The sequence below is a fragment of the Bacteroidales bacterium genome (assembly GCA_012519055.1).
GTDB lineage: Bacteria > Bacteroidota > Bacteroidia > Bacteroidales > Salinivirgaceae > JAAYQU01.
The window spans coordinates 1-230686 of the sequence record JAAYQU010000045.1 but is presented as its reverse complement, the minus strand read 5'-3'; the positions used below and the strand labels follow the sequence as shown (position 1 = coordinate 230686).

Annotated in this window: 190 protein-coding genes, 5 tRNA genes, 1 other RNA gene and 1 pseudogene (1 of these 197 cut by a window edge); 99 read left to right on the top strand and 98 right to left on the bottom strand. The window is 34.7% G+C overall.

Features of this window, described 5'->3' with window-relative positions; genetic code table 11:
* From GX311_09130 to GX311_09055, 16 genes are all read right to left on the bottom strand, one after another.
* Positions 1-1469, bottom strand: partial view of an NAD(P)/FAD-dependent oxidoreductase gene (locus tag GX311_09130; protein ID NLK16542.1) — the 5' portion only. It extends 13 nt beyond the left edge of the window; the window shows 1469 of its 1482 coding nt (coding positions 1-1469); it begins with the start codon at positions 1467-1469; its stop codon lies off the left edge, out of view.
* A gap of 57 nt (positions 1470-1526) precedes the next feature.
* Entirely contained in the window at positions 1527-2234 is a 708-nt protein-coding gene (locus GX311_09125) for a CPBP family intramembrane metalloprotease (protein NLK16541.1), read from the bottom strand.
* Between the two features lie 59 nt (positions 2235-2293).
* Positions 2294-2992 (bottom strand): CPBP family intramembrane metalloprotease, encoded by a 699-nt coding sequence (locus GX311_09120; protein NLK16540.1) that lies wholly within the window; start codon positions 2990-2992, stop codon positions 2294-2296.
* Positions 2993-3078: 86 nt separating this feature from the next.
* Complete coding sequence (locus tag GX311_09115; GenBank protein ID NLK16539.1) at positions 3079-3777, bottom strand: CPBP family intramembrane metalloprotease; 699 nt, start codon at positions 3775-3777, stop codon at positions 3079-3081.
* Positions 3778-3837: 60 nt separating this feature from the next.
* Positions 3838-4404, bottom strand: coding sequence for a DUF4386 domain-containing protein (locus GX311_09110; protein ID NLK16538.1), 567 nt, complete (start codon positions 4402-4404; stop codon positions 3838-3840).
* Between the two features lie 6 nt (positions 4405-4410).
* A complete protein-coding gene (locus GX311_09105) occupies positions 4411-5403 on the bottom strand; it encodes a S41 family peptidase (GenBank protein NLK16537.1) in 993 nt (330 codons plus the stop codon).
* A 5-nt stretch (positions 5404-5408) separates the two neighbouring features.
* Complete coding sequence (locus tag GX311_09100; GenBank protein ID NLK16536.1) at positions 5409-6140, bottom strand: hypothetical protein; 732 nt, start codon at positions 6138-6140, stop codon at positions 5409-5411.
* The gene (locus tag GX311_09095) at positions 6137-7186 is read right to left on the bottom strand and encodes a beta-lactamase family protein (GenBank protein NLK16535.1); all 1050 of its coding nucleotides are present in this window, start codon (positions 7184-7186) and stop codon (positions 6137-6139) included. The genes GX311_09100 and GX311_09095 overlap by 4 nt, the downstream gene beginning before the upstream one ends.
* A 14-nt stretch (positions 7187-7200) precedes the next feature.
* A complete protein-coding gene (locus GX311_09090; GenBank protein NLK16534.1) occupies positions 7201-7842 on the bottom strand; it encodes a hypothetical protein in 642 nt (213 codons plus the stop codon).
* A 478-nt stretch (positions 7843-8320) separates the two neighbouring features.
* Positions 8321-9667, bottom strand: a complete 1347-nt coding sequence (locus GX311_09085; GenBank protein NLK16533.1) for a radical SAM protein — start codon at positions 9665-9667, stop codon at positions 8321-8323.
* Between the two features lie 210 nt (positions 9668-9877).
* Positions 9878-11332, bottom strand: a complete 1455-nt coding sequence (locus GX311_09080; protein NLK16532.1) for a radical SAM protein — start codon at positions 11330-11332, stop codon at positions 9878-9880.
* Positions 11333-11401: 69 nt separating this feature from the next.
* Positions 11402-11977 (bottom strand): TetR/AcrR family transcriptional regulator, encoded by a 576-nt coding sequence (locus GX311_09075; GenBank protein NLK16531.1) that lies wholly within the window; start codon positions 11975-11977, stop codon positions 11402-11404.
* A gap of 659 nt (positions 11978-12636) precedes the next feature.
* Positions 12637-13293, bottom strand: coding sequence for a class I SAM-dependent methyltransferase (locus GX311_09070; GenBank protein ID NLK16530.1), 657 nt, complete (start codon positions 13291-13293; stop codon positions 12637-12639).
* A 222-nt stretch (positions 13294-13515) separates the two neighbouring features.
* Positions 13516-14340, bottom strand: coding sequence for a hypothetical protein (locus tag GX311_09065; protein ID NLK16529.1), 825 nt, complete (start codon positions 14338-14340; stop codon positions 13516-13518).
* Positions 14341-14511: 171 nt separating this feature from the next.
* Positions 14512-14585, bottom strand: a tRNA-Arg gene (locus GX311_09060).
* A complete protein-coding gene (locus GX311_09055; protein ID NLK16528.1) occupies positions 14563-14703 on the bottom strand; it encodes a hypothetical protein in 141 nt (46 codons plus the stop codon). Before GX311_09055 ends, GX311_09060 begins: the two co-directional genes overlap by 23 nt.
* 36 nt (positions 14704-14739) lie before the next feature.
* On the opposite strand from GX311_09055, the gene GX311_09050 reads away from it, so the two are divergent.
* The 5 genes from GX311_09050 (at position 14740) to GX311_09030 (ending at position 20048) form a co-directional block, all read left to right on the top strand.
* Positions 14740-15765 (top strand): bifunctional oligoribonuclease/PAP phosphatase NrnA, encoded by a 1026-nt coding sequence (locus tag GX311_09050; protein ID NLK16527.1) that lies wholly within the window; start codon positions 14740-14742, stop codon positions 15763-15765.
* 34 nt (positions 15766-15799) lie between these two features.
* Entirely contained in the window at positions 15800-16348 is a 549-nt protein-coding gene (locus GX311_09045; protein ID NLK16526.1) for a peptidylprolyl isomerase, read from the top strand.
* A 233-nt stretch (positions 16349-16581) separates the two neighbouring features.
* A complete protein-coding gene (locus GX311_09040; GenBank protein ID NLK16525.1) occupies positions 16582-17910 on the top strand; it encodes a hypothetical protein in 1329 nt (442 codons plus the stop codon).
* A 12-nt stretch (positions 17911-17922) separates the two neighbouring features.
* Positions 17923-19215: a serine dehydratase subunit alpha family protein gene (locus tag GX311_09035; GenBank protein ID NLK16524.1), complete on the top strand. Its 1293-nt coding sequence runs from the start codon at positions 17923-17925 to the stop codon at positions 19213-19215.
* A 20-nt stretch (positions 19216-19235) separates the two neighbouring features.
* Positions 19236-20048: an aminotransferase class IV gene (locus tag GX311_09030; protein NLK16523.1), complete on the top strand. Its 813-nt coding sequence runs from the start codon at positions 19236-19238 to the stop codon at positions 20046-20048.
* A gap of 85 nt (positions 20049-20133) precedes the next feature.
* Here the strand turns inward: GX311_09030 and GX311_09025 are convergent, their stop codons facing one another.
* The 4 genes from GX311_09025 to GX311_09010 all read right to left on the bottom strand — a co-directional run bounded on the left by GX311_09025 (position 20134) and on the right by GX311_09010 (position 27357).
* Positions 20134-20811, bottom strand: coding sequence for a peptidoglycan DD-metalloendopeptidase family protein (locus GX311_09025; GenBank protein NLK16522.1), 678 nt, complete (start codon positions 20809-20811; stop codon positions 20134-20136).
* A 19-nt stretch (positions 20812-20830) separates the two neighbouring features.
* Entirely contained in the window at positions 20831-23869 is a 3039-nt protein-coding gene (locus GX311_09020) for an AAA family ATPase (GenBank protein NLK16521.1), read from the bottom strand.
* A gap of 18 nt (positions 23870-23887) precedes the next feature.
* Positions 23888-25105, bottom strand: a complete 1218-nt coding sequence (sbcD, locus tag GX311_09015) for an exonuclease subunit SbcD (protein ID NLK16520.1) — start codon at positions 25103-25105, stop codon at positions 23888-23890.
* A 137-nt stretch (positions 25106-25242) separates the two neighbouring features.
* Complete coding sequence (locus GX311_09010) at positions 25243-27357, bottom strand: M3 family metallopeptidase (protein ID NLK16519.1); 2115 nt, start codon at positions 27355-27357, stop codon at positions 25243-25245.
* Positions 27358-27623: 266 nt separating this feature from the next.
* On the opposite strand from GX311_09010, the gene GX311_09005 reads away from it, so the two are divergent.
* Positions 27624-27699: transfer RNA gene (locus GX311_09005), tRNA-Pro, on the top strand.
* A 76-nt stretch (positions 27700-27775) separates the two neighbouring features.
* Positions 27776-27952: a hypothetical protein gene (locus GX311_09000; protein NLK16518.1), complete on the top strand. Its 177-nt coding sequence runs from the start codon at positions 27776-27778 to the stop codon at positions 27950-27952.
* A gap of 26 nt (positions 27953-27978) precedes the next feature.
* On the opposite strand, the gene GX311_08995 is transcribed toward GX311_09000, so the two are convergent.
* The 5 genes and pseudogenes from GX311_08995 to GX311_08975 form a co-directional block, all read right to left on the bottom strand.
* Positions 27979-28368: a hypothetical protein gene (locus tag GX311_08995; protein NLK16517.1), complete on the bottom strand. Its 390-nt coding sequence runs from the start codon at positions 28366-28368 to the stop codon at positions 27979-27981.
* Positions 28369-28786: 418 nt separating this feature from the next.
* The gene (locus tag GX311_08990; GenBank protein NLK16516.1) at positions 28787-28984 is read right to left on the bottom strand and encodes a hypothetical protein; all 198 of its coding nucleotides are present in this window, start codon (positions 28982-28984) and stop codon (positions 28787-28789) included.
* A gap of 18 nt (positions 28985-29002) precedes the next feature.
* The gene (locus GX311_08985; GenBank protein NLK16515.1) at positions 29003-29536 is read right to left on the bottom strand and encodes an XRE family transcriptional regulator; all 534 of its coding nucleotides are present in this window, start codon (positions 29534-29536) and stop codon (positions 29003-29005) included.
* An 11-nt stretch (positions 29537-29547) separates the two neighbouring features.
* Entirely contained in the window at positions 29548-29844 is a 297-nt protein-coding gene (locus GX311_08980; GenBank protein NLK16514.1) for a helix-turn-helix transcriptional regulator, read from the bottom strand.
* A pseudogene (locus GX311_08975) lies at positions 29795-30003 on the bottom strand (hypothetical protein). The gene GX311_08980 and the pseudogene GX311_08975 overlap by 50 nt, the downstream one beginning before the upstream one ends.
* Positions 30004-31504: 1501 nt before the next feature.
* Here GX311_08975 and GX311_08970 point away from each other — a divergent pair.
* Positions 31505-32482, top strand: a complete 978-nt coding sequence (locus GX311_08970; GenBank protein ID NLK16513.1) for an AAA family ATPase — start codon at positions 31505-31507, stop codon at positions 32480-32482.
* A 560-nt stretch (positions 32483-33042) separates the two neighbouring features.
* Here GX311_08970 and GX311_08965 read toward each other — a convergent pair.
* The 6 genes from GX311_08965 to GX311_08940 all read right to left on the bottom strand — a co-directional run bounded on the left by GX311_08965 (position 33043) and on the right by GX311_08940 (position 42413).
* Positions 33043-34953 (bottom strand): GAF domain-containing protein, encoded by a 1911-nt coding sequence (locus tag GX311_08965; GenBank protein NLK16512.1) that lies wholly within the window; start codon positions 34951-34953, stop codon positions 33043-33045.
* Positions 34954-35154: 201 nt separating this feature from the next.
* Positions 35155-35790 (bottom strand): endonuclease III, encoded by a 636-nt coding sequence (nth, locus tag GX311_08960; GenBank protein NLK16511.1) that lies wholly within the window; start codon positions 35788-35790, stop codon positions 35155-35157.
* Positions 35791-35877: 87 nt separating this feature from the next.
* Complete coding sequence (locus GX311_08955; GenBank protein NLK16510.1) at positions 35878-37446, bottom strand: M81 family metallopeptidase; 1569 nt, start codon at positions 37444-37446, stop codon at positions 35878-35880.
* Positions 37447-37450: 4 nt separating this feature from the next.
* Positions 37451-39541: a hypothetical protein gene (locus tag GX311_08950; GenBank protein ID NLK16509.1), complete on the bottom strand. Its 2091-nt coding sequence runs from the start codon at positions 39539-39541 to the stop codon at positions 37451-37453.
* A 106-nt stretch (positions 39542-39647) separates the two neighbouring features.
* Positions 39648-41669 carry an NAD-dependent DNA ligase LigA gene (ligA, locus tag GX311_08945; GenBank protein NLK16508.1) on the bottom strand — a complete coding sequence of 674 codons (2022 nt, stop codon included), beginning with the start codon at positions 41667-41669 and terminating at the stop codon, positions 39648-39650.
* Positions 41670-41870: 201 nt separating this feature from the next.
* Complete coding sequence (locus tag GX311_08940) at positions 41871-42413, bottom strand: DUF3332 domain-containing protein (protein ID NLK16507.1); 543 nt, start codon at positions 42411-42413, stop codon at positions 41871-41873.
* 543 nt (positions 42414-42956) lie between these two features.
* On the opposite strand from GX311_08940, the gene GX311_08935 reads away from it, so the two are divergent.
* On the top strand, positions 42957-43487 hold the full coding sequence (locus GX311_08935) for a hypothetical protein (protein NLK16506.1): 531 nt from the start codon (positions 42957-42959) through the stop codon (positions 43485-43487).
* A 9-nt stretch (positions 43488-43496) separates the two neighbouring features.
* The gene (locus GX311_08930) at positions 43497-44171 is read left to right on the top strand and encodes a hypothetical protein (protein NLK16505.1); all 675 of its coding nucleotides are present in this window, start codon (positions 43497-43499) and stop codon (positions 44169-44171) included.
* 192 nt (positions 44172-44363) lie between these two features.
* Here GX311_08930 and yidC read toward each other — a convergent pair whose 3' ends face one another.
* The 4 genes from yidC to GX311_08910 all read right to left on the bottom strand — a co-directional run bounded on the left by yidC (position 44364) and on the right by GX311_08910 (position 52404).
* Positions 44364-46211, bottom strand: coding sequence for a membrane protein insertase YidC (gene yidC / locus GX311_08925; GenBank protein NLK16504.1), 1848 nt, complete (start codon positions 46209-46211; stop codon positions 44364-44366).
* A gap of 16 nt (positions 46212-46227) precedes the next feature.
* Positions 46228-47856, bottom strand: coding sequence for a CTP synthase (locus GX311_08920; GenBank protein NLK16503.1), 1629 nt, complete (start codon positions 47854-47856; stop codon positions 46228-46230).
* A 16-nt stretch (positions 47857-47872) separates the two neighbouring features.
* Positions 47873-50194: a TonB-dependent receptor plug domain-containing protein gene (locus tag GX311_08915; protein NLK16502.1), complete on the bottom strand. Its 2322-nt coding sequence runs from the start codon at positions 50192-50194 to the stop codon at positions 47873-47875.
* Positions 50195-50322: 128 nt separating this feature from the next.
* Positions 50323-52404, bottom strand: a complete 2082-nt coding sequence (locus GX311_08910) for a DUF349 domain-containing protein (GenBank protein ID NLK16501.1) — start codon at positions 52402-52404, stop codon at positions 50323-50325.
* Between the two features lie 260 nt (positions 52405-52664).
* Here GX311_08910 and yidD point away from each other — a divergent pair, with 260 nt between their 5' ends.
* From yidD to GX311_08890, 4 genes are all read left to right on the top strand, one after another.
* Positions 52665-52925, top strand: a complete 261-nt coding sequence (gene yidD, locus GX311_08905; protein ID NLK16500.1) for a membrane protein insertion efficiency factor YidD — start codon at positions 52665-52667, stop codon at positions 52923-52925.
* Between the two features lie 92 nt (positions 52926-53017).
* On the top strand, positions 53018-53620 hold the full coding sequence (locus GX311_08900) for a MarC family protein (protein NLK16499.1): 603 nt from the start codon (positions 53018-53020) through the stop codon (positions 53618-53620).
* Positions 53621-53706: 86 nt separating this feature from the next.
* Positions 53707-54471 carry an SDR family oxidoreductase gene (locus tag GX311_08895; GenBank protein ID NLK16498.1) on the top strand — a complete coding sequence of 255 codons (765 nt, stop codon included), beginning with the start codon at positions 53707-53709 and terminating at the stop codon, positions 54469-54471.
* A gap of 13 nt (positions 54472-54484) precedes the next feature.
* The gene (locus GX311_08890) at positions 54485-56107 is read left to right on the top strand and encodes an ABC transporter substrate-binding protein (protein NLK16497.1); all 1623 of its coding nucleotides are present in this window, start codon (positions 54485-54487) and stop codon (positions 56105-56107) included.
* Positions 56108-56341: 234 nt separating this feature from the next.
* Here GX311_08890 and GX311_08885 read toward each other — a convergent pair whose 3' ends face one another.
* The 5 genes from GX311_08885 to GX311_08865 form a co-directional block, all read right to left on the bottom strand.
* Complete coding sequence (locus GX311_08885) at positions 56342-57052, bottom strand: hypothetical protein (protein NLK16496.1); 711 nt, start codon at positions 57050-57052, stop codon at positions 56342-56344.
* 117 nt (positions 57053-57169) lie between these two features.
* Entirely contained in the window at positions 57170-57664 is a 495-nt protein-coding gene (locus GX311_08880) for a 3'-5' exonuclease (GenBank protein NLK16495.1), read from the bottom strand.
* A complete protein-coding gene (locus GX311_08875; GenBank protein ID NLK16494.1) occupies positions 57664-58788 on the bottom strand; it encodes a hypothetical protein in 1125 nt (374 codons plus the stop codon). Before GX311_08875 ends, GX311_08880 begins: the two co-directional genes overlap by 1 nt.
* 131 nt (positions 58789-58919) lie before the next feature.
* The gene (locus GX311_08870) at positions 58920-59291 is read right to left on the bottom strand and encodes a hypothetical protein (protein NLK16493.1); all 372 of its coding nucleotides are present in this window, start codon (positions 59289-59291) and stop codon (positions 58920-58922) included.
* 219 nt (positions 59292-59510) lie between these two features.
* Positions 59511-60266 (bottom strand): hypothetical protein, encoded by a 756-nt coding sequence (locus GX311_08865; protein NLK16492.1) that lies wholly within the window; start codon positions 60264-60266, stop codon positions 59511-59513.
* A 144-nt stretch (positions 60267-60410) separates the two neighbouring features.
* On the opposite strand from GX311_08865, the gene GX311_08860 reads away from it, so the two are divergent.
* From GX311_08860 to GX311_08845, 4 genes are read left to right on the top strand one after another with little or no spacing between them, the layout of a single operon-like run.
* On the top strand, positions 60411-60827 hold the full coding sequence (locus GX311_08860; GenBank protein NLK16491.1) for a DUF4293 domain-containing protein: 417 nt from the start codon (positions 60411-60413) through the stop codon (positions 60825-60827).
* Between the two features lie 59 nt (positions 60828-60886).
* Complete coding sequence (locus GX311_08855; GenBank protein ID NLK16490.1) at positions 60887-61399, top strand: hypothetical protein; 513 nt, start codon at positions 60887-60889, stop codon at positions 61397-61399.
* Between the two features lie 12 nt (positions 61400-61411).
* Positions 61412-63238, top strand: a complete 1827-nt coding sequence (locus GX311_08850) for a tetratricopeptide repeat protein (GenBank protein ID NLK16489.1) — start codon at positions 61412-61414, stop codon at positions 63236-63238.
* A gap of 24 nt (positions 63239-63262) precedes the next feature.
* Positions 63263-64645: an exodeoxyribonuclease VII large subunit gene (locus GX311_08845; GenBank protein NLK16488.1), complete on the top strand. Its 1383-nt coding sequence runs from the start codon at positions 63263-63265 to the stop codon at positions 64643-64645.
* A gap of 121 nt (positions 64646-64766) precedes the next feature.
* Here the strand turns inward: GX311_08845 and GX311_08840 are convergent, their stop codons facing one another.
* Together GX311_08840 and GX311_08835 are read right to left on the bottom strand one after the other, a co-directional pair.
* Positions 64767-66548 carry an arginine--tRNA ligase gene (locus GX311_08840; protein ID NLK16487.1) on the bottom strand — a complete coding sequence of 594 codons (1782 nt, stop codon included), beginning with the start codon at positions 66546-66548 and terminating at the stop codon, positions 64767-64769.
* Positions 66549-66782: 234 nt separating this feature from the next.
* Positions 66783-67163, bottom strand: coding sequence for a RidA family protein (locus tag GX311_08835; protein ID NLK16486.1), 381 nt, complete (start codon positions 67161-67163; stop codon positions 66783-66785).
* A 178-nt stretch (positions 67164-67341) separates the two neighbouring features.
* Here GX311_08835 and GX311_08830 point away from each other — a divergent pair, with 178 nt between their 5' ends.
* Positions 67342-68469, top strand: coding sequence for a hypothetical protein (locus GX311_08830; protein NLK16485.1), 1128 nt, complete (start codon positions 67342-67344; stop codon positions 68467-68469).
* 245 nt (positions 68470-68714) lie between these two features.
* Here GX311_08830 and alaS read toward each other — a convergent pair whose 3' ends face one another.
* Positions 68715-71330, bottom strand: a complete 2616-nt coding sequence (gene alaS / locus GX311_08825) for an alanine--tRNA ligase (GenBank protein ID NLK16484.1) — start codon at positions 71328-71330, stop codon at positions 68715-68717.
* 254 nt (positions 71331-71584) lie between these two features.
* On the opposite strand from alaS, the gene GX311_08820 reads away from it, so the two are divergent.
* From GX311_08820 to GX311_08805, 4 genes are all read left to right on the top strand, one after another.
* Entirely contained in the window at positions 71585-72556 is a 972-nt protein-coding gene (locus tag GX311_08820) for a peptidoglycan DD-metalloendopeptidase family protein (GenBank protein NLK16483.1), read from the top strand.
* A 29-nt stretch (positions 72557-72585) separates the two neighbouring features.
* A complete protein-coding gene (locus GX311_08815; protein NLK16482.1) occupies positions 72586-72921 on the top strand; it encodes a MerR family transcriptional regulator in 336 nt (111 codons plus the stop codon).
* 75 nt (positions 72922-72996) lie between these two features.
* A tRNA-Met gene (locus GX311_08810) sits at positions 72997-73070 on the top strand.
* Between the two features lie 147 nt (positions 73071-73217).
* Positions 73218-73469, top strand: a complete 252-nt coding sequence (locus GX311_08805; GenBank protein ID NLK16481.1) for a GIY-YIG nuclease family protein — start codon at positions 73218-73220, stop codon at positions 73467-73469.
* Between the two features lie 130 nt (positions 73470-73599).
* Here GX311_08805 and GX311_08800 read toward each other — a convergent pair whose 3' ends face one another.
* From GX311_08800 to GX311_08790, 3 genes are all read right to left on the bottom strand, one after another.
* Positions 73600-75141 (bottom strand): DUF1565 domain-containing protein, encoded by a 1542-nt coding sequence (locus GX311_08800; GenBank protein ID NLK16480.1) that lies wholly within the window; start codon positions 75139-75141, stop codon positions 73600-73602.
* A 298-nt stretch (positions 75142-75439) separates the two neighbouring features.
* Entirely contained in the window at positions 75440-75997 is a 558-nt protein-coding gene (locus GX311_08795) for a chromate transporter (GenBank protein NLK16479.1), read from the bottom strand.
* A gap of 1 nt (position 75998) precedes the next feature.
* A complete protein-coding gene (locus GX311_08790) occupies positions 75999-76553 on the bottom strand; it encodes a chromate transporter (GenBank protein NLK16478.1) in 555 nt (184 codons plus the stop codon).
* Positions 76554-76727: 174 nt separating this feature from the next.
* On the opposite strand from GX311_08790, the gene GX311_08785 reads away from it, so the two are divergent.
* The 11 genes from GX311_08785 (at position 76728) to GX311_08735 (ending at position 88411) form a co-directional block, all read left to right on the top strand.
* Positions 76728-77609, top strand: a complete 882-nt coding sequence (locus GX311_08785; GenBank protein ID NLK16477.1) for a cation transporter — start codon at positions 76728-76730, stop codon at positions 77607-77609.
* A gap of 77 nt (positions 77610-77686) precedes the next feature.
* Positions 77687-78580, top strand: a complete 894-nt coding sequence (locus tag GX311_08780; GenBank protein ID NLK16476.1) for a class I SAM-dependent methyltransferase — start codon at positions 77687-77689, stop codon at positions 78578-78580.
* Between the two features lie 147 nt (positions 78581-78727).
* The gene (locus tag GX311_08775; GenBank protein NLK16475.1) at positions 78728-79147 is read left to right on the top strand and encodes a hypothetical protein; all 420 of its coding nucleotides are present in this window, start codon (positions 78728-78730) and stop codon (positions 79145-79147) included.
* Positions 79148-79202: 55 nt separating this feature from the next.
* Positions 79203-80123: an alpha/beta hydrolase fold domain-containing protein gene (locus GX311_08770; protein NLK16474.1), complete on the top strand. Its 921-nt coding sequence runs from the start codon at positions 79203-79205 to the stop codon at positions 80121-80123.
* 136 nt (positions 80124-80259) lie between these two features.
* Complete coding sequence (locus tag GX311_08765; protein ID NLK16473.1) at positions 80260-81858, top strand: SUMF1/EgtB/PvdO family nonheme iron enzyme; 1599 nt, start codon at positions 80260-80262, stop codon at positions 81856-81858.
* 5 nt (positions 81859-81863) lie between these two features.
* Entirely contained in the window at positions 81864-82619 is a 756-nt protein-coding gene (locus tag GX311_08760; GenBank protein ID NLK16472.1) for a T9SS type A sorting domain-containing protein, read from the top strand.
* A 182-nt stretch (positions 82620-82801) separates the two neighbouring features.
* Positions 82802-84418 (top strand): SUMF1/EgtB/PvdO family nonheme iron enzyme, encoded by a 1617-nt coding sequence (locus tag GX311_08755; GenBank protein NLK16471.1) that lies wholly within the window; start codon positions 82802-82804, stop codon positions 84416-84418.
* Between the two features lie 5 nt (positions 84419-84423).
* The gene (locus GX311_08750) at positions 84424-85176 is read left to right on the top strand and encodes a T9SS type A sorting domain-containing protein (protein NLK16470.1); all 753 of its coding nucleotides are present in this window, start codon (positions 84424-84426) and stop codon (positions 85174-85176) included.
* 249 nt (positions 85177-85425) lie between these two features.
* Entirely contained in the window at positions 85426-86406 is a 981-nt protein-coding gene (locus GX311_08745) for a hypothetical protein (GenBank protein NLK16469.1), read from the top strand.
* A gap of 2 nt (positions 86407-86408) precedes the next feature.
* The gene (locus GX311_08740) at positions 86409-87806 is read left to right on the top strand and encodes a hypothetical protein (GenBank protein ID NLK16468.1); all 1398 of its coding nucleotides are present in this window, start codon (positions 86409-86411) and stop codon (positions 87804-87806) included.
* A 203-nt stretch (positions 87807-88009) separates the two neighbouring features.
* Positions 88010-88411, top strand: a complete 402-nt coding sequence (locus GX311_08735) for a hypothetical protein (protein NLK16467.1) — start codon at positions 88010-88012, stop codon at positions 88409-88411.
* A gap of 10 nt (positions 88412-88421) precedes the next feature.
* On the opposite strand, the gene GX311_08730 is transcribed toward GX311_08735, so the two are convergent.
* From GX311_08730 to GX311_08710, 5 genes are all read right to left on the bottom strand, one after another.
* Positions 88422-89975, bottom strand: coding sequence for a trypsin-like serine protease (locus GX311_08730; GenBank protein NLK16466.1), 1554 nt, complete (start codon positions 89973-89975; stop codon positions 88422-88424).
* Between the two features lie 64 nt (positions 89976-90039).
* On the bottom strand, positions 90040-90690 hold the full coding sequence (locus tag GX311_08725; protein ID NLK16465.1) for an outer membrane lipoprotein carrier protein LolA: 651 nt from the start codon (positions 90688-90690) through the stop codon (positions 90040-90042).
* 51 nt (positions 90691-90741) lie between these two features.
* A complete protein-coding gene (locus tag GX311_08720) occupies positions 90742-93294 on the bottom strand; it encodes a DNA translocase FtsK (GenBank protein NLK16464.1) in 2553 nt (850 codons plus the stop codon).
* A 30-nt stretch (positions 93295-93324) separates the two neighbouring features.
* Positions 93325-94008: a hypothetical protein gene (locus tag GX311_08715; protein ID NLK16463.1), complete on the bottom strand. Its 684-nt coding sequence runs from the start codon at positions 94006-94008 to the stop codon at positions 93325-93327.
* Between the two features lie 231 nt (positions 94009-94239).
* A complete protein-coding gene (locus GX311_08710) occupies positions 94240-97470 on the bottom strand; it encodes an FAD-dependent oxidoreductase (GenBank protein ID NLK16462.1) in 3231 nt (1076 codons plus the stop codon).
* A gap of 106 nt (positions 97471-97576) precedes the next feature.
* On the opposite strand from GX311_08710, the gene GX311_08705 reads away from it, so the two are divergent.
* The 3 genes from GX311_08705 (at position 97577) to GX311_08695 (ending at position 99724) form a co-directional block, all read left to right on the top strand.
* A complete protein-coding gene (locus tag GX311_08705; protein ID NLK16461.1) occupies positions 97577-98188 on the top strand; it encodes a hypothetical protein in 612 nt (203 codons plus the stop codon).
* Between the two features lie 17 nt (positions 98189-98205).
* On the top strand, positions 98206-98763 hold the full coding sequence (locus tag GX311_08700; protein NLK16460.1) for a hypothetical protein: 558 nt from the start codon (positions 98206-98208) through the stop codon (positions 98761-98763).
* A gap of 142 nt (positions 98764-98905) precedes the next feature.
* A complete protein-coding gene (locus tag GX311_08695) occupies positions 98906-99724 on the top strand; it encodes a hypothetical protein (GenBank protein NLK16459.1) in 819 nt (272 codons plus the stop codon).
* A 98-nt stretch (positions 99725-99822) separates the two neighbouring features.
* On the opposite strand, the gene GX311_08690 is transcribed toward GX311_08695, so the two are convergent.
* The 3 genes from GX311_08690 to GX311_08680 are packed head-to-tail and all read right to left on the bottom strand — an operon-like array spanning position 99823 to position 103198.
* Positions 99823-100776 (bottom strand): sensor histidine kinase, encoded by a 954-nt coding sequence (locus GX311_08690; GenBank protein ID NLK16458.1) that lies wholly within the window; start codon positions 100774-100776, stop codon positions 99823-99825.
* Positions 100777-100780: 4 nt separating this feature from the next.
* Complete coding sequence (locus GX311_08685; protein ID NLK16457.1) at positions 100781-101536, bottom strand: hypothetical protein; 756 nt, start codon at positions 101534-101536, stop codon at positions 100781-100783.
* A 27-nt stretch (positions 101537-101563) separates the two neighbouring features.
* Positions 101564-103198: an amidohydrolase gene (locus GX311_08680; protein ID NLK16456.1), complete on the bottom strand. Its 1635-nt coding sequence runs from the start codon at positions 103196-103198 to the stop codon at positions 101564-101566.
* A gap of 245 nt (positions 103199-103443) precedes the next feature.
* Between GX311_08680 and GX311_08675 the strand changes: the two genes are divergently transcribed.
* Positions 103444-104409 (top strand): hypothetical protein, encoded by a 966-nt coding sequence (locus GX311_08675; GenBank protein NLK16455.1) that lies wholly within the window; start codon positions 103444-103446, stop codon positions 104407-104409.
* Positions 104410-104584: 175 nt separating this feature from the next.
* Positions 104585-105532 (top strand): hypothetical protein, encoded by a 948-nt coding sequence (locus GX311_08670; GenBank protein NLK16454.1) that lies wholly within the window; start codon positions 104585-104587, stop codon positions 105530-105532.
* 60 nt (positions 105533-105592) lie between these two features.
* On the opposite strand, the gene uvrA is transcribed toward GX311_08670, so the two are convergent.
* The 7 genes from uvrA to asnB are packed head-to-tail and all read right to left on the bottom strand — an operon-like array spanning position 105593 to position 116815.
* Positions 105593-108436 (bottom strand): excinuclease ABC subunit UvrA, encoded by a 2844-nt coding sequence (uvrA, locus tag GX311_08665; GenBank protein ID NLK16453.1) that lies wholly within the window; start codon positions 108434-108436, stop codon positions 105593-105595.
* Positions 108437-108484: 48 nt separating this feature from the next.
* Positions 108485-109429 (bottom strand): lytic transglycosylase domain-containing protein, encoded by a 945-nt coding sequence (locus GX311_08660; protein NLK16452.1) that lies wholly within the window; start codon positions 109427-109429, stop codon positions 108485-108487.
* Positions 109422-110501, bottom strand: coding sequence for an undecaprenyl/decaprenyl-phosphate alpha-N-acetylglucosaminyl 1-phosphate transferase (locus GX311_08655; GenBank protein ID NLK16451.1), 1080 nt, complete (start codon positions 110499-110501; stop codon positions 109422-109424). Before GX311_08655 ends, GX311_08660 begins: the two co-directional genes overlap by 8 nt.
* Before the next feature lie 15 nt (positions 110502-110516).
* A complete protein-coding gene (locus GX311_08650) occupies positions 110517-112931 on the bottom strand; it encodes a polysaccharide biosynthesis tyrosine autokinase (GenBank protein NLK16450.1) in 2415 nt (804 codons plus the stop codon).
* Positions 112928-113695: a hypothetical protein gene (locus tag GX311_08645; protein NLK16449.1), complete on the bottom strand. Its 768-nt coding sequence runs from the start codon at positions 113693-113695 to the stop codon at positions 112928-112930. The genes GX311_08650 and GX311_08645 overlap by 4 nt, the downstream gene beginning before the upstream one ends.
* A 46-nt stretch (positions 113696-113741) precedes the next feature.
* The gene (locus GX311_08640; GenBank protein ID NLK16448.1) at positions 113742-114944 is read right to left on the bottom strand and encodes a glycosyltransferase family 4 protein; all 1203 of its coding nucleotides are present in this window, start codon (positions 114942-114944) and stop codon (positions 113742-113744) included.
* A 2-nt stretch (positions 114945-114946) separates the two neighbouring features.
* Entirely contained in the window at positions 114947-116815 is a 1869-nt protein-coding gene (asnB, locus tag GX311_08635) for an asparagine synthase (glutamine-hydrolyzing) (GenBank protein ID NLK16447.1), read from the bottom strand.
* Between the two features lie 197 nt (positions 116816-117012).
* Here asnB and GX311_08630 point away from each other — a divergent pair, with 197 nt between their 5' ends.
* The 5 genes from GX311_08630 (at position 117013) to GX311_08610 (ending at position 121545) form a co-directional block, all read left to right on the top strand.
* Positions 117013-117606 (top strand): hypothetical protein, encoded by a 594-nt coding sequence (locus GX311_08630; protein NLK16446.1) that lies wholly within the window; start codon positions 117013-117015, stop codon positions 117604-117606.
* A 161-nt stretch (positions 117607-117767) separates the two neighbouring features.
* Positions 117768-117846 (top strand) — tRNA-Pro (locus tag GX311_08625).
* A gap of 189 nt (positions 117847-118035) precedes the next feature.
* Complete coding sequence (locus GX311_08620; GenBank protein NLK16445.1) at positions 118036-119253, top strand: S-adenosylmethionine:tRNA ribosyltransferase-isomerase; 1218 nt, start codon at positions 118036-118038, stop codon at positions 119251-119253.
* A gap of 190 nt (positions 119254-119443) precedes the next feature.
* Positions 119444-119896: a transcriptional repressor gene (locus GX311_08615; protein ID NLK16444.1), complete on the top strand. Its 453-nt coding sequence runs from the start codon at positions 119444-119446 to the stop codon at positions 119894-119896.
* 269 nt (positions 119897-120165) lie between these two features.
* On the top strand, positions 120166-121545 hold the full coding sequence (locus GX311_08610; GenBank protein NLK16443.1) for a tyrosine phenol-lyase: 1380 nt from the start codon (positions 120166-120168) through the stop codon (positions 121543-121545).
* A gap of 308 nt (positions 121546-121853) precedes the next feature.
* Here the strand turns inward: GX311_08610 and GX311_08605 are convergent, their stop codons facing one another.
* From GX311_08605 to GX311_08565, 9 genes are all read right to left on the bottom strand, one after another.
* Positions 121854-122411, bottom strand: a complete 558-nt coding sequence (locus tag GX311_08605) for a Fe-S-containing hydro-lyase (GenBank protein ID NLK16442.1) — start codon at positions 122409-122411, stop codon at positions 121854-121856.
* A 47-nt stretch (positions 122412-122458) separates the two neighbouring features.
* Positions 122459-123301, bottom strand: a complete 843-nt coding sequence (locus GX311_08600; protein ID NLK16441.1) for a fumarate hydratase — start codon at positions 123299-123301, stop codon at positions 122459-122461.
* Complete coding sequence (locus tag GX311_08595; protein ID NLK16440.1) at positions 123298-124242, bottom strand: alanine-tRNA synthetase second additional domain-containing protein; 945 nt, start codon at positions 124240-124242, stop codon at positions 123298-123300. Before GX311_08595 ends, GX311_08600 begins: the two co-directional genes overlap by 4 nt.
* Positions 124243-124337: 95 nt before the next feature.
* Positions 124338-124655: a DUF4387 domain-containing protein gene (locus GX311_08590; GenBank protein NLK16439.1), complete on the bottom strand. Its 318-nt coding sequence runs from the start codon at positions 124653-124655 to the stop codon at positions 124338-124340.
* A gap of 41 nt (positions 124656-124696) precedes the next feature.
* Entirely contained in the window at positions 124697-126055 is a 1359-nt protein-coding gene (locus GX311_08585) for a DUF1446 domain-containing protein (protein NLK16438.1), read from the bottom strand.
* A gap of 52 nt (positions 126056-126107) precedes the next feature.
* Complete coding sequence (locus GX311_08580; GenBank protein ID NLK16437.1) at positions 126108-127346, bottom strand: methylaspartate ammonia-lyase; 1239 nt, start codon at positions 127344-127346, stop codon at positions 126108-126110.
* Positions 127347-127414: 68 nt separating this feature from the next.
* Positions 127415-128866, bottom strand: coding sequence for a methylaspartate mutase subunit E (locus tag GX311_08575; protein ID NLK16436.1), 1452 nt, complete (start codon positions 128864-128866; stop codon positions 127415-127417).
* A 21-nt stretch (positions 128867-128887) separates the two neighbouring features.
* Complete coding sequence (locus tag GX311_08570) at positions 128888-130273, bottom strand: DNA mismatch repair protein MutL (protein NLK16435.1); 1386 nt, start codon at positions 130271-130273, stop codon at positions 128888-128890.
* A gap of 132 nt (positions 130274-130405) precedes the next feature.
* Positions 130406-130816, bottom strand: coding sequence for a methylaspartate mutase subunit S (locus GX311_08565; GenBank protein NLK16434.1), 411 nt, complete (start codon positions 130814-130816; stop codon positions 130406-130408).
* Between the two features lie 384 nt (positions 130817-131200).
* Between GX311_08565 and GX311_08560 the strand changes: the two genes are divergently transcribed.
* Together GX311_08560 and GX311_08555 are read left to right on the top strand one after the other, a co-directional pair.
* Positions 131201-131641, top strand: a complete 441-nt coding sequence (locus tag GX311_08560; GenBank protein ID NLK16433.1) for a CPBP family intramembrane metalloprotease — start codon at positions 131201-131203, stop codon at positions 131639-131641.
* Positions 131642-131718: 77 nt separating this feature from the next.
* Positions 131719-132228 (top strand): hypothetical protein, encoded by a 510-nt coding sequence (locus GX311_08555; GenBank protein NLK16432.1) that lies wholly within the window; start codon positions 131719-131721, stop codon positions 132226-132228.
* Between the two features lie 16 nt (positions 132229-132244).
* Here the strand turns inward: GX311_08555 and GX311_08550 are convergent, their stop codons facing one another.
* From GX311_08550 to GX311_08520, 7 genes are all read right to left on the bottom strand, one after another.
* Positions 132245-132904, bottom strand: coding sequence for a phosphatidylserine decarboxylase family protein (locus GX311_08550; GenBank protein ID NLK16431.1), 660 nt, complete (start codon positions 132902-132904; stop codon positions 132245-132247).
* A gap of 18 nt (positions 132905-132922) precedes the next feature.
* Positions 132923-133735, bottom strand: coding sequence for a phosphatidate cytidylyltransferase (locus GX311_08545; protein ID NLK16430.1), 813 nt, complete (start codon positions 133733-133735; stop codon positions 132923-132925).
* Positions 133719-133940 carry a DUF2007 domain-containing protein gene (locus GX311_08540; protein ID NLK16429.1) on the bottom strand — a complete coding sequence of 74 codons (222 nt, stop codon included), beginning with the start codon at positions 133938-133940 and terminating at the stop codon, positions 133719-133721. Before GX311_08540 ends, GX311_08545 begins: the two co-directional genes overlap by 17 nt.
* A gap of 68 nt (positions 133941-134008) precedes the next feature.
* Positions 134009-135970 carry an ATP-dependent zinc metalloprotease FtsH gene (hflB, locus tag GX311_08535; GenBank protein NLK16428.1) on the bottom strand — a complete coding sequence of 654 codons (1962 nt, stop codon included), beginning with the start codon at positions 135968-135970 and terminating at the stop codon, positions 134009-134011.
* Between the two features lie 28 nt (positions 135971-135998).
* On the bottom strand, positions 135999-136367 hold the full coding sequence (rsfS, locus tag GX311_08530; protein NLK16427.1) for a ribosome silencing factor: 369 nt from the start codon (positions 136365-136367) through the stop codon (positions 135999-136001).
* A 273-nt stretch (positions 136368-136640) separates the two neighbouring features.
* Positions 136641-137267, bottom strand: a complete 627-nt coding sequence (locus GX311_08525) for a hypothetical protein (protein NLK16426.1) — start codon at positions 137265-137267, stop codon at positions 136641-136643.
* Between the two features lie 45 nt (positions 137268-137312).
* Complete coding sequence (locus GX311_08520) at positions 137313-139493, bottom strand: GAF domain-containing protein (GenBank protein NLK16425.1); 2181 nt, start codon at positions 139491-139493, stop codon at positions 137313-137315.
* Between the two features lie 295 nt (positions 139494-139788).
* Between GX311_08520 and GX311_08515 the strand changes: the two genes are divergently transcribed.
* From GX311_08515 to GX311_08480, 8 genes are all read left to right on the top strand, one after another.
* Positions 139789-140037, top strand: coding sequence for a hypothetical protein (locus GX311_08515; protein ID NLK16424.1), 249 nt, complete (start codon positions 139789-139791; stop codon positions 140035-140037).
* Between the two features lie 111 nt (positions 140038-140148).
* A complete protein-coding gene (locus tag GX311_08510) occupies positions 140149-141246 on the top strand; it encodes a Nif3-like dinuclear metal center hexameric protein (protein ID NLK16423.1) in 1098 nt (365 codons plus the stop codon).
* Between the two features lie 4 nt (positions 141247-141250).
* A complete protein-coding gene (locus tag GX311_08505; protein ID NLK16422.1) occupies positions 141251-142024 on the top strand; it encodes a hypothetical protein in 774 nt (257 codons plus the stop codon).
* 239 nt (positions 142025-142263) lie between these two features.
* A complete protein-coding gene (locus GX311_08500) occupies positions 142264-142812 on the top strand; it encodes an NAD(P)H-dependent oxidoreductase (GenBank protein NLK16421.1) in 549 nt (182 codons plus the stop codon).
* Positions 142813-142974: 162 nt separating this feature from the next.
* Positions 142975-145470 carry an AAA family ATPase gene (locus tag GX311_08495; GenBank protein ID NLK16420.1) on the top strand — a complete coding sequence of 832 codons (2496 nt, stop codon included), beginning with the start codon at positions 142975-142977 and terminating at the stop codon, positions 145468-145470.
* Positions 145471-145649: 179 nt separating this feature from the next.
* Positions 145650-145817 carry a 4Fe-4S binding protein gene (locus GX311_08490; GenBank protein ID NLK16419.1) on the top strand — a complete coding sequence of 56 codons (168 nt, stop codon included), beginning with the start codon at positions 145650-145652 and terminating at the stop codon, positions 145815-145817.
* Between the two features lie 175 nt (positions 145818-145992).
* Positions 145993-146421: a hypothetical protein gene (locus GX311_08485; GenBank protein ID NLK16418.1), complete on the top strand. Its 429-nt coding sequence runs from the start codon at positions 145993-145995 to the stop codon at positions 146419-146421.
* Between the two features lie 142 nt (positions 146422-146563).
* Positions 146564-147052: a hypothetical protein gene (locus tag GX311_08480; protein ID NLK16417.1), complete on the top strand. Its 489-nt coding sequence runs from the start codon at positions 146564-146566 to the stop codon at positions 147050-147052.
* Positions 147053-147324: 272 nt separating this feature from the next.
* Here GX311_08480 and GX311_08475 read toward each other — a convergent pair whose 3' ends face one another.
* The 5 genes from GX311_08475 to GX311_08455 all read right to left on the bottom strand — a co-directional run bounded on the left by GX311_08475 (position 147325) and on the right by GX311_08455 (position 154832).
* Positions 147325-148194, bottom strand: a complete 870-nt coding sequence (locus tag GX311_08475; GenBank protein NLK16416.1) for a carboxypeptidase-like regulatory domain-containing protein — start codon at positions 148192-148194, stop codon at positions 147325-147327.
* Between the two features lie 148 nt (positions 148195-148342).
* A complete protein-coding gene (locus GX311_08470; protein ID NLK16415.1) occupies positions 148343-149215 on the bottom strand; it encodes a TonB family protein in 873 nt (290 codons plus the stop codon).
* A gap of 54 nt (positions 149216-149269) precedes the next feature.
* Complete coding sequence (locus GX311_08465; protein ID NLK16414.1) at positions 149270-149680, bottom strand: biopolymer transporter ExbD; 411 nt, start codon at positions 149678-149680, stop codon at positions 149270-149272.
* 7 nt (positions 149681-149687) lie between these two features.
* Positions 149688-150368, bottom strand: a complete 681-nt coding sequence (locus tag GX311_08460) for a MotA/TolQ/ExbB proton channel family protein (GenBank protein ID NLK16413.1) — start codon at positions 150366-150368, stop codon at positions 149688-149690.
* Positions 150369-150452: 84 nt separating this feature from the next.
* Positions 150453-154832: a hypothetical protein gene (locus GX311_08455; protein ID NLK16412.1), complete on the bottom strand. Its 4380-nt coding sequence runs from the start codon at positions 154830-154832 to the stop codon at positions 150453-150455.
* A gap of 255 nt (positions 154833-155087) precedes the next feature.
* Here GX311_08455 and tsaD point away from each other — a divergent pair, with 255 nt between their 5' ends.
* Positions 155088-156107 carry a tRNA (adenosine(37)-N6)-threonylcarbamoyltransferase complex transferase subunit TsaD gene (gene tsaD / locus GX311_08450; GenBank protein NLK16411.1) on the top strand — a complete coding sequence of 340 codons (1020 nt, stop codon included), beginning with the start codon at positions 155088-155090 and terminating at the stop codon, positions 156105-156107.
* A 78-nt stretch (positions 156108-156185) separates the two neighbouring features.
* On the opposite strand, the gene GX311_08445 is transcribed toward tsaD, so the two are convergent.
* Positions 156186-156258 (bottom strand) — tRNA-Lys (locus GX311_08445).
* Positions 156259-156387: 129 nt separating this feature from the next.
* Here GX311_08445 and GX311_08440 point away from each other — a divergent pair.
* The 13 genes from GX311_08440 (at position 156388) to GX311_08380 (ending at position 171606) form a co-directional block, all read left to right on the top strand.
* Positions 156388-157170, top strand: a complete 783-nt coding sequence (locus tag GX311_08440) for an MBL fold metallo-hydrolase (protein ID NLK16410.1) — start codon at positions 156388-156390, stop codon at positions 157168-157170.
* Between the two features lie 129 nt (positions 157171-157299).
* Positions 157300-160119 (top strand): insulinase family protein, encoded by a 2820-nt coding sequence (locus GX311_08435; GenBank protein NLK16409.1) that lies wholly within the window; start codon positions 157300-157302, stop codon positions 160117-160119.
* Positions 160120-160307: 188 nt separating this feature from the next.
* A complete protein-coding gene (locus GX311_08430; protein NLK16408.1) occupies positions 160308-161354 on the top strand; it encodes a nucleoid-associated protein in 1047 nt (348 codons plus the stop codon).
* 10 nt (positions 161355-161364) lie between these two features.
* Entirely contained in the window at positions 161365-161658 is a 294-nt protein-coding gene (locus tag GX311_08425) for a hypothetical protein (protein ID NLK16407.1), read from the top strand.
* 4 nt (positions 161659-161662) lie between these two features.
* On the top strand, positions 161663-163603 hold the full coding sequence (gene thrS / locus GX311_08420) for a threonine--tRNA ligase (GenBank protein NLK16406.1): 1941 nt from the start codon (positions 161663-161665) through the stop codon (positions 163601-163603).
* Between the two features lie 3 nt (positions 163604-163606).
* Positions 163607-164185 (top strand): translation initiation factor IF-3, encoded by a 579-nt coding sequence (locus tag GX311_08415; GenBank protein ID NLK16405.1) that lies wholly within the window; start codon positions 163607-163609, stop codon positions 164183-164185.
* A gap of 30 nt (positions 164186-164215) precedes the next feature.
* Positions 164216-164413, top strand: a complete 198-nt coding sequence (rpmI, locus tag GX311_08410) for a 50S ribosomal protein L35 (protein ID NLK16404.1) — start codon at positions 164216-164218, stop codon at positions 164411-164413.
* Positions 164414-164499: 86 nt separating this feature from the next.
* Positions 164500-164847 (top strand): 50S ribosomal protein L20, encoded by a 348-nt coding sequence (gene rplT, locus GX311_08405; protein NLK16403.1) that lies wholly within the window; start codon positions 164500-164502, stop codon positions 164845-164847.
* Between the two features lie 289 nt (positions 164848-165136).
* Positions 165137-167182 (top strand): hypothetical protein, encoded by a 2046-nt coding sequence (locus GX311_08400; protein ID NLK16402.1) that lies wholly within the window; start codon positions 165137-165139, stop codon positions 167180-167182.
* Positions 167183-167322: 140 nt separating this feature from the next.
* Positions 167323-168447: a DNA replication and repair protein RecF gene (gene recF, locus GX311_08395; protein ID NLK16401.1), complete on the top strand. Its 1125-nt coding sequence runs from the start codon at positions 167323-167325 to the stop codon at positions 168445-168447.
* Entirely contained in the window at positions 168425-168718 is a 294-nt protein-coding gene (locus GX311_08390; protein ID NLK16400.1) for a DUF721 domain-containing protein, read from the top strand. Before recF ends, GX311_08390 begins: the two co-directional genes overlap by 23 nt.
* A 74-nt stretch (positions 168719-168792) precedes the next feature.
* Positions 168793-170892, top strand: a complete 2100-nt coding sequence (locus tag GX311_08385; GenBank protein NLK16399.1) for a M3 family metallopeptidase — start codon at positions 168793-168795, stop codon at positions 170890-170892.
* A 153-nt stretch (positions 170893-171045) separates the two neighbouring features.
* Positions 171046-171606: an acyltransferase gene (locus tag GX311_08380; GenBank protein ID NLK16398.1), complete on the top strand. Its 561-nt coding sequence runs from the start codon at positions 171046-171048 to the stop codon at positions 171604-171606.
* 35 nt (positions 171607-171641) lie between these two features.
* Here the strand turns inward: GX311_08380 and GX311_08375 are convergent, their stop codons facing one another.
* Positions 171642-172037 (bottom strand): hypothetical protein, encoded by a 396-nt coding sequence (locus GX311_08375; protein NLK16397.1) that lies wholly within the window; start codon positions 172035-172037, stop codon positions 171642-171644.
* Positions 172038-172341: 304 nt separating this feature from the next.
* On the opposite strand from GX311_08375, the gene GX311_08370 reads away from it, so the two are divergent.
* Entirely contained in the window at positions 172342-173220 is an 879-nt protein-coding gene (locus GX311_08370) for a hypothetical protein (protein ID NLK16396.1), read from the top strand.
* Between the two features lie 4 nt (positions 173221-173224).
* Complete coding sequence (locus GX311_08365) at positions 173225-173713, top strand: hypothetical protein (GenBank protein ID NLK16395.1); 489 nt, start codon at positions 173225-173227, stop codon at positions 173711-173713.
* A gap of 63 nt (positions 173714-173776) precedes the next feature.
* On the opposite strand, the gene GX311_08360 is transcribed toward GX311_08365, so the two are convergent.
* Positions 173777-174454, bottom strand: coding sequence for an RNA methyltransferase (locus GX311_08360; GenBank protein NLK16394.1), 678 nt, complete (start codon positions 174452-174454; stop codon positions 173777-173779).
* 217 nt (positions 174455-174671) lie between these two features.
* Between GX311_08360 and GX311_08355 the strand changes: the two genes are divergently transcribed.
* From GX311_08355 to GX311_08335, 5 genes are all read left to right on the top strand, one after another.
* Positions 174672-175409 (top strand): C40 family peptidase, encoded by a 738-nt coding sequence (locus GX311_08355; GenBank protein ID NLK16393.1) that lies wholly within the window; start codon positions 174672-174674, stop codon positions 175407-175409.
* 6 nt (positions 175410-175415) lie between these two features.
* Positions 175416-175850, top strand: a complete 435-nt coding sequence (locus GX311_08350; GenBank protein ID NLK16392.1) for an NUDIX hydrolase — start codon at positions 175416-175418, stop codon at positions 175848-175850.
* A gap of 22 nt (positions 175851-175872) precedes the next feature.
* A complete protein-coding gene (locus GX311_08345; protein NLK16391.1) occupies positions 175873-178863 on the top strand; it encodes a serine hydrolase in 2991 nt (996 codons plus the stop codon).
* A 350-nt stretch (positions 178864-179213) separates the two neighbouring features.
* Entirely contained in the window at positions 179214-179486 is a 273-nt protein-coding gene (locus tag GX311_08340) for an HU family DNA-binding protein (GenBank protein NLK16390.1), read from the top strand.
* A gap of 120 nt (positions 179487-179606) precedes the next feature.
* A complete protein-coding gene (locus GX311_08335; GenBank protein ID NLK16389.1) occupies positions 179607-180776 on the top strand; it encodes a pyridoxal phosphate-dependent aminotransferase in 1170 nt (389 codons plus the stop codon).
* Between the two features lie 66 nt (positions 180777-180842).
* Here GX311_08335 and GX311_08330 read toward each other — a convergent pair whose 3' ends face one another.
* Together GX311_08330 and GX311_08325 are read right to left on the bottom strand one after the other, a co-directional pair.
* A complete protein-coding gene (locus tag GX311_08330) occupies positions 180843-182234 on the bottom strand; it encodes a major facilitator superfamily domain-containing protein 1 (protein ID NLK16388.1) in 1392 nt (463 codons plus the stop codon).
* Positions 182235-182396: 162 nt separating this feature from the next.
* Positions 182397-182669: a hypothetical protein gene (locus tag GX311_08325; protein ID NLK16387.1), complete on the bottom strand. Its 273-nt coding sequence runs from the start codon at positions 182667-182669 to the stop codon at positions 182397-182399.
* A gap of 184 nt (positions 182670-182853) precedes the next feature.
* Between GX311_08325 and ffh the strand changes: the two genes are divergently transcribed.
* Both ffh and GX311_08315 read left to right on the top strand, forming a co-directional pair.
* Positions 182854-184179: a signal recognition particle protein gene (ffh, locus tag GX311_08320; GenBank protein ID NLK16386.1), complete on the top strand. Its 1326-nt coding sequence runs from the start codon at positions 182854-182856 to the stop codon at positions 184177-184179.
* Positions 184180-184251: 72 nt separating this feature from the next.
* The gene (locus GX311_08315; protein ID NLK16385.1) at positions 184252-185127 is read left to right on the top strand and encodes a bifunctional 5,10-methylene-tetrahydrofolate dehydrogenase/5,10-methylene-tetrahydrofolate cyclohydrolase; all 876 of its coding nucleotides are present in this window, start codon (positions 184252-184254) and stop codon (positions 185125-185127) included.
* A gap of 2 nt (positions 185128-185129) precedes the next feature.
* Here GX311_08315 and kdsA read toward each other — a convergent pair whose 3' ends face one another.
* From kdsA to GX311_08295, 4 genes are read right to left on the bottom strand one after another with little or no spacing between them, the layout of a single operon-like run.
* On the bottom strand, positions 185130-185948 hold the full coding sequence (gene kdsA, locus GX311_08310; GenBank protein NLK16384.1) for a 3-deoxy-8-phosphooctulonate synthase: 819 nt from the start codon (positions 185946-185948) through the stop codon (positions 185130-185132).
* Between the two features lie 19 nt (positions 185949-185967).
* A complete protein-coding gene (locus tag GX311_08305; GenBank protein ID NLK16383.1) occupies positions 185968-186876 on the bottom strand; it encodes a glycosyltransferase family 2 protein in 909 nt (302 codons plus the stop codon).
* A 53-nt stretch (positions 186877-186929) separates the two neighbouring features.
* On the bottom strand, positions 186930-187328 hold the full coding sequence (locus GX311_08300) for a GtrA family protein (GenBank protein NLK16382.1): 399 nt from the start codon (positions 187326-187328) through the stop codon (positions 186930-186932).
* 46 nt (positions 187329-187374) lie between these two features.
* The gene (locus GX311_08295) at positions 187375-189786 is read right to left on the bottom strand and encodes a TonB-dependent receptor (GenBank protein ID NLK16381.1); all 2412 of its coding nucleotides are present in this window, start codon (positions 189784-189786) and stop codon (positions 187375-187377) included.
* A gap of 459 nt (positions 189787-190245) precedes the next feature.
* On the opposite strand from GX311_08295, the gene GX311_08290 reads away from it, so the two are divergent.
* The 5 genes from GX311_08290 (at position 190246) to GX311_08270 (ending at position 195556) form a co-directional block, all read left to right on the top strand.
* The gene (locus tag GX311_08290) at positions 190246-191811 is read left to right on the top strand and encodes a hypothetical protein (protein ID NLK16380.1); all 1566 of its coding nucleotides are present in this window, start codon (positions 190246-190248) and stop codon (positions 191809-191811) included.
* Between the two features lie 95 nt (positions 191812-191906).
* Positions 191907-192419, top strand: a complete 513-nt coding sequence (locus GX311_08285; GenBank protein ID NLK16379.1) for a hypothetical protein — start codon at positions 191907-191909, stop codon at positions 192417-192419.
* Between the two features lie 53 nt (positions 192420-192472).
* A complete protein-coding gene (locus GX311_08280) occupies positions 192473-192988 on the top strand; it encodes a hypothetical protein (protein ID NLK16378.1) in 516 nt (171 codons plus the stop codon).
* 66 nt (positions 192989-193054) lie between these two features.
* Positions 193055-194002: a hypothetical protein gene (locus GX311_08275; GenBank protein ID NLK16377.1), complete on the top strand. Its 948-nt coding sequence runs from the start codon at positions 193055-193057 to the stop codon at positions 194000-194002.
* Between the two features lie 30 nt (positions 194003-194032).
* Entirely contained in the window at positions 194033-195556 is a 1524-nt protein-coding gene (locus GX311_08270) for a hypothetical protein (protein ID NLK16376.1), read from the top strand.
* A 264-nt stretch (positions 195557-195820) separates the two neighbouring features.
* Here GX311_08270 and rnpB read toward each other — a convergent pair.
* Together rnpB and GX311_08260 are read right to left on the bottom strand one after the other, a co-directional pair.
* Positions 195821-196169: RNase P RNA component class A (gene rnpB, locus GX311_08265), an RNA gene on the bottom strand.
* Positions 196170-197243: a DUF2027 domain-containing protein gene (locus tag GX311_08260; protein ID NLK16375.1), complete on the bottom strand. Its 1074-nt coding sequence runs from the start codon at positions 197241-197243 to the stop codon at positions 196170-196172.
* Positions 197244-197610: 367 nt separating this feature from the next.
* Between GX311_08260 and GX311_08255 the strand changes: the two genes are divergently transcribed.
* The 5 genes from GX311_08255 (at position 197611) to GX311_08235 (ending at position 203278) form a co-directional block, all read left to right on the top strand.
* On the top strand, positions 197611-198015 hold the full coding sequence (locus GX311_08255) for a hypothetical protein (protein NLK16374.1): 405 nt from the start codon (positions 197611-197613) through the stop codon (positions 198013-198015).
* A 67-nt stretch (positions 198016-198082) separates the two neighbouring features.
* On the top strand, positions 198083-199567 hold the full coding sequence (locus GX311_08250; GenBank protein NLK16373.1) for a YjgP/YjgQ family permease: 1485 nt from the start codon (positions 198083-198085) through the stop codon (positions 199565-199567).
* Between the two features lie 68 nt (positions 199568-199635).
* Positions 199636-200868 carry a glycosyltransferase gene (locus tag GX311_08245; protein NLK16372.1) on the top strand — a complete coding sequence of 411 codons (1233 nt, stop codon included), beginning with the start codon at positions 199636-199638 and terminating at the stop codon, positions 200866-200868.
* Positions 200858-202039, top strand: coding sequence for a glycosyltransferase family 2 protein (locus tag GX311_08240; protein NLK16371.1), 1182 nt, complete (start codon positions 200858-200860; stop codon positions 202037-202039). The genes GX311_08245 and GX311_08240 overlap by 11 nt, the downstream gene beginning before the upstream one ends.
* A gap of 12 nt (positions 202040-202051) precedes the next feature.
* Positions 202052-203278, top strand: a complete 1227-nt coding sequence (locus tag GX311_08235) for a bifunctional 3,4-dihydroxy-2-butanone-4-phosphate synthase/GTP cyclohydrolase II (protein NLK16370.1) — start codon at positions 202052-202054, stop codon at positions 203276-203278.
* A 66-nt stretch (positions 203279-203344) separates the two neighbouring features.
* Here GX311_08235 and GX311_08230 read toward each other — a convergent pair whose 3' ends face one another.
* The 3 genes from GX311_08230 to GX311_08220 form a co-directional block, all read right to left on the bottom strand.
* Positions 203345-205036, bottom strand: a complete 1692-nt coding sequence (locus GX311_08230; protein NLK16369.1) for an alpha-amylase — start codon at positions 205034-205036, stop codon at positions 203345-203347.
* A gap of 192 nt (positions 205037-205228) precedes the next feature.
* Positions 205229-206497: a hypothetical protein gene (locus GX311_08225; GenBank protein ID NLK16368.1), complete on the bottom strand. Its 1269-nt coding sequence runs from the start codon at positions 206495-206497 to the stop codon at positions 205229-205231.
* 95 nt (positions 206498-206592) lie between these two features.
* Positions 206593-207600 carry a glycosyltransferase gene (locus GX311_08220; GenBank protein ID NLK16367.1) on the bottom strand — a complete coding sequence of 336 codons (1008 nt, stop codon included), beginning with the start codon at positions 207598-207600 and terminating at the stop codon, positions 206593-206595.
* Positions 207601-207923: 323 nt separating this feature from the next.
* Between GX311_08220 and GX311_08215 the strand changes: the two genes are divergently transcribed.
* The 6 genes from GX311_08215 (at position 207924) to GX311_08190 (ending at position 220365) form a co-directional block, all read left to right on the top strand.
* A complete protein-coding gene (locus tag GX311_08215) occupies positions 207924-210104 on the top strand; it encodes a bifunctional (p)ppGpp synthetase/guanosine-3',5'-bis(diphosphate) 3'-pyrophosphohydrolase (GenBank protein ID NLK16366.1) in 2181 nt (726 codons plus the stop codon).
* A gap of 250 nt (positions 210105-210354) precedes the next feature.
* Positions 210355-212310, top strand: a complete 1956-nt coding sequence (locus tag GX311_08210; GenBank protein ID NLK16365.1) for an amylo-alpha-1,6-glucosidase — start codon at positions 210355-210357, stop codon at positions 212308-212310.
* 33 nt (positions 212311-212343) lie between these two features.
* A complete protein-coding gene (locus GX311_08205; protein ID NLK16364.1) occupies positions 212344-213633 on the top strand; it encodes a glycosyltransferase family 4 protein in 1290 nt (429 codons plus the stop codon).
* Between the two features lie 46 nt (positions 213634-213679).
* A complete protein-coding gene (locus tag GX311_08200) occupies positions 213680-215128 on the top strand; it encodes an alpha-amylase (GenBank protein ID NLK16363.1) in 1449 nt (482 codons plus the stop codon).
* Between the two features lie 115 nt (positions 215129-215243).
* Positions 215244-219476, top strand: coding sequence for an alpha-glucan family phosphorylase (glgP, locus tag GX311_08195; protein NLK16362.1), 4233 nt, complete (start codon positions 215244-215246; stop codon positions 219474-219476).
* Between the two features lie 109 nt (positions 219477-219585).
* A complete protein-coding gene (locus GX311_08190; protein NLK16361.1) occupies positions 219586-220365 on the top strand; it encodes a Fic family protein in 780 nt (259 codons plus the stop codon).
* Positions 220366-220391: 26 nt separating this feature from the next.
* Here GX311_08190 and hydE read toward each other — a convergent pair whose 3' ends face one another.
* Positions 220392-221462, bottom strand: a complete 1071-nt coding sequence (hydE, locus tag GX311_08185) for a [FeFe] hydrogenase H-cluster radical SAM maturase HydE (GenBank protein NLK16360.1) — start codon at positions 221460-221462, stop codon at positions 220392-220394.
* Positions 221463-221766: 304 nt separating this feature from the next.
* Between hydE and GX311_08180 the strand changes: the two genes are divergently transcribed.
* From GX311_08180 to GX311_08155, 6 genes are read left to right on the top strand one after another with little or no spacing between them, the layout of a single operon-like run.
* Positions 221767-222771: a histidine kinase gene (locus GX311_08180; protein ID NLK16359.1), complete on the top strand. Its 1005-nt coding sequence runs from the start codon at positions 221767-221769 to the stop codon at positions 222769-222771.
* Positions 222746-223504: a response regulator transcription factor gene (locus tag GX311_08175; GenBank protein NLK16358.1), complete on the top strand. Its 759-nt coding sequence runs from the start codon at positions 222746-222748 to the stop codon at positions 223502-223504. Before GX311_08180 ends, GX311_08175 begins: the two co-directional genes overlap by 26 nt.
* A gap of 53 nt (positions 223505-223557) precedes the next feature.
* Positions 223558-224871: a TolC family protein gene (locus GX311_08170; GenBank protein ID NLK16357.1), complete on the top strand. Its 1314-nt coding sequence runs from the start codon at positions 223558-223560 to the stop codon at positions 224869-224871.
* Between the two features lie 14 nt (positions 224872-224885).
* Positions 224886-225932: an efflux RND transporter periplasmic adaptor subunit gene (locus GX311_08165; GenBank protein ID NLK16356.1), complete on the top strand. Its 1047-nt coding sequence runs from the start codon at positions 224886-224888 to the stop codon at positions 225930-225932.
* A 47-nt stretch (positions 225933-225979) separates the two neighbouring features.
* Positions 225980-229117: an efflux RND transporter permease subunit gene (locus tag GX311_08160; protein NLK16355.1), complete on the top strand. Its 3138-nt coding sequence runs from the start codon at positions 225980-225982 to the stop codon at positions 229115-229117.
* Between the two features lies 1 nt (position 229118).
* Positions 229119-229412, top strand: a complete 294-nt coding sequence (locus GX311_08155; GenBank protein ID NLK16354.1) for a hypothetical protein — start codon at positions 229119-229121, stop codon at positions 229410-229412.
* Positions 229413-229605: 193 nt separating this feature from the next.
* Here the strand turns inward: GX311_08155 and GX311_08150 are convergent, their stop codons facing one another.
* Positions 229606-230448 carry a tyrosine-type recombinase/integrase gene (locus GX311_08150; GenBank protein ID NLK16353.1) on the bottom strand — a complete coding sequence of 281 codons (843 nt, stop codon included), beginning with the start codon at positions 230446-230448 and terminating at the stop codon, positions 229606-229608.
* Positions 230449-230686: the final 238 nt, after the last annotated feature.

Sequence of the window (230686 nt, the reverse complement as noted above, 5' to 3'; positions counted from 1 at the left end):
TTATTATCCTTGCAAAGATATTGCACAGCCTGACGACCAGTCAATAGGGCTACCGGAGTGCCTCCTGGCGACATGATTCGTTGACCTGCAAAGTAAAGATTTGATATTGTTTCTGGCTTAATTGGATAAATAGCTGCTTTTTTTCCAACCTGATCAATTGTCATCCACGAACCGTGATATGTTCCACAATATCTCTCGAATGTAAGTGGCGTTGCAATATCAATAATCTCAATCTCATCACGACTTAGCTGAAAATGAGTTGTTAACACATGAGCAAACTTTTCAGCCAGAGTTTCCTTTTTTTCAGAGTAACTTCCATCATCTTTTGCTTTTTTCCAGTAATCATAGCTATCGCCAAACAAAATACAAGTGAGTGCGGTACAACCAGACGGAGCATAATTCGGATAAGAAGCATAGTTGTTTAAAAAGAGACTTTTGTACGAAAAATCGCCGAATGAAAGCGATTCAGTTAACGGAATAAGAAAATTGGAAGGAAGATGACTCCAATCTTTTTTTAGACCTACGCTTACAAAAGTACATATAACAGGCTTTGTGTCTTGTCGCATCTTATGGCACCAAGGCTCATTCAATGGGGTTTCAAATAGTGTATCAATTGCTTCTCTGGTATCATTTGTGACTATCAATTGAGAGGCGGTTACCGACTTTCCATTGACTGTGATTGAGCAAACTTTATTTTGTTCCAAATGAATTTTTTCAACGTTACTTGAGTAATAAATTTTTCCACCCAATTTTTCAAAATATGTAGCCATACGTTTAGCCATTTCAGTAGAGCCTCCCTCTGGATATCCACCATCACCGGAACAGACACTCGCTAATAGTGTCAACATGTGACTGGCTTTATTTTCAGCCCCTGCGACTTCCTCAAGCATCAGACGAATAGCCGGATGCTTAAAACTTTTTGCATATTCTTTCGCAGAAATCTTTCCAAAAGGTGATAATCTTAACACCGTGAAAAGCATTTTCCATAAATATAGTTTTGAAGATCGCTCTTTTAATTTAACTCCCGGCACATCAAATATAGGCATCACGATGCCTGAAAAACGGCGTATTTGTTTGTATAATTTTCTGATTACTTTTTCGTCAACAGGCGATATCTCCAATAAATGATCTCTTAGGCGTTCAGGATTCGTATAAAAAGATATTATTTGTTGGTCATAGATACATGATATAAAAGCTTCTCGATTGTGGATTACTGTTGAAGGAGAAATAGCTCCTAAGTAAACCCACTCCTTATAAAGTGGCAAATCTTTTCTCGAACCGGTTAGCCAATGTAGCCCTCCTTCAAAAAGATACCCTTTTCGTTTCCAACTTGTGCAGTTACCACCTGGCAAATAGTGTTGCTCGTAAATTGTGCATTGAAAGCCCCTCTTTTGTGCATATATGCCTGCTGATAGTCCAGCTATTCCTGCTCCAATAATTGTTAGTTGATTCGATATTTCCTTCTCCATATTAGCCTACTTATTTTTATCGATTAAGAGATGTCTGACTTATTACTTCGCTCAAAATTAGAAACTTAATTTAGCTAAAGACGCTAATAACACAGCTGCTAAACCCCAAAAGTTAACTGCTATGTGGACAAGAATCGCATAGGCGTTATTATCATATTTTTCCTGATAATAACCGGCTATCAAGCCAATAGTTGTGGTTAAAACTAATGTCCTAATCACGAAAAGAGAGCCTGAGCCTGATGTTATTATAATTAAATGTACTAATGCAAATGCAACCGCACTGATAATCACAGGGACACTAATATGTCTTTTAAAAATTTTTATCCCTTTAACTTTCAATGGTTTTAATATATTCTGAAGAAAACCACGAAACAGTACTTCTTCTGCAATAGGTGTACAAATAAATATAAAGATAAAAAACTGTAACGGTGACAACGTAGAATGTGCAGAGTGTGATTCAATATTTTTGACTCCCATTGCTATTTCTACAATCGACATAATAATATTGACTACCATTGCTCCCAACAGTCCGAACAATATAGGTCTTAATGTTTTTTTAAACTTAGGGAGTGAGACTTTATATTTTACATGCTTCTTTAAACCCCAAATCAAACCAATTGAAAGAATCAACATAACTGTATTAGTTATAAAAGAATCAGGTATACATTCAGAATTCAAGCTAAAATTTTTGCCCGCAAAAGTTGATATTAGAAATACTATTGCCGTTAATAGCAATCCCAAAATAATTCGTTCACTATTTTTCATTGTTCTATTCTCCTGTTTGTCAAGTTTTTATATCGCTATTATTTAAAACCTATCACTTATTATTGAAGATTTAAGCTCATATATAATATCCCCATTAATCCCATGAAATTACCTGCCATATGGACAAGAATTGCATACGCATTGTTATTATATTTCTCCTGATAATAACCGGCAATTAATCCAAGAGTAAATGTGAAAATAAGAGTTCTAACTATGAAGAAAGTACCAGCACCTGTTGCGATTAAGCCTAAATGCGCTGCGCTAAACATAATAGCGCCAATAATTACAGGCACGCTAATATGCCTTTTAAATATTTTTAACCCTTTCTTTTTCAACGGATGTAATATATTTTGAAGAAATCCACGAAACAAAACTTCTTCCTCTATACTTGCATAGATAAATATAAAAAGAAAAAATTGTAATGGGGACATCACATCAAAAGCATAATGTGATTCTGCTGCGATTCCTAAATTATTCCCTATAACAGTAATAAGACCATTGACTAATACAGCTGCCAAAAACCCGAACAGCATTGGTTTTAAAGTCTTTTTGAACTTTGGCACCGAGATTTTATAATTCACATACTTTTTTAAACCACAAATCAAAGCGATTGAAAATAGCAGTCTAAGTGTGTCACCTCCAAAGGATTCGGGAATAAATTCATTGTCGATTTGGATTTTTCCGCCAAGAAATGCTGATATTAGAAATACTATTACTGTTAATAATATTCCCCAAATAACTCGTTCGCTGTTTTTCATTGTTCTATTCTCCTATTTATTAGACTTTAATATTGTTATTATCTAAAAATCAATCACTTAATATATGCAAATCGTATCAAATACAATTATTGAAGATTTAAACTCATGAATAATGCCGCTATTAATCCCATGATATTACCACCCATGTGGACAAGAATTGCATACGCATTGTTATTATATTTCTCCTGATAATAACCGGCAATTATTCCAACAGCAAATGCAGAAACAAGGGTTTTAACCATGAAGAAAGCACCTTTATCTGTTGATATTAAATTCAAATGCACTAAGCTAAATGCAGCAGCACCAATTATTACAGGTACGCTAATATGTCTTTTAAAAATTTTAAATCCTTTGTCTTTCAGTGGATTTAATATATTTTGAAGAAAGCCACGAAATAGAACCTCTTCAACAATACTTGAATAGATAAATACGAAAAGGAAAATCTGTAATGGAGACATCACGTCAAATGCGTAATGTGTTTCCGATTCGCCTTTTATGCTTATTTCAATAACTGAAAAAATAGCAACAACTACTATAGCAGCCAAGAATCCAAATAACATGGGTTTTAATGTTTTTTTGAACTTTGGCACCGAGATTTTATAATTCACATACTTTTTTAAACCCCAAATCAATGCTATTGAAAGTATTAGCATAAGAGTTTTCCCGCCAAAGGATTTAGGAATAAATTCATTGTTGATTTCTATTTTTCCGCCAAGAAATGCTGATATTAGAAATACTATTGCCGTTAATAGTATTCCCCAGATTACTCGTTCACTGTTTTTCATTGTTCTATTTTCCTATTAATTAAGTTTTTATAATATTATTACCTAATAATCAACTATTTATTAACGAGTAGTTGGTTTTATATTTTTACTTCCTTTAATAATTAACCAAATTGCGAAAACCACTTCCCACAATCCACCTGGACCGAGAAGATACATGCTCCACTCTTTTCCAAATAGCTCCATCAGAAAGCCAAAGGCGAAAATTGCATAACCTACAGCTCCCCAAATTGCTAACCAAGATGGTGTGATTTTATGCTTATACAGTGTCAAACACATTGGAATACTGCCAATTCCTAAAACTAACATCGCAAGAATATATCCCAAATCGTTTAATGCGCTTACGTTTAAAAGCACTGATGCAAGTGCTAACGCTTCAATGATTCTTGTAAAAAGATAAATATTGCTAACTGTTGGATTGTATAGAATCAACGTTTTCCTCAATAAAATCCCGATAAATAGAACCATTACCGAATTGGCGATAATTAGCAATGCTCCTAAATATTTTTCGGTATTGTTGGCACTTACAAACAATTGGCTTCCAACACCATAGACTAAGAAAGCCAATAGAAAGAGTACTCCGATAATTCGAGCATTGAAAATTGTAATCGTATGTATTTTATTATTCATGTCGTTTTATTTATTTAACTCTTGTATAGCTCTTTCAATTATTTCGTCAACTTCAGTATTTAAAGTGTCCATTTCAATAAAAATATCAGGAGCTATTCCGTGTTCAACGTTAAAGTCAAAAGGGTCTGTACTATATGTATCTGAAATATTTATTTTCCATCCATTTTGTAGTATATACATTCTTGGAATTCCGCCTCCACCTCCTGTTGTATCTCCAATTAAAGTAACACTTGGTATTTGATTCATAGTATTTGTAAAATCATTCGCAGCACTATAAACCTCTCTATTAACTAAAAGCATTACATTGTTAGTGTATATGGTTTCGTTTGACGGCTCAATATAAGACTCATATTTTTCAGAAAAACTGTTATAGCTTGTTCCCGTTTTATAATACCATTTTGCTACTAAAGTTTTTTTGGTAACAAAATGTCTCGCGATTTCCATTCCTGACATATTGTGCCCTCCTCCGTTGTCTCTAATATCAACAATAATTCCTTTTGTGTCTCTAAAATAGTTTAAAATATCATTAAACTTCTCATGTTCATTGCCATACCAAAAATTAGGAATATATACATATCCTACATCGTTTAATTTTTTGTATAAAACTACACCCGCCGTCAAATAATCATCCTTCAAATACTTTTCAAAGAGTAATTCTTTATCAAAATTAGCATTGGCGTTATTTGTAAAATCATATCCAATGCTTTTATTATTCCAAATTATTCTCGTATGCGTATCTTCCAACTTATTTACAAAAGCGGAAAGCACGATAAAAAAGTCTTCTTCCGACATATCATTTGTGATTTCTGGTTGAAATTCTAAATAGATTGAATCCCAGTTGATTTGTTTGTACTCAAAAAACACATAATTAGCTTTGGCTACTTCATAAACTTCCTCAAAAACAGATATGTTATCTGATTTTGTTTCAGGCATAAATACTTTTTCACAACCAATTAAGAAAAATGAAAAAATAAATAATAATTGAATTTTTTGCTTCATATTCTCTAAATATTGTATTTATACGTTATTAAGTAATAGTTGACACCGTTTATTATCTGTTTGTTGATGTCGAGACTATAGAAATTCCATTTATATTTTAATCCAATAGAATGTCTTTTGTTTAATCTATAATACATAGATGTTTGTGTATCTATTTTGAATGAATTATTGAAACTTGCAAAGTAGATTAAATGTCTTGAGTTGTTTACATAATTTTGGGTAACTACCGCCGAAACTAAAGGCAGTGAAAATTGAGTTTCGCCATATAATTTTCCGATATCAAAGCTATATTTAGAGACCCAAGCCAATGACACCCAACCATCAAATACGAAATTACGATAGTCAATATCCGAATTACGTGTATTAAGAAAAATATCTGTTGCTATGCCTGTAAACAGGTTATGTTTTGTTTTGCTGATTATATTCCACATTCCGAATAAGTCAATATTAAAATTATGGCTATTTATCTTATAATCAGTGATATTGGCAAGTTGTAATTTTGAAAACGAAAATTCTGTCTTTAATACGAATGTCTCTTTGATAAATTTTTGATAAGAAACTGTTGTTCCTAACCCCATTCCGCTCCAACTTAACGAAGATATATGCTTATCTAATAAGGTTTGTGAAGTTAGTCCAATATCAAACAATACTTCTCTCTTTTTTTCATTTTGCTGTGCAAAGGATATTTGTGACACAGTCAGAAATACAGCTACTATTAATGTAGTTGGATTTTTCATTTCTTCAAAATTTTCATAGTTAATGCAATCATTGTTCTGAATGATAGATCGTTATATGCTGTTTGGTTTACAGTTCCGGCGATATAAATATTTTCTTCAGGACTGTAAAATGCCAAAGCTCCTGAAAGCCCAGAATGCCCTATAAAATACGGAACCGCACCTGTAGGATTAAAAATTCCGGGCAGCTTGAACAAATGAATACCAATACCTGCACGCATTGGAGAAAATATTCTATTCCACTCTTGTAATTCTTCAATATAGGCTAGTGGAAACAATTTACCTGTGAAAAATGCCTCAATAAAAACAAGCATATCGGCAGAAACCGAGACCATTCCGCCGTCTGCCCCAAAAGATGTCATTGCTTTGGGTATTTTCAACTCCTTGCTTTTGTAATACAGTGTCTTTGGATTCTCATCGGTTGCATCTTCATAGAGATATGTTCTGGTTAAACCAAGTGGCTGAATTACATGCTCTTGGCAATTATCGGAATAAGATTTATCCGTTATTTTCTCGATAATTTTTCCCAAAAGCTGAAAATTGGCATCTGAATACTTTGCTTTTCCTTTTGTACCAGGTATAAAAAGAGCAGGTATATTTTTTGTTCTTTCAATAGAATCTTTAAAAGTCCATGACTGATCATTTCCACCCATTAACTCATTTTCCAAACTCTTCCCGTTAGCCCCTTTATCTTGAAAATAGTCAGGAAGCCCCGATGTATGAGAAAGCAAGTGTCTGATGGTAAGTTCGTGGGTAAACTCTTTCCCTTTGTAAATATGCAATCCATACAAAATTGAAGCATCAATATATTTACTGATTTTATCATCAAGAGTTAACTTGCCTTCTTCTCTTAATTTCAGGATTATCGCGGTCGTAAACAGCTTCGTGGTGCTTGCTATAAAATAAGGTTGATCTATGGTAAAATTACCGGATGCTCCTTGCCAAGCCATCGTATCGTTTTTTAAAGCAAAAGATGTCCCGAATACTTTTTTATTGTCAACCACTTTATCCAACACAGCTTGGAGTGATTTCTCTTTTTCAGTAGTCATTTTTTACAATCTTATTAAGTTCCTATTTTTGATTTTCTATTCTTTATAAAGTCAAACGCCAATATTGTTAAAGAGAGAAGAGTGCTGATAATTACAACCCAATAGTTATAATCATCATACTTATTATCTGCTAGTGTATTGACTAACATTATTATAAAAAGTGATGAATAAACAATCCAGAAGTTTCTAAGAAAAATATAACCCAGTCCCAATAACAACCCGATAAATCCCATGGTAGCAGCTAGCTCGATATCTTGAAATAACGAATCGATATAAAATGAAACAAAGAAAAAAATGCTTATTGAAATAACTAACAGCACTCTTTTAGCTCTGTTCTTTTTCCATTTTTTTATCGTATTTGGAATTAATAAAAAAGCAAACAATCCTATCCCTATCGACATTGGGAAAAACAATAGTATATATTTTAGAATTATACTCCAAGAGTATTTTAATTCTATCACTTTGAAAATGGCTCCCGATAATATTGTTGAAAAAACAATCGCTAAAAGTAAGAAAATATAACCTGCTGTTTTGTTTGAGCTTTTCTTATTGTATTTCCAACCAAATCTGTTTTTGAAATATATTGGAATAAAACAACCGATCAGACCTGTGAAAACGATAGAAAACAACAAACTTGACAATAATGTCTGTTGCATTTTGATGCTTATCAATTGAGAAATTCCCCAACAAATAAAAAAAACAGCAATCGAAAGAATTGTCAGAGAAACAGATCTCGTTTTCACATATCAATGTTTAGGCTAATACAAAGATATAAGTCTAACACACGGATGTAAAAGAAAAGATGTTAAGTTTTTATGAAGTTTTTCTGATACTTATTGAAAGCATAAATACTTATTTTAGTAATAAATTGCTATTCTATACTATACGTTTGTACTGTTTTAATCAATTCATTTACAACTATACTTACAACATTTTTATCCTTTCGTTTATTTGATATTTCTCTTAAAAACCCTGATATATCGATATTTTAGAGCATAAAAAAGACCTATGATTATATCTATTTTGTCGTTCTTTTATGACTAAGAAGTGAGTGGTTGATACAATTTAATAGTTTATTTTATCTATAATATAAGTCTCTATCTATATAATCTTAATTTGTTTTTGTGGTGAATTCTACTTATGACTTGCTTCCCAGAGTTTATCAGCTTTGGGAGCCCAGCGGTTTGCATAGGGCTTACACTTAGTATACAAATCGTCAATGTTTTCAGGAGACTGCATATCGGTTGAATAAGCACCGGAATTCTTGACCATATTGCATAAACACTCAGGATTTTCCAACATTGGACAAGGACGGAGCATATTGTCATTAAAGGGTTGCCCTTCTTTATAAGCCATAAATAAGGGACGTTTATAAGCTTCCAGAAGTGTATGAGTTCTAATATTGGAATCTGCATAGTGAATAAAAGCACAAGGTTCAATATCACCATTGGCGTTAATGTGTAAGTAGCTGCGACCACCTGCAATACATCCCTTAATATATTCACCGTCATTTTGGAAATCGATTGTGAAAATAGGTTTGGTTTTTCTGTATTCTCTTATTTTGCGGTACATAACCTCACGTTGTTCAGGTAAGGGCAATAGTTCAGGAACAGCCGTATTGCCAATAGGCATATAGTGAAAGAACCATGCAAATTTTGCTCCTGCCTCAACTAACATATCAATATACTCTTCCGAGCTGAGAGAATCGATATTTTTAGAAGTATAGCAACAGGATGCACCAAATGGCAGTTTTTTCTCTTTCAAAATACGCATGGCATTCTTAATTTTCCGATAAGTCCCTTCACCGCGACGATAATCGGTCGCTTCTTCAAAGCCTTCAATACTGATAGCAGGTATAAAGTTCTTGACACGTAACATTTCGTCAGCAAACTTCTCATCTATCAAAGTTCCATTAGTGAAAGCCAGAAACATGCAGTCAGGATGAGCTTCACATAAACGAATGATATCATCTTTGCGAACTAACGGTTCCCCGCCAGAGTAAATATACATGTATGTACCCAACTCGTTGCCCTGACGGATAATATCATCGAGTTCCTCATACTTCAGGTTCAGCTTTTGACCATAATCTGCCGCCCAACATCCCATACATTTTAAATTGCAGGCGGATGTCAGATCCATAAGTATAGCCCATGGAATATTACAGCCGTGTTTCTGTCTTGATTTTACCTGTTGGTTTGAAGCAGCCAAGGAAGTATTAACAATAAAATTCTCAAAGAAAACTTTGAAAACATCACGATCTATGTCAGTCCAAAGACTCTTGATCATTATGTTCCAGTTGTTATCCGGGTCATTAATAATAGTACGGAAGGGTTTAATTAAATTTGCATTTTTACCGTACTTTTCAAACCTTTCTGTCCATTTTAGGATTTTGGGCAAACCCTTTTCCGGATCTTCATCAAGGTAGTTAAGAACTTGCTTAATTGCAAATGCTTGCATATCTTCTTTAAATGTTCTTTTCATAGTAGGTATCTCCTTTTTATTTTTATATATTTGTTAATTTAAAATGGTTCAAAATCAGTTGATAAATATATTTTATGATTATCCGCATTTTTTACCTAAATTTATTTTTATAGCTTACACAAGCTAACAGTAGTCTGAAAGAAGGAAACACTCCGGATTCAATATGCATATGCAACATTTTTTATTAATTAAATTGATGTGCGACATGTATTATTTTTGACTTTTTGAATTACTATTGATTTTGTCTTTTAATTGTTGCCAAACTGGGGTGGCTTCAATTTCAAGTTCATTGTCAAATTTTATCATAAAGTCATGGTAATCATTTGATTTGAAAGCTATTTCTGCTTCCTTATTTTCGGGTTCAACCTTCGCATTATTTGCAATTTCATGAAATGTTTTATAGTGATCCCTATAAAAGCAAGGTCTTAATAAATTGCCAGGATTTGCCTTATCCCCGATATATTCTTTTTGCCATGCTCTGCCATTTACAAAAAGTGGTGATAATAGTGCATCAGATAATGATTTTCCTGAGCTATACAGAGTTTTTATATTATCTTTATAGTAGGGTATAAACACACATGGCATAATATTCCCATCCCAGTTTATATAAAAATAACCTCCAGACCTACCACACGAAATGCAGCCATTTGACATCGGTGCACTATTCCAGAAATCTGCTATGAAGTAATTCTTTTCATTAAGCATTCTGTCTTGTATTTCATGCAAATTCATCCTCTCTTTAGGAGAAATCATCAAATTGTCTGAAATGCCCCTCCCTATAGGCATGTATTGAAATATCCACATATATGTAGCTCCAATCTCATTGAAATAGAAATCATAAAATGATTCATTGAGAAGTAAAGAAATATTTTCCTTAGTAGCTGTAACCGAAAGACCGAAAGGCACCCCTTGTGATATTAAATTATTTTTTGCGTTTATAATTCTTTGAAATATTCCAGCACCTCTTCTCGCATCAGTTTCTGATTCGTAACCCTCCACAGAAATTGCAGGAGTGATATTACCTACTTTAGCCATACGCAAGGCAATTTCTTCATTAATAAGAGTTCCGTTGGTGTAAACCATAAAGAAGCAATCGTTCCATTTCTCTGCCAAATCGAGAATTGTTTTGCCCTCGCTCTTGTACATAAAAGGTTCACCTCCTGATATTACAAAGAACCTCATTCCCATATTAGAATATGCGTCATCGATTATTCTGTTCAGTAAGCTCCAACTCAAAGATGTATCAGTATCTGGGCTCGAAGATGCGTAGCACCCTGTACACCTTAGATTACATTTTTTTGTTGGTGATATAACTAATAAGGTAGGGGGCTGCATTCCATATTTATTGTAAAATATCTGCCTTGCTTCCTTGGATAAATTATTTCTAAATAACACTGAATTCAAAAAAGATTCAATTATTCTTGATGTTACTTTGGAAGATATATTTCCTTTATCAATATTCCTTACATAGGATTTATACATTGTCCACAAGGCAAGAAACTGGTATTGTCTTGATATTAATGAAGCATTGGATTCATGATCGTTTAATATACTTTGCTTCATCATTTTTTTTAGTTTTCCTTCAAGCAAATTTCTGGAAATTTTGCTTTCAACTAATTTGCTTATTAGCGCTGAAATTTGAGCATTCAAAGAAATTGTTTTCATTTTTTCAATTTTTTTAATTCGTTTTGTACTATAATTGTTTTTTAGTCAGTTATATGCAAAAAAAAATAATTATTTAGATAGTCCTTTTGAAAGGATACCAATTAAATTCTCAAGGTGATGCGAATAATTATTATATTGACCCTGAAGGAAAAATGGAATTTCAAGTCCCTTTAAAACCATAATGGTCATCTCAGATATAATATTTATGTCTATGTTTAATACAAATTCTTTGGCATCGACTCCCTGTAAAATTATTCTTTTTATATTTTTTCTCTCCCACTCATCTGTTTCAGCACGTAAATCATCGATAAAATAGAATCGTTCAAAAAAATCAGCTTTTAGAGTTTCATGATAATTTGTAGCTGTATTCATTATTTCCATTCTTCTTAAAAAATAGTTTTTAAGTTTTTCGGAAGCACTCAAATTCGGATTATTAACAATTATAGCCAGTTGCTCTTTCAAGTTATTCATTTCTTTGGAGATTACCTCCTTAAATAGATCCTCCTTGCTTGCAAAATGATAGTATAATGAACCTTTAGCTTTTCTTGCAGTCTTGGCTATTTCATCCATTGAAGTTTTATAAAAGCCAAAACGACTAAAAAGTCTATTTGCAACGTCTAATATTATATCCTTTGTATTGTTCATGTATTATTCATTTTGAACTAAAATTGTTCTTTGGTACAAAAATAGATATATTTTTATTCTATGCAAAAAAATTTTAATATTTTTTTAAATAAGATTGAAGAAGAGTATGTAATACCGATTGGACAGCTACTATAGTCCAAACTTCGCTATCACTCTTTTGGACTATGTATCTGTAACATCGGTATTTACAATTGTAAAACTTTAAAAAGATTGAACTATTTTAAAATTACAATTGGTATAAATATTTCTACAGTTGTTTTGGTCAAACAAAAGCAGGGGCTGAAAGATTAACCGGAAAAATAAACAAATTTATCTCGAACAAATATGAAATAAAATACAAATATTTTGCACTATAGAGAATAGTTAAATATTTTTCATAGCACCTCAAAAAAAAGAATTAACAAAGAAAATATGTTAAATTTTAATTAAGATTTTATCAGCTCATCATTATTCTCGCATCCTTTGTGCTCAATTTGCAGAGTAATGTGACTTATGCCAAATTTATCGAAAAGTTAAGCAACGTGACCCACAACAACTTTTTACCTCTCACTTTTTATGTATACGCATGGCGATGATGGTGATGTGCGTGATGTTTGTTTTTGCTTTCAAATGGAGCTTTGTTCTGCCCTTCCCTACTCATAATCTAACTTTACCCTTATTTACTTAACACATTTAAAAATTAATATTGAACTATGATTTTTTACCTCTACATTTTCTCCGTAAAGTGCTTTCAACACATCAAATGCCTCCTCTTTTGTGAAATGTGGAGGAGTAAAAACTCCCATTTTGTTGAATATATTACGCACAAACCAGTCAGTTATACCACGTTCCCCTCTTATATAAAAAGATCCCAAGAAAAGACCTCCGGGTTTGAGTACACGGTACATTTCGTAAAACGCCTTATGTTTTTGTGGGAGAAAGGCGTGAACACCATTCATTGAAAATACAATATCAAAACGTTCATCTTCAAACGCAAGCTCACATACATCACCATGTTGAAGCTTTAGATTTTTAATCTCTTTGTGTAAAATTCGTTCATTGGCAATATCAAGCATCTCTTGCGAAAAATCGACACCTAAAATTTTGGTTCTATGCATATTTTTATATTTCTCTGCAGTAAAAACAGCTGTCCCTATAGGAACGTCCAAAATCTCTCCTTGAAAATCATCTGGTAGCATCTCCAAAACCTCTTTTGCTATCAAGCTTTCGTTGACTTTCCATATCCATTTCAAGTACAAACGGCTCCACCACTTACGTCCAGTTAAAACATCGTCGTATCGACTATTAAATTTAGCATATGCCTTATTTTGTCTCATATATTTACGGTTTTTTGTTACATTTTCCTCATTACCACATATTTATAAAGTTCTAATCAAAACCAAAGGCTGTTAAAAAGCACATTATGCAAAATGCAATAATACCAAACCATACTCCCAAGCAGCCCCATGGTACAAAAAGTAGCCTTAATGCTGTACGACCATGCTCCTTCGTAATTTTAAATTTACGTTTTTGGCGATAACGTTTTTTTTTGCCATTTTTTATTCCTTTTTCCCTTGTAGCCATATATAGCCACGTAACGGGTAGTTTATTTTAGGTTTTCTGTTAAAAAAATCTGCCTTTGCATATAAATCTATGTCAATATCAGGATCTCTAAAAACTGTTATCTTAAATTTATAGAAATCTTGGTCAAACGCACGTATTGTCTTCATACTTTTAATTGGTGATTGAAATTCTGCATCATCTGGATAATCCTCATCTGCTTGTATTAAAGCTACAAGATTATCTAAATGAATTACAACAGGTTCAATATTTCCACTTTCATCGTAAATCGGTTCTTCTCCAAGTTTGGCATGCCAATCTATTGCATTTTGTCCTTCGAATGAGAATGATGTTTCTTCCAGAATTTCAACGGCATACGCCATAGCAGAGATAGAGAAGTCATATATTTTACCTATCTCATATGTTTCTTTGTTTAAAAAATAATTTGTGTCGAAAAATGAAATTTTTTCTTTGTCTTTTGTTTCTCCTGTTATTACTGCTTCAATAAGATTTTCCCATTCATTAATTTCAATAATTTTCAATTTAATAATACTCTTTGATTGAATAAATGGATAACCTGTAACAACTTCATAAATCTGTTCTTCGGGATTTTCTGCTACCAAAATTTTAGGAGTTATTTCATTGTCGTCTGAAATAGAAAGAATTTTAGTCGTAGTTGGGATTTTATTTTCAAAGCAATTAGCAATTACTTCAGATTTTTCTATTTTTGATCCGTTTTGAAGTACTGACGGAACTATCTCTTGAACTGCTTTGTTAAGCTCTACAACACATTCCCAGTGGTTTCCGTGTCCTGTTTTAGCCATACTCTTGATATATTTGTTGGTGAATCTCCTACTGCTTACAACATTATGTTTACGATACCAAGATACAACATTTTTAATACTAAACTTGTTATATTCTAATGTCGTTTCAGTAATAACTCTATTTATATAAGCAAAAAAGCCTCACGTTACATTCAAACGCAAGGCTCTCTGCGATTCCGATAGGATTCGAACCTATGACCCACAGCTTAGAAGGCTGTTGCTCTATCCAGCTGAGCTACGGAACCCTTTTTCAGGCTGCAAATATACAACTTTTTTAATTATATCTTTATAATAAGTGTATTTTATGGGATTATGATTTTTCATTTTAAAGTCATATAAAACCTTTGATGATAAAATAATCATTACTTTTGACTTTTAATAACTTCAAAACAGCAACAAGTGATTAACATTAACAAACAGGCAATTAGCAGTTTTGTTGATTTCATAAAAAGATCGAAAAACATTGCAATTTTCACACACACAAATCCCGATGGTGATGCAATTGGTAGTGCATTAGCTTTGGTTTCAATGTTTAAACAATTAAATATAGAAACAAATGTAATTATACCTAATTATGTTCCTGAGAATTTAAGGTGGCTACCTAACTTTGAAACAATTCACGAAGGTATTCCCAAAATTGAAGTAGAAAAGATATTGCAATCTACTGATATCGTTATATGTGTCGACTTTAATCAAGCCAGTCGTGTTGAAAAATATACTCAAATACTAAACGGTTGCGACAAACCACTAATTCTAATTGATCACCATACAAATCCTCAATTAAAAGCCGAAGTCGTATTTTCGTATATTGAAGTAAGTAGTACTTGTGAGCTTATTTATCACATATTCAAACACATACCTATAGTTAAGGCAAATGTCGATTTTGCAACTTGTATTTATGTAGGAATAGTTACCGACACCGGTGTTTTTAAATACAGCTCAAACTATATTTCAACATTTCAGACTGTTATTGACTTGATTAACTTGGGTATTGACAAAGACACTATTACTCAGAATATATATAACACATTGTCAGAAAATAGTTTACGCTTATTAGGGTATTCAATAAATGAACGCATGGTTGTTCTTGATGATTTATATACTGCATATATTTACTTGAGCTCCGAAGATCTTAAAAAGTTCAATTACCAACCAGGCGATACTGAAAACTTTGTCAATTACCCACTTTCAATTAAATATATATATTTTACAGCACTATTTCAGGAGCGAGAAAGCGATATAAAAATATCATTCCGTTCTGTAGGTAGTTTCGAGGTAAATAAATTTGCCGAAAAGTATTTCAATGGTGGTGGACATAAAAATGCATCGGGAGGAAAAAGCTATAAATCGCTAGATGACACAATAAATGAGTTCAAAGAGTTAGCTAAAAAACATGCCAAAGAGATTATTAACTCAAAAAAATAGCATCTGATAAAACATAAGCAATATTTGTGGGAAAATGAATACTTTAAAATATATACTTGCGGTAATTATTGTAACAAGCATATTTAGTTGCAATGACAGAAATCAAAAACGTCAATTACCTATCTCTAAAAAGGAGCTTGATGAGATTCTTATCGACGCCAACAAACTACAAATAGCCTATGATACTCAACGGGTTGTGAGTTTTATAAGACTAAACAAGTGGGATATGAAACAGACTAAAACAGGTATTTGGTATCAAATTCTTGACTCTGGAGATGGCCCAAAGGTAAACGAAGGCGACTTAGTTGCACTTACTTTCAGCATTCATCTGTTAAGTGGAGAGTTATGTTACTCAAGTACCAAAACAGGACCAAAAACATTTAAGGTAAGTCGCGGTGGCGTTGAATCGGGCTTAGAAGAGGGTATCCTGCTTTTACGCGGCGGGGACAGCGCACGATTTATTATGCCTCAGTATATGGCACACCACTTACTTGGAGATGGAGATAAAATACCTCCTTTGTCAACCATAATTTATCATTTAAGAGTTGTTGAACTAATATCTGTAAACAAGGACAACAACTAAGTTTACTTGTTTATTAATTAACAAACCTCTGAAAATCATCTTAATAAATTTATTTTCGTTATTGCATTAGATAAACAAGCTATCCGAAATCAGATTGACCGAAAAAATGAGTACTTTTGCAGACTGTAGATCAACTTTAAACGGAGCAAATCTACTCAAAAAAGTTGCTTCCCTCCAATCTAAAAGCTTTAGATTCGCTTGGGGATATTCCGTTTTATTAATAACAAAACAAGATGGGAAAACATAATATTGAAAAATACTCTGCACCATTCAGGCTACTGTTACATTGGGGTAAACCTTTTCACGACTGCTTATATAGTAGAGTTCATGTTTTTAATAAACCCAAAAAAATAAAACATCCTCATATCTACGCTTCAAACCATCAAAATGCACTAATGGATGCACTTGCACTTATATTTTCAGTAAACAGAATGCAGGTGTTTTTAGCACGTAGTGATATATTCAAAAAACCTTTCATTGCTGCGATGCTTTACCAGATAAAAATTTTACCTATCTTTAGAATACGGGACGGTTTTGAAAATCTAAAAAATAACGATGATGTGTTTGAAAACAGCGTTCGTGTACTTAATTATCCCCGAACCCTGTCGATGTTTGCCGAAGGAAGTCATGCAGGATATAAACGTTTAAGACCTCTTCAAAAAGGATTTGCACGAATAGCATTTCAAGCAATTGAGGAGAGAGACAACAGCGGTCCTTTCTATATTGTCCCAATAGGCTTAGAATACGAACATTACGAAAAATTTGGAACCGAACAGATTGTAAATTTTGGTGAACCGTTTGAAATATCGGAATACTACGAAACATACAAAGAATCTCCTGCTCAAGGACTAACAGATTTGAGAGATAGACTTAGCGAGGAGATTAAAAAACTTATTATACATATCGATTCGAAAAGATGGTATTACTTAATTTTGAGGCTAACCGACTGGAATAGGGCAATGTTAAGAGGCAAGAATAAAAAAGCCAAAGCCATTTTCGAGAGTAACCAAAAGTTAGCTTCTAAATTGTCTGAAATCGAAGATAACGATAAAAGAGCTTTAAAGTTAGAAGAAAAATGCCAAACACTTGATAAACTGTTAGTTAAAAACAAACTTAACGTTAACGAAACTGCAACAAAGAGCAATATTTTGAAAAATCTAGTGCTATTAGTTATCTGTTTGCCACTATTAGTTATCAGTCTACCTGCTCTTGTACTTTTTGGATGGCTTTTCTTTCTCGTTAGGAATATAGTAAACAAAAAGATAAAGGATCCACAATTTAGGACTTCTGTGCGTTTTGGTGTTTACATAATTCTATCTATTTTGTTTGCATTTATTATCAGCTTTTTAGCACTATTTCTAATTTCATGGAAAGCTTATCTAATATCAATTGCAGCTATAGTTATAACATCGGTGATTGGTCTAAGAATTGTTCCTTTCTATAAAAAGATTATTTTTAGACTTAGAACAGGAGTTTTACATCTATTTGGGCACAAAAGAACCAAAGAAATTATAAATTTACGAGACGAAATATTTGAGCAACTCATTCATATAAACCGCTAAAAATTAAAACAAATGGACGCAAAACAAGTTCAGTCAATACTAGCTTTAATGCACTCCGAGATATCTCCAGCGTTAGGTTGTACCGAACCTGCAGCTGTTGCACTTGCATGCGGGAAAGCCCGCGAAATATTGGGATCGATTCCTATTAAAGGGGAAATTTTTATTAGTGGAAATATTTTTAAAAATGCTATGGGCGTTGGTATTCCCGGCACAGGGTTAACAGGACTACCTATTGCAGCTGCTTTAGGTTTAACAGGCGGGAATAGTTCTGACTCATTAGAAATTCTCAAAAATGTCGACAAAAATCATCTTGATTTGGCCAATCAACTGATTGAAAAAAAAATTTTTTGCATAAGGGTAAAAGAGAACGTTGATAAATTATACATTGAAGCACAAATAGAGTCTAATACAGACAAGGTTACAACCATTATTAGCCACAGACATACACACTTTACACTTATCAAACGCAATAATGAGATTTTGCTAGACAATCCACCTATAGAACAGGTTGAAAACGAACAACAAGCAGTTGAAAAATTCCCTCTCTCAATAGATACCATTCTCAAATTCATTGAAAATGTTGATGTTAATGATTTGTCTATATTTGATAAGTCTATTGAGTTAAACCTATCAATAGCACGTGAAGGATTAAAAAATGACTATGGTTTAAGAATCGGCAAGAATATTGCTAACAACAGAAGCCGTGTTAACGGTGAATTTGAATTTGCCCACGATTACGCTTTGGCTTTAACTACCGCTGCATGTGATGCCAGAATGGGAGGTTCTGTTTTACCTGTAATGGCTAATACGGGAAGTGGTAATCAGGGACTTACAGTCTCATTACCCATTATTGCTTATGCCGAAAAATTTGGTCTATCTCACAGCATACTACTAAAATCTTTAGCTTTAGGGCATTTGGTGTCAATTCACATGAAAAAAAAGTTAGGTTCCTTAGGTGCTTTGTGTGGCATATTAGTGGCAGCAACAGGGGCTTCATGCGGTATTACCTATATACGTGGGGGCAAGCGTGAAGCAATAATCAGAGCCATAAAATATATGGCTGCAAATATCACCGGAATGTTGTGTGACGGAGCAAAACCAGGATGTACATTAAAAGTTCACTCTGGAATTAGTGCTGCTATTCAAGCATCAGAATTGGCTTTAGATAACAGCATAGAAGCTTTAGCAGACGGCATAGTTGACGAAGATATAGAACGTACAATAGAGAATATCGCAAATATTGGCAGCGTTGGGCTATCTTCTGCCGATAAAATGATTATTGAAATGATGCAAAACAAGTGCTAAAATTCAAACATATAATATTAATGCGAAACACAAGAGGAGAATGGGTTGTATTAAACAAACTTTTAGTGAAGTCCGCTAATATATCACTCACAAAAATAACAACAAATAAAACAGCTTATGAGGTAATTAAAGTTATAGACTCTGCCCCTCTGTTTATTAGCCAACATTATAAACGCTTACAAGAATCGACACAAAAATCTAGTATAGCCTTAAATATAACTGAAAAGGAGATTCTTAATTCAATTAAAGCCCTTGTAAACAACAATTATTTTTCAACTGGAAATATCGAAATATCTGTAAGCAACAACCACAGTTTGGTTAGATTTATACCCCACTTCTATCCCACTTCCGAAATGTACAAAGTAGGCGTCTCTGTTGGATTTTACTACGCTGAAAGGAACAACCCAACTGCGAAAATAAAAAACAATACACTAAGAAATAATATTAACAAAACATTAAAACGAAAAGGTTTTTTCGAAGTGTTGTTGATATCAAAACAGGGATACATAACGGAAGGCAGCAGAAGTAACATAATGTTTATTGATAATAACAACAAAATCTACACACCTATAGACTCTCAAGTATTAAAAGGAATAACACGCCAAACTGTAATGGATATTTGCGAAAAATTGAATATTGAGGTAACAAGAAAATTAATTACTAAACAGATGTTAGGCGATTTTTCTGCAGCTTTTCTCACTGGAACATCACCGGGAGTGCTTCCAATCAAAAACATTGGACACAAGCCTTTATCAGCTGAAAATCATACATTACAGAACATTGTAAAAGAGTTCCAAAAAATTGAGTTAGAATTAATAAATGCAAACAAATAAAATATTCATAAGTTAAATATAAAAGTCTACTGCTTCAAAATATGATGTAGTTGAATTTTTGAATATGGTAGCTGATTTTATATCCTTACAATCCTAAAATCACCGATGGATCGGGGCAAACTTTTTTAAAATAATCAATACTGTTTGGTGTACACGTACCTGGAAAATCCAACTCGTATTTCAATAAGTTTCTAATTATCTGAACATGAAGGTGTGGGGGCCAATAACCATTCTCACTCGGAATACCTATATATGCAAAAGTTTCCCCTATTTTAATCTTTTGTCCTTTAGACTTATTTTGAACCGATTTATGAGATAAGTGACCATAAAGAGTATAAAATGTATGATCTTGCAATTCGTGCTCTAGAACAATAACTCCACCATAATCTCCGTGCACATCGTTTATACCAAAACTGTGTACTCTACCCTCATAAAATGCCATTACAGGAGTATCAATAGGAGCCCAAATATCAACTCCTAAATGAACAGTTCGTACCTCGCTACCTGATCTAAAAAGCTTCGATCTATGATACATTGCTCTATCTTCTAAATATCCGCCATATGCAACAAGTTTCTGTTGATTATCTAGTTTTTGTTGGATATAATTTGCAAATTGAGTAATATCATCATAATTAATCTTTGCCAACTCATCGTTATCAGCTCCAAAACTAATTTGTAAAAGCTTTGAGATATCTTTAAGTTGAGGGACAACTAAAGCAAATTTGCTTCTATTCTCATTCAAAACTTCTGGTAAACTTTTCATGTGATTTCAATTTATCTGTTTATGATGTTACAACTATTTTACTATATCCTTGACCTGCAACAGGTACTAAATCAATTCTTATATTTATGCGTTCTTTAAGCGTTTCTACGTGTGAAATAATTCCTATACTTTTATTACCTCTCGCTTGTAGAGACTCGAGCATGGCAAGTGCATAATCGAGTGTTTCCGGATCTAAGGTACCAAATCCTTCATCAATAAACAAGCTTCCAACAGTAGTTTCTTTTGATGCCATATCTGCTAAACCTAATGCTAATGCGAGACTAACAAGAAAAGTTTCGCCTCCTGAAAGGGTTTTTGTACTGCGTCTTTGTTGACCTAAATCTAAATCAACAACAAATAGTGCATCATCGTCGCTCGAATCGTTGATAGCTAATCTATAACGTGGATTAAGATCAATTATACATTTGTTCGCCTTATTTATTAAATGCTTTAATGTAATGGATTGTGCAATATTGTTAAACTTATTGCCAGTGGCACAACCAATGATATTACCGAGTATCTTCCACTTCTCTCCTTTTTTATTTATCTCTTCAATTTTTAATTCCGATTCCGACAACTCTTTTCTTATATTGTTTTGAGTAGTAAGCTTCTCCTTAAACGCATCTCTGTTTTTCATCAACGATGTGTAGTTTGCATTTAATTGAGATAGTTGTTCTGTTAGCTCAATTTCAGACTGCTTAATATCCTGTTTTTTAACCTGTTGTAGCTGATTATCTAGTGTCTCAAAAACAGCTTTTTGAGTTGATAAATCCTGCTTAAGTTTCTGAATTTCGTTGTTTAGATTATTGTACTCTTCTGTTGAGATAATAAACTTTATTGCCTCATTAACAGATAAATAACCTATGGTCTCTAACTTAGGAAGTAGTAGAGCCAGTTTATCTTTTTTATGGGTTTCGCTTGTTGTAATCTCCTTTTCAAGCTCTATCTTAGATTTTTCAAGTCGTAATTTTTCGTTACTTATATCTGAATATCTATCTCTCAACAGTTTACAATCTTTGGTAATATCGGTTCCATTGTATATTTTTTGTTTAGTTTGTTTTAACTCTTTGGCGTCAACAAATATCTGCAACAGGTCTGATATAATTGTTCTAGTCTTATCTATTTTCTCTAACTGTATTAAAAGTGTGCTATATTTTTCTATATCGGCTATCTTAGTTTTAATAAAACTAATAGCATTTGTCGGGTTATCTTGTTTGGTTATTGCAAACTGTTCTGCTTTTACTCTATTTGTTTGTTCAACTAAAGGTTCAATGATTTTTTGTATAGAGTTAATTTTATTTTCCAACTCTTTAATAGTCAACTTGTTTTGCGCCAACTTTCCTTCCTCCGAATCTATTTGTGACTTAAGCTCATTTTTCTTATTGTTGAGTTCAGTCACATCATTTTCGAGCTGGGTGGTCTCTGTAACACACTTATCTGCCCATGGATGTTCAGTTGAACCACAAACAGGGCATGGATCGCCTCTTTGAAGTTGCTTTCTTACGTTCTCAAGTTTTGCTTCTAATTGACTGATTTTTAGCTCGTCCTCTTTGTTCTTGTGTTCTAATACTATTAATTCAAACTTTCTGATTGAATCAGCTATTAACTTCTGTTTAGTTTCTACTTCGTTTTTAACAGCACTCAGTTTTTCCTTAGCTTCATCAATACTCTGTTGATTTAGGTTAATGGTTATAGTGTCTTTCTCCCATTTCGAAACTTTTTCCAACAATTTATTCAAGTTTTCAATGTTCTGAACATTAGATTCTGCGTGTATCTTGGGATATTTTTGTTCAAGTGCATTTATACCAGCAATTGTATTTTTCTTTTTATCTGATATTTTTTCTGCTATTTGCTGAGGAGTCTCATTTATTTGAATATCTAATCCAAAATCATTTGAGAGCTCTTTAATTGTCTTAAAATCAGCTCTATATTCAGTCTCTTTAAGGTTTATAATAGTGTTAAGCTCTTTTACTCTGTTCTCAAACGCGTTAAGGTTTTCAATTGACGATTTGCTAATTTTTTCACTGTTTTTTATAAACTCATCTATTTCTAAATTTACATCTGAGTCCTTTTTTCTATTTATTTCTATCTGATTTTCAATCTCTTTTAACTTTGCTTGATTTGTATTTATCTGTTTTTGAACGTTTAAAATTTCATTCACAGAATCGACATACGGTATTAACTGTTGATGTTTATTAATTCTTTCACCGTTTAACTTCTTAAAAGATTCAAAATCGACTGCTTTCTCATTTAACTTATTCTTAGCTGCTTGAGTCTCATTTTCTAAACGCGCGACATTTCTCTTAATATCAATCTGTTGCTTAATTTGTGATATCTGATTTTGTAGCTCAGTCTGTTTTTGGTCAATTAATTGACATTTCTCAATGATATCTTTGTACTCCTCGTCATCAATTTTTTCAATAGTCAACGCCGATATTCTATTTTTAATAAAATCAAGTTCATCATCAACTTCCTTTGACCTATCATAAGCTTTTTGCCCCAATTGGCGATATATCGAACTGCCGGTTATTTTCTCCAACAACTTACCTCTGTCATTTTTGTTTGATTTTAAAAAGAGAGCGAAATCACCTTGCGGAAGCATTATAGACCTTGTAAACTGCTCATAATTAAGACCTATCAAATTTTCAACACTCTGAGGAACATTTCCTTTTTTATCTTCAATAACAATCCCTTCGCTATTGTAAAGCCTCATTTCGTAGTCTCGTAAATTTCCGTTTCTGTTGACAGAAATCTCCCAACGCGAAGTGTAAATGCCATGACGGCACGAAAATTCAACTTCTGAAAAACACTCTTTTGTATTATGACTTAAAATAACACCCGTATCATCAATTAAATTCTTACTAATGCTTGTTGGTATACGTGGTATTCGATTGTATAAAGCTAAAGATATTGCATCTAAAATTGTGGTTTTTCCGCTTCCTGTAGGACCTGTAATTGCAAAAAGAGTACTACCCAAAAATGGCTGAGTAGTAAAATCTATTGTATGCTCACCTTTAAGTGAATTTATATTTTTTAGTCGTATTTTTCTGATTATCATATCTCTAAAAACAATCAATTATTCATCAACACTTAATAATAACTCTCTAAATGCCTCCTCAGCAAGGGCACTTTTTTCTGCCTCTAAATTCAAAGATTCAATGTGAGATAAGAATATATCAATAGGTTTAATTTCATCAATTTTAATAGTGTCGTCTATCCACTGCTCTGTTTGGTTCGAGGTATCTGTATATGAAATTCTATATTTAACTATTTTGGAATCAGGTTCTTGCCAATTATCTATTAAAGTTTGTATCTGGTCATCTAAAATTGGATTTCTCTCCTTTTCTATAAACTCAAGTTCTATAAGCGTTTGTAGTTGATAATCATTGCTTTTTAAATTTTCAAGCTTCAGCATAATATCATTAAAACTGCCTTTTATACGTTCTAATTTGCGAAACTTGGGAACTTCAAGGCTGGTGATATTAGAAATTTCAAAGTTGTTAATCTCGATAATTTTAACCTCTTTTTTATCTTCAAATTCGCTAAACGAAAGTGATATAGGTGCTCCTGAATATATCGCAGGAATATTTGACTTTAATTGTTGTGGTCGATGAATATGCCCTAATGCCAAATAGTCAAATCCCTCTGTTAGTTTGCTAATTTCTAAGGCATTTAAGTTACCTATTTGTAGCTCCCTTTCGCTATCAGAAACTGTTGATCCCATACCCATAAAGTGGCCCATTGCGAATAGAGGTATATTTGGAAACTGTTCTGCTACTTCGTTAGCTAAATTATTGTATAACTGACAGGTAGCTTTTTGAAGTTGCTCAATTCTTTCATTGAAAGATTGAATAGAAATATTTATTTTCAAATCATATTCGCGTAAGTATGGTACAGCAACAACTACCGCTTCAACCTCTCCATTCCTATTCTTTATGGGAATAAAAATATCACTGATATTTTCTGTCATTTTTCCCACAACGCTGATATTCAATGCCTTTAATAATTCACGTGGCGCGTTCAGAACCATAGGCGAATCATGATTCCCCCCTGTTATAACTACCTGACAATCTGCTTTTTGTAATTCGACCAAAATATCATAGTAAATTGTCCGCGATTCTACAGACGGATTGGATAAATCAAAAATATCTCCCGAAACTAAAATTGCGTCGATTTGTTGCTCTTTAATAGTTTCAATCAGCCATTTAAAAAAAAGCTTATGGTCGGAAGCTAAATCAATGCCATAAATTTTCTTTCCTATATGCCAATCTGACGTATGTAGTATTTTTAACATTGTTTAAAGTATTATATATCCACAAATATATCATTTTATTACAAAATTGAAGTTGGCAACAACATGGGAGATATTAACAAAAAAGAGCCGTCAAAATTAAACTCGACAGCTCTATTTATTAAGTATCTATCTTATTATTAATTTAATCCTCGTTTTTGTAGCAATGGCTTTTCTGATGGCTCTTGTCCTCTGAATTTTTTATATTGTTCCATTGCTGGATACGTTCCCACTTCAGATAAACAGTGTTTTCTAAACTTGGCAGCTAAATCTTGATTGAATATATCACCAGACTCTTTAAATGCTGCAAATGCATCACTGTCAAGAACTTCTGCCCACAAATAGACATAATATCCTGCCGAATATCCTCCTCCAAATATATGCGAATAGTATGTTGAGCGATAGCGTGGTAAAATCTCTTTTATCAAACCTATTTTCTCCATTTCGGTTTTCTCGAACAGACGCGCATCAGTTATCGGATTATCAACCGTTTGTGAAAACCATCTTTGGTCAAGTATAGATGCAGCAACATATTCAACAGTTGCAAATCCTTGGTTGAAATGACTGCTGTTTGCGAGTTTTTCAATTAGTTCATCAGGCATTGCTTCACCTGTTTGGTAATGTTTTGCATATTGTTTTATTACTTCCGGCTCGCCTGCCCAGTTTTCCATAATTTGAGATGGAAGTTCTACGTAATCAAGAGGAACATCACCCGATGTTCGTTTGTAGTGACCATCACTGAATAATACGTGCAATGCGTGTCCAAATTCATGAAATAGTGTTTCTGTCTCATCCCAAGTGAGTAGTGATGGCATATCTGTAGTAGGTTTGGTAAAATTACAAACTACAGATGCTATAGCAGGAACACGATTTCCATTAATATCATAGTGAGCGTCTCGGAACGATGTGCACCACGCACCACCATCTTTTCCACTTCGTGGATGATAGTCGAGATACAACACTCCTAAGTGAGAGCCATCAGCTTCTATCACTTCGTAAGCATCGTTATCCGAGTGATATTTAGGTGCATTCTCAATCTGTTTAAATTTAATTCCATATAGTTTTTCTGCTACCCAAAACATGCCATCTCGAACGTTAGTGAGCGACAGATAAGGTTTAAGCTCGGTCTCGTCTAATCCATACTTCTCTTTGCGAAGTTTTTCGGCATAATACCACCAATCCCACGATTCTAATTTATAACTAGCATTTTCTTTATCAGCAATAGCTTGAAGTTCTGTTAACTCTTGTTTAGCCTTCTTTAAGGCTGGGGTCCATATTTTTTGAAGAAAATCATCGACATTTTTTTGATTTTCAGCCATGTTGTTACTTGTAACAAACTCTGCGTAATTACTAAATCCAAGTAATTTTGCTCTTTGGGTCTGAACTTGAGCTATTTGTGTAATAATTTCTTTTGTATCAAATTCATTATCATTGTCGCCGCGCATAAACCAACCACGATAAAGCTTTTCTCTTAAATCGCGTTTTTCGGAATATTGTAAAAAGGGTATCCATGATGGTTTTTGCAGTGTAAACGCCCATTTTCCTTCCATTCCTAACTCTTTGGCTGTCTCTGCTGCACCGTCAATAACAAACTGTGGCAGACCTGCCAAATCATCTTCATTATCGATAATCAGGCGAAAATTGTCGTTTGTTTCAGCCAATATACGTTCATTAAATTGTAGCACTAAAAGTGACATTTGTTTGTTCAATTCACGCAGCTGCTCTTGCTCTTCAGCATTTAGGTTGGCTCCACTTCTGACAAAATCATTATAATACTTTTCGATAACACGTAATTGTTCGTCGTTGTAATCGTTTTGAGAACGATTGTCGTACAAAAATTTTATGCGACTAAACAGTTTAGGATTTAGTAAGATATTATCTTTATGCGCAGTTAGCTTTGGTTTAATTTCGCGAGCAATTGCCTGGTAATTTTCATTATTTATTGCTCCAATCAGATTGGAAAATACCAAATTAACTTTGCTTAACAGTTCACCCGAAAAATTGTATTTTACAATTGTGTTGTCGAATGTAGGTTCATCTGTCTGATTGACAATAACTTCAATCTCTTTTACTTGCTCCTCCATTCCCCTTTCAAAAGCAGGAATATAGTGTTCTTCTTTAATTTGCTCAAACGGAGGAATACCAAAAGGGGTTTTGTATTCGCTAAAAAAAGGATTTTCCGTTTGTTTCTTGTCAGCACATGAAACAGAACCTAATAACAGTACAGCCATAATAATGTAAGTTGGTGTTCTCATAATAGATATGTTTAATAATTAATGTTTTTATCTTTTTATATAAAACATACAAACTTAAAGATTTTTAATTGCATATAATTGTTTTACTTTCAAATAATTTTACTATCAAAAAAAATGTGTTGCGTCTTTCGTTCACAGTTTTTTTTATATTGCTCATATAACCTTTGTAGAAAAGAGGTTAAGGAATTTTTATCTAAATATATCACGTAGTGAGAAAATATTTATAATTTTGCACAACCGTAAGTTTATATTTTTTCAATAAAATCCGGGGTATAGCGCAGTTGGTAGCGTGCTACGTTCGGGACGTAGAGGTCGGGCGTTCGAGTCGCCCTACCCCGACCAGAAAAAACGACACCGCACGAATATTCCAAAATTTTTAAATCAACACGCCAATAGAGTACTAAAAACCATTGCTTTAATGGCAGAAATAGACGTTCGGTTGACCTATAACATAGCACGTCACACGCATGGAACACGGTTAGCAGAGATAACACAAAAATCCTATCTGATTACGCAACTTATGAGACATGCTGATATAGATACATCTATGATTTACATACACTTATCACAAGAACGTACAAATAAGCAATTGTGAGGGTTTAGTTGAGAAATATAATTAAATTACTCCTCGTAATCTTCGTAACCTCTTATCATTCTTAACCAAGTATCTTTATCCTCAATTTTTGCCCAATTTTTAGTGGCCTTTTTAATTAAATTATCTAAATACTCTTCGTCCCACGTAGGATCGTAATCTATTAATTCAACAAATTTAAGTCTCGATTTGTCTATTTTAAAAGTAGGATAATGCTGTTTATATTTAGTATTAATACCAAAAGTCTTATAAAGCAAATTACCCTTATAGTCTTTCAAAAAGTCTTTTGGCGTTTCAATTGCCAATACACCATGTCTATCAGTTGCAAGATGTATATATGCTCTCCTTCTACCTCCTATTTTTACAATTTCTCCGTAAAAGTAGCTTTCTGAATCAACCCAAAATTCTTTTATCTCCATGTTATAAATATACTATTTCCCGATTCAATAATCAACAAAACTCACTCCAAAAAAAGACATATTTTACAAAATTATAACCTCTAAATAAAATATTTGCCACCATTTAAAGATTATTAGCCACTGATTAAAGCATAATACGGTTTTTTAAGGACATTTTGTTTTTTTCATAAAAACCTACTATTTTAATGACATTTCTACAAAAAAAAGCCATAACCGAAATTCAAAGAAAACGGAATATAACCGAATTACTGTAAGTAATGTAATACACCACAACTCACAAGAAGAGAAAGCCGAAAGAGTAAGACGCATTTTTAAAGAAATCTATCTTGAAGGCAATTATAAATATGCAATGAGCAATTGAGGACAAAAAGGGGAAAGTTGAAAGTACAGATAAGGTATATCCTGTCTGTAAGAAAAGTTATTTTTTTAGCTTTTTCATTATTCTTTCATGTGGAACAAACTTGTTTTTTTTGTCTTCTTTCATAGCTTCAAGTAGTCCCATATCAATAATGTCATTATCCGATAAGGTTTTGAACGATGCGCCTATTCTGTTTGCTAAGTCTGCAAATAGTTTTATATCTGCTTTATTTGTTGAAGTTATTATTATTCCGTTCATAGTGCTAACGCTTTGTTTTTATGGGTTAACATCAAAACTGTATCCAAGTTTTTTAAGCATATATAAATAGATGCCGGTGCCGGGTTCTGTTTTTTCGTTTTCAATTTTTGATATATACGAGCTTGACCTTCCTATACGTTTAGCTAATTGGGCTTGTGTTACGTTTGCATCTTGTCTTAGCTGTGTTAGCAGTTGTGCAAGGTTGTAGCGTATTGGCTTTTGGTTTTTTGGTGCTATCCCTGCCAATAGTTGGGTTTTTCTATAGATTTCGATACTACAACCAAGCGCATTAACCATTTGTTGATACATGTTTATATTGGGTTCTAAGTCTCCATATTCAACCAATTCGATATACGATTTTGTTTTTCCGACACGTTTAGCCAATTGCGCTCGTGTTACGTTTGCCTCTTGTCTTGCATACAGTAGAGTTTGTCCTGCACCAAACGCTTCTGCTTCTTGGTTAAATTTATGACGACTGGGAGAACCCTCTTTACCGAACTCTTTGTCCAAGATAAGGTCGAAGCTTGTTAATTTTGGATTTTTTGTTGTCATAGTATGCTTTTTTATGGTACTATTTCAATGCCATATCCAAGTGCGCTTATTAGACTGAAATACATTCCAACACTTGGTTCAATTTCGCCGTTTTCAACTTTTGATATGTAGTCTCGTGTGGTTCCTACACGTTTGGCAAGTTCGGTTTGTGAAATTTTGGCTTTTGCTCTTGCCTCTGCCAACATTTGTGCTGCACAAAAAGCCCTTGCTTTCTCAAGTGATTTAATGCGTTTTTGGGTTCCTGCTTTGCCAAACTCTCTATCTAAAATGGGGTCGTAGTCGGTTAATATTTGATTTGTTGTCGTCATAATAATCTTTTTTAATTATTAATGCCTTGTTTATTTCTTGTGTCGGTAATTTTTCAATTTTCTTTTGAAAGCCGTTAAATAATACTACGGTTCTATTTTCTTCAAAGATAAAAATATTCTGTATATATTTCTGAAATGATCAGTTCGCAGATAGTACAATCCATCTCAGGCATACCCTACATGCTTTTAAGTTAAGCGTGGTTCTATATTTAAAAGTGGTTTATTCTCAAACTACTGTCATTACCCTGTAGCAAAAAATAATTTAGGAACACGTCTCTTCTTTATCCCACAAAATTAAAATACAGATTATGAAAACAATTTATGATAATTAAACAAAGAGTAAGATGGCTAAAAAAGAGAGGTACAAATAAAAAGTATTCTAAGTGTGGGTAAAGTTATATCTATAGCAAATAAGCTTAAAAAAAAGCAGTCACGGCACTGTTAGAAACGGCTAATTATCCTAAGCCGAGATATAAAACCCTGTTAATTAGCCTTAACTTAGAATACTTGCCCAAAGATACGAAAATAAAATAAAAAATGTTTTTCTGATAACTTTACACGAGTTGAGAATTTTGATAAGGCTGTAAAGTGGTTAGAGTCTCTTGCTGTGCAGTTCGGCAAGTCGAATCATATAAGTGATTATTATAACAAAGAGTTTAACAATGGAATATTAACGACACCAATCGGAAAAGTTAAAATACCATATAGAACAAATTGCAAAATTAATATACAAGGAGAGTGCGACAAATGAAAAAATTCTAAGTCAGGGTAATGTAGTATTTACCAGCGATGCCTTGAAAAGACACCACAACACGGCGCTGTTAGGATTAACCAACATTCCTAAGCCGACCATCAAAACCCTTTTAGTTGGTATTAACTTAGAATTCTTACTCAAAGATACGAAAACAAAGCTGAATAATGCAATAACAATGGAAGAAAAAAATATAGACACATTGTTTGGCATTGACAATGTTATGGAGAGATGAAAAAAATCTCTTGACTTGCTGAACAACTGGCGAACTCATCACGCCAACCTTGAACCGCTAATCAAGAGATGCACAAATATAATCAAAAAGGTTCAAAACCCAATAATTAACCAAAAAAAATTAAGTGGAATTTATGAAAAATAACTTTAATGCAAAAAAGGGTATCAGCCAACGAGTTATGGATTTAATAAAACCCCTACTCTCTACGTCCAAAACGTACTCTGGTGAATCCCCTTTAATCAAAAAAGGATTCCGCACACCGTGCAATGACGGTTTTTAAACTGTCCAAGCACACAACGTCCAAAACGAGAGGGGCAATCCTTTATGATACAAGGATACCATAATTATTTGAAATTACCAAATCATTTAACAAAAAACTATCGAACGTATTACAGGTTGTGAACAAGACACAAACGGTAAATGGTGGTATAAAACAACGAAAGGAAAAATAAGTGCTGACGAGTTAATAAAAAAAATCTCTTGACCTGCTGAACAACTGGCGAACCCTTTTCGCCAACCTTGAACCGCTGATCAAGAGATTTGCAAGTATAATCAAAAAGTTTCAAAACCCAACAATAAAAGCGAAATAATTTTACCACAATGGAGAAAACACATATAAAAAACACATCGCTTTAAACAATAAAACGGTCACAAACGAGCAACTAAAACGGCACTTGGCAAGCCTTGAAAAAGACTTAAAAAACAATGATAGCAAGACGTTAAAACGTATTCAAAGCAACTTGAAAGAGTTAATAAAGTACAACCAAACTATTATTGTAGAAATCGAGCCAAGCGCACTGAAGGAGTACAAACAGATATTGTCCGACTTATCGGTCGAGCCAAGCAAAAAAGTAATATCCGATTTTATTGTCGTACAAGGCAGTAGCAATAAAACTAAAGCAAGGTGCCTTTTAAAAGAGGTTGAAACACTGCTTACAAACTCGCAACTTGCAAATCGAGACTATTATTTAAAGATTCAAACCGTTTTAATGCGGTTTATAAATGGAAAAACTAAATATATAGAGACACCCGATTTAACACTATCGGGCATTGCGGGAATTGGAGACGTAGAAGTTAAACCGAATGCTTTTAAAAGCGGTAAGCCTGTACCGTTAACTAATTTTGTTAAAACCTCGTTTGTGGTTATCCCATTTACTGGAAAATGGTTGAAACTTATTGGCAACCCACAGCTACCAATGAAGATTATGATGTACGGCAACCCGGGCGGTGGCAAGTCGAGCCTTGCAATGATGTTAGCGTACTACTTAGCTTCTGAGCATGGGCAAAAGGTTTTAATAGTCAGCAAAGAAGAGGGTTTTAACTTTACCGTTAAAGAGAAGGCAAAACGGCTCAACTGCATACATGAAAACATTCATATAGTTGACACTTTACCCACAAATATAAGCGGTTACGACCTTATAATTTTAGACAGCGTTAACAGCCTTCGACTGTCGGCAAGTGATATGCGAGAGCTTTACGCAAAACACCCGGAAACATCGTTTGTAGTAGTTTGTCAGACCACCAAAACAGGCTTATTTCGTGGCGAAAAAGAGTTAGAACATGATGTTGATTGTGTAATACGTGTAAACGATTTAACAGCGCAAGCAGAAAAAAATCGTTTTGGCGGTTCGGAAGTTGTAAAAGTTTTTTAACTTTGCATAGAACTTATATTGAAAAAACATAGTGTTTTGATACATTTTTGACACATTAAAAATGTAATTATTTGATATATAGAGGAGTAATTTATTGCCCTACCCCGACCACACTAATGGCAGTTCAATTAACAATTGATAGAATAAATATCTGAATATTATAGAGACGTCATATTATGGCGTCTCTCTTTTTTGTTAATCGTGATAATACTCGTTTTATACCGATTGGATAGCTACTATAGTCCATACCTAGCTATCGCTCTTTTGAACTATGTATCTGTAGCATAGGTATTTACAATTGTATAATTTAAAAAATGGACTGTTATTAAATTACAATTAGTATTAAAGACGATAATTTTGATCTCGCTAAACGAACGTTGGTGGGTATTGCAAAAGATGCAAAAAATAGAAAAAAGGAGCGGATTTTTTCCTTGCTCCTCTTCCAATGATATTTACTAAAACTATTTACTCTATTATTGTATTTTTGTTTTTATAGCCCTTATAAACTGTATAATAAAATAAAATGCGACTAAACTACCGATTATTTGCTATTTATACTTTTAGTTTTGTAACGTTGCTTCTATTTCGTCATAATCTGAATCATTTAATTGATATTTAAGATCCTTTATTTTACTAAGTAATTCAAATTCACGGCGTTCCATATCCTCGCGTATTGTTGTAAGCTCCTCCATATTTTGTTTTAACTCCTCTTGACTTGAAATTAGCTCATCGGTCTTCATTTGCATTTCGTTAATTACAGATCTGTTTTCTGCAATCATTCTAAATAGTTTAATGGTTGATGCCAAATTCACAGATGCTTTTTTTAGAAATTCGACCTCAATTTCGCTTATGATTTTTTGAGCAGCTATCTCAATCACTCCAAGAGCTTCATTTCTATCGGTAATAAGTGGTACAAGTACAATGCAGTTCGGACTTCCAACGCCCAGACCTGTTGTAAAATGCACATAATCTTTAGGAATATCGGTTAGATAAATCACATCTTTTTCAAATAGGCAGGCTCCAACAAGTCCTTCGTCTTTGTTGAAACGTTTTTTTTCACATTTTCTGCGGTCAAATGCATAGGAAACAAAAAGATCGAGGTACTCACTGTTGCCTTCTTCATCACTTCTAAGCACGAATATACCTCCCTGTTGCGCTTCAATATTTTTAATACAAAATCTTAAAAATTCGAAGCATAGTGTGGAGGTGTCATTGTGGTCTGTTCTTAACAAGTTCGACACGTTGGCAAGACTTTCGTTAAGCCAGCCTCGCAGTGCGTTTTCCTTATTGTTTTTTTCCTGTTCAAGAGCCACTTCCATCAGTTTTTTCCGCATTTCAAGTAGTCCCAAACCTAACTCACCAGTATTTCCAAAGACGTTAACCTCAGAGTAGAAGTTACCATTGCCCACCTCTTTCGCAAAATCACGTGTGTTTCGAAGTGCTTCACAAAGTTCATTTATGGATTCTTCCATTGATGAAAATTCATCTTTACCTTTAATTTTTATTGTCTTTGGAAGTTCGCCTTGCCCTAATTTATTAATTGTTTTTTGTATTGATTTTATGGTTGAGGAGATATGCTGGCTGATTTTGGCAAAAAAGATTATCATTATTCCTGATATGATAATTATTAGCATCAGCTTTGTTATATAGGACCTATAACTATTTGTATTTACTCTATCGAGCAGAACTTGTATTATTTCGCTAAGGTCTTGCGCATAACCTATCGAGAGATTATTCAATTTTGCTATCGCTCCTTCGTTGTCATTTTTCCCAATATTAGCATCAATTACTGCATATTCGTTAAACAACTTTTTGTAATCCATAAAATGTTGCGCCAGTTCGTTCTGCTCACCGCCATAATTTTTACTTACGTAACTTAAAGCTTGTTGTACTGTATTTTCAAACTTTTGCAGATAGACCGTGTCGCGTCTAATAATATAATCTTTTTCATGTCGGCGAAGCATTAACATAAGACTCATTAATTGGTAGTCTTTTTTTTGGTTTGTAAGCCTTTCCACAGCGTGTATTTTACTCCTAAGCTGTCCTTCAAGCCCAAAATCTTTGAACCCACGCACAATAACTAATTCCTTTAGGTCTGCAAAGCTTTGCCTATAATCCACAACACGCCTGTTTAGCTCAATAAGGTTCTTATCCTCGATTCCTTTATCCTTTAAAAGTGTTAAATAATCGAGTGTCTGCGAAATTAGGTTATCGAATTTTACTGAGTTTGCGCTATTGCCTGTGCGATATAACTGATTTTGAAATGCATCTCTAAATAAAAATTCGTCTTTTGCGATTTGCATCATCAAGTTGTATTGTCTGAGCTTTTCAAGTGATAGAATTAACTCACGGTCGCGGTCACTTGACCTTTGTTGAACTAAAAAAATTACTGCAAACGCAACTATTGATGCAATGATTATCGACGCTGAAACAAATAGCAGCCTTTTAATTGTGTACCTTCTAAGATTCACGTTTGTAAACTATTTTGCATTACAAAGGTTTGTATTATTTTTTTACAAACATGTTTCTAAATGGTTACCTTTCTGTTAAAATATGTCTAAAACATTGTATATAATTGAAAACAAATAAGATAGTAATTAAAAGTAAGTTAAAAGAGTATAAAGTAGAAAGAAGAAAGCCTGAAGACCAAAAAAACAATTATCAGTTAATAATTACTTATTATTATAATAAAGACATAGGCTTTTAAGCCCACACTCATCACATTTTGGTTTACGGGCAGTACAAATATAGCGTCCATGAAGAATTAACCAATGATGAGCACGTGACAAGTATTGCTCGGGAATATGTTTTACTAACTCCCTCTCCGTTTGTAACGGATTTTTTGAATTGTTTGTTAAACCCAATCGGTTTGCCACCCTAAACACGTGTGTGTCCACTGCCATGGCGGGCTTATCGAAAGCTACCGATAAAATAACATTGGCTGTTTTTCGTCCCACACCGGGAATAGTAAGCAAAGAGTCTATATCAGAAGGTACTTTTCCGTTAAAATCAGATACCAATTTTTTTGCCATACCCACCAAATTTTTCGCTTTATTGTTGGGATAAGAGCAAGATTTGATGTACTCGAACACTTCATCGGGCGACGATGCCGCCATAACTTTGGGCGTGGGGAATGCTTTATAAAGTGCAGGAGTAATCAAGTTTACCCGTCTATCTGTACATTGTGCTGAAAGAATAACCGCTATCAACAGCTGGTAATTATTTTTATAATGTAACTCAGTTTCAGCCGATTCAGCATTCTCTAAAAACCACTGGACAACGTTTTTATATAGTTCTTTTTTTGTCATTACTTAGTATGTTATTACTTAAAAATTTAGTGTTTAGAATTCTAAGAGAGACTCTAAACACCAAACTAAAAAATCATCATCTTCGTTCTATCTCGCAATTGTATCAGAAAGCGGAATAAACCTTGCCGATAAGTCAGGATCTGCCATATCCGGATCAAGCGGGAACATCGGTCGATTAATTTCTTTGTATGGCAGGCGAAGCAAGTCCTGGTCGACACCACCGGGTGTTAGGGCCATAACCCAATCGCCACGCATATCGTACAATTCGGGAACTAAATAACCAATTTTCACAATTAAAATATCGGTTTCACGAGGATTTAATCCCAAATCAGTAAAATTCTTTTCGTAGTGGTAAGCCATACGTTTTTCGGTAACTATAACAGAGATGTTGCCACTTTTCACCACCACTTCGGTTTTAGCATTAGGATGTCCTTCCTTGATTGCTGTAATGGTTCCCTTTATGCGAACTGGAGGAGCGTATCGGTTATCAATGTCGGCTCCTGCGGTAGCATCAATTTGACCGCCAACTCCAATATTTTTTGCCTTTTCTACAAAATCTGGACCCGGAATGGATGCGTATATAACCGATTTTCCGTTCGGAATATTAATCTTAGGATTCTTAAAAATTTCGTGTAGCGTCCATGTAACATCACCTGCACCTCCAGCAGTAGGATTATCGCCCATATCGCTTATAATGTATGGTTTTTTATCGCTGGCGAGAGCTTTTTCAAATGCCTCGTCAAGATAAACAGTTGGAGCAACAAATACAAAATCGTTTCGTACACTCCAAAAATGTTGTGCAAGTTTTTCAGCTGCTTTGCCAACCAGTTCTTTATCATCGCCATAAGCCATTACAACACCGTGATTTCGAGGTTCATCAGCCCATGGATACGACATCCAAATTGCGGCGTCAATAACATTGTCTCCGTCAATAACACTTGGAATTTGAGCATAAAGACTTTTACCGGGCTCAATTCGTGTACTTGTTTTTTCACCAGGTAGCAGAATAGGAACAGGAATCCACGCTTTGTAAGCAGGTTTGCCCTTTCCGCTTTCCAGGCGGTTAAGAAGGTTGGTAACAGCGCGTTTTTTCGATTCGATTGCATCTTCATGTGGCGCAAGTCTATAGCATGTAATTAAATCGGTATTTTGTGCCAATCGAGGCGAAACACTTCCGTGTAAATCCATAGATGTAGAAATCAAAACATCTGTGCCCACAACTTCTCGAACGCGCACTAAAAAATCACCTTCAGGATCGGGTAATCCTTGTACGCTCATTGCACCGTGAATATCGAAGAAAAGTCCATCAAGCGGCAGGGCTTCCTTCAACATATTCAATGTTTTTGCAACCAACGATTCGTATGCTTCGCGTGTTACAATCCCTCCTGGCATAGCGTGTCCGCGAAGTGTAGGAATCCATTGCGCACGATTGATAATTCCCGAATCGGGGGCGAAAAACGGATAATAAGTGAAGACGCTGTCGCGCTCACGTGCCTTGAACGCTTCTTCAGTGGAAACTGCAGGCGAAAAAGTGCTCGACTCAATGGCAATGCCAGCGATGGCAATGCGTGGCAATTCTTTGCTTTTTTGTGTATTTTGGCAACCTACTGACGTAAGCAGTAATGCTGCGGAAATGCCGAATACTGATTTTTTCATATGTTTATAATTTAATTTTTATATTATTCATTCTCAACGGTGCAACATTAGAAATAGGATTAGCATCACGAACTGAGAAGGTATGAAAATGTTTCTCTTTATAAAGTTTTAATGATGATAGTTTTTGCGTGTAAACAGTCCATTGTTGCAATGGCTCAATTTTATAAGAAAACTCCTTTGCAAAGCCATTGTAGAAGACTATTACTAACTGATTATTCCCCTTTTTGAGTGGAAGAAAAACAATTTCCTGACCAGAGTCTACACGGTCGGGCGAAAAATGTGCTGTGATGTACTCACCATTGAGCAAAATGTAAAGAGCGTTTCCGCTTTTTATCTCTATTGCTATTTGCTGTTCCTTTGTCGATTCTATATCTTGCAAAAACACAATTCCAGATTTAGGCGAAATCTCCTCAGTAAGGGTTTTTCCGTATGGGAATTGACTAATTTTTGTCCATTTATCATCAGGTGTTATATTGGGGTTTCCCTCTAAACCTGTTAAACGCCCAAAAATCATACTACTGCATTTTCTATACATATTGTTCCATTGTACCGTATTTTGTGCCAATCTTACAGTTTTTTTAGAGGATGAGTTTAATATAACATTTTGTTTGTTATCATCTATTTCAACAGTAATTTCTCGTCCTATTTCGTTTTCAGAGAACATTATTTCGGGTACTACTTGACGTTTTCTGGTGCTGAAAGTCCAATTATAGCCGATTAAACTTTTGTATCCGCAATAGTAGTTGAGACTTGAATGTCCAAAAACAGGATTAGAGTTTTGAGGGGTTAAAACCCCATTGGTAACAGTTTTCGGTAAAATGACGAGGTCATTTTTAAAAGAGACTTTGAGCACTGTAAAAGGCAATTCGTACGTTGTTTTCGGAAGATGAATATGCCAATCACCGTAATATATTTTTGGTGGATAAAAATCGCAAAGTTCATTTGACCCCAAGACTTTCACTTCAGAAACCGAGCTTTTAAAACCGGAAATACTTATGCTCTCTTCAATGAAATCGTTCTTTACAAAAAGATACAAATCTTCGTTTTTTGTAGTAATATCGCCCCACTGATATGTGTGATTGAATGGATTTGCCGCTGTTCCGTAAATAGCTTCAGAATTGATTTTTATCCATTTCCCCATTTCCAACAGCACATCACGTTCAAACTCCACTACTGAGCCATCACCTCGCAATCCGATATTGAGCAGATAATTTCCGCCGCGACTTATAACTTTTACCAAACTTGTAATCTTTTCGTTAACCTTGTCTTGCACACTTCCGCGTTTTTGCCACGAACGATAACCCCATGTTTCGTTGAACATAGAAGCAGCTGTTTGCCACGGAATGCCGAGTTTGTAGTCGGGATATTCATTGTCTGCCATTACGGAGAAATCCACGTAATCGTTACCCAATCGTCCGCTAATCATACATTGTGGTTGAAGTCGATTTACAAGTTCGTACAAGCCTTTGCTCTGCGCGTTAGTGAGTGAACCCATGTCGAACCAAATTTCAGAAATATCGCCGTAGTTGGTCATAATCTCTTCCACTTGTTTCTTGTTGAATTCGTAATGCTCATCAGTTAAGGGGTCAGCATTATGACTCGAAATAGGGTAAGCATGTGGATAATTCCAGTCGATAAGAGAGAAATAGACTGCGAAATCTATACCTCCTCTTTTACAGGCACCGGCTAGCTCTTTCATCAAATCTCTTCCGTAAGGTGTGGCATCCACTATGTTAAAATCGGTATATTGCGAGTGATACATGCAAAAACCGTCGTGATGCTTCGATGTAAAAACAATGGAACGCATACCGGCATCTTTTGCCAATTGCACAATTTCATCCGGATTCCACTTTGTTGGGTTGAATTGTTTTGCTGTATTTCCGTACCAATCGCTAAAAATTCCAGCAAACGATTGTATCTGTTCGCTATAACCTCGCTCTACTGGTTTCCCTTCGTACACTCCTCCGTAAGCGGAGTAGAGCCCAAAATGAATAAACATAGAAAACTTTTGATCAAGCCATTGTTGCGACGGTTTTTGTTGCGCAGACGCAAGTAACGTAAAACAAAAAAACAGACCAAAAACTTTGTACTTCATCTTCTTATCTTATTTTGCCCACTTAATCATCTCATTAATTAACAATTAAGGTATATACCTGTTTCGCTTGTCTTTTATACAAATCTCTCGATTCCATCTATATTTTTCAATCGTTTTTGTTAATCATCTTTAAAAACTCCTCTTCGGTAATCATTTTTACACCGAGATTCTGTGCTTTTTTTAATTTGGATTCTCCTGCATTCTCTCCTACCACAATCAAGTCAGTTTGTTTACTGATTGAACTAACAGGCCTGCCACCATATTGTTCTATTGTTTGATGTATTTCATCGCGACTAAAGTTATTTAGCTTACCTGTTGCTAAAATGCGCATACCGTTGAGTTTATTTATAATAGTAATGTTTTGTTCTTCAATTTCCATTTGCAAACCATGAGAAGCTAGTTTTTTTACTATTTCGATATGTTCAGGTTTTGAAAAATAAGATATTACACTTTGTGCAATTTGTGGTCCTATTTCGTCAATCTGCATCAACTCCTCTTCTGTTGCCGTAATTAGTTTCTCCATTGAGCCTACGTGTTTAGCGATAAGTTTGGCTACAGTCTCTCCAACATGTTTGATACTAAGGGCAAAAAGAACTCTTTCAAAAGGTACTTGTTTTGATGATTGAATGCCCGAAATAATGTTTTGTGCCGATTTCTCGCCTAAACGCTCTAAATTTTGCAATTGACCTACGGTTAAGTCATAAAAGTCAGCCACATTTTTAACAAGCCCCTCTTTATATAACATTTGTATTGTCTCTTCGCCCAACGTCTCAATATTCATGGTTTTTCTGGCTGTAAAGTGTATTAACTTTCCCGTAATTTGTGGCGGACAAGCATCATCGTTTGGACATACCCAAAAGGCTTCGCCTTGTTTACGTTCCAACAGTGTATTACACTCTGGGCACAACTTAACAAACGTAACCTGATTTGAATCTACACTTCTTTTGGATTTATCAACACCTACTATTTTTGGAATAATCTCGCCCCCTTTTTCAACATAAACTGTGTCATTGTAGTGTAAATCCAATGCTTCGATAATATCTGCATTGTGTAGTGATGCTCTTTTAACTGTGGTTCCTGCCAATAATACAGGCTCTAAATTAGCTACTGGTGTAACAACACCTGTTCTTCCTACCTGAAAGTCAACAGACAATAGTTTTGTGGATATCGTTTCTGGCTTAAACTTATAGGCTATCGCCCAACGTGGGGATTTAGCTGTCATTCCAAGCTCAATTTGCTGTGCAAAATTGTCAACCTTAACCACAATACCATCGATATCATAAGGTAATGACACTCTTTCCTTATCCCACTTGCGAATAAACTCAATAGCCTTTTCAATTGAGTTAAACCTGTTTATAACCTTTGGGATCTTAAATCCCCATTCGCCTGCTTTTTGTACTGTTTCGAAGTGGGAATCGGAAATATTAAAATCAGACGTTATTGAATATAGGTAACAATCAAGGGGGCGTTGAGCTACTTCGCTTGAATTAATAAGTTTAAGGCTACCCGCTGTGGCATTTCGCGGATTGGCGAATGTTTTCTCTCCTTTGGCAGCTCTTTGTTCGTTCATTTTTAGAAACTTGTCACGTTCCATAAAAATTTCGCCACGCATTTCAAAAAATTCAGGATAATTAGCTTGTTGGAGTTTCAAAGGTATTGATTTTATGGTCCTAACGTTTTGAGTAACTATATCACCTTTATCGCCGTCTCCACGAGTAAGTGCTCGTTTCATAACGCCGTTTTCGTAGGTTATACTTATTGATACACCGTCATATTTAAGCTCGCAAACATAATCGACACGATTTCCCACAACCTGTTTTACACGTCTGTCAAAGTCAAATAACTCTTCTTCGGAATAGGCATTTGACAACGATAGCATTGGATATTTATGTTCAGCCTGTTCAAACTGTTGATTGATATCGTTGCCTACCCTTTGTGTAGGCGAGTTTATGTCAAAAAATTCTGGATTCTCTTTTTCTAATTGCTCTAACTCGCGCATTAACATATCAAACTGTAAATCACTTAGTTGAGGCTGATTCTGTACGTAGTATAAATGGTTATGATATTCTAACTCCTCACGCAGCTTGGCAATGCGCTCTTTTATTGTCTCTTTAAAATTGTCTGACATTTCTCTTTAATTATATGTTCCTTAGCTTAATGTTATGTAGAACTCAAAGTTGCGGAAATTTATTTTATTATCGACCAGTTTTTCTAAGAATTTAACAAAACAATCAATAATACTGTAGAGCCGTTGCAGGCATCGTATCTATTTATAAAAAGGGCCATCTTATAATAAAGACAGCCCCCACACTTAAATCTATTTTGTGTATTATTTTACAGCAACAAAACCACTAGCAGCCATTAAAGCTGTTTTTGGTGACATGCTTGAATGATCTACTTCAACAACATTGTTTTTTGAATAAATTTGAACAGTGTTATCGTTGATAGTCATAAGTTTTTCAACGTTGCCATCAATAACAGAATACCAAGTATTGTCATTATTGTCGAAACGTAGATCGTTGATCAACGTTCCGCTTTCATTATGGATCGTTATATGATCCTCTGCAACGTTAACAGTGTACATTTGTCCATTCATTTCCACTTGGTTAACACCTTCGTTAAGTGCCATTGGGTTACCACCAGTCCAGAACTCTACAAGGTTAAGAATTACTGCATCCAAGAAAATTGTAACTTCATAAACAGGAATAATGTGAAATCCCAGGAAAACAACTTCTTGTACAAATTTATTTCCAAGACCCTTGTTCCAGTCAAGAACTTTGTTAGTTAAAGCAAATGAGCCTATACAACCGCTCATTGTGAATCCCATTACTGCAATCATTGCTACTGCAACAAATTTTCTAATTTTTTTCATAAATAATCATTTTTAGGTTTAACATAAAATATTTAAATAAAAACTGTTTCAAATATCCAACATTTTTCCAAAATAATAAGTCAAACAATAATAATAAATTTATTACGACATCTGACGATATTTTTCAAAGGACAATAACAATAATCTTGCCACATAAAATAAAATTGATGTAAAGATATTTTATCAATTATTAGTAAACAAATAACCAATTAGTTACTCTTTAGTTCTCAATTATAATAATCATCAAAATTACGATTTATAGAACTACTAATTAAATAAAAAAAAACGATTAAAACAACTTTTTTTACATTTTAAAAATTTAATAGCAGTTTCTTTACTGCTTGCAACTTTTTCACAACATACACAAAGTAGCAGCATAATTAAAATGGCTTAATTATCTGAAAGTAATAAATATATAGCAAATAGAGTTTACACTCTTTTAGTAAAATTTCAAAAACAGAGACCAGCACAAAAGCGGTCTCTGTTTTTGTTTAAAAAAGTTGTAAATTTGCTTTGTAAAAATATGAACTAAGCTTATTGACTATGAGACAATTTATCACTTTGATTTTATTAATAGGACTGCAATTGAGCGTTTTTTCGCAAATTACTCCTTCAGTTTATACCGGAATTGGAATGGGAACTAACTTAGGTGGTGTTGTTGGTATTGGCACCGAAGTTAGATACAAATTTATTTCAGCTAACTGTGCAATTGGCAGTTGGATTAAGGAGCTTCCTCCTCATACCGGAGCTAAATCCCGATTTGACTACGATTTAGGATTAAAGTTATACTCAAAATATGGGTTATTATTAGGAGTTAACTATGGGCTTATCGACGAAGCTTTATATACCAAAGATGGACAAGATTTAATGCACTTTGAAAAAACGCGTGGATTTTCATTCACATTAGGGTATAGACGCAATATTTTTAATAATATTTTTGGAATGGCTTACATTGGATTAACATCTGATAAAAAGGCAAACACCTTTAGTCTATTTGATAATAAATCATTTTTTCCAAGGCTTGGGATAATTTTAGGGTATGACTTTAAGAAAAAGGAAAAGCCTGCCGATTAAATTAAAAAAATGAGCGTAAACTTAAAAATAGCCTTTTTTCTAGTTGTCTTTATCATAATTGGAAAAGTTACACTTGGACAAGAGAAAGAGAACTGGAGCCACAACATTGGAATCAACCTATTTCAAATACCTGCAACAACTATTGATTTGACTTATGAGTTTTCAAACAATCCGAGATATACTATGATTGTTAATCCTGGATATACCATAAACTATGCAAAATCTTTTGATTTTATCGGTTTCTTATTATCCCCACATTACGACTGTGGAAACTTTGGATATTCAATGAAAAAACAGTCAGGCGGATTTATAAAAATTGGAATGAGATACAATTTTAGAAATAGTGCTGATAAAAATAATTACTTTTATTTGGGAGCATTCTTAACAAACTCATTGGTTATAGAGAATGCCGAATACAAAAACTGGACAAATCCTGACAGTCAGATTGAATATTTAAACCACAAAATCTTTATTTTTGGACTAACAGGTGCTGTTGGTTATAATTTTAGAATTTCAAACAAACTAAGTTCTGATTTTGGTGTGCAAATATCTGTACCATCAAAGAACTACAACGATTTATACGGATACTGCAATTACATTCCCGGAATGGGATATATGGAGACTTGTGGAGATGAAAAGATTTTTCCATTAGTAGTTTTAAACTTAAAATATAGTCTAAAATAATAGCAACGCACCAATCGGTAGTAATTGTTCATTTTAAATTACAATTGGTATAACCTGATTAATCGACAATTTTTTCGTTGCGTATCAGTCAAGAAAACGTTTTTTAACGTGGGATGACGTTTTTTAATATTGGTCGTGTTTTAAAAGTAGAGACGGAGCATGCTCCGTCTCTACTTTCAACTTTTAACCCCATTACTTTCTGCGTTGTTGTGCTCTTTGGGCTTTAGCAGCCTCTTCCAAACGCTGTTGGAACTTAGACTTTTTTACCGGTTTTGCTTTGTTTGCCTGCATTTCGGCGCGTAGCTTATCGCTATCAACCATTCTATTGAAAACCATAGTTTGAATAATTGTAATCAACAGCGATAAGAAGTAATAATAGCTTAACCCTGATGCGTAGTCGTTGAATATAAATAACATCATTACAGGCATCATATACATCATTATTTTCATGCCAGGCATTGAGGCACTACTCATAGATGTTTGATCATTAAATTTAATGTAAATAACATTTGTAATTGCCATCAATAGACAGAACAAACTGACGTGGTCTCCATAAAATGGTATTGTAAAGGGTAGGTTAATAACAGCATCATACGAACTTAAGTCATCAACCCATAAAAAACCTTGTTGTCGTAGCTCAAATGCTGAAGGAAAAAACGAGAACATGGCTATCAAAATCGGCATTTGTAAAAGCATCGGCAAACAACCTCCCATAGGACTTACTCCAGCTTTTTTATACAATGCCATTGTGGCCTCTTGCTTTTTCATAGCATCTTCACGATTTGGATATTTTTTGTTAATTTCGTCAATATCAGGCTTTAACACTCTCATTTTGGCAGTCGATAAATAGGACTTGTATGTGAGTGGAAATATTATCAATTTAACCAATATAGTAATGATAAGAATTACTATACCGTAGTTAGATATAAAGCTACTTAAAAAGCCAAATACTGGTATAACAAAGTATCGATTTACCCACCTAAAAATACCCCAACCTAAAGGAATAAGTCTATCGAAACCTTGCTCATAAGAGGCTAACTGATAAAAGCTATTGGGTACAAAATAGAATGTAAAATCGTGAGTCTCCTCTTTAGCGGCTGAATATGGAATGAATGAGTTGATACTAAAGTCTTTAACATAACTATCATCTTGATGTGTCTTAGTTTTAAGCAATACATCGCCCAAGTTTTCTTTTGAGACCAAAATGGAGCTAAAAAAGTGTGTTTTTAAACCAATCCATTGAAGTTTTTCATTAATTTTTTTCTCGCTATCAGATCTTTCTGGCAGATAGTCAATCTCTCCTGCTGCATATTTGTAATAAATAGTACTTTTTTGACGCTCCCATTTTAACGACTTCTCTGTTCTGGGTACCAAATAGCTCCAGTCAAACGCTAAATAGTTGGTTTTAATTACATCAGCCATATTGACTATATTAACTGAAAAATCGACTACATAATCGTCATTTTTTAAATTATAGACGTATTCTATGTATTTATCTTCTTCTGCATTTAAACGTAGTTTCAATATTGTTGAACTGTCGGTTTTAATCTCTTCTGATTTTTCCCAAAACAGATTATTTGTTTTTATTGGCTGAGTTGCATTCTGAGCAATAAAAGTAAAACCAAATACAGTAGTGTCTCCATCAAACAGCTTAACAGGCAGAGAATCATAGGTTTGGTACTCTTTAAAGATAACTGAATAAATACGTCCTCCTCGTTTTGAAATTTTGATAAGCAATTTTTCGTTCTCAAGCTCATAAAATTCGTTATTGCCTTCTAATGCTTTATTAAAAGAAGCAAAAGGCAATTGAATACTTGAACTATCTACAGCTGTATCTGTCGCTTCACTTATCACGACTTGCGACTCTATCTCTTTTTCTTTTAATAGGTCTTCAGCTGCTTTTTGTTCGTTTGCATTTCTAATTGAATCGCGTACATATTTTGCTCTCTCAATCTGCTCTTCGCTTGGTCTTGTAAAATATCCCCAACCAAGTAGTACAATAGCACTTAAAACTAATGCTATTACTGTATTTCTGTCCATTTTATTCTATATCTGTTTATTTATTATTTCTTTTATCAAATTCACTTTTGAATTCTATAGCACTCTTTATAAATGCTATAAATAAAGGGTGCGGATTAACAACTGTACTTTTGTATTCTGGATGAAATTGAACACCCACAAACCACCTGTGATCTTTTAATTCTATTATTTCGACCAAATCAGTATCAATATTTGTACCTGAAAAAACCATTCCTGCAGAAGCTAGTTTATCCCGATAGTTATTGTTAAATTCATATCTATGTCTGTGGCGCTCATTTATCTCTTTGCATTTGTATGCTTCAAAAGCTTTTGTATTCTCCGATATTGTGCATGGATAACTTCCAAGTCGCATAGTTCCACCTAAATCCAAACTACCTTTTTGTTCTACCATTAAGTCTACTACTGGATTTTTTGTTTTACTGTCCATTTCCGTGCTATTCGCATCGGGGATCTTGAGAACATTTCTTGCAAATTCCACTACTGCGCACTGCATTCCTAAACATATACCCAAAAATGGAATATTATTCTCACGAGCATACTTCACAGCAACCAATTTGCCTTCAACTCCCCTTGCTCCAAATCCAGGAGCTACTAAGATACCACTACAATTTTCAAACTTTTTATTTACATTTTGTTCATCAAGATGTTCACTATGAATCCAATTGACACGAACCTTACAATCATGTACAGAACCTGCATGTATAAAAGCTTCTGTTATTGATTTATACGCATCTTGAAGCTCAACATATTTCCCAACAATAGCTACGTCAATAACTGTTTTGGGATTGCTTATTTTACTCAAAAAATTTCTCCAGTTTGTCAATTCAGGCTCATTTCCAACAGGCAAACCAAGTTTCTTAAGTGCAATAGCATCTAGTTTTTCCTCAAGCATCCTTATCGGAACTTCGTATATTGTCTTTAAGTCAATTGATTCAATAACAGATGTTGGCTCTACGTTACAAAAAAGAGCAACTTTTTTTCTAATATCAGCATTTAATTTTTTTTCCGTTCTCAGAACAAGAATATCGGGCTGAACTCCTGCTTCTAAAAGAGTTTTTACTGAGTGCTGTGTAGGTTTTGTTTTTAACTCACCTGTTGCTGCAATAAATGGTACATGAGTCAGATGTATTGAAAGGCAGTTTTCCCCATGTTCCCAACGCATTTGTCGAACTGCCTCTATATATGGAAGAGATTCAATATCGCCAACTGTACCGCCTATTTCGGTAATTACAATATCGTACTTATCTTTTGTTCCAAGTAGTTTTATGCGTCTTTTTATCTCATCAGTAATATGCGGAATAACCTGAACTGTCTTTCCAAGAAAATCGCCGCGTCTCTCTCTCTCAATTATTGTTTGATAGATTCTACCCGTTGTAACATTGTTTGCCTGAGATGTTGGTGTGTTCAGAAACCGCTCGTAATGTCCTAAGTCTAAGTCGGTTTCGGCACCATCGTCTGTAACATAACACTCTCCGTGTTCGTATGGATTTAACGTACCCGGATCGACATTTAAATATGGGTCAAGTTTCTGTATTGTTGTAGAGTAGCCTCTTGCCTGCAACAATTTTGCTAAAGATGCTGAAATAATACCTTTACCTAATGAGCTTATAACTCCTCCTGTAACAAATACATACTTGGTTTGCATAACTTTATATTTTATGTTAGAATATTAATGAAATACCTACACTTGGCATAATCGGCAATTGGTGTACTGGTTTATTTTGAATTCTATGAAAGAAAAACAGATTTTTTCGATTATAAATGTTTGTTGCACCTACGTCAACAACAAGTTCGGCATCACCTTTTAGAGCAAATGTCCTTTTAAGATTAATATCAAGTCGGTGATATGTTGTTAATCTTTTTGAGTTAATCTGACCATATATTAGCTGTATATCTCCGTGAGCGGTTTCAAAATCGAAATCAATGTCAGGGAAATCTATCTGTTCATAAAAGCCTGCATTAGGCGTAAAAGGGAAGCCTGAACCAAAATTCCATCTACCCGAAATTTCCCAGAGCAATCCCTTGCCAAATGTGTAAGAGCCTGTAAGATTCAGATTATGTCTTCTGTCAAAGTGAGTGGGATATGTAAGTTGAAATGTATTATTCTCCAAATCCATAAATTCGCCTGTTCTTTGAACAAAACCCAATGAGTAAACCGCCCATATATATATTTGGTTATGGTTGTACTTAAACAGAAAATCAAGCCCGTATGCGTCGCCTTTTTCAACAATAAGCTCTTTTTTCAATAGTGGAGGTTTTTCGACATGTTGCTGATCATCAGGATATCGTGCATTTCTATTTATATTAATTAACTGATCGAATTTTTTATAATATGTTTCGACATTTGCAGTAAAGAAATTTGTAAAATCGTATTCAAATCCTAATACGACGTGCTTAGCCTTTTGAAGATTTGATTTTACAGCTTTATCAAAATATGTCAGCTCGCTTTCGGGTGCTGATAAAAAGCCGTAAAACAGATTGACAACATCTCTGTCACTATTTGTCGCAATTAAATTCTGTGAATAAAATCCTCCCGATCCCTTAATACGAAAATTATTTACTAAATTCCACTTTAGACCTACGCGTGGTTCTAAAACAGTTTCCGATAACGATGAATAGTTAATAAATCGCAACCCAGGATCGATAATAAGGTTACCTAAATTGAATTTGTATTTCACAAATGCTGCAATCTCCGATGTGCTTTGGTTAAAGTCCAATGTATAGTTATAACTGTTTGTATATGCGTATTTTGTACGCATATTTAAAAGATCTAGACCATATTTAAGCTCACTATCTCCGATAAAATAGGTAAAAGACATATTAAAACCAAAGTTGCCTATTGAACTACTACTTGGAATACCATCTCTTGTATTCATTCCTACAGTATATCCCGAATAGTTGAAACCCATATTTATCATTGTGGAAGAGCCTGATGGAACTAAAATCAAGGATGCCCCCAATCCATAAGTATTCCAGTTATAGTCTGCTAAACCCTGATAGTTTGTTACATTGTCATTAAATGAAAAACCAAAAAAATTCAACTTATTACCCGTTTTTCCATTAATTGACACTTTTCCAAAAATATCGGCAAAACCAAATGGAAGCCTTAATGTATCTAAATGAGGATATAAATTTTGGCTTGCCCAATCAATGTATGATTTTTTTGCAGATAAAATATAAGATATTGAGTTATAACTATCTTCTGTCATTTTCTTTATCGGACCTTCTATCATGAGCTTTGTCGCAAAAGTGTTTACATTAAGCTTACCTCCAAACTCTTTTCTATTTCCGTCACGCGTTGTAAAATCCATGATTGAAGAGGTTCGTCCCCCGTATTCAGCATTAAATCCACCGGTAAAAACATCGGTGTTTCTGATAATATCATTATCAAAAACAGAAAATAGTCCAATGCTATGGAACGGATTAAAAATAACCATTCCATCGAGCAATACTTTATTTTGAATTGGAGCGCCTCCACGTATATATAATTGACCTCCTTGGTCACCAGTAAACACAACTCCCGGAACTATTTGCAAAAACTGAGCTATATCGCGCTCCCCTCCTACACTTGGCAACATATTAACCTGTTTGGGAGTAATTTTTACCAACGAAGTAAATATTTGTGTTTGCATCTCTTGTTTTTCAGCAGAAACAATAAACTCATCAAGACTAATGCTTGACTCATTTAATGTAAGGTTTTGCTCTAATGTTCTGTTGTTCTCTATACGAATTTCAACTTTAGTTGTATCGTAACCAATTGAAGTAACCACCAAGGTATATTTACCCGGCGGAATACGAGTAATAGAATAGTAACCATTAATATCGGTAAAATTACCTAATGTTGTTCCATTCAAATATACACTGGCAAACATTACCGGTTCTCCATTCTTTTTTTCATAAATAAAGCCGCGAACGCTACCTGTTTGAGCTGAAACAACAAGACTAATTGTTAGTGATAGTGTTAGAATTATAAGTCTTTTCATTTTTTTACCAGAATTTTGAGGCACAATAATGTTTTCCTTCCCCAAAAGCATTAAAGAATAGTTCCCCCGTAATAATATTGGATTATTGTCAGTTACAAATAAAACCGAGGGACACCTGTTTTTTTAAATTAATCTTCATTGTCGGAACTATCAATTTCCTCGAGTTTACCTTTAAGTTCGACTATTGTTTGTTTAGCTTTTTCTATTTTCTTTTCGATATCTCGAATCATAGCATCTGCATTTGCCGATTTACTGAAAAACCCGATATTATTTTCATACAAGGAAATTTCATTTTCTAAATCGCGTATTTTTGTGGCCAACCTATTCCTTTCTTGATGTACCCTTGCTTTTGACTTGGGAGAGTCTCCCCAACTTTTAGATTTACTTTTGAAACTTTCAATAGGTTTTGGACTTACATTTAACTTGTCGTAATGTACATTCAGGGCAGTCCTGAAATCTTTCTGTATTTTATTCTTTTTGTCAAAAGGAACAAATCCTATTTCAGTCCACGATGTTTGATAATCGCTAAGTGTTTGTATATCGGCTTCGTCATTACCGGTCAATTCGAAGGCTTTGACTTTTTCAATCAGTTCAAGTTTTTTCGCTAAGTTATCGGCTTGCTCTTTATCTACATTTCCAAAATGCTCTGATTTTGAGTTGAAAAAAGCATCACAGGCTGTGCGGAATCTCTGCCAAACTGACTCAGAATGTTTACGAGGAACCGGACCAATATCTTTCCAAGCTTTTTGAAGTTTAATATACTCTTCGGTTGTTTGTTTCCATTCAGTGCTTTCTTTCAAAGATTCAGCCTGTACACACAAATCAATCTTTAATTGAAGATTATTTTGTTCTTCTTTTCTTCTCTCTTCAAAAAATGCTCTTTTAGCATTGAAGAATGTGTCGCATTCAGCTTTAAATTGTTCAAAAAGTTCGTTGTTCTCTTTTTTGGGAGCAAAACCAATTAATCTCCAATTATTTTGTATTTCTATAATTTCTTTCGCCTTTTCTTCCCATTTTTTAGGTTTAACCAAAGTAAGTTTATTTATCTCTTGAACTTTAACAATCAAGGCACGTTTCAATTTTAGATTGTTTTCCTGTTCTTCTTTAAGATTTACGAAATGTTCACGATGCCGTTGATTAACTTTAGCTGTGGCTACTCTAAATCTATCCCAAAGCTCCTCTTTTTTATCACGCGACACAGGACCTATTTCACGCCACTGCTTATGATACTCCTGAAGCTGTTTGAAAGCCTTAACTATAGATGGTTCAACTATAAGTAGTTCAGCTTTTTCGCATAATTCTAATTTCTGTTCAAGATTTTTCTTAAAATCAAGATCACGTAGTTCTTTGTTTATTTTAATATAATCATAAAATCTCTCCACGTGATGGTTATATGTTTCATATAGGTGTTTTGTTGCACCCTGCGGAACCAATCCTATACTACGCCACTCTTCCTGTAGTTTGTGAAAATCGTTGAATGTTTTATTTAGTGATTCCTCGGAATTTACAAGATTCTCTATTGCTTTTATTATCTCTTGTTTTTTAATAAGATTTTCGTCTCTCTCCTTCTCTACCTGTTCTCTGTGATCTTTTAGCTTGAGTTTATAATTTTCTACAAGGTTGTAAAATTGCTCTTTCAAACTATCTTCTGAAGGGATAAAATCAACTTCATCGTTCCCTTTTGAAATAAACTCCTTTTTCTCCTTTTCACACTCTTCTTCAACTATTTCGTTGTATCGGGCACGAATATCTTCAACAATTTGATATACTTTATTAACAGGCTTGTTTTCAACAATATAAGTTAATTTATCAAACAACTCTGTTTTTGAAAGTGAACTAATATCTTCTGTCTCCTGCTCTTCTTCGTCATCTTCATCTAATTCAACATCGTCTGATTCTGAAGTATCATCGACAGAAGCAGAATCAGTACTACTGGTAGTTACTTGACTTACTTCCGATTTTGAAGTAATTGATTCAACTTTATCTACGTCAGATTCAGAAACAACTGGTTCAGTATTCTCTGTGTCAGACTCTGAGACTTCATTTTTTAATTTAGAGGTTTGTGATTGATTTGCGGCATCATCGACCGGGGTGTTGGTTGTAGTATCCTCACTAACAAAATTCTGCTCAAGATTTGTATTCTCTTGCATAGGTTTGTCAGTAGCGTGCGAAGTATCTTCGCCTTGCACTTGATTTGGGTTCTCGTTCATAATATATTTTGCAATTTAGATAATTCTAAAAATCAAGCCACGAAAATAGGACTTTCAGAGCTATTGTCAAAGAAATATCAGATATATTTCTAATTTTTTACGTATAAATTAACTATTGTTTGACTAAAATTATAGATAATTTATCTTCTTTTTGGTATATTATTTTTTTGATAGCGTTGTTTAAAAACGGTCTTTTATCAAATTACAATTAGTATAACAATAGTTAAAAACATTATATTTGCCGAATACTGTTCCTAAAAATGTCATTTCTTAGATTTATCTCAAAATCAATAGGTTGGTTACTAATTTTACCTATCCAACTTTACAGATATTTATTTTCCCCATGGCTTCCAAATAGCTGCAGACATACACCAACATGTAGTTCCTATGCTATTGAAGCTATTAAAACACACGGTCCTTTTAAAGGATTTTGGCTAGGATTTAAACGAATTTTAAGGTGTAACCCATGGGGCACACACGGTTACGATCCTGTCCCTCCTAAGAAAGGTAAGAGCGATTAACAATTGAAGGATTCATACACCAAAATCGACAATATTTATATATTTTCGCACTCACAAAGAGAATATAACCGTAACAATAAAACATCAATTTTATGAACTTTAGCATTGTAGAAATTTTGTCATCTTTTATGGTATTATTTGCAGTAATTGACATAACCGGCTCAATACCAATAATTTTAGATTTAAAAGCAAGAGGTAATGTTATTGAGGCTGAGAAGGTGTCTATTGTTTCACTTATAATTTTAGCAGCCTTCTTATTTCTTGGCGAACCTCTATTGGGCGTTTTTGGAGTTGATATCGCATCTTTTGCAATTGCTGGTAGTTTTGTTCTATTTATCTTAGCAATGGAGATGATTTTGGGTGTTGAAATATTTAAACACCAAAGTCTTACAGGAGCATCTATTGTCCCCATAGCATTTCCACTAGTGGCTGGTGCTGGTACAATAACCACCTTACTATCGCTCAAAGCAGAATACTCTACATTAAACTTATCTATAGCAGTGGTATTAAACATGGTGTGTGTGTACATTGTTCTTAAACTTACCAAAAAAATCGAAAAGCTTTTAGGACCAACGGGCGTAATGATTTTACGTAAAATATTTGGTGTTATCTTGTTAGCTATTGCAGTACGTCTATTTATGTCTAACTTGGCAATAGCTTTAGAAAAACTATTCCCCGGAATATTTTATATGTAGAGGTTGTATAGTCCCGATACTACTTAAAAAAATTGCAATGCGATACAAAATAACTAACTTTGGGTAAATTTTAAATTTATATAATTATGACACAAAATAAAATAGCTCTAGTAACAGGTGCTACAGCAGGTATTGGAGAAGCAACCGCACAAATATTGGCAGAGCAAGGAATAAACCTTATAATTACAGGTCGCAGAGACGAAAAACTTCAAAAACTAAAAAGCTCTCTTGAGAAAAATCATAAGATTGTTGTAAAGACTCTTTCATTCGATATTCGAAGCTACGAAGAGACTGAAAAAGCGTGGAACAGCCTCGATAAAAAATGGCAGACAATTGATTATTTGATAAATAACGCAGGTCTTGCAGCTGGCTTGGATTACATCCATGAGGGTAGTCTTGAAGACTGGAACCAAATGATTGATACCAACATTAAAGGTCTTTTAAATATCAGCCGCTTAGTGCTTCCAGTAATGGCTGAGCGTAAAACCGGACACGTAATAAATATTGGCTCTATCGCTGGCAAAGAGACCTACGAAAAGGGTGGCGTTTATTGCGCAACAAAACATGCTGTTGAAGCTATTACCAAAGGAATGCGCATTGATATGCTACAACATGGGGTAAAAGTTACAAGCGTTTGTCCTGGCATGGTTGAGACCGAATTCTCACTAGTAAGGTATAAGGGAGATGAGGAACGTGCTAAAAATGTTTATAAAGGGCTAACTCCCCTGACAGCCGAGGATATCGCTGATACAATATGGTTCGTCCTTTCACGTCCGGCACATGTATGTATAAATGATATTTTAATAATGCCCACAGCGCAAGCAAGTTCGGGTTATGTTGTTAGAAAATAGAAAAAATAAAACAGTGAGCCTTAAATCGCAAACAATAATCGCGTTGTTTGCGATTTTTCTGTTGGCGTACTCGTGCAAAAACAGTAGTACAAGCGACTATAAGATATTCAGATACAACGAATCGAAAGGGATACCGACTTTAGACCCTGCATTTGCCAGAAACCAGACTATAATTTGGCCCACATCGAATATTTTTAACGGACTTGTACAATTGGATAACCAATTGCATGTGCAGCCAGATATAGCAACACATTGGAAATCAAGTGACGATAAACTGATACATACGTTCTATTTGCGTACCGATGTCTATTTCCACGAACACGAACTATTTGGGGAAAAGAAAACAAGAAAGGTAACTGCACAAGATTTCGTTTATAGTTTTAACCGAATTATCGACCCCGCAACAAGTAGCCCGGGAGCATGGATTTTTGCAAACACCGACAAGAATTTCGGATTTAACGGCTTCTATGCACTAAACGACAGTGTATTGCAAATTAAACTAACAAAGCCATTCGTTCCGTTTGTTGCAATGTTGGCAATGCCTTACTGTATGGTTGTTCCAAAGGAAGCCATTGACTTTCTGGGAGATAAATTTGGTCAAAACCCTATTGGTACAGGTCCTTTCTCTTTTGCACTATGGGATTTAAACAACAAGCTAATTTTAAAACGCAACCCAATATATTTTGAATGCGACTCTTTAGGCAATCAACTGCCATACTTAGATGCAATACATATTTCGTTTATTGCCGACAAACAGTCTGAGTTTATGGAGTTTCTGCTCGGAAAAATTGACTTTATAAGTGGCATTAACGCAACCAACAAAGACGAGCTTTTAACACGCGATGGACAACTGCGCCAAAAGCACCACGATAAATTTTACCTGCAAACATACCCTTATCTAAACACTGAATATCTTGGGTTTAATTTAGATTCCACAAAACCGGGCTACGTGGAAAAGGAAGTAAGAGAGGCACTTAACTACGCTTTCGACCGAGAGCGAATGGTTGTGTTTTTAAGAAATAACCTTGCAATACCTGCCAACGTTTCATTAACTCCTCCAATACTGTATCCCGATGGAAGCAAGCAGCCAAAAGGATATGAGTTTAATCAAGAAAAAGCAATAAATATTTTAAAAAACGCAGGTTATGGCACAAGCAAGGAGCTGAAACCCATAACATTAACCACCACACCCGATTATTTGGATATTGCAGAGTTTTTCCAACATCAAGCAAAACAGATAGGAGTTAAAATAGTAATTGAAACCGCAACCGGAGCTGCATTCAGACAAAAAGTTGCTAACGGGGATTTACCGTTTTTCAGAGCCTCGTGGATTGCAGACTACCCCCACGCCGAAAACTACCTGTCGCTCTTTTACTCAAAAAACTTAACACCGGCAGGTCCTAACTATACAAAATTTATCTCTCCGCTGTATGACTCACTATATCTGCAAATATCTACAAACGAACAGTTTGAACACCTGATTCCAAAAGCCGACAGTATTGTAATGAGCGAAGCCGCTGTAGTACCGCTATTTTACGATGTTGTGGTAAGAGTTGTAAATAAAAGGGTTACAAATTTGCCGATAAATTCGCTTAATGCGATATCATTAAAACGTACGAGGGTTAGTGATGAATGAGAGGGCTAAAGCATATACATCATGAAATATGTGAAACACAACAACTTGCACTACAACAAGTGTGTAAATAAATTGTTGCTCAACTGTTTGCTAACACAAATGTGTATAAAGACTTCAAATGTTTCAACTTTCACGCAAACCCGCATTTGCTATTGCGTTTGTTAGTGCCTGGCTTTCATTCTTCTGCCATATTAAATAGATTCAAAAATGTTCAACGACCATCATTTAAGGAACTTATTTTGCCTTAGTTTTACTTTTTAAGTTTTCCAAAATACCGCCTATTCTTTCCATTAAATAGTCATTCCAATCATCCTTTTTGAAAAACTTACTTGGATGTTTGATAAAAGTTATATCTGTATTGACTTCTTCATATTCAAGGTGTGCGATTTTACCCCAATATATTCCTATCTGTTTATGCCACTGTTCTATAGTACATTTTGTATCAGCAAATATTATATCCTTTTTCTCTTTCATTACTGGATATAGATATTGGGCACTTCCTGACCCTAGAAAAATACAATGAGAAGGCTTTATAACTTTCGACACTTCATAAAAAACATCCCAACCACGAGAATAATCAGCTTTCAATGGTCTATCCTTTGTAGTTTTCATTGGTCGTTGAATAAAATTATAAAAAGCAACATTAGACCAAAAGGCTTCTCTGTTTATATTTTCAGTTCTAAGGAGAGCATGGTATGTGTTTTGAAAAAATTTCCAACTTGAGCCTTTCATAAGTAGTTCCACAATACCTATTGTCAAGTTTTTATCTTTTAGGAAAGCATTATAACACTCTAAATCAATATTTCCATCTTCATCCTGAGCATAATGGCTTTCACCGACAATCAGAAGTCTGTTTTCATTATAATTGGAACCTATCCAAGGATACCATGTCAATTCATTTATTTGATCAAATAACTCATTATAAGCATTGGTTTTCAAATTCATAGTCTTTTTGTTTTTAATTATTAATTTAGGATTTTGTCTTAAACTTGGCACTAACGTATGATATACGAAATTAATACTATAACGCTCACAAATATAAAACTCAATACAGCTAATGCATTATCTAAAAACATTAATAGCAATATGAGCACAAGCCTCGGCATCAGCCAAAGCATTGTGATGATCGTCAAGATGGAAACCCAAAAACTCTGAAACCGTATGCAATTGATGATTGGGCAAATCTGGAAATAATCTTCTCGATTCTCGACAAGTGCAATAAAATGTATTGTGATGATGTTCAATTCCATAACTATCCAAAACAGCTTTTAAACAACTCTCATCAAAAGCACTATTATGAGCAACAAGCGGAAAATCTTTAATCATTTCACGAATCTTTGCCCAAACATCAGGAAACTCTAATGAGTTTATTGTGTCATAGTAAGTTATACCATGAATTTTTGTTGCCCAACTGCAATAGAAGTTTGGTGTAGGGCGGATAAGTTCGTAAAAAGTGTCAACAATTTTTAAATTCTCGACAAATACCAACCCAACACTGCAAACGCTACTGCGATATTGATTTGCTGTTTCAAAATCTATGGCGACAAAAGATTTCATTATAAGTTTTTTTCTTTTGCGATAGCTACAAACTTCTTAATATAAATCTCCATCTCATTTACCAGTCCTTCAATAAAGGCATCTCGTTTCCTCGGATTTTTTATCTCTTCAAACCCTTTTGATTTCAAATTCCAAAAATCCAAATCATATTTTTCACTTGGATGTCGATACCCGTACCACCAATCGTTACTGGTAAATGCCTTGGTTGCATCAACACATTCTTTTATTAACTCATCATTTTTTTTGTATTCTCCTCTGTGAAAACCAAAATAGAAACGATTATCAATTTCAACCGTGAAATTAATACTTCTGGTTTCTGAACTATAAATATTAAAGTTCAACTTATAGTATCTATGACGATTTCTAGCTCTGGCGTAATACTCATTTATGTCATGAGTAAAGTCTTTATATTTTATTTGATAACCTCTCTCTTGTAGTTGATTTTGCAGAGCATCCCAAAAAAACTTTTGAGTTTCGTACTTATTAAAACCCTTTGTTTCGACAAACAAATCACACTCTTTTAGAATTGCATTCATTTGGTCTTTGTTTATTGGTTGGCATTTTTCTTTATAAAGGTCAGCCTTCAGAGTGGCAACAATATTAAACAATTCTTCTGATAGAGAGGAGTAATAGTTTGGCAACGCTTTTTGTTTATCAGCTTCTTGTGTTGAGTCGAAATCATTCATCAATTGAATAATCTTTGCTACACCTTCTAAAACAGCAGTTATTGTTTTTTCAGAAGTGTGCATTTGCAAATAGCCTAATTGAAAAATCAGGTCTTTTAGCTCGTCAACAGATTTGTCAAGTTTCGAATCTTTCCCTTTGCTAACAATTGTAATCTCACCATCTTGAATTATCTTTTTTAATTCCTCAAGAAATGTGTGGTAAACTTCTTGTTTTTTCTCAAAAACCTTGACACTTTTATCTCTTTCTTCTTCATTAGCTGTTTGTCCTTGTAAAAGAAATACCGTTATTATTGCGGTTATTACAACTCCTATCAACGCACCAAAGAATTGCGATGGTAAACCCTCAAAATCAAAGATTTTAAATATAACCGACGATGCTATAAATACCAGCGTAAACGCAATTACGCCAAACATCCAAATTTTTTGTTTCTGCTTCATTGTTTATATATTTTAAAAGTTTAATCTTTAAATCTTTCACTAATTCTTTTAAAAAAACTAATATCAAGTGTCGGAATACTTATTGTTCTAAAATGTTACTGTGAGCAAAAAGTAAGTCCAATATGCCCATATCACAATATCAATGGCAAATAATTCTTGGGTGCAAAAAGAATAATTCTTGTTTTAAACCCATCTTTTTCTTTCAAGTTATAAATATAGCCTCTTTTTCGTTTATTTTGGTCACTTGCTGTGTAAAATGGAAAAATATCCTCAATATTATCTTCAAAATCAGAACTTTCAGGCAAATTTAAAAGTTCTTGAAACCCATAATACAAAAAGCTGAAAGCATTAAAATATTCATTTGTTGCCCGAGCCTCTTCACTCTCTAAGGGAGATATATCCATATCGATATCTTCCCATTCCACATCAGTTATGACATAATCTTTAATAGTAATTTCGTTCGTCAAAGTACTTGTGTTTAAGACTGTTATTTTTATTTCCATGTCAGAAAGTAATTTTAGTTTTGCCTACTCTTTTCGGGTTTCGGCTATCCCGTTTTAAAATTCAAAATTACATCTGACATATGCCATAACGCATCACATGTTAGAAAAATGTCTCCTTTTTTATTATTTCTTATTAAATATGATTTGACCAATTAATTAAAATAATTAGGGGCAACACTTATGGTCGCCCCTATAAAACAATTGCTTTTACCTTGTATATCAATCCTTCACACATCGGACAGAAAAACCATCCTCCTTGGTGTAGTAATTACTGTAAATTTTCCCATAATCGTAAAGCAAACTAAAAGTCCATGCATTTGTAGAGCTCTGAGCCGTAGCACTCCACCAGAAACCCATATTGTGAATACCTTTAAACATCCCGCAATATCCGCGATAGCCACCAGGGAGAGCAGTAAACCCTGTTTCGTTGGTTGCCCCCTCGTTTGGACTTATCCAGTGGGTTGTATCTGCCTCTTTAAGTTTACCTCCGGCTATTTCCTCTCCGCCTAAAAAGTCAATTAGTTGCTCCCACTCTGCATTACTTGGTAAATGCCAACCCTCGGGACACACTCCTTGTACTCCGCTGGGATTAGTTTCACTACTTGTTTCTTTGTTCATAGCAGCTAGCCAGTTATACAAAACACCGTAGGTTTGGTAATTTGCTGTCGCTTTGGCTTCTTCAACACTATTTCCATTATATCCATAAACATAAATATACGGTGTTGTTTCCAAACCCATACCAGAACCAGCCACTCTTGGCAAGTAACGCAGGTTTTCTGCCATCCAAACTTGCTCGCCAATATTTACGTATTTATAAATATTACTATCGCGGGTATCAACAAAGCTACCCTCTGGCAGAAATGTACCGTTATCGTTTACATCATCGTCTACACTACCTTTCTTGCAACTGATTGTTATAAGTAGAAAAGCACCCACAATTAATAAGGGGAAAATAAGTTTTTTGATCGTTTTCATAGTTAGTTCAGTTAAAAGTTTGCCTAGTATGTAAAGTTAAAAAAAATATCGATTATTAAGTTCAAAATTGAATCTACTTTCTCTCTGCAGAAATATTCGTATATTTTTAACATCTTTGCATAACTTTTTAATAAACTTATAAACATGATTCAACGTATTCAAACACTATTTCTATTAGCTGCAGTAATTTGCGGTGTAATATTATTTTTTATTCCGGTAGCGTCGGCTATTAATGCAAGTGGTTTAGACCTATTTGTTACAGGTATAAAAGGCTCAGCAAAATGGTATCTGCATCTGATTTTTTATCCATGCCTTATCTTACCATTTGTACAAATTTTTATGTTCAAAAATAGAGTTAAGCAGATTAAAATAGGAAAGTTAGCCATTGCGTACTGGGTGATTTGGGCAGTGATTTTTGTAATACTAAGTCTATCAATCGATAATTTAAAACCATCATTTGGAGCAATAATTCCGTTGCTGTCAATACTATTTATCTATCTAGCAAACAAAGCTATCAGAAAAGATGAAGATTTGGTACGTTCAATTGACAGAATACGCTAAAAGTTAATTATATCATTTTCAGAACTATGAAACAATTTACATATATAACAATCATCTGTTTGTTATCACTAACAAGTTGCAAATCAAAGCAAGAGAAAGAGGCAATTGTGTTGATTGACAAGCAAATATCTTATATCGACAGCGTTATAGAAGAGTATAGAATTTTGCCAATTGATAGTTTAAACTATGCATATATGAACAAATTAAACAATCAAGCCAAACAAATACAGGTTGAATTTGGAAATAACGAAGCTCTTTCAGAAGATGACAAAAGTGTTCTGTCCAGTTATGCCGATTATGTACATGGTCTTGTTGATTTAGTTCATCTGGCTGAGAAAACAGCACCTGCACTATTCTTTTGCAAAAAACAGATGGAGAAGTTACGCTCAGATATCGAACACGGTGTAATACCAAATGACAGTATCAATTTTTACATTGACCACGAGCTAGAAAGCTTTAACTTAATGCAATCAGATATTGATAAAGTGCTTGGAATAAAGAACATAGGAAACTATTATCGAAGTATTGAAACAAAGGCTGATTCAATTATTGAGGCATCTTTTCCGAAATAATCAAACAATAAAATGTGTCTTTTAAAGAAAATAGTTCGTTTTTCGCTATTAACGATAATTCTGTTGTCATTTAACAAAGTTTACGGACAGCAGGAGTTTCGTCTGGCTCTTGAATACTACAATAACAGAGAGTTTGACAAAGCTGAATCGGTTTTGGAAACTTTATTGGAAAAAAATACCAACAGTACATATTTGCGGTATTACCTAAATTCCCTTGTAGAACAAAAGAAATTTGACGAAACCGAAAAAGCTATAAAGTATTATTCGCGAAAAGTGGGCAATAATCCATCGATAAAAGTTGATATTGGACAGATATACAAGCTAATGGGCAAAGCAAAAGAGTCTGAAAAATATTATCGCGAGGCTATTTCAAGCTCACTGAATAATAGAAACAGCGTTGTATCAGTCGCAAGCAGTTTTATTAACAACAGAGAATTTGAATGGGCAGAAAGAACTTATTTTGAAGCATCTAAAAAACTCAAAAACGAAACGTTTGAGCAAGAACTGGCTATGCTTTACTACTATATGCGCAGATATGGTGAAATGGTAGATATTTATTTAGAGCTTTTGGCAAGAAGTGACGGATTTCTGCAAATGGTGCAAAATCGTTTAAATTCAGCTATTTATACCGATACAGATAAATCTCTTACCGATATAGTAGAACAAAAACTACTATTAAAAATTCAGCAGTATCCCAATCATGACGTTTTTAATGAGATGTTGATTTGGATATATATTCAGCAAAATAATTATTCCGGAGCATATATTCAGGCACGTGCGCTCGATTTGCGTAATCGGGAAAATGGAAGCAGATTAATAACATTAGCGAAACAAGCTACAGAGGCAAAAGATTATGAAACAGCCGTAAAAGCCTATAATGATGTTTTGGCGTATGGCGAATTTTCACCATTTTATGAAGATGCATACAGAGAGAAGTTGTATGTTTTATATGCAAGAATAAAAACAGGATTAGATACTGATATAGAAACCATTAACAACACAATAGAACTTTACAGAAATGCTATAGCTAAATTTGGTTATCAACGCGATTTTTTACCTACGATTTTGAACTTTATCGAGTTGTCGAGCTTATATTCAGACACCTATACAGAAGCACTACAAACGATTGAAAAGGCAGAAAACATCAGAGGTTTAACAAATATCGATATTGCAAATATCGAAATTCTTAAAGCCGATATAATGCTTTATCAGAACAAGATATGGGACGCTACTCTTATCTATGCCAAGATAGAGCGGGATAACAAAGATAACCCAATTGGCTACGAGGCTAAATTCAGAAAAGTTAAAATGGCATTCTATCTACACGATTTCGAGTGGGCAAAATCGCAAATAGATGTGATAAAAGCATCTACCACAAAGCTTACATCGAATGATGCAATAGAGATGTCGATAGTGCTTTACGAAGGGTGGTCGGAGACAGATTCAACCCAACAGCCACTAAAACTTTTCGCCACAGCGCTTTTGAAACACGCACAACATGACGTGCAAAATGCCTTAATATTAGTAGATTCAGTTGTTGCAACAGGACACTCGTTTCTTTCGGTCGAAGCTCTTAACCTGAAAGGTAAAATCTTGCAAGAAAACGCACGATACGCCGAAGCTGCCGAAGCATACGAAAGAGCAGTAACATTCTACAGTTATGAAACAAATAGCGATTTTTCGCTATTTCAGTTAGGAAAACTATATTCGGAACACTTGAATGACAGCAATAAGGCTATTGAACTATTTACCAGACTTTTACATGATTACAAATCAAGTATTTTCTGTATCGAGGCAAGACATTTGATACACAATATCCGCCACAACCCTGTTCAATAAACATCGAAATCAAAACACTCGGAAATGGCTAACGGCTCGGCACCTATCACATTATCGGAACTTTCAGAAAAAATTCGCAATGCAATTATAGAAGTGTTCCCTTTTTCGGTACCTGTTGTTGCCGAAATTAGCGAGATGAGCGTTAATGCAAATGGTCACTGCTACTTAGAGTTGGTTGAGCACAGCCGGGGGCAGATAATCGCACGACAACGCGGAATAATTTATGCCAATCGTTTTCCGCTACTGCAATCTTATTTTAGCTCTGTTACAGGTTCAGAGATTCAAGTTGGATTGCAAGTTTTAGTAATGGTGCGAGTTTCGTATCACAGCTTATACGGTTTAAGTGTTGAGGTTAATGATATTGATCCAAAATATACTTTAGGCGATTTAGAGCAGCAAAAGCAACTTATAATCAATCGCTTAATTGAAATGGGAATTCATGATATGAATAAGTCGCTCCCATTGCCGAAAATCATCAAAAACATTGCTGTAATATCATCGCCTACGGCTGCCGGATACGGCGATTTTGTAGACCATATCGAAAATAATCCTTACGGTTTTGTGTTCAATGTTAATCTATTTGAAGCCTATATGCAAGGAGCTCAAGCGGTTAAATCAATACAAAATGCAATACATGCCGTTTTTGACTCTGAAACCCAATACGATGTGTTAGTTATTATTCGCGGTGGTGGCTCAAAAGCCGAGCTTGCCGTATTCGACGATTTTGAACTTGCATATCTTATTACTCAACTGCCAATACCTGTTTTTACGGGAATTGGACACGAGCGAGACAATTCGGTTGCCGATTTTGTTGCAAATCAGGGCTTAAAAACCCCCACTGCTGTCGCTGATTTTATTGTTGATTTAAACCTTGAAGCAAGTAGTGAATTAAACGATTTGCAATTGAGATTAAGAAACAGTGTAAACTCACTTTTTAATATTGAAAATCAAAGGCTTACCAATTTAGAAAACTCAATTAAAAACGGTGCATATTACTATCAGGCAGCTAACCGAGAGCAACTTTTGGAGCTAGACAAAAGGGTTTCAAAAGTGGCTCAAAACTTTTCACACAGACAGCAAGTTGCTCTTAACGATATGGGAAACAGGCTAAAGTATTCGTTTAAAACCTTTTGCGCTCAACAAAACACTCTTACACTCTATTTCGAACAGAAGTTAAAAGATACGGCAAAGGCGAATATTAAAAACCTGCAACAACAGTTAGATATTGCCGAACAGAAGCTAACAGCAATAAACCCACAAACTATACTGAGCCTTGGATATGCCATTGTCTCCAAAGATGGCAAACGAATTACCGATAGTGAGCAGGCAAACGTTAACGATAATATCAAAATTCATCTGAGTAAGGGAAGCCTTGATGCACAAGTAACTTCTTCAATGAACAATTAGCAATGCTTGTACTGAGCGCAGTCGAAGTAAGCAATTAACAATTAAAGGAAAAGGTACAAGGTAAAAGTGTTGCCACTTCATAAACTTGTACCTTTTCCCTTGTAACTTGCTCCTAGCCTTTTTACATTTTTTCGGGCATTTCCATTCCCAATAGCCAAGCAGCGTTTTTCAATATCTGAGCAACTGTTTTAATCAAAAAGAGACGTGAGTTTCGACAATTCTTATCAGCTTCTTTGATTATCTGATATTCATGATAATATTGGTTAAACTCGCGAGCCAACTCAAACATATAGTTTGCTACTAGTGCAGGGCTTAACTGTTCAGCAGCTTCGCTTACCACGCCACCAAATGAATCGAGTAACTGTATCAAACGTACCTCTTTTTCATTAAATTGGTAGTTTGTTAATTCAGGTTTCGCTCCTACCTCTTTGGCTTTTCTTAATATCGATTTTATTCTTGCGTGGGCATATTGAATAAAAGGTCCTGTGTCGCCATTAAAGTCTATCGACTCTTCTGGGTTGAATAGCATATTCTTTTTGGGGTCAACCTTAAGAATAAAATATTTAAGTGCGCCGAGTGAGACTATTCTGTTGATATCGGCAATTTCCTGTTCGTTCAAACCCTCTAATTTTCCAGACTCCTGAGCCATTTCTCGTGCTGTACTTAGCATTTCATCTAAAAGATCGTCAGCATCAACAACGGTACCTTCACGCGATTTCATTTTACCTGACGGTAGCTCAACCATTCCATACGATAGATGTTGCAACTGATTTGCCCAGCTATATCCCATTTTGGACAATACCAACGATAGCACCTGAAAATGGTAATTTTGCTCATTACCTACAACATATATATGTTTGTTTAAGTCATATTCAGAGAATCGTTGAATAGCGGTTCCAATATCTTGGGTCATATAAACAGAAGTACCATCACTACGTAACAGTAGCTTTCGGTCTAATCCATCTGCTGTTAAATCTATCCAGACAGAACCATCGTTATCTTGTTGTAACAGACCTGATTCTAAGTTTTTAAGAACAACCTCTTTTCCTAATTTATAGGTTTCTGACTCGAAATAGGTCTTTTCAAACTCTATTCCCAAACGTTTGTAAGTAACATCGAAACCATCGTAAACCCAACCATTCATGGTTTTCCACAAATCCAATACCTCTTTTTTACGATTCTCCCAATCGCGGAGCATTTGGCGTGCTTCCTCTATAATTGGAGCCTCGTTTTTAGCTTCATCTTCCGTTTTTCCTTGCGCCATAAGCTCGGCAATCTGCGATTTGTAATGATTTTCAAATAAAACATAATAATCGCCCACAAATCTATCTCCTTTTATACCAGTATTTTGCGGAGTATCACCATTGCCAAACTTTTGCCATGCAAGCATCGATTTGCATATATGTATTCCCCTGTCATTCACAAGATTAACACGTGTAACTCTATTGCCATTTGCCGCCAAAATACGGGATACGCTAAAACCTAAAAGATTATTTCGTATGTGACCTAAATGCAATGGTTTATTAGTATTTGGAGACGAAAACTCAACCATAATATGGTTTGTCGGTTTAGTATTGAAATTCAACCCATAATCGACATTGCTCTCAATATTTTTTAGAATATTGCTCCAAAAATCCACACTCAATGTTAAATTTAAAAAACCTTTCACAACGTTGTATTCGGCGACAGTTTTTGTTTTTTTCATCATAAGCTGGGCAATTGCCTCTCCTGTCTCTTCGGGCTTTTGTTTTGAATACTTTAACAGCGGAAAAACAACAAGCGTATAGTTGCCTTTAAACTCTTTTCTAGTTGGCTGAATTTGAATGAGTTTAGAATCGTTACAGTTGTATAGTTCAATCAAAACCTTTTCAACTTCGTTGTGAAGTATTTTTTGTACATCAATCATATTTGTATGCGATATTTGTATAATAATAATACAAGCAACGTGACCTCATAAGTACCTATCTGCTATGTTACTTTCGATTATTACTGAGCATGTATTTCGAAAAACTCAATAATCATATTAGCACGGGCTCAACGCCTTGCAATTAAACACTTCTTAGAAGCCTTGCTTATCTTTGTTTTAAAAATTTTCTTTTGGAATATCTCCAAAAAATATAAAGCAATTGTTTTAATTTTAGTCTCTTGCTGCTATGCACTCGATTTCAACAAGTGCTCCCATAGGAAGTTTAACAACACCATAAGCAGCACGTGCAGGCATTTCTGATGTGAAATACTTTGCATAAACTTTATTCATTGCAGCAAAATTATCCATATCTGAAAGCAAACATGTTGTTTTCACAACGTTTTTGAATGTTAGTCCTGCCTCTTTCAAAATAGCTTCTATGTTTTTCATAACTTGTTCGGTTTGAGCCTCAATCCCCCCTTCAACAAGCTTACCTGTTGGTGGATAAATGGGGGTTTGTCCCGATACAAAAACAAGACCATTAGCTTCAACTGCTTGACTGTAAGGTCCAATAGCCTTTGGGGCATTGTCGGTGTGAAATGTTTTTTTCATTGTCTGTTTATTTTATATTTAATTTTAAATTATTATTAAATTTCTTTTACAGATTAAAAATATCTTTATCATTTTGATATTAGTAATTGCAAAATTACAAAATTTGTTATGCAACTAACAAAAAATAGTGTATTTTCGTGCACAATTTAATATGAGAACTAACTAAACAATGGTAGATATGAAAAAATTACTCGTTTTAGCTTTAATAGCATTTTTCGCAACAAACAGCTTTTCACAAATTGATGTTTCCCAATTCTTAAGCTTAGGAAAAGAAGCTGTTGATGATATTGAAACCCTTTCGGAAGCATATCTTAATCCGTTAGGCAAGGGTTTTGCCACAACACTTTCCAGTGGTTGGTATAATACGGCCGCTACTCACAGAGTGTTTGGTTTTGACGTTTCTGTCGGTTTTACTTTAACTACTGTTCCTTCTGCTGACAAAAAATTTAACCTTAATGATTATAAGTGGAAACGCATTATCTATGACAAAAATAATTATCCGAACCCAATATCCCCAACTGTAGCTGGTCAACAAGACATTTTGATACCTATTGGTGTTAAGCTTTCTGAAACAATGCAGCTTGAAAATATAATTAATTTGCCTCAAGGAGCTAATCTATCTGCTGTTGCCCTACCTATTGTTCATTTTGGTATTGGTATTTTAAAAGGCACAGATCTTCAGTTACGTGCTTTACCTCCCTTAACCATATCTAAATATGGAAAAATGAATATGTTTGGAGCTGGAATTAAACACGACTTTAAACAGTGGATCCCGGTTGTAAATAAGCTTCCTTTCGATGCTGCAATTGCGGTTAACTACTCTAAAGTCAACTCTATTTATGACAAGTTAACTTACTTCCCAACTGAAGTATTGACAATTGATAGAGCTAATATAGATAATAATCTGTTACCGTTAGTTGACTCTAAGTCTAGAATTGAGGCAGAGTACTACAGTAAACAAGAATTACAGCTGCACATGAATTCTTTTTGCGCTAATTTACTTTTATCTAAAAGCTTTCTTTTTCTAACTGTTTATGGCAGTATAGGATATAGTGCAAGTGAATCAAATGTTCAACTAGTAGGGCCTTATCTGATACCTACTATTGAATCAGACGCAGGCTCAGTATTTTTAGCTTTGCGCGAGAAAGACAAAATGGAAACTCCTATTGATATCACAATGAAGCACAGTTCTGTACGCACAGGACTTGGATTGCGTTTTAAATTCACAGTGGTTACACTTCATGGAGAATTTACTTACCAAGATTACGCTATGTTCAACTTTGGATTGGGTGTATCTATCAGATAATCAATTAACAATTGGAACGCATAACACACTGATTGAATAAGTTATCACATATTATCGAGATAAAATTTTAAGTTTATAAGGAGGTTGAAAATCTGAAGATTGGACTTTTAATGATTACAGTTGGTAAAACAAAATTCGAAAGACTTCCAACAAACAAATAAGTTACGTTTATTAAATATTCAAAGCCAGCCAAATCACAGTGATTTAGTTGGCTTTTTAATATCTTTTAACATCCTTGTTTAGAATTAAAGAATTTCTGCAGCTTTTTTAATCACCAGGTCTATATTTTCTGGTTTTTTACCTCCAGCTGTTGCAAAGAATGGCTGTCCTCCTCCTCCGCCAGCAATTTCTTTTGCAAGTTCTCGCACAATGGTCACGGCATTTAATCCCTTGCTTTCAATCAAATTCTCTGAAATAATTACAGCCAAGCTTGCTTTACCATCAATTGAGGCTCCCAAAACACAAAACAGGTTGGGGATTTCGTTTTTCAACTGAAAACATAAATCCTTTAAAATTGCAGCAGAACCAATCTCCACAACTTCTGTCAAAATATTGACATCATCCCTTTTAACTACTTTGTTTAATAACAAGGCTTTAACATTTTTCAACTTCTCTGTTTCAAAATCATCAATTCTCTTTTGTAAAGTGTGATTTGATTCTATTAAACTCTCAACGCCTTTAATTAAATTAACCTGACCTTTTAGAAGATTCTGAATCTCGTCAAGTTGCGACATTTTATTTCTAATGTACTCTAGAGCAGCTTCTCCTGTAATAGCTTCAATTCTCCTTATTCCTGCTGCAATTGCCGCTTCTGATACAATCAAAAACAGCCCTATCTGTCCCGTCGATTTTGCGTGTGTTCCTCCACAAAGCTCTATGGAGTCGCCAAACTTCACGACCCTAACTTTATCGCCATACTTTTCACCAAAGAGAGCAACTGCTCCCATCTCTTTTGCTTCTGAAATTGGTATCTCACGATACTCATCTAGCGAAATATTACTACGAATAAGTTGATTTACAATGTTTTCGGTTTCAAGTATCTCTTCATCTGTCATTTTTTGAAAGTGAGCAAAGTCGAAACGCAAGCGCTCATGTGTTACCAACGAACCTTTCTGATCTACATGGCTACCCAAAACTTTTCTCAACGCGTAGTGCAACAAGTGTGTTGCCGAGTGGTTTGACTCGGTATCTCTACGCTGCTTTTTTGAAACTTTAGCGATAAAAGTTGATGTTAAGTCATTAGGTAATTTGTTAATTGTCAGTACAGTTAAATTATTCTCTTTTTGTATATCAAAGACCTTAACTGTTTCTGTTTCACTAATTAATTCACCAGTATCTGCAACCTGCCCACCACTTTCAGCATAAAAAGGAGTTTTATCCAAAATTATCTGTACAACGTCTTTACCTTTAACTTTAGCTTTTCGGTACGAAAGGATTTTTACTTCAGTTTCCATACTATCGTAGCCGACAAATTCGGTATTGTGACCTTTTCTAATCTCTACCCATTCGTTGGTTTCAATCATTGATGCGTTTCGTGAACGTTTTTTTTGCTCCTCCATTGCTTTTTCAAAACCATCATGATCGAGTGTAAAATTATGTTCACGCAAAATAAGTTCTGTCAAATCGAGTGGAAAACCGTAAGTGTCATATAGTTCAAAGGCAAGATGGCCATCAAAGTTGTTTGTTCTTTGTTTGTTATACTTCTCAATGTGATTTTCTAACAGTCTGATACCTGAAGCCAAAGTACGTAAAAATGTACTTTCCTCCTCGCGTATAACCTTTTCTATAATTTCCTGTTGCTTAACAAGTTCGGGAAAGGCTTCTCCCATCTCTTTTACTAATGTAGAAACTAAGCGACATACAAAAGGCTCATTCTGTCCTAAAAAGCTGTAAGCATAACGTATCGCTCTTCGTAAAATACGGCGAATAACATATCCCGCTTTTTGATTGCTAGGTAACTGACCATCTGCGATTGCGAAAGAAACTGCCCTTAAATGGTCTGCCACAACCCGCATTGCGATATCAACTTTTTTATCTTCACCCTTTTTTTTATGGCTAAATTGCTCAATAACCTTAATTATTGGTTGAAAAACATCGGTATCGTAATTTGATTTTTTGTTTTGCAATGCCATACACAAACGTTCAAAACCCATACCAGTATCAACATGTTTTGCAGGTAGAGTCTCAAGCGAACCATCATCACGACGGTTATACTGTATGAAAACCAAGTTCCAAACTTCAATTACAAGGTAGTGATCTTTATTTACAAGCGAAGCACCGCTGATCGCTTTTCTTTCAGCATCACTTCGCAAATCTATATGAATTTCACTACATGGACCGCATGGACCAGTAGCTCCCATTTCCCAAAAATTATCTTTTTTGTTACCTTTTAATATTCTATCCTCAGATACGTGCTTCTTCCAAAAGTCATATGCCTCATGATCGATGTCTAAATTGTCAGCTTTATCACCTTCAAAAATAGTAACATAGAGTCTCTCTTTTTCCAACTTATAAACCTCTGTCAATAGTTCCCAGGCCCAATCAATAGCCTCCTCTTTAAAGTAATCGCCAAATGACCAGTTGCCGAGCATTTCAAACATTGTATGATGATATGTATCATACCCAACCTCCTCTAAATCATTGTGTTTACCTGAAACACGTAAGCATTTTTGCGAATTTGCAATACGAGGGTATTTTACATCTGACTGTCCAAGAAAAATATCTTTAAATTGATTCATTCCGGCATTGGTAAACATCAACGTAGGATCATTTTTAACAACCATTGATGCCGATGGAACAATTTTATGACCCTTTGACTCAAAAAAATCTTTAAAAGTTTGCCTTATCTGATTTGCATTCATTTTTCTATCTATTTTACAAATTGGTTCTTAACGACCTGTCTATCAATTAGGTATCGTGCTTATGTTTAAAAAAATTCTAACGTAAATTATTAGTTTCTTAAATCGTTGTTAATATATTATTATTTTCAGTAATTTTGCGCGATATTAAATACAACCGCCGCAATATAAAAAGAATAACATGTTTTCAAAAACGATTGCAAATTTAATTCTTTTACATTAATTTTGCATTGGTTGGGAAAGGTAATTTTACTAATATGTCAGTCTCTAAATATCGTTTTAATCCTGATACACTTCAATATGACAAAGTTGAGCGTTCTGTAAAGAGACGCATCATAGCTTTTATCCCAAAAGCATTAGTGATTGTTTTAATAACTGCTACTCTCATTTTTGTCCTCTCTGACTTTATTGAAACTCCACATGAACGATTGTTAAGAGTTGAAAATGAGCAGCTTTTGCTTCAATATAATATCATGAACAAAAGGATTGACGAAATGAATAATGCCTTGACTGAGATACAAAAAAGAGATAACAATATCTATAGAATGATTTTTGAAGCTGAGCCAGTTCCCGAAGATATAAGAAAAGGAGGTTTTGGTGGTGTAAACAGATATAAACATTTAGAGTCTATGTCTAACTCAAAGTTAGTTATTGAAACTGCACGTAAATTAGATGAGTTATATAATCAATACTACTTTCAGTCAAAATCGCTCGATGAAGTTATAGAGCTTGCTCTTTACAAAAAAGAATTTTTAGAGTCTGTGCCTTCGATATCGCCAATCTCCGACAAGGAGTTTAAACGGTTTGCAAGCGGATTTGGTTACAGACTGCACCCCATTTACAAAACAAGATTGATGCACACAGGTATTGACTTAACTGCCCCTACGGGCACTCCCGTATATGTTACAGGTAAAGGCACCGTCATCAAAGCTGGATCTACATCTGAAGGATACGGCAAAGTTGTAATTGTTGATCACGGTTTTGGTTATTCAACGTTATATGCTCATTTGCACGAAATAGACGTAAAAAAAGGGCAAAAACTTACTCGTGGTGATTTGATAGGAACAGTTGGTTCAACAGGTCGTTCTGTAGCACCACACCTTCACTACGAAGTGCGATTTTATGATAAGCCCATAGACCCTGTTAACTACTATTTCAACGACCTAACACCCGAGGAATACGACCGTATAATAGAGCTGTCACAGAGACCTGTTCAAAGCTTTGATTAAATTTTGTTAATCTGTTAAATAATTATAGTATGTCAGATAAAGAACCTAAAATTGAAAAGCTGTTTTATTCTATTGGCGAAGTCGCTGAAATGTTTAATGTAAATACTTCAAAAATAAGATATTACGCAAACACATTCGATATTTTAAAACCTAAGAAAAATAAAAAAGGTAATAGACAGTTTACTCCTGAAGATATAGAAAACTTAAAGCTTATTTTTCATCTTATTGATGAAAAAGGCATGACAATAAAAGGTGTTATTAACAAACTAAAAAATAAGAAGTCTAAAGTTTCTGACACTGTTACCGTTATTGAAAAATTAGAGAGCATAAAAGCTACATTACTCGAAATTCGCGACGAATTATAAAAAAGATTGTTTCTTTTTGGCTTAATTAAAATTATCTTCTATTTTTGCAGTCGCAATTCCAAAACGGAATTTAATGGCGAGATAGCTCAGATGGTTAGAGCGCGTGATTCATAATCACGAGGTCCCGAGTTCAATTCTCGGTCTCGCTACTAAAGCAAATGCGAAGATCGGTTAGAGCGTCCCGATGCATATCGGGAAGGTCCCGAGTTCAATTATAAGTTTTGCTACAAAAATATAAGGCAGTTGCATATTTTATGCGGTTGCCTTTTTATTTTAACCTTATAACAGAAAATCCAATGTTTTACATGTATATAATCCAAAGCGAAAAAACAGGAAAATACTACATCGGAAGCTGTGAAGATATTAATAGTAGGCTCAAAAAACATAACTACGGAGCTACTCCTTCTACAAAACCTGGAATACCATGGAAACTAGTTTATAAAGAAGAATACAGAACAAGAACAGAAGCCCTAAAACGAGAACGAGAAGTAAAGAAAAAGAAGAGTAGAAAATATATTGAATTCCTTATAAATAGCTCAGATAATTAGAGCGTCCCGATGCATATCGGGAAGGTCCTGAGTTCAATTCTCGGTCTCGATACAGAAAAAAATAAAAGCAGCTACAATATTGAATTTGTAGCTGCTTTTTTATTAATACGTTTTGGATACTAAGATTTGTTTATTTTATTTTTTGAGCACCATATCCTTCCATAGCTCCAAAGAATTTCAGTGCTTCTTGCCATGGATAACGGTTTGCAAACATTGTTGCCGATGAATGCATGGTTCCTGTCATGTTCATTCCCATAGCTTGACGGAATTGGTTGGCTTGAGAGTTCGGATCATGACTTGTTGTCTCTTTGTATGAAGCTGAAAGAAAGCCGTTCAAATATGGCTCATTTATTATTCCTTTAAACACTTTTGGGTCATTTAGCTTCTTGTTGCCAGCCACTTCTGCAAGTTGCTCAACATCCTCAAACTCTTCTGCCGAAATACGCATAAACATACCGCCACCTGGTATAACTAAATCTGCTTGTTTATTCAAAAAGAAGATGTTATGCTCGGCTGTATTAACATATTCTGCTTCGTTTTTAGGCATATCAACCCTTGTTCTGTCTAATCCTGCAAAAGTTGATAAACCAATAATATTGTTGGTTACATAATTACTTAACCTTAAGCCATATCTAAATCCATAACCCATATCACCCATATCTTTTAAACGTGCCCACATAAATAAAACGGTATTATATGTGAAATGTACTTCGGCTTTTTCGCTTACCATTCCACCTTTTGTGATTTCGCAAGCTGCCATTCGGTTATTGATAAATATACAGTTGTTTATTATAGCTTTAGTTCCTCCAAACATACCTCTAACACCGTAGTTTGGTGCGTTTATAAAGGCACAGTTATTAATAGTTATGTTACAACGAGGGTTGTCAAAATAAATTTCTGCTGTTTCTGTTGTTAAAACTCTTTCTTGTGTTAAATCTGGACCACCCAAACCTGCGGCACCGATTGGTTGCATCATGGCAGATGCTACTCCTTCTGGTTTACCTTCTCCTCTTGCATTGTATGCAATACTGTTTCCTCTATCGAAAATTAATCCATCGATAACAACTTCAGTATTAGGAGTTTTTACTTGTATTTGCATTGTTCCTTGGCCATTTTGTGTGCCATTGCTTTCAGGAGTTGGTTGCACCATAGTTAAGTGTTTCAATACATCGCGAGTTGAAAAATCTGGAGAGTATCCTCCGTAAATTTTTACAGGTTTCGTGACGTTAATATTTCCCTTGTTAAGCATTCCAAAATAATTTCCTTCTGCAACTAAGATTACAGCACCATCGGGCGCCTGATCAATAGCTTTTTGTAAATTCTTAAATGGGGCGCCTTTTGAGCCATCATTGCGATTACTTCCATTGCTTGCAGATACGTAAAGTGTAGCTGTACCTGTAGGTTGAGCAGAAGAACTTACCCCGGACTGAACAGATGTGCTGCTTGAAGACTGGGTTGTTTTACTGCTTGATGACTGAACGGTAGTACTGCTTGTACCTGTAGTAGTACTTTGCTGTGTTTTGTTCTGCTCTTGAGAAGTGTCAGTGTTAACATCTTCCACCACCTTCTTTGCTTTGTTTACAAGGTCTTTAAATCCCTGTCCACTAACTTGTTGTGGAACAAAAAACATTAATGGCACTATAGCCATCGCTAATAAAAGTTTGTTTCTCATATCAATTGATTTTAGTTTACCGGGCTTATATTAAAACGTTGACACAAAGAATCGTTAAGCCCATTATACAACTCTTTGGTCTTTATTAAAATTTAGTAATTATACATCAGTATGCTCATCACTATTCTATTTACACATATAAGCATATTCGCTATTCTGTGCAAAACAAAATAAAGCATAAAAGGACAAATTTGCAAACATTTAAGCTGTTTTATTTTAACAAAAAAAAGTTCTACTTCTTCGATTTGCAAATGGTAGTACCTCGATACAATGTTATAAGTCTCTCCTATTTTTCCTTCTAATACAAGATCAATCCAGCTAATCCCGATAAGATAATTAACAAAATAGGGTCAACTTTTTTAATTGAAGCTACGAGAACAACGGCGAATATTATCAGGCTTTTGTAGTCTATAAAGTTGTTTTCGTCCATTAACATAAGTGCGGCGGCGGCTATTAAACCGATAATTGCAATTTTCAATACCGAAAGAGCTGCGCGCATCCAGGGGTTATTGTTTAGTCGGGCGAAAAAGGCGCATACAATGGTCATTATCACGAGTGAGGGAATACTTACTGCCAAAGTGCAAATAGCGGAACCAATAACTCCCTGAAACGTTGTATATCCCATATCAGTTACGGCTGTATAACCTATATACGTTGCTGAATTAAAAGCTATTGGTCCGGGTGTGGTTTGTGAAATAGCGACAATATCGGTAAAATCGTTTATCGAAATCCAGTTATGCACCTCTACCACTTCGTGTTGAATAAGCGACAGCATAGCATAACCGCCACCAAAGCCAAACAGCCCTATCTTAAAAAATGCCACAAAAAGAGCAATGTATAGTTCCAATAACTCCATTTCACTTTCTGTTTAATCTCCTTAAAACCGCATAATGAGTGACACCTAACAAAATTGCCACAATAACAATATAGACAGGAGAGATATGTAACCACCATACACAAAACGCCACTGTAATCGGAATCCATAGGTTTTTTATGTTTACACCTGCAGCTTTTCCCAAGCCCAATAACGGTGCTGCAATTAATGCCACAACAGCTGGTCTTATCCCTTTGAAAATACGTTCAACAACCTGATTATCTTTAAATTGAGTAAAAACAATGGCTATAAGTAAGATTGTTAAAAATGAGGGCAAAATAACCCCAGCTCCTGAAAATAGACTGCCCTTAAATCCCAATCGTTTGTTCCCAACAAACAGTGCTGTGTTTAGAGCAACCGGACCCGGCATTGATTGAGCTATCGCCAGCATATCCATAAACTGATCATCATCAAGCCAGTTTCGTTTTACCACCACTTCGTTGCGAATAAGTGGAATCATTGCGAAACCACCGCCAAACGTGAATGCTCCGATTTTGAAAAATACGGTAAAAAGTTCCCGATACTGTTTCGTTTTCATCAGTTTAGCGTTACATTGGATTCAGTGGGCAAATTTGCAAAAAATAGACGTAATTTAATTAACAACCAAGTAAAAGTTTGTAAGGTTTTTGTTTGGTATATTCGTTTCAGATAATTCATTACATTTGTACAGTAGTAAAACCAACAGATGAAAGCCACACGCCTCAGAAAAATTATGTATCTCTCCATTGCCACGGCTGTGGTTACGATACTTCTAAAATTTTACGCCTACTTAGTTACCGACTCGGTGGGATTGCTGTCGGACGCGTTAGAGTCGCTTGTAAACCTGTTTGCGGCAATATTTGCGCTTATTATGCTGAACCTGTCGGAAAGGCCTGCCGATGAAAAACACGAGTTCGGACACAGTAAAGCGGAGTACTTTTCAAGTGCCATCGAGGGTGCACTGATACTTGTGGCAGCTTTTAGCATTATCTATTCCGCTATTCCCAGAATTATCCGCCCTGCTGAATTAGAGAATGTTGGTGTGGGATTGCTTTTCTCGCTATTAGCTTCATTACTAAACTTGATTGTAGGGCTTATCTTGATTAGGAACGGAAAGAAACACAAGTCGCTCGTCTTGGAAGCTGACGGAAAACATTTAATGACAGATGTTTGGACATCAGTGGGCGTAATCGTTGGTATTCTGTTGGTTAGGCTAACGGGGTGGCTAATCCTCGACCCTATTATCGCTATTTTGGTGGCGTTGAACATTGTTTACACAGGATACAAACTTATCAGTCGCTCGGCAAGTGGACTGATGGATGCTGCAATCCCTGACGATGAGCTACAAAAAATAACCTCGTACTTAGACTCGCTAAAAGAGGAACATATTACCTATCACTCACTTATGACACGCGCGGCTGGGAGACGTAAATTTGTATCGCTACACCTCTTAGTCCCGGGCAAATGGACAGTAAAGCAAGGTCACGACTTCGCCGACACGGTAGAGAGAACCATTGAAAACATGTTCGAAGAACCTACTACCGTTTCCACGCACCTTGAACCTATTGAAGACCCATCATCAATGAATGATATTGGGATTGATAGGAAAATGTAAGGATAATTGAGAACGAATGTTATATATTTGTCGCTTAAATTGTACCTTAGTGGTTATTTTTACAAAAGCAAATTAAAATGAAAATTATTGAAAATCTAATTGCACCAGATACAAAGGAGAGATTAATTTTAGATATAGATTCAGGTACTATTCAAAATTTAAACACCGATTTGTTTTATGGAAAGATAGTAGATGGTATTCCAATTATTCTACCAAAAACAACTAAAAAATCAACTGATTTACATAAACAGTCTAATTCTGAGTTTGATTATGTTGATCATTATACAAAAGATGCTGAAATCTTTGATTATTTTCAGATAAATGATGAAATATCTGAAAATGAAAGGAGACGCCTAAATCAAATAATCATAAATAAAATCACTGATGATGCAACAATGATACTTGATGTAGGATGCGGTAATGGTTGGTTAAGTAAGATGATTCAGAATGACAAAAACAATGTTGTTTCATTAGACATTTCACACAGAAATGTTTCTAGAGTGCTAAAAGAACAGCCGCATCCAAACCATACAGGAATTGTTGCTGATGTTTTTAATTTGCCTTTCCCCCCTGAAAGCTTTGATATTATAGTTGCTTCAGAGATTATAGAGCACGTTTATGACCCTAAAATGTTTATTGACTGTCTCTTAGATATATTAAAGCCATCTGGAAAAATAATAATTACTACTCCCTATAACGAGAAGATACCATTATCACTATGCGTACATTGCAATCAATTAACACCTGGTAATGCGCACCTCCATTCATTCAATGAAAAAAATATTGTACAAATGATAAGTGAATCGGTAGGAAAGATTAAAGTCTTTAAATCCGTAAATAAACACTTCTTAATATTTAAAGTACATTGGATCATGAGGTGCTTGCCATTTTCAATTTGGCACACAATTGATAAAATTGCTGTTAAATTATTAGGAAAACCTACAAGATTAATTGTAGAAATAACAAAGTGATACTTGTTTGTGACAATTTATAGCAAAAATTAAAAAGTGTTATAGCAAATATCTAACTGAGCTTATGACGCCTTAATTAAAAAAAATAAACGAACCTATTTTGAACTCAATTGAACAAAAAATATAAACAATAAAAAAAACAATAAAATGGATAAGAAAAAGGTAATCGGTGCAATTGTCGGAGTCGCAGCTTTTTTTATTGCATACTTTGTAGCTCAACAACTCTTTTTTAAGCCTCCTACTTTTGATAAACAAATGATGAAAACTGCAAGTGAAATTAACAAGTCCTGTCCTATTATGGTGGATGCTGAAACCCGACTTGACAATACTGTTGCACTGCCAAACAAAACTATTCAATACAATTATACGTTAGTGAATATAGAAAAAGGAGATATTGACATTTCTGAATTTGAAAATTATTTACAGCCTGTAATCTTGAACATCATCAAAACCAGTCCGGACTTAAAGTATTTCAGAGATAACGATGTAACTATGGCTTATAATTACAAGGACAAAAACGGTGAACATTTACTTAAACTGACTTTCAAACCTGAAGATTATAAATAACTTGCTCACACACTTTTGTAAAGCATACATAATAAAAATTTTATTAAAAAACCCAATGAACAGATTCAAAATTTTAGTTATCTCTTTTCTCTTTTTCTTTTCGCCATTTTTGGTTTTGGCTGATATTGCAAAAAGTACACACATTTTTGCTATAAAAGATGGAGAGGAACTTAAAATGGATATCTACTCCTTAGATTCGGTTTTCAACACAAAGCAGCCCTGTTTGATTTTTGTTTTCGGCGGAGGATTTAAAGGAGGAACGCGTGACGCTAAATATTATAACACTTATTTTAACTATTTTGCCGAAAGGGGATTTAAAGTGGTTTCCATCGACTACCGTTTGGGAATGAAATATCAAAAAGCTCCCACTATATACAATAACAAACCGCTGCGAAAAGCTATTGCCTTAGCGGTAGCCGATTTATATTCAGCAACAGATTATCTGTTAAAAAACTCCGAAGAGTTTAATATCGACACAACAAAAATTATTATCAGTGGCTCAAGTGCAGGAGCCATTACAGTTTTGCAAGCCGATTACGAAAAACGTGACAACAGAGAGTCTGCGAGCATACTTTCGCAATCGTTTCAATATGCTGGTGTTATCTCTTTCGCCGGAGCTATTTTCAGCGAAGAGGGTAAACCATCGTACACACTTAATCCCGCTCCTACTCTATTTTTACACGGTAGTGGTGACAAACTGGTACCTTATAAGAAAATCCGGGTATTCTCACTGGGAATGTTTGGCTCCAGGGCTTTGGCAAAACATTTCCGAAAACAAGGTTATCCTTACGTTTTCTACTCAATGGAAGATATCGGACACGAAGTTGCCTTTTACCCCATGAGTGAATTTTTACCCGAAGTTGAGCATTTTATCCGGGAATTGGTGTTCAACAAAAAACAGTTGATGGTGGATATAAATCTTAAAGATAAACTCCGAAAATCAAAAATATCTCTCACTCCGGCCAGTTACTATTAAACTGCTTATTAATACAATAAGAGCAGCAAAAAACAAACGATATTTTATTTTATTCTTAAAATTTGTATGTTTGGCTCGCGAATTGTACGTTATTATACAATCAAAATAAGTTATCAAATATTAAAATCTGAGTGTTTTGAATACAAAAAAGCATATCCAAAAAGCTCTAATGCTGACAGCATTATTTCTTTCTCAAACATTTTTATTTGCCAACAATATTCAGGTTAACAATGTCCGAATTGTTGAACAAAACATTGCTTCTAAATATACAATGATTGAATTTGACGTTAGTTGGGAAAACTCCTGGCGCACCTCTTCCTTAGAAAACAACTGGGATGCCGCATGGATATTTGCTAAATACCGCAAAAAAGGAGAAACGGTTTGGAATCACGTCTATCTGAATGATTCGGGTCATATAGCCCCTGCTGGCTCTGAAATTACTCCGGGTTTTGTTGTAACTAATATAAGTTTTGACTCTATAAACAACCCTGCTGTTGGTGTGTTCTTATATAGGGATTCCGATGGAGTTGGAAATGTCAATTACACGGATGTTCAATTGCGCTGGAATTATGGTGTAAACGGCTTAGATGATAAAGATAGTGTTGAGTTATCTGTATTAGCTATTGAAATGGTTTATATTCCAACAGGTCCTTTTTACGCGGGAGATGGAGTGTTTCCGGGATCAGACTCTCGTGGTCATTTTGTGGCAGGTAATACAACGAGAACTTTTAAAATCACTTCAGAAGCGGCAATAACCATTAACAATAATGCATCTACTGAACTTTGGGGTGATTACACTCCATACGCTCAAGCTTCTATTGGTCAATCAGGAATGTTATCGGCACAATTTCCAAAAGGATATCAAAGCTTTTATATTATGAAATACGAACTCTCACAATATATGTATAAAGAGTTCCTTAACAAACTAACGCGAAAACAGCAGGCAGCAAGAGTTTCTGCAATAACTACCGGTATGTTTATGAGTAATACAGATACTGATACCGTTCCTCAATTCCGAAATAGTATAAGGGTTATGTCAGACCCCGGAGATCCTTTTTCCCGTATTTACGGTAATGATTTAAACGGAAATGGTGTAGAGGGAGAAATGGATGATGGACAACATATTGCCTGTAACTGGATAAGTTTTTGGGATTTGACAGCATTTGCCGATTGGTGTGGACTAAGACCTTTTACCGAACTGGAATATGAAAAGGCTTGCAGAGGTCATTTACTACCTGTTGCCAATGAGTATGCCTGGGGTACTACCAATATATTCAGCGCAACACAAATTATCAATCCAGGTGAGATAAATGAAGTTGCAATTAACCCAATAGGCAAAGCCAATATTGCTAATGGCGATAAACCCGGGGTGCAAGGTCCTGTACGTTGTGGCAGTTTTGCTGGCACGGCCACAACCAGAGAGCAGGCGGGAGCAGGATATTACGGTGTGATGGAGATGAGTGGTAATTTATTGGAATATACGTACAGTGTAGGAATACAAGATAATAGAGAATTCAACGGAAACAATCACGGAGACGGAATAATTATGGAAAACGGAGATGGTAATGCTAACTGGCCAACTTCTGCAGGTATCAAGGGTTCGAATTGGCTCTATAACACTGCGGGCCACCATATTAATTTTCATCAAATTTCTTCTCGCAATCAAACAAGTCAATCTCATACTAGATTTCGGTATAATACAACCGGACTCAGACTGGGTAGAACGCAACCATAACCAAAATGAAAAGCAAGTTTTTTAAAACATACATCTATTTTATATTATTTGCCGTTTTGCATTGTAATGCATATGCGCAAAATAGTATTTTTTTGGGCGGAAACGGTTCTGGTGGAGATGTCTCTTGTTATTCACAAGCAGATGCTACTCTAAATAATAATATTTTTGCAGGAGGATATGCTTCTGGCTTCATAGTGAGTTCTATTGGGACAATAGAAGAGGTTCCTCTACCTGTTACACTACTATATTTTGAAGCATTTATTAAAGAAAAGGAAAGAAAAGTTGAGCTAAAGTGGGCAACTGCATCTGAAAACAATAATAACTTTTTTACCATAGAACGGAGCAGAAATGGGTTGGAATGGGAAAAGGTTGTTATTATAAATGGAGCGGGGTCTTCTTCTACACTTCTCACATACAGTTATATAGATCAGGTACCATACAAAGGTATTTCATATTATCGCCTTAAACAAACAGATTTTGACGGAAAAACATCATATTCAAAGATAAAAACGGTAAATATTGATACAGATAGAAATGCCTTAAAATTATATCCCAACCCCACAAATGACAGATTCTATATTGTAACCTCAGACGAAACAGATTATAGCGTAACTATTTCAGATCTATTTGGTAAAACAGTTTTCAAAGACAATAACAATAAAGAGATTTCCACTCAAAACTTTCCAGATGGAATGTATATTGTTCGTATAAACTATACGGGTGGAGAAACAACAATTGTAAAACTGATTGTAAGTAAGTGATGAGTGGATATTGATAACAACAATAAAAAAAACAGATTAAAAACCAAAAAGTTATGAAACAAACATACCAACCTTATATGTAGGTACAAGCTGAAAAGTAAAAGTAGAAAGAAACTTTATAAACTTTTAACTGTGTAGCATGTGAGTTCCATACGACCTTAGACCGAAAAAATTATATACTTATGAATGCAAAAAAATATATCCAAAAGACACTAATGTTGATAGTATTATTATCTCTTCCGCAAACATTTTTATTTGCTAACAACATTCAAATAAGCAATGTATCAATTACAGGACAAAACACCGCTTCTAAATATAAAATGATTCAGTTTGATATTAGTTGGGAAAACTCCTGGCGCACCTCTACTGAGCAGAGCAACTGGGATGCTGCATGGATATTTATTAAATACCGGAGCAAATTAGAAAAAAAATGGTACCATGCATATCTCAATAATGAAGGTCACACAGCTCCTACAGGCTCTCAAATTACTCCGGGCTTAGTCGTAACCAATACTAGTTTTGACGCTGTAAACAACCCCGCTGTTGGAGTATTCTTGTATAGGAGCGCTGATGGATATGGACCTGTTAATTACACTGGAGTCCAATTGCGTTGGAATTATGGCGTAAACGATTTAGCTGATTACGACAGTGTTGAAGTGTGTGTATTTGCCCTTGAAATGGTTTATATCCCCACAGGTCCTTTCAAAGTGGGAGATGGTCCGAATTCAAACTCTCGCGGTCATCTTGCGAAAGGTACCACAACAGAACCTTTTCAAATCACTTCAGAAGCGGCAATAACTATTGGTAATACTGCAACCAATGAACTTTGGCAGGCTTCTACTATATACAGTGCTGCTACCATTGGTGGAGAAGGAACATTATCGGCACAATTTCCGAAAGGATATCAGAGTTTCTATATTATGAAATATGAACTCTCACAATATATGTATAAAGAGTTCCTGAATAAACTAACTCGAACACAGCAGCAATCTAGGTGCAAAGCAATTACTGAAGGTAGGTTTATGAGGAATAATAACAATTACTCTACTCCTCAAGGCAGAAACGGAATAAAGGTAATGTCAGACCCGGGAGAACCTTTTCCCCGTGTTTATGGCAATGATTTGAACAATAATGGACTATCAGGGGACCCAAATGATGGACAACATATTGCCTGTAACTGGATAAGTTTTTATGACTTGAGAGCATTTGCCGACTGGAGTGGACTAAGACCTTTTACTGAATTAGAATATGAAAAAGCTTGCAGAGGTCCATTAGATCCCATTACCAACGAATATGCATGGGGCACTACCAAAATAAACGAAGCAGGTCCAATGACCTCACTCAACAATCTGGGTACTGAAAGTGAGACTGCAAGTCCAAATGCCAATATTGCTTATGGTAAAAAGACCACTGGTCCTTTACGTTGTGGTATTTTTGCACGCACAAACTCAGATAGAGAACGCGCAGGAGCGGGATATTACGGTGTAATGGAAATGAGTGGTAACTTATCGGAATATACTTATAGTGTAGGAATAGGTGATAAATACGACTCTAGCATTAATAACAGAATTTTCAATGGAAATAATCAAGGTAACGGAATGATTACTGCAAGCGGAGATGCTGATGTAGTTGGCTGGCCCTTGGCTGCCGGCTTAAAAGGCTCGAATTGGCTATACGACGGCTCGCTAAATCATCAAATTAATGCTCATCAACTTTCAGCTCGCAATCAAACAAGCCAATTGCACTTGGACGAACAATGGGATACATCCGGACTTAGATTGGGTAGAACACAACCATAGTCATAATGAACTGGAAGTTTTTTAAAATATATGTCACTTTTCTTTGCTCTATTGCTTTATATTTCAATGCAAATGCGCAAAGTAGTATTTTTTTGGGCGGAAACGGTTCCGGGGGAAATGTCTCTTGTTATTCACAAGTAGATGCTATACTAAATAATAATATTTTTGCAGGGGGATACGCTTCTGGCTTCATAGTGAGTTCTATTGGAATAATAGAAGAGGTTCCTCTACCTATCACACTCTTATATTTTGAAGCATTTGTTAAAGATAAGGAAAGAAAAGTTGAGCTAAAGTGGGCAACTGCATCTGAAGCCAATAATGACTTTTTTACCATAGAACGAAGTAGAAATGGTTTGGAATGGGAAAAAGTTACCACTGTAAAAGGTGCCGGATTTTCTTCTACACTTCTCACCTACAGTTCTATTGACATGGTACCGTACAGAGGTATCTCATATTATCGCCTTAAACAAACAGATTTTAACGGAAAATACGCATATTCAAAAATAAAAGCGGTAAGTATTGATACCGAACATATAGTAAAATTATACCCTAACCCCACAAATGACAGGTTCTATATTGTTACATCAGATGAAACAGATTATAGTGTAACCATTATAGATATATGCGGCAAAACAGTTTTCAAAGGCAATAACTGTAAAGAAATTTCCACTCAAAACCTTTCAGGAGGGATGTACATTGTTCATCTTAACTATACGTGTGAAGAGACCTTAAGTGTAAAACTAATTGTGAACAAATAATATAAAGGCAGTTTGTGCAATAAGTTTCCCCTGCTGTCATATTTTTGTAAAATGAGTGAGTGTAACATAATTGACCTTCTATAACAATACATCTATTTTCACTTTTACAAACGATATTTGATATAAAATATTTAAATTTGTCAATTCAATGGCTAAAAAAGATATATAGTAAAATGTATCAACTTTTTTAAGATCCGAAATTACTAACTGTTAATTGCTAATAACCTATAACTAAATAATTACAGACATATGAAAAAGAGTAAATTAAATGTTTTAATTTGTGCGTTTACTTTAGTATCAGCCACATTTATGGGTTGTAATCCATCAATTGAACTCACAGTTAAAAGACCCGCAGAAGTAAATTTAAAGGATTATAAAAAAATCTCAATTGGAGATATTACTAACGCCTACGGCAGAGTTGACCAACATTCAAAAGACCTTGTAGATGAATTAACATCAAAACTTTTTGAGTCTAAAAGCTTCGATGTTCTTGACAGACAAAATTTGAATAAAATATTAAAAGAACAAGAATTAGGACAATCTGGTCTGGTTGATGAGGAGACTGCTGCTGAATTAGGGAAAATAATTGGTAGTGCAGTTATGGTATTTGGCAGAATACAGGCTGACAAATACGAAGAAAAATTGTCAAAAAGTGAACCGTGGACAACAGATAAGGGAGAAAAAATGCAAACGTTTTATAGGGAGGGAACCCACACATTTATTGTTAATTTGAAGCTAATTGACATTGTTACAGCAAAAGTTTTAGCAGTAAAAACAATTGATGGTACTCATAAAGACAAAAAATCTGCTAACAATAAAGCTGCACCAGAAATTGACAAAAACCTACTATTTTCATTTGCATTAAAAAAAGTTTCTACTGATTTTATGAAAATGATAGCTCCATACGATGTTACTGTAAGAGCTACTTTTGAAAGAGATTCAAAGCTTCCAGAACTTGACCAGTGTCTTACTCTACTGAAAATTGACGAATGGGATGCAGGCTTAAAACTACTTGAAGATGCAACCAAAAAACCACTTGAACCAAAAGTAAAAGCAAAAGCATTTTACAATTACGGAATACTTTTAATGTATGGAGGTCAGGCTGAAAAAGCAATTGATACTCTTATGGAAGCAATGAAGTTAGTTCCCACTTCTAGAAAATATCAAAATGCCATTATTCAAGCAAAAAGAGAAAAAGCTCAAGCTGATAAATTAAAAGAACAATTATAAATATGAGAAACATTATTCTGTTTTTACTACTAATGCTGGTCAACTTCCAGCTTGTAGATGCTCAGACACCTAATTGGGTAAATTCATCACAAAGAAAATTCAATTATCCAGAATCCCAGTATTTAATTGGGTTTGCATCAAATATAAACTCTTCAAATGAGCAAATAAATGAGATGCTGGCAAATTTGTCAGATTTAGCGAAAAAAGATTTGATTGAATCAATTTACGTATCAATACAGAGTTCGTCAACCCTGCAAATAGAAGAGACAGATGACAATATTAGTGAATATTACAAACAATCAAGTGAATCCTTATCAAAAGCAGATATTGCAGGTTTGAAAATTGAAACGTATTATGATAAGAGAAATAATACTGGATATGCCTTTGCATTTGCATTAAAATCAGAGGTGATAAGTTTTTATAAGAATATCATATCACTAAAACTATCAACAATATCTAATAAAATCAATGAGGCAAAACTATATTTATTGACAAATAATAACCAAAATGCCTTAAAAACTTATGCTCAAACATTGGCATATTTTCGAGAGATTGAAAATGCTAAATTTTTACTTTTTGCGCTTGGAAAAACAGAGAACGAGTATCATCAAACAGATGAAGCTAACAGATTATATCTTCAGATAAAAGAGGAGATAAACAAAATTTACGAAAGTGAACAGATAATTTTACGAGCAAAAAAAGATGAGATAGAGGTTAAGTTTGGTCAGCCAATACCTGAACCAATCGAGATTGTAGCTATTTCTAAAAACAGAAATGGAGTTGAAAAAGTATTGCCTAATGTGCCTGTCCTTTTTATTGACAAAGATGTACAATATTGCAACGCAACAACAGATTATTCAGGCTCAGCAAAATGTTTTATAAATAAAGTTTCGTCAACAGAAAAGATACAGGTGGTATCGGCAATGATAGATTTGTCGAGCTATTTAGGAATCGATAGTATTGATGCAAAAAATGAAATTTTAAAATCATTTTCTGCCAGTACCGATATTAAATTAATTGCTTCTGGCCTCACATTTTGGATTAGTTCAAAAGAGTACGATTTGAGTTCTAATAAGTTATCAATTCCATTTATTGAGCCAAAAATTAAAGAAGCTTTATCAACTATAAACTATACGTTTGTTAACGACCCAAAAATTGCAGATTACAAAATAGAACTGATTGCAAAAATTAGAAAAGGCAATAATATATATAATTTGTATTTTACTTACCTTGACGCAACAGTATCTGTGTTTGATTTCACAACGAAAAAAGAGATTTATAAAAACTCATTTGTTAACATCAAAGGTGGTGGAAATTCATACGAAAGTGCAAGTGTAAAATCATATAACAAAGCAGCAGAAACAATTAGTTCTGAAATAACAAAAATTTTAAAAAAATAACCCCTCTCCGTTCGTGCGCTTTTGTAAAGTGTGCGAGCGGAAACTTACTTCATCACAGCAAAAAACCTTAACCTAATCTTAATAGTTTCTTAATCATTTTCTTTGTAGAGTTCTCTAACTTTGCTTAATCAAATTTTATTGTATTATGCAGTCGCATATATTTTGATTGATGGTATGCAATACAATATTCAAAAGAGTGTAAAATGAGTACATTTAATGATGCAAAAGAGGGACTCAGTCTGACAGCTGTTATAGGTACTATTTTAATCTTAACCTGTTTAATTATTAATGCTTTCAACTTTGGATTGTTAAATCCGCCTCTACAATTAATAATTTTCTCTTGGCCAATATTACTTATACTACTTTCGCTTATCGGCTTTGCCAGAAGAGACAAAGTAGTTCCCTTACTGCTTCTGTTAGTTGGAGTCTTTTTTCTTATACCACGTATAGAAAGTGTTTATCCTGGAATATTGAACGGAGTGGGCAATGATTTTGTCTCCAAATATTGGCACTTTTTACTTATAGTCGCCGGTCTGATATTAATTATAGGTATAGTCGTTAATAAATTAAAAACAGATTTCTTTACGGAAGATACATACCATTGAAATTGAATTCCTATTTGGTTATCAATAACTTGGCATTATTTGAATATTTATTGTCGTAAATATGGATAATATAAAAGCCTGGTTGTAAATCTGTCTGGCAATTAATTATCTTGTCGGGTGGTGTTTTTTGCTGATATTGTGCTATCTTTTTACCACAATAACTAAACACTTCGATATTAAGCACTTTATTTACCTGCCCCCTCCACTTGAAGCTAAAATTACTTGACGTGGGATTTGGATATAACTCCACATCACTCTCAGAGTTATAATCAACTAAATCTTCAATTCCGAGTATTCCACAGATACGTGTAGGAAGATTATCAGGGTTAAGCCAATATTTTAGCTGTTGCGATTTTTCAGGATACTTATCCCAAGCATATGCTACCTGAGTAAAATAATCAGGATTCAAACTTTCACACGAAGCAGTACCTCCCGTCAAAACACCAATAACATTGTGGTTTTGATCAAATAAAGGTGAACCACTCGACCCCCCTTCTGTAGTTCCTAAATCCCAATATGTTACCTTCCAAAACGAGTTTTTATCATAATTACTTATGTATGGATAACTTGTAATTAAAGGGGGTTTATTACTGAACGAAATTTTCTTTACGTCTCCACGAGGATGGTGTATTGCTACTGTATTTGTTGGAGTTCGTCCCGAAGCGTCCCAACCTGCGTAGTTTGCATTAAAATGTTCGGGTATTGGTTGTTTCGCTTCCAAAAGTGCAAAGTCAACGGTTCCTATTGAATCGTTTTTGGTGGCACGCATCAAAAAACCTGGACGAATTTGTTGTATCGGAGAGTCTGGACCGTTACACGATGGACTTTCATAATTAAAGTATGCAACTGTTTTAGCCGCTGTAATAGAATCTGCTACACAATGGTTTGCGGTGAGCATATACGGCTTTTTGTCATTTCGTAAGTTGTTGACAATTACGCCAGAACAAAGATACTGTGAGTTTATTATAAGCCTAACAACCGAACTTTTTTCATTTTCCCACTCTACTGCTTCCGGACATCTGACGTCGATATTACAACTCCCCGATGAGCCGTAAAATCCATCTTTATTAGCTACTCCAACATAATCATATCCAAGCGTTAAGAGAGTAACATTGGGCGTTATGGCGTCCTTTTTAATAATTTTTAATTTCAGTACATCTCCTGATATAAGCGGAGTTGGTAAGTATCCATAGGTAAAATCATCATAAGAGAATGGTCCAAACAGCTGATCATCATTTTGATCTGATATAAACAACTCAAAATTGCTTGAACTTGAAGAGATTGTCAATATTGCATTTAACGATTTTGCGCCATCAGACTGACAAGTTAACGATATAGTGCCTCTATCGTGGTTTAATTCTGCATAATCAGCAATATTTATGCCTACATCAATCGGTTCTGCAAACTTAAATGGAGTTCCGTTTTTTGATATATCTAACTCACCTTTAGAAATATACGGCTTTGAAAAACGTATATATCCTATCGACGCTTCTTCAATTTGCGAAAATGCAATGTTGCAAACCGATACAATTATTGCAATAGTTGTCAAAAACTTTCTCATCATTAGGCTAATAATTTTACAGTATTGATAAAGACTGGTTTTATCACAAATTGCTTCAAACTTAACACTATTCAGTCATATCAATTAATATAACATCCTTATGTTTATTTATGTCGAAAGTAAAAAAGTCGTCCGGATATGCCTGATCAATAGTGTATTTTATTACACTGACAGTAATTCTAGAGCCATCTTTTGAGAAGTATTTAATTTGTTCAATTCTGTTGTTCGCTTTATCAATTAACACTTTGATTTTAAAGTACTCAACATTTCTGTTTTCCGGAACAAGCTCTACTTCGGTCAATGTTTTTCCCGCCTCGCTTATTTCTCCAATTAACTGATACTTAAACCCTTTGGTGTAAATTGTAAAAATCTGTTGAGGATTATCTAAAAGGCTTTCACTTTTGCTTTTATCAACATTATATAAATTCACCTCTTCAACTTCTGGCATATATACCCATTTATGTTTGCCATTACAATATGTCTCCGACTCCATCAAGACTAACTTATATTTATCTTGCTTTTGCCAAAGTGTCCCTTTATGATTCTCTTCAGTTTTAGGCTCTGCTGTAGTAATCAATGCGTTAAACTCAATTTTTACCGTTTTCCACGACTTTGTATTTTTTGATACTTTATCGAGAAGTGTTCGAGCAGCAGGATCATACTGTGCGTTAGTTAAAATTGGTAACGAAACGATTAAAAATAACAATAGGTTTTTCATTTTAATGATTTTTTAGGTTGTTAACTTTATACTATAAATTATACGTTTTTTTTATTCAAGATTCTTTAGCAACTGCTCAAGTGAATACTCATCGGGAATAAGTACCTGTCTGGCTTTACTACCTTCAAAAGGTCCAACTATTCCTGCAGCTTCAAGTTGGTCAATTATTCTTCCTGCTCTATTATATCCTATACTAAATTTTCTTTGGATTAGCGAAGTGCTACCCTGTTGATGGATTACCAATAGTCGTGCCGCATCTTCAAAAAGAGCATCTCTCTGTTGTAAATCGACTGACGCGGGGTCTAAACCACTATTTTCAGGCACATATTCAGGTAACTCATATATACTGGAATAAGCTTGTTGTTTGGAGATATAATCGGTAATAGCATCAACCTCTGGTGTGTCAACAAAAGCACATTGAACTCTCACAAGTTCACTGCCAAGAGAAACCAGCATATCTCCTCTCCCTATTAGTTGATTTGCTCCCGGACCATCTAAAATTGTCTTACTGTCAATACCCTGTGCAACTCTAAAGGCTATTCTTGCCGGAAAGTTTGCTTTTATCAAACCTGTAATAATATTTGTCGTCGGTCTTTGAGTTGCAATTACCATATGTATTCCAATTGCTCTTGCCAACTGTGCTATTCTAGCAAGAGGCATTTCAATCTCTTTTCCTGCAGTCATTATCAAGTCTGCGTATTCATCAATAATAACCACTATATAGGGCATATATTTATGTCCTTTATTTGGATTTAAACGCCTATTGATAAACTTCTCGTTATACTCCTTGATATTCCGCACATGTGCCATTTTCAACAGATCGTAACGATTATCCATCTCTAAGCACAAACTATTCAACGTGTAAATAACTTTGGTAGTATCGGTTATAATAGGTTCGTCATTATCTGGCAAACTTGCAAGAAAATGTTTATCAAGTTTGTTATAGAGCGTTAATTCCACCTTTTTGGGGTCTATTAACACCAACTTTAATTCAGCTGGATGTTTTTTATACAACAGGCTCGTTAAAATTGCGTTCAAACCCACCGACTTACCTTGTCCTGTTGCACCCGCAACTAATAAGTGTGGAGCTTTTACAAGATCAATAATAAATGCTTCGTTTGTTATTGTTTTGCCTAGAGCCAAGGGAAGTTCAAATTCTGTTTCCTGAAATTTCTTACTTGCCAAAACAGAGCGCATTGAAACAACGTCGGGATTTTGATTAGGCACTTCAATTCCAACCGTTCCCTTCCCTGGTATGGGTGCAATAATTCTAATTCCAAGTGCTGCTAGACTAAGAGCTATATCGTTCTCCAGGTTTTTAATCTTTGATATTCTAACTCCGGGAGCAGGAACTATTTCGTAAAGTGTGACAGTAGGCCCAATTGTAGCCTTTATTGACACGATTTTGATATCGTAGTTTGCAAGTGTTGTTACAATCTTATCTTTATTTTCCTGCAACTCACTGTCTGAAACATTACTATCAGACTTGTCTACTTTTGGCAATAAGGCTAATGTAGGATACTGATAGTTAGATAGTTCTAATTTAGGATCATATTTTCCCTCGGCTATTGTCCTCAAGTTTTCTTCTGATTCCTCATCATCTTCAACACCTTGTTCAATTTCAAATCCAACTTCTCCTGAATATTTGCCTATATTCTTAGATATTGAATCAGTATCATTATCAGCCATATCGTCTTCAACTAACTCTACATCTAATAAATTGTTGTCTGCATCGTTGGGATCTATTGGGATTGGACTTGGTTCTGATATGTCAAAAGAGTCGTTTTCTAATGATTCATGATCTTCGCTTTGCGGTTTTTCCACAACAAAATCATATGAATCTGTATCTGTGTCTATTTCGTTATCTGTTACACTTTGAGTGTCTTCTTCAATATCTTCTTTTCCAACAACGTTAATTTTAATCTCCGATGAGCCGGTTCCGATTGTTTCTATTCTCGTGTCCAACTCATTTTGTTCTGTCTCCGTATCGCTATGTTTTTTAGAATTGGTGGCGATATTTCTAAAATAGTTTACTATTTTCTCAAATATCGGCTCAAACAAAAATGCTATTATACCAATTGCCAAAAACAGAATAAAAAGTCCTGTCCCTGCTTTTCCCAACATTGACTCAATCCACCTTGACATATAGTGTCCGTGGGCACCTCCTAATAAAAAATATCTATCAACAAACAGGTAGCTCAATGCTATTGATAACCAAAACATTACAACAATTAAGCGAATAGCTGTTGCTCGAAATGGCATGATTTTTTTTCCAAAAAATCTCATCCCAAATAAGAATATTATTGGTATTATCAAAAAGGCAGGGACTCCTACCCATTTGGTAATTAATGTAACTGACAGAAAAACACCTAATTTTCCCATCCAGTTCGAGTATTTTATATCAACATCTGTAAGTAGCTCTCCTACAGAAATATCCATTATCATACTATCGGATTGCCACGAGAATAAGAAGGAGATAAATGATACCAAAATAATAAACGATAGCCCCACGAAAAACAACCCTAAAAGAATTGGAATTCTTTTATCGTTGCCTCTCTTTGATTTGGCTCTGTTTTCGTTTTTATTTTTAGTTCTTTTTGCCATATATTTAAAAAACAATATAAAAAACCTTTTTTATTTAGGCAAGTATTCATCAACAACCGTTTCAAATTTTTCACGATCCACTATTTGGTAGTCATCAGATACTGTTAACATTGAATCATCAATGAGAGTATCCTTACTATCGAGTAGTTCAATAGTTACAGGTATTCCCATCATCGATATAGTGTAGTTTAACAATATGCCTTCTATACTACAAAAAGGTGTGCCAATATTTGGATTTTCAATGTCAAAATGGTTTGTATATATAACTTTTTTTTCTCCATTATATTTTCCGGATAAATAAATATCGCATTCTACAGCATCAAATCCTTTAAATTTCAGCATGTTGACATCATCACTTATCGATAAATGTTCAGAATTTTCAAATTTCAATGGTTTATCTTTCAACAATTGAATATTAGCATATTTTTTATCCATAAACTTGGCTAAAAGCGTTCTTGTGCTATCTTTGATACTAATTATTTGTGCTGAAGAAAAAAAACCCATCCAACCTTCGGCTTTATAATATATATGATCTTTTGTGTAGTAAACAACTAACTTTTCGGGCATTATTGCAACAGCAGGATGCTCCTCAACTCCAACTAAATAAGATAATTTATAAGTAAATTCTTTTGCTTTCTGTTGTTTGCCTCTATTTAATTTTTGGCACGAAAAAAGCAAAAGAGAACCTATTAAAACAAGAAATATATATCTCATTTACCTACAATATTTTATTAAACTACAAATATAAAGTGATGGTTATAAAAAAGATTGTCAATAGGTTTGATTCAAAATCCATTTTAGATCTGATAATTGTCTCCAAAGTTATAACTATTTTACGAAACGAAAAAAACCGAAGCCCAAATATCAAAATTGATACTGGGCTTCAAATTTTAATAAAAATATTTATTTTAAGGTAATAAGATAATTAAAAATTTTTGGTTGCTTTTATTTAAACACATCTTCTTTTATGCCTTCTCCTTCAAGTGATAATTTTTTAAAATATTCAGGTGTTTTTTGACCTGTAATAGCTTGGATATACATTTTTGCCAAATACATTGAAAGCATAAAGCCTTGCCCACGCAATCCCACCATAAGTCCTTTTGCGGGGTCAACAATCATTCTTGGTTCCGTATAGTAACCTGCCCAAATTGCCTGCATTCCTACAGATGTTAGTTGTGGAATCCAATCACAGAAAACTTCGGAAACAATATTCAAAAAGTCTTTATCATTGATAGCAAGTGGTCTGTTTGCATGCATAGGCTCATTTGCAGGCGATGCACAGCCAATTATCTGACCTGTTTCAGCAAGTTGCTGACCATAAACCGCTGTAAATCCTTTATAATGCCTACGATCAATCAACATATCCAATGATTTTCCGTTTACTCCCAACATAGGCAGTCTGCGTGTTATAAATGCCTGGTGCTTAACAGGATATAATCCTGTTTCGTATCCTAACTGTTGTGCAAACTTATCTGCCTCATAACCTAATGCATTGATAAACAGTTCAGAATCGTACTCAATATACTCTTGATTGTGGTCTTTGACTAATGAGATATACCTGTTTCCAACTTTTTCAACTCTTATAAGCTTACAATCTTCAAGTATCTCTCCGCCACTTTTAATTCCTAACTGGCGAATTAAGTCGATTGTAAGACCTGGTGTAGCCTGCCAACAATCTTTTGTAACTAATGCTCCCAGGTATTTGGTTCCATTGGGGTTAAATGATTCACTTATCTCTTTTCTGAATTGTGCAGGAGATATCATGTACGCATTGCTCCACTCCCGCGATTTATCTAAAGCTTCGTAAGTGGCTTGGTCGTGTGCAAAGGAAATATAGTTAGTCTGATAGAAGTTGATATTGCTAATTTTCTGTAACTCTTTGAACAGATGAAGATTATTTGTTGCAATATCTGCAAGCTCAGGAACACTAAACGCCGGTCTGCCACCTGCGATATTTCTCCATGATGAACCTCGTCCATAATTTATAAGTACAGGCTTCATTCCTGCCTCAGCAGCATAACGGAATAGAGAACTTCCTGCCATTCCTCCACCTGCTATCAAAATCTGTGTTTTAACTCTGCGTGGTGTATTACCTTTTAAATCGACAATTATTTGCTCTTTAACACTCTTTGGATAAATTTCACCCATCGATAGTTGATTTGCCATTGGTCCACGTGGTGTAGCTTCGCCAACTATCTGTATTCCTTTCTCAGCCAATGACATGCTCAGTCGTTTTATACATCGCTTCCCGCGACAAGCTCCCATGCCTAAGCGAGTAATGTGTTTTATCTCATCTATTGAAATAAATTTCCTATCGCCTATAATTTGTAATATCTCGTCCAACGAAACATCTTCGCAATGGCATATAAGCTTATCAGCTTCATCTTTATCTTTATACGGAGAGAAACTTATTGGTTCCGGATAATTATCTTTAACAATAAAACCACGAGCCTCTGTTAAATGCCCTCTCAATCCCAAAGTAACTTTTACGCGAGCTAAATTGGTTTTATTTGGTTTGACCATTATCTTTTCAACAACACCTTCACCAAGTTTTTCGCCGTTATTGTTTACTATAAACACCTCGGCACCTTCCGTAACTTCATACTCAATAGGCAAAAAGAGTTGCTGTTTCTCAACATTGTATCCAAAAATAGCTAAACCCGGACACATTGTGACACAAATCATACAGCCAATACACTTATTGTAATCAATTTGTGGTACAGTACTCGACGATGTTTTTGTAATAGCTCCGTGTGGACAAGCAAATGCACAAGGGTTACAAGCAAACCCGTACAGACAATCTATCATAACGAATGGTTTTTTCATTCGTTCGGTAGAAGGCATATATGGTTTTTCTATAATTCTTGTTGGATGTTGTTGAGAATCAATATACTCTTTGCTTATTCTTAAAAAATCGTTGTAGTTATATCGTTTTCCTAAATCTTCGAGTATCTCGAAAGCTGCTTGTTTACCACGCAAAACAGCACTTGTTCCCTCGCCTATTCTTACGGCGTCGCCAACACCATAAACGTATCGCCCAAAAATCTCTTTTCCTTTGATTAACAACTGGTTGTCGGGAACTAATCCTGTACAAATATTTATCAGATCTATACCTTCAATAACTTTTTCTGTACCCGGAACCGGTTTAAAATTTTTAGCTTCAGCAACTACTGCACCTACAACTCCTGTATGATCGGCATTTGGAATAGCTTTAAGCAAAACATGCGAAGTGTAAATTGGAATACCAAGGCGACGAACCCTATTGGCTTGTACAGGGAATCCTCCTTCGTGCGGCATTGCCTCAATAATAGCTTTTACTTTAGCTCCCGCCTGTATAGCCTGATAGCTTGTTAAATAACCAATATTGCCCGCTCCTACGGTTAAAATATTTTTACCCAATAGAGTAAACTCATTATTCATCATTTTTTGCACAACTGCAGCGGTATATACTCCCGGGAGATCATCGTTTTCGAAAGCAGGCATAAACGGAACTGCTCCTGTTGCTATTACCAAATGATCGGCATCTATGTAAAATATTTCGTCTGTTACTATATTTTTTGCAGCTAAGCGTTTACCTTCAAGAATATCCCAAATAGTTGTATTTAAGATAATTCCCGAACGATCGTCTCCTGCCAACGTTTCTGCAATATCAAAACCACGCATGCCACCGAATTTTTTCTCACTCTCAAAAAAGAAAAACTGGTGTGTTTGCATTGTAAATTGCCCCCCGATACGATCGTTATTATCGATAACGATATTGTCAACATTGTTACTATTGAGAATTTCTCGAGTTGCCAATCCTGCAGGACCTGCCCCAATTATGGCTACTGTAGTTTTATATATCTTAGTCTGTTTTTCTAAGTCAACCTTCTTAACATGAGGATTGTAATCTTTCGGAATTTCGGAAACTTCTTTAACGTTATCAACTTTTGTTATACAGATACGTCTAACATCTCCGTCAACAAGCATTTCGCAAGCACCGCACTTGCCAATACCGCATTCAAGCGATCTGTTTCTATCTGTTAAACTGTGACTATGAACAGGATAACCTGCCTGATGTAGTGCTGCTGCAATTGTTAACCCACGCTCGCCAACAATATCTTGTCCGTTAAATTTAAAGGTGACAGTATCCCCCGACGGTACTGTCAAAATGGGGTGTTTCTCAATTTTAAACATATTAATTCTTTTTTATACAATTTTGCTCAACTATTCGTTTTTAGACAATGATAAAAATCATAAAAAACAAATTTACACGTTTAGTCTTTTAAAAAAAATAAATTATATGAGATATTTAATTTCCACAATTTTTTTATTTGCCTGCTGTGCAACTTATGGGCAATTAATACTTAAAGACTCAACAGAATCTAAACTTATTTTGGGAATACATCCAAACCTTCTATATTCAAGTGATCTTGTTGATGAGCAAAGCAACAAATTTGCCAAATTATTCTCTTTTTCACCACGAACATATTTTGCATATAACTTATACCGTAATTTTTACGTGGGTGGCAATTTTAGCTATGAAATTTTCTTGAGCAATTTTTACAAAAAGAGAAGTTTTGCCGAAATCGGTTGTTTTGCACGATATACACTCCCATATACCATAAATAGAAAGGTTTTAAAACTTATGCACCTGTACTTTGAAGTGGGATACAATCAAACAAATTATAAACATGTTCCATATATAGCTAACACATTTGAATACAAGAACATAATAATAGAGGAAGATTTCATTATAAGTAAAGAATTGAAACACAGTAAAGTATCAATTCCAATAGGCATAACACTTCAGGTTGTAAATCATATTTTTATAGACTTGGATTGGCAAAAAAACTTCTATATCAATGGTTCCAGTAAAAGTGGTTTTATGTGTGGTGTTGGTTTTAACTTCTAACTTATAAACTTACTAACATGAGACTTATATTACTATCTCTTTTATTGATAGAGTGTTATAGCAGTGCCACAGCACAGAGAGATTTTGCCGATCATATGATGATAGGCACATCATTAACCTACTTGAGATTTAACGAAAAGGATATTTATAAAAATAATTACGGATATGATGAATTTACGTGGAATACAAATATTGGAGTAAGTATTAGCAAGCATATTTTCGCAGGTCTTCAAATTTTAAATATATTTAGTTCTCAAATATCAAAACCAAAAAATCATTATATTATTTATGGTCTGTTTTCTCAATTCAATATTATAAATTTTAAAGGGCATAGATTGTTTGCAGAAACTTCATTTAATCAGGGCAACTATTGTCTATGCGGTGATATACCATACAAAGCTGACGACTTGTATTATTTAGGAATTGGGGTTGGGTATGACTTTCCTTTTAAAAAAATACCCAATCTATATTTGGACTTTTCATTTATGACTTACCCTATGTTAAACAAAATTGAAGGGAAAGATGTATATAACCAGTATGTAGTTGGTTTGAATTATCGGTTTAATTTAAGATAACCGCTAAATAATACTGATTGTACATAATAGTATAGTCCAGACTTCGTTATTTCACAATATTCAAAAAAATTGCACTGCTGATTATTTATAACAAGTAATAAGTAATAGTAGATTTTAAAATGGTAAAAAAAAATGTTCTAACATGATAAGGCACATAATAAATATAATATTGTTGAGTATATTGCTCAGTAATGTTGTCGTAAAAAACACCTTTTCGCAAGAGCGAAAAGTTTACGATAGGCTCTCTGGTTTTTCCAACTGGAGCTTGGTTGCTGGACCTGTTTTATATAAAAAGGCAGAGATCAGACCTCAGTATGGTAATCTTACATTTAAAAATAAACCAATATTGGGCTTTAATGCAGGTATTTTATACGGGTTCAATTCCGATAAAATGTGGTCTTTTCAAACAGGTACGCTTCTTGCCATGGAGCCTACGTATTCTTTTGCATACGAAATACAAAAGTACGACCTCTTCGATAGTTACCAGGGGAACCTTACAGATTCTTATAAATCATACGCATTTTACTCTTTATCCTTTCCATTACTGCTATCTTTAAATCTACAAACTAGCAAAAATACCTTTGCATCATTATTAATTGGCTCTAAAATAATGTATTTCCCATATGGTCAGTCTGAATATGTATATACAGTTATAGATGAGGAATTATCAGAAAGTAGGGAGATATTTGGATTAAAGCTCGAAAGTCAGAAAAATGCTTTTCAAGGAAGCTTTGTTCTAGGTACGGGGTTTTCATACGCATTGCAAAAAATCCTATTAAAAGCTAATTTAATTTATGTATTCAATTTGCAAAATACAATAACAGGAGAGTATCAATTTGCAAACCTTTTTGTGTCGGCTGATACAAGAGGGGATTATAATTTGTCAGGAAATTACCTTGGCTTACTGTTTTCAATAAGTTTTAATAAATTTAAAAAGGAGGAAATATTTTGGTATAATTGAAAACCATAATTCTGAATTAGTTATAGCTCTGTTGCGAAACACGAATTATATTCGAGGTACAAGTAGAAGGTAATAAAAGTGCTTTTAGCTTTCCTCTTTTACTCATACATAGGCACAACTATTTTTACATAAACTCCCTCACCATGGTCACTTTTTAGCTCCATTTGAGCCATTATTGATTTTAGTCGGGTGTTAATGTTGTCGTATCCCATTCCGCCTTGTAATTTATTTAGCGTTTCGTCCGGGTCGAAACCTTTGCCATTGTCTTGATACTCAACTATTAGTGCCTGTTCTTCATTATAAATAGATATAGTAATTTGCGATGCTCCCGCATGTTTTAACGTGTTGGTAATCAGCTCGGTAATTACTCTGTAAATAACAACCTCAATATTGTAATTGTAACGATATCCTCCTATTGTACTGTTAATATCAATTTTTATAGAGTGCAAAGAGTTTAATTTTCCTGCGTAGTTTTGTAAGGCTCTAACTAATCCAAAATTGGTTAATATATGGGGGCTTAAGTGATTGCTAATCTCTTTCAGTGAACGGATTGACTCATCTATCATAAGTTTTGAATTTTCGAAGATACGCTTATCCTGTTGCGAGAAATTCTCGTCGTTTATGCTTGATAGCGACATCTTTATTGACGAAAGCAACGGACCTAATCCATCGTGCATATCTTTTGCAAACTGCTTGCGCTCTTTCTCCTCGGTTCTGATAATTGCGTTCAAAACTCTCGACTCGTTCTCTTTTCTTAAACGTTCTATCCTGTCTAAAAAATCAAAAATCTTACGAATAAATATAACTCCGGCGAGCAAAAGTATAGCAGTAATAATTCCCAACCACTTGTTTAACAGGTTGATTTCAATTGGCGACCATAATTTTTCATGTGCCACGGCATCAAACAGTAACATAAGAGCCATGATAATAAAAGCAATGGTAAAAAGTATCCACGAAATATTATATTTTGTGCGGCGAAACATGCTTATTGCAAGCAGTGCAGCAAGAAATTGTAATCCAATTGATACAAATAATAATACTCTGACTAACATTCGTTTATATAGCTTTTAATTGTGAATTTATAGTTACTACACACCTATCTGATTGTTCAGAAATTACATTGCAACTAACAATAGTTGAACCCTGTTCCTGATTACAAATATATTCATATTTCAAAATATCATTGTTAAAAACCTCATAAATATAGTTTATGGAGAGTAATTCAATTTGTTTCTCAAATTGAAGATTATTAGGCAGTCCGTCAATAAACCACTCTACATATTTCATATTATTTACATGTCCTAACAAGTCGAGCGATGAGAAGTCAACATGCTTTGTATATACATGTTGTGGTTTTGCTGTAAAAGGCTTTATTCTATCCGGTGAATGTTTTATCACACATATATTGGGAATATGTGGAAAATTAGTCACATAGTTTCTAACATCGTCAATATCTTTCTTAACGGTATCAACTACAATCCAAGCAGTTTGAGCCGCAGCAAAAATCTTGTTCTCATTATCATAAAAGTGACAATTGCGATATGAGTGAATGCGGTCTGTTTTCTCAATCCAGGTCTCGATTAAAATTTCTTCATTTGGTTTTGGTGAGTGATAAATTTCAAAAACAACGCGCGACATCATCCATGCTTTGTTTAGCAGCTGCAATTCATTATATCCCATGTTTAACAACTGTGCGTGTTCTGCTGAAACTTGCTGCGCTATTAACCCAATAGTAGTCTCCTTAAAGCGAGCATTTGCGTTAATATCTTCGTACTTTACAATGTATCTCTTTTTATAAATATCTAAACTCATAAATTACTGCTTTAGAGCTTTATTAAATTACTGTTGTTCAAATACCTTAATACCATCGACAAAAGTTTTCAAAACCTTGGAATTAGTAATCTGGCTCTCATCGGCTTCCATTAAGTCTGTATCTAATACTACAAAATCGGCAACTTTTCCTATTTCCAAACTGCCTCGAATGGTTTCTTTAAAATCTGCTTTGGCTGCCCAAATTGTCATTGCTCTTAAGGCTTGCTCGCGTGATAGAGCATTTTCAACCTGGAACCCTTCGTTTTGTGGGTTTTTTACGTTTTTTCTAAATACTCCTGAATAAAAACCATAGATAGGATTTATATCTTCAATAGGAAAATCGCTACCATTTGGAATCCAACTGTTTTGCTCAAGCAATCGCTTATAAGCATATGCATTTTTAACTCTATCGCCGAGTCTTTGTTCTGCCCAACTCATATCTGATGTTGCGTGAGTTGTCTGTATTGATGGTATGATATTAAATTTTCCATAACGGTCAAAATCAGATTCCTGAACTACTTGAGAGTGCTCAATTCGCCAACGTAAATCATTTCCGGAAGTTAAAAAATTTGAATAGATATCTAATATCATACTAACTGCCTTATCTCCAATACAGTGAGTACAAACTTGAAGGTTATTGTCGAATGCAATACTGCACATTTGGGTGTAATACTCCTTGGGGTTTACTTGCAATCCCGATGTACTTGGGTCATCAGAATAGGGCTCTAAAAGCAGAGCGCCACGCGAACCAAGGGCACCATCAGCGTACATTTTTATACTGTGAACTGATAGCTTTTCGCCAATGCTATCTCGTATCGCCAATGTTTTATTGATGTTTTCTTCGGAAGCTTCAATCATGGCATTAATAAACATTTTAAGCTCGCCACCGCTTGATAGTGAATCGTACAGCATAATATCTTCGTAAGACAATCCAGCATCAGTAACTGACGTTAAGCCTACTGCAAAACAGTTTTTCTGAGCTACCAATATTTGTTGTACTTTTTCTTGAGTAGTGTTTTCTGGTATTATTTCTCTAACGTACTCCATCGCGTTATCAATCAATAATCCGGTTGGTTGATTATTAACAACCTCTACCACTCCGCCATTGATTCTGGTTTTAGAGTCGATTTTTGCCATTTTTAGGGCTACACTATTGGCAATAGCACAGTGACCATCGATTCTTGTTAAAAACACAGGTTTGTCAGGAAAGTGTTTATCTAAAAGTTCTTTGGTGGGGAAATTTTTATCTCTCCACTCGGCATGATTCCAGCCACGTCCTAAAACCCACTGCGATGGGTTTTCTTTTTGGTAATTCACTACCCTATCGACAACCTCTTCCCAGCTATCTGCACCACCTAACCACGGATTTTGCAACATTTGTCCATAACCAATAAAATGACAATGTGGATCAATAAATCCGGGAAAAATATATTTGTCTTCAAAGAACAAAAACTCTTTGGCTTCATATTTAGAGTTTATTTCATCAAGGGTTCCAACTGCAACTATTTTGCCTTTATCAATAGCCATTGCCTGTTGGTTTGTAAATTCCGCATCAACCAAATATATTTTATCGGCTGATACTATTGTGTCAATTTTCTCTTTACGCATACAAGATACAAGCATAGTTATTATCGAAAATAAAATAATATGATATGTCCGCATGATTACTATATAGTTAACATTCTTAATAGTTGTAAAATCATACAAATTTAGCTATTTTATGTAAAAAGAGAGTAATTTGATGCTGCTTAAAAAAATCAGGCAATATTAACTTTTCAGAGGTTTGACACCTACTATTTTATGACGAAAATAATTCTATGTTATTGTATTGTTAATAACTATAGTTTTTATTTTAATATTCGTTTTTATTAAATATATTTGTTGAAACAAACATAAATCTACTCATTATGAAAAAACTAATCAAACTTATGCCTATTGTAATGTTTTGGGCATTTATCTCGACTGGATGTGTTGATGATAACAATAATAATGTCGGCACAGAAACCCCAACCTATAAGAAAATTGAAAAAATTTTTACAGGTTATGACCTGCAAAATGTTGAATTAAACGGTCAATATTTTTGGAACGGAGAACGTGTAAATAAAATTGAAAGCTATTTTGAAGGAGCTGTTTCTGAAAGGGTTGAAATTGATTACGTATCAGGTTCAAACACTAAAATTGCAGAAATTAGAGTGTTTTCACTTCCGTCCGATATTAAGAGCTCGAACTATCTTATCAGGGAATTAAGAAGAATTTTAACTTTCGGAAAAGAGAAAGAAGATGGACTTATTTTAACAAATAAAATAGTTCCTATTTATGTTAACAATAAAGTTACACGACTTAATGTGTTTGCTGAAAATACCGAAGTACCCAATGAGTTTATACTTGTTGGTTTCGTTAAAATTGAATATGCTGGTAATTATCCAAACAAAATGACAACGCATATAAAAACATTTACCATACCTGATTTTCCGCCAAATACAGGAATCGAGGAAATCGAAGTTTCACAAAACTATCTAATATGGCAAAATGGCAATATTACTACACAATATAGCAAAACAATGGTCGTGATAGAAGGTGGTTTTGATTATATGACTAATGATAGTGCAGTTTATACTTATGACGATAAGTTGAATGCCTATAGCTCTATTAAAAACATAAACCCAATGTTTGATGCAGAAATAAGTTCTAATAATAACATTTCAAGTTTCAATAGAACTATTACTGAATATACAGAATATGGACCTTTTGCGATGGAGTTCAATGCAACAATTAGCTACGAATATGATACAGACTATCCAACTGTAGCCACTATCAATGCTACATTTGATTCATTTGAAGAAACTAGTTACGCTACGTACAAATACAAGTAATTATTAATTAATTAATAATCAACACAAAAGAAGGAGGCTGTTGTTTGAAATAGCCCCCTTTTTTAATTATAATATAATTGGATTATTTTCGTTTAGTTTAAGTTTCGTATGTTCAGCAACTTTTCCAAACAAGTTTTGTTTACATTACTTTGTTGACATAATAATATAATAAATCATGAAAGCGTTAATCAAACTTCTTCCAGTAATATTGTTGTTAATATTTATCACAACTGGATGTAATAACAACAAAACTGAAACTCCTGTTTTTAGGAAAATAGATCAAGTTTTACAGGGTAATAATCAGCAAAATCTTTGGTTAGACGATAAATATTACTGGAACGGTGAATGTTTAAATAAAATTGAGAATTACGGTGGAGATCAAACAGTCCACAATAGAATTGAGTTTGATTATGTGTCAGGATCAAACTCTAAAATTTCAGAATTTAGAGTGTTTTCTTCTCCATACTATAAACAGAGTGCAAACTTTTTTTCTAAGGGGTTAAGAAAAATTGCAACTTTCGGGAAAGAAGAAAAGGATAATCTTGTTTTGAAAGGGAAGTTTATGCCAATTTATCACAATGATAAAATTACACGCCTTAATATTTATATTGACGAAATCTTTAATAAAGAATTTTCATATGTTGGCTACATGACAATAGAATACGAAGGGAACTATCCTCAAAAAATGTCAATGTTTATCGAAGCATCTTCTTTACAAGACTCCACCCCAACACCTGAAGTAGAAGAACTTGAGATTTTACAAAAACACTTTATTTGGAAAAATGGTAATATTACTACGGAGTATGAAAAATCTGCATATTTCCTTGACAATGGTACTATGGATTTTTTTACAAAAGATAGCACGATTTATTCCTATGACAATAAAAGGAATGCCTACAATTCTATTAAAGACATTTATCCAATGTTTGAAGCTAAAATAAATTCTAAAAACAATATAATCCACAATAAAAAATTCAAATTTTCAGAATCAGGAGAAGTGTTAGGAGGATACGAAACAACAATTGTATATCAATATGACGTTTATGACTTCCCAACTATAGCTACCAGGGGGTACTCATTTAGATTTACTGATATCATTAAATTCGAATATAAGGACAACTAATTGAAATTCTGTAAAAAAAGTGGCTGTTTAAAACACAGTCTCTTTTTGCTTGCGTTATAGTTAGTTTAGTTCGTGCTTTAAATATTTCCCGATAATACTGTTTTTATTTAAAGCTATCTCTTCAGGTGTACCTACGGCAACTATTTGTCCGCCTTCTCTCCCACCTTCCGGACCGATATCAATTATATGATCTGCTGATTTTATAATATCTAAATTGTGTTCAATAATTATTACTGTATTGCCTTTGTTTACTAGTTCGTTTAGTACATCAAGCAAAACTCGAACATCTTCGAAATGCAAGCCTGTTGTTGGTTCATCTAAGATATAGAGCGTATTGCCTGTTCCGGGACGCGCTAACTCTGCCGATAACTTAACTCTCTGAGATTCTCCGCCACTTAAAGTAGTTGAGGGTTGTCCGAGTTTGATATATCCTAGTCCAACTTTCTGAATTACTTTTAGAACTCTTCTGATTTTGGGAATATTTTCAAAGAATTCAACAGCTTGATTTACTGTCATTTCAAGCACATCACTAATACTTTTGCCTTTGTATCTTACTTCCAATGTCTCGCGATTATATCGTTTGCCTCGACAATCTTTACACTCAACATATACACTCGGCAGGAAATTCATTTCAATAGTTTGAAGTCCGGCTCCCTTGCATGTTTCACATCTTCCACCTTTGACATTAAAAGAGAAACGTCCCGGTTTATATGCTCTTATATTTGATTCGGGAAGTTGAGCAAAAATATTTCTGATTTCGTTAAAAACATTGGTATATGTCGCCGGATTACTTCTCGGTGTCCGACCTAACGGACTTTGATCTATCTCTATTACTTTATCAATATTCTCTATTCCTTTGATTGTCTTATAAGGCAGTGGGTCTTTTAAAGCATTGAAAAAGTGTTTATTAAGTATTGGATGCAGTGTTTCGTTAATTAAGCTAGATTTTCCACTGCCACTAACACCCGTAACGCAAATAAATTTTCCTAAAGGGATTTCAACATCCACATTTTTAAGGTTATTTCCTGTTGCTCCTGTTAAAACTATTGTCTTGCCATTTCCTTCCCTTCTACTCGATGGAATTTGAATTTGCTTCGTTCCGTTCAGATATTGCGTTGTAATAGAATCGTTTTTGGTGATTTCTTCGATTATTCCAGCTGCACATATCTGCCCACCTTTTCTACCTGCACCCGGACCGATATCAACAACAAAATCAGCAGCCTCAATCATCTCTTTGTCGTGCTCGACAACAATTATGCTGTTCCCTAAATCGCGTAGTGATTTAAGTGAGTTAATAAGCCGTATATTGTCACGTTGATGAAGCCCAATGCTGGGTTCATCCAGAACGTATAGAACATTGACCAACTGCGCTCCTATTTGAGTTGCCAATCGAATTCGCTGACTCTCTCCTCCTGAAAGAGTTTTTGAACCTCTGTTTAAAGAGAGATAGCCCAATCCCACATTTAATAAGAAAGTTATTCGATTATTTATCTCTTTTAGAATATCTGTGGCTAATTTTTGTTGTCGTATTCCCAATTGTTCATATAGTCCTGAAAACCAAAATGATAACTCTTCAATATCCATTTGGCTTATCTCGGCAATGTTTTTATTGTTAATTTTAAAGTTCAATGACTCTTTTTTCAACCTTGCACCATTACATTCGGTGCAAACCTGCTCTTTAAAATATTTTTTGACTGCCTTCCCTTCACTATTTTCCTCAGCATGTTGTTTCAAAATCTCTATAATTCCCTCATAATTAACCTTGTATCCTGAATATCTGCCCAAAGGGGTTTTATCTAGACTAATAGGATAATCAACGCCGTAAAGAACAGCTTCCATAAAATCATCGGGCAATTCTTTGATTGGAATATCAAGACTTGTTTTGTGTTTGATAGCAATAGACTCTAATTGCCAAAAAATAACAGAAGGCTTGTATTTCCCAATTGGGATAATGCCCCCATCACGAATAGAGAGATTTGTGTTAGAAATAATTTTCGAGATATCTATTTCGCTTATTTCTCCTAATCCTTTACACACCGGACACCAACCTGCTGGACTGTTAAACGAAAAGGTATGTGGCTGTGGCATGTCGTAAGAAATTCCTGTATCTGGACACATCAAGTTTTTGGAAAAGTGCTCAATATTCTCAGTTTCCGGAAGGAAAATCATCATTGTACCCTTACCTTGCTCCAAAGCTGTTTTTATGGAACGTTTCAGCCTTTGATCTTCTTCTTTTACTACTATCTTGTCAATTACTATCTCGATATTGTGTATGCTGTATCTATCAAGCTTTAATCCAGGTTTCAGTTCAACGATTTTTCCATCTACTCGGGCATATAAATAACCTTTTAGTCTGGTTTGTTCAAACAGCTCTCTATAATGCCCCTTTCTACCTCTAACTATAGGTGCTAAAATATAAACAGATTGATTAACAAAACGTTGAGTAATTAAATCGTGTATTTGATCTTCGGTATATTTTACCATCTTCTTTCCTGTAGCGGGCGAATAAGCATCGCTAATTTTCGCAAATAAAAGCCTTACAAAATCATATATTTCGGTAACGGTTCCTACGGTTGAGCGTGGATTTTTGTTTGTTGTTTTTTGTTCAATACTAATTACAGGGCTTAGTCCGGTTATTCTATCAACATTGGGTCGCTCTAAAACTCCTAAAAACTGTCTTGCATAGCTTGGAAATGTCTCTATATAACGTCTTTGTCCTTCTGCACATATCGTATCAAAAGCTAGTGAAGATTTTCCGCTTCCACTTAACCCTGTTATTACAGTTAATTTATTGCGAGGTATTGACACATCAATGTTTTTCAAATTGTTTTCACGTGCACCGTATACATTGATGCTTTTAGAATTAATATCGGTAATATTATCTTTAAGGTTTTCAGAATCCATTTGTAAAAATAATTTTCAACTCGTCACAACAACTTGATTACAATATACTTAATGAGCTTTTCTATAATTAGCGTGTGGCAACTCAATAGTGTATTTTTTATTTTTCTTTACTGTAAGAGTGTTAGTACGTAGCCAGGGATTAAAATATTTCAATTCACGATATGTTAAACCTTTTTTCTTCGCCCACGACGCTAAATCTGGAATGGTTTTGTCTATTTCAACTTCGTATGTATCAATATATGGGTACATTTCGTGATATTCAATTAAATAGCCATATCGCTCAGGTTCAGAGAGTATTAGCTTTAAAGCCAAAGCTCTAAACAGATAACGTTCAGTCTCTTCTGAAAGCAAAAGAGAATAGTAGTTGTCAACTTTTTGTATATCGATAAATCTATTAAGTGCTGTTCTGCCACAATTATATGCAGCTGCGCTTAAAGTCCATGAATTATATCTTTTATTTAACCACTTAAAATAATCACAAGCCGCTTGGGTGGACTTTTTCCAGTTATAGCGTTCATCAACTTCTTTGCTTACCTCTAACCCGTACTCTTTTGCTGTTCCCTCAAGAAACTGCCAAAATCCGACTGCTTTCGATGGAGAAACAACGTTTGCAAGCCCACTCTCAATTACAGGAATATATTTCAAATCGTCAGGCAAGTCATTTTCTGACAGTATTTTACTTATTTGTGGTAAATATCTGTTTGCCCTTTTAATCAACAAATATGTATTTGAATGCAAAAAACAGTTTACTGCTAATTCTCTATCTAATTTTTCCCTGACATCTATGTACTCAATGGGGACATTCTCTCCGGCAAATGTCAGGCTTAAAGGAATTGGCAAAGATTCTATCATCATAACAGATGAAGTACCAAAATCCTCCTGAAATATTATCTCTTCTTTTTTATTGGTTTCAGCATTTGACAGATATTTAACGATAACAATTGTACAAATAGATAGTATTATTGAAGCAATGATTATTAAAGTGTTACGCATTTTTCTTCTTTTCCTTCGGTTTTACTATTTTTGTTATTGAAAAAAGAGTGATAAAAACAAGTGTTGGCCAAATGGCAAATAATATTAGTTCTTGTTTTGTTGGACTTTTAATATGAAACATCAACAACCCTGCCAAGAGATGTGATATTATTGTAATAGCTATCATTACTAATGCTACTCCTCTATCACTCAATCCCAAATAAGAGAGGTAGTGTGTTGTATGATCTTTGCCTCCAACAAATGGTGATTTGCCTTTCAAAAGCCTGTTAATACTAACTGTGGTTGTATCTGTGATTGGAACTGTAAAAAGTAGCCAAATTATAAGTAGCGGAGTAAAACCGGGATGTTCAAGATTTTGTGCCGGCATATTCCAAATGAAGAGTATTCCTGCAATTGATAGTAGTGCTCCTAAAAACATTGAACCATTGTCACCCATGTACATTTTTGAAGGATGCCAATTGAATATAAGAAAACTGCCTGTACTGCTAATTGCAGAGACTAAAACAATTAAATAAAACCATTTATCTACATAATCCTGATATATTACAACAAGTATGAAAAATGCAAAAATCAACGTTGAAATACTCGATGTGATAGCATCCATGTTATCTAACATGTTGATACTATTCATTATGCCAACAACCCAAAATACTGTTAACAAGTAGTTTAACGTCTGAGATTCAAAAATTTTTATATAAATATCGAAGTTTATGAGAAGTAGAGCGCAAGCTAATTGTGCAAAAAATTTAAAAAATGGACTTGAGTTTAACAAATCGTCTGCCAAACCAATTAAAAATGAAATAGTAACGACGAGTATAATTCCTACACCGATGTTATTTGTGAGAAAATCGCCTTTGAACAGTAAAACATAATTTATTATACCAAATATAAAAAGGCTAAAAAATGTAATACCTCCAAAAATGGGCTTTGTCTGCGTTTCCCATCTAATACCTGTAACATTGGCTTTTTTAAGATTATATTTTTCAGTTGAGTTAATAAGGTATTTATGTAATAAAAAACCCAGTACAAATGAGTATCCTGCATATAATATTATAAGTATAATGTACTCCATATCAACAAAATAAAACTACAAGAACCTTGCTGACTTAAATCGTTTTAACCATTTTGGTGAGACATAATCCTCCTCGTCTGTATAATAATTATATCCGTAGCCATAACCATAACCGTAACCGTAGGCTGTTATACGATTCTTTCTAAAATCAATTCCATTAAAAACTATAGAGATATTTGACAGCTTTTTATCTTCAATCAGGCTATTTACATTTTGAATAAAACTGCGTTTAGATACTCCCGCTTTAAATACATATATCGGATAATTTGCCCTATGAAGATTCATTAACGCATCTGTAACTATTCCAATAGGCGGAGTATCAACAATAATTACATCGTAGTTATCTTCAAGCTCTTCAAATATCTCATCAACACGATTGCTGAATGCCAACTCAGCAGGATTTGGAGGAACTGGACCTGCTGTGATATAATCTAACCCTGGCAAATCGCTTTTACGCACACATTTTTGCCACTTGTTTTCACCGCAGATAATGGTGCTCATACCTTTTTCGTTATCTACATTAAACCCAATATGAAGACGGGGCTTACGTAAATCCATATCCAACAATATTACTTTTTTACCACTTATTGCCTGTATACCTGCTAGATTTATGGCAACAAAAGTTTTCCCCTCACCAGAAATAGTTGAAGTAACTGTAATGATTTTACTTCCATGACCTTGCGACAAAAATTGAATGTTAGTTCTGATATTTCTGAAAGCTTCTGTAAACATTGAATTTGGATGTTTATCAACAAGCAATTGTGATACTGGTACTTTATTCCTATAATTTGGTATTACGCCTATAATGGGCGTATCAGTGTAGTTTTTAATTGTTTCAGGCAATAGAATATCATCGTACAACAAATACTTAGTAATCACTAAAACAAATATCAATACTAAAGCAACTGTAAGAACTACTGAAAAAACTCGTGCTTTATTGGGAGAAATAGGATCAGCAGGAATAGAGGCGACTTCTAAAACGGTGCTACTTGGTACAAAACCTGCCTGACTTATCATGTATTCAGCTTTTTTTTGCATTAACTGATGATAAAACTCTTCGTTAATTGAATATAAACGTTGCAACTTTGCATATTCAAATTCGTTATATCCAGGACCGCGGAAAATACTCTTTTCGTATTTTGTAATTTCTTCCTGCAGCATGCTCTTTTTTTGTTCAAGACGTGTAATTGAAGAACCAATAAAATCCACCAATTGTCTCTTATAAGATGCTATCTGTGACTCAATTTTTGTTATTCTTGGATTAGTTGAAGTAACCTCATAAAGCATACTGTTACGCTGTTGTATCAAGAGTTGCAAATTGTTTAGCATCGTCGATATGAACGATTCAATTTTTGTACCCGTTAGCAATGCTAACATTTCGTAAATATTTGCATCAGGATTGTCTGACAGCTCAGTTTTAATATATTCTAAAGTCGATAATTCAAATTCTACAGACAGTATTTCGTTTTCCATTTCTGTAGCACGACTTACGAATAATGGTATTGGCGACTCTGATTTGGGCTTATCACTTATGTTAAATTTCTTTTTGAAGCTATGCATATCAGATTCTACTATATCTAAATTATTATAAACAATATCTAACTGTTTATCAATGAATTTAAGTATATTTTGTACACTCTCCCCTTTTTTGACAACTTCATATTTTTGAAACACATCGGTAATTACATTTACAACTTCAGCTGCTTGTAATGCATTGTTAGACGAGTAACTAATTTCTATTGTTTGCGTTTGTTGACTCAAAATACGTACTGAAAGATTTTCAAGTATCTCATCTTCAATCTCTCGGGGATTAGTTATTTGGAAAAAATACTTGTTAAGAGGCTCTGATTTACTCATGTTTTCAACAGCCTGAAAGTTTTGCATTATAATTTTAAACTGGTTGCCTCCTAAAGAAAACCATTTCCCTGTCAAGCCTTTATATTCATATTCTATACCATCGCTTTCATATCTAACTTGACATGAGTCTATTGAGTAAAAATGAACGAATATATTTTCCTGATAAATATTGTTTGAATCTATTTTGTATTCAACTATAAAAGGTGTTGATCTGTATAGTTCAGTGTTCAAGAATGTTCCATGGATAAAATAACGTACATCAAACGCAAGCTGTGTCATACAGCGTTTTATAAACTCTTTCGAACGCAATAAAGTAATGGTCTTGTTCAGATTTTTATTATCTTCTCCATAAACCTCAGATAGCTTCAATAACTTATTTGGATTATCCTCATTAGTCATTTGCATAACTGTCTTTGCTTCATACAACGGGGGAGTATATCGCAAATAAATAAACCCAATACCTAACGCAATTAAAAGAATGGCAATGGATGGCAAAATTGTTTTTTTAACAATTTTGAAGAAAACTATAGGGTCGAATGTATCGTTAAGTATAGGTAGTTTTCTGTTCGTCATTTTGTGTAAAATTTAACAAGAAGTAATACTGAAGTTATTGTAGATATTAATGCAAAATATGGTGTCAATTCGTTTAACACACGTGTTCCATATCTTGGTCGGCTTTCAATATGTATTATATCATTTGCTTCCAACTGCAAATTAGTCCCTTTAAGCTCACTTAACTCTCTGATATTATACAAAAAAACTTGTGGCTCTTCAGCTGGGTTTCCTCTGATAAGTTTTATCTGATATGCTTTGTCTGTATCACTAAGTCCTCCTGATTGAGCAATTGCTTCGAGTAAGGTAAGGTTATCTTCGGGGATTGTTACTACGGTTCCTATTTTCCCCCCGCTTTTAAAGACATAAACACGACGATTAACCACTTGTAAAAGAACAAACGGATTTTGATAATGTTCAGCATATAGTTTTTCTAGCGACTGCTCAGCTTCACGAATTGTCTGACCCGCGATATCAACTCTACCAATCGTGGGCAGCTTTACCATACCATCAAATTCAACCATAAAATCCATCTCGCCTTTTATATTTTGAATGTTTACACCTTCAGTTATAGCAATCATTCTGTATCCATCGTTTGTAGAAACACTGATTCTAATTTTATCATACGGTTTTATCCTATACTCAACTTCAGACGTTTTAAACTCCGAATACTGAAAATCTGAAGGTGTTGAAAGCATTTTATTTGGTTGCAATAACTTACAACTTTGAAAGAAAACGATAGCAACAATTAAAATTATAGTATGATACAGGGTCTTAATTCTCATGATAAAATATATTTTCTCCAAAGATAACTCTATTTGTCCAAACTGCTTACTTTTTAATCTGTTTAGATAGTAGATTGGTGTATAGATTTGTCACATCGGTCACAAGACGTTTTAAATCGAATATTTTAAGTACCTGCTCTCTACCCTTTTCTGCCATTTGTTTACGTTTTTCAGCATTGCCGGCAAGATCATTAACTCGTTGCGCAAATAGCTCTATTTGATCGGTATCTGTTAAAAAACCATGAATGCCGTCAGTAATAAAATCGGCAATACCGCCAACATTTGTTGAAACAACTGGTACTCCAGCTGCTAGAGACTCTATTAAGCTTACGGGAGTTCCTTCATTCAACGAAGTTAAAACTGAAATATCTGCTGCTGAATAAACGTTTTCAATTTCTTTAATCCACGACGTGAAAATTATATCAGAGTTTTTTATATGCTCTTCGGGTGTTGATATTGAAAGCCCCATCGTTAAAGCTGTATATTCCAAATGCTTACGTGTTTCTCCATCTCCTACAATCATAAACCGAAAATTGTTTGTGGAATTACTATCCTTGATACTTTTAACCACTTTCAAAAACATATCGTGGTTTTTTACAGGTGCCAATCTTCCAACTATTACAACTAAAATTTCGTTATCATGAATTTCGTAATGCGACCTGAAAGCCACTCTTTTTTCTGCCTGATTTATAGAAAACCGGCTTAAATCGAAACCTAAAGGTATTATATGCGCTTTATTTTCTGGTATAATCTTAAACTTATAGCATAATTCCTCTTTTTGCAACTGACTTATAACAACAATTGCACTACTTTTTCTGGCTAATAAACGCTCTATTGTTTTAAATATGAATGTTTTAAACGCAGAAAAATAGCTATGAAAAACATGCCCATGGTACGTGTGTACAATAACAGGAACTCCTGAAAACCAAGCAGCTAAACGACCCAACGTTCCCGCTTTTGATGCATGGGTGTGAACTATATCGGGTTTATAATTCTTTATTATTTTTAATATTTTTCTAAAGGCTCGCAAGTCATTTAAGGGATTTATAGAACGTCTCATCTCTTCAATAACGTGTCCCTTTACTCCTATGCTTTCCAAAATAAACAGACTATCTGCCTCACTTTTTTCATTAGGACCGCCAATAAGTTTTGTCTCAAAATTATCGGGCAAATATTTTGTCAAATAACCTGCATTATACGTAGGACCTCCTAAATTAAACCGATTAATTATTCTGAGAACTTTATACATAGCTATATCTCTAAATGCTTTTTATACCAATGTTGAAATACCACCAAAGCCCAAATTTTTGCAGGAGTATCTCCTACATTTGGCTTAAATAGTTTCTTCTTTAAATCCTCTGTATATTTAAAATCAAATAAGCCTTGTTCTGCAACGAAATCCTTGTTTAAATACTCTTTATCTATTTTTTCAAAGATTTCTCCACTTAGTAGTGATTGTAAAGGTAATTCAAAACCTTTTTTGGGCCTTGTAAACAACTCTTCGGGAAGATATTTTTTAAAACTGTCTTGCAAAATTCTTTTTCTAAAATTACCATAAACTTTGTAGCAATCAGGCAATGACAAAGCATAATCAACAACCCGATAATCAATAAATGGAGAACGAGCATTTAAAGCATGCGGAGATAATCCAAAATTTAATTTTTGAAGCATATCGCCATGTAGAACCAATTGTATATCTGCTTTTGTTATTTCACCTATCAAGTCGTTTTTATTCAGTATATCAGTTAATTGTTTTACAAAAGTGTAGTAATCAGTATTTTCAACTGGATTATACATAAGCTTATTTATATCTTTTCGTGATGATATTGATGCCCATTGAACATAACGCTCAGACGGAGTTAACGACAGACCTTCCAAAAATTTTGCCAATTGTCTAGCTTTATCGCTTATTTTGCCTTTACGTGTTTGTGGGATAAAACTAAAAAATGGCAACATCGCTTTTGCTAACAACCTATATTTATGCAATTTAGCTACTTTATAATGAGCTAAATGCTTTCTATATCCCCCAAAAATCTCGTCAGCACCGTCTCCTGTTAAAACTGTATCTATCTCTTTTTTTGCTTCTCGGGCTAAAATATATAGTAATACAACACTACTGTCAGCAAAAGGCTCATCAAAGCTATCAAGAACATCTGGCAAATTTTCTAATAAATGATTTTCTGTTACTTCAATTGTGTGGTGATCAGTTTTAAGATGTCTTGCAGCTATCAAAGCCCACTTTGTCTCATCGAAAAAGGGATGATCGGGAAAGCCAATATTAAAAGTCTTCAAATCTGATTTGTACCTTGACGCTATAGCCGTAACTACTGAAGAATCAATACCTCCACTAAGAAAGCAACCTATCTTATTTTCTCCCTCTAAGCGAATTTTAACAGCATCATCTATTATCCTTTCTAAATGACTAACAGCACTTTCATATGATTCTTGGCTGGTATTTGTTTCAGGCAAAGTATACCATTGTTTTATCTCAATATCACTATTTTGCGATATAATTGCGTATCCAGGTTTTAATTTATTTACACCTCTTATAATAGTTTCGTGAGATGGATTATAGTTATGAATAAAATAACCGTATAAAGCACTGTGATTTATTGACTTATCAATTTTATATTTTAGAATATGTTCGATACTTGTGGCAAATATCAACTTTTGGTTATCTGAGTAATAGTAAAGATTCTTTTTGCCATAACGATCGCGGGATAAAATTAATGTATCGGATATTTTATCATAAATTGATAATGAAAAACAGCCATTTATTATCTCAAAACCCTTTATACCCCTTAATATATATAAACCCAGAACAATTTCACGAATATCATTTGATTTAATAACTACAGAATTGTTTTCGAGATATTTGCGACAATCATGTATATTGTATAAATTACCGTAAAAAAAAACTGTATATCTTTCAGTAATATCAATATAAGGCTTGATTTCATTGTGTGCACAATTTGCCGAAAGTCTACACGATACCGTAAATTTTCCATTATAGTTTTGAATTTCTTTTTGAAAAGGAAATTCAAAAACCGATGACTCTTTATTAGTTATCTCTGTTTGCGACGTATTATTCAAAAAATGGACTCCAGTAAAACCTGACATGTTTATTTGATAGTAATATACCTTAATTGCGTATAGAGCTACAAATATAGGCAAAAGAAAATGATTGGTTTTAACTTATTGCAGTGGAAATTATTTAACCAACTTAAAACCATTAACAGTTTGTTAACAAATCGTTAACAAATGCATATGTTTTAATTTATTATCTTTATGACGTTAAACTAAAAACAATACAGATTATGGAATCAAAATTTACAGTATCGCAAGCTTTTCTTGAATCTATTAAGCTTGGTTTTAAAAATTTTTTATCGTTATTAGGTGCGGTAATTCTTTGGGCAATAACCATTTGGATACCTTATCTAAACGTTGGAACAACAGTAGCTATGGTTACTTTACCTGCAAAAATGAGTCGTGGAACAATAATTTCTCCATTAGAAATTTTTGACGGTAAATACCGCAAGTACATGGGCGAGTTCTTTCTCGTTACAGGTTTGAAGTCTATTGTACTCTTTCCTGCTTTTCTTTTTATGTATTTTCCTGGTGTGGTTATGACATACGCTTACTCTTTCGCAACACTATTTGTTGTAGACAAAGGTATAAACCCCAGTGAAGCATTAAGCGTAAGTAACAGATGTACACATGGATATAAATGGAAAATGTTTTTCACACACCTATTAATTTTTATCGCTTTAGGTATCGTTAGCGGAATTTTAGGAGCAATACATCCAATCTTAACTATAATTGTTCTCCTTGTTTTTGCTCCTATTTTATTAGGTGCTCAAGCATTCTTCTACGGTAAATTAACAGAAGATATTCCTTCTTTAGAAGAGTAAACTGAGATAAAGCAAAAAATATAAAGCGGCTTAAAATCAGATAGGCCGCTTTTTTATTTTAGTAATGTGATTGTATATCAAAGCATAAACAGCATTAGCTAAATAATAGTACAAATTGTTTCAAATTTGCTAAAATATTAATACATTTGCACCCTAAAGTTCGGGATGTAGCTCAGTCAGGTTTAGAGTACGCGTCTGGGGGGCGTGGGGTCGGAAGTTCGAATCTTCTCATCCCGACCAAAATACTTTTTCATAACTTTTTAATGTTAATTTAAAAGCCTCTCGTATTGTGATATATGAGAGGTTTTTTGTATTAATATTGATTTAAAATGTCTGATTTTTGCAATTTGTTATTCGTTTTTAATCTACATTTGTGATACACATACAAAAAGGTAGCACAAACCATAACCACTTTGCCTGTTTTTTATCATGTATAAACTTAACGATTTGGATATAAAAATAAATCAGTTTGATTACGAATTACCGAATGACAGGATTGCTAAATATCCTCTTAAAAACCGCGATGAATCAAAACTACTGCTATACAATAAAGGAACAATTTCTGAAGAAACTTTCAAAAATTTACCACAATTTCTTCCTAAAAACTCACTGTTAGTCTTTAATAACACAAGAGTAATCTCTGCACGCCTGTTTTTCCGTAATAACAATGGTGCAAAGATTGAAGTTTTTTGTCTCGAGCCGAGTTATAACTTAGATTTCTCCCAAGCTTTGGCTTCAAATGAAAAGTGTAGATGGAACTGCTTAGTAGGCAATCTAAAAAGATGGAAAAGCTGCACTATTACTTCAAAATTAGAAATTGACAGCAAGCAAATTTACATAGAAGCTGAACTAATTGAGAGATGTGAAGGATACAATATTGTTGAATTTCGTTGGCCGGGAGAATACGCATTTGGAGAGCTACTTGACCATGCCGGGAAAATACCTATTCCTCCCTATTTAAACAGAGAAAGCGAAGATATTGACAAGTTAACTTATCAAACAATTTTTGGGAAGATATTAGGGTCAGTTGCTGCTCCAACTGCAGGATTGCATTTTACAGACAGTGTGTTGCAATCGCTAAGAGAGAGAAAAATTTCCCTTGATAAAGTTACTCTACATGTAGGTGCTGGTACTTTTAAAGCCATGTCAGGGGATACTATTCACGACCACACAATGCATTCCGAATTTTTTACTCTCTCTAATGAGACAATAAAAAATCTAAAACAACATATTGGTAATATTACAGCTGTTGGCACTACAACCACAAGAACGCTCGAGAGTTTATACTACATTGGCTGTCAAATACTAAGCGGAAAAACACCTGCCAATAATCATTTTAATATTGAACAGTGGGAGCCTTACGAAAAAGAGAACTTATATAATACAGAAGAATCACTTAATGCTATTTTGGAGTATTTAGAAACCAATAAGTTTACGCATATTCAGGCAAGCACATCAATAATTATCGTTCCCGGATATAAGTGTAAATTGACAAACCGCCTGATTACTAATTTTCATCAACCCAAAAGCACACTGTTACTGCTTTTAGCTTCGTTTGTTGGTGAAAACTGGAGACAAATGTATAGTTTTGCTCTTGAGCGTAACTTCAGATTTCTAAGCTACGGCGACTGCTGTTTAATAATTTGAAAAACTGAACTTTTTGCGTCTATTTTTGTTTAAAAGTAACAAAACAGACGAATTATAAACAATGCACCTATATATTCATCAATGTAGTGAATTTATGGAAAATATAGCACTTGCAACTAGATTACAGTATTTTAGCCGTTTTTTTAAATAATAAATGTTATTTTTGCAAATACGTCATACTACAATAGTTATGGAAAACAAGGAAACTAGAGACATTGTAAAAGATATATTCACCAGTTATTTGGAGAGCAATGGCTATCGTAAAACACAAGAACGCTACGCAATTGTAGATACTATATATTCTCATAATGGTCATTTTGATGTTGAATCTCTCTACTCGGAGATGAAAAACAAAAACTATCGTGTAAGTCGTGCCACAATATACAATACTATAGATTTAATGGCTGATGCTAATCTCTTAATAAAACATCAATTTGGAGATGGTGTAACACAGTTTGAGCGTGTATTTAATTACAAACAACACGACCACATGATTTGCACAAGTTGCGGTAAGGTTATCGAATTTTCCGATTCCAGAGTTGATGAAATAAAAGACTCTGTATCAAACTCATACGAATTTATTATTAATTCGCATGTAATGTACTTTCATGGTATTTGCAAAGAGTGTCAGAAAAAATTGTAAAAACACACCTGTTCTTTTCTTCGCAAAATTGTCATAACCCTTGCAAGTTAAAACCTTGTTATTCATAGATTAACAAAATAAAGTCATCTATTTCATTCTCATTGTTTTGTCAGTCTTTGGTTTTACACAATTCTCGTACTTTATTATTATATACTAGTTTCAGCACTAAACTTAGCTATATAAAAATATCTGTTTTTACTTTGAAAATAAAGCATTTTAATGTAACTTCGCGCAATTAATTAACAAACATAATAAAATTACATATTAATATGGACCTTAACAAATATCCTGCGGAACCTTACCGCATTAAGACCGTTGAAACGGTAAAAATGAATACCCGCGAAGAACGTAAAAAAATTATTAAAGAGGCGGGATATAATACTTTTTTAATCAAATCGGAAGATGTTTATATTGACCTACTTACCGATAGTGGTACCAACGCCATGAGCGACAAGCAATGGGCAGGCATGATGATGGGTGACGAAGCTTACGCCGGAAGTAAAAACTTCTACCACCTGCAAGAGACCGTTCAAGACATCTTCGGTTTCAAATATTTAGTTCCCACACACCAGGGACGTGGTGCTGAGAACATTCTTTCCCAAATCGCCATTAAAAAAGGACAGTATGTTCCCGGAAACATGTACTTTACTACAACTCGCTATCACCAAGAGAGAAATGGCGGTATCTTCGTTGACATTATCCGAGACGAAGCTCACGATGCGAGTTTAGACATTCCTTTCAAAGGAAATATCGATTTGAATAAACTTCAAAAACTTATCGATGAGAAAGGTGCTGAAAACATAGCTTATGTTTGTCTTGCAGTTACTGTAAACTTGGCAGGCGGACAACCCGTTTCTATGGAAAACATGCGTGCAGTAAGAAAACTGACAAAAAAACATGGAATTAAAGTATTTTACGATGCAACTCGCTGCGTAGAAAATGCATATTATATCAAGGAACAAGAGTCCGGATTTGCAAATAAAACAATTAAAGATATTGTTCGCGAAATGTTTAGCTATGCAGATGGTTGTACCATGAGTGGTAAGAAAGACTGTATCGTTAATATGGGTGGATTCTTATGTATGAATGACGAAGATTTATTCAACGCTGCGAAAGAGTTGGTTGTTGTTTTCGAAGGTATGCCCTCATATGGTGGTATCGCAGGTCGCGATATGGAAGCTATGGCAATCGGTCTTAAAGAGTCAGTTCAATACGAATATATCGAGCATAGAATTAAACAAGTTCGCTATTTAGGTGACAAACTAAGAGCAGCTGGAATTCCTATTATCGAGCCAACTGGCGGACATGCTGTTTTCTTAGACGCACGGCGCTTCTGTCCACATTTGACACAAGAGCAATTCCCTGCACAAAGTTTGGCTGCAAACTTATATGTTGAGTCGGGTGTACGTAGCATGGAACGCGGTATTGTCTCAGCAGGACGCGATAAAGATACTGGTAAAAACCACGCTCCTAAATTAGAGACTGTTCGTTTAACTATACCTCGTCGTGTATATACCTATCGTCACATGGACGTGGTTGCAGATGCTGTAATCAAGTTATACAAACATAAAGAAGATATTAAAGGATTACGTTTTGTTTACGAACCAAAACAACTGAGATTCTTTACTGCAAGATTTGAAGAGATTTAATCTTATACGATTTTAAATAAAAAATAGGCTGTCTTTGTTTTTTAGACAGCCTTTTTTTTTGCATTTTATATTTGATTGAAGCACATCAAAACAACATATTAATAATCAGTCAATTGTGTTGAGAACATCGTTATAATGAGGCTATTTCAAAAGTAATATTTAACAAAAAAGTGATAAGGTGGCTCAAAAGTGTCCAAATACAAGGCACTGAAATTGCGGGCGAAGGAGGGTACCCGAAGTACGTGACTGAACCCGAATATCGAAGTAAGGCAGTAGTTGGGCAATTATGAGACACCGCCATACGTTCGTTATTTAACTTGATAGTTGCTAATTGCCATTTTGTAAACATCGTTTCCCTCGGAATCGACCGCTACAACAACAGGCAGTTCCTTAACTTGCAGTTTACGTATTGCTTCGGTTCCCAAATCGTCGAATGCGATAACTTCTGCACTTAGAACACATTTTGCCATTAGTGCAGCGGCTCCGCCGATAGCGGCAAAGTAAACCCCTGTGTAGGTTTTCATTGCTTCAATAACTTCTGCACTACGTGTACCTTTCCCTATCATAACTTTTAGTCCCTCGGCTATAAGTGTAGGTGAATATGCATCCATTCTTCCGCCAGTAGTGGGACCAACAGAACCAATTGGTTTCCCGGGCTTAGCAGGTGCCGGACCTGCGTAATATACAACCTGTCCTGTAAAATCGAAAGGCATTGGTTCTCCACGCTGAAGCATTTCATATAGTCGTTTGTGTGCGGCATCGCGAGCTGTATAAATCGTACCCGAAATATAGACCATATCACCGGCGCGAAGTGAACGTATTGTCTCGTCTGAAAATGGTGCTTGTAGTATCTTTTTATTACTCATAGTTTTTAATTTTGTGGAATAAAGTAAAAGGTTATCAGCTCTTTATCTTACAGTTCTCCCTCTGAGTGTCGAGTTGCGTGACAACTGATATTAACAGATACGGGCAGCCCTGCAATATGTGTGGCATATGTCAAAATATGAACACCTAAAGCGGTGGTTGTTCCTCCAAATCCAGCGGGACCAATACCGAGTTTATTTATTTCGGTAAGTAGCTCTGCCTCTAAGTTGGCAAGTACAGGATCGGGATTTTTTGTATCTAACGGTCTGAGCAATGCTTTTTTGCTCATTAGTGCTGCTTTCTCCATGGTTCCACCAATGCCAACACCTACAATAATAGGCGGACAAGGATTCCCTCCGGCTACCGAAACTGTATCTATCACAAAACGCTTTATACCCTCAACACCTTCGCTTGGTGTAAGCATTTTCAACGCGCTTTTGTTTTCACTACCGAAGCCCTTGGGCGATACGGTAATATGAAAAACATCTTCGAGAACAATTTCGTAATGGATAACGGCAGGCGTGTTATCGCCTGTATTTACACGATCTATTGGGCTGCGTACCACCGATTTACGTAAATATCCCTTTTCGTATCCTTGACGAACACCTTGATTAATAGCATCTTCGATAAATCCTCCCTCTATTTTTACGTTTTGTCCCATTTTAACGAAAACCACTGTTACGCCGGTGTCTTGACACATTGGGCTGCGCTCATCACGAGCAATTTTAGCATTTTCGATAAGTGTTCTTAGAACATTCTTGCCAAGAGGCGATTTTTCGGTTTCTAAACAACTTTTAAATTTGTTATTGATATCGTCGCTGATATCACAACATGCATCGATACAAAGCTTTTCAACCAAATTGGTAATATCTGAGGCTTTTACAGTTTTCATTCTAAATTTTTTCTAGCTAAGAAATAACGGGTATTTCGGTTTTCTAAATCTTCTGTATAATTATCCACAACACCAATCAAACAATATGTGTTGGTAACTGAATCATATACAAAGCGCTTGATAAGCGAGAAATTTTCAATTTCTGATGTGTTTTTCACATGCAAACGCGGTCCATCACAACTTACAACTCTTTCTCCCAACATAATATGATTTTCATCGCAATATGAAATAGGCAGGTTTTTAGCAATTTTTTCATCAATTAGAAGTGCGAGCTTTTCCAAATCAATATCTGGTTTCTTATGGAATTTGATCACAAATCCGTTTCTGATATCAGAAAAAAAATATTCTTCCTCCATAATATCAAAAGTTTCATGAAGAACTTCTGTGGTTACTTCTTCTGCTGAATGCGCCATTTTTCGATATCGAAGTGACTCATGCACAATATTATAAACACTCTCAGGCTGAGGTCCGAAAAGACTGGGTCTAGTAACAATGATTTCCTCGCCAATGCCTACAATAATATCAGCATTTCTGCCCAATGCAGGATATAACAAGTTAAAATGCTCAACTACTACACGGCGATTTCGCTCTAATAAAGAGTTTACATAATCCACAATTTCAAACATCTGTGTAAACGCCATTTGAAAACGAATATCAATATGAAATGTAGTCGCTTCATCTACTTCCATCATAGAGTTTCGCACTTGCAGCATTTTGTGAGGATTTACAATATCATCATCATTAGAGAGCTGCAGACCGGGAAACATTCCTTTAATTAGTGATGATTTACCTGCACCTGCATCACCCAATACTGCAATAAGTTTGTCGTTGAAATTGAGATGTCGATGTGAAATTTGTTCACCGAGAAACATCAGTCGTTCCTTTCCGCGTGGTGCGAAATATTGCGACGAAACCATGTACTCTTGAATGAAGTTGTTCATAACTTTTTGCTATTTGATATTGGCTTTTAACTGTTAGTCGATTTGTATATATTGTTATTATGCAAACTAACAGTTAAAAGCCATTGGTTATGTTTTTATAATTCAAACGTAAAGTTCATCAACGGGGCGTGCTGTTGTGCACCGTAAACGTCAGTTTCGCCCAACGATCCCGAAGAGATTGGACGAACAATAGTGGTTTTTATTGCCTTTGCGGGATCGAAATGCACCACACCGATAATATCTGATTCGGGCACATGATACAACGAAGCAAACATTTTTTCATTAAAAATCTTTGCTGCTTTAACACGTTCGTACATCTCGAAATCCTTAAAAATCACATCGAACGTCAACTCATAAGGACCTGAATTTTTACTTCTGATGACTGAAGCTATTTCTGTTAATTTATATTTCATTTGTCTGTTTTTAATTGATATACAATGATTTAGAGCGATACTCAAAACTTGATATATTCTATCGGAAACAATGTCTTAGGATCTTTTACTTTCATTAAATGATAGACGTTAAACTCGAACACCTCTCCCATTTTCGCATCTGATGGCGAGAAAGGAAATGCCAAGTTTCCTGCCGTTGCTATACGTCCTTCGTATCCGAAGTGTAGCATTGTACTGCGAGCAAATCCGCAAATTGTATCGGCTTGCTCTTGTGTTGGTGCAACTGCTTCAATAATAATCAACAACTCGTCGCTTTTGCTGTGTGGGGCATCCGGAAACATTCCCATAACTCCGTTTCTTCCATAAACTTTAAAATCTAAGAAGAAGTCTTTTATTCCGTATGACTCAAAATTATTTTTCACTCTATCTCTAACACTTTCAGTAATGCTATCGATTTTTGAAATCATAATTGGGTCTTTCACTCCTGCACACGAGATTGTTCTGTAACCCACACGTTTAACACCTTCTAATTTCACAAAATACTCTTCGGTTGGTACAAAACGGCTTCCTGAAACACGTACTTTGTTATCATCAATTTGTTCAAATTTCGATTCATGTAAATTGATTGCACCACCTGGTCCGGGCAAAATATATGGGTTAGTTTTTTCGTACAATGTATGTGCTGCGACAGAAAGCGTAGTACATTTACGCAAAGGCGATAGTGGTTCGAGCACGAAATTATCTTCATGTAGATATCCAAACATGCAATCACTTCCGCTACCGGGCAAGGCTGCAATAGCTGCACATTCCAAAATCTTACCTAAGTGAATAGCAAGTCCTTTGTTGAAACCATTTTTAATAGCAAGTGCCGAAAAGACAGATGGGTCGTAACTGCGTCCGGCAAGAATTACATCTGCCCCGTTTTCCAACGCTTCTATAAATGGTTCCTCTCCCATTTGTGCAACTATATGTACAGATTCATCAATATCTGCTTCGGTAATTTGTGGAGCAGGATTGAGAGGCGTAATATTTCCTTTTCGCAAGTTCTCTTTTACAAACTCCTTATCAAATTCCGATTGAATAACTGCCATTTTAAATGACAATTTTTTCTCACGTGCAATAGCTTTAATAATATCTACTGTAAGATTCACGTGCGGGCGCGCTCCTGAACCTCCAGCAGTACCAACAATTAGAGGAATCCCTGCTTCTATTGCGGCGGGAATCATAATCTCTAAGTCGCGTTTAACTGAATTGGGGTCGGTAAACGATTTTCCTGCACCTAAATAATATGGTCCTGGATCGGTTGAGCCTGCATCTACTGCTATTACGTGCGGTTTACGTTTCATTCCTTCCACAAACGATTCCATCGGAAATCCGTATCCGAGAATAGCTGTGGGGGATAATATTCTAAGTTCTTTCATTTTTATTATAAATTTCTATTGAACTGATACATCTTGACTTTAGCAAAGACAACTACTTGCAAAGAGCAAGAATTCTACTCATCTCGTTATATACAATCATATATCCTTCGTCAACGCCCATACCGGGTTTAGCAAGATACTGAACAGGCGATGTCGCCATGGCAATATGTGCACAAACCTCAGCCGAGCGACAGGTTTCGTTACATGTACCACCGAGGTATGCTCCCATTTCATGCTCTTTGCAGTATAAAACAGCTTCGATAGTGTTGTTGATACCGCCAAGGTCGGGCGTTTTAATTTGAATAACATGTCCTGCTTTGTGTGCTGAAAAATCTATCACATCTTGCAACGTGTTACACCACTCGTCTGCAACAATTTCAGCTTTAATTCCTTTCTGCTCCATCTTTTGACGTATAGTGCGTAGTGCATCCATTTGAGCGGTTTTTTCACCCATATCAACCGGACCTTCAACACGGAGACAGAACGGTTTAGCCAGTTTTTCAAGTTCTCCTATATAATTTGCAATAGATTCAAAATCATCATTAAAAACAATTCCTAATGTACCATAAACATCAATATGGATTGTTGGGTTATAACTATCATACGGTTTTAGCTTCAATATTCTGTCTCTCAACCACTTAATATAATCTTTGACTTTTTCTCCATTCAAGCCCACTTTGGTCTCTACATTATTGAAAAGCGCGTGTGGTAACACATCGGCACCTTTCATGATCATTTTGTCGGCATTCAGGTAGCGGAGATCTCCCGATTGCGAGAAAATAGGAATCATTTTTTTTGAAATTTCTGTTCCATACTCCTCTGCAATTACTTGCGCCATTTGTTTACCTTGACTTTTAGCTACTGCATCTAAGAGCGCTTGCGTAACACCGTAGCGGATAGCAGTATGAAACACCTTTCCTCTTTCAGGATTTATTCCTGTATCCACCAATTCAGCCATTTCACGAAACGTGGTAATCTCTTTACCTACGTAAAGTGGTGCGACATATTTTTCAATGACAGGAATAAAGTTTTCTGCAAGGAAAAGTGGATCACGACCACCTGCACCCGAATATTGAACGGCAGCACAATCGCCGTGAGCCAATGCTCCGTTTTCGAGAACAAAAATAACCGAGATAGATTCTCCAGCTTGACGTACTGCTGTAAATCCTGGCGTTACTGGCTCTCCTTCATAGAATTCACCATCTATTTTAGCTCCCTGTTTAATGGCTTTTTGGTCATCAAAGAAAAAGCCTGTTTTGCCGGGAGCGCAAATAATTTTTGTAATTTTCATATATTTATTAAGTTGAAAGTTAAAAGTTTATAAAGTATTTTCAAAATATCTTTTAGTACCGAATTTGTTTACTTTGGACGTCCTACAAGAAATCCTTTGCCTATAGCGTAAACATCGTCAATAACCATTTGGAAGCTAACAGCACGTTTTTCGTATTTAGCACGCTCTTCTAATTTTTGGCGATGGAAATCGATTAGGTCTTGCGTAAAAGGCATATTGCCTATTTCTAAGAAACGAACAGCCCCTACGTTATCACGAGCGGGCATAACTTTTCCTGCATTGTAGCGACTTGGCGCAAATGGAATATCCAATACTCCTGCTTCAAAGGCTGCAACGGTTCCAACGGCATAATCGCCCTTGCCTAATTCTTCCACTTTGTCTAAAATGCAATGCATCTCTTTCATAATGATTTCACTTTCTGCAATTACCGCAGGAATAGAACGAAAATCCTGGTCTTTCAGCATTGAAACTAACTGTTTAGTAGCACGTAATCCTGCTGCATTGGCTTCTTTGGTAGGTACTCCCATTGCTTCGTGTGGAGTTTTAACAATCACTTTAGTAGCTTTTGCAAGTACAGCCGCAGCAGCACCCCACGAAATTACACCAAAGGCTTTGGCTTCATCTTGTGGAAAACCACCCATCCATTGATGGAAAACGGTAGTAATGCGCACATCTTTGAAACCGAACTTATCAAGGTATTCACGAGCAAGAATACTAAGCGAACGAATGGCAGCAACGTCCTGAATAAGGTTTCCACATTGTCCGTAACCTATTGTGATATCTTTTACACCTTGCGTGGCAGCCAACAATGCTTCAATGATAGCCACAGAGTTGGAAATACATGGAGAAATAAGCGTTCCTGTAAGCGGACCAAATGGTTCACGATTAATAGAAACTCCAGCTTCTTCATACAAGCCTACCAATCGGTCAGTGTATTGCCAGTGTGCTATGGTTTTTTCAATAGAGTGAGCTTTTGAATAAGGTATATTGTATGAAATTCCGCCACCTTCGTATGAAGTAAATCCTCCGGCAATGCTTATTTCAGTAAGCAAGCGAGCATCAGGCGTTCCGTGACGCACTTGAACAGGATTTTTAAGTGCCGAGGTTACTTGACGACAAATATCTACTCCATAGTTTACAATAGGAAAACCGTTAAGCATAGAGCGTCCTGTCTCTTTACTTCTCTCAATACCTGTTTCAGCTTCGTTGTAGCGATTTAAACGAGTATAGCTGTCAACAGTTGTTGGAAGAAGGTCTGCCTCGCCTTCGGTTTCAAGAAAGTTAAGTAGTTTGATATGCTCATCGTAAAGTGCTACGCCTGCACGTGGCTGGATAAGTGTAATACCATCGGTAACAGCTTTAGAAAGCTTCTCTCCAAAACGTTTCGCTTTTGGAATAGATTTTTGATATTCAACGGCTTCATCAAAATTAACACTTTTTCCTGTGTGCCAATGCCCGAGAACTTCCTTGCGTTCGGCAAAGAAATTATCGTCTGAAAGTTTTTGGTTTTTAATTTGCATTATTTTAGTTTTTTATTCTGTTTATTTCGGTTGTTTTATCTCTTTTTTCATCAATTCCAATGCCAAATCAGGATAATCTGAACTTAGCAAACCCATAGAGGCGAAAATATATTTTTTGTCGATTAAATAGTCGGGATTTTTAGGTTTTGCGTAAACAAAATCATCTGACTGGAGCTTAGCACCTTCCAAAATATATTTTGGGTTTTCTGCATTGATAATAGCTCCACCAATTCCTATCACAAAAGGTACTGCCGATAAATCTTTTCCTGTAAGTGAAAAGACCTGCCCAAAGGGCGTATATACTGGCTGATAAACTCCAACATGACGTTCCACAGCAATTTTTACAGCACCACGCGCTAACGCCTCTTCTATTTTCTGTTCCTTGGATTGAGGTTCTGCCAACGTATCGGGATTTGCACTACACGTTTTTACCCAATTTGAAATATCTGTTGATTGCAAGCCAATTTCTTCTGCAATAGCCTCTAAGTCAAGCTCATCAGCAAGAGACAACAGACTATAACGCATTCCTAAATCGCCCTCAACTGTGCGTTTGCTAAATGGTTCGGGCAATCCTTTTATGATTACGTTTTCTATGGTGGGTTTTCCGTCTGCTATGGAATATATATCGGTGGTTGCTCCACCAATATCCACTGCAAGTAAATCTCCTATCCCATCAATAGATTTTGTACCTTTGCTTAATAGTTCACAGCCGTTTAGCACTGCCAAGGGTGTTGGAATAATATCGGTTTTACACATTTTTTGGATGCGACTTAATCCTTTTGCCTCTATTATTCGGCTGATAAAGAGCTCTTTAATTTTTAACCTTGCGGGTTCGATATTTAGCTTATTGAATTCGGGCATCACATTTTCTGTGATTTCAAACGATTTCCCCGATGTTTCAAAAATCTCTCTAAGCTCGAAAGATGCGCTTTTATTACCAGCAATAATTGTAGTAAACGGGCAGTCAACCTGACACAGACGACGAGCATTGGCGAGTATTACCTCTTTGTTTCCGCCATCAGTTCCGCCGCAAAGTAACACCAAGTCAGGATTAATTTCAAATATTTCGGTCTGTTCGGCTTCCGATATTTCGAAAGCATAAGTTTTTACCACTTTTGCCCCGGCACTTGCAGCAGCGAGTTTTGCAGCTTTTGCGGTAAGTTCAGGAACAAGCCCCAGAGCTACCATTTTTAATCCACCAGCAGCACTACTACAACAAAGAAGTTCATCGTACTTGAACACCCCTATTTTCTCCTCTAATTTAGAAAACGCAGACATAAAGCCCTCCATAACATCGGTTTCGATGGTGGTAAAAGCAACAGACGTGGCAAGAATTTTCTTTGTAGTAGCGTCAATTGCAGTCAATTTAGTGTAAGTGCTTCCAATGTCTGCTGTGAGGATATTCATAATATCTACTTAGTATTATTCACTTCGCATATTTTGGCTATGCCAAAAATCAGTTTAATAATTCCGTTGTATAACCAAGATAGTCAGCAATACAACAAATTATCAGCAAACTATAACAAAACTTTTGTTTAGTTATAATCCAAGAATTTCATTTAAATCTGCAATGCTTGTTTCTACGGTAGTTCCGGGGGGATAAACGCGGGTAAAACCCATATCGAGGAATCGTTTTTCCACATCTTCGAAATTCTGTTTCCCCACTACGAGATTTCCACCAGCTAAAAGAGGAATGTCTTTCAATCCTGCTTCATCGCATTTCTCGCGCAGTCCATTACAGTCAATTTCTCCGTGTCCGTATAGTGAAGAGATCAAAATAGCATCGGCGTTGGTTTCCAATGCTGCTTCAATAAACTCTTCTTGCGATACCATCACTCCTAAATTAATAACTTTAAATCCGGCTTGCTCCAAGGCATAAGCGAGAATCTTGTTTCCAACAGCGTGGACATCTGCACCTATTACACCGGTTACAATTGTCTTTCCATTCATTATAGTATCATCATTAAAATTATGTACAAATTTAGCCACTTTTTATACAAGAAAAAAATTATAATAAGACGAAAAGTTCCTGTTTTTCAGAAATGCAAAAATATGTATAAACTGACTCTATTTTTTGAACAAAAATCAGATATAGCAGCGAAATCGACAGAAAACAAAAAAAGTTTTAAACAATAAAAAAATCGTAGATATTAATTATGAATTTGTAAATAAAAATTACATTTGTTTATTGAATGGTCCTTTAAATTTGCATTAATAACTTAGATGAAAATAGATCGAAAATTCGTTCTTTTACGAACCAGAGTTGAACAAATACCATATAAGAAAACTGTTTTGCTGATTGTGACTTTCAAAATAATAATAAGTCTTATCTTCATGGGGTTCATACTATTAACAAACGTGTTTTTGGAACTACAATTAGAAAATTATTTTCAAGGGTTAAATTCTGATTTCCCTACAAAAAATGCAATTATTGCAACAATTAGTGCTTTGGTTTTGAGTCCAATAATTGAAACTTCAATATTTCAACACTTGATATTCCAGTTTTTTAAAATAGTTAGAAAAACTGGAATACCTATAAAGTTCTTTATAATTAGTTCACTGCTGTTTGGCTTGGCACATCAAGTTGTTTGGACAACAGGAGTTTTTTTAGGAGTTGTTTCATTTATTCATAAAATATTTGGTGGTATTATGCTCGCAGTGAGTTACTACATATTTTATCGTATAAGAAAACATGCACTGCTCTCTACTGCTTTGATTCACAGTGCACATAATGCTGTCATTGTTCTTCCATTATTATTTTTTAAACTGTTATAAAGTAAATACGCCAAAAATAATTTTATAGACTATCGAATATATTTCTCTCAATTTTAAACTCTAAAAATTTGCAAAAAATGAGAAGCTCATTAATTTTAACATTTGTAATAATCTGCATAATTGCCGGTACATTATTGTCTTTTATGGGATGGGAAATTGGTTTTATTTTGTTTTCCTTAGTGATAGCAATTGTACTCCTAATCGATCTGATAATTTTACGCAAAATACTTATCAAAGCTTCGGTTAAAATTAAAAATACTGATTTGGTTACACTGCACTCGGTTGGCCTTGCAGTTGTGGGCTTTTTATGGATGTTTATTGGTATTTATAAAAGTAACACCCAAACAGATGTTGCAAACTATAGTTACAACTTTTTCTTTGGAGCAATATTTATAGCATACTCTATTTGGTATTTTTTAAAATATCGCTATGGTTGTATTATTACGGAAAACTACGTATATATAGCAGAAGATGCATGTTTTAAAAAGTTAAAAAAGGAGGATATAGAAATTAGCCAAGTTGATGGGTTATTGAAAGTAGAGATTTTAAAAAACAAGAAGACCTACGTCTTTTTAGCAAAAAAATAAACGTATTATACTCTATTTAAAATTTTGCTATAGGAGTTAAACAGCCTCTTGTGGTGTCGCCAATGTTTACAAGAATTTCAGTGCCAGTGGGAAATAAAATATCTACTCTTGAGCCAAACTTAATAAATCCCATTTGTTGCCCTTTTTTTACATCTGTTTCTGGTTTAGTAGTATATGTCTCTATTCTTCTTGCAACGTAGCCAGCAATCTGTCTTACAACAATTTTTTTATTATCCTCAGTTTCAATCATTAAAGTAGTTCTCTCATTAAGCGTTGATGATTTTGGGTTCCTTGCTATTAAAAATTTTCCTTGGTGATACTTGAAATATTTAAGTACTCCTGAAATTGGAATCCAATTTTTATGCACATCCCATATTGACATAAAAATCGATACTTGGATGCAATTTTCGTTTAAAACTTCGTTATCAAAAGTCTCTTCAACCACAACGACAGTACCATCAGCAGGCGCAACAATAACGTTATCATCTGATATTACTTGTCTGACAGGATTTCTAAAAAATCGTAGTACGAATATTAGGAATAGGACAGATAACAGTAAAATTGAAAAGACTAACCACTTGGCTTTCACAAAACAGATTATCAAAAAATTAACTACTATCAACATTAGCGTTATTACAGACGTAATTTTCCAACCAGCTTTATGAATTGTCGTCATATAATTACTTGTATTTTATTACGATAATATCAAATAAACATAAGTAAATGCAAATGGCATAACCATAAGCAAACTGTCGAATCTGTCCAAAACTCCACCGTGTCCTGGTAATATATTGCCCGAATCTTTAACGTTTACAGCTCTTTTAAACATGCTCTCAACCAAATCACCCCAAACGCCTGTTATTGAAACTATTATAGAAAGAACTCCCCATTGCAATGGTGTTAAAATTATCCAATACTTTGCGATAATTTGCGATAATACCAGAGCAGCGGCCAAACCTCCAATAAACCCCTCCCACGATTTTTTTGGAGAGATTCTGTAAAAAAGTGGATTTTGTCCAATTGCCATTCCAACCAAATAGGCAAAAGTATCGCTTGCCCATATCATGAAAATAATACCGAGATTTATTTGATGGTCGTATGTTTCACCTAATTGTGACAAAACAATTAACAGTGAAAGAGGTATAGCAACGTGTATTATTGACAAAAAAGTATATCCAATATTTTCTATGGGTTTTTTGTGTTTATGGTATAACTGTACAATAAAAGCCATTGATAATAAGGGGATTAACACAATGCTAATTTCAGGAGGTATTATATCTTTTGAAATTAAAAACGTTAATGCAATGATTAACAAAGTAATAGTATATCCAATAGCATACAGTGGTCTTATCTCTATAGCCTTTGCCATACCATAATGCTCTGAAATACACAAAATTGCGATTAGCACTACCATGGCTAACATAGAGTATTGACTGGCAACAAATGCAACAATTAGCGTTACCGTAAAAACTAAACCTGTAAGCGTTCGTTTAGTCAGATTTTTCATTTTCTAAGAAGCTTTTGATTAGGTGTTTGGCTGTTATTAACTTTTCGTGTAACACATATATCTCTATCTCTCCTACTAGCACATATGCTGAATCTTTTTTATTAATAATTGCAACTTCTACATCATGATCTTTTAAAAGATCTTTTATCATTTGTGCACGATAATCGAGTGTTGTTGTGTATGCTAATGACCAGTTTTTACTCATAAAATCAAAGATAGTATTTTTTACAATAAATAATTACTTCAATAACTATTTTATCACAGCAGGTTGTTTTACATACTATCAACTGTCTGTTCCTCTGATTCACTTTTAGGTCTTGGACCAAAAATTTGTTCTAAATCATCTGTAAATATTACCTCTTTTTCAAGTAGCTTGTTTGCTAATTGTTCAAGACCTTCTCTATTTTCGTCTAACACTTTTAAAGCTGTATTATAGGCTTTATCGACTATCATTTTAACCTCTTTATCAATCAGTTCTGCTGTTTTTTCGCTAAAAGGTTTAACAAATGAAAAATCTGATTGTCCAGTGCTGTCATAAAAGCTTAAGTTACCTAATTTTTCACTCATGCCGAAATATGCAACAAGTGCATAGGCTTGTTTGGTTACTCGCTCCAAGTCATTGAGTGCTCCAGTTGAAACAGAGTCGAAAACTAATTTTTCTGCAGCACGACCTCCCATTATTGAACACATCTCGTGAAAAACCTGCTCTTTAGTCGAAAGCTGTCTCTCTTCAGGCAAGTACCAAGCTGCTCCTAGAGCCTGTCCTCTGGGGATAATAGTAACTTTTATTAATGGGTTGGCATGTTCTAACATCCAACTTACTGTAGCGTGACCTGCTTCGTGAAATGCTATAACTTTTTTCTCTTGTGGCGAAATTACTTTGCTTCTTTTTTCAAGACCGCCAACGATTCTGTCAACAGCATCAAGGAAGTCTTGTCTTTCTACCTTTTTCTTATTTTTTCTTGCTGCAATCAATGCTGCCTCGTTACAAACATTAGCTATATCTGCACCACTAAATCCGGGGGTTTGTTTTGCCAAAAACTCAACGTCGACATCTCCTGCCAATCGTAAAGGTTTCATATGTACTTTAAATATTTCATTACGTCCATTAAGGTCGGGAAGCTCAACATGAATTTGACGATCAAATCTTCCGGCTCGCAACAAGGCTCTATCTAGGATATCGGCACGGTTGGTAGCCGCAAGAATAATCACACCACTGTTGGATTCAAAGCCATCCATTTCAGTAAGGAGTTGGTTTAGTGTGTTTTCCCGCTCGTCGTTAGCTCCCATATTTGGGTTTCTTCCCCTTGCACGACCAATTGCATCAATCTCGTCAATAAAAATTATACATGGGGATTTTTCCTTTGCAGTCCTGAATAAATCTCTTACACGACTTGCCCCTACTCCAACAAACATTTCTACAAAATCACTACCCGACAGAGAAAAGAAAGGGACATGGGCTTCTCCTGCGACGGCCTTAGCCAAAAGCGTTTTTCCTGTTCCCGGAGGTCCTACTAAAAGCACTCCTTTCGGTATTTTTCCACCAAGATCAGTATATTTCTTTGGGTTTTTCAAAAAATCGACTATCTCTTTTATTTCAACTTTAGCTTCATCAAGACCCGCCACATGACTAAAATCAATTTTCACGTTGTTATCTTTATCAAAAAGCTTGGCTTTTGATTTTCCTATATTAAAAATTTGCCCTCCCGCACTGTTAGCCCCACTCATACGTCGCATAATTAATATCCATATACCGACAATTATTACTATTGGAAGAATATACATGATAATATTACCAATGTGATTCTCCCGGGTTTCATAAACAATTGGGGTCTTTTCTGTTTCAGGTATACCTTCCTGGGCTTCAGCCATTTGCTTCTCAAAACTTTCTACCGAGCCGATCTTAAATAAAAAATTTGGTTTTTGTTGCTTAAAAAAGCCACCGCTGGTATTGTCAATGTATCTACCTGTACCAATTTTTGAGGGTTTAATATATACTTCAACGGTCTCTTTGTTTACAACAATCACTTTCTCAACATCGCCTTTGGAAAGCATATTGTTTTTAAAATCAGCCATATTTATCTCTTCGGGTGAACCGCTTGGCGAGAGAAAGTTTATAAATATGAATGCCAATGCTATTATGGCGTATATCCAATATATATTAAATCTGGGCTTTTTATTATCTGTTTTATCCTGTTTTATGGGATTATTACGATTGCTTTTTTGATTGTTCATGTTTTTTTTGTTGGTCATATTAATAATATCAATCATTGTGATAATAAAACTCTCCGTCAGCCCACAAACCTTCAAGATTGTATAATCTCCTTATAGGTTCAAGAAAAATGTGTACCACTACATCAGAGAAGTCTATTAAAACCCACTGGGCATTTGTTTTTCCTTCTATATATTTAACTTTCATTGAAAGTTTTTCACTTATTTTATCTTTGATATTGTCGGCGATAGCTTCAACTTGTGTTGTGGAGTCTCCGTGGCAAATAATGAAAGAGTCTGCTATTGAGTTTGCAATTTTTAAAAAGTCAATTTGAACAATTTCTTTTCCCTTTTTCTCCTTTATGCTTTCAATAATGACTTCAAGTAGTTGTTTGGTTGTTACTTCTTTTTCTTTTGTCATTTGATTGTTTTGTAATCTCCTATTTTATAAAAACTTGATATTATTAAATCGTTTATAAATTATTTTGTTTTCAATTAATACAGGTTTTGCAAAAGTATAAAAAATGCTTGTAATATTGATGTTTATTAAACTCTTGTACAAACAAAATACCAATTTATATTATTGCCTAATTGACATACTTTTTATTGTTCGCTGACATTTAAACAGTTATACATAAAGGAACTCTCGTGAAAACTTTTTTAATCATTCACATGGACAAAATAATTGATTTAACTAGTATATGTTTGTTTCAGAATCTACGTTTTCTCCAAATGGGATTCGTCCTACCATAAGTGAAACACAACCAAAAAAATATCTACTACTCTTAGGCACAATAACTTCTACTATTAACAATCGTGTCTTATGTACTTTTGCATCCCAATAAAAGTTGTCGATATTATCATTTTCAAATATTACTGATTCAGAAGTTGTTAATTGTCTTGACCAAATAGTGTCTTTAACAATGGTTGTCCCTATAGGTATCGGCTCTTCATTTTCATCATACATGAGAAATCCGTGTTGATCTCTCTTATATAACGTTATTTCTTTATCCACCACTTTCCCTACAACAGGTTCAAATTTTTTCTCAGGTACAAGAATTCTATATTTTAATCTTCCAAGCCGATTTTCTCCTACTACGAAAATTCTATAGTCGTACTGCGAATATACAACTGTTTTCATTCTTATTGTGTCTCCAACAGCCAATTGAGTATATGTTGTTTGTGTCGAAAAATCATAATTTGCAAGCCACTCTTTTGGTGCAAGCTTTTTCTTCTCACATCTTTGAGCGTTCAGCGATGTTGTGACAACAATGAGTAGAATAGTAATAAATAAAACTCTCTTGGGTAATGTAAGGATCATTAGTTTTGAGCTATTTGTTTTTATATTACAAATCAAAACTGTGTTTTATGATTTGCCTGCTGTAAGCTTGCGTATTTTTTCTTCAAGATCTTCAATTAGTAGTTTCATACTTTCTATTTGAACTCTGTTTTCCTCTTCTGTAGCTTCGCTTTCTTTCAATAGCTCATTTTCTCTTAGTTCGCTTTCAGATTTATGTGTATTTAATTGATCAATAATGTTTTTAAGGTTTTCTCCCTGCTCATCAAGCTCCCTCCTGTACGCATGTATTGCTCTATCTTTTGTTTTATTATCGGATATGTCTACCGAAAGACTCAAAACCTTTTTATATTCACCACTAGCATCTTTTAAAGGAGTATAAGTTTCTCTCAGCCAAACATCTCCATATGAAGTCGGATAACATAAGTCCATTTCAACCGAAGATCCGGAAGTAAAACCTTCCCACATTTCACGGTAAAGCATATCTTGTTTATGGGTTAATTTAAGTAAGTTGCGGTGTTCACGTCCTATTAAATCTTCTTCTTTTAGACCCAAAAACTGAGCATATCTTTCGTTGACATTTTGAATTACTCCAAACAAATCAAACTCTATATTTCCAACACTATTGTTGATGGCTTCGAGTATTTCGCGCATTTCAAGCTCACGTCTTGCTGATTCTTCCTGAGTGGCTTGAAGCTCTTCCATATTTTGACGCATCTCTTCCTCTTGAGATGCTAACTCTTCTCCTTTCTGCTGCGACTCTTCAAGTAATCGTGCCGTTTTTTCATTTATTTTTACAGTCGCTAAAGTCCCAGCTATGTTTTCACTTACTTGCTCTAAAAAATTAATCTGATACTCTTCAAATTGGTTAAAGGATACTATCTCTATTACACCATAAATTGTCTCATTAGCTTTTAATGGCACCAACAATATTACAGAGGGATTTGTATCGCCTAAGCCGGACGTGATTCTTACATAGTCTTGCGGCACCTCTTTTAAATAAACCGGAGCTTGTTCAAAGGCACAACGTCCAACGAGTCCCTCTTCAATCTCTACACGACGCGATGCTAGTTTTTTTCGACCATAAGCAATTGCTGCTGTCATTCTAAAATGAACATCATCCTCGTCATTATCTTCCAATATATACAGTGCTCCTTGAATTGCACCCAAAATTTCAATAGCTTTTTCGAGAACGTCATACGATAAAGACTCTATATTGGTACTTTGTCTTAAAATATCTCCAAATTCCGCAAGTCCTTTTGTAGTCCAATTTCTTATTTCGTCCTCTTGTTTACGTTTTTGTTCTTGCTCCGATGCTGTTTTTAAATTTTGGCGCATTGTGATTAAGCTGTTACCTAGTATATCGTCTTCACTTAAAGCATTGTATTCGGCTCCAAAGTTCTCATTTCCAATTTCTAACGCAAAACTCGAAGTCCTTTTCATATTGTCGACAAACTGATTCAGAGCTTGCGAGATATCTCCAATTTCATCATCAGAAACTTTCAGGTGTTCATCGGGCAAAATTCCTCTAGCCATTTGCAATAAAAATTCACGCAGCTTAAGAACAGGTCTTACAGTAACTCGAGATATAAGATAAAATATAAACAAAGAGAGTGCTACTAAAACAATCCCCATAATTACTACAGTACGTTGAAAATTGTTTACATTTTCAATATTTCTTGCATTTATTTCATCATAGCATTCATTTATGCTTGTCTTAAGTTCTGTTATATCTTCTATTACATCGTTAGAAAAAACAATAATCTCCCCGTTCTTCTCAACCATAGGACTCACCTCTAAAACAACCTCTTGATCTTCATACGACTCCAAAGTATTTAGTTGTTCCATTATTTGTGTTTGCAATACAAACAGCGTATCAGACAAAGTTTTTTCAATTTTGTCGAACAGTTCAATATCATCTACACTCCAATGCTCTTTCAACTCACTTAGTTTCACAATAACTTGAGGATATTGTTTAGAGTGTATATTTTTAAGACTAATCTTATCGGGTGTTTCTGATTGTCGTTCAATAAAAACCCAGTTTTTTATTAACATCTTTGAATTGTTAACTAAACTTATTAGCTCATTCAAATATGAAATCGAAGGAGCATATATTTCTGATATTTGTTCGTTTGCCTTTTTGTTTGCCTGCAGGTTTGTAAAAGTTAAAACGCTACTAACAACAAATGCCACTATTAATATTCCAAAACCGAAATATAAACGGTTTACCATTGAAAATCTAAACTTCATTCGTATAATGTTTTTATCTATTTATATTTCTGTTGCCTTGACTTCAAAGCATTTATTTGAAATGTCAGATATTTACCAACTACAAACATACTATTTTTTCGATTAGAAAAGTACTTTTTCATACAACTATTTTGCCTATTGATTTTTATTTAGTCCAACATATAGTTATAATTAAGTTATTTACTACACATAAAATCAGCTACTGTTCTAATGTTTTCTATTTTTTCTTTGTTTTTAGCGCTGACTACGTTATTTTTGCGTAAGTTTGAGATAGTAGCAAATAAAATTATAAAATATGTCAGCGATTCAAACCATTTTAGCTGCTTTGATATTGATAGGTATTGCGGTCATAGGCCTGGCAATCCGCATAATAATTATTAAGGGAGGACGTTTCCCTGAAACGCACGTTGGGCACAACAAAGAAATGCGCAAAAGAGGCATTATTTGCGCCAAAGCATTTGACAAAATGGAACAAAAGAAAGCTAAAAGCCCTGTCGATTACACAACTCTAAAAATAGAAAAAACATCAGAAAGCGGTCGTTAATTAAACCAAATTACACTAGTTATCAAGATTATAGAATTAGTTTGTTTTAATAATTCAAAACAATAAGGAACAATTTTTACTATATTTATGAGTTTGAAAAACTAATTAAGTATGAAACTAAATTTGAACGAAATCATATTTTTTTTAAATCAGCGTTTCCCATTACAATATCAGGAAAGTTGGGATAATTCTGGTTTATTGGTTGATACATATAAACCAATATCGAAAATAATAACTTGCCTTGACTGCACTTTAGATGTTGTAAATGAAGCCATTGCCGAAAATGCAAATCTAATTGTTTCTCATCATCCATTGATTTTTAGTGGTATTAAAAAAATAATAAACACCGACAAAACAGCTTCGATATTAAAACTACTGATTAAGAACGATATAGCCCTTTACTGCGCACACACAAACCTAGATAATGCCGTTGGAGGCTTAAATGATTATCTGGCTAAAGCGTTGAATCTAACAGATATAGAGGTATTACAACCACTAAAATCACACCTATTCAAAATTGTGACTTTTGTTCCGCATGAACACGCCGATAAAGTTCGGACAGCTCTGTTTAATTCTATGGCCGGAAACATTGGAAATTACGACTCGTGTAGCTTTAACATTCAGGGCAACGGAACGTTTCGAGGTAACGATAACACAAATCCGTTCGTTGGAAAAATTGGAAAGATACACTTTGAGCCTGAAACAAGAATAGAAACCGTTGTTGAACGACGCAGTTTGCAAAAGGCCATTAATGATATGATTAGTGCCCACCCCTACGAGGAGGTTGCATACGATATTTATCCCATTGAGAATGAACTCCCAAGCGTTGGGCTTGGTCGTATAGGAGTTTTGCCACAACAGATGAGTGAAAATCAACTAATTAAGTATCTGAAAGAAAAGTTATCGTTGGAAAATGTTTTATGTAGTCGGATCAATAATAGAGCTATAAGTAAAATTGCGATTATCGGAGGTAGTGGCTCATCGGTTATTGATACCGCTTTATTGTTGGGAGCTGATGCAGTTATTACTGGCGATATTAAATATCACACTTATATTGACTATGAAAGCAAACTATTTTTGGTGGATATAGGACATTTTGGTAGTGAAAAAATAGCAATGAATGTTTTTTACGATTGTCTTACAAAAAAATTCCCTAACTTTGCAGTCCTCAAATCGAAAACAAATTTGAACCCAATTAATTATCTGTAACTCTATGGTAGCAAAAAATAAACAAACACCTGTAGCCGAAACGGTTAATGAAAAGATTAAAGCATTGTATAAACTTCAATGCATTGATAACGAAATTATTAAAATTGAAACTTTACGTGGAGAACTTCCTCTTGAAGTACAAGATCTTGAAGATGAAATTGCAGGTCTCGAAACACGTTTAAATAAGATCAAGGAAGAGATAAAAGAGCTTGAAAATGAAGTCTCGGATAAGAAGAACGAGATTATTAGTGCTCAAACCTTAATTAAAAAATACGAAGAGCAACAAATGAATGTTCGCAATAATCGTGAATTCAGGTCTATTGCCAAAGAAGTTGAATATCAGGAGCTTGAGGTTGAACTTCGTGAAAAATTAATACGCGAACTTACAGGAAGGATTAAACAAAATCAAGAAGCATACGAAAGAACAGAGGCCGTTCATAATGAGAGAAAAGCTGATTTGGAACACAAACGTCCTGAACTTGATTCAATAATCGCAGAAACTAAAATTGAAGAAGACCGATTGCTTAATTCCAGAGAATCAGTAAAAAAACTCATTGAAGAGCGCTTGTATAATGCATATACAAGAATTCAAAACAATGCAAAAAACCGTTTAGCTGTAGTTACTTTTGACAGAGAGTCGTGTGGCGGGTGCTTCAATGCAATTCCTCCACAAAGAATGGTTGATATTCGTCAGTACAAAAAAATTATTGACTGTGAATACTGTGGACGTATATTAATCGACCCCGAGACAGCAGAAGAAGTTGCAAGCGAATTGTAGAATATTGATAATTCCCTAATAGCCCTAAACACAGGAAAAAGAATATAAAATAAAACGCAAACTCCAATTAATATAATTGGAGTTTTGTGTTTTACTGTGCTTGAGTTTGCAAAAACTTTTTCTACACCTAATAATCATAGAACAAAATACTGGTTTTGTTGTTGATATCTGAGTATTCGGAGTTAAATAAATAATATCCGATTTTGCTTAAGTCAAATCACAACAAACGTTTAATAATTATGAATAAGAAAAAAATTGCAGTTTTAGTAGGCAGTTTAAGAAAAGAGTCTTATAATAAAAAAATTGCTCAACAACTAATAAGTCTATCACCTGAAAACCTGGAAATGGAAATAGTGGAAATAGGAAATTTACCCCATTATAACGAGGATATCGACCAAGAACAACCTCATGAGGAATATGTGAAATTTCGAAAAAAAATAGAGCAAGCCGATGGCTTTCTGTTTGTTACGCCAGAATATAATCGTACTATTTCTGGAGTATTAAAAAATGCGCTTGATGTAGCATCACGCCCGTACGGAAAAAATATGTGGAGTGGTAAACCTGGTGCTATCGTTAGTGTCTCGAAAAGTCCTCTTGGCGGTTTTGGTGCCAATCTTGCACTACGTCAACCAATGATGTTTTTGAATGTTTTGTTAATGCAAAATCCAGAAGCATACATAGGTAATGTACATAACCTATTTGACGATAAAGGTAATTTAGTGGCTGAAACCGAGAAATTTTTAACAAACTTTATGGCATCATTTGAAAAATGGACTAACAAGTTTTAAACACGCAAACAAGTCAAAACTTTTCCATAGACAAAATGATTTGAGGAATACTGTCAAAATAGAAAAACACTTAGGAATGAGATACTTTTATTAGAGTAAAGAGTGTCTCATTTTTTTGTGTCTCGTTATGATTTAGTATTTTAGTTGCAAAATTAAAAACACATGAGCTTCTTCACAAATCGTCAATTAAAATTAGCATACGAATTTGTTGAATACACAGGACGGAATGTTTTTTTAACAGGAAAAGCAGGGACAGGAAAAACAACTTTTCTACAAAATATCACAAAAACAACAACAAAAAGGAATATTGTAGTCGCTCCGACAGGCGTTGCTGCAATTAATGCAGGTGGTGTCACAATACATTCATTTTTTCAAATTGCTCCCGGACTTTTTATTCCCGGAATGAAAACAGAAACATCAGAAGACGAGCAAAATGCACAATTACGTGTTTCAAAGGTCAAAATTGATATTATAAGAAGCCTTGATCTTCTGATAATTGATGAAGTAAGCATGGTTAGAGCAGATTTGCTTGATGCAATAGACAATGTTTTAAGACGATACAGAAACAACTCTAAACCATTTGGAGGTGTTCAACTTCTCTTAATTGGAGATTTACAGCAACTTGCACCTGTTGTAAAAGAAGACGAGCGTGAAATATTGGAAAAATACTATCAATCAACATATTTTTTTGGAAGCAACGCACTACGTCAAACCGATTATGTTAGCATCGAGCTGACAGAGGTTTACAGGCAATCAGACCAAAATTTTATCAGTTTGCTAAACAGTGTGAGAGACAATAGACTGACTACAAGCGATATAGAGAAATTAAATGCGCGCTACCAGCCCCAAATACTTGATAACTACGACAAAGGATATATTACGCTTACAACCCACAACAACCAAGCAAAACTTATTAACGACAAACAGCTTAAAAAACTAAATAGAGCGTCGGAGATGTTTACTGCTGAGGTCTCTGGAGATTTTCCTGAAACGTCTTACCCCACAGAGTATAACCTTGATTTGAAGATTGGCGCACAGGTGATGTTTGTTAAAAACGACCCCTCGCCCGAGAAACTGTTCTATAACGGCAAAATAGGCGAAGTAGTTGATATCGAGGAAGATGTTGTTTTCGTTAAGTGTCAGGATCAAGAGGAGGTTTTGGCTGTAACTGAGCTTACATGGGAAAATAATCGTTACTCTATTGACCAAGAGACTAAAGAGATTACAGAACAAGTAATTGGTACTTTCAAACAGATACCTTTGAAACTTGCATGGGCTATTACCATTCACAAAAGTCAGGGGCTGACATTCGATAAAGTAGTTATTGACGCACAAGCTGCTTTTGCACATGGTCAGGTATATGTTGCGCTTAGCCGATGTACATCTTTAGAAGGATTAATTTTAAGCTCGCCTATCAACACTTACGGGATTAAAACCGATTCAAGCATTATCAGTTTTAATAATGAAATTTCACGCAATCAACCTGACAGTAACCAACTTAAACAAGCGCAACTAGAGTTCCAAATAGAATTACTACATGATCTTTTCGATTTTAGTAGCATTAGAAAAAACGCATATCAACTACAAAAAACTATTCAAAACAATCACACTATTCTTAGCTCAACTTTGCCCGAAAAGACAGAGAACTTTATAAATGTCTTAAACAATAACTTTTATGATGTAGGACAAAAATTCAACAACGAAATTTTGCGTCATACACAAAAACTTACATCATCGGTTGAAGAGTCGGAACTGATACAGGGACGAATAAAAAAAGCCGTTGCATACTTTCAGCCAAAAATGGAGAACGAACTCATACAGTTTATTGAAACCATTGATATTTCAAGCGACAACAAACAGGTCAGCAAAATGCTTTCAGATGTTAAAACTAAAATTGAGTGGGATTTACAAATAAAGAACGACAGCATGTTATCGTGTGCATCTGGTTTTGACGTTAAGCTGTTTATGCAGGCAAAAGCTAAAGCTGCCATTGAGTCGCCAAGTGATAGACGGAAAAAGAGTATGCGTGTCGGTAAAATAAAAGTTAAAGAAAACGAAGAGTCAGAAAATCCGGAACTATACGAACAGCTAAGACAATGGCGCGAAATTGCAGCCGACAATCTTAATGTACCTCTTTATGCAATATTGCCAAATAAGTCTATTGTTCAGATTTCCAATTACTTACCCGCAAATATTGCTGCGCTTAGAAAAATTCATGGAATAGGTAAAATAAAAGCCGAAAAATTTGGTATAGACATAATATCAATTGTTGAAGAGTACTGCGCTAACAACAATTTGAGACCTCAGTACGAAAAAACCGAGAAAATTGAATTTGAACCAAAAAAGAAGAAAATCAGTACTAAACAGATTAGTTACGATATGTTCAAACAAGGGCTAACTGTTGAAGAGATAGCGACTGATAGAGGTCTTGTTATATCAACTATTTTGGGACATCTGATTTCATATGTAGAGACAGGTGAAATATCTGCAGACGAACTGATTCATGAAGATAAAATTAAACTTATATCCGATTTTATTTCCAGTAATTTCTTTGAAAGTATTGGCGAGATTAAGCGGGCTCTGAGCAATAGTGTTGAATATAGCGACATTAGGGTTGTTATAGCGCATTTGAAATACAAAAGTAATGGGAAGACTTAGTGGTCTTGTCATTATTAAATGGAGTAACGTTGGTGAGACGAATTTAACCTAGGACTATATATTACTTATTTAAAATCTATCTGAATAGATGAAAAATGCTTTAATTTTTACAGTTTTATTTCATAAATTAAATAAAGGACACTACATTTGCGAAACCTTAACAAATAAAAATAAAAAAGATGGCTTATAAAATTTCAGAAGACTGCATAGCATGCGGTTCATGTATCTCAGAATGTCCGGTTGACGCAATTTCTGAAGGAGATATCTATAAAATCGATCCAGACACATGTACTGAATGTGGTTCATGTGCAGAAGTGTGCCCCGTTGAAGCAATTTCTCCGGCATAATCGGCAGTAATAGAAAAAAAAATAAAAAGCGGAGCAACCATGCTTCGCTTTTTTGTTTTACGATATTGGTCAAATATAGTATCATGAAAAATTCACAACTATTCTTTCAGATATTAACGCCTAACTATTCAATTATCTGCACTAATTTTACTATCTTTCGGGAAATATTTCGATAATGCAAAACTTGCATATAGATAAACCTAAGTTATATAAACCAAAGTCAGACAAAAGCTCACCATGGTTAATTATGACTGCGCTTTTGTTGGTTTTACTGTTGGGTGTTCAGTTTATATCGAGTGCTGAAATTAATAATACACTAAGTAAGTTTAATAGTAGTTACAGTAGCCAACACCACGATAATTATTATTTTTCTGTCTATAATATTGGTTTTTTACAGCATGCTCTGAAAAATGAAGTTCAAACTTCGTTTAGTCACGTTAATTTTATTAATCATAATGCTGTTTACAAAAGCCTTAATGGATTATTGCCTACAATCGCTCGCCCGGAACCGACTGTAGGGGTTGAGTACCTGTATTTTACATCTACAATTATTATAAATCCACGCAAAGCCGATAAGCTTTTTCCTTTCCACTGTTTTTGGTAATACGGTTATCTACAATAAAAACTAAAACTACGTTTCCCTTATCTGTAGTTTATGCTACGTTTCAATATTTAATAACCTGTTGAAATATAGCGCATTATTAATATTTTTTCAATAATCTATTTACTAAAAAATTTTTATAACAATGAGTACAGGAATGATAATTATTACAGTAGCATGTATTGCTGCTTTTATTATACCCTTTGTATGGGCATCAAAAAAGAAAAAGGGATTTAGTGCCAGAGTACTAAAATCTTTAGACAAAATAAGCAAGGAGAATAATGCTAAAATTTCTCAGAGTGATGTTTACGGACGTTCGGGCATTGCTATTGATGAAACCAACTCTCTCCTATTTTTCTGTATCTATCGCGATTTTCAGATGAAAGAGTATGTATTGAAAATAAAAGATATAGTTAAATGCGAGGAGTTTAGTTCAAGCAAAACCGTTGGAGAGGGAGAAACCCAAAAAAACGTAAAGACAAGAGAGGGTATTACTTTTACAACAACAAACAAACAAGCATCGACTATTACATGGGAGTTTTTTAACGCCGATTATGATCCCGATTTTGATAATCACGATGAAATGAAAACCATTTCAAAATGGGTTGAAATCATAGGGAAACTCTTAGTGTAGAGACGGAGCATGCTCCGTCTCTACGTTGAAAACGTTGCCCACATGATCCGCATTACTTGGGCTAAAGCCCAAAAATCACGTGCGCTTACTCAATCCCCGACTTGAAAGTCGGGGCTATTGATACAACAATTGCCTCATTGATAGCCAACAGCTAAAGGCTTCCGTCTTTACTTCTACAAGCTCAATGCGGAATTGTCTTCGGTCTTCCGACTTAATAAAGAACTTTACACTCCTTTTTAGGACAGTATCTTTTTGATATAAAATTACGATTATTAGATTACTTCTATAAAAATACAAGCATCACTATATTTTGAATTGCTCTTTTTTATCCAACCTAAACCAAATTCTTTAACGAATGTTCTGCAAATCCTATTTTTACTTTCAGACATTCCTATATACTGTCCATAGTATTCTGTTCCCCATTTGTCGATTGCATAATATTTTTCATCTGTATAAATATATTCCATTGAAACAAATACACCATTTTCGGGAAAAGTAATATCATCATTTATCTGAATGCTATTCCAACCACTATTTTTAGGAGTAAAAACTATTTGATTTATCAACAAGTCATTCGAAGGTAATCCCGTTTGTTTATCTACAGAATATATTCTAACTCTAAATGGTGTGGTAGGTATTCCTACTTTATTGCTTATAAAATATGACACAGAGTGTATTCGTCTGTTAACTACGCTTGTGTCTTTGATAAATATAGCAATTTCTCTCCCTGGAGAAATAAAGCCAAATCCCCCCTTAGGCTTATTATTGTTCCCTACTATTTTTACTTTTTTATTATAAGTTTCTGTATTACTGCTAATAACAACTTCATCAAGTTCAAATATTTTTCTTTTTAAAATTACACTTTGGGAAGTATCAAGAATTATACTTATTGGGACTTCTTTTGAAAGATAACCCATTGATCTAATAATTATAGTATCTTTTGTAGTAAAGTTCTTTATTTTCCAATGGTATATTCCTTTATTATCGCAAGCAACACCTCCCTTCTTTGATTTAAATTCAATGCTTGAGTACGGAATTCCTTCACCTTCTTGATTTATAATTTTTCCACTAATAATTTTAGTTTCTTGTGAATAACCCCAAAAGGTTATTGTGCCGAAAATAAGAACAGCAATTATCCTCATATTCAAAATTTTTGAAATTTGTAGCTACTACAGTAACTTCCAGGCTAGACAGAGACGCCATGATATGACGTCTCTACAACACATTAACATTCAGCCAATTATTTGCCAATTGTTCATTGCACATTGCTAATTGCACATTGCTAATTGCTTATTTGATACTAAATCTATAAGTAATTGTTCCAACCTGTATTAAATCAGCGTTTTCATCTTGATTAAAACGTGTTTTCTTTGCAGCTTTAGTAGCTGCTTCAACAAGTTGTCTGTCGGTCGTAGTAGAACCTTTGGATTCCCACACAGCTTCTGTTACATAGCCATTTTTATCAACCTTGACTTTTATTACAACAACCCCCTCTTCTTTATTCGGATAAAGCGGTAGTGGTAGTTGTCCTCCGTGAGGGCTTCTTCCAGCAAGGCTGTAGCTAATTCCTTGCTTACCTTGCCCACTACCCTCGTATGAACGACTATCCGGTGATCCCCTTAAATCACCTTGATTGCCAAAACCGCCTCCCGTTCCGTCGCTTTGCGAGTTGGTGTTGGCTATTCCAAATGCTTTTCCTGTGCTTTCTGCTATTTTTTGTTGTTGCTCTGCCTTACGACGTTCTTCTGCTTGTCTTTTGCGTTCAATCTCCTCTTGTCGTACTCGTTCGGCTTCTTGTTCTTTTCTGATTTTTTCTTGTCTCTCCTCTTCTAATTTTCGTTCCCTATCTTTCTTCTTCCTTTCTTCCATCGCAGCGGTTTCCTCGTAATCTTGAGTAAGTATCTCTTTCTCATTGTCATCGGAAGTTTCTACAACAGGGTTTGATACTTGCGGCTGAGTTTCAACCATAGCAACTGAAGGCGAAAACTGAGTTTCAATATCTCCGCTACCAGCATCATCGACACCAAAATTTATCAAAATACCCTCCTCTTCGGGCAGAGGCAGTGGGGTAACAAAACCAAACAGAAACATTATAATGACAGCTGCAACATGAAATATTACAGTACCTATAAATCCAATCTTCTTGTTGTTATCTTGTTGCATTGGTTTATATTATAATATTATTGTGCCTGTTTAAATTTGCGCTTTTACAAAAGATTAATTTTCTGGAGCAGTAGCCAAAATCAATTTATATCTATTTCGTTTTGCAATATTCATAACCTTTACTACATGTTCAATAGCTACGCTTTTGTCGGCATGTAGCGATATCGTAGGAGGTTCAGTATAACTGGCAGCTGGTCCAACTTTTAATTGTATATAGCTCTCTAATTGTTCAAATGGAACAATCTGTGTCTCAACAGCATATGTTAAATCAGCAGTTATGGATACTGTTGTTATAGGTTTATTTGCTTGTGTCTGATTGTTACTTTGAGGTAGCAATAGTTTTAATGCGTTTGGCGCGATAAGTGTACTTGTTACCATAAAAAATATAAGTAACAAAAACACAATGTCTGTCATTGATGACATACTGAATTCTGCACTAACTTTGCTTCTTCTTTTTATTGCCATTGTTAGTTTAATTTACTGGTTCGTTGAGTAAATCCATAAATTCAATTGCACGCGCTTGCAGCCGGAATACAACTCTCTCAATTCGTGCTACCAAAGCGTTATATGCAAAATAGGCTGTAATACCAACTATCAAACCTGCAACTGTGGTTACCATTGCCGTGTAAATACCACTTGACAACAGTTGTACGTCTATATTGCTACCTGCGTTAGCCATGTCGTAAAATGCACGTATCATACCAGTAACAGTACCTAAGAAACCAAGCATTGGTGCTCCACCTGCTACAGATGCCAGAGCTGGTAAACTTTTTTCTAATTTTGCTATTTCAAGGTTTGCAATATTATCTATGGCTGTACTTATGTCGTTTAAAGGTCTGCCTATGCGATTAATTCCCTTTTCAAGCATTCGTGATATCGTGTTATCAGTGTGTTGACAAAGATTTATAGCGTAATCAATTTGTCCCGCATGAATATAATCTTTAATTCTTTCCATAAAAGAGGGATCTTCTTTCGAAGCATTTCTAATAGCAAAATAGCGTTCAAAAAAGATATAAACCGCTATAATGGACAGAATAAAGATGGGTATCATAAGAACACCCCCTTTGAGGGTCATTTCCCAAATTGACATAGTCATCTCGGTTGCTTGGCTTTCCGCAACTGCACCAGGAACATCTTGAATAAGTGTGTCGATCATATAATAGTGATTTTAAATTGTTAACGATTTTGGCTCAAAGTTATTATATTTTTTATATCTAAGGCTAAAAGCCAAATGGTTTTATTTCGATTTTCTTCTAAAAAACTTCCCCCACAATTCGTTCAAGGTATTAAACTCTTCTCGATAAAATACACCTGCTCCTTGTTTTGAGTGTGAATCGTAATTATTATCTGTTTTGTGATATCCTTTAAACATTATTTTTCCGCGCTTATCGAGTTTTACTTCCATTTCAAAGTCGCCTGCAATATTTGTTCCGCTACTAGAACTTTGTCCAATTTGTTCTCCTCCCATACCTAAGTTTGTGTTTATTGTCACTCGGTTGTTCAATATTTGAGTTGATACGGCAAGTTCATATTCATGTGACGAAACTTCACCTCCCGGAGTGTAGTTAAACCCAATATCAAACGATCTGCTGATTTGTGAAAGCCAGTTGCTTACCTGATTTGAAAGCAATTCACTTGCATTGCTTTCAACACTCGAAGGTCCTGTTGTTTCTGCAACCTTAACTGCTCCGGGCAAAGGTTGAAATCTGTTTAATACTAGTAGCGATATTACTTGTTTGCTTATTTCGTCTGATTGCAGTGCGTTTATTTGGTCTTGTGCTGCTTCGGCTGATGCTGGCAAAGTAACTTTAAAATTGATGTTTGGTGCTGTAAATGTTCCTGTCATAAGCAAGTGAGCATCAGCGGAAATGCGTGAGCCTTCATCTTCGGAATTAAATGTCAGGTCGTATAAATTTGCCCTTCGCACCTTATAAACAGCGTCAATATCGATATTCGCATTAGCCGGATCGCCTGACCAAGTAATGCTTGATCCTTTAGCTATGGCAAATCGTTTTTGAAAAACATCTTGCAAGGTAAACAGATAGTCTCCTTCTGAAATTATATAATCACCGTATATTTCCAAATCATCTTTTGGAGGCATATATATAGTTAAATTGCTCGAACCTTTGGCTTTTATAATATCTCCAATTGCAGGGTCAAAAATTATTTGAACTTCAGCTTCGGGAGTAACCTCAAGATTCATCATTAAATTTATTTCTGATTCACTCTTGTCCTTCGTTTCAGGTGCTTGCTTGTTTTTATCCGTTAATTGCGCTTTTGGTTGTTTAAAAACAATATAATCGGTTTGATTTACAGTTCCTCCACTGTTAAGCGGAATAAATAGACGCGTATTTGGCTCGGTTTTAATTCCCATTGAAATATCCAAATTATCAACTTTCCCTTTTACAGTTCCATTACCCGAGGCGAATACTGTTCCAAAAAACTTACTATTATCTTTCTCTAAGGTGTTCAAGAACATAAAGTTAGTTGCGTTAAACCTTACGTCAAGACCTAAACTGTCAAAATTGTTATGAGTAACTCTACCACTTACAAGTAAATTGTTATTGTTATTATCAACAACTCTTAAATCGGAAAAAATAATTGCATCTGGTGAAATATCTATCCAGTCGGTTATTTGATAACGTGTTTTTGTGTAATCTAAAACAAAACTACATCGATCTAAAATAATTACACCCTCCATTTTTGGTGCTTTTAAATTACCTTTTATTATCATTTCTGCAGTTGTAAGACCAGTCAAATCGTGCAAAACTCCCTCCAAATAAGGATTTAAAATAGATAAATCGAATCTGTCGACAAACAATCTAAAATTCACATTTGAATTATCCGGACTATAATCTCCCACTATGTACAAAACATCATAGTTTTGAATTGTCGATACCCAGTCAACTTTTATCATCTCTAGTAAAGGATCCCACGAACTCGATATTTTTGTATCGCCAATTAATTGCCCATTATATTTTAAATTATCCAAATCTATTTGCGCAAGCACAAAAGGATTTTCGTAAAGATTGGTCGCCGCAATATCGGCTGTCAGAACCCCTTCAACGCTAATCCCGAATTTATTTTTTAATAGCACATTTAACATCTCTAAGTTTATACTTTTGGTATTAACAAATAGAGTGTCATTAGAGTCGTTGCTTATTATTCCATTTATATACAGATGTTGATTTCGATGTCCGATAGCAAAATTATCGAATTCTATTTCAGAACCGTTTACCTTTACTACTGATGGCGAAATGCTCCACGTTGTATCGGAAATTACGACATTTGACGAAAGTATATTGATACCAAATCTGTCGAAATTCCCCGACTCTGGAAACAATATTTGCGAACTGATGTATCCACTATAATTCGTTGTGTCTTCTCTGTTATAGTTATTCCAGTTGACGTTGAATGTCATTAGATTGCTTTCAAGAATTGTGTTTAATGATAAATTTTTTAACGACATATCTTGATAATAAAAGAAGTTGTCTGCACTAATGTTGGCAATTATTTTAGTTGCTTCGTTATACCCTGAAAACGAAATATTATTCAAATACATATCTTGATATGCAACTTTTGATGTTAAACCTTTCATATCAAACTTTCTTCCGCTGGCTTTATACCTAATGTCCAAATAACTATTGTTACTTACAGTCAAAGCTGTATCAAACAGGTTTACAACAGGTTTAACATTGTGTAAATCTATTTTAAGTTGGATATTTGTAAAATCGTCCTCTTGAATTACCTCATCAGACCATGCAACTGCTGGCATATATTGCTTTACAGCATCGCTTAAAACATCTGATACAGTGTTATATGTATATTGTCCTGAAAGTAACACTCCTATATATTCAGAATTGACACTCAGGGTTTTAGAGATTCCTTTCCTGTCGAAATTCAAGTCTAAATTCACAAAATTCGCTTCTTCCCCTTTACGTGTAATATAAACATCGTACATGTTAACCGTGCCAATTATACTATCAGGATTTATTCCATAAAGATTTGCAACCATATCGAATTGCATTCGTGAAGCGGAATCAGAGTCTAAACCGAGAGGATAAAGATTAAATTTTGAGAGATTTAATATAAACTTGTGATGCTGCCTTTTGGTTCCATATTCAACCTTACCCATAAAATCCAATTCAACGTTAGGATCATCAATTGTGATACTCCCATCGTAAAACTTGTCGGTTAATTTACCCTCGATTTCAATGTTTTTATATGGATAATTTTCAAAATCAACATGACTTACCAAAGTTTTAAATTGTGCAGAAAAGGTTTTGTTGGGATTTAGCACAGAGCTAATATTTATTTTCGTATCGATCTTATCTAACATAGGATAAGTTCCTGATATAACACCTATACCAAAATTATTTAATTGAACTAAACCATTAAGGCTTATTTGCTTCATATCATTTTGGCTATAAGAGATATTGTGAAAAACACCACCAATATTTGTGTTAAAGGTTCCTACTGATGAAATATTTGACATATTCCCAGAAACAAAGCTTTTATAATTTATTCTTTCTAAACAGCTCAGTTCTGGAGGCAAAATAGGGCTACCCAAACTATCTTTTAATACCGTTAATTGCGCTAACTGACTGTACGATGTTGTTAGGTTTTTTATATCGGCATCAAAAAACATATTTTCGACATCGGGTAAACCTCTTAGTTTAAGTGATGTATGCAGTTTTGTGGAGTCTAAAACTTCTATAAGTAAATTATCTCCATACAAATTACTTAATGGTCCAGTTACTTTACCCTTAATTTTTGCTTTTAGATCGAGTTTTTTTAATTCTGGCGCGAACCAAGCCAGGTCATCAGTTGTAACATCGCTTGAAAACAGATTGACATCGAATGATACTTCATTTTCAAAATTAGCAAAAGCGGTGTCAGTTAATTGAATAAGCCTTACATACTCGGAATTAACATTTGTTTGCCCAAACATTGTGTTAAAGTTCTCGAACTTTAAAGCTCTCGGCTCTAAGCAAAAAACAGTTGACATATTATCAACCTTTAAACCACAATGATCTATTGTGGAGAGTTTTTTAATATCAATAATGATTGTATCGCCTCGCAAATCAAATGGTTGTGCCTCAACATTCAGATTGCCAAGTTTTAAATCGCCGAAGTTTATTTTCTGCGTTTTTTCGGGATTAAATTTTCTTAAAACGTATTCTGAACGCTTAAGAGCGACAATGTGCGAATAGAGTCTGAAATTCGAAACTTTCTTTTCAACAACCGAATCCTTTTTTCTAAACAGATCAATTACATTAATAAGATTTGACTTACCTAAACTGTCAGATTGCATATGAAACTTCAGACTATCAAACACTACACGGCTGAAATACAATTCAGGACCTTTCAAGTTTATTTGTTCAACGCCTGCTGTCAATGAGTGGATATAGGCTAAAGTGTCACCACTTGTATCCTCAACATAAATATCCTCTATAACAAGATGATTAATGGGTCTGAAATTAATTTGTCTGATAGAGACATTCAAACCAAACTCATTTTTTAACCACGAAGTTGTTTTATCTGTCAGATATGTCTGTACAGAACTGCTAAGCAATACCAAATAGAGTATAAATGGCAATGAAACAATCACTGTCAATATCAACAACCATATTTTACCTCTACTCTTTATGGGTCTAATTTGTTTAGTTAATTAATGTTACTGCAAAAATAGTCATTCAAAGCTTAGAAACAGCTAATTTGTGGTATTTTGTTACACCAATTATAATTTTTTAAAGGTTAGTTCTTTTATTAAATTTTACAATAGTTAATACCGATGCAACATATACTATCAGTATTATTAACGAATTGTCAAAATAAATAGTTTAACTTTGTAAGTTTTTTAAAACATAATATGTCAGTAATTATTTTGGGAATAGAGTCGTCATGTGATGAAACATCTGCATCGGTTGTAAAAGACGGCTATGTTATTTCAAATTACATAGCAAATCAAACAATACACCAAAAATATGGTGGAGTTGTACCCGAGCTGGCTTCAAGAGCACATCAGCAGAATATTATTCCAGTTGTTGATATAGCTTTAAAAGAGGCTGGGGTTGAATTAAATCAAATATCGGCTATTGCTTTTACGCGCGGTCCCGGACTGTTAGGAGCTTTGTTAGTGGGAACATCTTTTGCCAAAGGATTGGCTTTATCGTTAGATGTTCCAATAATTGATGTAAATCACTTACAAGCCCACATCTTAGTACATTTTATAAAAAAAGATACTCCCGATTTTAAAATGCCAAAGTTTCCAATGTTATGTTTGTTAGTCTCTGGCGGTCATACACAATTGGTGTTAGTTGAAGATTTTTTGAAAATGGAGATAATAGGGCAAACTATTGACGATGCTGCAGGAGAAGCTTTTGATAAATGCGCAAAAATAATGGGCCTTGGCTATCCCGGAGGTCCTGTTATCGACAAGTTGGCTCAAACAGGCGACCCAACTGCCTTTAAGTTTGCAAAACCAAGAGTTAACGGCTTGGATTTTAGTTTTAGTGGCTTAAAAACTTCGTTTCTATACTTTTTAAGAGACCGTTTACAAGAAGACCCCAATTTTATTGAAAACAACAGAGAAAGCCTTTGCGCTTCGTTACAAAAAAGTATTGTAGATATTCTGATAGACAAAACTAAAAAGGCAATAAAACAGACAAATGTCAAAAGTTTTGGCATTGCCGGAGGAGTATCAGCAAACAGCGAATTACGAAAAGCAGCTCACTCTCTTGGCAAAGAGTTAAAGTTAGATGTCTATACTCCTGCTCTCTCTCTGACAACCGATAATGCCGCAATGGTAGCTATTGCAGGATACTACAAGTTCCTGAACAACGAATTTGCCGACCATGGATTGGCTCCTTTGGCGAGAATGCCGTTTTGAGAAACCAACAAACTCAAAAACATGGTTTACGACACCTTGTTTTTTTACACAAAAAAAGCCGAACTAATGTTCGGCTTGTGATCCAGCTGGGGTTCGAACCCAGGACCCCATCCTTAAAAGGGATGTGCTCTACCTGCTGAGCTACTGAATCAATGCATTTTTGTTTTGCGACTGCAAAGGTACTCTATTTTTTATTTTTGCCAAACCTTTTTGAAATTTATTTCAATTATTTTTTAATTTCGTGGCATAAAGCCTGAAAAATTACAAACAAACGCAAAAAATGAAATTAACAGTTTTGGTCGATAATCAAGCAAGTTCTAACTGTAAAGCCGAACATGGACTATCATTCTACATTGAATACAATAACAAAAAGATTGTATTTGATGCCGGACAAACAGATATAGCAACAATTAACGCGCACAAATTAGGCATTGATTTGAACCAAACCGACTTAATTGTTTTAAGCCACGGACATTACGACCACGGAAACGGACTAAAATATTTTCCTAAAAACAAACCTCTTTTAGCTCACCCCGATATTTTTACTAAACGGTATAAACGCACTAACAATCAATATATTGGACTTGATTTGTCAGAAACTGATATAGAGAACAGCTTTAAGATTACCCGCTCATCAAAACCTGTTAAAATTGAACATCAAGCATGGTTTATGGGTGAAATTCCCCGAATAACCGACTTTGAATCCATATCGCCAAAATATATTTTAGAAAATGGCGAGACTGACCCAATAATAGATGATACCGCTCTGACGTTCAATACTAACAAAGGCATTGTTATTATTACAGGTTGCTCTCATAGTGGCATTTGCAATATTGTACTGAAAGCGAAAGAGTTTTTCCCCCATAACCCTATAGCAGCAATTGTAGGTGGATTTCATTTATCACAGATTGATGAACGTTTAGAAAAAACCGTCAAGTTTTTTAAGCAACATCATATCACAAAATTATACCCATCGCACTGCACACACCCGAGAGTGATATGTCACTTAAGCACTCATTTTGATGTCAGCTGGATAAGCAGTGGAGATATAATTGAATTTTAAGAATTTGACTTTCTCTCCGAACACAAATGCTTTATCAATTTGAGGCTTTTTACTACTTTTGCACGGATTGATAACTTGCCTTAAGGGCAAAATTTATATCTAACACAATTTTATAACTGTACATAAATTATGAACTTATCTTCACATAACAACTTAACAACAAAAACACTAAAAAACGGATTTACCGTAATTCTGAACGAAGACCACAGACTACCAAAAGTTTTTGGACTTGTTGTAACAAAAGCAGGCGGCAAAGATGACCTGGCAAACGCAACAGGAATGGCTCACTATATGGAGCATATGCTTTTTAAAGGCACTACCAAACTTGGAACGTTAGACTGGGAGAAAGAGAAACCACATATCGATAATATATTTAAGCTATATGATTTATTATCAGCGACAAAAGACGAAGAAAAAAGAAAAGAAATTCAGACACAGATAAACAAAGAGTCACTGGAGGCTGCACAATACGGCATTCTGAATGAAATGAGTAATTTGGTTTACAGAATGGGCGGAACAAAACTTAACGCCTTTACTTCGCCCGATATAACGGTGTTTTTCAACGAGTTTCCGCCAAACCAAATCAATCGCTGGATTGACCTATATTCACACCGTTTTCAGGAACCTGTTTTTAGGGCTTTTCAAGCCGAACTCGAAGTTGTTTACGAGGAAAAAAATATGTACGAAGACCAATTCCAAACAAAGCTTATCGAAAGTTTTAATCGCTACATGTTTAAAAAGCACCCATACGGACAACGCTCATTAATAGGCACTAAGGAGGATTTGAAAAACCCCAGTCTTACCAAGATGTACGAATTTTTCAAAACTTGGTATGTAGCTAATAATATGGCTCTTGTATTGTCAGGCGACTTCAATACAGATGAAGTAATGCCAATGATTGAGGATAAATTTGGTCAACTTAAAAGCGCAAAATTGCCAGAGCGTACAAAATATATCGAAGAGCCATTCAAAGGGCGCGAAGTATATAGCGAAAAGCTGTCGCCTATAAAAATGAATCTGATGGGTTTCCGCGTTCCCGCAGATGGCGAAGAAGAAAAACCTGTTATGGACCTGATTTGCAAGATGTTAAACAATTCAACACAAACGGGTTACCTCGACCAACTTAGCCTTGACAATAAACTTTTGGCAGCTGTAGCAATGCAAATCCCTTACCACGACTACGGAAGTTTAATCGTTATGGCTATCCCCAAACTAATTGGACAAAGCCACGAAAATGCTGAAAATCTTGCTATTGAGCAAATACAGAGGATAACCAAAGGCGATTTTACCGAAACATTTCTCGAAACCATTAAAAACGAATTTTACAGTGAAGAGCAACAGAAATTAGAGTCACTGCAAGAAAAATCACTTGCCTTAGCTTTTGCATTTACAAAAGGTTTAGATCTAAACACTATTTTTAATCGAGCTGAGATAATTAAAAAAATCACATCAGATGATGTCAAAAAAGTTGCATCTAAGTATTTCGGTGACAACTATTTAGTTTTACAATCAAAAATGGGAAAACCGCCTGTTGACAAGATAGACAAACCAGGATATAAGCCCATTATGTCAAACACACAGGAGGTGTCTGAATATCAAAAACATTTCAACACCATTAAACCAAAAGAGCTTGATTATAAGCCCATTGACTTTTTAAAGGATATTCAGGAGAGGGAAATTTATAAGAATTACAAAGTTTTCAGAACAGCAAATAACGTAAACGACATATTTACACTTCAGATTTTGTTTTGCGTAGGCACAGAAAAAATTAAAAGGCTTGATTTAGCTACTTCGTACATGAACCTCACTGGAACTAAAGAATTTGACTCAAATCAACTAAAACTTGAATTTGCAAAGCTTGGTGCCACATATACTTTCGATGTTAACGATAGTTACACGTCTATCAACGTAGTTGGAATAGAGAAAAATCTTCCAAAAGTCTTACAGCTACTCAATAAGCTAATTAACGAACCCATCGCCGATAACAGCAAAATATCAACAATATACGAAAACGAAAAAGCAAACAGAGAGATCGAGCACAAAGAACCAGATAATGTGGCCAACGCTCTGTTACACTACGCTTTATACAACAAAAAATCGAAATATATCGACAGAGACAAACTTAGCGATATTAAAAAACTAAAAGCAACTCACTTAATCGAGGTATTTAAATCAGCAACTCAATACGCAATTGAGATATTTTTCGCAGGAAATACCGATATTGGCGAACTCTGCGAGCATGCACGTAACAATCTCAATTTCAGTGAGAACCTAAAAGATACTGACTCCCCTATTTACAAGCCAACTGCGACCTATCCCGAAAACACGCTGTTTTTTACAAATAAGAAAAAGGCTAAACAGGCAAAGATATTTTTCACAACAAAATCTGAATTATCAAAACAAGAATATGCAATGCTCAACGCCTTCAATGTTTATATTGGTGGTGGATTTTCGGGTTTACTTGCACAGGAAATTCGCGAATACAGGAGCATGGCTTATGCTGTTGGTGGAAGTTTTAAAATACCAAAAAAACAGAACGACCCGGTGCATTTTACTGCATACGTGGGAACACAATCCGACAAGGCAAATGAAGCCATAGAGATTCTGAACTCAATAATTCGTGATATGCCACAAAAACCCGAACGCATCGAAATGATTAAAGAGTACCTAATTAGTAAGGCATTAACCGATAAACCAGATTTTAGAAACCTTATACCTGAAGTTAAAAAATGGAAAAATCAAGGGTATGAAACAGACCCATTTAACGAACTAACAGAATATTATAAAAATTTAACCTGGGATAAATTGTACGAATTTTACAATCGAATGTTAAAAAATAACAAATTTGCGATAGTTGTTGTTGGTGATAAATCAAGAATATCAATCAATCAACTTAATAAATATGGTAAAATTAAAGAGATTAGCGAAAATAAATTATTCACTAAATAATTACATTTTCAATACTAAAATCAAATACTATTTATTTAAACAACTTATACTCACACAATTAACATTGTCTATTTCTTAACAATTAGGTCAGATTTTAAAGGATGAACTCATTTCTTAACAAATTTATTAACTAAGAGTTGAAAACCTGTCTGATATTTTTGTAATTTTGCAGTCCGAAATTTTTGATTATGATCGACTTTAGAAATGTTTCGTTAGAAAAATTTGTTATACATCAGGTCGGTAGTAGATTTGATTCATCATCTTTGCTACTTTCAGAGAGTGAATTGGTTATACATGACAGTGAGCTAAAACAAGTGCTCCTAACCTACTTCCTCTCATCGTTTAAACCAGGTGCATTCTACGAGTTTGATATTAGTGGCATTGGAGAAAATCATAATATGTACAAATATTGTAAAGCAATATTTAATAATCCTGAAGAGTTTAAAACAAATAGTGACCTAATAACCAAATGGTTGCACACAACATCACAACATCCTAATATAAAAACCGGAGAGCTTTATATAGCCCTTTTTAAAAACTGTAGTATTGATGGACAAGAGGTCGATTGCCTAGGAGTTTTTAAAAGTGAAAACAAAGATGTTTTCTTAAAAGTATATCAAAATGACCAACAATTTGTTGCCGAACATGATCAAGGAATAAATATTCGTAAATTAGATAAGGGTTGCCTTATTTTCAACGTGTACGAAGAGAGTGGCTATAAAATTGCTATTGTAGATAAGGTTAACAAAAGTGCTGAAGCGCAATATTGGCGCACCGATTTTCTTAACCTAAACCAAATCGCAGATGGATATTATCAAACTGAAAATTTTATGCAAGTTTGCCAACAGTTTGGTAATGAAGTTCTGACAGAAGAAAACAACGTTGAAAAGGCACAACAAATTGCATTTTTACAACGTAGTGACGATTATTTTAAAAACTCAAAACTATTTGATAACGAAGATTTTACAAAAAAAGTAATTGGACAAAATGAAGCTATTGAAGTCTTTGAAGATTACAAAAAACAGTTTGCCGATAATTATGGTGTAGAATTTGCAGACAGTTTCGTCGTTTCTAAACCTGCACTGTCAAAAAGCAGAAGATATTTCAGACCAGTTATCAAGCTGGATAGAAATTTTCATCTTTATGTGCATGGAGACCCTGAAAAAATAGAGCGAGGATACGATAACAACAAACAAATGAATTATTATAAACTCTTCTTTAACGAAGAAACATAAAATAACATATATGGCATCAATAAAACGATTAAAAAAAGAATTAGATTACCTGACCTCTGAACTACTATTTGGCTGCTATATTGCAGAAATTACGAATTCATCAGCAACAGAGGAAATTACTAAAATTAGCCAAGATATTATAAATCTCCATAATGAAACGATTGATAATATCAACGGTTTCCGTAGGTCAAATAAAGAGACAGAAAAAAACGCAAAAAAATATTTCAAAGAACTACGCTTGCAGTTAGTTGACTCAACTCAAGAAATTGTTAATCGTATAGAATCTTTGAACAATAAAAAATAGCAACATGATTAAAATCACCCTTCCCGATAATAGCGTCCGCGAGTATCCCTCCGGAGTTACAGGTTTTGAAATAGCACAAAGCATAAGCCCACGCCTTGCTGAAAATGTAATGTCGGTAACTGTAAATGACGACTTGTGGGATTTGACCCGTAAAATCACCAATGACGCTACGATCAAATTACATAAATGGGAAGACGAAGAGGGTAAGCATGCTTTCTGGCACTCATCAGCTCACTTATTAGCCGAAGCTTTGCAACAATTATATCCCGGAGTAAAGTTCGGTATCGGTCCAGCTATTGAAAATGGATTTTATTATGACGTTGAACTCCCTGAGGAAAAAATGATTACAGATGCTGATTTTGCAAAGATTGAAAGCAAAATGATGGAGTTAGCATCACAAAAAAACCAATACATCAGAAACGAAGTTCCCAAACAAGAAGCCTTTAAGTATTTTGAAAGTATTGGAGAAAATTATAAAACTGAACTGATATCTGAACTAGAAGACGGTACCATATCATTCTATAAACAAGGAACATTTACAGATCTTTGTAGAGGTCCACACTTGCCTTCAACAGAACCAATTAAAGCGGTTAAAGTTACTTCGGTTGCAGGAGCATACTGGCGTGGTGATGAAAAACGAAAACAGTTAACACGCGTTTACGGCATTACTTTTCCGAAAAAGAAAATGCTTGACGAATACCTAGTTATGCTTGAAGAGGCGAAAAAACGCGACCATAGAAAAATAGGAAAAGAGCTTGAACTATTTACTTTTTCACAAGCTGTTGGTCAAGGATTGCCTTTGTGGTTGCCAAAAGGAGCTGCTCTACGCGAAAGATTGGAAAACTTCTTAAAAAAGATACAGAAAAAATATGAGTATCAAATGGTTATGACACCACATATTGGTGGAAAACAACTGTACGTAACCAGCGGGCACTACGCAAAATACGGCGAAGACTCATTTAAACCAATCAAAACTCCAGCCGAAGGTGAGGAATTTTTATTAAAACCAATGAACTGCCCCCACCACTGCGAGATTTACAAGTCGAGTCCAAAATCGTATAAAGATTTACCAATACGTTTAGCCGAGTTCGGTACGGTATATCGTTATGAACAGAGCGGAGAGTTACACGGATTAACACGTGTACGCGGCTTTACACAAGATGACGCACACATCTTTTGTCGCCCAGACCAACTGAAAGAGGAGTTTATTAAAGTAATTGATATTGTATTTTATATTTTTAAAACTCTCAACTTCAATGATTTCGTAGCACAAGTTTCATTACGCGACAAAAATAATCACGAAAAATACATCGGATCCGAAGAAAATTGGGAAAAAGCAGAAAGCGCGATTATAGAAGCTGCGAACGAAAAAGGCTTAAACTACGTTGTTGAGTACGGCGAGGCTGCATTCTACGGTCCAAAATTGGATTTCATGGTACGCGATGCTATTGGTAGAAAATGGCAATTAGGAACAATACAAGTAGACTACAACCTACCCGAACGTTTTGAATTAGAATATATTGGACACGACGACAAACGACACCGCCCCGTAATGATCCACCGCGCCCCTTTTGGGTCAATGGAACGCTTTATTGCTGTTTTAATTGAACACACAGGCGGAAAGTTCCCATTGTGGCTAACTCCAGACCAAGTAGTTGTGATGCCTATTAGTGAAAAATTCAATGGATATGCAAAAAATGTTTTGGATTTCCTAAATAATTCCGATATTCGCACCGTTATTGACGACCGTAACGAAAAAATTGGTCGCAAAATACGTGATAATGAACTAAAAAGAGTTCCATTTCTGATTATCGTAGGAGAAAAAGAGATGGAAACGAATACTGTTTCTGTTCGCCGACAAGGAGAAGGTGACAAAGGAGTAATGACACTTGAAGAGTTTACTAAACACGTAAAAAATGAAGTAAATAACGAATTGTTAAATTAATTTATGGAGGAAAGATCTATTAATCAAAGACCTACACAAAGAACACCAAGGGGCAAGGCTGCACAAGAACCCGCCCATCGTATTAACGAAAAAATAATTACACCTAAGGTTCGCCTTACAGGAGATAATATCGAGAACCAAGGAATTTACAGCATTAAAGAAGCATTGCGTATGTCTGAGGAAATGAACCTTGATCTGGTTGAAATTGCACCAAATGCTGATCCTCCTGTATGTAGGATTATTGATTATCAAAAATTTCTATACGACCAAAAAAAACGACTTAAAGAGCAAAAGGCAAAAGCATCAAAAGTTGTAGTAAAAGAGATTAGATTTGGCCCCAACACTGATGAGCACGATTTTGAATTCAAAAAAAATCACGCTATTAAGTTCCTGCAAGAAGGAGCAAAAATTAAAGCATTCGTCTTTTTTAAAGGAAGGACAATTTTATTTAAAGAAAAAGGCGAAATATTATTGCTAAAACTTGCGACAGAACTCGAAGAGTGGGGAAAAGTAGATCAACTTCCAAAACTTGAAGGAAAAAGAATGACAATGTTTATATCTCCAAAAAAACAAAAAAAGTAACTTGTTTAACAAAATTAAATCTAGAGTATTATGCCTAAGGTAAAAACAAATCCCGGAGCAAAAAAACGATTTGCATTAACAGGAACGGGAAAAATTAAACGCAAACATGCGTACAAAAGTCACATTTTAACAAAGAAAACTATCAAGAGAAAACGTCGATTAACAAATACATCACTGGTATCAAAATCTGACACAAACAACATCTTGAAATGTTTAGGTTTAAAGTAATCAAATATTAATATTAACAATAAGAGTGCCTCAGTTTTAAAAGATTCGGATAACGAACACTGAACATTCGTAAAACAAACAACAAAATGGCTAAAGCATCAAACATAGTAGCAGGAAGAGCCCGAAGAAAAAAAATCCTTAAACAAACACGAGGATATTTCGGAGCAAGAGGTAACGTGTGGACCGTAGCTAAAAACACATACGAAAAAGGATTGCAATATCAATATCGCGATCGCAGAACAAAAAAACGTAATTTTAGAGCCCTCTGGATTCAAAGAATTAACGCAGGTGCACGTCTTCATGGAATGACCTACTCTGAACTAATGGGAGCATTACACAAAAAAGACATACAAATCAACCGTAAGGTTTTAGCCGACTTGGCAATGAACCATCCAGAAGCTTTTGAAATGATTGTGAAATCAGTTAAAGCTTAAGGTTGAAGTTTTTTGGAGAAAAAGATTGTCATTTAATATAAAAAACCGCTTGATAATTTTTTCGAGCGGTTTTTTGTTTTCTGGTTTTAATCAACATTCAACTATGTTATTGTTTATCATACAACTAGATTATTGCACAATTTTTTAATTAATTAGAAAATAAGATTACATTAATATTAACAAATCATTGTTAAATACATATTTTGTAAAATCATAAAAAATTAATTATTTTGTGGAGTTTTAATTAAAGTTTTCAAAAACTTATAAAATCATTGCTATTCGCAACATAATGAGATTTCATAATATAGCTTTTAAAAGAACTCTTTTTATCTCTTGTGCACTCATAATAATGACGTTGCAGCCTTTTAGCTTGTTGTCACAAAAACCTAGGTACGAGGTTTTTGGAAAAGTGAAAATGTCTGAAGGAGATCCAGAAGGAACACGAGTATATATCGACCGTGATAATCAAAGGGTAGGAAATGAGACCATACCAAGAAACGGCAAATTTGAGTTTGATTTAGACTATCAAGCAGATTATATTTTAACTTTTGAAAAAGCGGGATATATTACAAAAAGCATTAACGTTAACACACACATACCCGATTCAGAATATCAAACTGTATCTTATGATCCGTTTGAACCATTTGAATTTCAAGTAATTTTATTTAAACAACCAGAAGGAACAGATATAGTTGTGTTTAATCAACCTGTTGCAATTATAAAATATCACTCCAATAAGGACGATTTTGATTACGATACCGACTATTCTAAAACTATTCAAAAGCGAATAGACGACATTGAAAAAAAATCAATCACAAAAACTACTCCCCAAGAAAATGAAAGAAAGGCTGCTGCTGAGCTACAAGCCCAAATAGAAGCAGCCAGAAAAGCCAATGAAGAAAAACTAAGAGCAGAAAATATAGAAAGACAAAGGCAAATTGCAGAACACAAAAGAGTAACAGACAGCATAAGACTTGCAAAAGAAGAGGAAAAAAGAAGGCAAAATGAAGAGCATGCTCGAAGATTAGCAGAACAGAAACGTGTTTCTGATAGCATTAAAGCTGCTCAAGAAGAACTTACAAGACAAAGAGCCGTCGAAGATGCTCGTAAAAGAGCCATGGCACAAGCCAGAGCTGACAGTTTACAACGTGCACAGGAGATTGAAAGAGTAAGAAAAGCTGCTGAGGAAGCAGCAAGAGTCCAGGCAGAACTTGAAAATAAAAGATTAGCCGAAGAAGAGGCAAAAAGAAAAGCTAAAGAAAAGGAAGAAAAAACTCTCGCAAGACAAAGAGCATTAGCTGATAGTATCAAAGCAGCACAAGAAGAACTTGCAAGGCAAAAAGCTATTGAAGATGCCCGACAAAGAGCCATGGCACAAGCCAGAGCTGACAGTTTACAACGCGCACAAGAGATTGAAAGAGTAAGAAAAGCTGCTGAGGAAGCAGCAAGAGTTCAAGAAGAACTTGAAAATAAAAGACTAGCCGAAGAAGAGGCAAAGAGAAAAGCTAAAGAAGAGGAAGAAAAAACTCTCGCAAGACAAAGAGCATTAACTGACAGTATAAAAAGAGCAGAAGATGAAAAAATACGGGCAGAACAATTTGAACAACTAAAAAGAATTGCAGAACAAAACCGTATTGCTGACAGTATAAGGTTAGCAGAAGATGAAAAAAACAGACTTAAACTAATTGAAGAGATGAGACGAGCCGCTTCAGAAAAAGCTCGCTCAGATAGTATCCTGGCAGCACAACAAGAAGAAGCAAGATTAGCACAGATAGAGGAAAACAGAAAGCTAAGAGAACAAATTGCAGCCGCTAGAAAAGCCGAAGAAGATGCAAAAAGAGAAGCTCAAATGGAAGAAGCAAGAAAAATTGCACGACAAAAAGCGGTATCAGATAGCATACGAAAAGCTCAAGAAGAACAGCAAAGACTTAGAGTGGAAGAAGATATACGTAGAGTCGCTTTAGAAAGAGCTGCAGCAGACAGTATTAATAGAGTTCGTGAAAAGGAAAGAAGAGAGAGAGAAAGAGAACTTAACGAAATAAAAAGAGCACAATATAGAAACTCAATTGAAGAAAGGGCGGCACGTTCACTTGAATCAAGTTTCGACGATATAGGCGATAAATTAGATGAGGTTTTAGGAAGAAGAAAGACAGTTTATGAATACTATGAATTCAATAAAAAAGTTACGAAAGTATTTATAAACGAAGATAATAGCCTTAGCGTTTATGTAAAAGTAGAACATTCATTTGGCGACACATATTATTTTGTCGAAGAGGGCATAAGAGGATATAGAAGTATTAGTCAAATGATTTACGTTACAAGAACAAAGGATTAGACCCTACTATACCAAGAAAGTAAGCTCTAATCACTTCCTACAAATAAACAGAAATACCAGCAAACTGCCACAACTATAGTAAACTCTATAATTTGGTGGCTAAAAGTGTCTTATATTATAAAAATAAAATTGGTGTTATAATGTACATAAGTAATTTAAAAATTAACAATTATAAAAATATTGAAAACGCCGATTTATTTTTCTCAGAAAACATTAATTGTTTCGTTGGGCTCAACGGTGCAGGCAAAACTAACTTATTGAGTTCTATTTATTATTTATCAGCTTGCAAAGACTATTTTAATATACCCGACAGCTCAAATATCCTTAAAGACTTCGATTACTTCATAATAGACGGCTATTTCACAAAAAACAACAGCCAAGAAAGAGTTTACTGCGGTGTTGAACGCGATAGAGGAAAAACTATTAGCCTAAACGGTAAAAACTACCGTCGCTATTCTGATCATATAGGATATCTTCCACTTGTTATGATAACTCCATCAGACACAATGGTCATACATGCAGGAAGCGATGAGCGCAGAAAAATGTTAAACTATATGATTTCGCAATTTGACCGCACTTATTTAACTTATGTTATTCAATACAACAAGGTTCTTGAAAATAGAAATAAAGCCCTAAAACAAATGCGCGAAAACAATAGAATTGACGAACTAACCTTGGAAATGTACGATGTGAAATTAGTAAAATACGGAAATGAGATATTCTCTGTAAGAAAGAACTTTATGGATAATTTCAAGGACTTGTTTCAACAATACTACACGATAATTAGCAACAATGACGAAAAAGTTGGTTTGATATATAGCAGCCAACTTAATGATTCAGATTTTCAAGACCAATTAACAAAAAGCCGAAACACGGACTTGGTTGCTGGTCACACTACTGTTGGTATCCACAGAGACGACTTGGAAATGACCATTGACGGGCGAAGCCTTAGAAGATCGGCATCTCAGGGACAGCAAAAAACTTTTATTATTTCAATCAAGTTAGCATATTATGAATACTCTGCCAAAACAACAGGAATAAAGCCCCTTCTGCTTCTTGACGATATTTTTGATAAATTAGATGCTAAACGTATTTCTAAAATAATCAAAATGGTATCTGCCGATCATTTCGGACAAATTTTTATAACAGACACAAACAAAGCAAGAATTGATGTTTTTTTAGAAGATATTTTATCTCCTTATAAAATATTTTCAGTATCTTATGGGCAAGTACAATTACAATATGAGAAAACAGAAAGTAACTAACTTAGGACAAGCAATTGATGAGTGGATAACCGAAAACAACTCCAAAAGCAAGTTAAATGAAACGTCTATCATTAATAATTGGAGTGATTTTGTCGGTGAGCACATGGCAAAAAGCACAAAAGGTCTTAGAATATCCAACGGCGTTCTATTTGTAAAAATAACATCGGGAATTGTCAAACAAGAACTCCAGATTATTAGAACGCCACTGAAAAATAAAATCAATAAAAAATATGGTTTTGAAATTTTGAAAGATATTAGGCTCGATTTATAACAACTTATACATTACTTTTGTAAATCAATAAACACAAGCATTAAAACTGATACTAATTTTTAATACAATATAATATGAATATCAAAAATCTTTTAGCAATGCTAGCACTTACAGTAGCATTTGGGTGTACACAGAAGGTAGATAAAAACCCATTTTTATCGGAGTATAACACTCCATATCAAGTTCCTCCGTTCAATGAAATTAAAAACGAACACTACATACCTGCATATGAAGCCGGTATTCAAGAACACAAACTTGAAATTGAACAAATTATTACGAATACTGAAGAACCTACTTTTGCAAATACAATTGAAGCATTGGAATTTGCTGGTAAGACTTTACAAAAAGTACGAGCTGTTTTGAGTAATCTAAGAAGTAGTGCAACAAACGACGAACTGCAAGAGATTGCACGAGTAACATCACCAATGGTCTCTAATCATTACGATGAAATATACATGAACCCGGAGCTGTTTGCCCGTGTAAAGAGTGTATATGAAAACAAAGATTCTTTTGGACTAAATACCGAACAGTTAAAATTAGTTGAAAATACATATAAACAATTTGTTCGCGGTGGTGCCAATCTAAATGATGAAGATAAAGAAAAAATGAAACAAATTAATAGTGAATTATCTCTGTTATCAATCAGTTTCCGTGAGAATGTGAACAAGGATAACGACAGTTTCCAACTCATTATTGATAATGAAAGTGATTTAGAAGGATTACCACAAAGTGTACGCGATGCAGCTGCTCTGCTTGCAAAACAAAACAACAACGATGGCAAATGGCTATTTACATTAGATAACCCAAGCCGACTTCCATTTTTGCAATACAGCAGCAAACGCGAACTGCGAGAAAAAGTTTATAAAGCTTATGTAAAACGTGGTGACAATGATAATGAATACGATAACAAAGAAAATATTAAAAAAATACTATCCCTACGTTATCAAAAAGCTCAGCTATTAGGTTATAAAAATCATGCAGAGTACGTTTTGGAAGAACGTATGGCAAAATCTCCAGAACCTATTTTTGAACTTTGTAATGAGTTAATGAATCGCGGAACTATTGCAGCTAAGAATGAAGCTGCAGAAATGCAAAAACAGATTAAAGCCGAAGGAAACAACTTTAAGTTAGAGCCATGGGATTGGTGGTATTATGCTGAAAAAATTCGTAAACAAAAATTTGACATTGACGAAGATCAACTTCGCACATATTTCTCTCTTGAAAATGCTCTGAATGGAGTTTTTAGTGTATCTAACAAACTTTATGACCTTAACTTTAAACAAAGAGATGATATTCCACTATATCACGCTGATGCTCGTGTTTACGAAGTCACAGACAACGACAACCAAACAATAGGTATATTATATATGGACTTCCACCCACGCAAAGGGAAAAACGGCGGTGCTTGGATGAGTAGTTTTAGCAAACAATATAACAACAAAAAAGGTGAACGAGTTCCACCAGTAATTACAGTAGTTTGTAATTTCTCAAAACCAACAGAAAACACCCCTGCCCTACTCTCATTTGATGAAGTGAGTACACTATTCCACGAGTTTGGACACGCATTGCACGGATTATTAAGCCGTTGTCAATACTATTCGCTTTCAGGAACAGCAACACCACGAGATTTTGTGGAATTACCGTCACAAATTATGGAGAACTGGGCAGCTGAACCAGAAGTAATGAAAACCTATGCTTTCCATTACGAAACAGGCGAAGTTATACCTGATGAACTTATTGAAAAATTGGAAGCATCAGCCAAATTTAATCAAGGATTTGTAGTATCTGAATTCCAAGCTGCAGCCCTTTTAGATATGTACTGGCACACACTTGAAACAGAAGAGATTCCTGATATTTACGAATTTGAAGCTCAAATAAGAAGCAAAACAGGTTTAATATCAGAAATTGAATACAGATACAGAAGCACATATTTCAACCATATTTTCGCAGGAGGATATTCAGCTGGATATTACAGCTACACGTGGGCTGAAATACTTGATGCAGACGCATTTCAAGCATTCAAAGAGACTTCACTATTCGACAAAGAGACTGCTAACAAATTCAGAACAAATATCTTAGAACGTGGAGGTACCGAAGATGCCATGGATATGTACGTTAAATTTAGAGGAAGGAAACCCACTACTGACGCACTTATGCAAAGAAAAGGCATATAAAATCAGTAATACTTAAAAACTGATACAGCAAAGCCAACTAAAGATCTTTGGTTGGCTTTGTTGTATCCATTATACACATGCACTTTTTAAAACACTACTACTCTATTAATAAGAAATTCATTAATTTCGCAAACACAATATTTCAAAAAAACGATGACATTATCTTTCAAACAACGATTTGGAAAATTTCTTGCTAAACTATCCGGTTGGAAACTGATAGGGAATACCCCTGAAAAACAAAATTTCATTATGGCAGTACTCCCCCACACCAGCTATTGGGATTTTTTAGTGGGGAAAATGTTCAATTTATATTTAGGCTTTCCAATACACTTCCTAATAAAAAAAGAAGCTTTTTTCCCCCCACTAGGACTCATATTAAAAGCTGCCGGTGGTATCCCGATAGATAGAAAAAATCCAGGTACAACAATGGTGCAGATAATTGACCGCTTCCAAAATAGCAAGCAATTTGTTTTAGTAATTGCTCCGGAAGGAACTAGAAAAAAAGTAGCTAAATGGAAACCGGGATTTTGGTATTTTGCAACAAAAGCAAATGTGCCTATTGTGCCAATTGGACTGAACTACAAAACCAAAACATGTTACATAGATAAAGCAATATACATGACAGGCAATCAAAAAGATGACTTCGCTAAATTAAAAAGCATTTTCAGCTCACTAGATCTTCACGCAAAACACCCCGAAAGATCTATATATTAGAATTTTTTTCAATGTTTTTTTAAGAAATAGTACTGCTAATTTCTAGTAAATTGAGCAATAACATCTTCTTCAATACCAGCTACAGTATTGACTACATGATAATTTAAGTCTATCTTTTTAAAATCGGGCTGAATTTGACCCGAACCTCTAATATAGTAATTATCAACTAATTGAGGAGTAATAACAATTGTTAAATTATCAACTTTAATTAATGTTTCATTATGGCTGCCGGAACGATAAAGATTCGAAATAATATAAACGCTATCAAAAGCCTCGTGACTCCTAATGCTTAGGTTGTATCGCCTGTATGGTGTTAAATCTCCATACTCTTCAACCGACCACACACCTGTTATACCGTGGTACTCATTTTCATTTCTACAACTTAAAAATGATAAAGAAGATATTAATAGTAAGGCAAATATTTTTTTCATTAGATTAGCTTTATCAAAATCAATCTACTATGAGCAAAATTACACATTTTTTCTATGAATTGTTTTTTTTACTGTTTTTTTTCTATAATTAATTCTCGTGTTATGTGATTAATTTTTCGATAAGTAATATTCAAATCATTGCATAAAGTGGCGCAACCGAATATTGCTAACTAATTTCAAAATATGACACGCAAGTAGATTTTTATTTTTTTATCGATTAATAGTGATTATTTTTGAAGGAAAAAGAGTACCAATCATAATAAAGCCAAATTTATACGTTATAGATTAATCGTTTATTAAAAATATGATTCGAAATATAATTGTTGGATTTTTTACGATTTTGCTGATTTGTAGTTTTAAAACCTATTCTCAGGAAATTTCAAGTTTTAAAATTGTATCAGACAGTTTATATGATGTTTTTTATAACATTCGAAATATCAACGACTTTGACAAAAGAATAGAACTGTCGCAAAAAGTAGAGACGATACTCGACACATTACTACTTATTGAAGAGTCATTTAACTATCCTTTTGATACGTTGGGAAACATGATAACATGCTTATATTCAGATGATAAAGCTTGTCGTATAATTAATTGGAACATTCCACGTCGAGACGCTTCGTATATTTACTTTTGCTATATCCAACATTACGATAAAAAGAACAACAAGCTAACTACAACAAAATTGACTGATTGCCACAATAACATAGAAAACGCAGAGCACGTAATATTAAAACACGACAAATGGTATGGTGCTCTATATTATGAAATTATACCAACATTAGTCAATAAAAAAGAGATAGTCTACGTATTGCTTGGCTGGGAAGGATACTCTTTATTTGCTACCAGAAAAATTATTGATGTAATGCGTTTTGAAAATGGTGTACCATATTTTGGACACGAAATATTTCAAACCCCTTCGGGTAAAAAAAGTCGAATTATATTTACATATAATTATAGAGCCAAAATGAAATTAAACTGGGATAAAAATATTGGAATGATTGTCTTTGATAATTTAGAACAAATCCCTACTATGCCGTCAAATGTAGAAGGCAATATGGCTCCTACAATGTTTCACGACGCTCTAAAATGGGAAGATAATGTTTGGAAATATAAATCAAATATAGATATTAGACCTAACAAAAAAAGAAGGTCGAAAGTAAAGCCGTATCCTTATAAATAACTATATGATAGGAAGAAATACAATATTTTTTATTGATAGTGATGATGATTACCGTCAAGAACTAATTTCACATTTTGCTACATCAATCGAAGATTTTAAATTATGCGGAGTTAAAAACTTTGATGAGATGGAAAATTTGGTAGATAGAGGTTTTTTGAGGAAAAATAAAAATTTTTTGGTGGTATCCGATCATCTATTTAACAACAATGGACACTCTCTATTAAGTATTGTTACAACTTATTCAAAACCAAATTCTGTTCTTAAGATAATTGTTTATTCTTCAAACAGTGAAGAGATTGGAAACAACTCTAAAGAATTATCTAAGTTTAAAAAGCTGAAAGTTATTGCGCGAAACGATTTTAGCCTATATAGAATCCAAAACATAATCCGCAATAGTGTAAATCTCTCCGACTACAAGCGTACATTAATAGGGTTTGCTGTAAGTTTTCTAATTTTTATGATACTCGTGGTTTGGTTTTATCTAACTTACTAATTATAACAGGATTATAATTTTCACTGTTTAAGCTACACGACAACTTATTGAAATCAATCAAATTTAGGTCGGCTTATTTGTTTTAGAATATCTTTCAACTATTCTTTTACTATCTTTAATGCTTCTCATTAACCAAGATAACATAACTTCATTTTTCTCAGCATCACTAAGTCTCCAATCAATATCTAAATTTCTGATTTGCATTGAAAAATATTGCAATATTATGGCAGCTGAAACAGATATATTTAAACTCTCAGTAAAACCATACATCGGAATTTTAACAAACTCGTCTGCACTATCTAAAGCACTCTTACTCAACCCATTTAGCTCTGAGCCGAACATCAATACAAAAGGTCCTTTTTTTATGTCAAACTCAAATATCTGGCAATCATCTATATGCGGAGTTGTGGCAACAATCCTATAGCCTCTACTTCTTAATACTTTTAAACTATCTTTAAGTGGGGAGTCTCCACCGTATCTACTTATACTTAACCACTTATCCGAACCCATCGTGATCTCTTTGTCGGGACTAAACTCTGTACGCTTTTCTACGACATGAATATCTTGAATTCCAAAACAGTCACAACTTCGCAATACTGCACTTGCGTTGTGCGGTTGGTAAACGTCCTCTAATAAAACAGAAATATATCGTGTGCGATTATTTAACACCTTTAGAAACGTTTGAACTCTCTCATCAACCACAAAATCTTTTAAATACTCAACCAAATTACTTGTTTCCACGTATTTACAGTTTAATAGTTAAAATATTTTTCCAACAAACTAATTTTCTTATGCCAAACTACAATATTAACACAAATTGATGTAAAAAACATAAGCTACAATATTTTACTATTGCCAAATATTGCCGTAATGTTTGTTTCAGAGCTATTTTTATTATTTTTGTATGAACTTGTGTATTTTAAAATTCATCAAGTATTTAACATAAAATCAACATGTTATGTCTAGCGATAATCAAGCAAAAAAAATAATCATATGCTCTGTATCTGCTTTACCACTTCGTAGAGAACCTTATGAACAATCAGAAATGGTTTCACAAATACTTTACGGAGAAGAGGTTGAAATATTATCAGCACAAGATAATTGGCTCAACATAAGGATTTTATACGATGATTATGAAGGCTGGATTGATAAAAAATGTGTAGAAAAGATATCTGTTGGAGCCAACAATACGAAACTTATTTCTGATAAACTTTTTGAAAAACATACCATTAATAATAAGCTTGTATGGCTTCCTGCAGGAGCTGAATATTATACAGAAAAAGAACAAGTAAAAACAGAAACGAAACAGCCAACAATTCAAAGTATTATAAAAACAGCTGAAATGTTTTTAGGTGTTCCTTACCTGTGGGGCGGTCGCTCGGCGTTTGGTTGCGATTGTTCAGGTTTTGTTCAAACTGTGTTCAAAATCAACAATATTAAACTCCCTCGCGATGCATATATGCAAGTTGAATATGGCGAAACTATAAACTTTTTTGATATGATAAAACCCGCTGATTTGGTTTTCTTTGGCGACATTGAAAAAATAACTCACGTTGGCATTGCCCTAGAAGACAACAAGATTATACACTCATCGGGCAGCGTTAGAATTGACTCTCTAAATCATCAAGGTATATATAATAACGATATAAAGAGCTACACACACCACTTAAGAATCATAAAACGATTGAATATCTAATTAAATATGGCTTTTACATACCAATACCCCAGACCGGCAGTCACTGCCGATATTGTTTTGATTGACAAAAATGATTGCAACCTCTCTGTTCTGCTTATTCAAAGAAAAAATCCCCCCTATCAAAATCAGTGGGCATTTCCAGGAGGATTTATGGAAATGAACGAAACACTAATCGAAACAGCACATCGCGAACTGTTTGAAGAGACAGGTGTAAAAAATGTTAAATTAACACAATTCAAAACTTACGATGCAATTGACCGCGATCCTCGTCATAGAACAATTTCAACTGTATTTATTGGATATTTCAACAAAACCAGCCTTGTTTCTGCAGGAGACGATGCATTGAATGCTAAATGGTTCTCTATTAATGAAATACCTCCCTTAGCTTTCGATCATGCTTTAATCTTAAAAGATATCTTGTCATATATTTCTCAAAGCTAATATCATATATATGCAACTAAAAATGAGACTATTAACCACTTTGGTTTTATTAATTATATTGTTTGGATCAACATATCCCAACACTTATAAAAGTTTTAATGAGCGTGTTAAAAACATTGACAACATAGAATCTGAACCTTTTATTATTGATACAGCAAATCATTGGGTTGATTCTGTGTTTAACTCACTAACTCTACGCGAACGTATTGGACAGTTGATGATGATTAGTGCCTACTCAAACCAAGGCACAGAACATATTAATGCCATATCAGGGCAGATAAAAAAGTACAATATAGGCGGAGTAATTTTTATGAAGGGCTCTCCTATTAGGCAAGCTATATTCACAAATCATATTCAGTCAATTGCAAAAACACCACTACTAATAGCAATTGACGGCGAATGGGGTTTGTCAATGAGATTAGACAGTATCAAACCTTTTCCACGTCAAATGATGTTAGGGGCAATTAATAATGAGGAACTGATATACGATATGGGCACTGAAATAGCCCGTCAGTGTCGTCTTATGGGAATACATATAAACTTTGCACCTGTTCTCGATATAAATAACAATCCTAAAAACCCTGTGATAAACAGTCGCTCTTTTGGAGAAGACAAGAAACAAGTTTTAAGACGAGGTTACGCATATATGGCCGGCATGCAAGACAATGGACTGCTCGTATCAGCAAAACATTTTCCTGGACATGGCGATACCGACACCGATTCACACCATAATCTTCCTGTTCTCAATCATTCGCGTAAACATCTTGAACAAAATGAGCTATATCCTTTTAAACACCTTATAGACTTGGGATTAACAGGAATTATGGTAGCGCACATGCATATAACAGCATTTAATCCTTCTCAGGCAATTCCTGCAACTTTGTCCAAAGAAATCGTAACCGACTTATTAATAGATAAATACGGATTTAAGGGTATAATCTATACCGACGCAATGAATATGGGTGGAGTTGCTAATAAATATAAACCCGAAGAAGCTGCGCTTATGGCTTTTAAGGCAGGCAACGATATTATTTTATTTCCACCAGACGTTGAAAAGTCAATAAAGAGAATTGAAAAGGCTGTTAAAAACAAAGAAATTGATATCAAGGAAATCAACAGAAGATGTAAAAAAATATTGGGAGCAAAATTCTATGCGCACCTGAATGAATATAAACCAATTGAAACTGACAACCTTATAGCCGATTTACAAACAGGTGAAACAGAATACCTTAATCATTCTATAGCAGCCGAAGCAATAACACTATTATCAAATCACAATGATTTAATCCCTTTGCAATCAGTTGAAAACGATTTGTACGTTATCAATATTGAGTCGTCTGAAAACAATAACTTTATCAACCGAGCAAAAAATTATTCACAAATAAGTTGTAATACAGTAACAAAACATACAACCGCTCCCGAAAAACAGCTTATAATTAATAAAGCATCAACATTGCCATATGTGGTTATTGCATGGCATGGAATTTCTCAATATCCTGCTAATAATTATGGTGTAAGCTCTCAAATCATTGAATTTATAAATAATATATCAAAAAACAGTAAAGTAATATTAGTGGTATTTGGCAATCCTTATGTTTTAAATAGTGTTCAAACTAAACAGATAAACTCAATTATAGTTACTTACGAAGATAATCCTTATACAAATGATTATGCAGCACAAACCATTTTTGGTGGCATTGATACGAAAGGCAAACTCCCTGTTTCGTTAGAAGAGTTCAAAGTCAACACGGGACTGACAACAAAAAAAACAAGATTGGGATTTATTCATCCAAAAACAATTGGGGCAGATATTTCTAAATTAAACGAAATAGATGATTTAATGAACAGTGCTATAATCAATAAAATGACCCCAGGAGCTCAAGTTTTGTGCGCGAAAAACGGCTATGTGTTTTATAACAAAAACATTGGATACCACACCTACGATTCAATTATCGCCGTTTCTGACAATAGTATTTACGATTTAGCTTCACTTACTAAAATATTGGTTACCACACCATTATTAATGCATCTATATGAACAGAAAAAACTAAAACTTAATACGCCATTGGGGCACTATTTGCCATTAGAGCCTGATAAGCTCGATATTCCGATAATTGATATGCTAGCACATCAGGCTAAATTCAAACCTTGGATACCTTTTTATAGGTTAACTCTTGATGATTCATTAAATTACAAACCGGGATACTATTCGACTATCGACACAGGAAATTTTTTTATTCCCGTAGCAAAAAACCTGTTTACTATTCCCGAAATAGCTGATACCATATTCCATATACTTGACACAACCCCATTAAATCCCAAAAAGGAATACCTATACAGTGACATTCCATTTTATCATTTTATGCATTTAATTGAATACATTGAATATAAAGAGATTGACGAACTTATTGATAGCCTATTTTATAAACCCCTTTCACTAAATAATTTAAAGTTTTATCCGTCAAAGCATTTTGATATAGATAGAATCGTACCTACCGAAAACGATACAATATTTAGGAAACAGCTAATACATGGATATGTACACGATCAAGGTGCTGCATTATTAGGTGGGAAAAGTGGTCATGCCGGATTGTTCGGCAATGCGACAGAAGTTGCAATATTTGGACAAATGCTATTGAATAAAGGAGAGTATGGTAATAGACATTATTTCGATAAAAGCACAGTTGACTTCTTTACAACAGCACATTTTGCCAATGATAATAACAGACGTGGCTTAGGTTTCGATAAACCTGAAATTAAAAAAAACACGTTGGGTCCAACCTTTAACGAAATATCTCAGTCTAGCTACGGACACACAGGATTTACAGGCACATACTTTTGGATTGACCCTGAAAAACAAATTATCTATGTTTTCTTATCAAATAGAATTTATCCAGATGCAAATAACAAAAAACTAAGCAAATACAATATCAGGACAAGAGTACATAGCAAATTTTATGAAGCTTTTACTCAAAGCTCACAATTTTTGATATCAGATAACGAAATACAATAGTTTATTTAACAATTACCCCACTATTCTAGCATTTTTTTTTAAAATTTAAAAATTAACAATTCGTTAACATTATTTTTGTAAAAACATCTCAAAAATATAATTCAAACTATTATTTACACTCTATGATTTTTATATCGCATTGACAATTAACATATTACATATTAATAGAGATTTAATCTTTTAATAAAAAAACAATCTCAATGCACGTTATTACCTTTTATATCCTGATATACAGAGCATTTTTTTTAAAAATTAGTGTAAATTTTTGCATAAAAATTTGCCAAACATTCGAAATAGTATATATTTGCATAAAACAGAGATAATTGATTTTTTAACTTAAAAGAGACACTATGAACAAAGCACAATTAATTGATGCAATGGCAGCAAAAGCTGGCTTGACAAAAACCGACACAAAAAAAGCTCTAGAAGCTTTCATGGAATCAGTATCAGATGCACTAAAAGCCGGAGATCGCGTAGGTCTTGTGGGTTTTGGTTCTTTTAGCGTTGCAAAACGCAAAGCTCGCACTGGTAGAAATCCAAAAACTCGTCAAAAAATTCAAATTCCTGCTAAAAACACTGTTAAATTTAAAGCAGGTAGCGAACTTTCAAATGGTGTAAATTAATTTACTAAACACCATGTAAAAAAAGAAGCCGTTTCGTTTCGAGGCGGCTTCTTTTTATTTAGAACTAGTCACCACTCAACTGTATTATATTTGTATGCTAATGAACTCAAACAAATTTTTATGCAAAACTTCGATGAAATAATTGACCGTAAAAATACAAATTGCGTTAAGCATGACGGTATGGAATCCTTTATTGGAGCAAAAGATGCTATTCCCATGTGGGTTGCCGACATGGATTTCAGAACGCCAAAATTCATTATCGATTCAATAAAAAAGAGATTAGAACACGAAATATTAGGCTACACTTTTAGGAGCGATATTTTTTATAAGAGTATAATTGACTGGCATAAAAGAAGACATGGTTGGCAATTAAAAAAAGAGTGGTTGTCGTTTTCTCCGGGTGTCGTTGCTGGATTTGCCATTGCGATTGAGCAACTTACAGATATTGGCGATAAAATAATTGTTCAGCCACCTGTTTATTTTCCGTTTTTTCAAACAATTAACGCTTTAAATAGAGTAACCGTTAACAATCCTCTTAAATTAGAAAACGGCAGATTAAATATGGACTTCGACAATCTGTCCAATATAATTGACAATAAAACTAAAGCAATAATAATCAGTAACCCTCACAATCCGGGTGGAACTGTTTGGACCAAACAAGAACTGCTAACATTAAATGATATTTGCTTAAAAAACAATATATTAGTGATCTCTGACGAGATTCACGCCGATATTGTTTATCAGCCACATAAATATACACCTTTTGCCAGCATTTCCAAGGAAGCATCTATGAATTCTATAACCGTAATGTCGCACAGTAAAACATTCAACATTGCGGGTCTCAGCACATCTTACGTGTTTACGGAAAACAAGCTGATGTTAGAAAAATATAATAAACTGCTAAACACTTATCATTTAAATGGTGGTAATATTTTTGGAACAGAGGCTTTAATCGCTGCATATAATTATGGTGAGGAGTGGCTCGAAGATTTAATATCTTATCTATCTGGCAATATCGAATTTGTTGATAATTACCTTAAACAGAAAATTCCAAAAATAAAAGCTATAATCCCGGAATCAACGTTCCTAATTTGGTTAGATTGTCGAGATCTTGGGCTTAATTCAAATGAATTAAAAGATTTCTTTTACAACAAGTCAAAAGTAGCTGTCAATGAGGGGATCTCTTTTGGACAAGAAGGCGAGGGTTTTATGCGTCTTAATATTGGTACCCCACGTTCAATAGTTGAAAAGGCAATGACACAAATTAAACATGCTTATGATAAGTTGTAGATTGGTTAAAAAACAAAAAAACGGCTGAAATTCAGCCGTTTTTTTGGGTTAAACCTATAATTTACTTTATGCTTTATTTGGTAAGTCTAGTCCAAATCCACGTTTTTTATCAACTCTTCTTAAAACTAAACTTAAGATTATTGCAGCCAACCCAAATCCTGCAAACACTAACTCAGGAACTGTATAATTGTATGCAGAAGCATCCATTGTGCCTGCTCGAATTGCTTCAGAAACACCAGGATTTGTTGATGTTAAAACGTATCCTATCAACATTGGAACACCCCACAAGCCTATATTCTGAATCCAAAATATTAATCCATAAGCTGAGCCTAAGTAACGATTTTCCACAATTTTAGGAACAGAGGGCCACATTGATGCAGGCACTAATGAGAAAGCTATTCCAAGAATTACTATTGTGAATATTGCTGTAAATGCATTAAATGATTCAGTTGGAACCAATGCAAATATTAGATGTGATATTGTTAACAAAATAGCTCCATACAACATCATTTTTGCACCTAAACCTTTTTTATCTAAGAAATATCCAATGAAAGGTGTCAAAATCATTGCTCCAATCGGAAACATCGACACATATCTAGAAGCAATAGCCTCCTCAACCATTAATTTACTGGCTAACATCTGCGGAGCGAATCGTTGGAATGGAAAAATTGCTGAATAAAACAGTACACATAAACCTGCAATAGCCAAGAATCCTGGATTTGAAAAAATCTTTCCAATATCACTAATTTTAAATTCATCTTCTGGATTTGATGTTTCAGCGATCTTTTCTTGCTTATCGAGTTTCGCATCCATAAATGTGTATATCAAAAACGTCAAGAATCCAATACACAAGAAAGCTGTACCCCAAATAAATGAACTAGAGGGTCCATTGTATTTCTCCGCAATAATTGGAGATAACCACATTACTGCAAAAACGCCCAAACGTGCAATTGCCATTTCCAACCCCATTGCCAAAGCCAACTCTTTGCCTTGGAACCATTTCACAATTGTTTTCGATACGGTTATTCCCGCCATTTCTACACCAACTCCGAAAACCGCAAAGCCCAAACAGGCTACCCAAACAGTATTGGGATATGTCATCCAAAACAGAGTGCTATGAGAATCAATATCAACAAATTTCAGAGCATAAACTTTAATCAAAGCACCAATAATCATGGTCAACCCTGAAGTTAACAAGGTGAAACGTATTCCCATTTTATCGAGAATAATTCCAGAAATGATTAGAAATCCTAAAAAGACGTTGAAAAAGAATTCCTGTCCTCCATAAAACCCGAATGCTTCGGAACTCCAACCATAATCTCTTTCAAACATCGTTTTTAACGGCGATGCAATATCAACAAAGAAATAAGCAAAAAACATTGTTGATGATATTAATGCTAACACAATCCAACGCGCCGTTGCCGAATCACGCAACGACTTTTTAATAGCTTCTGTCATATTATTTAAAATTAGTTTGTAAAATTATTTTTTGGCAAATGTAATACATTTATTGCCTTGCGGCTTTTAGTTTTAATTATTTTTCGCTTAAAAATATATTTTTTGTAAATAAAAAAACGAACCAAAATATTAGTTCGCTAACATCGTTAATTTTAGTTTTGATCAGCTTTCCCCAATTATTTTACATAATCGTTTATTTAACTCATCAACCTCATGAAGAAAATCTTCTTCTATTTTCTTATAATCCTTTTTACTTAAATCCTTTTCATTTACTTTCTGCAAATATTTTATACGAGTATTATAAACATCTCCATAAAGTTCCTGAGACTCAGTATGGTTTTTATCTAAATTAAGACCTACGTATAGTTCTATATCGTAATTTATTTCATCAATTATTGCGTTAATAAACTTTTTTAAATCTTTTATACTTGCCATAGTCTTTAATTTGTCGTTATTTTTTAGATAAGCGTCAGCAATATTAAAAAAAATAAAATAATCATCCAAAATAAAAACAGAATATTATTTGATGTCAATATCAGTAAACTGTAAAACCCACTTTCAAAAATAAAAAAATAGAGCTATTTTTGTGTGATTTTACATGTTTTAAGTCATAAATATTATGTTTGAAAATTTAGCAGAAAGATTAGAGAGATCATTTAAAATACTTAAAGGACAAGGTAGTATAACAGAAATTAACGTTGCCGAAACACTTAAAGATGTTCGTAGAGCACTTATTGAAGCTGACGTTAACTACAAAACTGCCAAGCAATTTACCGATGATGTAAAAAAGAAAGCAATTGGCGCTAACGTGCTAAAAGCGTTGAAACCCAATCAGGTAATGATAAAAATCGTTCACGATGAATTAATTGCCTTGATGGGTAGCGAAAAGGCTGATATAAACCTAAAGGGTCAACCTGCCATAATTCTTATGTCGGGACTGCAAGGTAGTGGTAAAACCACATTTTCCGGCAAACTTGCCAATATGCTGAAAACCAAACGTTGGCGTAAACCACTATTAGTTGCGTGCGACGTTTACAGACCAGCTGCTATTGAACAACTACATATTTTAGGCGAACAGATTGACGTTCCCGTATTTAGCAATCCCGACTCTAAAGAACCTATAAAAATTGCACAAGATGCTGTTAAAGAAGCCAAGTTAAAAGGCTACGATACTGTTATTATTGATACCGCAGGACGTTTGGCTATCGACCAAGTGATGATGGACGAAATATCGGGCATTAAAAAAGCTATAAATCCGGGAGAAATTTTATTTGTTGTTGACTCAATGACCGGTCAAGATGCCGTTAACACAGCAAAAGAGTTTAACGACAGATTAGACTTCGACGGTGTAGTCCTTACAAAACTTGACGGTGATACGCGTGGTGGTGCCGCCATATCAATTAAATCTGTTGTTAACAAGCCTATAAAATTTATTGGTACGGGCGAAAAAATGGAAGCAATCGACGTTTTTTACCCCGAGCGAATGGCGGACCGTATCTTGGGTATGGGAGACGTTGTCTCTTTAGTTGAACGCGTTCAAGAGCAGTACGACCAAGAGATGGCTGCCTCGCTTACAAAAAAACTAAGCAAGGGACAATTCAATTTCAACGATTTCTTAGCGCAAATTGCTCAAATTAAAAAAATGGGTAATTTTAAAGAGCTCGCCTCAATGATACCTGGTGTAGGCAAAGCAATGAGAAATATGGATATTGACGACGATGCATTTAAAAGTATTGAAGCCATTATTTTCTCTATGACACCACAAGAGCGAGAAAATCCCGCAATACTCAATGGATCAAGACGCAAAAGAATTGCAGACGGCTCTGGAACAACCGTTGCCGATGTAAACAAACTTTTAAAACAGTTCGAGGATACCAAAAAAATGATGAAAATGGTTTCGTCAGGCAATATGCCGCAAATGATGAGAAATATGCCAAGAAGATAGCCATAGGCTAAATCTTAAATTATATATTAATAAAATCACCTATCAGAAATTAACAGATTAACAATATATCACATGGAATTAATTGATGGAAGAAAAGTATCTCAGACTATTAAAGATGAGATAGCCGCTGAGGTTTTAAATATAAAAACTAAAGGAGGAAAAGTTCCACACTTAGCCGTAATTTTAGTGGGAAATGATGGTGGAAGCAGAACATACGTCAATAGTAAAGTTAAAACTTGTGGGGAACTTGGTTTTAAATCAACAAAATTAGAATATACTGATACGATATCAGAACAAGAGCTTTTAGATAAAATTCACGAAATTAACAACGACAAAGATATTGATGGATTATTGATACAACTGCCTCTGCCTGAGCATATCTCAGAAACCAAAGTGTTAGAAGCTATAGACCCAGCTAAAGATGTCGATGGGTTTCACCCAATAAATATGGGACGAATGTTAGCAGGAATACCCTCTTTTTTACCTGCAACACCTGCGGGAATTATCGAGCTTTTAGCCAGATATAATATAGAAACAAGTGGTAAACATTGTGTTGTTTTAGGGAGATCACACATTGTAGGTACACCTGTAAGTGTACTTTTGTCTCGCAAAGCGAAAACAGGAAATTGTACTGTAACTCTCTGTCATAGTAGAACTAAAGATATAAAACAACATACTCTACAAGCGGATATAATAGTTGCAGCCTTGGGACAACCCGGATTTTTAAAAGCCGATATGGTAAAAGAGGGTGTTGTGGTTATTGATGTAGGAACAACATATGTGCCCGACAGCTCCACCAAAAGCGGATGGAGACTTAGAGGGGACGTAGATTTTGACGAAGTTGCTCCAAAATGTAGCTACATCACACCAGTTCCCGGCGGAGTTGGTCCTATGACAATAGCTATGTTGATGAAAAACACGCTTTTGTCAGTAAAAAACAGAAAATAGAGTTAAAAGTTATTTATCGCCTGTCTGATAGCGACTAAACGTTCAAGTAATCCACCAATTAAGTCTAATCGAAGCATATTAGCACCATCGCTTTTTGCGATACTTGGGTCGGGGTGTGTTTCTATAAAAAGTCCATCTGTTCCGACTGCTACGGCGGCACGTGCGATAGTTTCTATTAAATTGGGAAGTCCCCCTGTTACACCACTTGTGGTATTTGGTTGTTGTAGAGAATGAGTAACGTCAACAACTACAGGATAGCCTGTTTGTTGCATTATCGGAATACTTCTCATATCGACTATCAAATCGTGATAACCAAAAGTAGAGCCACGTTCGGTTAGCATGATTTGTCTGTTTCCTGCATCGCTAACTTTTTTTGCAGCAAACTCCATAGCTCCCGGAGCCAAAAATTGACCTTTTTTAATATTCACAATCTTTTTTGTTTGTGCTGCAGCGACCAAAAGATCTGTTTGACGGCATAGAAAGGCAGGAATTTGAACTATATCAACAACTTCAGCTGCCACTGCTGCCTCTTCGGGCAGATGAATGTCTGTTACAATAGGTAATTCTAATTCATTTTTAACTTTTTGAAGTATTTTAAGTGCCTCTTGGTCTCCTAAACCTGTAAAGCTGTCAATGCGAGAACGATTGGCTTTTCGATACGATGATTTAAAAACAAACGGTATCTTTAATTCTGTAGTAACTTTTTTTAAATGCTCAGCTGTGCGCATTGTAATATCCTCGTTTTCAACCACACAAGGACCGGCTAACAGAAAAAAATTACCATCTCTAAAATTCTTAATATTAGGTAATGTGTTTAACATATCTATTTGTATAACTGTTTTACTCTTTTCTTGTCTTTTTTATAGCACTTAAAGCTACACATAATTTGTAATAATCAAACAAAATAAGGTTAGGAATATTGCTTTTCAGGTTTTGCTCAACAACTTTGCGCAAAATAAAAAAAGATAATAGTATTAGACCACGAATTATTAGCTTATTGAACTTTTGGGCTGTCTTTAACAATTTAACAGTCGCCTCAAAATCAACAGAGTAGTCCATACGTTTCCACAAGGCTATTAAGTTTTCAATACCTATCCTCGTTTTTGTTAAAAACTCTTGCGAAGTCTCTAATCCATCGTGTTGTACAGGATTATCGATGTGCAATATTGGATATTTTCTTTTTCTCAACTGATATCCAAACTTTGTATCCTCATGACCATATCCGTCTATCTGCTCATCAAAAGGGTTTTCAATCATTAAGTCACGCGGAATTAGAACATTCCCAGTCATAAATGATCTATACGGATATAGTTGACGTTCTTTTGCAGGAACTGTTTCACGTTGTCTGCCGTACTTCCATCTCAATTTATAAGAAACATCTGGCAACTCATCAGCATATTCTACACCTCCTACAACCACTTTATTATCAGTATGATAATCGTAGTAATCTTTTATAAAATTTGATTTAATGACTTTTACGTCTCCATCTAAAAACAGAATCGAATCTCCTAGTGATTCTTTTGCCAATTTATTACGAATTGCTGACCTGCCGATATTTTCAGGCAACTCATTGTATATCACACCATCATAATTGCCAATTGAACGATTTTCTTCGCGAAAATCCTCGTTTGATTTGTCGTCATAAACACGTATCTCCACATCAAGATTAAACATCTTAACCTGTTTCGAAAGTTCTGCTATCAATTCACGTATATACGTGTTATACACTGGGATACAAACGGAAAGCATATTGCTTATTATAAATATGTTTTGTTCTTACAATCTGTTTTTTTGAACAATTATCAAGTCGCAAAAGTATATAAGTAATTAGCTGAAAAGTTCCAAATAGTGGTTACACCTATGGCAAACAGTTTGGCTAAGTAAAAATTTAATTTAAGTTTTTTGACGCATAAATAAAGTATTAAGGTGTTGATAGCTAGACCTATTAAGCTAATTATAAAAAAATCACCAAACTCGCGCAACATGTTAGGATTTTTACTGTAAAAAGTCCAGATTCTATTTAAGTAATAGTTAGTTGAAGCGGCAACAGTAAAGCCGATTGCATTTGAAACATATTTAGGAATTTTGAACCACTCTTTACATACAAATGTAATCCCAAAATCCACCAAAACACCGGAAAATCCAACGACTCCGAATTTTATAAATTTATAAATTAAGTTTTGATTTAGCCAGTCAAACATTCACGTATATTATTATGTCAACAAATATATCGAAAATAAACACAGGTTAAAATGTAGCGTTGATTTTAAGATTAAAAAGACGACCTGTTAAATAATTAGGAATTGCATGTTGTCTGTTTCTAACATCGGTTATCCACGTATATGAAATCGTGTTTTGTAAATCGAAAATGTTAAATACATCAAGTCCAATCCATATACTTTCTATGTATTTCATTATTCTTTTTGAATCGTTATGACGTAAAATCTCTTTTGAAATACCCATGTCAATTCGTTTATATCCTGGATACCTGTATTTTGAAAAATGCCTTGGAGCATCAGGAATTCCAATGGGAAGCCCTGTATTAAAAACTGCATTTAGGTGAACTTTTATTGAAGGATTTCCTGGCCAATAATCTTGAAAAAAAAGGTTTGCCGTAAACCGTTGATCTGTTGGACGTGGGATAAAACCTGGGTAAGTAGTATCATATACACCATTTATTTGTCGTATATATATATCATCTGTGAGGTCTTCCTCTGTTTTCATGAGACTTAACGACAACCAGCTATCTACACCTTTTACAAATTCGCCAGTTAATTTAAAATCAAAGCCATAAGCGTATCCATTTGAATGATTTCTCCCGTCGTATATAATTCTGACATTATCAACATGATACGGTATCAAATCAGTTAAATGTTTGTAGTACTGCTCCAAAACAAGTTTAAAACGGCGGTTCCAAAGCGTAAAATTATAATCGGCAGCTGCAACAATTTGCGCTGATTTTTGTGATTTTATTTCTCTGTTTAGGTCGCCATTCGGCATTATACACTCTTTGTAAAATGGTGGTTGATAATATAGTCCTGTGCTTAATCTAAAAAGCCAGTCTTTTTCCCAATTAGGCTTAACTGCAATACTTCCACGTGGGGAAAAAAGTGATTCTTTATTAAAACTCCAATAATGATATCGTAACCCTGCGGTAATAAACATATCGACACTATTGAAATCAAACTTCCATGTATCTTGAATGAAAGCCCCCATCCTATAACTATTCGAGCTATTTGAGAATTTTCGTGTTTCGTAAAGCTCAACCAATGTATCATTAAAGCCGTAATAAGGAATACTATAGCCAGCGGAATCTAACATCATCCATTCACTAATTTTGTCACTGATATCATCGTAACGACCTGATAGCCCCCACTGTATAACATGATTCTCAATACGATATTTGTGTGCTAACGTGGCTGTTGATACTACTGCTTCGAGATAGTTGCGTGCATGGTCTAAGTACGTTCCAACAGCAAGCGAACCAATGCTATCGCCCAATGTAGTGCTACCCAATTGTGCATCAATTTCATTTAACCAGTATTGCCCTTGAATATCAAACGTTTCACTTTCCGAACTATAAAATGATGATAAAGAGAGCTTCCAATCATTGCCTTCAGAAGGATTATAACGTAATGACAAAGCTCCTTGAGTTGTAAAAAATCTGTCGATCTCCTGTCCATCAAAATATGCTGTAAAACGCTTTGCATCATTTACCATTCCGAGGGTTGTCTCACGATAAGTAGGCTTAAACCTATATCTATTGTCGGAAACATATCCCAAAAAACTTAGTTCTAAATACTCATTAAAGTTATAGGTCAATAGTGTTTGAAAATCAAAAAACAAGGGATCATAATTACCCTGAGTTTCTAGTCCTTTAAGCAGTAATTTGGTTTGCTTTAATCTAACACTTGAAATGTGCGAAAAACTATTTTTAAGTGCTGTTCCTTCAAACAGAGCTGAGCCACCAAGCAGTCCTATTTCTGCACGTGCCTTCGTTTCTGATGGCTTTCTGTATTCAATATCAAGCACCGAAGACATTTTGTCACCAAATTTAGCTTCAAAACCTCCGCTGCTAAACGATAGATTTTCAATCATATCGCTATTTACAAAGTTCATCCCCTCCTGCTGTCCGCTACGAACCAAAAAGGGCTTATAAATCTCTATTCCATTGACATATATCAAGTTTTCATCGTAATTTCCTCCCCTAACCGAATACTGACTACTTAGCTCGTTATTTGTTGAAACACCGGGCAACGATTTAATAATACTCATCGTGGGGTTCGACAAACTCGGCATCTGTTTTAATAACTTAGGATTAATATATTGCGTTGTAGAGTGTCTGAACCTCTCATCAATTACCATTACCTCATCAATATTATGGGCAGTTTGTCGCATTGAGACTTCTAATTTCAGACGTTCGCCTTCTGACAAAGTTAGGTTAACCGTCGTCTCCTCAAATCCTATACGGCTATGAACCAGAGTTATTGGAATGTTAGCAGGCACCTCAATTTCGTATCTACCAAGTGAGTTTGATATTGTTCCCTGTTGGGTCTCTTTGCATGCCACTGAAACCATATCAACAGGATATTTATCTTGATCCAAAATACGACCTATTATAACTGCTTTTTGAGCAAATAGTTGATTTGTAAAAATCAATAAAAAAAAGCTTAACTTAAAATATCGAAACATTTATGTTATTAGTGAATTTTATTCTATTCAGCTTACAAAACTAAGAATCTTTAACTTTATTGTAACATAACAGTCTAAATATTTTAAAAAGATATTATAATACCAATTGTTAGAACGATTTTACTCAGATGTTCTTTCACTGATTCAAAACTTCATATACCACAACAAAACACTTAGTAGAAAATTATTCATAGCTATTGTGCCAAATATGTTATGGAAATTTTCCTATAAATCAATAAGTTTTTAAAATTTTATGGCTAAATTTGTAAAAAAGGTTTCCACATAGTAAAATACAACTATTCCCGTTTAACGAAAATGTACTAAAATCACATATGAAACGGACACTACAGCGCAAACTCAACACACAAAAACGTGACTATAAAACATGTAAATTCTGTATAACCTTAAACCAAAAAATATAGATATATGAAAAAAGCCTTATCAATCTATTTTGCACTATTAATAAGTATGCCGATTATAGCTCAAAAACAATCGGCTGGTTCACACGAACAACCCCTTAATAACGTAAACTGCTATGCATACAATAATATAAGTTCTCATACTATTACGTCAGAAACTGAATTGTTTGCAAAAAAACACGAAGTCACTATAAATAACATTGGAACTTTAAATGAAGATACCCCCGAACATGTTTACCGTCGTAGTTCACTTTATACCATCTTACTGGGAATAGATCCTGTTTTCCAAGAGGAGGAAGATTGGGAACTTAATAAATATGTAATGGATGCATATTCAAAGGCACCTTTCCCTGATAAATATAATGACCACAGATTAGAAATATCAAGTTTTAAGTTTAATGATTACGCAGGAATTTCATCTGATAATCTACAACAACTTGGTGACGAGAATGATGAAAAAAAATCTCGTAGAATAGATGATGCCTACATTAAAGCTTCTGAAAGGTTTTTAAAAGAGAACGAAATTGCAAAAGGCATGGTTGCCAAGTGGTTTAACAGACAAGATGATGGGACGTTCGATATGGATTTAATTCACGAACGTGGTTCATACGATGCTTCTGCAATGCAGGTACAACTTGCAAGTGGTTCAGTAAGGGGTATGGCAATGTTGCAAGATGCTGGAGAAGAGCTTATTAAAAACACTTTCGTCATAATAAACAGAATGCGTTTCGTAAAAAACGAACCTATTGCACGTGCCGTTAGAGATATTGCGTATAGTGTAGCAGAAAAAAGAATAAAAGAAGAGTTCTTGCAATCATTAGCGAAAGCAGCTGCAGATGGTGTATACGAGTCAACCAAAGACGGATATTCCGTTTGGACGATTTCATTTTTATTTCAACTTGAATGGGACGATGAAATAGCCAACAATTTTTACGAAAACATGTGGATGGACAAATCAAATAGCAGCGAAGAGAGAAAATACTTATTTGACAATGCCGATATTTTCAACCTAAAATTTGTTGGTTACGAAAAATCAAAATCATTAGTCCTTTTTTCTGCAGGAAAATCAAAAGAAGAGATCATAGAGGTCGCAACAATTAGAAACATAGACAAAACATATGCACAACTACAAAAATCATATGATGTGTTTAAAACCAAAACACCTATTGTATCAACAAATCCAATAACAGCTAAAATTGGATTAAAAGAGGGTCTTAGCGGAGGAGACAGGTTTGATGTATTAGAAATGACATACGATATTAAAACGGGACGCACTAAATACGTTAAAGTAGGACAAGTTAGAGTTGACGGTAAAAACATTTGGGACAATAGATATGCACTATCAGAAGCAGATATTGGAATTGATGTTGAAAAAAGAACAAATGATACTGAAGAAGTAAAAAACAATGCTAAGGAAAACGCAGATGATATCGGGGAAAATATAAATGATACTGGTGAGGATGTAAGTGATATTGAGGACAAAGCAAATAATACAGAAGGAAAATTAAATGCCACAATATTCAAGGGAAGCAAAAATATAAAGGCGGGAATGTTGCTGCGTCAAGTTAAATAAAGTAAAGTGTTACTATATTAACAAATTGTTAATGCGCACAGATAGACTAGGAATATTTATCTTTTATAATTAATATTGTCAAACAGATTATACAAATGAAAAAATTTTTACAGTTTGCAGTTGTTGCTTTTTTAGCATACGGACTAATTGGTTGTACAGCAACAAAAGAGGTTGTAATACCATATGGACATAACCTAAATGCTGAGGCTGAAATTATCAGCGTTGGTAAAGATGGCACAAAAATGATTAAATCGTGGGCATATTCAAAAAACCCGGAATCTGCGTTTATGTATGCAAAACGTGCTGCTGTTTCCACAGCAATTTTCCAGGGATTTCCTGCTGGTGGAGGCTCGGGTAAAGTAGGACCTATTGTTACCGACCCTAATGCTGAATTTGAACATAAAGAGTTTTTCGACGAGTTTTTTAAACCAGACGGAAAATGGGCGCAGTATGTTGTTTCTAAAAACGTAGGTATGCCTTCTGGTAGCGATAGACTAAAAGTTGGCAAAAGATATAAAGTTGGAGCATCGGTTGCCATTGAGTTTGACAATCTGCGTAAATATTTAGAAGACAACAACATAGCTCGCAGATTAGACGAAGGGTTTTAATTTTACTATTAAAGATATTTATCAACGATACTTAACCTAAAAATTATGAAGCTATGACAAAAAAAATTCAAATTACATTTATTCTATTATTAGCAATTGTTGTAAGCACAAATGCACAAAGTCGTAAAGAGCGAAAAGCATATTACGGCAGCAAATATAACGTTGAGATAGAAACACTTGGCGTTGGAAATGATGGCACAAAACTTTTCAAAGTTTGGGGATATGGTAAAAAAGTAAACGACGCTGTATTTGAAGCAAAAAGAAATGCTATTTCTGCAGCTATATTCAAAGGTATTCCTGCAGGCAGAGGCGCATCTCCTACCCCTGCCTTAACTACAGAGGTTGATGCTGAAACAAAACACCAGGAATTTTTTGATGAATTCTTTAAAGATGGAGGAAAGTATTTACAATATGTAAATTTGAGTGGAGACGGGGAACCAAGAGAAGCAGATAAAATTAAAATGAAAAAAGGCTATAAAGTTGGGGTTGCCGTTTCAATTAATCATACAGCACTTAGAAAATACCTTGAAGAAAAAGGTGTAATCAGAAGTCTTACAACAGGATTTTAAAAATAGTATATAGTAGATTATTTGTCATATGTAACATATGACCTTGAACCGAAAAATTATAATAATATGAAAAATTTATTCACACTTATTGCAGCTTTATTTGTAACAACATCACTTTTTGGTCAGGCAAGAAAACCGACTATTATGGTTGTGCCATCTGATCAATATTGTATTTCACGCGGATACACAATGGAGTTTGATAACATGGGAACCAAAGTTACCTTACCAGACTATCAAGCAGCCTTACAAAACGATATGGACCTTAAACTCGTAATTTCTAAAATGAGTGGAATTATGAGCGACAGAGGCTTCCCGTTAAAAGATCTTGAACAAGAGCTAAAAAACCTTGCCACTCAGGGAGCCGAATTGGCGATGATGAGTAGTAAAACTTCTGGTACGGCAGTTGCAGAATCGCCCATTGACGCGTTGAAAAGAACTGCCAAATCTGATATTATAATGGATTTGTCATTCGAGAAAAAAACACAAGGACCAAGAAACTATATTACTTTTATACTCAACGGATTAGATGCCTACACCTCAAAAAACATTGCAAGTGCTTCAGGAACAGGAAAACCTTCGACAGCAGTTCAAGTAGAACTACTATTGGAAGAGGCTGTGCTGGCATATATGGACGAGTTCAACGGTCGTTTAATGTCATTTTTTGAAGACGCTTTTGCGAACGGTCGCGAAATAAAAGTTAGAATTCAAATGTTCGACGGTGTTGGATTTGATTTGGAAGAGGAGTATGATGGCGACGAGCTTACTGAAATAATTGAAGACTGGTTTGCCGATAACAGTGTACAAGGACGTTTTAGTCTGCAAGATGCCACAGAAAACTTCATGCAGTTTGAACAGGTGCGCATACCTATGATGAATGAAAAAGGACGCGCTGTTGACGCAAGAGGCTGGTTGCGTGATTTACAAAAACATTTAAGAAATGATCCGTACAATATAGAATCCAAACTATATATGCGCGGATTAGGTGAAGCATGGCTAATTGTAGGCGAAAAATAAAATCTATTTAAACTGAAAAAATACAACAAAATGAAAAAATCAATATTTATTCTGGCTATACTTTTGGCAGTATCAACGACATACACAAAAGGGCAAAATCAGCTCGGAAAATCTGACGATTTGGCTCGTATTTCGCTTACTCCAATAGTTCCTGATGAGTTAAAACACATTCCGGACAATGCACGTAAGCTGTTGACAAACAAATTAAGTAATGTCGTTACAAGAAACGGTCTTTCCGGCTCGGCAACAAATCCACGATTTGTTATTACAGCAAATGCAGATATTTTAACTAAAGATATCACTCCAACTGCACCGCCAAAAACAGCTATTACACTTAACATTACTGTCTATATAGCAGACGTAGTAGCACAAACAGTATTTGCGTCCACCATGTTGGAAGTTAAGGGAGTTGGCGACAACGAGACTAAAGCATACACGGCAGCTATTAATCGCGTTGCCCCGCAAAATCCGCAACTTAAAGCATTACTTGAAGAGGGTAAAACAAAAATTATTGAGTATTACAATTCAAAATGCGATGTGATTATTTCCTCCGCTCAAGCCCTGGCTGGCCAAAAACAGTACGATGAGGCTTTGGCAACACTATTCAATGTGCCCGATGTAAGCCGTGAGTGTTACGATAAGTGCATGCGAATATCCCTTGATATATATCAGGAGTATGCAAACCAGCAATGTAACCAGCAACTTTCGGCGGCTAGAGCGGCGTGGGCAGGTAAGGAGCTCTCCAAGGTTGAGGAGCATCTAGGAAAGATTACACCGGATATGGGTTGCTATGATGAGGCTCAGCAACTTGTTGCTACCATTACCTCGGCAGTTGAGGCTGAAGGTGGGAGCGCATGGAACTTCAAAATGAAGAGATACGACGATAGCGTTGATATTGAGAAGATGAAAATTCAGGCAGGAAAAGAGGTCGCCCGGAGTTGGGCATCCCATGGAACATCCAAAAATTTTGATTGGAGTTGGTTGTTTCCCGGGTCTAAGCCCAAAACACTAGAACAGCCAAAGGCTGCCGAACCTCAAAAAGCAGCAGAAAAGCCTAAAGAGCCACAGAAAGCCACTGCTGCACCATCGGGTCAGGCAAAACAGCATGAACCTCTCGGAAACACAACCGTTTTAAATAAACTTCATGCTACTGTTACTGCCTATCATGGTGATTTTAAAGGGAACTTTACGGTACTAACAGATGGTGAATACACTGGCACCAATAGCGTTGTAAGCTGGAGTAGCGATGCAACATTTTTTATCATCGACCTGGGAAGCGTTAAACAAATAAATGGAATTACCGTTGGAGCAGTTGCTAATCGAGATGTTTATCTTGATTGGTCTATTGATGGCACCAATTACGCCAAACTCACGCATGTACTTGGCTCTTGGGGGCAAAGTAGTTCTGTGTTTTCAATCGAAATTTACACAACAGATCCATCAAGCAAAAATTATGAGCCAAGGATACCGGTAAAGCCAGTTAAAGCACGTTACCTTAAACTGTATTCACCCAAAGGGTCTAGTGTTTCTGAAATTGTTCCCCTTGGTTTATAGGTTTTTGTTTTGTATAAAGTTCGGCACGAGGTTTGTTAAATAAATCAAACAGTTGTAATCTTAAGTGCAATAAAAAGGTTTTTAATTTTTGCGGTTAGCCTATGGTTTTGTACCTCCAATGGGAAAGCGCAAAGTAGCCTCAGCAATTGAGAACAACGCATCAGGATGGGGCTATTACAGCAATCTTTTGTGGATTTACGGTTTATAAGCACATTCTTATACAAAACAAAAAGGGACTTGCGTTAAAAAACAAGTCCCTTTTTTATTTTCAGCCAACCTGTAAGCCGGGTTTTGTAGCAAATATTGCTCTCTGTCATTTATCTCGACCATCAATCACTTGATGGCTCTATCGACCTACCCCTCGACATTGGGCGGGCAGCCCTCAAACGCCGATATACATGGTCTTTCAACCCGAGATTCGCACGGTCGCACTGTCACCAGATACGCCGGTGTGCTCTTACCACACCTTCTCACCCTTGCCACACAATGCATGGCGGTTATTTTCTTCTGCTACATATACCCTTGCGGATATCTTCCTGTTAGGAAGCTCGGTGCCCTATGTTGCCCGGACTTTCCTCTGTGGTCATGCCACAGCGACAGAACGGCCAGCTGATTATTTCGACAAAATTACCATGGTTGCTCCAAAACCATACTCCTTAAATGAAGCATCATGATATTCATATTTCTTATACTCTCTGTCTAATGTTCTACGTATTTCGTTCTTTAATGTTCCATTTCCCAGCCCGTGAATAAATACAACACGCTTATATCTTTCTGCCAAAGCATTTTCAAACTCTACTTTAAACTGCCTCATTTGGATATCTAACATCTCTTTTGGTGTAAGCCCTGCTGTGCTTTCAACAAGAGACTGAATATGCAAGTCCACCTCTTTTAGAAAATTCTCTTTCGGCTTCTCCTTTTTCGTTTTTTTAGCAGGTGTTGTGTCAAGCAAAATTTTATCTGACACAACAACACTATTCTCTTTTGTGAGTGTTTCCAATGCTTTTTTGAACTCCGCCGTACTACTATCGGTGTCAACTAAACGGTACATAACTGCTGGTATATCAAAAAAACTGTTTCTTTTAAACATTATATTATTTGTAAAAACAGATGTTTCAATCTCTACTTTCGACTGCCATGGTTTTATTGACGGAATACTGCCTTTGGAGTAAAAGCTAAGGTTGACCGTTATTTCAATAGTATCGTATGAGTATTTGTTTTTATCAATTGCATAGATAAAACTGTTTTTATTTGGGGCAATTATTTGCGTATTTACAAATTTGTTCGACAGCTTATTTGATTCATATACAGACACAAACAGATGGTAATTGCAGTCATTTACAATATGTACATTTAAAATATCTGACTTGCTTGCCTGCTCATTTTGTGGAACAATGGCAATATATGCTTTCGGTGTATTGTTTCCACTTAGATTGGTTCCTTGAGGGAAGAATATCAACTCATTATGATAGTTTTCAGGCGTTTCAACCTCTTTTTTTGTTGAAATAGTTACACTTTTCGGTTTTGAGTCGTCACTATCAACAACAACTAACTCTTTGCGAAACATAGGAATTTCAAAACCCGAATCATCAATAACCATAACACGATTATCGGGTAAAATCGAAGCTACTTTACCTCCCCCTACATCATTCAAATAACGTACAGTATCGCCTATTTTTATATCCATATATCTATAAATTCATCCTATATTAGACTAATATCTAATACCTTACATATAATTTCTGCTTTTTTAATAATAACTAAAGCAACACGTCAAAACGCAAAATCATATCCAAAATATTATAAATCTAGATCAATTCTTATCATGCTGCAAACTTAATAAAATAAAAAATAATTATTAATAAATTATATTATTGATGTCCTACACTACAAAAGTTTCTGACGGTTTGAACTAAATTAACGTAGCCATTGTTAGTAAAATATGAGTTAAATAATTAGGATTATAATAAAATAGTTTCTACCTTGTAAGACAATTAATTATATCATTTAAGGCTTCGCTGTTGCTATGTGAATACAAGTTAAATATTAGTCATATGAAGACATCAATAATAAAAGAGCAATTTAGCATAGATTATATTTTAAACTCATCAGTTAAAATATTATTTAATCGTTTAAGCTGTCCTTTAGGATTATCGGAGTGGTTTGCAGACAACGTTACTTTAAAAGATGATATATTTACATTCCATTGGGGTAAACATTCACAAAAAGCCAGATTACTGAGTGTAAAAGAACCCGATTATATTCGTTTTAAATGGATTGATAATAAAGCCAACGAAAGCGAAAATGATTACTATTTTGAATTTCAAGTATTTCAAGATGATTTAACTGGAGATGTTCATTTGACCGTAACTGACTTTGCTTCACCAGATGAAATTGAGGATGCTAAGATATTGTGGGACACTCAAATAAACGATTTAATACGTTTAATAGGGGCATAATACCAATTTTACAACACTACTTATAAGTAAAAATCGTTAATTTTGCAGTTAACAAACGATTTTGCGATTGAAAAAACTCCACATATTAGTTTTAAAAAATTTTATTGGACCATTAATAGCATCTTTCCTGATATCGCTATTTGTGCTACTTATGCAATTTCTATGGCGTTATGTAGAAGATTTTGTTGGTAAGGGGCTTTCTATGGGCGTAATTCTTGAAATTTTGATGTATGCCAGTTCATCATTAGTTCCCATGGCTTTACCCCTTGCTGTTTTATTAGCTTCAATAATGGTTTTTGGTAATTTAGCAGAGCACAATGAACTAATGGCAATAAAATCAGCTGGTGTATCGCTAATTAGAATTATGCAACCAATTATGGTTTTAACTATTCTTATATCAATATTTGCATTTTATTTTGCTAATTATACTGTTCCACGTAGTAATTTAAAAATGAGGTCATTGCTGTACGATATATCCAATAAGCCTCCAGAAATTATTATACCTACCGGTACCTTTTATAATGAATTGCCCGGATACTCGATAAAAGTTGAAAGACGCGATAGGGAAACAAAAATGTTATACGATCTTTTAATATATGACCATTCAGCAGGTCGTGGAAACACAAGCGTTACCATTGCAGAAAAGGGTATGATGTATTATGTAAATGAACATCAATACATTATACTTCACCTGTTTAATGGAGCGATGTATGAAGATGAGCAGGTAAAAAACCAATCACAAAGGGAAAGTTTCCCGTACAGACGACATACATTCGAAGAACAAAAGATTGTTTTTGATATTACAGGTTTTGGGTTTAAGAGATCCGACGAAAATCTTTTTAAGAGTCATTATAAAACTCTAGGAACAAAAGATCTTTCGCTTACAATTGATACTATGCAAATGAAAATATCCGAACAAATATCTTATCTCAAAGATAACTTAATAACAACTAATTTTTTCAGACGTTTAAGTAATCCTCATAATGATAGCATTAAAGTGGCTTTTCCGGAAACAAAACTCTCCACGGACAGTCTATTGAACTCTTTTGGTCTCTCAATGCAAAAGACAACAATTAGTTCTGCTCTAACATTTGCCAGAAACACTCAATCGTACATACAAAGTGAAAACGGAGCATTAAAAAGCCGACAAATTTGGAAAATTAAGCATGAAGCTGAATGGCATAATAAATTTACTCTATCATTGGCATGCATTGTGTTGTTTTTTATTGGAGCACCTTTAGGGGCAATTATCAGAAAAGGAGGAATAGGCATGCCTGTTGTTGTAAGTGTAATTTTATTTATCTCCTACTACATATTAGGAATGCTTGGAAAAAAATCGGCTGAACAAAGCCAAATCGCTGTATGGTTGGGTATGTGGTTATCAACAATTGTTTTTGTTCCTTTAGGTATTTTTCTAACTTCACGTGCATTAAAAGATCGTGTAATTATTAATATTGATCCTTACATAAAACTTTTTGCTACTCCGTATCATTTTGTAGTAAAGAGAATTAGGTTATACAAAATAAAAAACGTTGACAAAAAAAAGAAATAACAATTAATACAAAATAAGTATCTGATTATCAATATACATTCAACAAATGTTGTAAAAACTTTATAGAAATGAATATTCTATTTTTAACAAATAAAATGCCTTATCCTCCTACAGATGGGGGTACAATTTCGACATTGAATATGATTAAGGTGTATAGCAAGGAGGGAAATAATGTTACTGTGTTGGCAATGAATACACACAAACATAATTTCAAAGTTGAAGATATGCCGGAAGAACTTACCAAAAATATCAAATGGCACACCTGTTATGTTGATACCAGAATCAAGCCACCTGAAATGTTTTTAAATCTACTATTTTCAAATATGCCATATAATGCCAAACGCTTTATATCAAACACATATCGCAATAAATTGAAACAGATACTTAGCCAAGAGAAGTTCGATATTGTTCAGTTAGAGGGCTTGTATTTATATCCTTATATTTCAACCATTAGAAAAAGTTCTGATGCATTGATCGCTTTCCATGCTCACAATGTAGAACAAGAGATATGGAAACGTACTGTTCGAAATCAAAATCCGGGATTAAAACGTATGTACAATCGTGTATTGTCGGCTAGAATGCAACGTTTAGAAAATAGATCTTTACATAAGTTTGACATATTAGTTCCCGTTACTGAACGAGACAGTCATATTCTTGATTTTTTGGGAAATAAAAATGCTACATACGTAGCTCCGACAGGTGTTATATTGTCGAATTTTGATATTCCCGAAAATTTACCCTCTCCAAAGCATAATACTCTATTTTTTATTGGTGCATTAGACTGGTTTCCAAATCAAGAGGGGATAATATGGTTTTTGGACAAAGTCTGGCACTTGGTATTAAAAGAATATCCTGATATAGAACTACATATTGCCGGAAGAAATGCTCCGGAAAAATTTGAGCACAAATTAAACAGAAAAAATGTTGTTTTTCACGGACAGGTCGAAGATGCAAAAGAGTTTTGTCTTAAATACAACATAATGATCTCTCCTTTGTTAACAGGTTCCGGCATGAGAGTTAAACTAATTGAAACAATGGCTTTGAGAAAACCAATAGTTTCAACATATGTCAGCGCAGAAGGGATTAAAGTTGTGAACAAAATCCATATGACATTAGCACATGATGAACATGAGTTTGCCAACGGAATAATTGAACTTTTAAGGGAACCCGAAAAATGTAAAATGTATGCAGAAAATGCCAGATTACATGTTGAAAAACATTTCGACAGCGTTAAAATAATGCAAGGGTTATTGAAGTTTTATAAACAGATGTTAGAAAAGAGAAAAAATAATGAGCATTAAGATATTCATTGTTTTAATACTGATTGCAGCCTATCCCTATGTCATATATACTGTCATAGGTTACGTTTTAGTCTGCATAAAGAGATTGTTTTCGCCTAATTTCAACTACGATAATTCGACAGAATACAAAACAATTACGCTACTAATTGCAGCCTATAACGAAGAACTTTTTATAAACGAAAAAATTAAAAACACAAAAGAACTCGATTATCCGAAAGATAAATTCAAAGTAATTTTTGTCACCGATGGCTCAGACGATAAAACTCCCGAAATCGTCTCTGCACACAAGGAATTCATTCATATGCATTTGAATGAAAGAAGGGGGAAAATACATGCAATGCATAGAGGTGTATTACAATCAGATAGCGAAATTGTGGTTTTTTGCGATGCTAATACATACTTAAACAGCGATTCCCTGAAACATATATCTAATGCCTTTGCAAATCCAAAAGTAGGTTGTGTTTCAGGCGAAAAGAGGGTTATATCTGATGAAAAAGATAGCGCAGCGCCAGCCGGTGAAGGATTTTATTGGAAATTTGAAAGTTTTTTAAAAAAAATTGATAGTGAATTATATACAGCTGTAGGAGCTGCTGGTGAACTGTTTGCAATTAGACGTGAATTATACGAAGAGATACCTAATGATACCATTTTAGATGATTTCTTAATAACACTCTCAATAGTTAAAAAGGGATACAAAATAAAGTATGAGCCTCGTGCAATAGCTTCAGAATATGGTTCGGTAAGTGTTAAAGAAGAGATGAAAAGAAAATATAGGATATCAGCAGGCTGTTTTCAGGTTCTTTTCAGAAATCCATGGCTGATAAATATTTTTAAATATCCAGTTGTGGCTTTTCAATTTATTTCTCACAAGCTAATGCGTTGGTTGACAACTCCATTGATAATAGCAATATTAATTCCTTACAATATTGCATTAGCTGTGATATATCCAAACAATACACTTATTATCACTCTATTAATTCTCCAGGGGTTGTTTTATCTTTTTAGCATTATTGGATATTTTGTACAGCATTTGAATCTAAAAAACAAATTTATATTCATCCCATATTATTTTACAATGGCAAATATTGCACAGTTTGTGGGGTTATGGCGTTTTATTAAAGGTAATACAAACGTAAAATGGGAAAGAGCAGAACGTATTAAAAAAGAATAAAAATAATATATAATGACAAACACTAGACTACTAAACACGATAGAAGAAGCAGTTGAAGATATCAAGGCAGGTAAAATTGTAATAGTCGTAGATGACGAAGATCGCGAAAACGAGGGCGATTTTATTTGTGCTGCAGAAAAGATAACCCCTGAGATGGTTAATTTTATGGTCAAAGAAGGGCGCGGACTTCTGTGTGCTCCTTTGACAGAAGAACGTTGTGCAGAGTTGGAGTTGAATATGCAGGTTACTGACAATACTTCCATTCATGCAACTCCGTTTACGGTCAGTATAGACAAGCTTGAGGGTTGTACAACTGGCATTTCAACGCATGACCGTGCTGAAACTATTAGAGCATTGTGTGACCCAAATTCCAAGCCGGAGACATTTGGTCGCCCGGGGCATATTTTCCCTTTACGCGCCAAATCACGTGGAGTGATACGTAGGGCAGGACATACGGAAGCAGCTGTTGACTTAGCCAGATTAGCAGGACTATATCCTGCCGGTGCTTTGATTGAAATAATGAACGAAGATGGCACAATGGCACGACTACCACAGCTATTGGAAATTGCCAAAAAATTCGACCTGAAAATAATTAGCATTGAAGAACTTATTGCATATAGATTAAAAACAGAAAGCCTTGTTATTAAAGGAGTTGAAGTTGATATGCCAACAAAATACGGGCATTTTCATCTGATTCCGTTTCTGCAAAAAAGTAACGGACTTGAACACATTGCCCTTATAAAAGGGAAATGGGATGAAGATGAAGAGATTTTAGTTAGGGTGCACTCAAGCTGTATGACAGGCGATATTTTCGGTAGCCTTCGATGTGATTGCGGAGACCAGATACATAAAGCAATGGAACTGATTGAAAAAGAGGGACGTGGAGTAATAGTATATCTTATGCAAGAGGGACGCGGTATTGGACTGATGAATAAAATGAAAGCGTATAAATTGCAGGAAGAGGGTTTAGATACTGTGGAAGCTAATATAGAATTGGGCTTTGCCGCTGATGAGCGCGATTATGGTATAGGTGCACAAATTCTCAGACAACTAAACGTTCGCAAAATGCGCCTTTTAACAAACAATCCTGTAAAACGCATTGGCTTAGAGGGTTACAACCTTCAAATCGTTGGAAATGTGAGAATTGAAGGAGAGGTAACGTGTTACAATAAAAGGTACTTGGAGACTAAGGCTAAAAAACTAAAGCATAACATAAATCTCTTTAAGTACGAGGAATAGAACACAAATAACACGAATTAAACGGATTATCACATATTTTCAAGTAGAGACTGAGATGCTGCGTCTCTACTCTACTGATATTTGAAAAATATAGGCAGTATGCTTATCAATATCTATTTGTAAGCCACTTATTATCAATTCGTTGACAGAGGTTAAGATTGTATCGTTATTGCAAAAGACTCCTTTAATATTTAATGACTTACCTCTGTCTAGACCAATCATTTCAAACGCATGTTCAGGAAAGTTGAGCGTAAATGAGTGTTTTTTGTTGCAGTCAAAATTAGCAACAACTAATAAGATATTGTGTTCAAAATATCGTAAATAAGCAAAAATCTTATCAATATCTAAGTTGTTTTGATTGACATACATTAGGTCGAAAAAGGAGGAATCTAGTATTTGTCTATATTTTTGTCTTAAGTTCAGCAAATCAGAGTAAAATTTTCTTAATTTTTGTTGCTCATCTGATAATTTATTAACACTGAATTTACCGTAGTTGACCCACTTTTGATACTCTTCTATACGCCAATAATCAAAAATTGTGGTTCTTCCATCTGAACCGCTAAAACCTTCACTATCAGCAGCTTTTTCACCTATTTCCTGTCCAAAATAAATCATCAAAGGACCTCGGTGCATTGTTGCAGCAACAACCATAGCGGATTGGACATAGAAAGGATTATTACAGAATTGCTTTGAGGCTATTCTTTGCTCATCATGATTTTCAAGAAAGCGCACCAAGTGTTTGTCCAATCCTTCTTGTTTCCACCAACAGTCGGTTAAAAGTTTTGCCGAGCCTTTATTCGTAATTATTTCACGCATAAAATTATAAAACTGCTCCTTGTCGTATAAAAGATCAAACCCTCCATGGTAAATAAAATTCCTGTATTGTTGTGGATTATATACCTCTCCAATAAATAACAGATCGGGGTAGTGTTGTTTGACATTTGCAATTGCCCAATTCCAAAACTCGACTGGAACCATTTCTGCCATATCAACACGAAAAGCGTCTATACCCTTTTTTGCCCAAAAAAGCAGTATATCCAACATTTTATGCCATGTGTCGGGAATAGGACTGAAATGACTACTATTATTTTTATAATTTACGCCATAATTCAATTTTACCGTCTCATACCAATCATTTATATTTGGTTTTGAATTGAAGACATTGTTACCCGTAGCTTTTGCAGGTTCTTCAATATAATCTTCAGAATCAATTGTATATGGAAAATTAATTTTGTCTGGTAAAGTCAATCGTTTACCTACATAATAATAGTTATTATTTGGGTTAAATTGCTTATTAGCAATATCATCACTACCAATATTTGAAATGCCTAAGGGTAGTTTTTGTGAAAAATAATTCCTGCTTACGTGATTGGGAACAAAATCAATAATAACCTTTAAACCAACGTCATGGCATCTTTTGACAAGTTGTTCAAACTCATCCATACGGTTTGGTATGTTTTCTGATAAATCAGGGTCAACATCAAAATAATCTTTAATTGCATATGGCGAGCCTGCAACACCTTTTACTATGCGGGGATTATCAGGTAGTAGAGCATATTCAACATATTTTGTACACGAAGCGTGCCTTATAACACCGGTAAACCATACGTGCGTTATTCCAAGCTTAACGAACTCATTTAACGCTTCAACCGAAAAGTGATTAAATTTTGAGCATCCATTTTCTTTAATCGTGCCAAAAGGAACATTCATGCCTTCATCAACACGAAAGAGTCGAGTAAAAACCTGATATATATTCATAGTTTTTGTTTTAGCGTGCGCTAATTTACTAAATTTTTCAGTTTAAGATCACATTAAAACCTAAATGGTTTGCAACCATGATACAACTAACAATAATAAAGATTCAGGTTTTGTAATAAATCCCTCTAAATAAGCATTTAGTAGTTGTAGAAAACTAAAGAATAAAAACGAAAACTGAGTGCTACATCTCTCCTACTTTAACTTACCAGCTACTTGTGTTATCAACTCAAAATCAAAGGAAAGTGTAAAGTAGGCATTAAATTTCCATTGATTTACTGTCGGGATTGAAACGCCTAAGGGTAAAACATCTCCTTCGCTAAATCCCTTTTTGAGAACACGAAATTCTGCGATATTTACACCTGCATTGATATGTAAAAAGTCAAATATTTTGATATTTGGACCAAAATAAAAGTTTTTAAACAGGTTTTTTCCACCAAATCCGATAAACCAACCAAAATCTGTAGTATAGCGCGCTTCCTCTTTTGACAATTTTACTAAACGAACAGTCGCGCCAGTAATTAAATCAAACTCAACACTTCCTGCATTTTCATTAGTTATCTCATAACTCTCATAGTTATTAATATCTTTTGGAGCCAACATATAGAGGGGTGTTCTATATGTTCGCAACGCAACCCCTTGAACAACAGCGACTTGTTTTTCACGCTTATCTCTTGAAGCGAGTCGGGCTCTCAACTCTGCTGCTTCTAATTTTGCATGCTTTCGCTCTTGATCTACCTTAATATAAGATTGTTGAGCCATTGACAGAGTGTCGCGAAGCGAATCAATAGTCCTTTTATTTTCTTCATACTTAGAAGACATTTTCGATATCTCTTCATCTTTACGATCTATATCGCGCTGTTTTTCTTGAACGCTTTGTCTTAGCAATTCTATTTCTCGTAACCTACCCGATGTCTCTTGCTCTTTTGCACTTAGTTTACCTTCTAAGGTCACTAAACCTATTTTGGAATCTAGAACTGCGAGATTGTATAACTCCTCTTTTTGTTTAATTATTGCATCCTTTTCTTTTAGCTGTGCTGTTTGATTTTCAATAAGTTCCTTTTGTTTCAATATTTCCTGACGTAGATCAGTTATTTTATTGTTCAAGTCAACATTATCTTCGGTTAATTTTTGATATTTTTTTTCTATTGAATCTGCTGTATGTTCCCAATGATCACAAGCTTGTTTTAACGAATCCGCCCTAAGTAACATTGAGTTAGAAAACATATTGTCTGACTCAACCATTTGTTGAAATTCAGCAATTGAATCAGAGTATATATCAATCACATTTTCTAACGAATCTATTTTTAAAAATGCTTGCTCTATAATATAATTAGTTAAATCTGAGCCAATTGTATCATTCTGATAATTTTGATTTTGCAGTAAAATCGGGTTAAAATTTTTACCATTTAGATTAAAGGTAACAAATAGAAATGCTACAATAACAATTAACAAATCTTTCATTTGAATAATAGTATTATAAATTTTACAAATTAGTATGATTTAATACAGTCAACGTAAATTAGGGCATCAAAGTACTTAAATTTAATGAAATGATTTTATTTAATATAATCGCTAAATTTCTTTTTGCCTAAAATAAAAAAGTTAATTACAATGCTTTTTGTCCATATTTCAGGAAAGGTTTTCAAGCCTACCCTATTGATACTGTACTGCTTACGCATTGAAAAAAAACTCCGATAGGCTTTAAACATTGCCAACGAAAACTTAAATTTACCCTGTATAAAAAATATCAACGCTGAGGCTAAATCCAAGAAAAAGCGTATGAACAAAACCTTTACCAAATTTCTTTTTTTAAGATTCTTGTATAAAAGTAAAAGATTATTCCTATAGTTTAAAAATATTTTCTTAGGGCTATCATTTGGGAGGGTTCCTCCTCCAACATGGTAAACTGCCGAATTGTGACAATTATAGACCTGATAACCGGCGTTTTTCATTCTCCAACATAGGTCAATCTCTTCCATGTGAGCAAAAAAATTGTCATCGAATCCTCCAAGATTATGAAAAACCTCAGCTCTGACAAACATACACGCTCCACTTGCCCAAAAAACGGGAATTGAAGTATCATATTGTCCGTAATCCTTTTCAAGTTTTGAAATTATACGACCTCTACAAAACGGATATCCTAAATAATCGATAAAGCCTCCTGCTGCGCCAGCATATTCAAAAGTATCTCTATCAGTATATGACAGAAGTTTTGGGGCTGCTGCAGCTATTTTTTCATTTTTCTCAAATTCATTAATTATCGGAAATATCCAATTTGGAGTAACCTCAATATCTGAATTTAATATTATATAATATTCTGCATCAATCTTTTGCAATCCCTTATTGTATCCACCGGTAAATCCATAGTTTTTGTCTAAGCAGACTAAATTTACCTGTTGAAAATTATTTTTCACAAACGATACCGAATTATCTGTAGAGCCATTGTCAATAATCCATATTGAAATATCGTGATGTGTTGAATGTTCAATAATGGATGGCAAAAATTTTTCGAGATAATGAACGCCGTTCCAATTAAGTATTGCAATTGCGATTCTTGACTTCATTGTTTTATAAATTGTAAACGGTACAAATAGCAAAAAACCTATTTAATGCTTATATAATATCTGTTTTTTCGAATTTTGATTGCAGGTTATGCTTTTAATAGCTAAAACTCTATTATCCAATATTTTTACATAAAAATGCAGGTTAACAGGATGCAAAAATAATCAATTTTTAGAAGCAACCTAAACAAGATAATATTTATTAAAATAGTTGTGTTGACAAACTTATAAATTTAGGCTGTATTAGGTATAAGTTTAAAATTAATGACTAATTTTAACCGTTAAAAGTACGATATAAAGTTTTTTATATAATTACAAAAACAAAAATGGATTTTACTCTTCAAGAACAAAAATATGTACTGTCAAGTTTTGAAAATTTAATTTCATCGTGTCCACGTTGCCATGACGATGAAAAAATAAAGTTGCTACGAAAAGCCTTCGAGTTTGCACATAAAGCACATTACCCTACAAGGCGTAAATCGGGAGAACCATACATTCTGCATCCTATTTATGTTGCACAAATCTGTTGTACGGAATTAAACTTGGGAACAACGTCAATGGTTGCTGCACTTTTGCACGATGTGGTTGAAGACACGGAAGTTACAGTTGAAGAGATAAAAAATGAGTTTGGCGAGGAAATATCCATAATGGTTGATGGTTTAACGAAAATAAGCGGTGCGATTAGTGTAACAAACTCAATGCAGTCAGAAAATTTTAAGAAAATATTGATAACGATGTCGCAAGACATTAGAGTTATGCTGATAAAATTGGCAGACAGATTACACAACATACGTACTTTAGACTCGATGCCACGCCACAAACAGCTAAGAATAGCATCAGAAACTTTTTATATTTTTGCCCCTATCGCTCATCGTATAGGCTTGTACACCATAAAAACCGAGTTAGAAGATAATGCTTTTAGAATTAAACAACCGAAAGAGTGCGCCGAAATAGAACGAAAGCTTAAAAACACTGATGCCCAAAGAACAATGTTTATTAACAAGTTCTCGCTTCCTATTGCAGCTCATCTTACTGAAAAAAAGTACGATTTTGATATTTCCGGTCGCCCTAAAAGTTTATATGGAATATATCAAAAAATGATAAAAAAAGGAATACCATTTGAAGAGATATATGATTTATTTGCAATCAGAATAATTTTCACGCCAAAAGAAGATGAGGGTAGTGAAAAAGAACAATGCTTCAAAATTTATTCTATAGTTACCGATATTTATACTCCTCGGCCAGACAGATTAAGAGATTGGGTAACTACACCAAAAGAAAACGGGTACGAATCTTTGCATTCAACCGTAATGGGACCGAATGGACAATGGGTAGAAGTCCAAATAAGGACAAGAAGAATGGACGAAATTGCCGAATTTGGCCATGCAGCTCATTTTAAATATAAAGGCAATCAAAGTAATGAAGGGGGGCTTGACAACTTGTACGACATAATGCGCGAAGCAATTGTAACAGCAGACCCCGATACTGATGAATTTATGGATAACATAAAATCAATTTTAACAACATCAAAAATAACTATTTTTACTCCTAAAGGGGATATGCATTCATTTCCTCAAGGAGCAACTGCCTTGGATTTTGCATATGCTATTCATGAAGACATTGGGAATAGAGCAATTTCTGCCAAAGTAAACCACAGAAACATGCCACTAAGCTATGAACTAAAAAATGGTGATCAAATTGAGATTATTACATCACAAAAGCAAAAACCAAGTTTTGATTGGCTTAATATTGTGCAAACTGCTAAGGCTCGATATAGTTTACGCAAAGCAATAAATCAGGAAGTAGATAAAAAAGCAAATGTTGGACAAAAAAAATTAAACAATTTACTAACCGAGCTGAATTTAACTGTAACACCAAGAATCATTGAAAAAGTAAAATTACATTACGATATTGAACAAGACAAGGAAGACAGATTTGTTTTTGCCTATTTATCCGAACAAGAACTAAATTTAGATATCCTGAGAAAAATACTTAGACAAAGCTCACCTGAGAAAAAAATATTGTTCTGGACTATTAAAAGCAAAGAAAACACCACAAAAGAAGCTGATAAACCAACAACTAATAATATAAAGTACAATTACACATTGGCTGACTGTTGTAGACCTATTCCCGGAGATCCTGTAATGGGATTTAAAATGCATCAAAACATTATTGAGATACATCATGTTAGTTGTCCAGAAGCCGTAAGACTATCTTCACAACAAGGAAATAAAATAGTTGAAGTAGATTGGTTTAGTCGGGAACAGAAAGCATTTTTGTCGGATTTAAGAATATCTGGAGTAGACAGAATTGGATTAGTTAGTGACATCACTACAGTTTTAAGTAAAGAGTTAGATGTAAATATACGTTCTATAAATATTTACACTCACGACGGTATTTTTGATGGTTCTTTTGAACTATATGTGAGAAGCATAGAGGATTTGAATGATATTATGTCAAAATTAAGAAAGATACAAGGTGTCGATAATGTACTGAGACCTATGTAACAAACTCTTTTTTCGTGATATACATATACATTTTACACCAATTCAATACAATAAGCCTTTTTTATATAAACGTCATTATAAAACAGATACGGAATGTTTTATATGTAAAACATATGGGATTTATAAACATTAAAAATTTTGTAACAATAAATTCACTCATTTATTGCCAAAAATAAACATGAGAATTGACAAAAATTATTATATTTATGCAATCTCTAGATAAAAAGTATATATATTTAACACCCTAGATATGAGCTACTTGAAATTTGAAAAAGACCAATTAATAAACCTGGAATTTTCTCTTAAACATGAGTTTATTCGAACTAATCGTTCTGGAGCTTATGGAAGTACAACCATAATTAACTGTAACACAAGAAAATATCACGGACTATTGGTTTGTCCAATAAAAGAAAATGATAATAACAGACATGTTTTGTTAAGCATGGTAATGCCGACCATTGTATTTGACAAATATGAATTTAATCTTGGAATACATAAATTTAGTGGTGGAGTATATGAACCAAGAGGACACAAGTATATTGAATATTTGTCGGTTGACGTTGTTCCAACTATTGTTTACAATGTCGGGGATGTTAAACTAGGTGTTGAGCAAATTCTAGATGACGAAGAATGTAGAGCGTTAATAAGATATACGGTTCTCGAAACTCCCAAACCTATCACCCTAAGACTCAAATCATTACTTGCATTCCGCGGTGTTCACGAACTTTCCAAAGCAAATATGTATGCCAATGTAAGACCAGAAATGATTGACAATGGTATCAGAATAAAAATGTATGAAGAGTACCCATATCTATACATGCAAACAAATAAAACACCCGAGTTTGTTCACATGCCAGACTGGTTTTACAACATTGAATATCAAGAAGAACAAGAGCGTGGATACCCATACAAGGAAGATCTTTTTACTCCCGGATATTTTGAATTACCTATGCGAAAGGGAGAAACCGTTGTATTAGTTGCAGGCACTGAACCTATGAGTGCGTTAAAAATGAAAAGACGCTTTGCAGCTGTAGAAAAAGGCCGTATACCTCGTACAAACTTTGAAAACTGTCTTTACAACTCTGCACACCAATTTATTGAAAAACAAGGAAAAAACACTTACATAGTGGCAGGTTATCACTGGTTTGATTCACGATCTCGCGACGCTTTTATAGCTGCACCAGGCATAACATTGCCATTAAACAAATATCAGAGATTTATGGACGTTCTCGACACTGCTCAGAAACAACTTAAAAATGGATTATTTCCTCAATCATTGAATGGAGGTAATATTGAGCAAGAAAAAAGTGTAGATACTCCACTATGGTTTATTTATGCCATACAACAGCTCAAAGATCATATATCATTCGACACATTAACTCAAAAATACTGGAAATCTATCAAATCAATTTTAGATAACTACTATACAGGTACAGAATGTAATATAAAAATGACTGATCACTGCTTAATCTACTCTGGATTAGACAATTATCCTCAAACATGGATGAATGCACGTGATAAAAACAAACCTGTAACATTAAGAAAAGGATATGCTGTTGAAGTAAATGCTTTATGGTACAATGCTGTTTGTTTTGCTGTTGAAATAGCAAAAGAGCTAAATGATAAAGCGTTCTTGAAAAAATGGGAGCATATTCCCGCTGTCACAAAACAATCCTTTATAAATAAATTTTGGATTTCTGAAGAAAATTATCTTGCCGACTATTGCACAACGCAGCAACAAGTTCAAAGCATAAGACCAAATCAAATAATAGCTGCAGCATTGCCTTACTCAATGCTTGACGACAATCAAAAGGTTGATGTAATAAACTGCATTAAGCATAAATTGCTAACTAAAAAAGGATTACGTACACTAAGCCCTGCTGATGAAAGATATAAACCATATTTCACCGGCTCACATTCAGATCGAGAACAGGCATATCATCAGGGAACTGTTCATCCTTGGTTACTTGAATTTTACGCAAAAGCTCTTGTGTCGGTGTATGGCAAAGATGCTATGCCTGAATTAAATAAAATTTTCTTCAATTTCGAAGAGGATATGACAGTACGCGGTATTAGCACTATAAATGAGATGTATGACGGCGACCCTCCACATCAACCACGAGGAGCTATTTCGCAAGCATGGAGCGTTTCCTCAGTACTGCAAATTAAAATGTTAATGGATAAATTAGTGTCAACTGACAAATAGTATTTTTTAAATATAGAAATTATGAGGGTTTTGATGTTTGGGTGGGAATTTCCGCCACATATTACGGGAGGATTAGGAACAGCTTGTTATGGACTTACAAAAGGCTTGGCGTTCAACGGAGTTAAAGTACATTTTGTAGTTCCAAAGGTTTACGGTGGTGAAGATCAAAGCCAAATAACGCTTCATGCAGCCGAAGGAGTTGAATTCAGCGAACGAAACTTTAGCTTTGGAGAATTTTACGAACAGATGCGTTATTTTGAAGTTGGTTCCAATATAATACCATACCTATCACCCGAAGAGTATGAAATTTTAGTTAATGAAGACGTTAAACACGATACAATAACGTCGGAGAAAATACTCGGAAGGAAGTTCAAGTTTTCAGGAGCGTACGGAAAAAACCTTATGTTAGAAGTAAGCCGTTATGCAATGGTCGCTTCCGTCATAGCCAGACAATTAAAATCTGACTTCGATATAATCCATGCACACGACTGGCTAACATATGCAGCAGGTGTTGCGGCTAAACGTGCTACAGGAAAACCTCTTGTGGTTCATATGCACGCCACAGAATACGACAGAAGCGGAGAAGGCAATATTAACCATCAGGTGTACGGAATAGAAAAAATGGGAATGAGCGAAGCCGATACTGTTATTTCAGTGAGTAACTTTACCCGCAGTATAATAATAAATAAGTACGGAATAGCTCCCGACAAAGTTGTTACCGTTCATAACGCTGTTGAAGCCGATGAGAGTGAACGTGCAGAATATAAAAAATATATACCCGAAAAAATAGTAACTTTCTTAGGTAGAATTACTTACCAGAAAGGTCCAGACTATTTTGTACAAAGTGCTCTCAAGGTGTTACAAAGAGATCCTAATGTTAGATTTGTAATGGCAGGCTCTGGCGACATGCTTAACAGAATGATTAAACGAGTTGCAACTCTGGGAATTGCTGATAATTTTCACTTTACAGGATTTTTGAAAGGTCCCGAAGTAACAAAAATGTTTGCCATGAGCGATGTATATGTAATGCCCTCTGTATCAGAACCATTTGGAATATCGCCACTTGAAGCCATGCGAAGTAACGTTCCAGTTATTATTAGCAAACAATCGGGCGTATCGGAAGTATTGAAACATGCCGTAAAAGTTGACTTTTGGGATGTTGACGCTATGGCTGATGCTATTTACGGTCTGTTACATTACAAGGCTCTGTCAACAATGTTTAAAGAGCTTGGGAAAGACGAAGTCGATAACTTAAAGTGGGACAACTCTGCCGCAAAAGTTAAAAACGTATATATAGATACCATGGCAAAAGTTATGGGTTAAAAAAATTAGCTTAAAAGTTTAGAAATAAATATAATACAGATAAATCATGAAGAAAATTTGCCTATATTTTGAGGTTCATCAGCCATATCGACCAAGAACTTATCGTTTTTTCGATATTGGTCATAACCACAACTATTTTGACGATTATGCCAACAAAAATCAAATGAGACGATTGGCAGAAAAGTGTTATCTTCCTGCAAATCAAATTATATTAGATCTTTTGAACAAACACAAAGGCAAATTCAAGATAGCTTTTTCTATTTCAGGAGTCGCAATTGATCTAATGAAACAATACACACCAGAAGTTTTGGAATCATTTCAAAAATTGGCTAAGACAAAACATGTGGAATTTCTAGCCGAAACTTATGCTCACTCGTTGGTTGCATTGAAAAACAAAGAGGAGTTTTTGGCTCAAGTCGTGCAACACAGCAAAACCATAGAGGAGCTGTTTAACTATAAACCAAAGACCTTTAGAAATACCGAACTTATATATTCAAACGAAATTGGTGCCGATGTCTTTGAATTAGGCTATAATGGAGTTGTTGCCGAAGGTGCCAAACATATTTTGGGTTGGCGTAGTCCTAATTTTATTTATGTCAATCCGGTTTGTCCCAAACAAAAGGTACTTCTTAGAAATTTTAAACTTAGCGACGATATAGCATTCCGTTTCTCTGACCGAAATTGGGATCAATGGCCCCTGACAGCAGAAAAATATGTTTCATGGCTTAAAAATATTGATGCAAAAGAGGAGATTGTAAACATATTTATGGATTATGAAACATTTGGCGAGCATCAACCACATGATTCGGGAATCATGGACTTTCTACGTTATTTTCCGGACCATGTAATAAATAGCAAAAAATTAGAATTTGTCACACCTGCCGAAGCAGTAAAATCACTGCAACCAATATCACCAATAAATATTGAATACCCAACGTCATGGGCTGACGAAGAACGTGACACCACCGCTTGGCTTGGAAACGAACTACAAAAGGATGCTGTTAATAAACTCTACGAAATGCAGAATTTTATTAATTCGCAAACAGACCCAGAGATAAAAAGAATATACTATTACCTACAATCCAGTGATCATTTCTACTTAATGTCAACGAAATGGTTCTCTGATGGTGGTCACAAACGCTTTAATCCTTTTGGTTCCCCTTATGAGGCATATATAAATTTTAGAAATATACTCAATGACTTTATGCTATTTACAGGTTTTACCTTCGATATCAGACACGAGCTTGAGCGATTAACAAAAGTTAACAGAAGACAAGAGGAGATTATACGTGAATTAAGACATTTAGCAGGAACGACCAAAGCTAAACCAAGTAGGAAAACTACTCAGGCTAAAAAAACCACAACCACACAAAAGAGCACAACGAAAGAGACAACGAAAGGAAAAACAACCAAAGCAAAAGAACAGACAGCAAGTAGTAGTAAGTCAGGCAAAAAAATCACAAAACCAAAAACCAACACTAATAAAAAACAATAAGGCAGGTGGATTGTGCCAATATTTAAGATTCAAACGTTTTTGTTTGCAAAACAAAAACTATGACTATTTTTGACACTTTTTAACTAATAAATGAAAAAACTAACAAATGAACCGAATGAACACAGTAAATAAAAGACCAGGATTCATATTTGAAACAAGTTGGGAAGTATGTAATAAAGTTGGAGGAATACATACAGTTATAAGCACCAAGTCTCCTGCCCTATCAAATGCGGTAGAAGCAAAAATCATATATATAGGTCCTGATAATGCGCACCACTCAAGTGGCATGTCAGAATTTAAGGAAGACAAAAATCTTTACTTAACTTGGGTAAGCCACGCCAGACGACAGGGATTAAAAGTTAGAATGGGGCGCTGGCAAATACCAGGGAATCCTATGGCTCTACTTATAGACTACACACCACTGATAGTCAAGAAAAATGAAATTTTTACCGAATTTTGGGAAACATATCAACTCGATTCAATCTCTGGAGACTGGGATTTTATCGAACCTGCTCTATTTGGATATGCTGCGGGTCAGGTAATAGAAAACTTCTGTCGATTTAACCTTTCACCAAGACTTAACGTAATAGCACATTTTCACGAGTGGATGACAGCCGCTGGTGTGTTGTATTTGGAAAAATATACACCACACATCTGTACAATGTTTACAACACATGCTACAATTACAGGTCGGTGTATAGCAAGCAATTATCAGCCTCTATATCAAAATTTAGGAGAATACAACGGGTTTGTAAAAGCACACGAATTTAACGTTACAGCAAAACACTCTTTAGAAAAAATAGCTGCAAGAGTTGCTGATACTTTTACTACAGTAAGTACAATAACTGCCAATGAGTGTAAATATTTACTTGAAAAAGAGGTCGATATCGTGACTCCAAATGGATTTGAAAGCGATTTTGTGCCTCATGAAAAAGAGTTCATCGAAAAACGAAAAATAGCCAGAAATAAAATATTTGATATTGTAAGCGCTTTAACAAATCAACAATACGATGAGGATACTCTAATTGTAATGAACTCAGGACGATACGAGTTCAGAAATAAAGGAATAGATGTTTTTATTGACTCAATTGCCAACATCAGAAACAATAAAACCACAGATAAGAAAATAATAGCGTTAATTACAGTTCCTGCAAATCACGGCGGAGTTAGACAAGACTTATTAGATAAGTTAAACAGTAAAGAAAAAACGGACTTGCCAAATCCGTATCTAACCCACAATTTACACGAATTTAATTACGATCAGGTAGTTAGAAAAATAAATGAGTGTGGACTAAATAACCCCGGCGATGTTTCAATCATATTTGTACCCTGCTACCTAAACGAACAAGACGGATTGTTCAATATGGAATACTATGATCTACTTATAGGTGCCGACCTTACAGTATTTGCATCATATTACGAACCATGGGGTTACACACCTTTAGAATCATTAGCCTTTAAAATACCGACAATAACCACTTCACTTTCAGGATTTGGACAGTGGATTAACGACAAAGTAAAAACTATTGTAGATGGCGCAGTAGTAATTGAGCGTTCTGAAACTAATATTGATCAAGTAGTTAGCGAAATTTCCAAAACAATAACTGACTACAGTAAATTAAGTAAAAGTGAAGTTACTAAAGCACGTAATAACTCCGAAAAACTATCAGAGTCGGCAAGATGGGAAGAGTTAATACAATACTATGAAAAAGCATATAGCATTGGACTTTCCAAAAACGTAGAACGATATAGGACAGCCGAACAAACACCAGTTTCAATAGAAACTTATGAGGGTACTAAAATACTCTCAAATGAACCATCTTGGAAGAAAATGAGAGTCTTGACAGATATTCCATCATCAATGGATGGGCTTATGAAACTTGCTATGAATGTATGGTGGTCATGGAGTTACGAAGCTAGTCAGCTTTTCAAATATATTGATACTGACCTATGGTTTAAATCAAAAAAGAATCCTATTGTTTTGCTCAACAACGTATCACAAGAACGCTTGTTGGAGTTAGAGTCTGACCCTACGTTTAATGCTAATTTCACGCATGTAATGCAAATGTTCGACGATTATATGTCTGAGAAGCAAAATCAACACCCTTCAGTTGCTTACTTTAGTATGGAGTACGGCTTAAATGATAACATTAACATTTATTCAGGAGGTCTTGGAATATTGGCTGGAGACTACTTAAAAGAGGCTAGCGACTCATACGTAAACATGACGGCAGTAGGATTTTTATACAAAAAAGGATACTTTACCCAACAGCTTACTTTAAACGGCGAACAAGTTGTTTATCTTGAAGATCAAAACTTTAACAACATACCAGTGATTCCCGTTAAAGATAAAGATGGCAACTTACTGTTAATCAATGTTTTTATGCCGGGGAGGGCTGTAAAACTTCGCGTATGGCTAATAAATGTTGGAAGAATTAAATTATACTTGTTAGATTCTGACTTAGAAGACAATAACGAAATAGACCGAACCATTACACATCAACTCTACGGTGGCGATCGTGAAAATCGTTTAAGACAAGAGGTTGTTTTAGGCTTTGGTAGTATAAGATTACTGAACAAACTTGGAATAGAGTGCGATGTATATCACCTTAACGAAGGACATGCGTCATTTACCAATCTAGAGCGCATGTGCAACTTAATGGAAGACAAACATTTAAGCTTTGAGGAAGCACTCGAAGTTGTTAGACATTCAAGTCTATTTACGACGCATACACCTGTTCCTGCAGGTCACGACTCTTTCTCTGAGGAGCTTATGCGTATGTATATTCGACATACACCCGATCGTTTAAAAATCACATGGGATCAGTTTATGAATCTTGGTCGCTGGGTACCCGGAAAACATGATGAAAAGTTTTCAATGAGTATCTTGGCTGTTAACACGTGTCAAGAAGTAAACGGCGTAAGTATGCTTCACGGCAAAGTGTCACGCGACATGTTCCAAAGTTTTTACAAGGGATATTTCCCCGAGGAGCTTCATATTGGTCACGTAACCAACGGTGTACACTATGCAACATGGACAGCAAAAGAATGGAGACAGTTATATGAAAGCAAGTTCGGACCCGATTTCATTAAAGACAACTATAATCCAAAATACTGGGAGAAAATTTACGAAATTGAAGATGAAAAAATTTGGGAAATCAGACAAATACTACGTAAAAAACTGATAGGATATATTAAAGATAGATACCAGAATAATTGGATTAAACGCAACGACAACCCCAAACGACTTCAAAAAGTTTTAGACACAATCGATGACAATACACTAACCATTGGGTTTGCGAGACGTTTTGCTACATACAAACGAGCAAATCTGCTGTTTAATGATTTAGAGCGATTGTCACAATTAGTTAACAACAAAGAGCGACCTGTTCAGTTCCTGTTTGCAGGAAAGGCTCACCCGAACGACAAACCGGGACAAGACCTTATTAAACAGATAATTGAGGTTAGTAGAATGCCCGAATTTACAGGAAAGATAATATTTGTCGAAAACTACGACATTCAGCTTGCAAAACGCTTAGTAAAAGGTGTCGATATTTGGCTCAACACCCCTACCCGACCACTTGAAGCATCGGGCACCAGCGGTCAGAAAGCAACACTAAACGGTGTTTTAAATTGCAGTGTATTAGATGGTTGGTATCTAGAGGGTTATCGCGAAGGTGCTGGCTGGGGATTAACTGACAAGCAAACATATTCAAATCACGATTTCCAAAACGAATTAGATTCACTTACACTTTATAATTTGCTTGAAAATCAAATTATCCCACTGTTTTACAAACGCGATAAGAAAGGTATTCCTCATGAATGGATACAAACAATTAAAAACAGTATTGCCCAAATTGCACCTCACTATGTAACAAGCAGAATGATGGCAGATTACATGAGACAGTACTATAAGCCATTGGCAGAACGTCACAAACAAATTGTCGCAGACGACTTTGTAAAAGCCGCCAGATTAGCCACATGGAAAAAACAGATAACTAACAGTTGGGATAATATAGAGGTTATTTCAATTGATTTTCCTGATACTACAAAAAGAGAGTTCAGTTTAGGGGAACCGTATCATGGTGAAGTGGTATTAAACTTAAAAGGCATACATCCTGAAGATGTTGGAGTTGAAATTGTTATGACTAAAACAGATGAAAAAGGAATTAGACGAATACAATGTTCTTACGAACTTGAATTAAATAACAGTATTGACACAATGGCATTCTATTCAACAAACATTAATTTTTCAATGCCCGGAATGTTTGAGTACGCACTTCGCATATTCCCTAAACACTCTGAAATGACTTACAAAATGGATTTCAATCTTGTTAGGTGGATATAGAACATTAGAAGTAAATCAAAAAGTGCCTTGACTATTTTCCAGTCGAGGCATTTTTTTAAAGCAGAATATTATTACTTTTGAGGGTTACGCTCTTTTTGAAATAGTGCCTATGAATTTCAAAATTTTAACATCAGAGCTGTTAGACGAGTTTACTCTAATATTAGAAGAATCTCCTATTGACAAGCTGAACAGAATTAAGAAACCAGAGCTACCTGTCGATTACTTTCAGTTCTACAAGTCAGCCTCATCAGTTTATTCGTCTAAGATTGAGGGAGAAGATATTGATTTCGACAGCTATATAAAACACAAGTTTATGAAAGTGCGGTTCAAAGCAGACTACACCAAGAGAGCTGATGATTTATATTCTGCCTATGAGTTTATAGATTCAAACAAACTGACCCTTGAAAATGTTAAGAAAGCTCATGCAATATTAAGTGCAAATCTACTGCATAGCAGTCAGCAGGGAGCTATCCGAACAAATCCTATGTTTGTAATAAATAGCAATGACCAGATTGAATATGTTGCAACAAGTCCCGAACAGGTTAGTTCTGAATTAGATAAACTTTTTAGTGATATTAAGATACTGCAAAACAGAGAGTTAAACTCCTTTGAGATATTCTATTACGCTTCGTTAATTCATTTGGTTTTTGTAAAAATCCACCCTTTTCAAGACGGAAATGGTAGAACTGCGAGACTGATTGAAAAATGGTTCTTGTTGGAAAAGTTGGGCAGTAAAGCACACTCTATTCAATTAGAAAAAAATTATTATCTGAAACTGAATGATTACTACAACAATATCAAGAAAATTGGTGTTGAATACGAGGAGTTGGATTATAGCAAGTGCTTGGACTTCTTGTTGATGACGGTAAAATCGTTAGACGAGGAATAGAAAGCACTATCAATCAACATAGTACATCACTCTCCTTTCAGAGCATAAAAATGTTTCGAATCGCCCCATTCATCGTATCCGACTTTACAACCTACTTTCGCTACTTGGCTCTCGATATAGCGTAAGGACTCCTCGGCATCTTCGTTTGTACTGGGTTTATTCTCGTACAGCTTGTAACTGTCGCGATACATTCCCGGTGTTATATTTGGCATTAGAATGTTTGCTCCTGCCAGTAACGCTTTCTCACGCCCCATGGGGTCAATTGCCTGCATAGCTGTTGAAGCCACCATATTGATTTCGGGCATCATTATACGAAGCAGTGCTAACATTCTCAAAGTCAACTCAAAACGCTCTTTTAGTGGCATTAACCCCTCGACATAGTGAAACGGGGTGCTATGATGTTCAATAAACGGTCCCATGCCAACCATGTGAATATCAAACGTTTTCATAAAAACAAGGTCGTTTGCCAAGTCAGTTAAGGTTTGGTAAGGGAGACCTATCATAACGCCTGTACCTGTCTGATAACCAACCTCTTTAATTCTATGAAGAGCTTCCAAACGGTTGTCGAAATTGTGAAAACGGTCTTGAGGGTGTATTTTGGAATACAACTCACGATTAGATGTCTCAATTCTCAATAAATATCTGTGTGCACCACTCTCGAACCATCTTTGGTAGGTCTCTTTAGTTTGCTCGCCAAGTGAGAGTGTTATACCAAGCTGATTATTTGAGAGTTGTTTGATTCTTTTTACCAATATATCTATACGCTTAACAAAGCTTGGGTCTGAACGCTCGCCTCCTTGCAGGGCAATTGACCCGTAACGATTATCGTATGCAAATCGTGCAGCATCGAGAATATCATCATCTGTTAGGTCGTATCTCTCTAAATCTGAATTGCCTGCCCTGATACCGCAATAGAAGCAGTTTTTTGTGCAACGATTTGAAAATTCTATTAATCCGCGAAAATAGACTGTGTTGCCTATTGAATTGAGTTTAACCTCATTAGCATAATTAATTATGTTATTGGAATCTTCTCCTGTTAACGACAATAGTCTAACAAGCTCATCGACAGGTAATAAAGTATTGGTTGGTACTTTCATTTATAATTTATTCCTTGGCAAATAATTATCGACTTTTGTCAACCTTAAAGCCAAATTGGTCGATTAATACAACAAATGTAATATTAAGATGTTTAAAAGTCTGTTTTTAATTTGCTAAAATAATTATACCACAAATTTAACAAAAACATTGATAGACTTTTGTTGTCCTTTTCAACCTTAATTTTGTCCGCTTTACAAAAAAATAGTTAATTACACCAAATAATGATTGTACTTTTGTGGTATGACACTATCGCATTTGACACGTAGGAAATTAATTAAACTGTCGTTAAACACCACGCTGTTAATGACTTTACTGTCGTTGGCTCCAATTTTAGCTACACGGCATCTCCCGATAAAGTTTTATTTGATATCCATTCCCCTGTTTTTCATAAATATCTATATTGTTTGGGCTATCAACCTAATAATTACACATATAGCCGAAAGACAGGAGCAAAACCGTAAAACAAAGGCACTTAAATATATATCCTCTTATATCTTTTCGTCACTAGCTTCCGGATTTTTTGTTTTGTTTATAAAATCATCAAACATATATGCCAATTTTGAGAGTGTTAATGCTCATCCACACACGCATTCAATGGGAAATTTGTCGCCATTTGTGATGGCAATTGTTACAAATACTTTTGTGTTGTTTATTCAGGAAATGGTTTTGTTGCACGATAAGAAAACAAAGTTTGAGTTGGAGAATGCCCGACTAAAGTTAGAAAACATGGAAGCTGCTAAAAATCAACTAAAAAAACAGATACATCCGCATTTTTTGTTTAACTCGATGAGCATTTTGAAGTCGCTGATTAAGGAAAACCCATCATTAGCCGAGGAGTATATAATTCGCCTTTCGGGATTTCTGCGAGCGTCAATATCGTCTGTCGAGAGCAATACTGTAAAACTTAAAGATGAGTTGAAGCTTTGCACCGATTTTATTGAAATGCAAAAAATACGTTTTGGAAATGCGTTGATTTTTGAATATAATATACCCGACGATATTGTCAGAACCGCCAATATACCAGGGTTTGCGCTACAAGTACTGTTAGAAAATGCCATAAAACACAATGCACTTACCGAAGACTCTCCCTTGAAGCTTTGCGTTAGATACTCAAATGGTTGGCTAACTGTCGAGAACAATATCCAGCAAAAGATGTCACTTGAGAGCAGCACAAAAATGGGTCTTAAAAATCTTTCGGAGCGATACAAAATACTTACGGGTAGCGACATCGTTATTGAAAATAGCGACGAGAAATTTAAAGTAACAATAAAAGTAATTGAGAATGAAAGTTGTAATCATAGAAGATGAAACAATTACTGCAAAAGATTTAGCCACAACACTGAAACTTGTTGACAACAAGATAAAGATTGTTGCTTCATTAAAATCTGTAAAAGAGGCTATAAACTATTTTGAAAATAATAGCGACACTATAGATTTGATTTTTAGCGATATACAGTTAGGTGACGGTCTTAGCTTTGAAATTTTCAAGCGAGTGCCTGTAAATGCGCCAATTATTTTCTGTACAGCTTATAACGAATATTCACTGAACGCTTTCGAAGTTAACAGTATTCACTATATGCTTAAACCATTTGATAAAGAGAGTGTTAGCGAAGCATTGCGTAAATATCATGAGATTAAAGGTTACTTTTCGCACGATTCGTCACAATATCAAGCTATCATAGACTTGTTAAACCAAAAGCCCCAAAAACAGTCTATATTAGTTTACGTAAAGGATAAGATTGTTCCTGTAAGTATTAGCGATGTGGCAGTATTTTATATAGATAACGAGGATACTTTTCTAATAACTCTCGATAACAACAAATACACCATAAAAAAATCGTTGGACGAATTGGAACAAATAGCAGGCAGCGGATTTTATAGAGCAAATCGACAATATCTGATTAATCGTAAAGCTATTAAAGATACTTCACAATATTTTGCACGCAAATTGGCAGTAAATTTGAATGTTCCTTTAGACGACAAAATTACGATTAGCAAAAACAAAGTATCCGAGTTTTTAAATTGGCTTACAATATCTTGATTATCAATAATTAAAAACCTTAAAACTAAATATACTAAAAACAAATTTATTTTATGAGACGAACAATTAAAAAAATCACAACAACTATTCTGTGCTCTGTGGCTCTTGTGGCAACCTCGATAGGTCAAGAGCAAATAGAGGATATAATGATTTTTTCGTTGGATAGTGCTGTGAGTTACTCAATTGAACACAATAAGCAATTGGTAAACTCAAAATATGCTATCGAAAAATCAGGAATGCAAGTAAAAGAAGCTATTTCAGCGGGATTACCGCAAATTCAGGCATCACTCGATTATCAAAACTTTTTAGGAGCATCAGCAATAATAAATTTTGGACCAATACCTGCAAAAATTCCATTTAACCCTACCAGTAATTTTCAAACAACTGTTAGCCAACTTCTTTTTAATGGAAACTACTTTGTTGGTATCCAACTATCTAAGCTTGCAAAAGAGATAACCGAACAGGTTTACGAAAAAGACGAACTGAATGTTAAAGAACAGACAATCAGGGCTTACTACATGGTATTAGTTTCTGAACAAGTTTTGAAAACCATGCAGAGTAATCGCGAAAATATCGAAGATATATACAAGAAAACCAGCAACATGGCAAACATTGGTGTTATCGAACAAATTGAAGCCAAAAAGCTCTCTGTAATGATAACAACAGTTGATAATGCCATAAAATCAACCGAAAGACAGACAGAATTGGCATACAATCTTTTACGATTACAATTGGGCTTAGGTTCCGACCAAAAAATCAAACTAGAAGATACACTCGAAGATCTTGTTGATAGATTTATAAACAATAACGAAAGTAAACAGGAGTTTAATCTCTCTGCCAATCTGGATTATAAATTGGTGGAGTTGCAAACTGAAATAGCTCAAAAAAATGTAAATATGCAGAGAGCTAATTTTCTTCCAACATTAGCAGCATTCTACTCCTATACCGAAAAAATCAAAAAGCCGGAGTTCGACATATCACCAAAAAATATTCTTGGAGTTACCTTAAATATTCCAATCTTTTCTGGCGGTCAGCGATATATGAAACTAAGCCAAGCCAAGGTTGATTTATATTCAGCTGAAAATACACTGACGCTATTGCAAGACCAACTAACAATACAAGAACGACAACTAAATTACACGTATCAAAACCTTTTAGAACAATACGAATACCAAAAAACAAACGTAGAGATAGCCAAAGAAGTGTTGGAAAACGTAACCCTAAAACACGAACAAGGAATGATATCAAGCCTTGAGCTTACAAACGCCAACAGCGAATATTTAAAAGCAGAAACTAGTTATACAGGAGTTTTGCTTGAGCTATTAAACGCCGAACTGGCATTACGAAAATTAAACAGTAACCTTTAAAATACCATATAATCATGAATATTAAGTATTATTTACAAGTTGCAGCGCTCGGTTTAATTACACTAATTGTAGGCTGTGGGCAAAACACAACATCAGAAACCGAAACTCAAGAAACTAACAAAGCTGTATTGGTTAAAACGACTGTTGTAAAACCCGAAAAAATATCGCGCACGATTGATTTTACAGCATCACTTGCCCCGTGGGAGGAGGTTCATATAGCACCTGCATCACCCGGAAGAATCGAGAAAATCAATGTTGATATTAGCGACAATGTTTCAGAAGGTCAGATTTTGGCTATGATGGACAGAACCAATTTGGAACAGGCAAAAATAAATTTAACAAGTATTGAAACCGACTATAATAGAGTCGAAGAGTTGAAAAAATCGGGAAGTATTGCAGATCAACAATACGATCAAGTAAAAAAGGGTTATCAACTTGCAAAAACAAGTTATGAGTTTTTACTTGAAAACACCAAAATAAAAGCTCCTTTCAGTGGAGTTGTTTCTGGCAAATATTTCGAAGATGGCGAAATATATACTGGTGCACCCTCGCCACTAATTGGCAAGCCTGCAATAATATCTTTGATTCAAATCAATCAGTTAAAAGCGCTTGTAGGAGTATCGGCAAACTATTTTCCAGTTATTAAAAAAGGAATGAAAGCTATAGTTGAATGTGATATCTACCCAGATGTTACCTTTAATGCCGAGGTTAATAAAATTTATCCAACCATTGATAATGCAACAAAAACATTTACTGTGGAACTTAAAATTAACAATAGCAATTTGAAACTTCGTCCGGGAATGTTCTCAAAAATCAGGTTAGACGTTGGCGTAGGCGATGCTATTTTAGTCCCCACAATTGCATTGGTTAAACAGACCGGAACAAATGACATGTATCTGTTTGTAAATCGCAATAACGTGGCTCACAGACAGTTAGTAAAAACAGGTCGTATGCTTGACGATAAAACCGAAATTGTTGAAGGGATAAATGTAGGTGACGAAATCGTAACAATCGGGCAAAACAAACTTGAACATCTGAGTGAAATTGAAATCATGGAATAGGTAACTATATCCAAAACGAAAATTTAATAGAATTAAATGACAATAACATGAGTATATATAATTCAGCCGTAAAGAAACCAATAAGCACCATTATGATATTTGTGGGCGTATTGATTTTCGGAATCTATTCGTATCTACAACTACCTATAGATTTTTTCCCTAAAATCGACCCGCCATATCTTGCCGTCTTCGCCTATTATCACGGTGCAAACGCTGTTGACGTTGAACAAAACGTTACCAGAAAACTTGAAGATGGATTTGGCTCACTATCAAATCTTAAGAAAATTACTTCAAGCTCAAAAGAGAACATCTCTATTGTCGGATTAGAATTTGAATGGGGCGCAAACCTCGACGAAGCCACAAACGAAGTACGGAATGCAATAGGCATGATTGAACGTTCGTTGCCAGACGAAGTTGAAACTCCAACAATATTAAAAATGAGTACAAGCATGATGCCTGTTTTAGTATATACGGTATCTGCAGACGAAAGCTATCCGGCAATTAAAGATATTTTGGACAACAGAATTGTTCAACCTTTAAACCGCGTTGACGGTGTTGGAAACATTATACTTGTTGGTGCCCCGATACGCGCCGTTATGGTTGACGTAGATCCCCGAAAAATTGATGCCTATAACATTACAGTCGAGCAGATTGCGGGTATTTTAAGTGCAAATAATATCAACGTACCATCGGGAAGCCTTGAAATAGGAAATGTTGATATCCCTTTAAGGCTGCAAGGCGAGTTTAAAAGTAGCGACGAGATTAACAACTTAGTTGTCAGTAATTACAACGGAAAAACTGTTTATTTAAGAGATATTGCAACCGTTAGAGATACATTAAAATATATTAAATCGTTCGAAACCGCCAATGGTGAAAAAAACGTTAGAATATTGATTCAAAAGCAATCGGAAGCTAACACCGTCACTGTAGCAAAAAATCTACGCGATAGAATGAAACAGTTGGAAAAAAACCTACCACCTGACGTTGAAGTAAATATTTTAATGGATGCTTCTGAAAACACACAAAGAGCTATTGATAATCTTTCCGAAACGTTACTTTATGGGTTGTTTTTTGTAGTATTAGTTGTCTTATTTTTTATAGGACGTTGGCGCGCAACATTTATTGTAGCCATTACAATACCTATATCGCTTATTGCCGGATTTATATACATGTATTTAGCGGGTGACACTATTAACATTATAACCCTTTCTTCGTTGGCAATTGCGATAGGTATAGTTGTTGACGACGCCATTGTTGTACTTGAAAATATTACCAAAAAGTATGAACGAGGCGGATTTGCCAAAGAGTCAGCTATTTATGGTACAAGTGAAGTCTATCTGGCAGTTATGGCTGCGTCTCTAACAATTGTTGCAGTATTCCTACCGCTTACCTTGCTTGGTGGCATGACAGGTATTTTGTTTAAACCTTTGGGTTTTGTCGTATCGATTACAGTATTGATGTCAACCGTTGTGTCACTTTCACTTACACCTGTTTTAGCATCGAAAATGTTGAAAGTTAAAACACCTGAAAGAAAAGGCTTTGGCGGTCGTATTTATTGGCTATCGCAGGATATGTTAGAGGCAATGGATAATTTTTACGAAAAAACTTTGACTTTCGTTGTCGGACATCGTTGGTTAGTAGTTATTTCGGCTATCGTTATTTTTGTTTCATCAATGTTTTTAACAAAACTATTGGGTTCAGAATTTATGCCAGCTTCCGATAACGACAGAATATCGGCACAAGTAAAACTTGCACAAGGCAGTAATCTTTCAGAAACTGTTAAAACAGCCACATACCTTGATTCTGTTTTTAGCAATAAATATCCTGAAATTAGTATCCTTTCAACCAGTGCAGGTGCAGGAGATGAAAATAGTTTAATGTCTGTGTTTGGTGAAACAGGAAACTACATTATCACTTACACAATGAAAATGACGCCTGTTGCTGATAGAGAACGCTCTATTTTTGAAATAGCAGACGAGATGCGTAAAGACATAGAAAAACTCCCAGAAGTTGAAAAATTTTATGTCGATGCAGGATCTTCTCGGTCAGGTATGGGTGGAATGGGTGGAGGAAACATATTAGAAGTAAAAATATATGGCAATGATTTTGACGAAACTAGTATTGTCGCCGAAAATATTTCAAATGCATTAAAAGAGATTGAAGGTGCAAAGGACGTATTAATTAGTCGTGACCCTGAAATACCTGAAATTCAATTGGTTCTTGATAATCAAAAAATGACATCGTTCGGTTTAACTACGGCTTCGGTTGCCGTAGCAGTAAGAAACCGTGTAAACGGGTTAACAGCAACAAAATACAAAGAAGATGGTAACGAATACGATGTTATTGTAAGATATGACGAACAGTACAGACAATCGACCGATGATATTGCAAATATCAGTATAATGACACCTCAAGGAAGATTGGTAAGGTTGGGCGAAATAACAAAACAAGAACGATTTTACTCACCACCTAAAATCGAACGCGAAAACAAGGTGAGAATGATTAAAGTGTCGTCAGCATTGTCGGGAGCGGATTTGGGAACAGTTAAAACAGCTCTTGAAGCCGAAATAGCAAAAATGAATATACCTCAAGATGTTACAATTGAGTTTGGCGGTAGTGCCGAAGATATGCAGAAAACATTTGCTGATATTGTATTGCTTATTTTACTCGCTCTTATACTTGTTTATATCGTAATGGCATCGCAGTTCGAATCGCTTGTAGAACCATTAATTATAATGTTTTCGGTACCATTCGCATTCTCCGGAGTTTTTATTGCGCTATATATCTTTAACTCAACGATAAACGTAATATCACTTATAGGTGCCGTGATGTTAGTCGGTATTGTAGTCAAAAACGGTATTATACTCGTTGATTACACTAACCTGTTGGTTGACAGGGGATACTCGCTACGACAAGCCGTTATTAGTGCTGGTCGCTCGCGACTAAGACCTGTTCTAATGACCTCGCTGACAATGATATTGGCAATGGTTCCGATGATATTCTTTGCAGGAACAGGCTCGGAAATGTGGAAACCTATGGCTATAGCGATATTTGGAGGTTTAACATTCTCGACATTGGTAACTTTGGTTCTAATTCCAACTATTTACACAATATTTGGTGTTGGGAAAATTAAACGTACACGTAAACACGCATTATTGCACAGTAAAACCCTAAATAGTATTTAAAATGAAAGCTATATTTATAACATATAATCAATCACTTACCGGCTTAGTTCAAACGGTTTTAGACAAACACTCAGTTCGTGGCTACAGCCAATGGATTGACGTTAGAGGTCGAGGGTCAGTAAAGGGAATACCACGTGAAGGAACTCATACCTGGCCCGAACTGAACAATGCCCATATTGTAATGGTTGAAGATGAAAAAGTTGCTCCTATTCTCGCAAATTTAAAAGAGATAAACAAGGAGTACGAACAACACGGGCTACGGGCTTTTGTTTGGAATATTGAGGATTCAATTTAAGCTAAAAGTATTTGGAACACAGAAAACACAGATTTAACGGATTATCACGGTTTGTTGGGTTAAAATGTGGTGTGTCCTAAAAAGCACGTATTTTTTTTAGGATTCCACAGGCGTTTACTTTGAAACCTTGTCCACCATCCACATAACAGTATTACAAACAAGACTATGGCTTTTACCTCATAGATTCTGTTAATTACAAATAATCCAATGGACTTTTGATTTTTGATTTGGAAATATCTGTTATATGCGTGTAAATCTCTGTTGTTTTGATAGAAGAATGCCCTAATAATTGCTGAATGTACCTGATATCTGTTCCATTTTCAAGCAAGTGAGTTGCAAAACTGTGACGCAGTACATGCGGAGTTACCTGTTTTTTGATACCAGCTCTCTTAGCCGCATCTTTCACCACATTTTGCACACTTTTTTCGGAATATATCCCACCTCCCTGCCCCTCTATCAAATACTCTTTGGGCTTATATACTAAAAAATATTCCCTCAAATCTTGTAATAATTGATTAGAAAGCATAACCACCCTGTCTTTGTTCCCCTTTGAATTTTGAATATGAACAACCATATTGCCAGAATCTATATCTGTGATTTTTAGATTTAACAGTTCGCTCAAACGCAATCCACAGCCATACAGAAGTTTAATAATACACTTGTGTTTTTGATTTGTCGTTAAGTCAATCATTTTCTTTACTTCATCCAGGCTTAAATATTTCGGCAACGTATGTGTTTTGCGGGAAGGATACAGATGTTTCAAGTTTAACTCCACTCCAACCACCAATCGGTAAAACTTATCTATTGATGCAACTATCATCCTTTGATAAGAATGACTTACTGCGTGCTTATTTATTTTCCAAAAAACATACTTTTCTATTTCAGCCACACCAAGCTCATTTGGACTGCAAAATTTTTGTTCTGCAATTTGCAGAAAACTTTTCAGTGCACTTTTGTAATTAAGAATAGTGTTTTTACTGTATCTTTGAAGTACTAGCTTTCTTTCATAATCGGCTAATAAGGTTTCAATTTGCATAGGATTATATTTTTTGCAAATATAGTAGAACATTCGCAAATACAAATGCTTTTAATTTGTTTTATTTGTTTCATTTAATTGATTTACTGAGATATATAAAAATATTGATGTTTAAAATAGAAAAATAATATACGAATGTTATAAGTTAAATATATACGAATGTTGTATATTTGTTTCGTAAATTATACGTTAGCAGCAAGGCTAAAAAACGACAACATAGAAATAAATTGACTAAATT

What these genes read in the sequence shown, in the direction of transcription:
- GX311_08990 (NLK16516.1), bottom strand. Translation starts at nt 28,984, where the DNA reads ATGAACGGAATAATAATAACTTCAACAAATAAAGCAGATATAAAACTA.
- GX311_08860 (NLK16491.1), top strand. Translation starts at nt 60,411, where the DNA reads ATGATTCAACGTATTCAAACACTATTTCTATTAGCTGCAGTAATTTGC.
- GX311_08735 (NLK16467.1), top strand. Translation starts at nt 88,010, where the DNA reads ATGAGTACATTTAATGATGCAAAAGAGGGACTCAGTCTGACAGCTGTT.
- GX311_09010 (NLK16519.1), bottom strand. Translation starts at nt 27,357, where the DNA reads ATGAGAACACCAACTTACATTATTATGGCTGTACTGTTATTAGGTTCT.
- GX311_08160 (NLK16355.1), top strand. Translation starts at nt 225,980, where the DNA reads ATGAGTATATATAATTCAGCCGTAAAGAAACCAATAAGCACCATTATG.
- GX311_08415 (NLK16405.1), top strand. Translation starts at nt 163,607, where the DNA reads ATGGAGGAAAGATCTATTAATCAAAGACCTACACAAAGAACACCAAGG.
- GX311_09085 (NLK16533.1), bottom strand. Translation starts at nt 9,667, where the DNA reads ATGAAAAGAACATTTAAAGAAGATATGCAAGCATTTGCAATTAAGCAA.
- GX311_08480 (NLK16417.1), top strand. Translation starts at nt 146,564, where the DNA reads ATGAGTACAGGAATGATAATTATTACAGTAGCATGTATTGCTGCTTTT.
- GX311_08940 (NLK16507.1), bottom strand. Translation starts at nt 42,413, where the DNA reads ATGAAAAAAATTAGAAAATTTGTTGCAGTAGCAATGATTGCAGTAATG.
- GX311_08315 (NLK16385.1), top strand. Translation starts at nt 184,252, where the DNA reads ATGGAATTAATTGATGGAAGAAAAGTATCTCAGACTATTAAAGATGAG.
- GX311_09020 (NLK16521.1), bottom strand. Translation starts at nt 23,869, where the DNA reads ATGATAATCAGAAAAATACGACTAAAAAATATAAATTCACTTAAAGGT.
- GX311_08955 (NLK16510.1), bottom strand. Translation starts at nt 37,446, where the DNA reads ATGAAAAAATCAGTATTCGGCATTTCCGCAGCATTACTGCTTACGTCA.
- GX311_08560 (NLK16433.1), top strand. Translation starts at nt 131,201, where the DNA reads ATGGGGTTCATACTATTAACAAACGTGTTTTTGGAACTACAATTAGAA.
- hydE (NLK16360.1), bottom strand. Translation starts at nt 221,462, where the DNA reads ATGAAAGTACCAACCAATACTTTATTACCTGTCGATGAGCTTGTTAGA.
- GX311_08550 (NLK16431.1), bottom strand. Translation starts at nt 132,904, where the DNA reads ATGACGACAATTCATAAAGCTGGTTGGAAAATTACGTCTGTAATAACG.
- GX311_08680 (NLK16456.1), bottom strand. Translation starts at nt 103,198, where the DNA reads ATGCGGACATATCATATTATTTTATTTTCGATAATAACTATGCTTGTA.
- GX311_08880 (NLK16495.1), bottom strand. Translation starts at nt 57,664, where the DNA reads ATGAAATCTTTTGTCGCCATAGATTTTGAAACAGCAAATCAATATCGC.
- GX311_08205 (NLK16364.1), top strand. Translation starts at nt 212,344, where the DNA reads ATGTTTGGGTGGGAATTTCCGCCACATATTACGGGAGGATTAGGAACA.
- GX311_08200 (NLK16363.1), top strand. Translation starts at nt 213,680, where the DNA reads ATGAAGAAAATTTGCCTATATTTTGAGGTTCATCAGCCATATCGACCA.
- GX311_08835 (NLK16486.1), bottom strand. Translation starts at nt 67,163, where the DNA reads ATGAAAAAAACATTTCACACCGACAATGCCCCAAAGGCTATTGGACCT.
- GX311_08230 (NLK16369.1), bottom strand. Translation starts at nt 205,036, where the DNA reads ATGAATATATATCAGGTTTTTACTCGACTCTTTCGTGTTGATGAAGGC.
- GX311_09070 (NLK16530.1), bottom strand. Translation starts at nt 13,293, where the DNA reads ATGAGACAAAATAAGGCATATGCTAAATTTAATAGTCGATACGACGAT.
- GX311_08725 (NLK16465.1), bottom strand. Translation starts at nt 90,690, where the DNA reads ATGAAAAACCTATTGTTATTTTTAATCGTTTCGTTACCAATTTTAACT.
- GX311_08710 (NLK16462.1), bottom strand. Translation starts at nt 97,470, where the DNA reads ATGTTTAAAATTGAGAAACACCCCATTTTGACAGTACCGTCGGGGGAT.
- GX311_08335 (NLK16389.1), top strand. Translation starts at nt 179,607, where the DNA reads ATGCAAAACTTCGATGAAATAATTGACCGTAAAAATACAAATTGCGTT.
- GX311_08275 (NLK16377.1), top strand. Translation starts at nt 193,055, where the DNA reads ATGAAAAATTTATTCACACTTATTGCAGCTTTATTTGTAACAACATCA.
- GX311_08580 (NLK16437.1), bottom strand. Translation starts at nt 127,346, where the DNA reads ATGAAAATTACAAAAATTATTTGCGCTCCCGGCAAAACAGGCTTTTTC.
- rplT (NLK16403.1), top strand. Translation starts at nt 164,500, where the DNA reads ATGGCTAAAGCATCAAACATAGTAGCAGGAAGAGCCCGAAGAAAAAAA.
- GX311_08675 (NLK16455.1), top strand. Translation starts at nt 103,444, where the DNA reads ATGAAAAAACTAATCAAACTTATGCCTATTGTAATGTTTTGGGCATTT.
- GX311_08790 (NLK16478.1), bottom strand. Translation starts at nt 76,553, where the DNA reads ATGAAAACGAAACAGTATCGGGAACTTTTTACCGTATTTTTCAAAATC.
- GX311_08505 (NLK16422.1), top strand. Translation starts at nt 141,251, where the DNA reads ATGGTAGCAAAAAATAAACAAACACCTGTAGCCGAAACGGTTAATGAA.
- GX311_08305 (NLK16383.1), bottom strand. Translation starts at nt 186,876, where the DNA reads ATGCTTTCCGTTTGTATCCCAGTGTATAACACGTATATACGTGAATTG.
- GX311_08545 (NLK16430.1), bottom strand. Translation starts at nt 133,735, where the DNA reads ATGAAAAATCTGACTAAACGAACGCTTACAGGTTTAGTTTTTACGGTA.
- GX311_08775 (NLK16475.1), top strand. Translation starts at nt 78,728, where the DNA reads ATGGATAAGAAAAAGGTAATCGGTGCAATTGTCGGAGTCGCAGCTTTT.
- GX311_08875 (NLK16494.1), bottom strand. Translation starts at nt 58,788, where the DNA reads ATGAAGCAGAAACAAAAAATTTGGATGTTTGGCGTAATTGCGTTTACG.
- GX311_08585 (NLK16438.1), bottom strand. Translation starts at nt 126,055, where the DNA reads ATGAAAGAACTTAGAATATTATCCCCCACAGCTATTCTCGGATACGGA.
- GX311_08520 (NLK16425.1), bottom strand. Translation starts at nt 139,493, where the DNA reads ATGAAGTTTAGATTTTCAATGGTAAACCGTTTATATTTCGGTTTTGGA.
- GX311_08150 (NLK16353.1), bottom strand. Translation starts at nt 230,448, where the DNA reads ATGCAAATTGAAACCTTATTAGCCGATTATGAAAGAAAGCTAGTACTT.
- GX311_09125 (NLK16541.1), bottom strand. Translation starts at nt 2,234, where the DNA reads ATGAAAAATAGTGAACGAATTATTTTGGGATTGCTATTAACGGCAATA.
- GX311_08850 (NLK16489.1), top strand. Translation starts at nt 61,412, where the DNA reads ATGTGTCTTTTAAAGAAAATAGTTCGTTTTTCGCTATTAACGATAATT.
- GX311_08300 (NLK16382.1), bottom strand. Translation starts at nt 187,328, where the DNA reads ATGTTTGACTGGCTAAATCAAAACTTAATTTATAAATTTATAAAATTC.
- GX311_08800 (NLK16480.1), bottom strand. Translation starts at nt 75,141, where the DNA reads ATGAGAAACAAACTTTTATTAGCGATGGCTATAGTGCCATTAATGTTT.
- GX311_08485 (NLK16418.1), top strand. Translation starts at nt 145,993, where the DNA reads ATGCAAAACTTGCATATAGATAAACCTAAGTTATATAAACCAAAGTCA.
- GX311_08695 (NLK16459.1), top strand. Translation starts at nt 98,906, where the DNA reads ATGATAAGGCACATAATAAATATAATATTGTTGAGTATATTGCTCAGT.
- GX311_08760 (NLK16472.1), top strand. Translation starts at nt 81,864, where the DNA reads ATGAAAAGCAAGTTTTTTAAAACATACATCTATTTTATATTATTTGCC.
- GX311_08260 (NLK16375.1), bottom strand. Translation starts at nt 197,243, where the DNA reads ATGGATATAAAAATAGGCGATACTGTACGTTATTTGAATGATGTAGGG.
- GX311_08930 (NLK16505.1), top strand. Translation starts at nt 43,497, where the DNA reads ATGAGCGTAAACTTAAAAATAGCCTTTTTTCTAGTTGTCTTTATCATA.
- GX311_09120 (NLK16540.1), bottom strand. Translation starts at nt 2,992, where the DNA reads ATGAAAAACAGCGAACGAGTTATTTGGGGAATATTATTAACAGTAATA.
- GX311_08435 (NLK16409.1), top strand. Translation starts at nt 157,300, where the DNA reads ATGAACTTATCTTCACATAACAACTTAACAACAAAAACACTAAAAAAC.
- GX311_08645 (NLK16449.1), bottom strand. Translation starts at nt 113,695, where the DNA reads ATGAGAATTAAGACCCTGTATCATACTATAATTTTAATTGTTGCTATC.
- GX311_08235 (NLK16370.1), top strand. Translation starts at nt 202,052, where the DNA reads ATGACAAACACTAGACTACTAAACACGATAGAAGAAGCAGTTGAAGAT.
- GX311_09095 (NLK16535.1), bottom strand. Translation starts at nt 7,186, where the DNA reads ATGACTACTGAAAAAGAGAAATCACTCCAAGCTGTGTTGGATAAAGTG.
- rsfS (NLK16427.1), bottom strand. Translation starts at nt 136,367, where the DNA reads ATGACAAAAGAAAAAGAAGTAACAACCAAACAACTACTTGAAGTCATT.
- GX311_08655 (NLK16451.1), bottom strand. Translation starts at nt 110,501, where the DNA reads ATGGAGTACATTATACTTATAATATTATATGCAGGATACTCATTTGTA.
- GX311_09065 (NLK16529.1), bottom strand. Translation starts at nt 14,340, where the DNA reads ATGGCTAAAACAGGACACGGAAACCACTGGGAATGTGTTGTAGAGCTT.
- GX311_08325 (NLK16387.1), bottom strand. Translation starts at nt 182,669, where the DNA reads ATGGCAAGTATAAAAGATTTAAAAAAGTTTATTAACGCAATAATTGAT.
- yidD (NLK16500.1), top strand. Translation starts at nt 52,665, where the DNA reads ATGTCATTTCTTAGATTTATCTCAAAATCAATAGGTTGGTTACTAATT.
- GX311_08510 (NLK16423.1), top strand. Translation starts at nt 140,149, where the DNA reads ATGAAACTAAATTTGAACGAAATCATATTTTTTTTAAATCAGCGTTTC.
- GX311_08255 (NLK16374.1), top strand. Translation starts at nt 197,611, where the DNA reads ATGAAGACATCAATAATAAAAGAGCAATTTAGCATAGATTATATTTTA.
- GX311_08180 (NLK16359.1), top strand. Translation starts at nt 221,767, where the DNA reads ATGACTTTACTGTCGTTGGCTCCAATTTTAGCTACACGGCATCTCCCG.
- tsaD (NLK16411.1), top strand. Translation starts at nt 155,088, where the DNA reads ATGTCAGTAATTATTTTGGGAATAGAGTCGTCATGTGATGAAACATCT.
- GX311_09075 (NLK16531.1), bottom strand. Translation starts at nt 11,977, where the DNA reads ATGAACAATACAAAGGATATAATATTAGACGTTGCAAATAGACTTTTT.
- GX311_08715 (NLK16463.1), bottom strand. Translation starts at nt 94,008, where the DNA reads ATGAGATATATATTTCTTGTTTTAATAGGTTCTCTTTTGCTTTTTTCG.
- GX311_09110 (NLK16538.1), bottom strand. Translation starts at nt 4,404, where the DNA reads ATGAATAATAAAATACATACGATTACAATTTTCAATGCTCGAATTATC.
- GX311_08805 (NLK16481.1), top strand. Translation starts at nt 73,218, where the DNA reads ATGTTTTACATGTATATAATCCAAAGCGAAAAAACAGGAAAATACTAC.
- nth (NLK16511.1), bottom strand. Translation starts at nt 35,790, where the DNA reads ATGACAAAAAAAGAACTATATAAAAACGTTGTCCAGTGGTTTTTAGAG.
- GX311_08345 (NLK16391.1), top strand. Translation starts at nt 175,873, where the DNA reads ATGAGACTATTAACCACTTTGGTTTTATTAATTATATTGTTTGGATCA.
- GX311_08440 (NLK16410.1), top strand. Translation starts at nt 156,388, where the DNA reads ATGAAATTAACAGTTTTGGTCGATAATCAAGCAAGTTCTAACTGTAAA.
- GX311_09040 (NLK16525.1), top strand. Translation starts at nt 16,582, where the DNA reads ATGGGAAAACATAATATTGAAAAATACTCTGCACCATTCAGGCTACTG.
- GX311_09000 (NLK16518.1), top strand. Translation starts at nt 27,776, where the DNA reads ATGGCAGAAATAGACGTTCGGTTGACCTATAACATAGCACGTCACACG.
- GX311_08190 (NLK16361.1), top strand. Translation starts at nt 219,586, where the DNA reads ATGAATTTCAAAATTTTAACATCAGAGCTGTTAGACGAGTTTACTCTA.
- GX311_08400 (NLK16402.1), top strand. Translation starts at nt 165,137, where the DNA reads ATGAGATTTCATAATATAGCTTTTAAAAGAACTCTTTTTATCTCTTGT.
- GX311_08670 (NLK16454.1), top strand. Translation starts at nt 104,585, where the DNA reads ATGAAAGCGTTAATCAAACTTCTTCCAGTAATATTGTTGTTAATATTT.
- GX311_08610 (NLK16443.1), top strand. Translation starts at nt 120,166, where the DNA reads ATGGACCTTAACAAATATCCTGCGGAACCTTACCGCATTAAGACCGTT.
- GX311_08210 (NLK16365.1), top strand. Translation starts at nt 210,355, where the DNA reads ATGAGCTACTTGAAATTTGAAAAAGACCAATTAATAAACCTGGAATTT.
- hflB (NLK16428.1), bottom strand. Translation starts at nt 135,970, where the DNA reads ATGAACAATCAAAAAAGCAATCGTAATAATCCCATAAAACAGGATAAA.
- GX311_08650 (NLK16450.1), bottom strand. Translation starts at nt 112,931, where the DNA reads ATGACGAACAGAAAACTACCTATACTTAACGATACATTCGACCCTATA.
- GX311_08425 (NLK16407.1), top strand. Translation starts at nt 161,365, where the DNA reads ATGGCATCAATAAAACGATTAAAAAAAGAATTAGATTACCTGACCTCT.
- GX311_08385 (NLK16399.1), top strand. Translation starts at nt 168,793, where the DNA reads ATGAATATCAAAAATCTTTTAGCAATGCTAGCACTTACAGTAGCATTT.
- GX311_09035 (NLK16524.1), top strand. Translation starts at nt 17,923, where the DNA reads ATGGACGCAAAACAAGTTCAGTCAATACTAGCTTTAATGCACTCCGAG.
- GX311_08215 (NLK16366.1), top strand. Translation starts at nt 207,924, where the DNA reads ATGGATTTTACTCTTCAAGAACAAAAATATGTACTGTCAAGTTTTGAA.
- GX311_08280 (NLK16378.1), top strand. Translation starts at nt 192,473, where the DNA reads ATGACAAAAAAAATTCAAATTACATTTATTCTATTATTAGCAATTGTT.
- GX311_08290 (NLK16380.1), top strand. Translation starts at nt 190,246, where the DNA reads ATGAAAAAAGCCTTATCAATCTATTTTGCACTATTAATAAGTATGCCG.
- GX311_08980 (NLK16514.1), bottom strand. Translation starts at nt 29,844, where the DNA reads ATGACGACAACAAATCAAATATTAACCGACTACGACCCCATTTTAGAT.
- GX311_08755 (NLK16471.1), top strand. Translation starts at nt 82,802, where the DNA reads ATGAATGCAAAAAAATATATCCAAAAGACACTAATGTTGATAGTATTA.
- GX311_08490 (NLK16419.1), top strand. Translation starts at nt 145,650, where the DNA reads ATGGCTTATAAAATTTCAGAAGACTGCATAGCATGCGGTTCATGTATC.
- GX311_08785 (NLK16477.1), top strand. Translation starts at nt 76,728, where the DNA reads ATGTATCTCTCCATTGCCACGGCTGTGGTTACGATACTTCTAAAATTT.
- GX311_08995 (NLK16517.1), bottom strand. Translation starts at nt 28,368, where the DNA reads ATGGAGATAAAAGAATTTTGGGTTGATTCAGAAAGCTACTTTTACGGA.
- GX311_08170 (NLK16357.1), top strand. Translation starts at nt 223,558, where the DNA reads ATGAGACGAACAATTAAAAAAATCACAACAACTATTCTGTGCTCTGTG.
- GX311_08910 (NLK16501.1), bottom strand. Translation starts at nt 52,404, where the DNA reads ATGAACGAGAACCCAAATCAAGTGCAAGGCGAAGATACTTCGCACGCT.
- GX311_08595 (NLK16440.1), bottom strand. Translation starts at nt 124,242, where the DNA reads ATGAACAACTTCATTCAAGAGTACATGGTTTCGTCGCAATATTTCGCA.
- GX311_08220 (NLK16367.1), bottom strand. Translation starts at nt 207,600, where the DNA reads ATGAAGTCAAGAATCGCAATTGCAATACTTAATTGGAACGGCGTTCAT.
- GX311_08935 (NLK16506.1), top strand. Translation starts at nt 42,957, where the DNA reads ATGAGACAATTTATCACTTTGATTTTATTAATAGGACTGCAATTGAGC.
- GX311_08605 (NLK16442.1), bottom strand. Translation starts at nt 122,411, where the DNA reads ATGAGTAATAAAAAGATACTACAAGCACCATTTTCAGACGAGACAATA.
- GX311_09025 (NLK16522.1), bottom strand. Translation starts at nt 20,811, where the DNA reads ATGAAAAGTTTACCAGAAGTTTTGAATGAGAATAGAAGCAAATTTGCT.
- GX311_08705 (NLK16461.1), top strand. Translation starts at nt 97,577, where the DNA reads ATGAGATATTTAATTTCCACAATTTTTTTATTTGCCTGCTGTGCAACT.
- uvrA (NLK16453.1), bottom strand. Translation starts at nt 108,436, where the DNA reads ATGGATTCTGAAAACCTTAAAGATAATATTACCGATATTAATTCTAAA.
- GX311_08245 (NLK16372.1), top strand. Translation starts at nt 199,636, where the DNA reads ATGAATATTCTATTTTTAACAAATAAAATGCCTTATCCTCCTACAGAT.
- GX311_08375 (NLK16397.1), bottom strand. Translation starts at nt 172,037, where the DNA reads ATGAAAAAAATATTTGCCTTACTATTAATATCTTCTTTATCATTTTTA.
- GX311_08285 (NLK16379.1), top strand. Translation starts at nt 191,907, where the DNA reads ATGAAAAAATTTTTACAGTTTGCAGTTGTTGCTTTTTTAGCATACGGA.
- GX311_08660 (NLK16452.1), bottom strand. Translation starts at nt 109,429, where the DNA reads ATGCGTAACACTTTAATAATCATTGCTTCAATAATACTATCTATTTGT.
- GX311_08540 (NLK16429.1), bottom strand. Translation starts at nt 133,940, where the DNA reads ATGAGTAAAAACTGGTCATTAGCATACACAACAACACTCGATTATCGT.
- GX311_08845 (NLK16488.1), top strand. Translation starts at nt 63,263, where the DNA reads ATGGCTAACGGCTCGGCACCTATCACATTATCGGAACTTTCAGAAAAA.
- GX311_08470 (NLK16415.1), bottom strand. Translation starts at nt 149,215, where the DNA reads ATGCAACAAGATAACAACAAGAAGATTGGATTTATAGGTACTGTAATA.
- GX311_09045 (NLK16526.1), top strand. Translation starts at nt 15,800, where the DNA reads ATGAATACTTTAAAATATATACTTGCGGTAATTATTGTAACAAGCATA.
- yidC (NLK16504.1), bottom strand. Translation starts at nt 46,211, where the DNA reads ATGGACAGAAATACAGTAATAGCATTAGTTTTAAGTGCTATTGTACTA.
- GX311_08270 (NLK16376.1), top strand. Translation starts at nt 194,033, where the DNA reads ATGAAAAAATCAATATTTATTCTGGCTATACTTTTGGCAGTATCAACG.
- GX311_08340 (NLK16390.1), top strand. Translation starts at nt 179,214, where the DNA reads ATGAACAAAGCACAATTAATTGATGCAATGGCAGCAAAAGCTGGCTTG.
- GX311_08750 (NLK16470.1), top strand. Translation starts at nt 84,424, where the DNA reads ATGAACTGGAAGTTTTTTAAAATATATGTCACTTTTCTTTGCTCTATT.
- GX311_08830 (NLK16485.1), top strand. Translation starts at nt 67,342, where the DNA reads ATGAAAAAATTACTCGTTTTAGCTTTAATAGCATTTTTCGCAACAAAC.
- GX311_08500 (NLK16421.1), top strand. Translation starts at nt 142,264, where the DNA reads ATGAATAAGAAAAAAATTGCAGTTTTAGTAGGCAGTTTAAGAAAAGAG.
- GX311_08430 (NLK16408.1), top strand. Translation starts at nt 160,308, where the DNA reads ATGATCGACTTTAGAAATGTTTCGTTAGAAAAATTTGTTATACATCAG.
- glgP (NLK16362.1), top strand. Translation starts at nt 215,244, where the DNA reads ATGAACACAGTAAATAAAAGACCAGGATTCATATTTGAAACAAGTTGG.
- GX311_08950 (NLK16509.1), bottom strand. Translation starts at nt 39,541, where the DNA reads ATGAAGTACAAAGTTTTTGGTCTGTTTTTTTGTTTTACGTTACTTGCG.
- GX311_09055 (NLK16528.1), bottom strand. Translation starts at nt 14,703, where the DNA reads ATGATTATTTTATCATCAAAGGTTTTATATGACTTTAAAATGAAAAAT.
- GX311_08630 (NLK16446.1), top strand. Translation starts at nt 117,013, where the DNA reads ATGGAATCAAAATTTACAGTATCGCAAGCTTTTCTTGAATCTATTAAG.
- asnB (NLK16447.1), bottom strand. Translation starts at nt 116,815, where the DNA reads ATGTCAGGTTTTACTGGAGTCCATTTTTTGAATAATACGTCGCAAACA.
- GX311_08895 (NLK16498.1), top strand. Translation starts at nt 53,707, where the DNA reads ATGACACAAAATAAAATAGCTCTAGTAACAGGTGCTACAGCAGGTATT.
- GX311_08745 (NLK16469.1), top strand. Translation starts at nt 85,426, where the DNA reads ATGAAAAAGAGTAAATTAAATGTTTTAATTTGTGCGTTTACTTTAGTA.
- GX311_08690 (NLK16458.1), bottom strand. Translation starts at nt 100,776, where the DNA reads ATGTTAGTCAGAGTATTATTATTTGTATCAATTGGATTACAATTTCTT.
- GX311_08915 (NLK16502.1), bottom strand. Translation starts at nt 50,194, where the DNA reads ATGAAAAGACTTATAATTCTAACACTATCACTAACAATTAGTCTTGTT.
- GX311_08175 (NLK16358.1), top strand. Translation starts at nt 222,746, where the DNA reads ATGAAAGTTGTAATCATAGAAGATGAAACAATTACTGCAAAAGATTTA.
- GX311_08600 (NLK16441.1), bottom strand. Translation starts at nt 123,301, where the DNA reads ATGAAAACTGTAAAAGCCTCAGATATTACCAATTTGGTTGAAAAGCTT.
- ffh (NLK16386.1), top strand. Translation starts at nt 182,854, where the DNA reads ATGTTTGAAAATTTAGCAGAAAGATTAGAGAGATCATTTAAAATACTT.
- GX311_08475 (NLK16416.1), bottom strand. Translation starts at nt 148,194, where the DNA reads ATGAGGATAATTGCTGTTCTTATTTTCGGCACAATAACCTTTTGGGGT.
- GX311_08820 (NLK16483.1), top strand. Translation starts at nt 71,585, where the DNA reads ATGTCAGTCTCTAAATATCGTTTTAATCCTGATACACTTCAATATGAC.
- GX311_08730 (NLK16466.1), bottom strand. Translation starts at nt 89,975, where the DNA reads ATGATGAGAAAGTTTTTGACAACTATTGCAATAATTGTATCGGTTTGC.
- GX311_08330 (NLK16388.1), bottom strand. Translation starts at nt 182,234, where the DNA reads ATGACAGAAGCTATTAAAAAGTCGTTGCGTGATTCGGCAACGGCGCGT.
- GX311_08720 (NLK16464.1), bottom strand. Translation starts at nt 93,294, where the DNA reads ATGGCAAAAAGAACTAAAAATAAAAACGAAAACAGAGCCAAATCAAAG.
- GX311_08370 (NLK16396.1), top strand. Translation starts at nt 172,342, where the DNA reads ATGATTCGAAATATAATTGTTGGATTTTTTACGATTTTGCTGATTTGT.
- GX311_08795 (NLK16479.1), bottom strand. Translation starts at nt 75,997, where the DNA reads ATGGAGTTATTGGAACTATACATTGCTCTTTTTGTGGCATTTTTTAAG.
- GX311_09100 (NLK16536.1), bottom strand. Translation starts at nt 6,140, where the DNA reads ATGAAAAATCCAACTACATTAATAGTAGCTGTATTTCTGACTGTGTCA.
- GX311_08155 (NLK16354.1), top strand. Translation starts at nt 229,119, where the DNA reads ATGAAAGCTATATTTATAACATATAATCAATCACTTACCGGCTTAGTT.
- GX311_09105 (NLK16537.1), bottom strand. Translation starts at nt 5,403, where the DNA reads ATGAAGCAAAAAATTCAATTATTATTTATTTTTTCATTTTTCTTAATT.
- GX311_08380 (NLK16398.1), top strand. Translation starts at nt 171,046, where the DNA reads ATGACATTATCTTTCAAACAACGATTTGGAAAATTTCTTGCTAAACTA.
- GX311_08390 (NLK16400.1), top strand. Translation starts at nt 168,425, where the DNA reads ATGAGAAAACAGAAAGTAACTAACTTAGGACAAGCAATTGATGAGTGG.
- GX311_08350 (NLK16392.1), top strand. Translation starts at nt 175,416, where the DNA reads ATGGCTTTTACATACCAATACCCCAGACCGGCAGTCACTGCCGATATT.
- GX311_08165 (NLK16356.1), top strand. Translation starts at nt 224,886, where the DNA reads ATGAATATTAAGTATTATTTACAAGTTGCAGCGCTCGGTTTAATTACA.
- ligA (NLK16508.1), bottom strand. Translation starts at nt 41,669, where the DNA reads ATGTCAGACAATTTTAAAGAGACAATAAAAGAGCGCATTGCCAAGCTG.
- GX311_08620 (NLK16445.1), top strand. Translation starts at nt 118,036, where the DNA reads ATGTATAAACTTAACGATTTGGATATAAAAATAAATCAGTTTGATTAC.
- GX311_09080 (NLK16532.1), bottom strand. Translation starts at nt 11,332, where the DNA reads ATGAAAACAATTTCTTTGAATGCTCAAATTTCAGCGCTAATAAGCAAA.
- GX311_08355 (NLK16393.1), top strand. Translation starts at nt 174,672, where the DNA reads ATGTCTAGCGATAATCAAGCAAAAAAAATAATCATATGCTCTGTATCT.
- GX311_08885 (NLK16496.1), bottom strand. Translation starts at nt 57,052, where the DNA reads ATGAATTTGAAAACCAATGCTTATAATGAGTTATTTGATCAAATAAAT.
- GX311_09030 (NLK16523.1), top strand. Translation starts at nt 19,236, where the DNA reads ATGCGAAACACAAGAGGAGAATGGGTTGTATTAAACAAACTTTTAGTG.
- GX311_09090 (NLK16534.1), bottom strand. Translation starts at nt 7,842, where the DNA reads ATGCAACAGACATTATTGTCAAGTTTGTTGTTTTCTATCGTTTTCACA.
- GX311_08555 (NLK16432.1), top strand. Translation starts at nt 131,719, where the DNA reads ATGAGAAGCTCATTAATTTTAACATTTGTAATAATCTGCATAATTGCC.
- GX311_08985 (NLK16515.1), bottom strand. Translation starts at nt 29,536, where the DNA reads ATGACAACAAAAAATCCAAAATTAACAAGCTTCGACCTTATCTTGGAC.
- GX311_08570 (NLK16435.1), bottom strand. Translation starts at nt 130,273, where the DNA reads ATGAATATCCTCACAGCAGACATTGGAAGCACTTACACTAAATTGACT.
- GX311_08575 (NLK16436.1), bottom strand. Translation starts at nt 128,866, where the DNA reads ATGCAAATTAAAAACCAAAAACTTTCAGACGATAATTTCTTTGCCGAA.
- GX311_08920 (NLK16503.1), bottom strand. Translation starts at nt 47,856, where the DNA reads ATGCAAACCAAGTATGTATTTGTTACAGGAGGAGTTATAAGCTCATTA.
- GX311_08700 (NLK16460.1), top strand. Translation starts at nt 98,206, where the DNA reads ATGAGACTTATATTACTATCTCTTTTATTGATAGAGTGTTATAGCAGT.
- GX311_08225 (NLK16368.1), bottom strand. Translation starts at nt 206,497, where the DNA reads ATGAAAGATTTGTTAATTGTTATTGTAGCATTTCTATTTGTTACCTTT.
- GX311_08465 (NLK16414.1), bottom strand. Translation starts at nt 149,680, where the DNA reads ATGGCAATAAAAAGAAGAAGCAAAGTTAGTGCAGAATTCAGTATGTCA.
- GX311_08900 (NLK16499.1), top strand. Translation starts at nt 53,018, where the DNA reads ATGAACTTTAGCATTGTAGAAATTTTGTCATCTTTTATGGTATTATTT.
- GX311_08365 (NLK16395.1), top strand. Translation starts at nt 173,225, where the DNA reads ATGATAGGAAGAAATACAATATTTTTTATTGATAGTGATGATGATTAC.
- GX311_08240 (NLK16371.1), top strand. Translation starts at nt 200,858, where the DNA reads ATGAGCATTAAGATATTCATTGTTTTAATACTGATTGCAGCCTATCCC.
- GX311_08640 (NLK16448.1), bottom strand. Translation starts at nt 114,944, where the DNA reads ATGTATAAAGTTCTCAGAATAATTAATCGGTTTAATTTAGGAGGTCCT.
- alaS (NLK16484.1), bottom strand. Translation starts at nt 71,330, where the DNA reads ATGAATGCAAATCAGATAAGGCAAACTTTTAAAGATTTTTTTGAGTCA.
- GX311_08780 (NLK16476.1), top strand. Translation starts at nt 77,687, where the DNA reads ATGAAAATTATTGAAAATCTAATTGCACCAGATACAAAGGAGAGATTA.
- GX311_08515 (NLK16424.1), top strand. Translation starts at nt 139,789, where the DNA reads ATGTCAGCGATTCAAACCATTTTAGCTGCTTTGATATTGATAGGTATT.
- GX311_08495 (NLK16420.1), top strand. Translation starts at nt 142,975, where the DNA reads ATGAGCTTCTTCACAAATCGTCAATTAAAATTAGCATACGAATTTGTT.
- kdsA (NLK16384.1), bottom strand. Translation starts at nt 185,948, where the DNA reads ATGTTAAACACATTACCTAATATTAAGAATTTTAGAGATGGTAATTTT.
- recF (NLK16401.1), top strand. Translation starts at nt 167,323, where the DNA reads ATGTACATAAGTAATTTAAAAATTAACAATTATAAAAATATTGAAAAC.
- GX311_08615 (NLK16444.1), top strand. Translation starts at nt 119,444, where the DNA reads ATGGAAAACAAGGAAACTAGAGACATTGTAAAAGATATATTCACCAGT.
- GX311_08590 (NLK16439.1), bottom strand. Translation starts at nt 124,655, where the DNA reads ATGAAATATAAATTAACAGAAATAGCTTCAGTCATCAGAAGTAAAAAT.
- GX311_08565 (NLK16434.1), bottom strand. Translation starts at nt 130,816, where the DNA reads ATGAATGGAAAGACAATTGTAACCGGTGTAATAGGTGCAGATGTCCAC.
- thrS (NLK16406.1), top strand. Translation starts at nt 161,663, where the DNA reads ATGATTAAAATCACCCTTCCCGATAATAGCGTCCGCGAGTATCCCTCC.
- GX311_08770 (NLK16474.1), top strand. Translation starts at nt 79,203, where the DNA reads ATGAACAGATTCAAAATTTTAGTTATCTCTTTTCTCTTTTTCTTTTCG.
- GX311_08525 (NLK16426.1), bottom strand. Translation starts at nt 137,267, where the DNA reads ATGATCCTTACATTACCCAAGAGAGTTTTATTTATTACTATTCTACTC.
- GX311_08815 (NLK16482.1), top strand. Translation starts at nt 72,586, where the DNA reads ATGTCAGATAAAGAACCTAAAATTGAAAAGCTGTTTTATTCTATTGGC.
- GX311_08870 (NLK16493.1), bottom strand. Translation starts at nt 59,291, where the DNA reads ATGGAAATAAAAATAACAGTCTTAAACACAAGTACTTTGACGAACGAA.
- GX311_08865 (NLK16492.1), bottom strand. Translation starts at nt 60,266, where the DNA reads ATGAAAACGATCAAAAAACTTATTTTCCCCTTATTAATTGTGGGTGCT.
- GX311_08685 (NLK16457.1), bottom strand. Translation starts at nt 101,536, where the DNA reads ATGAGTTTAGATATTTATAAAAAGAGATACATTGTAAAGTACGAAGAT.
- rpmI (NLK16404.1), top strand. Translation starts at nt 164,216, where the DNA reads ATGCCTAAGGTAAAAACAAATCCCGGAGCAAAAAAACGATTTGCATTA.
- sbcD (NLK16520.1), bottom strand. Translation starts at nt 25,105, where the DNA reads ATGTTAAAAATACTACATACGTCAGATTGGCATATAGGAAAGAAAATT.
- GX311_08740 (NLK16468.1), top strand. Translation starts at nt 86,409, where the DNA reads ATGAGAAACATTATTCTGTTTTTACTACTAATGCTGGTCAACTTCCAG.
- GX311_09115 (NLK16539.1), bottom strand. Translation starts at nt 3,777, where the DNA reads ATGAAAAACAGTGAACGAGTAATCTGGGGAATACTATTAACGGCAATA.